The organism is Nonomuraea sp. LPB2021202275-12-8 (genome assembly GCF_037044575.1).
GTDB lineage: Bacteria > Actinomycetota > Actinomycetes > Streptosporangiales > Streptosporangiaceae > Nonomuraea.
On sequence record NZ_JBAHWD010000003.1, the window covers coordinates 1 to 230,170 of the forward strand.

201 protein-coding genes and 2 pseudogenes (1 of these 203 cut by a window edge) are annotated in these 230,170 nt (G+C 70.8%); 87 read left to right on the forward strand and 116 right to left on the reverse strand.

All coding sequences use genetic code 11. The annotated features are described in order from the left end of the window. Positions 1-372: 372 nt before the first annotated feature. Positions 373-711, reverse strand: coding sequence for a hypothetical protein (locus tag V5E28_RS06325; protein ID WP_336205432.1), 339 nt, complete (start codon positions 709-711; stop codon positions 373-375). Positions 712-744: 33 nt separating this feature from the next. On the opposite strand from V5E28_RS06325, the gene V5E28_RS49445 reads away from it, so the two are divergent. Together V5E28_RS49445 and V5E28_RS06335 are read left to right on the forward strand one after the other, a co-directional pair. After that, positions 745-993: an ATP-binding protein gene (locus V5E28_RS49445; RefSeq protein WP_442945778.1), complete on the forward strand. Its 249-nt coding sequence runs from the start codon at positions 745-747 to the stop codon at positions 991-993. Continuing rightward, the gene (locus tag V5E28_RS06335) at positions 994-1,593 is read left to right on the forward strand and encodes a hypothetical protein (protein WP_336205433.1); all 600 of its coding nucleotides are present in this window, start codon (positions 994-996) and stop codon (positions 1,591-1,593) included. It abuts the gene before it with no gap. Here V5E28_RS06335 and V5E28_RS06340 read toward each other — a convergent pair. Then, on the reverse strand, positions 1,590-1,820 hold the full coding sequence (locus V5E28_RS06340) for a DUF397 domain-containing protein (RefSeq protein WP_336205434.1): 231 nt from the start codon (positions 1,818-1,820) through the stop codon (positions 1,590-1,592). The two genes, V5E28_RS06335 and V5E28_RS06340, sit on opposite strands and share 4 nt — an antisense overlap. Before the next feature lie 127 nt (positions 1,821-1,947). On the opposite strand from V5E28_RS06340, the gene V5E28_RS49450 reads away from it, so the two are divergent. After that, complete coding sequence (locus V5E28_RS49450) at positions 1,948-2,175, forward strand: GntR family transcriptional regulator (RefSeq protein ID WP_442945788.1); 228 nt, start codon at positions 1,948-1,950, stop codon at positions 2,173-2,175. A gap of 111 nt (positions 2,176-2,286) precedes the next feature. Here V5E28_RS49450 and V5E28_RS06345 read toward each other — a convergent pair whose 3' ends face one another. Then, positions 2,287-2,685: an ATP-binding protein gene (locus tag V5E28_RS06345; RefSeq protein ID WP_336205435.1), complete on the reverse strand. Its 399-nt coding sequence runs from the start codon at positions 2,683-2,685 to the stop codon at positions 2,287-2,289. Between the two features lie 140 nt (positions 2,686-2,825). Here V5E28_RS06345 and V5E28_RS06350 point away from each other — a divergent pair, with 140 nt between their 5' ends. The 5 genes from V5E28_RS06350 (at position 2,826) to V5E28_RS06370 (ending at position 9,651) form a co-directional block, all read left to right on the forward strand. Next, complete coding sequence (locus tag V5E28_RS06350; RefSeq protein ID WP_336205436.1) at positions 2,826-3,755, forward strand: helix-turn-helix domain-containing protein; 930 nt, start codon at positions 2,826-2,828, stop codon at positions 3,753-3,755. Further along, the gene (locus V5E28_RS06355; protein ID WP_336205437.1) at positions 3,752-4,009 is read left to right on the forward strand and encodes a DUF397 domain-containing protein; all 258 of its coding nucleotides are present in this window, start codon (positions 3,752-3,754) and stop codon (positions 4,007-4,009) included. The genes V5E28_RS06350 and V5E28_RS06355 overlap by 4 nt, the downstream gene beginning before the upstream one ends. 503 nt (positions 4,010-4,512) lie before the next feature. Continuing rightward, positions 4,513-7,266 (forward strand): HD domain-containing protein, encoded by a 2,754-nt coding sequence (locus V5E28_RS06360; protein ID WP_336205438.1) that lies wholly within the window; start codon positions 4,513-4,515, stop codon positions 7,264-7,266. Positions 7,267-7,331: 65 nt separating this feature from the next. Continuing rightward, positions 7,332-7,763 carry a hypothetical protein gene (locus V5E28_RS06365; protein WP_336205439.1) on the forward strand — a complete coding sequence of 144 codons (432 nt, stop codon included), beginning with the start codon at positions 7,332-7,334 and terminating at the stop codon, positions 7,761-7,763. A 1,513-nt stretch (positions 7,764-9,276) separates the two neighbouring features. Next, positions 9,277-9,651, forward strand: coding sequence for a hypothetical protein (locus tag V5E28_RS06370; protein ID WP_336205440.1), 375 nt, complete (start codon positions 9,277-9,279; stop codon positions 9,649-9,651). 488 nt (positions 9,652-10,139) lie between these two features. Here V5E28_RS06370 and V5E28_RS06375 read toward each other — a convergent pair whose 3' ends face one another. After that, positions 10,140-11,669: a carboxylesterase/lipase family protein gene (locus tag V5E28_RS06375; protein WP_336205441.1), complete on the reverse strand. Its 1,530-nt coding sequence runs from the start codon at positions 11,667-11,669 to the stop codon at positions 10,140-10,142. A gap of 665 nt (positions 11,670-12,334) precedes the next feature. Between V5E28_RS06375 and V5E28_RS06380 the strand changes: the two genes are divergently transcribed. The 3 genes from V5E28_RS06380 to V5E28_RS06390 all read left to right on the forward strand — a co-directional run bounded on the left by V5E28_RS06380 (position 12,335) and on the right by V5E28_RS06390 (position 16,124). Then, positions 12,335-13,381 (forward strand): sulfite oxidase, encoded by a 1,047-nt coding sequence (locus V5E28_RS06380; protein ID WP_336205442.1) that lies wholly within the window; start codon positions 12,335-12,337, stop codon positions 13,379-13,381. Positions 13,382-13,526: 145 nt separating this feature from the next. Beyond that, positions 13,527-15,137, forward strand: a complete 1,611-nt coding sequence (locus tag V5E28_RS06385) for a WS/DGAT/MGAT family O-acyltransferase (RefSeq protein ID WP_336205443.1) — start codon at positions 13,527-13,529, stop codon at positions 15,135-15,137. A 57-nt stretch (positions 15,138-15,194) separates the two neighbouring features. Continuing rightward, positions 15,195-16,124 (forward strand): aldo/keto reductase, encoded by a 930-nt coding sequence (locus tag V5E28_RS06390; RefSeq protein ID WP_336205444.1) that lies wholly within the window; start codon positions 15,195-15,197, stop codon positions 16,122-16,124. Between the two features lie 13 nt (positions 16,125-16,137). On the opposite strand, the gene V5E28_RS06395 is transcribed toward V5E28_RS06390, so the two are convergent. Then, the gene (locus V5E28_RS06395; protein ID WP_336205445.1) at positions 16,138-17,157 is read right to left on the reverse strand and encodes a polyprenyl synthetase family protein; all 1,020 of its coding nucleotides are present in this window, start codon (positions 17,155-17,157) and stop codon (positions 16,138-16,140) included. Positions 17,158-17,427: 270 nt separating this feature from the next. Here V5E28_RS06395 and V5E28_RS06400 point away from each other — a divergent pair, with 270 nt between their 5' ends. Further along, positions 17,428-18,774 (forward strand): cytochrome P450, encoded by a 1,347-nt coding sequence (locus V5E28_RS06400; protein WP_336205446.1) that lies wholly within the window; start codon positions 17,428-17,430, stop codon positions 18,772-18,774. Then, positions 18,771-20,351, forward strand: coding sequence for a prenyltransferase/squalene oxidase repeat-containing protein (locus V5E28_RS06405; RefSeq protein ID WP_336205447.1), 1,581 nt, complete (start codon positions 18,771-18,773; stop codon positions 20,349-20,351). Before V5E28_RS06400 ends, V5E28_RS06405 begins: the two co-directional genes overlap by 4 nt. On the opposite strand, the gene V5E28_RS06410 is transcribed toward V5E28_RS06405, so the two are convergent. Beyond that, positions 20,342-21,388 (reverse strand): terpene synthase family protein, encoded by a 1,047-nt coding sequence (locus V5E28_RS06410; RefSeq protein WP_336205448.1) that lies wholly within the window; start codon positions 21,386-21,388, stop codon positions 20,342-20,344. The genes V5E28_RS06405 and V5E28_RS06410 overlap by 10 nt on opposite strands. A 230-nt stretch (positions 21,389-21,618) precedes the next feature. On the opposite strand from V5E28_RS06410, the gene V5E28_RS06415 reads away from it, so the two are divergent. The 4 genes from V5E28_RS06415 to V5E28_RS06430 are packed head-to-tail and all read left to right on the forward strand — an operon-like array spanning position 21,619 to position 25,241. Then, positions 21,619-23,898, forward strand: a complete 2,280-nt coding sequence (locus tag V5E28_RS06415) for a sensor histidine kinase (RefSeq protein WP_336205449.1) — start codon at positions 21,619-21,621, stop codon at positions 23,896-23,898. Next, a complete protein-coding gene (locus V5E28_RS06420) occupies positions 23,895-24,305 on the forward strand; it encodes a roadblock/LC7 domain-containing protein (RefSeq protein ID WP_336205450.1) in 411 nt (136 codons plus the stop codon). Before V5E28_RS06415 ends, V5E28_RS06420 begins: the two co-directional genes overlap by 4 nt. Beyond that, entirely contained in the window at positions 24,302-24,673 is a 372-nt protein-coding gene (locus V5E28_RS06425; protein WP_336205451.1) for a DUF742 domain-containing protein, read from the forward strand. Before V5E28_RS06420 ends, V5E28_RS06425 begins: the two co-directional genes overlap by 4 nt. Next, positions 24,654-25,241 (forward strand): GTP-binding protein, encoded by a 588-nt coding sequence (locus tag V5E28_RS06430; protein WP_336205452.1) that lies wholly within the window; start codon positions 24,654-24,656, stop codon positions 25,239-25,241. Before V5E28_RS06425 ends, V5E28_RS06430 begins: the two co-directional genes overlap by 20 nt. Positions 25,242-25,290: 49 nt before the next feature. Here the strand turns inward: V5E28_RS06430 and V5E28_RS06435 are convergent, their stop codons facing one another. The 6 genes from V5E28_RS06435 to V5E28_RS06460 form a co-directional block, all read right to left on the reverse strand. Continuing rightward, entirely contained in the window at positions 25,291-26,910 is a 1,620-nt protein-coding gene (locus tag V5E28_RS06435) for a solute symporter family protein (protein ID WP_336205453.1), read from the reverse strand. Beyond that, positions 26,907-27,269, reverse strand: a complete 363-nt coding sequence (locus tag V5E28_RS06440) for a DUF485 domain-containing protein (RefSeq protein WP_442945779.1) — start codon at positions 27,267-27,269, stop codon at positions 26,907-26,909. Before V5E28_RS06440 ends, V5E28_RS06435 begins: the two co-directional genes overlap by 4 nt. 124 nt (positions 27,270-27,393) lie before the next feature. Continuing rightward, positions 27,394-28,209, reverse strand: coding sequence for a carbohydrate ABC transporter permease (locus V5E28_RS06445; protein ID WP_336205454.1), 816 nt, complete (start codon positions 28,207-28,209; stop codon positions 27,394-27,396). Continuing rightward, the gene (locus V5E28_RS06450) at positions 28,206-29,117 is read right to left on the reverse strand and encodes a carbohydrate ABC transporter permease (protein ID WP_336205455.1); all 912 of its coding nucleotides are present in this window, start codon (positions 29,115-29,117) and stop codon (positions 28,206-28,208) included. Before V5E28_RS06450 ends, V5E28_RS06445 begins: the two co-directional genes overlap by 4 nt. Next, positions 29,114-30,274, reverse strand: a complete 1,161-nt coding sequence (locus V5E28_RS06455) for an ABC transporter substrate-binding protein (RefSeq protein ID WP_336205456.1) — start codon at positions 30,272-30,274, stop codon at positions 29,114-29,116. Before V5E28_RS06455 ends, V5E28_RS06450 begins: the two co-directional genes overlap by 4 nt. Before the next feature lie 238 nt (positions 30,275-30,512). Next, the gene (locus V5E28_RS06460) at positions 30,513-31,679 is read right to left on the reverse strand and encodes a trans-sulfuration enzyme family protein (protein ID WP_336205457.1); all 1,167 of its coding nucleotides are present in this window, start codon (positions 31,677-31,679) and stop codon (positions 30,513-30,515) included. Between the two features lie 11 nt (positions 31,680-31,690). Between V5E28_RS06460 and V5E28_RS06465 the strand changes: the two genes are divergently transcribed. After that, positions 31,691-32,683: a LacI family DNA-binding transcriptional regulator gene (locus tag V5E28_RS06465; protein ID WP_336205458.1), complete on the forward strand. Its 993-nt coding sequence runs from the start codon at positions 31,691-31,693 to the stop codon at positions 32,681-32,683. 155 nt (positions 32,684-32,838) lie between these two features. After that, positions 32,839-35,016, forward strand: coding sequence for a helicase-associated domain-containing protein (locus V5E28_RS06470; protein ID WP_336205459.1), 2,178 nt, complete (start codon positions 32,839-32,841; stop codon positions 35,014-35,016). A gap of 27 nt (positions 35,017-35,043) precedes the next feature. Here the strand turns inward: V5E28_RS06470 and V5E28_RS06475 are convergent, their stop codons facing one another. The 11 genes from V5E28_RS06475 to V5E28_RS06525 all read right to left on the reverse strand — a co-directional run bounded on the left by V5E28_RS06475 (position 35,044) and on the right by V5E28_RS06525 (position 42,760). After that, the gene (locus tag V5E28_RS06475) at positions 35,044-36,531 is read right to left on the reverse strand and encodes a sodium/solute symporter (protein ID WP_336205460.1); all 1,488 of its coding nucleotides are present in this window, start codon (positions 36,529-36,531) and stop codon (positions 35,044-35,046) included. Next, the gene (locus tag V5E28_RS06480) at positions 36,528-36,908 is read right to left on the reverse strand and encodes a hypothetical protein (protein ID WP_336205461.1); all 381 of its coding nucleotides are present in this window, start codon (positions 36,906-36,908) and stop codon (positions 36,528-36,530) included. The genes V5E28_RS06475 and V5E28_RS06480 overlap by 4 nt, the downstream gene beginning before the upstream one ends. Then, positions 36,905-37,654 carry a LytR/AlgR family response regulator transcription factor gene (locus tag V5E28_RS06485; RefSeq protein ID WP_336205462.1) on the reverse strand — a complete coding sequence of 250 codons (750 nt, stop codon included), beginning with the start codon at positions 37,652-37,654 and terminating at the stop codon, positions 36,905-36,907. The genes V5E28_RS06480 and V5E28_RS06485 overlap by 4 nt, the downstream gene beginning before the upstream one ends. 33 nt (positions 37,655-37,687) lie before the next feature. After that, on the reverse strand, positions 37,688-38,866 hold the full coding sequence (locus V5E28_RS06490; protein ID WP_336205463.1) for a sensor histidine kinase: 1,179 nt from the start codon (positions 38,864-38,866) through the stop codon (positions 37,688-37,690). 3 nt (positions 38,867-38,869) lie between these two features. After that, the gene (locus V5E28_RS06495) at positions 38,870-39,283 is read right to left on the reverse strand and encodes an HIT family protein (RefSeq protein WP_336205464.1); all 414 of its coding nucleotides are present in this window, start codon (positions 39,281-39,283) and stop codon (positions 38,870-38,872) included. Continuing rightward, the gene (locus V5E28_RS06500; protein WP_336205465.1) at positions 39,280-39,996 is read right to left on the reverse strand and encodes a DUF1838 family protein; all 717 of its coding nucleotides are present in this window, start codon (positions 39,994-39,996) and stop codon (positions 39,280-39,282) included. Before V5E28_RS06500 ends, V5E28_RS06495 begins: the two co-directional genes overlap by 4 nt. A gap of 37 nt (positions 39,997-40,033) precedes the next feature. Further along, positions 40,034-40,468 carry a protease inhibitor I42 family protein gene (locus tag V5E28_RS06505; protein WP_336205466.1) on the reverse strand — a complete coding sequence of 145 codons (435 nt, stop codon included), beginning with the start codon at positions 40,466-40,468 and terminating at the stop codon, positions 40,034-40,036. Then, positions 40,465-41,346 (reverse strand): YihY/virulence factor BrkB family protein, encoded by an 882-nt coding sequence (locus V5E28_RS06510; RefSeq protein ID WP_336205467.1) that lies wholly within the window; start codon positions 41,344-41,346, stop codon positions 40,465-40,467. The genes V5E28_RS06505 and V5E28_RS06510 overlap by 4 nt, the downstream gene beginning before the upstream one ends. A 54-nt stretch (positions 41,347-41,400) precedes the next feature. Then, positions 41,401-42,135, reverse strand: a complete 735-nt coding sequence (locus tag V5E28_RS06515) for a DUF3618 domain-containing protein (protein WP_336205468.1) — start codon at positions 42,133-42,135, stop codon at positions 41,401-41,403. Beyond that, on the reverse strand, positions 42,132-42,512 hold the full coding sequence (locus V5E28_RS06520; RefSeq protein ID WP_336205469.1) for a phage holin family protein: 381 nt from the start codon (positions 42,510-42,512) through the stop codon (positions 42,132-42,134). The genes V5E28_RS06515 and V5E28_RS06520 overlap by 4 nt, the downstream gene beginning before the upstream one ends. An 83-nt stretch (positions 42,513-42,595) precedes the next feature. Beyond that, positions 42,596-42,760: a hypothetical protein gene (locus tag V5E28_RS06525; protein WP_336205470.1), complete on the reverse strand. Its 165-nt coding sequence runs from the start codon at positions 42,758-42,760 to the stop codon at positions 42,596-42,598. Between the two features lie 181 nt (positions 42,761-42,941). On the opposite strand from V5E28_RS06525, the gene V5E28_RS06530 reads away from it, so the two are divergent. Together V5E28_RS06530 and V5E28_RS06535 are read left to right on the forward strand one after the other, a co-directional pair. Next, positions 42,942-45,893 carry an SNF2-related protein gene (locus V5E28_RS06530; protein ID WP_336205471.1) on the forward strand — a complete coding sequence of 984 codons (2,952 nt, stop codon included), beginning with the start codon at positions 42,942-42,944 and terminating at the stop codon, positions 45,891-45,893. Between the two features lie 2 nt (positions 45,894-45,895). Next, positions 45,896-46,681: an SWIM zinc finger family protein gene (locus V5E28_RS06535; RefSeq protein ID WP_336205472.1), complete on the forward strand. Its 786-nt coding sequence runs from the start codon at positions 45,896-45,898 to the stop codon at positions 46,679-46,681. On the opposite strand, the gene V5E28_RS06540 is transcribed toward V5E28_RS06535, so the two are convergent. From V5E28_RS06540 to ctaD, 8 genes are all read right to left on the reverse strand, one after another. Next, a complete protein-coding gene (locus tag V5E28_RS06540) occupies positions 46,678-47,616 on the reverse strand; it encodes a diacylglycerol/lipid kinase family protein (RefSeq protein WP_336205473.1) in 939 nt (312 codons plus the stop codon). The two genes, V5E28_RS06535 and V5E28_RS06540, sit on opposite strands and share 4 nt — an antisense overlap. A 97-nt stretch (positions 47,617-47,713) precedes the next feature. Beyond that, positions 47,714-50,371, reverse strand: coding sequence for an immune inhibitor A domain-containing protein (locus V5E28_RS06545; RefSeq protein WP_336205474.1), 2,658 nt, complete (start codon positions 50,369-50,371; stop codon positions 47,714-47,716). Positions 50,372-50,584: 213 nt separating this feature from the next. After that, complete coding sequence (frdD, locus tag V5E28_RS06550; protein WP_336205475.1) at positions 50,585-50,926, reverse strand: fumarate reductase subunit FrdD; 342 nt, start codon at positions 50,924-50,926, stop codon at positions 50,585-50,587. Next, positions 50,923-51,351 (reverse strand): hypothetical protein, encoded by a 429-nt coding sequence (locus tag V5E28_RS06555; protein ID WP_336205477.1) that lies wholly within the window; start codon positions 51,349-51,351, stop codon positions 50,923-50,925. The genes frdD and V5E28_RS06555 overlap by 4 nt, the downstream gene beginning before the upstream one ends. Next, the gene (gene sdhB / locus V5E28_RS06560) at positions 51,348-52,082 is read right to left on the reverse strand and encodes a succinate dehydrogenase iron-sulfur subunit (protein ID WP_336205478.1); all 735 of its coding nucleotides are present in this window, start codon (positions 52,080-52,082) and stop codon (positions 51,348-51,350) included. The genes V5E28_RS06555 and sdhB overlap by 4 nt, the downstream gene beginning before the upstream one ends. Beyond that, a complete protein-coding gene (frdA, locus tag V5E28_RS06565) occupies positions 52,075-53,808 on the reverse strand; it encodes a fumarate reductase (quinol) flavoprotein subunit (protein WP_336205479.1) in 1,734 nt (577 codons plus the stop codon). Before frdA ends, sdhB begins: the two co-directional genes overlap by 8 nt. A gap of 5 nt (positions 53,809-53,813) precedes the next feature. After that, entirely contained in the window at positions 53,814-54,047 is a 234-nt protein-coding gene (locus V5E28_RS06570; RefSeq protein ID WP_336205480.1) for a hypothetical protein, read from the reverse strand. A gap of 79 nt (positions 54,048-54,126) precedes the next feature. Next, positions 54,127-55,794 carry an aa3-type cytochrome oxidase subunit I gene (ctaD, locus tag V5E28_RS06575; RefSeq protein ID WP_442945780.1) on the reverse strand — a complete coding sequence of 556 codons (1,668 nt, stop codon included), beginning with the start codon at positions 55,792-55,794 and terminating at the stop codon, positions 54,127-54,129. Between the two features lie 179 nt (positions 55,795-55,973). On the opposite strand from ctaD, the pseudogene V5E28_RS06580 reads away from it, so the two are divergent. Both V5E28_RS06580 and V5E28_RS06585 read left to right on the forward strand, forming a co-directional pair. Beyond that, positions 55,974-56,803: pseudogene (locus V5E28_RS06580) on the forward strand (TIGR03619 family F420-dependent LLM class oxidoreductase). A gap of 85 nt (positions 56,804-56,888) precedes the next feature. Then, entirely contained in the window at positions 56,889-58,094 is a 1,206-nt protein-coding gene (locus V5E28_RS06585) for an aminotransferase class I/II-fold pyridoxal phosphate-dependent enzyme (RefSeq protein WP_336205482.1), read from the forward strand. 29 nt (positions 58,095-58,123) lie between these two features. Here V5E28_RS06585 and V5E28_RS06590 read toward each other — a convergent pair whose 3' ends face one another. Next, the gene (locus V5E28_RS06590; protein ID WP_336205483.1) at positions 58,124-58,645 is read right to left on the reverse strand and encodes a hypothetical protein; all 522 of its coding nucleotides are present in this window, start codon (positions 58,643-58,645) and stop codon (positions 58,124-58,126) included. Between the two features lie 100 nt (positions 58,646-58,745). On the opposite strand from V5E28_RS06590, the gene V5E28_RS06595 reads away from it, so the two are divergent. From V5E28_RS06595 to V5E28_RS06650, 12 genes are all read left to right on the forward strand, one after another. Then, a complete protein-coding gene (locus V5E28_RS06595; protein ID WP_336205484.1) occupies positions 58,746-60,107 on the forward strand; it encodes an FAD-binding oxidoreductase in 1,362 nt (453 codons plus the stop codon). A gap of 180 nt (positions 60,108-60,287) precedes the next feature. Beyond that, positions 60,288-62,519, forward strand: a complete 2,232-nt coding sequence (locus V5E28_RS06600; protein WP_336205485.1) for a protein kinase domain-containing protein — start codon at positions 60,288-60,290, stop codon at positions 62,517-62,519. Between the two features lie 123 nt (positions 62,520-62,642). Further along, a complete protein-coding gene (locus tag V5E28_RS06605; RefSeq protein ID WP_336205486.1) occupies positions 62,643-63,287 on the forward strand; it encodes a TetR/AcrR family transcriptional regulator in 645 nt (214 codons plus the stop codon). 53 nt (positions 63,288-63,340) lie between these two features. Further along, positions 63,341-64,873, forward strand: a complete 1,533-nt coding sequence (locus V5E28_RS06610) for an acyl-CoA carboxylase subunit beta (RefSeq protein WP_336205867.1) — start codon at positions 63,341-63,343, stop codon at positions 64,871-64,873. After that, a complete protein-coding gene (locus tag V5E28_RS06615) occupies positions 64,870-66,828 on the forward strand; it encodes an acetyl/propionyl/methylcrotonyl-CoA carboxylase subunit alpha (RefSeq protein WP_336205487.1) in 1,959 nt (652 codons plus the stop codon). Before V5E28_RS06610 ends, V5E28_RS06615 begins: the two co-directional genes overlap by 4 nt. Further along, positions 66,825-67,592: an enoyl-CoA hydratase-related protein gene (locus V5E28_RS06620; protein ID WP_336205488.1), complete on the forward strand. Its 768-nt coding sequence runs from the start codon at positions 66,825-66,827 to the stop codon at positions 67,590-67,592. The genes V5E28_RS06615 and V5E28_RS06620 overlap by 4 nt, the downstream gene beginning before the upstream one ends. Before the next feature lie 8 nt (positions 67,593-67,600). Beyond that, positions 67,601-69,373 carry an acyclic terpene utilization AtuA family protein gene (locus tag V5E28_RS06625; RefSeq protein ID WP_336205489.1) on the forward strand — a complete coding sequence of 591 codons (1,773 nt, stop codon included), beginning with the start codon at positions 67,601-67,603 and terminating at the stop codon, positions 69,371-69,373. A gap of 33 nt (positions 69,374-69,406) precedes the next feature. After that, positions 69,407-70,213 (forward strand): GNAT family N-acetyltransferase, encoded by an 807-nt coding sequence (locus tag V5E28_RS06630; RefSeq protein ID WP_336205490.1) that lies wholly within the window; start codon positions 69,407-69,409, stop codon positions 70,211-70,213. Between the two features lie 61 nt (positions 70,214-70,274). Next, positions 70,275-71,291: a phosphotransferase family protein gene (locus tag V5E28_RS06635; RefSeq protein WP_336205491.1), complete on the forward strand. Its 1,017-nt coding sequence runs from the start codon at positions 70,275-70,277 to the stop codon at positions 71,289-71,291. A gap of 109 nt (positions 71,292-71,400) precedes the next feature. Then, complete coding sequence (locus V5E28_RS06640; RefSeq protein ID WP_336205492.1) at positions 71,401-71,661, forward strand: hypothetical protein; 261 nt, start codon at positions 71,401-71,403, stop codon at positions 71,659-71,661. A 59-nt stretch (positions 71,662-71,720) separates the two neighbouring features. Then, positions 71,721-72,572 (forward strand): helix-turn-helix domain-containing protein, encoded by an 852-nt coding sequence (locus tag V5E28_RS06645; protein ID WP_336205493.1) that lies wholly within the window; start codon positions 71,721-71,723, stop codon positions 72,570-72,572. A 68-nt stretch (positions 72,573-72,640) separates the two neighbouring features. Continuing rightward, positions 72,641-72,907 carry a hypothetical protein gene (locus tag V5E28_RS06650; RefSeq protein WP_336205494.1) on the forward strand — a complete coding sequence of 89 codons (267 nt, stop codon included), beginning with the start codon at positions 72,641-72,643 and terminating at the stop codon, positions 72,905-72,907. A gap of 134 nt (positions 72,908-73,041) precedes the next feature. On the opposite strand, the gene V5E28_RS06655 is transcribed toward V5E28_RS06650, so the two are convergent. The 5 genes from V5E28_RS06655 to V5E28_RS06675 are packed head-to-tail and all read right to left on the reverse strand — an operon-like array spanning position 73,042 to position 77,798. Further along, a complete protein-coding gene (locus V5E28_RS06655; protein ID WP_336205495.1) occupies positions 73,042-73,236 on the reverse strand; it encodes a hypothetical protein in 195 nt (64 codons plus the stop codon). Between the two features lie 9 nt (positions 73,237-73,245). Further along, positions 73,246-74,643, reverse strand: coding sequence for a sensor histidine kinase (locus V5E28_RS06660; protein WP_336205496.1), 1,398 nt, complete (start codon positions 74,641-74,643; stop codon positions 73,246-73,248). After that, positions 74,643-75,335 (reverse strand): response regulator transcription factor, encoded by a 693-nt coding sequence (locus V5E28_RS06665; RefSeq protein ID WP_336205497.1) that lies wholly within the window; start codon positions 75,333-75,335, stop codon positions 74,643-74,645. The genes V5E28_RS06660 and V5E28_RS06665 overlap by 1 nt, the downstream gene beginning before the upstream one ends. A 50-nt stretch (positions 75,336-75,385) precedes the next feature. Beyond that, positions 75,386-76,888, reverse strand: coding sequence for a phytoene desaturase family protein (locus V5E28_RS06670; protein WP_336205498.1), 1,503 nt, complete (start codon positions 76,886-76,888; stop codon positions 75,386-75,388). Between the two features lie 19 nt (positions 76,889-76,907). Further along, on the reverse strand, positions 76,908-77,798 hold the full coding sequence (locus V5E28_RS06675) for a LysR family transcriptional regulator (protein ID WP_336205499.1): 891 nt from the start codon (positions 77,796-77,798) through the stop codon (positions 76,908-76,910). Between the two features lie 71 nt (positions 77,799-77,869). On the opposite strand from V5E28_RS06675, the gene V5E28_RS06680 reads away from it, so the two are divergent. The 4 genes from V5E28_RS06680 (at position 77,870) to V5E28_RS06695 (ending at position 83,132) form a co-directional block, all read left to right on the forward strand. Next, complete coding sequence (locus V5E28_RS06680; RefSeq protein ID WP_336205500.1) at positions 77,870-78,838, forward strand: YeiH family protein; 969 nt, start codon at positions 77,870-77,872, stop codon at positions 78,836-78,838. A 111-nt stretch (positions 78,839-78,949) separates the two neighbouring features. Next, a complete protein-coding gene (locus V5E28_RS06685; RefSeq protein WP_336205501.1) occupies positions 78,950-79,876 on the forward strand; it encodes a pseudouridine-5'-phosphate glycosidase in 927 nt (308 codons plus the stop codon). After that, the gene (locus V5E28_RS06690; RefSeq protein ID WP_336205502.1) at positions 79,873-80,802 is read left to right on the forward strand and encodes a carbohydrate kinase family protein; all 930 of its coding nucleotides are present in this window, start codon (positions 79,873-79,875) and stop codon (positions 80,800-80,802) included. The genes V5E28_RS06685 and V5E28_RS06690 overlap by 4 nt, the downstream gene beginning before the upstream one ends. Before the next feature lie 83 nt (positions 80,803-80,885). Further along, positions 80,886-83,132: a hypothetical protein gene (locus V5E28_RS06695; RefSeq protein WP_336205503.1), complete on the forward strand. Its 2,247-nt coding sequence runs from the start codon at positions 80,886-80,888 to the stop codon at positions 83,130-83,132. 575 nt (positions 83,133-83,707) lie between these two features. On the opposite strand, the gene V5E28_RS06700 is transcribed toward V5E28_RS06695, so the two are convergent. The 4 genes and pseudogenes from V5E28_RS06700 to V5E28_RS06715 form a co-directional block, all read right to left on the reverse strand. Beyond that, entirely contained in the window at positions 83,708-86,752 is a 3,045-nt protein-coding gene (locus tag V5E28_RS06700) for a helix-turn-helix transcriptional regulator (RefSeq protein ID WP_336205504.1), read from the reverse strand. Positions 86,753-86,795: 43 nt separating this feature from the next. Next, the gene (locus tag V5E28_RS06705; protein ID WP_336205505.1) at positions 86,796-87,230 is read right to left on the reverse strand and encodes a GNAT family N-acetyltransferase; all 435 of its coding nucleotides are present in this window, start codon (positions 87,228-87,230) and stop codon (positions 86,796-86,798) included. Positions 87,231-87,493: 263 nt separating this feature from the next. After that, positions 87,494-87,694 (reverse strand): ferredoxin, encoded by a 201-nt coding sequence (locus tag V5E28_RS06710; RefSeq protein WP_336205506.1) that lies wholly within the window; start codon positions 87,692-87,694, stop codon positions 87,494-87,496. 5 nt (positions 87,695-87,699) lie between these two features. Next, positions 87,700-87,996: pseudogene (locus V5E28_RS06715) on the reverse strand (cytochrome P450); the annotation flags it as partial. 55 nt (positions 87,997-88,051) lie between these two features. Here V5E28_RS06715 and V5E28_RS06720 point away from each other — a divergent pair. After that, positions 88,052-88,264, forward strand: coding sequence for a hypothetical protein (locus V5E28_RS06720; RefSeq protein WP_336205507.1), 213 nt, complete (start codon positions 88,052-88,054; stop codon positions 88,262-88,264). A 147-nt stretch (positions 88,265-88,411) separates the two neighbouring features. Here the strand turns inward: V5E28_RS06720 and V5E28_RS06725 are convergent, their stop codons facing one another. Beyond that, positions 88,412-89,266, reverse strand: a complete 855-nt coding sequence (locus V5E28_RS06725; RefSeq protein WP_336205508.1) for a class I SAM-dependent methyltransferase — start codon at positions 89,264-89,266, stop codon at positions 88,412-88,414. An 80-nt stretch (positions 89,267-89,346) separates the two neighbouring features. Here V5E28_RS06725 and V5E28_RS06730 point away from each other — a divergent pair, with 80 nt between their 5' ends. Next, entirely contained in the window at positions 89,347-92,298 is a 2,952-nt protein-coding gene (locus V5E28_RS06730) for an ATP-binding protein (RefSeq protein ID WP_336205509.1), read from the forward strand. Positions 92,299-92,404: 106 nt separating this feature from the next. On the opposite strand, the gene V5E28_RS06735 is transcribed toward V5E28_RS06730, so the two are convergent. Further along, complete coding sequence (locus V5E28_RS06735; RefSeq protein WP_336205510.1) at positions 92,405-92,854, reverse strand: carboxymuconolactone decarboxylase family protein; 450 nt, start codon at positions 92,852-92,854, stop codon at positions 92,405-92,407. 83 nt (positions 92,855-92,937) lie between these two features. Between V5E28_RS06735 and V5E28_RS06740 the strand changes: the two genes are divergently transcribed. Then, positions 92,938-93,822, forward strand: a complete 885-nt coding sequence (locus tag V5E28_RS06740; RefSeq protein WP_336205511.1) for a sigma-70 family RNA polymerase sigma factor — start codon at positions 92,938-92,940, stop codon at positions 93,820-93,822. 138 nt (positions 93,823-93,960) lie between these two features. Here the strand turns inward: V5E28_RS06740 and V5E28_RS06745 are convergent, their stop codons facing one another. From V5E28_RS06745 to V5E28_RS06765, 5 genes are all read right to left on the reverse strand, one after another. Continuing rightward, positions 93,961-95,013 (reverse strand): methyltransferase, encoded by a 1,053-nt coding sequence (locus V5E28_RS06745; RefSeq protein ID WP_336205512.1) that lies wholly within the window; start codon positions 95,011-95,013, stop codon positions 93,961-93,963. Between the two features lie 176 nt (positions 95,014-95,189). Then, positions 95,190-96,326 (reverse strand): acyl-CoA dehydrogenase family protein, encoded by a 1,137-nt coding sequence (locus V5E28_RS06750; protein ID WP_336205513.1) that lies wholly within the window; start codon positions 96,324-96,326, stop codon positions 95,190-95,192. Positions 96,327-96,332: 6 nt separating this feature from the next. Beyond that, positions 96,333-97,241 (reverse strand): hydroxymethylglutaryl-CoA lyase, encoded by a 909-nt coding sequence (locus V5E28_RS06755; protein ID WP_336205514.1) that lies wholly within the window; start codon positions 97,239-97,241, stop codon positions 96,333-96,335. Next, positions 97,241-99,211 (reverse strand): ATP-binding protein, encoded by a 1,971-nt coding sequence (locus tag V5E28_RS06760; RefSeq protein ID WP_336205515.1) that lies wholly within the window; start codon positions 99,209-99,211, stop codon positions 97,241-97,243. Before V5E28_RS06760 ends, V5E28_RS06755 begins: the two co-directional genes overlap by 1 nt. An 8-nt stretch (positions 99,212-99,219) precedes the next feature. Continuing rightward, entirely contained in the window at positions 99,220-100,788 is a 1,569-nt protein-coding gene (locus V5E28_RS06765; protein WP_336205516.1) for a carboxyl transferase domain-containing protein, read from the reverse strand. Positions 100,789-100,852: 64 nt separating this feature from the next. On the opposite strand from V5E28_RS06765, the gene V5E28_RS06770 reads away from it, so the two are divergent. The 5 genes from V5E28_RS06770 to V5E28_RS06790 all read left to right on the forward strand — a co-directional run bounded on the left by V5E28_RS06770 (position 100,853) and on the right by V5E28_RS06790 (position 104,827). Further along, positions 100,853-101,449, forward strand: coding sequence for an SACE_7040 family transcriptional regulator (locus V5E28_RS06770; RefSeq protein ID WP_336205517.1), 597 nt, complete (start codon positions 100,853-100,855; stop codon positions 101,447-101,449). Between the two features lie 85 nt (positions 101,450-101,534). Then, positions 101,535-102,068 (forward strand): PadR family transcriptional regulator, encoded by a 534-nt coding sequence (locus tag V5E28_RS06775; RefSeq protein WP_336205518.1) that lies wholly within the window; start codon positions 101,535-101,537, stop codon positions 102,066-102,068. Then, positions 102,069-103,043 (forward strand): ATP-binding cassette domain-containing protein, encoded by a 975-nt coding sequence (locus V5E28_RS06780; protein ID WP_336205519.1) that lies wholly within the window; start codon positions 102,069-102,071, stop codon positions 103,041-103,043. A gap of 1 nt (position 103,044) precedes the next feature. Next, a complete protein-coding gene (locus V5E28_RS06785; protein WP_336205520.1) occupies positions 103,045-103,911 on the forward strand; it encodes an ABC transporter permease in 867 nt (288 codons plus the stop codon). A gap of 334 nt (positions 103,912-104,245) precedes the next feature. Further along, positions 104,246-104,827, forward strand: coding sequence for a hypothetical protein (locus V5E28_RS06790; RefSeq protein WP_336205521.1), 582 nt, complete (start codon positions 104,246-104,248; stop codon positions 104,825-104,827). A gap of 51 nt (positions 104,828-104,878) precedes the next feature. Here the strand turns inward: V5E28_RS06790 and V5E28_RS06795 are convergent, their stop codons facing one another. Then, positions 104,879-106,249 carry a hypothetical protein gene (locus V5E28_RS06795; protein ID WP_336205522.1) on the reverse strand — a complete coding sequence of 457 codons (1,371 nt, stop codon included), beginning with the start codon at positions 106,247-106,249 and terminating at the stop codon, positions 104,879-104,881. Between the two features lie 198 nt (positions 106,250-106,447). On the opposite strand from V5E28_RS06795, the gene V5E28_RS06800 reads away from it, so the two are divergent. Beyond that, a complete protein-coding gene (locus V5E28_RS06800; protein WP_336205524.1) occupies positions 106,448-108,667 on the forward strand; it encodes a thiamine pyrophosphate-dependent enzyme in 2,220 nt (739 codons plus the stop codon). Between the two features lie 83 nt (positions 108,668-108,750). Here V5E28_RS06800 and V5E28_RS06805 read toward each other — a convergent pair whose 3' ends face one another. Continuing rightward, the gene (locus V5E28_RS06805) at positions 108,751-110,412 is read right to left on the reverse strand and encodes an LLM class flavin-dependent oxidoreductase (RefSeq protein WP_336205525.1); all 1,662 of its coding nucleotides are present in this window, start codon (positions 110,410-110,412) and stop codon (positions 108,751-108,753) included. Between the two features lie 182 nt (positions 110,413-110,594). Between V5E28_RS06805 and V5E28_RS06810 the strand changes: the two genes are divergently transcribed. Both V5E28_RS06810 and V5E28_RS06815 read left to right on the forward strand, forming a co-directional pair. Beyond that, a complete protein-coding gene (locus tag V5E28_RS06810) occupies positions 110,595-111,809 on the forward strand; it encodes an MFS transporter (RefSeq protein WP_336205526.1) in 1,215 nt (404 codons plus the stop codon). A 4-nt stretch (positions 111,810-111,813) separates the two neighbouring features. Then, entirely contained in the window at positions 111,814-113,064 is a 1,251-nt protein-coding gene (locus tag V5E28_RS06815) for an FAD-dependent oxidoreductase (protein WP_336205527.1), read from the forward strand. On the opposite strand, the gene V5E28_RS06820 is transcribed toward V5E28_RS06815, so the two are convergent. The 6 genes from V5E28_RS06820 to V5E28_RS06845 form a co-directional block, all read right to left on the reverse strand. Then, positions 113,046-113,279: a hypothetical protein gene (locus V5E28_RS06820; RefSeq protein ID WP_336205528.1), complete on the reverse strand. Its 234-nt coding sequence runs from the start codon at positions 113,277-113,279 to the stop codon at positions 113,046-113,048. The two genes, V5E28_RS06815 and V5E28_RS06820, sit on opposite strands and share 19 nt — an antisense overlap. Beyond that, positions 113,263-113,727, reverse strand: a complete 465-nt coding sequence (locus tag V5E28_RS06825; protein ID WP_336205529.1) for a hypothetical protein — start codon at positions 113,725-113,727, stop codon at positions 113,263-113,265. The genes V5E28_RS06820 and V5E28_RS06825 overlap by 17 nt, the downstream gene beginning before the upstream one ends. A gap of 81 nt (positions 113,728-113,808) precedes the next feature. Then, entirely contained in the window at positions 113,809-114,909 is a 1,101-nt protein-coding gene (locus V5E28_RS06830; protein WP_336205531.1) for an FAD-dependent monooxygenase, read from the reverse strand. Between the two features lie 33 nt (positions 114,910-114,942). Next, entirely contained in the window at positions 114,943-115,641 is a 699-nt protein-coding gene (locus tag V5E28_RS06835; RefSeq protein WP_336205532.1) for a maleylpyruvate isomerase family mycothiol-dependent enzyme, read from the reverse strand. Further along, positions 115,634-116,458, reverse strand: coding sequence for a fumarylacetoacetate hydrolase family protein (locus V5E28_RS06840; RefSeq protein ID WP_336205533.1), 825 nt, complete (start codon positions 116,456-116,458; stop codon positions 115,634-115,636). The genes V5E28_RS06835 and V5E28_RS06840 overlap by 8 nt, the downstream gene beginning before the upstream one ends. Continuing rightward, positions 116,455-117,495: a cupin domain-containing protein gene (locus V5E28_RS06845; protein ID WP_336205534.1), complete on the reverse strand. Its 1,041-nt coding sequence runs from the start codon at positions 117,493-117,495 to the stop codon at positions 116,455-116,457. Before V5E28_RS06845 ends, V5E28_RS06840 begins: the two co-directional genes overlap by 4 nt. A 47-nt stretch (positions 117,496-117,542) precedes the next feature. Between V5E28_RS06845 and V5E28_RS06850 the strand changes: the two genes are divergently transcribed. Next, on the forward strand, positions 117,543-118,301 hold the full coding sequence (locus V5E28_RS06850) for an IclR family transcriptional regulator (protein WP_336205535.1): 759 nt from the start codon (positions 117,543-117,545) through the stop codon (positions 118,299-118,301). Between the two features lie 3 nt (positions 118,302-118,304). Here V5E28_RS06850 and corA read toward each other — a convergent pair whose 3' ends face one another. The 3 genes from corA to V5E28_RS06865 are packed head-to-tail and all read right to left on the reverse strand — an operon-like array spanning position 118,305 to position 120,792. Then, complete coding sequence (gene corA / locus V5E28_RS06855; protein WP_336205536.1) at positions 118,305-119,420, reverse strand: magnesium/cobalt transporter CorA; 1,116 nt, start codon at positions 119,418-119,420, stop codon at positions 118,305-118,307. An 8-nt stretch (positions 119,421-119,428) separates the two neighbouring features. Then, positions 119,429-119,899 (reverse strand): nuclear transport factor 2 family protein, encoded by a 471-nt coding sequence (locus tag V5E28_RS06860; RefSeq protein WP_336205537.1) that lies wholly within the window; start codon positions 119,897-119,899, stop codon positions 119,429-119,431. An 8-nt stretch (positions 119,900-119,907) separates the two neighbouring features. After that, the gene (locus V5E28_RS06865; RefSeq protein ID WP_336205538.1) at positions 119,908-120,792 is read right to left on the reverse strand and encodes an amidohydrolase family protein; all 885 of its coding nucleotides are present in this window, start codon (positions 120,790-120,792) and stop codon (positions 119,908-119,910) included. Between the two features lie 34 nt (positions 120,793-120,826). On the opposite strand from V5E28_RS06865, the gene V5E28_RS06870 reads away from it, so the two are divergent. From V5E28_RS06870 to V5E28_RS06880, 3 genes are all read left to right on the forward strand, one after another. After that, positions 120,827-121,525 carry a M50 family metallopeptidase gene (locus V5E28_RS06870; protein WP_336205539.1) on the forward strand — a complete coding sequence of 233 codons (699 nt, stop codon included), beginning with the start codon at positions 120,827-120,829 and terminating at the stop codon, positions 121,523-121,525. Positions 121,526-121,570: 45 nt separating this feature from the next. Next, positions 121,571-123,166: a serine/threonine-protein kinase gene (locus V5E28_RS06875; RefSeq protein ID WP_336205540.1), complete on the forward strand. Its 1,596-nt coding sequence runs from the start codon at positions 121,571-121,573 to the stop codon at positions 123,164-123,166. A 94-nt stretch (positions 123,167-123,260) separates the two neighbouring features. Next, positions 123,261-123,725 (forward strand): cupin domain-containing protein, encoded by a 465-nt coding sequence (locus tag V5E28_RS06880; RefSeq protein WP_336205541.1) that lies wholly within the window; start codon positions 123,261-123,263, stop codon positions 123,723-123,725. Here V5E28_RS06880 and V5E28_RS06885 read toward each other — a convergent pair. The 5 genes from V5E28_RS06885 to V5E28_RS06905 are packed head-to-tail and all read right to left on the reverse strand — an operon-like array spanning position 123,722 to position 131,093. Continuing rightward, complete coding sequence (locus tag V5E28_RS06885; protein WP_336205542.1) at positions 123,722-124,669, reverse strand: winged helix DNA-binding domain-containing protein; 948 nt, start codon at positions 124,667-124,669, stop codon at positions 123,722-123,724. The two genes, V5E28_RS06880 and V5E28_RS06885, sit on opposite strands and share 4 nt — an antisense overlap. 53 nt (positions 124,670-124,722) lie before the next feature. Beyond that, positions 124,723-126,870, reverse strand: a complete 2,148-nt coding sequence (locus V5E28_RS06890; protein ID WP_336205543.1) for a transglutaminase family protein — start codon at positions 126,868-126,870, stop codon at positions 124,723-124,725. Continuing rightward, positions 126,867-127,946: a DUF58 domain-containing protein gene (locus tag V5E28_RS06895; RefSeq protein ID WP_336205544.1), complete on the reverse strand. Its 1,080-nt coding sequence runs from the start codon at positions 127,944-127,946 to the stop codon at positions 126,867-126,869. The genes V5E28_RS06890 and V5E28_RS06895 overlap by 4 nt, the downstream gene beginning before the upstream one ends. Continuing rightward, positions 127,946-128,932, reverse strand: a complete 987-nt coding sequence (locus V5E28_RS06900) for an AAA family ATPase (RefSeq protein WP_336205545.1) — start codon at positions 128,930-128,932, stop codon at positions 127,946-127,948. The genes V5E28_RS06895 and V5E28_RS06900 overlap by 1 nt, the downstream gene beginning before the upstream one ends. A gap of 13 nt (positions 128,933-128,945) precedes the next feature. Further along, complete coding sequence (locus V5E28_RS06905; RefSeq protein WP_336205546.1) at positions 128,946-131,093, reverse strand: hypothetical protein; 2,148 nt, start codon at positions 131,091-131,093, stop codon at positions 128,946-128,948. A 150-nt stretch (positions 131,094-131,243) separates the two neighbouring features. Here V5E28_RS06905 and V5E28_RS06910 point away from each other — a divergent pair, with 150 nt between their 5' ends. From V5E28_RS06910 to V5E28_RS06920, 3 genes are all read left to right on the forward strand, one after another. After that, on the forward strand, positions 131,244-132,443 hold the full coding sequence (locus V5E28_RS06910; RefSeq protein ID WP_336205547.1) for a hypothetical protein: 1,200 nt from the start codon (positions 131,244-131,246) through the stop codon (positions 132,441-132,443). A gap of 143 nt (positions 132,444-132,586) precedes the next feature. Then, positions 132,587-134,218 carry a hypothetical protein gene (locus V5E28_RS06915; protein WP_336205548.1) on the forward strand — a complete coding sequence of 544 codons (1,632 nt, stop codon included), beginning with the start codon at positions 132,587-132,589 and terminating at the stop codon, positions 134,216-134,218. Between the two features lie 134 nt (positions 134,219-134,352). Further along, complete coding sequence (locus V5E28_RS06920) at positions 134,353-137,406, forward strand: chromosome partitioning protein ParA (protein WP_336205549.1); 3,054 nt, start codon at positions 134,353-134,355, stop codon at positions 137,404-137,406. Positions 137,407-137,738: 332 nt separating this feature from the next. Here V5E28_RS06920 and V5E28_RS06925 read toward each other — a convergent pair whose 3' ends face one another. Then, positions 137,739-139,211, reverse strand: coding sequence for a citrate synthase (locus V5E28_RS06925; protein WP_336205550.1), 1,473 nt, complete (start codon positions 139,209-139,211; stop codon positions 137,739-137,741). Positions 139,212-139,276: 65 nt separating this feature from the next. On the opposite strand from V5E28_RS06925, the gene V5E28_RS06930 reads away from it, so the two are divergent. Further along, positions 139,277-140,497 (forward strand): LeuA family protein, encoded by a 1,221-nt coding sequence (locus V5E28_RS06930; protein ID WP_336205551.1) that lies wholly within the window; start codon positions 139,277-139,279, stop codon positions 140,495-140,497. Position 140,498: 1 nt separating this feature from the next. Here V5E28_RS06930 and V5E28_RS06935 read toward each other — a convergent pair whose 3' ends face one another. From V5E28_RS06935 to V5E28_RS06945, 3 genes are all read right to left on the reverse strand, one after another. Beyond that, positions 140,499-141,839 (reverse strand): MFS transporter, encoded by a 1,341-nt coding sequence (locus V5E28_RS06935; RefSeq protein ID WP_336205552.1) that lies wholly within the window; start codon positions 141,837-141,839, stop codon positions 140,499-140,501. A 91-nt stretch (positions 141,840-141,930) separates the two neighbouring features. Next, entirely contained in the window at positions 141,931-145,671 is a 3,741-nt protein-coding gene (locus V5E28_RS06940) for an SMC family ATPase (protein WP_336205553.1), read from the reverse strand. Further along, on the reverse strand, positions 145,672-146,781 hold the full coding sequence (locus V5E28_RS06945; RefSeq protein ID WP_336205554.1) for an exonuclease SbcCD subunit D: 1,110 nt from the start codon (positions 146,779-146,781) through the stop codon (positions 145,672-145,674). A 220-nt stretch (positions 146,782-147,001) separates the two neighbouring features. Here V5E28_RS06945 and V5E28_RS06950 point away from each other — a divergent pair, with 220 nt between their 5' ends. After that, entirely contained in the window at positions 147,002-148,378 is a 1,377-nt protein-coding gene (locus V5E28_RS06950; protein ID WP_336205555.1) for an alpha/beta hydrolase family protein, read from the forward strand. Here the strand turns inward: V5E28_RS06950 and V5E28_RS06955 are convergent. Then, on the reverse strand, positions 148,351-149,328 hold the full coding sequence (locus tag V5E28_RS06955; protein ID WP_336205556.1) for an alpha/beta hydrolase: 978 nt from the start codon (positions 149,326-149,328) through the stop codon (positions 148,351-148,353). The genes V5E28_RS06950 and V5E28_RS06955 overlap by 28 nt on opposite strands. Before the next feature lies 1 nt (position 149,329). Further along, positions 149,330-150,187, reverse strand: a complete 858-nt coding sequence (locus V5E28_RS06960) for a crotonase/enoyl-CoA hydratase family protein (protein ID WP_336205557.1) — start codon at positions 150,185-150,187, stop codon at positions 149,330-149,332. 147 nt (positions 150,188-150,334) lie between these two features. On the opposite strand from V5E28_RS06960, the gene V5E28_RS06965 reads away from it, so the two are divergent. Then, the gene (locus V5E28_RS06965; RefSeq protein ID WP_336205558.1) at positions 150,335-151,774 is read left to right on the forward strand and encodes an LCP family protein; all 1,440 of its coding nucleotides are present in this window, start codon (positions 150,335-150,337) and stop codon (positions 151,772-151,774) included. Here the strand turns inward: V5E28_RS06965 and V5E28_RS06970 are convergent. The 4 genes from V5E28_RS06970 to V5E28_RS06985 are packed head-to-tail and all read right to left on the reverse strand — an operon-like array spanning position 151,749 to position 155,062. Continuing rightward, positions 151,749-152,705, reverse strand: coding sequence for an asparaginase (locus V5E28_RS06970; protein WP_336205559.1), 957 nt, complete (start codon positions 152,703-152,705; stop codon positions 151,749-151,751). The two genes, V5E28_RS06965 and V5E28_RS06970, sit on opposite strands and share 26 nt — an antisense overlap. Beyond that, positions 152,698-153,519: an amino acid ABC transporter permease gene (locus V5E28_RS06975; RefSeq protein WP_336205560.1), complete on the reverse strand. Its 822-nt coding sequence runs from the start codon at positions 153,517-153,519 to the stop codon at positions 152,698-152,700. Before V5E28_RS06975 ends, V5E28_RS06970 begins: the two co-directional genes overlap by 8 nt. Continuing rightward, positions 153,516-154,160 carry an amino acid ABC transporter permease gene (locus V5E28_RS06980; protein ID WP_336205561.1) on the reverse strand — a complete coding sequence of 215 codons (645 nt, stop codon included), beginning with the start codon at positions 154,158-154,160 and terminating at the stop codon, positions 153,516-153,518. The genes V5E28_RS06975 and V5E28_RS06980 overlap by 4 nt, the downstream gene beginning before the upstream one ends. Continuing rightward, complete coding sequence (locus V5E28_RS06985) at positions 154,160-155,062, reverse strand: glutamate ABC transporter substrate-binding protein (protein ID WP_336205562.1); 903 nt, start codon at positions 155,060-155,062, stop codon at positions 154,160-154,162. The genes V5E28_RS06980 and V5E28_RS06985 overlap by 1 nt, the downstream gene beginning before the upstream one ends. A gap of 122 nt (positions 155,063-155,184) precedes the next feature. On the opposite strand from V5E28_RS06985, the gene V5E28_RS06990 reads away from it, so the two are divergent. Together V5E28_RS06990 and V5E28_RS06995 are read left to right on the forward strand one after the other, a co-directional pair. Then, on the forward strand, positions 155,185-156,324 hold the full coding sequence (locus V5E28_RS06990; RefSeq protein ID WP_336205563.1) for an ROK family transcriptional regulator: 1,140 nt from the start codon (positions 155,185-155,187) through the stop codon (positions 156,322-156,324). Next, a complete protein-coding gene (locus V5E28_RS06995; RefSeq protein ID WP_336205564.1) occupies positions 156,321-156,509 on the forward strand; it encodes a hypothetical protein in 189 nt (62 codons plus the stop codon). Before V5E28_RS06990 ends, V5E28_RS06995 begins: the two co-directional genes overlap by 4 nt. A gap of 23 nt (positions 156,510-156,532) precedes the next feature. Here V5E28_RS06995 and V5E28_RS07000 read toward each other — a convergent pair whose 3' ends face one another. Further along, positions 156,533-157,513: an enolase C-terminal domain-like protein gene (locus tag V5E28_RS07000; RefSeq protein ID WP_336205565.1), complete on the reverse strand. Its 981-nt coding sequence runs from the start codon at positions 157,511-157,513 to the stop codon at positions 156,533-156,535. A gap of 34 nt (positions 157,514-157,547) precedes the next feature. Further along, positions 157,548-158,933 (reverse strand): MFS transporter, encoded by a 1,386-nt coding sequence (locus V5E28_RS07005; RefSeq protein ID WP_336205566.1) that lies wholly within the window; start codon positions 158,931-158,933, stop codon positions 157,548-157,550. 210 nt (positions 158,934-159,143) lie between these two features. Between V5E28_RS07005 and V5E28_RS07010 the strand changes: the two genes are divergently transcribed. From V5E28_RS07010 to V5E28_RS07040, 7 genes are all read left to right on the forward strand, one after another. Next, entirely contained in the window at positions 159,144-160,619 is a 1,476-nt protein-coding gene (locus tag V5E28_RS07010) for a mannitol dehydrogenase family protein (RefSeq protein WP_336205567.1), read from the forward strand. Positions 160,620-160,813: 194 nt separating this feature from the next. Further along, positions 160,814-162,256, forward strand: coding sequence for a substrate-binding domain-containing protein (locus V5E28_RS07015; RefSeq protein WP_336205568.1), 1,443 nt, complete (start codon positions 160,814-160,816; stop codon positions 162,254-162,256). After that, a complete protein-coding gene (locus tag V5E28_RS07020) occupies positions 162,257-163,189 on the forward strand; it encodes a carbohydrate ABC transporter permease (RefSeq protein WP_336205569.1) in 933 nt (310 codons plus the stop codon). It abuts the gene before it with no gap. Positions 163,190-163,338: 149 nt separating this feature from the next. Continuing rightward, complete coding sequence (locus V5E28_RS07025) at positions 163,339-164,139, forward strand: carbohydrate ABC transporter permease (protein WP_336205570.1); 801 nt, start codon at positions 163,339-163,341, stop codon at positions 164,137-164,139. 8 nt (positions 164,140-164,147) lie between these two features. Further along, entirely contained in the window at positions 164,148-165,161 is a 1,014-nt protein-coding gene (locus V5E28_RS07030) for an NAD(P)-dependent alcohol dehydrogenase (RefSeq protein ID WP_336205571.1), read from the forward strand. Between the two features lie 4 nt (positions 165,162-165,165). Continuing rightward, positions 165,166-166,281, forward strand: a complete 1,116-nt coding sequence (locus V5E28_RS07035) for an ABC transporter ATP-binding protein (protein WP_336205572.1) — start codon at positions 165,166-165,168, stop codon at positions 166,279-166,281. A 48-nt stretch (positions 166,282-166,329) separates the two neighbouring features. Further along, positions 166,330-167,271, forward strand: coding sequence for a carbohydrate kinase family protein (locus V5E28_RS07040; protein WP_336205573.1), 942 nt, complete (start codon positions 166,330-166,332; stop codon positions 167,269-167,271). Here the strand turns inward: V5E28_RS07040 and V5E28_RS07045 are convergent. After that, the gene (locus V5E28_RS07045) at positions 167,268-167,993 is read right to left on the reverse strand and encodes a TetR/AcrR family transcriptional regulator (RefSeq protein ID WP_336205574.1); all 726 of its coding nucleotides are present in this window, start codon (positions 167,991-167,993) and stop codon (positions 167,268-167,270) included. The two genes, V5E28_RS07040 and V5E28_RS07045, sit on opposite strands and share 4 nt — an antisense overlap. Before the next feature lie 83 nt (positions 167,994-168,076). Here V5E28_RS07045 and V5E28_RS07050 point away from each other — a divergent pair, with 83 nt between their 5' ends. After that, entirely contained in the window at positions 168,077-169,522 is a 1,446-nt protein-coding gene (locus V5E28_RS07050; protein WP_336205575.1) for an MFS transporter, read from the forward strand. Positions 169,523-169,531: 9 nt separating this feature from the next. Here V5E28_RS07050 and V5E28_RS07055 read toward each other — a convergent pair whose 3' ends face one another. The 5 genes from V5E28_RS07055 to V5E28_RS07075 form a co-directional block, all read right to left on the reverse strand. After that, entirely contained in the window at positions 169,532-170,698 is a 1,167-nt protein-coding gene (locus V5E28_RS07055; protein WP_336205576.1) for a VWA domain-containing protein, read from the reverse strand. Then, on the reverse strand, positions 170,691-172,907 hold the full coding sequence (locus tag V5E28_RS07060; RefSeq protein ID WP_336205577.1) for a DUF5682 family protein: 2,217 nt from the start codon (positions 172,905-172,907) through the stop codon (positions 170,691-170,693). Before V5E28_RS07060 ends, V5E28_RS07055 begins: the two co-directional genes overlap by 8 nt. A gap of 34 nt (positions 172,908-172,941) precedes the next feature. After that, a complete protein-coding gene (locus tag V5E28_RS07065; RefSeq protein WP_336205578.1) occupies positions 172,942-174,006 on the reverse strand; it encodes an ATP-binding protein in 1,065 nt (354 codons plus the stop codon). Further along, positions 174,003-175,340 carry a DUF5691 domain-containing protein gene (locus V5E28_RS07070; RefSeq protein WP_336205579.1) on the reverse strand — a complete coding sequence of 446 codons (1,338 nt, stop codon included), beginning with the start codon at positions 175,338-175,340 and terminating at the stop codon, positions 174,003-174,005. Before V5E28_RS07070 ends, V5E28_RS07065 begins: the two co-directional genes overlap by 4 nt. Positions 175,341-175,419: 79 nt before the next feature. Further along, positions 175,420-176,787 carry an SWIM zinc finger family protein gene (locus V5E28_RS07075; RefSeq protein ID WP_442945781.1) on the reverse strand — a complete coding sequence of 456 codons (1,368 nt, stop codon included), beginning with the start codon at positions 176,785-176,787 and terminating at the stop codon, positions 175,420-175,422. A gap of 136 nt (positions 176,788-176,923) precedes the next feature. On the opposite strand from V5E28_RS07075, the gene V5E28_RS07080 reads away from it, so the two are divergent. After that, the gene (locus tag V5E28_RS07080) at positions 176,924-177,460 is read left to right on the forward strand and encodes a cupin domain-containing protein (RefSeq protein WP_336205868.1); all 537 of its coding nucleotides are present in this window, start codon (positions 176,924-176,926) and stop codon (positions 177,458-177,460) included. A gap of 67 nt (positions 177,461-177,527) precedes the next feature. Here the strand turns inward: V5E28_RS07080 and V5E28_RS07085 are convergent, their stop codons facing one another. Beyond that, complete coding sequence (locus tag V5E28_RS07085; protein WP_336205581.1) at positions 177,528-178,559, reverse strand: alpha-hydroxy acid oxidase; 1,032 nt, start codon at positions 178,557-178,559, stop codon at positions 177,528-177,530. A gap of 198 nt (positions 178,560-178,757) precedes the next feature. Between V5E28_RS07085 and V5E28_RS07090 the strand changes: the two genes are divergently transcribed. Next, positions 178,758-179,147, forward strand: coding sequence for an STAS domain-containing protein (locus V5E28_RS07090; RefSeq protein ID WP_336205582.1), 390 nt, complete (start codon positions 178,758-178,760; stop codon positions 179,145-179,147). Between the two features lies 1 nt (position 179,148). Here the strand turns inward: V5E28_RS07090 and V5E28_RS07095 are convergent, their stop codons facing one another. The 3 genes from V5E28_RS07095 to V5E28_RS07105 form a co-directional block, all read right to left on the reverse strand. Continuing rightward, positions 179,149-179,634 (reverse strand): MarR family winged helix-turn-helix transcriptional regulator, encoded by a 486-nt coding sequence (locus V5E28_RS07095; RefSeq protein WP_336205583.1) that lies wholly within the window; start codon positions 179,632-179,634, stop codon positions 179,149-179,151. A gap of 57 nt (positions 179,635-179,691) precedes the next feature. Further along, on the reverse strand, positions 179,692-181,308 hold the full coding sequence (locus V5E28_RS07100; RefSeq protein ID WP_336205584.1) for an arylsulfatase: 1,617 nt from the start codon (positions 181,306-181,308) through the stop codon (positions 179,692-179,694). Between the two features lie 94 nt (positions 181,309-181,402). Beyond that, positions 181,403-182,281 (reverse strand): sulfotransferase family protein, encoded by an 879-nt coding sequence (locus V5E28_RS07105; protein ID WP_336205585.1) that lies wholly within the window; start codon positions 182,279-182,281, stop codon positions 181,403-181,405. Positions 182,282-182,415: 134 nt separating this feature from the next. Between V5E28_RS07105 and V5E28_RS07110 the strand changes: the two genes are divergently transcribed. Continuing rightward, positions 182,416-183,405: an LLM class flavin-dependent oxidoreductase gene (locus V5E28_RS07110; protein ID WP_336205586.1), complete on the forward strand. Its 990-nt coding sequence runs from the start codon at positions 182,416-182,418 to the stop codon at positions 183,403-183,405. A gap of 147 nt (positions 183,406-183,552) precedes the next feature. Here V5E28_RS07110 and V5E28_RS07115 read toward each other — a convergent pair whose 3' ends face one another. From V5E28_RS07115 to V5E28_RS07125, 3 genes are all read right to left on the reverse strand, one after another. Further along, on the reverse strand, positions 183,553-185,163 hold the full coding sequence (locus V5E28_RS07115) for an FAD-dependent oxidoreductase (protein WP_336205587.1): 1,611 nt from the start codon (positions 185,161-185,163) through the stop codon (positions 183,553-183,555). Positions 185,164-185,165: 2 nt separating this feature from the next. Continuing rightward, positions 185,166-185,561 carry a hypothetical protein gene (locus V5E28_RS07120; protein ID WP_336205588.1) on the reverse strand — a complete coding sequence of 132 codons (396 nt, stop codon included), beginning with the start codon at positions 185,559-185,561 and terminating at the stop codon, positions 185,166-185,168. 188 nt (positions 185,562-185,749) lie between these two features. Then, the gene (locus V5E28_RS07125) at positions 185,750-185,872 is read right to left on the reverse strand and encodes an SIP domain-containing protein (RefSeq protein WP_336205869.1); all 123 of its coding nucleotides are present in this window, start codon (positions 185,870-185,872) and stop codon (positions 185,750-185,752) included. On the opposite strand from V5E28_RS07125, the gene V5E28_RS07130 reads away from it, so the two are divergent. From V5E28_RS07130 to V5E28_RS07140, 3 genes are all read left to right on the forward strand, one after another. Then, the gene (locus V5E28_RS07130) at positions 185,831-186,019 is read left to right on the forward strand and encodes a hypothetical protein (RefSeq protein WP_336205878.1); all 189 of its coding nucleotides are present in this window, start codon (positions 185,831-185,833) and stop codon (positions 186,017-186,019) included. The genes V5E28_RS07125 and V5E28_RS07130 overlap by 42 nt on opposite strands. A gap of 83 nt (positions 186,020-186,102) precedes the next feature. Continuing rightward, the gene (locus V5E28_RS07135; protein WP_336205589.1) at positions 186,103-187,638 is read left to right on the forward strand and encodes an aldehyde dehydrogenase family protein; all 1,536 of its coding nucleotides are present in this window, start codon (positions 186,103-186,105) and stop codon (positions 187,636-187,638) included. 107 nt (positions 187,639-187,745) lie between these two features. After that, positions 187,746-189,044: a CehA/McbA family metallohydrolase gene (locus tag V5E28_RS07140; protein ID WP_336205590.1), complete on the forward strand. Its 1,299-nt coding sequence runs from the start codon at positions 187,746-187,748 to the stop codon at positions 189,042-189,044. A 62-nt stretch (positions 189,045-189,106) separates the two neighbouring features. On the opposite strand, the gene glnII is transcribed toward V5E28_RS07140, so the two are convergent. The 4 genes from glnII to V5E28_RS07160 all read right to left on the reverse strand — a co-directional run bounded on the left by glnII (position 189,107) and on the right by V5E28_RS07160 (position 194,306). Beyond that, on the reverse strand, positions 189,107-190,126 hold the full coding sequence (gene glnII, locus V5E28_RS07145) for a glutamine synthetase (RefSeq protein WP_336205591.1): 1,020 nt from the start codon (positions 190,124-190,126) through the stop codon (positions 189,107-189,109). Between the two features lie 92 nt (positions 190,127-190,218). After that, complete coding sequence (locus tag V5E28_RS07150) at positions 190,219-190,689, reverse strand: hypothetical protein (RefSeq protein ID WP_336205592.1); 471 nt, start codon at positions 190,687-190,689, stop codon at positions 190,219-190,221. 31 nt (positions 190,690-190,720) lie between these two features. Further along, positions 190,721-193,618 carry an AAA family ATPase gene (locus V5E28_RS07155; RefSeq protein ID WP_336205593.1) on the reverse strand — a complete coding sequence of 966 codons (2,898 nt, stop codon included), beginning with the start codon at positions 193,616-193,618 and terminating at the stop codon, positions 190,721-190,723. A gap of 10 nt (positions 193,619-193,628) precedes the next feature. After that, complete coding sequence (locus V5E28_RS07160; RefSeq protein ID WP_336205594.1) at positions 193,629-194,306, reverse strand: LptM family lipoprotein; 678 nt, start codon at positions 194,304-194,306, stop codon at positions 193,629-193,631. Between the two features lie 234 nt (positions 194,307-194,540). On the opposite strand from V5E28_RS07160, the gene V5E28_RS07165 reads away from it, so the two are divergent. Further along, positions 194,541-194,876 carry a carboxymuconolactone decarboxylase family protein gene (locus tag V5E28_RS07165; protein ID WP_336205595.1) on the forward strand — a complete coding sequence of 112 codons (336 nt, stop codon included), beginning with the start codon at positions 194,541-194,543 and terminating at the stop codon, positions 194,874-194,876. Here V5E28_RS07165 and V5E28_RS07170 read toward each other — a convergent pair. Next, entirely contained in the window at positions 194,836-196,002 is a 1,167-nt protein-coding gene (locus V5E28_RS07170; protein WP_442945782.1) for a PQQ-dependent sugar dehydrogenase, read from the reverse strand. The genes V5E28_RS07165 and V5E28_RS07170 overlap by 41 nt on opposite strands. 60 nt (positions 196,003-196,062) lie before the next feature. On the opposite strand from V5E28_RS07170, the gene V5E28_RS07175 reads away from it, so the two are divergent. Then, positions 196,063-196,812: an SDR family NAD(P)-dependent oxidoreductase gene (locus V5E28_RS07175; protein ID WP_336205597.1), complete on the forward strand. Its 750-nt coding sequence runs from the start codon at positions 196,063-196,065 to the stop codon at positions 196,810-196,812. A 193-nt stretch (positions 196,813-197,005) separates the two neighbouring features. Here the strand turns inward: V5E28_RS07175 and V5E28_RS07180 are convergent, their stop codons facing one another. Further along, on the reverse strand, positions 197,006-198,223 hold the full coding sequence (locus V5E28_RS07180) for an ABC transporter ATP-binding protein (protein ID WP_336205598.1): 1,218 nt from the start codon (positions 198,221-198,223) through the stop codon (positions 197,006-197,008). 177 nt (positions 198,224-198,400) lie between these two features. Here V5E28_RS07180 and V5E28_RS07185 point away from each other — a divergent pair, with 177 nt between their 5' ends. After that, the gene (locus V5E28_RS07185) at positions 198,401-199,468 is read left to right on the forward strand and encodes a LacI family DNA-binding transcriptional regulator (protein ID WP_336205599.1); all 1,068 of its coding nucleotides are present in this window, start codon (positions 198,401-198,403) and stop codon (positions 199,466-199,468) included. Between the two features lie 31 nt (positions 199,469-199,499). On the opposite strand, the gene V5E28_RS07190 is transcribed toward V5E28_RS07185, so the two are convergent. Next, positions 199,500-199,985: a glutathione peroxidase gene (locus V5E28_RS07190; RefSeq protein ID WP_336205600.1), complete on the reverse strand. Its 486-nt coding sequence runs from the start codon at positions 199,983-199,985 to the stop codon at positions 199,500-199,502. 187 nt (positions 199,986-200,172) lie between these two features. Between V5E28_RS07190 and V5E28_RS07195 the strand changes: the two genes are divergently transcribed. Together V5E28_RS07195 and V5E28_RS07200 are read left to right on the forward strand one after the other, a co-directional pair. Then, on the forward strand, positions 200,173-200,625 hold the full coding sequence (locus V5E28_RS07195; RefSeq protein WP_336205601.1) for a transglycosylase SLT domain-containing protein: 453 nt from the start codon (positions 200,173-200,175) through the stop codon (positions 200,623-200,625). Positions 200,626-200,962: 337 nt separating this feature from the next. Beyond that, entirely contained in the window at positions 200,963-201,448 is a 486-nt protein-coding gene (locus V5E28_RS07200; protein ID WP_336205602.1) for a transglycosylase SLT domain-containing protein, read from the forward strand. 24 nt (positions 201,449-201,472) lie between these two features. Here the strand turns inward: V5E28_RS07200 and V5E28_RS07205 are convergent, their stop codons facing one another. Next, entirely contained in the window at positions 201,473-202,120 is a 648-nt protein-coding gene (locus tag V5E28_RS07205; RefSeq protein WP_336205603.1) for a TetR/AcrR family transcriptional regulator, read from the reverse strand. Between the two features lie 81 nt (positions 202,121-202,201). On the opposite strand from V5E28_RS07205, the gene V5E28_RS07210 reads away from it, so the two are divergent. Next, positions 202,202-203,317, forward strand: a complete 1,116-nt coding sequence (locus V5E28_RS07210) for a ferritin-like domain-containing protein (RefSeq protein ID WP_336205604.1) — start codon at positions 202,202-202,204, stop codon at positions 203,315-203,317. Between the two features lie 73 nt (positions 203,318-203,390). Then, positions 203,391-204,242, forward strand: a complete 852-nt coding sequence (locus V5E28_RS07215) for an aldo/keto reductase (protein WP_336205605.1) — start codon at positions 203,391-203,393, stop codon at positions 204,240-204,242. On the opposite strand, the gene V5E28_RS07220 is transcribed toward V5E28_RS07215, so the two are convergent. The 4 genes from V5E28_RS07220 to fxsA form a co-directional block, all read right to left on the reverse strand. Then, positions 204,199-207,063, reverse strand: coding sequence for a P-loop NTPase fold protein (locus tag V5E28_RS07220; RefSeq protein WP_336205606.1), 2,865 nt, complete (start codon positions 207,061-207,063; stop codon positions 204,199-204,201). The two genes, V5E28_RS07215 and V5E28_RS07220, sit on opposite strands and share 44 nt — an antisense overlap. Positions 207,064-207,126: 63 nt before the next feature. Next, positions 207,127-208,536: an MFS transporter gene (locus tag V5E28_RS07225; RefSeq protein ID WP_336205607.1), complete on the reverse strand. Its 1,410-nt coding sequence runs from the start codon at positions 208,534-208,536 to the stop codon at positions 207,127-207,129. Between the two features lie 100 nt (positions 208,537-208,636). Next, positions 208,637-210,526: a tetratricopeptide repeat protein gene (locus V5E28_RS07230; RefSeq protein ID WP_336205608.1), complete on the reverse strand. Its 1,890-nt coding sequence runs from the start codon at positions 210,524-210,526 to the stop codon at positions 208,637-208,639. A gap of 211 nt (positions 210,527-210,737) precedes the next feature. Beyond that, positions 210,738-210,890: an FxSxx-COOH cyclophane-containing RiPP peptide gene (gene fxsA / locus V5E28_RS49455; RefSeq protein ID WP_442945783.1), complete on the reverse strand. Its 153-nt coding sequence runs from the start codon at positions 210,888-210,890 to the stop codon at positions 210,738-210,740. Positions 210,891-211,043: 153 nt separating this feature from the next. On the opposite strand from fxsA, the gene fxsT reads away from it, so the two are divergent. Beyond that, the gene (gene fxsT / locus V5E28_RS07235; protein WP_336205609.1) at positions 211,044-213,578 is read left to right on the forward strand and encodes an FxSxx-COOH system tetratricopeptide repeat protein; all 2,535 of its coding nucleotides are present in this window, start codon (positions 211,044-211,046) and stop codon (positions 213,576-213,578) included. Here the strand turns inward: fxsT and V5E28_RS07240 are convergent. From V5E28_RS07240 to V5E28_RS07250, 3 genes are all read right to left on the reverse strand, one after another. After that, on the reverse strand, positions 213,573-214,874 hold the full coding sequence (locus V5E28_RS07240) for an HEXXH motif domain-containing protein (RefSeq protein WP_336205610.1): 1,302 nt from the start codon (positions 214,872-214,874) through the stop codon (positions 213,573-213,575). The genes fxsT and V5E28_RS07240 overlap by 6 nt on opposite strands. 10 nt (positions 214,875-214,884) lie before the next feature. Next, a complete protein-coding gene (locus V5E28_RS07245; protein WP_336205611.1) occupies positions 214,885-216,039 on the reverse strand; it encodes an FxsB family cyclophane-forming radical SAM/SPASM peptide maturase in 1,155 nt (384 codons plus the stop codon). Positions 216,040-216,267: 228 nt separating this feature from the next. After that, on the reverse strand, positions 216,268-216,747 hold the full coding sequence (locus tag V5E28_RS07250) for a nucleoside deaminase (RefSeq protein WP_336205612.1): 480 nt from the start codon (positions 216,745-216,747) through the stop codon (positions 216,268-216,270). Positions 216,748-216,919: 172 nt separating this feature from the next. Between V5E28_RS07250 and V5E28_RS07255 the strand changes: the two genes are divergently transcribed. Next, positions 216,920-218,641: an ABC transporter ATP-binding protein gene (locus V5E28_RS07255; RefSeq protein ID WP_336205613.1), complete on the forward strand. Its 1,722-nt coding sequence runs from the start codon at positions 216,920-216,922 to the stop codon at positions 218,639-218,641. After that, positions 218,638-220,461, forward strand: coding sequence for an ABC transporter ATP-binding protein (locus tag V5E28_RS07260; protein ID WP_336205614.1), 1,824 nt, complete (start codon positions 218,638-218,640; stop codon positions 220,459-220,461). The genes V5E28_RS07255 and V5E28_RS07260 overlap by 4 nt, the downstream gene beginning before the upstream one ends. Before the next feature lies 1 nt (position 220,462). On the opposite strand, the gene V5E28_RS07265 is transcribed toward V5E28_RS07260, so the two are convergent. From V5E28_RS07265 to V5E28_RS07315, 11 genes are all read right to left on the reverse strand, one after another. Continuing rightward, positions 220,463-220,621 (reverse strand): hypothetical protein, encoded by a 159-nt coding sequence (locus tag V5E28_RS07265; RefSeq protein ID WP_336205615.1) that lies wholly within the window; start codon positions 220,619-220,621, stop codon positions 220,463-220,465. Between the two features lie 102 nt (positions 220,622-220,723). Beyond that, entirely contained in the window at positions 220,724-221,029 is a 306-nt protein-coding gene (locus V5E28_RS07270; protein ID WP_336205616.1) for a hypothetical protein, read from the reverse strand. A 56-nt stretch (positions 221,030-221,085) separates the two neighbouring features. After that, on the reverse strand, positions 221,086-221,415 hold the full coding sequence (locus V5E28_RS07275; protein WP_336205617.1) for a DUF202 domain-containing protein: 330 nt from the start codon (positions 221,413-221,415) through the stop codon (positions 221,086-221,088). 1 nt (position 221,416) lies between these two features. Further along, on the reverse strand, positions 221,417-221,743 hold the full coding sequence (locus V5E28_RS07280) for a YidH family protein (RefSeq protein WP_336205618.1): 327 nt from the start codon (positions 221,741-221,743) through the stop codon (positions 221,417-221,419). A 44-nt stretch (positions 221,744-221,787) separates the two neighbouring features. Next, positions 221,788-222,180: a hypothetical protein gene (locus V5E28_RS07285; RefSeq protein WP_336205619.1), complete on the reverse strand. Its 393-nt coding sequence runs from the start codon at positions 222,178-222,180 to the stop codon at positions 221,788-221,790. A 38-nt stretch (positions 222,181-222,218) separates the two neighbouring features. Further along, a complete protein-coding gene (locus V5E28_RS07290; protein ID WP_336205620.1) occupies positions 222,219-223,505 on the reverse strand; it encodes an ABC transporter substrate-binding protein in 1,287 nt (428 codons plus the stop codon). Positions 223,506-223,518: 13 nt separating this feature from the next. Next, the gene (locus V5E28_RS07295) at positions 223,519-224,664 is read right to left on the reverse strand and encodes a branched-chain amino acid ABC transporter permease (RefSeq protein WP_336205621.1); all 1,146 of its coding nucleotides are present in this window, start codon (positions 224,662-224,664) and stop codon (positions 223,519-223,521) included. Next, positions 224,661-225,548: a branched-chain amino acid ABC transporter permease gene (locus V5E28_RS07300; RefSeq protein ID WP_336205622.1), complete on the reverse strand. Its 888-nt coding sequence runs from the start codon at positions 225,546-225,548 to the stop codon at positions 224,661-224,663. Before V5E28_RS07300 ends, V5E28_RS07295 begins: the two co-directional genes overlap by 4 nt. Beyond that, complete coding sequence (locus tag V5E28_RS07305; RefSeq protein ID WP_336205623.1) at positions 225,545-227,371, reverse strand: AMP-dependent synthetase/ligase; 1,827 nt, start codon at positions 227,369-227,371, stop codon at positions 225,545-225,547. The genes V5E28_RS07300 and V5E28_RS07305 overlap by 4 nt, the downstream gene beginning before the upstream one ends. Continuing rightward, a complete protein-coding gene (locus V5E28_RS07310) occupies positions 227,368-228,138 on the reverse strand; it encodes an ABC transporter ATP-binding protein (protein ID WP_336205624.1) in 771 nt (256 codons plus the stop codon). The genes V5E28_RS07305 and V5E28_RS07310 overlap by 4 nt, the downstream gene beginning before the upstream one ends. Beyond that, on the reverse strand, positions 228,135-228,896 hold the full coding sequence (locus V5E28_RS07315; RefSeq protein WP_336205625.1) for an ABC transporter ATP-binding protein: 762 nt from the start codon (positions 228,894-228,896) through the stop codon (positions 228,135-228,137). Before V5E28_RS07315 ends, V5E28_RS07310 begins: the two co-directional genes overlap by 4 nt. A 119-nt stretch (positions 228,897-229,015) precedes the next feature. Between V5E28_RS07315 and V5E28_RS07320 the strand changes: the two genes are divergently transcribed. Beyond that, a complete protein-coding gene (locus V5E28_RS07320; protein WP_336205626.1) occupies positions 229,016-229,273 on the forward strand; it encodes a UBP-type zinc finger domain-containing protein in 258 nt (85 codons plus the stop codon). Here V5E28_RS07320 and V5E28_RS07325 read toward each other — a convergent pair. Beyond that, positions 229,270-230,170 carry the 3' portion of a Na+/H+ antiporter gene (locus tag V5E28_RS07325; RefSeq protein ID WP_336205627.1) on the reverse strand. It continues 668 nt past the right edge of the window, so only the last 901 of its 1,569 coding nucleotides appear in the window; its start codon lies off the right edge, out of view; its stop codon occupies positions 229,270-229,272. The genes V5E28_RS07320 and V5E28_RS07325 overlap by 4 nt on opposite strands.

Sequence of the window (230,170 nt, forward strand, 5' to 3'; positions counted from 1 at the left end):
TGCCTGGCGAGGGATCAGCGATGTCAGCGCGCCAACCGCGACCAGATCCGTCAACCGCCCCGAACCGCCCGCATCACCCAACAAGATCACCAAGCGACGCTACCAGCAAGATCGCTATCTAAACGGCATTGGGGCTGGTCACAGGGGGCACGGGGCGGCGAACACAAAACGGAGGGGGATGACGAATCGTTGCGGTGGTGCTGGACGCATGGGGCAAGATCACCAAAGGGGGGCATTACGATCATGGGAATGGGGAGGGGCTTGCCCCTCCCCCGTGAATACCCCTCCCGGCCCCCCTTTGGAGATCTTGGAGGGGTCCCCATGCGTTCGGCTCCGAAACGATTCGGCACCCCCCGGCACCTGCACCTGGTACTAGGCCGTCGGCGGAAGCTCCTCACGCCAGGCGAAGCCGCTTTCGTTCCAGGCGTAGGTGTAGGTATGGCCTTCCTTGGCGACGCTGTCGGGATCGAGGTGGGGGTCTCCGCCTGCCCGATCCACGACTACAGCTCCGAAACGCACGCGTCCGACAGTGGTCGTCACGGGGACTTCCATCGCGATCTGCGCAAGTACTTCGGCCTCAACCCAGGTGCGGGCTGATTTCCAGTCCCGGAAGAGTCCGGGTGCTGAGATGGGGGGCCGGTTAAGGCCGGGCCAGACTTCGACTTTGGCTTCCCAGCCCATCGTCGGGGCGGGCTTCGTGATGCGGGCCATGGCTTGAGCCTTAGAGCCTGCTGACAATGGGATTTGGTCGCTGAGGACGATCGTGGAGGTCGCCGACGAGGGCTCGGGGTTTCCCGCCCGAGTTGGCCGGCCGCCTCTTCGAGCGCGTCTACCGCGTCGACCCGGCGCAGCTTTGCTTCCGGCGGCACGGGTCTCGGCCTGTCGATCGTGGCCGCGCTGGTGGAGGCACACGGCGGTACGATCAGGTCCGAGAGCGGGCCAGGCAAGGGTGCGCCCTTCTGCGTGACACTCCCGGCCGATACCGTCGGGTGAATGAGGCGATTACTGATCTCGGTCGGGCTGGTCGCCGCCGTCGCCGCCGTCGCCGCTGTCGTCAGTTGGCTGATCTGGCCGTTGCACTTCGTTCTGGGACCGTACGGCGCCGCCGTACCGGCGGAGCGTGCGGAGTACAGGTACGTCGAGCCGCATAACGACGGGTACGACGACCGGCAGGGTGAGGTCGCCTTCGGCGAGCTCACCGTGAGCGCGATCAGGCCCGGCGACCTGTCGGCGCGGCGCGCCGACGGGAGCATCTACTGGAAGTACCACCGGCTGCTGCCGCCGGAGATGCCGTCGTGGGCGGCCGTGAGCGAGCGTCTGGTCGTCGTGGTGTGGTGCGACGACTGGATGGTGGCCTTCGACGTTCCCGCCGGTGAGATGGTCTGGAGCGCCAAGCTGCCACCCGGGCCGAAGGATGCATACTGCGTGGGCGGAGTCGATGACCAGAAATTCCACCTTTGGGGCGTGTACACCGACCCCGCGGGGCAGATCTTCGAGGTGAGCCGTTTTCGGCAGCGCGTCAGGATCGACGTAGCCACCGGGCGGGTCCTCGGCTACGGACCCATACTTAAGCCTTTGTCAGCAGGCTCTTAGAGGAGATGGTCAAGGCCACCGGCCTTGACGTAGGCGATGTGGGCGGCGATCTCGTCATGGCGGTAGATGAGGACAGGCCCCATGGGGTAGCGGCTGTTCCTGATGCCGATGGTGGCGTGAGGTAGCTCCGCCACCTCGACACAAGGAACGAGGTCAGGGCGATAGGTGGTCGGGATCCACTCCGCGTCGGGGAAGTCGGTGGCGTGGGTGCCGTTGTGTTGGAGCATGGCTTGTTGGACTAGGACGAGCATCATTTTTCCTTCTGGTTATAGATGGCTATATACAGCCATGGCCATATCCGGTTGGGGGCGGTAGGTAGGGGCTGCCTATGGTCAGACGGTGATTGATAGGCAGGTGGGCGTCCCGTTCTGGAAGACCATTCGGGACGAGGTTCGGCGGCGCATCGCCACTGGCGAGTACGGCCCAACGACCTTGATCGTTGAAAGTCGGCTGGCGGACGAGTTCGCGACCACACGGATAACCGTGAGGAAGGCGATGGCGTCCCTCAGGGAAGAGGGCCTGATCGCCACCGAAGTAGGGGTCGGTTCGCGCGTCATTGCGTCTGCCTCTGAGGAGTCGTAGGTCATGAGAGAGGTAGAGACCGCGCTTTTCGAGGGAGCCACATCGGGAAGGGCTGCGCCCCCTTCGCCGAAGGTCTGCGACCTCGAAAAGCGCGGCGTCGCGGGAGTCCCGTTAGGACTCGGTCGCGTCGGAGAGGTAGTGAACCTCAAACCAGAGACAGCCCTGCGACCCATACCGGTCGTAGCCCCACTTCGAGGCGATGGTGTCGATCAGGAAGATGCCTCGGCCGGACTCAAGCAAGCAGTCGTCGGGGCTCGGGATGAGTTGTGGCACGCCATCGGCTCCGTCGTCGATGACCTCAACGCGGACGCGGGGGTGGTCGTCGATGACCACAAACGCGAAAGTGGCGCGTTTGGAGCGGGTGTGCTGGATCGCGTTCGTTACCGCCTCGCTGACCAGCAAGATCACGTCTGGGGCAGCGGGGTGGTTGGGGCCGAGTGTGTTGGCGGCAAGGTTGCGCGCTTTCTCGACAGACTGGGGCGTGCCTGGGAGCCGGGTGTAGTTGCTCACTGTCACATTCACGGCTTGCCCTTCCTGGGACCGGGGTGTGACGCCGTTGGTATGCGGAGACGGAGGCCCACCCGACAGAGGGCTGTCATGATGGGCGGTCAGGCTTCGATGGTGCCGCACTCGCGCGAGAATGTAAACATGTGCGGACTGCACTTGTGCAGGATTCCGGCGAATCGAGGCTGAGAAACATGACACCCAGAGGGGAAGACGTGCCAAGCAGGACGAGCCCCACCGTCCGTCGCCGGATCTTGGCCGGGCAGCTCAAAGCCCTACGGACCGCAAAGGGGATCAATCGCAAGCAGGCGGCGGATCAACTAGGCGTTGCCGAGACGACGATCACCCGCATTGAGAACACCACGGCCAAGGCGTCGGTCGGGGACGTTATGGCGCTGCTGGAACTGTACGAGGTTGACAACGAAGAGGACCGCGAGTCTCTGATCAGGCTGGCGCGAGATGCCAACAAGCGAGATTGGTACCAGAAGCACAAGTCAGTCATCCTGCCTCAGTTCGAGACATACTTTGCTCTCGAAGGGGAGGCGGAGGAGCTGCGCAGCTTCGAGCTGGGCTTGGTGCCGGGTCTCCTCCAGACCGGGGACTACTACCGGGCGTATCTGACTACGCCGCCGATGGCCTTCCCTGAGTCCAGTATCGAAAAGATGGTGGAGTTTCGACTCGCACGCCAGGAGAGGATGATCGACGCGGCCGGTCCCCGCCTGTCGGTGATCGTGGATGAGGCAGTCGTACGTCGTGCGGTCGGCGGTCCTGAGGTGATGCGCGCACAGCTTGCCCACCTTCGGCAGATGAGTGAACGAGAGAAGATCACCGTTCAGGTGTATCCGTTCAGCTCGGGCGCTGCTCAGGCCTTGGATGGTAGCTTCACGATCTTGACGTTCCCGGAGTCATCACACGCGGACGTGGTCTATCTGGAGTCGCAGACAGATGGGCGGTATTTGGAAGCCGACGATGTTGTGAACAGGTATAACCTGCTATTCAACCAGCTTCGAGAGAACGCCTTGTCCACCGAGGAGAGCGCGGCTCTGCTCGCCGAGACGGAGAAAGACATCCGATGATCATCATGAATCAGGGCGTGGCTGTGATCGTCCCTGACGATGCTGAATGGCGGCGCTACACGAACGGCGGAGGGAACTGTGTCGATGTGACGTCTGTGACGCTACCAGCCGATCACCCGAAGCATGGGCAGGGCCGGGCGGTGGCCCTTAGAGATAGTGAAGATCCGGGAGGGCCTGTGCTGGTTTTCGTTGGGCCGGAGCTTAGATCTTTTGCGGCCGGTCTCGACAACGGTACGTTTGACGATCTCGTTTGACTTGAGTTGCGATAGCCCTGGCCGGCCATCGGCGCGCTACGCCTGAGCGGCGTGACCACCTGGCCCAAGCCATCCGACACCTCCCCAGAGACGCCACCCGCACCCTGACCGTCCTCGGGCTCACATGATCAACTGGCTTTGCCGGAGCCGTGGAATATGCTGCGACCAAATCCGCCAGTCAGGTAGCCAAATGCCACCGTCCGAAACGTCATGCGTGCTCCCCGACCAGATGAATTGATCCGTACCGAGCGTTGCGTGGACAGCTTCATTACCGCTCCTGAAGAGAGTTGGGCCGTCGTGGGGTGGCCATCAAAAGGTTGATTGTTGCTGGCTCGGAGACGGTCGCGCGATGATGAACCTGGGCGGTCTCCCGCGTGCTCTTCCCATGAGGGCACTGCCGTCCACAGTTTCGCTGTGCCCTGATCCGTGGGCAGATTCACCTGATTCCGATCAGCCAATCGGGGTATAGTCTGCTCCAAGCCAATGATTGACGTGGAGCCTCCATGCCTCATTCGTTCGAGCAGACGCCTCTTTGGCAAAGGTCGCTCGCGCCGTACGATAAAGATCCACATGAGGATGAGCGAGCGAGGCTGCGTGCTGCCTATTTTCAGCTAAGGGAAACAGTTGAGCCGTTGGCGACATCAATTGCTCACTCGTTGCCAATGTTCACCGAACACGGAATGGCGCATGCAGAAGCGCTGTGGGAGATGGCCTCCCTAATTTGTGGTGAACAAGTTTCCATCAATCCGGCCGAGGCTTTCGTTCTGGGTGGCGCATTCCTCCTACACGATCTCGGCATGGGATTGGCCTCGTACTCAGTAGCTGGGGTCGATCTGAAAGAAGATCCTAAATACGAAGACCTCCTGGCAGGGGCGAAAAATCGGCTGCGTAACCTGGAGATGGCCGCCAACGAGGAACTGCTGGTCAAGGAGGCACACGAGGAAGTGGTCGTAGAGTTGCTTCGCCTACGCCATGCCAAACAAGCGGAGAGGCTGGTGGGCCAGGTTTTCTACACCTCTTCGGGTGAGCCGTTTTATCTGCTACAGGATGTCGAACTTCGGCAGTTTTTCGGACCGCAGATCGGCCGTATCGCTCATAGCCACTGGTGGGCGGTGTCTGGGCTGCAGAGACTAGCCCAACGGCAGGGCTCATGCCCGTTGCTTCCGCCGATGTGGGATGTTGACCCCCTGAAATTGGCCTGCATGCTACGGCTGGCGGATGCAGCACATATCGATTATCGCAGGGCCCCGATGTTGCTGCATGCCTTCAGGCGGCCGACCGGAACTTCCCGCGATCATTGGTTCTTCCAAGAGCGCCTGTTCAGACCACGAGCGGTGGGCGACCGGCTGGAGTACACCGCTTCGACCCCTTTCAGCCGTGACGAGGCCGAGGCGTGGTGGCTTGCCTACGAAACCATCCAACTCATCAACGATGAGCTCCGTCACGTAGACGCTCTTCTGGCCGACAGCGGCCGGGAGCGTTTCCAAGTCAGGTCCGTTGTGGGCGCCGACTCGCCCGAGCGGCTGGCCAAGTCCATCCCCACGGATGGCTGGAAACCTCTGGATGCGCGACTCCGCGTCACCGATACGGTGCAGGTGATTTCGAACATCGGTGGTCGTGATATGTACGGTGACCGTCCCGATATCGCGATCAGGGAACTGGTTGCGAACGCCGCGGACGCGACCAAAGCTCGTGCTGCTTACGAGAGCTCGAACTCCCTGCCACCTGTGACGATCACTCTAGAGCAGTGCGGTGATGACTGGTGGCTAGAGGTAGCCGATCAGGGGATTGGGATGCGTCCCGAGACCATGGTGGCGGCCCTGACCGACTTCGGACGATCGCACTGGCGTTCCGCCGCGGCCATAGAGGAATTTCCTGGACTTCAGGCCAAGGGCTTCTCGCCTACGGGAAAGTTCGGTATCGGCTTCTTCGCGGTCTTCATGGCCGCTGATGAGGTGCAGGTCCGGAGCCTGGCTATGGGTGAGGCGGCACGATCTACCCATGTACTGGAGTTCCGGCGAGGACTATCAGGCGGCCGACCGCTGATAAGAGAGGCAGAGTTTGAAGAGTGCCTGAGAGGGTCGGGTACTGTAGTCCGAGCCCGACTGAGGCGCGATCCGTGCACTGCCAAGGGAATCTTCCATAGGACTAGTAAGCGCGTCAGCTACACAGAACTGCTGCACAGTTTGATCAACAGAATGTGCGCATTGTCCGAGGTGGATATCGCAGTTAAGGGTCCTTCAGATCAAAAACCAAAGTGCATAATTGCAGCTAATGACTGGATCGATATTCCGGCCACTGAGCTTTTCAAGAGGCTCTACTGGCATGGCGATATGGACTATATTCTTCGGCTCGGCTACGAGCAGCGCGAGAAGCTCTTCATCGATCACGAGACACGCGTACTAGACGATGATGGAAACACAATTGGTAGGGCGATGCTGCTCTCCGGCAGGGAAGTGCTGGGATCAGACGATCTTTGGTACGGAAATTACACGGGGAAGGTCTACGTAGGAGGTTTGGAGTCGTCCCCATTTTCTTATACTATGGGAGCATTTAAGGGGTTCCCTATGACCGCAGATCGGCTCAAGTCTTTTCCGGTGAGTCTCCCTGAGAATTTGCAGGCATGGGCCCGTTCGCAGGTCGATGTAGCATGTTCAAGTCCGTGGTCAACCCCAACGCACCAATGGATCATGTCCGACTTCGTCGGAGGTCTAGGTGTTGCCCCCGAGGCTCTGCCATGTGCGTATTCGGCAAAGAAGGCTCTCAACAGAGACGATCTCGTTGAGTGGCTGAGGGACAAATCCGAAGTGCTGCTGATCTCGTATGGCAGCCTTGTGGATTTTGACACACGGTTGAGCCCAGGCCAATACGTCCGAAACTTCTTCACGCATGATGGCCGGGAGGTCCGACTTCCACCTCATGGACTGGTCGTGGAACTGTATCCGATTTGGGTATTTCCAGAAGAGGTCGTGCCCAGGCCTCGTGATGAGCGATTCTCGGAGGCCGCGGAAGACGACGAGTGGAGCCCTTGCGTCTGGTGGTGTGAAAATGGCAACTACGGATCACCGGGTGTGGTGGTCAGAAGCATCGCCGAGGAATGGAATGTCGATGTCGCCGATGTGGTTAGGTGCATGGAATCGCTCGACAGTAGCGAGGAACACGACAATCGCCTCGAACTTGCGTGCACAAGTGGGCCGGCCGCTCGTGTCACCGCATTCCGCGTCAGCCGTTCTAGGGTGGAAGCGACACGCCTGTGAGGTTTAGCTATCGGCGATGGAAGAAGGAGCAGTCCGTCGCCTTACCGGCGGGGACACCGGAAATAGTGGTCGAGCGCTATAAGTACATTCTGCAACAGATTCATACTATCAATGAGAACGTTTACCGTTTTTTGGCTATCTATCAAACATCAGCCGTCGCGATAGCGAGTGCTGGGCTCGCGCTGTTTGTCGGTTACCGCAGCTGGCGGATCGACCCGGCCACCGCCAGATCAGGTCTGCTCGCTCTGATGTGGCTGGAGACTGTAGTTGCCGCATTCACTATCATGCTTATCACCATTGGAATAGTCTCCTGGCTCGACTATCGCAGAGAGGAATGCGAGCTGACTGACGAGTTTGTTCGCCAGGGTTTCCGCAAGCTGCCGCAGACGACCGCGTTCATCAGATGGTATGAAACCTACATTCTGCTCTTCATTATCTGCTCTACTATCTTCATGTGGGTTAGCACGCTTATTATCCTGCTTCCGGGAATGACATGACCGTTCCCGGACGCGATCACAGGGATGTGCTGCGCGCAACGAGCGTGAAGCATGGGAGTTTCCTGGGGGCATAGTTGTCTGGGGCGAAATCCTGTATGAAGCGGTGCCGTACCTGTCGGCGGCGACCATTCATGAAATCGTCGCCGTAATGTCCAGCCTCTATATGGCGGCGATGCGGGACGATCCGCCGCTGGTGGCAAAAGCTGAAGCTGGCGCGCAACGAGGCGCCGCCGATCGCGTTTCACGAGCCGTCCGAGGCGGGCCCGCCGCTGCGGCCACTGCCAGGACCGAAGCCAGCGCGTGTCGGATCCCGCGTCGGTCGCGTGGATCGGGAATCTGCCGAAGGTGATCTAGCAGGCTGGCGTACTCGGCGACGACGATGGGCATGGATTCGCAGGTCGTTTCGGTGAGTTGGTTCAGGACAGGGTTGATCGGCAATGATGAGGGGGCAGGCACGGCCTTCTCTGATCATTTGGTGTAGAGAACCTCATGATCTCGAAGATCGTGCCTGCTTGCTTACTGGCTGGCCTCGCGTCCGTCACCCCGCGAACGGACATCATCCTTCAACGCCACTATGCGGAGGCCCTGCCCGCCCTCCCTTGCCAGAGGACGGGGCTCCTGTCACCGCGCTGGGCCACCAGCGCTGATTTGAACCGTGATCGCGAAGTGTCACTGGAGAGAGCTAGCAGCTAGCGCACGCGGGCGCAGGGGGCGGCGATGTAGCCAGTGGTGCTACCAGTGATGGTCCTGACGCCGCTACGGACGGTCCACCAGTTGCGGCCGGACAAGCCGCACTTGTTCGCGTAACTGTTGGCACCGCCCCCCGGAAGAAGCCGCAGGCAGTGACCGTCTGCCCGCGGCGGACGGCTCGTAAGACGAGGCCATTGGTGAAGGGGAAGTCCCGGATCGCGACCGTGCCCCCCGTGATGACGAGAGTCTGGCACGCGGCTGTCTCCTTGGCCTGGAACCGGAGGGGAGCCGTCTGAGCAGTCGCCGGAGCGGCAGTCACGACGGCCATCGCGATAAAGCTGTTTGCGGCGAGAGCGGCGAGGCTGAGGGTCAGAGTGCGAGTGCGGGACATGGATGGTCTCCTTGGTGTTGGAGGGAGTTGATCTGTCTCAAGCCGTACGGGCAAAAAGGGGGTAAGGGTTCAATCGGCGGAAATCTCTTTGAGGGAATCTTTTGGCGATAGCTGGTTATAGACAGCTATATTCAGCAGGCGGATAGAGGTGTCAGAGGAGAAAGCGAAAACGGACAGAGTAGCCGTGGCCTGCCGAATGCCGAAGGCACCCGGAGGGCGAGTGACACGAGTTCAGCCGGCGACGGCTACGGCTGCTGATCAGGACATATGAGTTGAGGGCTGGAGTAAGCCGCTGTCAGCGCGGGACCGGCCTCCAGGCCGCATGCCCGCGCTGGCAGGGCGGCGCGTAGCGCCGCCCTTGAACAAGCTCGGCGAATCATCGCGGCCGTTCCGACGCTGCGTTACTACCAGTGCAATGAGCACTGGGGGCCGATGCTGTTCGCGTTCTTCTACGTCATGCTTCTCGGTGGGCTTCGTCCCTCTGAGGTCTTGGCCTTGACGATCGACGGCTGCGAACTGCCCGCGCATGGCTGGGGCAGGCTGACGCTGACCGGGGCGGCTCCTGACGTCGGGTCCCTGTGGACGGACAGCGGGGAACGGCACGAACAGAAGGGGCTCAAGCATCGCGCGACGTCGGCGGTTCGGATCGTGCCGATACCGCCAGAGCTGGTAGCGATCCTGCGGGCCTACCTGCAAGAGTTCGCCCTGCTGCTGACGGCAGGCTGTTCCACAACGGGCCGGATGAGGGGTACTTCCGTGCCAGGCACTACCGGGACACCTGGCAGCGTGCCCGGAAAGCCGCTCTGACGGACGCTGAACGCGCCTTGAACGTCGCGCGTAGGCCGTACGACCTGCGCCATTTCAACGCCTCCATGCTCATCCTGGCGGGCGTAGACATGGCTCAGGTCGCGCGTAGGCTGGGGCCACTCCGTTCAAACGCTCATGGCTGTGTACGTCCACTGGATCGACACGGGCCAAGATGCGGCGAACGCAAAGATAGATGCCACGCTAGCTGTGCAAAGCCGTGCGGCAAGTCGCTTGACCAGCGAAAACGCATCTCACGGGCCAGTCACGGGCCAACGAGCCAAAGCGACTCGGTAGCGGCGTAACGTGGCAGGTCAACCCCCTGATCAGCATGAGGCCGTTGGACTCCCTGGAGGCCGGCAACCCCGTGCGGGGGGTGGCTCGACCAGGCTGGCCGTAAAGGACGGAGCCGTAAAGGACGGAGCTGAGGGGCGTGGGCTTCCTCCAGCCCCCGCGCCGGCAACTCAGAGCCGTGCTGGTTGGAGCTACTTTCACCGCGCGAGCAGCGGGAGCGCCGGGAAGGTGTGGTCCTGCCACAGCAGCCGCGAGGTCTCTTCCGGGTAGGCGGTGACCATCGACGGCGTGTCGAAGAGCTGCGCGAGGCGGTGGTCGGCGTCGTAAGGCGGCCAGCCCGGGTCGCCGTGAGCGGCGAACGCCGTCCACGCCCCGCGGATCTGCGCGGACAACTCCTCCGCCGCCGGGGAGGGCGGGTCGCCGATCAGCATGGCGGGCCGTCCGCTGCTCAGGTTGCCGAAGACGAGCGGCACGTCCAGGCCGTGGCAGGCGCCGAGGCCACCGCCCAATCCCGGGGCGGACCAGGTCAGTTCGTAGAGGTGGGCCTGGCCGCCCCCGGCGATCTGCGCGTCGGCGAGGTGGAGGCTCGGCATGCGGAACAACCAGTCCGCGTTGACCAGCTCGTACAGCTCCTCATCGGCCGCGGCCGGGAATGCCTCCCGGTACCGGCGTGCACCGTCCGGTCCGGGGGCGAGCATGTGCAGAGCGGTCTCGGTCTGCACATGCGTGACCTGGCCGAGCACGCCGTCGATCAGGCTGAACAACCGGTGCTCGTCCCGAGTGTGCCCGACGAGAAGTCCGACGTCCCGGGCGGCGCCGTCAGCCAGCGCCTGCCAAGGGGTCGCCGGCAGGACGTCACCGTCGACAACCGGTGCGAACGGGATCGGCCGGTGTGTGATCTGCCCCCAGCGCTCCCGCCACTGGACCATAGCGGCGAAGATCGCGTCGCCCGCGGCGGGCAGCCGGGCCGGGGTCACCGCCGACAGGCCGGACACCGTGGGCCGTACCCCCAGCTCGTCGGCGCAGGCGGCGGCGATGTCGGCGGCCAGCTCGGGGGAGAAGAACGTCCCCGGCACGCTCTGCGCGACCGCCCGGCGGAAGAGCCCGGCGGCGCGCGGCATGGCGAGCAGTGCGGCGACCGATCCACCACCCGCCGACTGCCCGAAGACCGTGACCCGGTCCGGGTCGCCGCCGAACACCCTGATGTTGTCCCGCACCCACTGCAAGGCCGCGACCTGGTCGAGTAGTCCCCGGTTGGCCGGGGCTCCGTCGATCTGCGCGAAACCCTCAATACCGAGACGGTAGTTGAGGGTCACGACCACGGTTCCGCTCCCGGCCAGGTGCCCGGCGTCGTATTCCGGGAGGCTGGAGTTGCCCATGGCGTAACCGCCGCCGGGGATCCACACCATCACCGGGAGTCCTGCCGCCGGATCCGGTTCCGGTGTCCAGACGTTGATCGTCAACCAGTCGTCACCGGCGGTGTCCTGGGACACCCCGAGCACGCCGGACTGCGGGGGCGGCGGGCCGTACGCGACCGCCGGGCGCACACCGTCCCAGCTGCGCGCCGGCTGCGGCGCGGCGAAACGGAGGGCGCCGACCGGCGGCTCGGCGAACGGGATGCCGCGGAAGACCGCCAGGCCCGCCTCCCGGCCGCCGCGGAGGACGCCGGCCGCCGTGCGGACTTCCGGCTCGGACTCGGACGGCTTGCTGGATGCGGTGACGGCCACTTTGGGTTTCCTCTCCGTTCCTGCTCGGCCGAGCATCCCAGTGCGCGCCATCTGCGGGCAAACCCTTTAGGGGCAGCCCACACGGGTCTGAAACCCACATTGAGTTGACCTTGACCGCTTTCCGGAAACGATCCCTCCGCGCGCCTCCCTCTGGTTTTCGCTTGATTCTGGACGCGCCCCGGCCGACGCGTCCCGGTCGACCGGCCACGGCCGCTTCGCCGTAAACCCTCAACCACCTGGCCTGGCGGGACCACCTGCCTGCAGCGGATATGACCTCGGGCCCTGCAGTGCCACCGGCTTGCCCGGGGGCACCACCTTGCCTGGCGCGGGCACCACCTGCCTGGAGCGGACACCGCCCTCGCCCGGGCGTCTGCCCGGGGGCGCCGCCCGCTCTCGAAGGATGAGGGCGAGTTCCTGGTGAGGGTGTGGCGCATGTCCGTCCGTACCGTCTGACCAGGGGTGCGTCGCCGGGAGGGGGGTTTGTCCTCACTGTGGGGATCAGTTCTGGTTGATGGGGTTGCGGGTATGCCTCGGTTTGTGGGGGTTGGAACGTTCCTGACCCGGTATGTGGGCGCGGCCACTGTGGCGGCGAGGGGATTGAGTGGAGGGGTGCGACAGGATTAGATGGTTTACAGGTAGGAAATAGAGAGCTTGGAGGTGGTGGCGTGAAGCAGGCGCTGGCGACCATCGTGAAGCCGCTGCCGGATGACCTGTTCGTCCGGCGGGACGGAAGTGCCGAGATGCGCTGGGAGGCCATGGCCGGGCAGGGTTACCACACCCCTAACGACCGGTTCTTCGTGCGCAACCACACCTCCACACCCCTGATCGACGCGGCCGGGTGGCAGCTGCAGGTGCACGGGGACGGGGTGCGGCGGCCGGTGGTGTTCGACTACGAGCGGCTGCTGGCGATGCCGTCGCGGACGATCGACGCCGCCATCGAGTGCGCCGGGAACGGGCGCCGGCTCTACGGGACACAGCAGGGCGACACGGCGCCGGGGACCCAGTGGGGGCTGGGTGCGATCGGCGTCGCGCGGTGGCGCGGCGTGCCGCTGCGGGATCTGCTGCGGGAGGCAGGGGTGCGCGGCGAGGCCGTGGACGTGGTGGCACGCGGGCTCGACGCGCCGTTCGAGGGGTACGGGCGGGTGCGCAGGCCGTTGCCCATCGGCAAGGCGATGGGCGACGTGCTCGTGGCCTACGAAATGAACGGCGAGCCGCTTCCGCCCGATCATGGATTTCCGGTGCGCCTGGTGGTGCCGGGATGGGTGGGAATCGCGTCCATCAAGTGGCTGGGCGAAATCGAGGTTTCCACCAGCCCCGCTTTCACGCCGTGGAACACCGTGTTCTACCGCGATGTCGCGGAGCAGCCCGTCAAGAGCGCTTTCGAGCTCGCCTGGAACGCCGGACTACCGGCGGGCGGACCGCACGTGCTGCGGGGCAGGTCGTGGTCGGGGCGCGGGCGGATCGTCCGGGTGGAGGTCAGCTTCGACGGCGGGGTCAGCTGGCACGAGGCGGAACACCGCGGGCAGCACCTGGTCAGCGCCTGGTTGCGGTGGCATGTCGGGTGGGTGCCGGAGCATCTGGGCGCGCACGTGCTCATGGCCCGGGCGACCGACGAGTTCGGCGACACGCAGCCGGCGGTTACGCGCCGGCATCCCTTCGGCTACCACTTCGACGCCGTCGTGCAACATCCCATTCACGTAATCCCCGGTTAGTCAAATGTCACGGATAGCGGCTGAACTGCGCTTCATGTAGGCGGGGTGTGCGAAGCTGTCGAATTCATCTGACAGACTCTCGCGGAAACGTACCGGAAATCCCTTCATGTGATGGTGAGCACACCCCGGCGAACAGGGAGAGCAGATGCGCCAGCTGACCGCGCTCGACGCGCAGTTCCTGAACGTCGAATGCGCGACCACCACCGCTCATGTGGCGGGCCTGGCGATCATCGATCCCGCCGACGGGCGCCTCAACCGCCAGGCGCTCGCCGGCGTCCTGCTGGACCGCCTCCACCTCTCGCCGGCGCTCAGCCTCCGGCTCGCGGAGGTGCCGTTCGGGCTGGACCGGCCCTACTGGGCGCATGATCCGGACTTCGACATCGGCAACCACCTGTTCGAGCTGACGCTGCCCGCGCCCGGTGACAGGCAGCAGCTCGCCGACGCGGTGGCCGGGATCCACGCCCGGCGGCTCGACCGGGCCCACCCGCTGTGGGAGATGCACCTCATCCACGGCCTGGCCGACGGGACGGTGGCCGTCTACACCAAGGTCCACCACGCCGCCATCGACGGCGTCTCGGGCGCGGAAACCCTCGCCACCCTCCTGGACCTCACGCCCGAAGGCCACACCCCCACAGGCCATACCGCCGTAAACCACACCGCCGTGGATCACACCGCCGTGGATCACACCACCGGAAGCAGCGCCCCGCATGAGCCGGGTGCCCGCGTGCGTGGGGTGCGCGAAGGTGAGGCGGCGCGGGAGGTCTGCGTGCACGCGCCGAACGCGCCGGTCCAGCAGGACCCGCCCAGCCTGCTCGGCATGCTGGCCGCGGCCGCCGTGCGGTCCGCGACGCAACCCGTGCGGACCCTGCGGTCGGTGCTTCGGGCGGCCGGGGATCTGGACGCGATCCCGCTGGCCGCCACCGTGCCCGGGGCGCGGCTGATCGCCAGTGCGGCCCGGCGGGTGACCGGCGACCGGGACGTGCGCCCCGAGCTGCCCGGCCTGACCGTGCCGCGCACCCCGTTCAACGGCCCCATCAGCGCCGAAAGGCGGCTGGCCTTCGGCTCGGTGTCGTTCAAGGACGTCAGGAACGTGGCCAGGGCGGGCGGCGTCAGCGTCAACGACGTGGTCATGACGCTGTGCGCGTCGGCGCTGCGGTCGTGGCTGGTGGAGCGGGACGCGCTGCCGGAGGAGCCGCTGATCGTCGCCGTTCCGGTGGCGGTCCGGACGGCCGCGGCGGGCGAGCATGTCGGCAACCAGATCTCCGCGATGGTCACCGCGCTGCCCACCAACGTGCCTGACGCCAGGGAGCGCCTCAAGGCGGTCGGAGCGGCGATGAGCGCGGCCAAGCGGCGGTTCGCGATGGCGCCCGCCCGGTGGCTGGACGAGCTGTGCGCGCTGATGCCCGCCCCGGTCACCAGCCTGGCGACACCGGCGGTCTTCCGGTTCGCGTCGGTGGCGTGCCCGCCGATCAACCTGATCATCAGCAACGTGCCCGGTCCGCAGTTCCCGCTGTATCTGTGCGGTGGCCGGGTCCTTTCGTACTACCCGGTGTCGGTCCTGACCGACGTGAGCGGCGGCGTGAACATCACCTGCCTGTCCTACGACGGCATGCTCGACTTCGGCATCGTGGCCTGCCCGGAGCGGATGGACGACGTGGGGAGCCTGCTCGTCCATCTGCGGACGGCGCTGGACGAGCTGCTGGAGGCGGGCGACGAGTTCCGCGACGACGCGGGGACCGGCCCGGCGTCCCGTTAGCCACGCCGCCGGGGGCGGCATCACGGTCCGCATACCGGCCCTGCGGATAATGGCGGCATGAGATCGATAGGCACCACGGACCTGTCCGTTTTTCCCATAGCACTCGGCACCAACGTCTTCGGCTGGACCGCTGACAAGGAGACCTCCTTCGCGGTCATGGACGCCTACACCGAGGGCGGCGGCAACTTCATCGACACCGCCGACGTCTACCCGTACTGGGCGACCCGCGAGTCCACCTCGGAGGTCTTCATCGGCGAGTGGATGGCCAAGCGCGGCAACCGGGACTCCCTCGTCCTCGCCACCAAGGTCGGCATGCTGGAAGGTCACAAGGGCCTGTCCCCCGCGACCATCCGCACCGCGGTGGAGAACTCGCTGCGCAGGCTCGGCACCGAGTGGATCGACCTCTACTGGGCGCACGTCGACGACCACGACACCCCGCTGGCCGAGACGCTGGACACCTTCGACGCGCTGATCCGCGAGGGCAAGGTCCGCCATGTCGGCGCCTCCAACTACGCCGCGGACCGGCTGGCCGAGGCGCTGCGGATCGCCGAGGAGGAGGCGCTGCCGCGTTACGTGGCCCTGCAGCAGCCGTACAACCTGGTGGAGCGGGGCTACGAGGACGAGCTGCGTGACGTGGTGGCCCGCGAGAGGCTGTCCAGCACGCCCTACTTCGGGCTCGCCCGCGGATTCCTGACCGGCAAGTACGCCCCGGGGACCGTGGTCGACAGCCCGCGCGCCGAGCAGGCGGCCAAATACCTGCACACCGAGCACGGCCGCCGCACCCTGGAGGAGCTCGTCAGGGTGGCCGGCGAGCGTGAGGTGCAGCCGGCCACGGTGGCGCTGGCCTGGCTCGCCGCCCAGCCCACGGTCACCGCGCCGATCAGCAGCGCCCGCGACGTCGCGCAGCTGGCGCCGCTGATGGCCGCCGCCGAGCTCGTCCTGAGCCCCGACGAGCTGCGCCGGCTCGACGACGCCTCACAGGCCTGACCGTACGGCCCGGTCAGTGGATGCGGTCGACCAGGGAGGCGCACAGGGCACGGAGCGCGGTGTCGCCGGGCAGGCACTCGTCCATCGTCCTCATCGCCGAGGCGGCGCGGCGGGCCGCCAGGTCCAGCGCCGCCTGCCTGCCGCCCGCCCGCTCGACGAGGCGGGCGGCCAGCCGTACGTCTTCCTCGCTCATCGGGTCCGCGTGCAGCACGGCGGTCAGCTCGCGGGCGGCCGGGCCGCCCGCGGACAGGGCGGCCAGGATCGGGAGGGTCTTCTTGCCGCGGCGTAGATCCCCGTGGATGGGTTTGCCGGTGATGGCCGGGTCGCCCCAGATGCCGAGCACGTCGTCGTAGATCTGGAAGGCGACGCCGAACTCGCAGCCCATCTCCCAGGCGCGCTCGGCCAGCTCCGGGGCGCCGCCGAGGGCCACGCCGACTGCGGCGGCCACGGCCAGCAGGCTGCCGGTCTTGCCCGCGGCCATCTCCTCGTACTCCTGGACGGTGACCGCGTCGGGCCCGCTCCACGGGCGGCTCTCGAAGGCCATGTCGCCGGTCTGCCCCTGCACGAGCTCCACCAGGGCTCTGGACAGGTAGGCCATGGGCACGCCGGTGCCGGCGAGCCGGCTGATCGCCAGCGCCAGCAGGGCGTCACCGGCCAGCAGCGCCGGACCCACGCCGTAGGCCTTCCACAGCGCCAGGCGATGCCTGCGCTCCTCGTCGAGGTCCATGATGTCGTCGTGCACCAGCGAGAACGCGTGCACCAGCTCCACGGCGACGGCTCCGTCCAACGCCGATTCCGGCGCGGCCCCGACGGCCTCGGCGGCCAGCATGGCGATGGCCGGCCGCAGGTGCTTGCCCCCGTTGCCGTCGAACGGCCTGCCGTCGATGTCCGTCCAGCCCATGGTGAACGCGGCCATGCGGGCGGCCCAGGGGTGCAGACCGGACACCGCCTCGCGCATCGCCGGCTCCAGCAGCCGACGGCAGCGGGCGATCGCGTCACCGCCCGGTACGGCCACGGGACGGCCGTGGTTCATGGACGCTCCTCGCAAGTACGATCTTGTGCTCAATACAACATCATGTGATACTTCACCTGATCAATGACTTTTGTCAGGAAGTGTCCTATCAGACGAGCAGGGCGTCCCAGCTCCGCGGAAGGCATGGTCAGACAGGTCAGAGCACCGCATTTCGCCCAAAAGGCTACACAGGTCGGAAGACGGCTTCTTCTGACGCTCGGTTCTTGACCGGTCGGCCGCATGTCAGTCTGAGATGGAGATCATCGCCATGTCGCTTTCACGGATCCTGGTGTGACCGATCCACACGTCCTCTCCTTCCGCCGAGCCTTCCCCCGGCTGATCAAGGACCCGGTGACCGAGCTGGCCAGGATGGGCACCGAGGCCGGCGGGCGGATCGTCAGGCTCGACATCGGCCCCTTCCGCCCCTACCTGGTCTCCCACCCTGACCACGTGCAGCAGGTGCTGAAGACCGACTGGACCAACTTCGTGCGCGAGGGCATGTTCTGGCGGCCGCTGCGACGGGTGACCGGCCAGAGCATCCTCGGCGAGGGCGAGGCCTGGCAGTCCAGCAGGAAGATCCTGGCACCGCTGTTCACCCCCAGATACATCGCCACCCTCGGCGAGAGCATGGCCGACGTCATCGCCGGCTGCGTCGACGAACTGGGCGACCACGCACGGAGTGGACAACTGGTCGACGCCGGCCGGCAGATGACGACGATCGTCGATCAAGCCGTGATCAAGGTGCTGTTCGGCGGCCGGATCTCCCGTGACACCGCCGAGCGGCTCTCGCCCGAACTCGCCACCTGCGCCACGTCGATCGGGTTCCGGTTACTCTTCCCCTTCGCGCCGTACTCGATCCGGGTGCCCGGGGACCGCGCCTTCCTCTCGGCCGTGCGGAAGATCGACGAGATCGTCTATCCCCTGATCGAGCAGGCACGGCGTGAGCCGAACGGCTCCAAGGAAGTGGTCTCGGCGCTGCTGACGGCCAGGATCGAGCAGGACGGCACAGCGGACCTGCGTCAGATCCGCGACGACCTGGTGAGCGTCTACGGTGCCGCGTCGGAGACCACGGCCATGTCGTTGACGTGGCTGTGGTCCCTGCTCCACGACCACCCCGACGTGAGCGCCAGGTTGCGGGAGGAGATCCACGGGGTGGTGGGCGGCGGTCCGGTCCGGCTCGAGCACGTCCCCCGGCTCACCTATCTCCGCATGGTCCTGCAGGAGCTGCTGCGGCTCTACCCGCCGGGGTGGATCGTTCCCCGCCAGGCGGTGGCGGACACGGAGATCGGCGGGGTGCCTGTCAAGGCGGGTTCACAGGTGCTGGTCAGCCCGTTCACCACCCACCGGCTGGCGGAGTTCTGGGACCGGCCGCTGGAGTTCGACCCGGAACGCTGGGCCCACGCCGGCGACCGGCCCGCGCATCGCCACGCCTACGTCCCCTTCGGTGCGGGCCCGCACGTCTGCCTCGGCCAGCACCTGTTCTATCTCGAGGCCCCGCTCGTGCTCGCCAATCTGCTGAGCAGGTACCGGCCGGTGCTGACCAACCCGCAGAGGTTCACCCGCGTGCCGGGGGCCTCGGTACGGCCGAAGGAGAAGCTCATGTTGAGGCTGCTGCCGGCGGAGGGAGGGCGCGCGTGACCGCCGAGCAGGTGGCCGCCCCGGCCGGCGAGGACGTCGCGACGGCCGCGGACTCGCTGCTGGCGAGCCTCATGTCCAGGCCCTGGGGCCAGGCGTCCCCGTCCGTCTACGAGACCGGCCGGCTGGTCACGCTCGCGCCGTGGCTGACCGGCCACCAGGAGCGGGTGGACTACATGGTCGCCTCGCAGCTACCGGACGGCTCCTGGGGCGCACCCGACGGATACGGGCTGGTGCCGACGCTGAGCGCCACCGAGGCGATCCTGTCGGCGCTGGCGCGCGGCGACGCCGGACCGGATTCGGCCGGGCTCTGGGAAGCCGCCGAGCGCGGCCTCCGCGTGCTGGCCGGCTGGCTGCCGGAGCTGCCCGGGTTGCCGGACATGCCGGCGATCGAACACGTCGTGCCGTCGCTCGTCGCCCTCATCAACCGGCACCTGGCGGGCCTGGAGGGCTACGAGCCGCTGCCGCTGCCCCCCGGCATGAGCTACGAAACGCTCGAGCTGGTCAGGTCGTGGGTCGAGTCCGGCACGGAGCTGCCGGAGAAGCTGCTGCACGCCCTGGAGATCGCCGGGCCCGTCGCCGGCGGCGCATCCGCGGTCCGGCCGACGGCGATTGGCACCGTCGGCGCCTCGCCCGCGGCCACCGCCGCCTGGCTGGGAGGCCGTCTGGCGCCCGACGCCGGCAGTCCCACAGACAGTGCCGCCGACAGGGCCGCCGACACCGCCGCCCGCGGGCACCTGGAGGCGGTCGCCCGGCGGCACGGCGGTCCCGTGCCCGTCGGGATGCCCATCACCGTGTTCGAGCGGGGCTGGGTGCTGAGCTGGCTGATCCGCGCGGGCGTGCCCGTGGACGTGCCTCCGGAGATGGTCGCGGACCTGAGGGCCGCGATCGGTCCCGCCGGGGCCTCCGCCGGGCCGGGGCTTCCCGCCGACGCGGACACGACGTCCGTGGCGCTGTACGCTCTGGCGCTGCTCGGCATGCCGTACGAGCCGGACAGTCTGTGGGCGTTCCACGCCGGCACGCACTTCTCCACCTGGCCGGGTGAGCAGGGCACGTCGGTGAGCGTCAACGCGCACGTGCTCGACGCCTTCGGCCAGTACGTCGTCCGCAGGCCGGACGCCGCGTCCCGGTACGAGGAGGCCATCACCGCCGTCGCGGCCTGGCTCCGCGAGCGGCAGAACCAGGCCGGAAGCTGGACGGACCGATGGCACGCCTCCCCCTACTACGCCACGGTGAGCTGCGCGCTCGCCCTCGACGAGTTCGGCGGCGACGTTTCGGCGGGGGCGGTCGGCGCGGCCGTGGAGTGGGTGCTGGACACCCAGCGGCCGGACGGGTCATGGGGGCGATGGGACGGCACCGCCGAGGAGACGGCGTACGCGATGCAGGTGCTGCTCCTGTCCCGGTGGCGCACCGACCCACGGTGTTCGCGAGCCGCCGGCCGGGGTGCCGCGTATCTCGGCCGATCGGCCGGCGCGGACCATCCTCCGCTCTGGCATGACAAGGACCTTTACACGCCGGTCGCCGTGGTCCGCGCCGCGACGATCGCCTCTTCTCATCTCGCCCGGAGGGTTCAGCCCTGATGGGAGCCGGCGTCCCGGGCCAGTTCCCGGACGGTGTAGGCGTGCGTGTCCCTGGCCAGGTACCAGCGACCGTTGAAGGACACGCTCCTGCGCTGCCCGTCGGCGATGTCCAGGAGTTCGTCGGGCAGGTCCGCGAGGGCGGCGTCGAAGGCCGCGTCGAGCTCGTCGATGTGGGCCGCGACCTGCCCGACCGCCGCCTCCGCGCTCGTCCCGGCGCGTTCCTGGATGCTGATGGAGTTCGGCTTGCCCTCGCTCTTCTCCCGCTCGAACGTCCTTATGTCGTTGGCGAGCCGCACGCACGAGGCGCCGAGGAGGGTGGCGGGCTCGATCGCCTTCCAGTGTGCGGAGTCGGCCGCGGCCGGGCCGCACACGGCCAGGGCGGCCGCCCACCAGGTGGGGTAGAGGATGGTGATCATCCCGTTGGCGAGGTAGTCGGCGTACGTGGGCCAGGGCCGGTCGTCCGCCGCCCAGGCGCGCTCCCGCGCCATGGCCGCGCCCGCGAGCTCCAACTGCCGTGCCAGGTTCGGTACGTGAACCGCCGCCGCCGGATACCGGTGGAAGCGGCGGCACCAGCCGGCCCAGGCCGCCTGGATCTGGCCGGTGGGCCCTTCGGAACCGTCGGCATCGGCATCGGCATCGGCATCGGCGGTGAGGATCGCGGGAAGCTCGGCGGAGAACGCCGAGAAATCCTGCTCGGACCACTCGCCCGCGACGCTGTCGGCGATGTCGTCGACGCCGAAGAGGATCACCGTCAGCGCGCCGAGGTCGGCGATCCGCTCGTGCCCGGCGAGCGGGAAGGTGGCGGCTGCCGACAGGCAGCTGAAGGCGAGCCTGCTGGCCGAGCTCTCGCCGTCGGCGTACAGGGCCGGATAGGGGCGCAGGAGCGCGGCCGCCTCGGGCACCGCGTCCAGGGCCGCCTGGAGCACGCCGTCCCGGTCCGCCCGGGGGACGCCCGCGAGCTGGTGCGACCCCCTGAGCAGGCTGTCTGCCAGGTCGTTGCGAAGTTCGAAGTAAGCCGGGGGGCCGAGACCACTCACATCCGGAGCTTATCCGTAAATTAACCCTGTTCGCGAGCTTGGTGACAAAGGTGATAACTCACCGCAAACTTGGCTGTAAGTTGAGCAAAGATCGTGACATTTGCTAAGGTCCTCAGGTTGTCAGCGCCGGTATGCCACTGCACGTCCTGGTGGTCAGCCATTTCATATGACTTCGCAGGGTAGGTAGAATGCGCCCCCGCAATTCACGTTTGCGGACCAAGGTCACGGCCTTGCTTCTCTCCTTGACAGCGCTGTGGGCGTTCGCCGCCTGGGTCACCCTCCGCGACGGGGTGAACCTGCTCTGGGTCTCACAGGTCGACAACAGCGTGGTCGGCCCGAGCGAGCCGCTGCTGGAGGAGCTCCAGCGCGAACGCAGAGCGTCGATGATCTGGCTGGGCGACCGCAGCGTCCGCTCCCGCAAGGACCTGCAGGCGCAGCGACAGCGCGCCGATCGGACCCGGGCCGCGTTCGAGGAGAGCGCCAGGGCGGGCATTCTCGACCTGGCCCTCGACGACGAGGGCTCCGCCCGCCTCGACGAGGTGTTCAAGGAGCTCGGCGGCCTCAAGGCGATCCGCCAGGCCATCGACGCGAGAGGGATGACCAGGATCGAGGCGACGGCGGCCTTCGCCGAGGTCATCGACCCCATCTACACCATGTACGGCTCCGTCGCCACGCTGGACGACAAGACCGTCGCCAAGGACATCCGTACTCTCCTGGCGCTCAGCAGGGCACGGGAGATGGTCACCAGGGAGGACGCCCTGCTGGCGGGAGCGCTCGCCGAGGGACGGCTGAGCGTCGAGGAGCACAGGCGCTTCGTGGAGACCGCGGGCGCCTGGCACGTCCTGGCCGAGCAGGCCGCGGCCGAGTTGCCCGCGTCCGAGCGGGCCGCCTACGACAAGGTGGCCAAGGGGGCGGCGTTCGCGCAGCTGCGCGACCTCGAGACCCTGGTGGCCGACCGGGGCGGCGACGAGCTCGGCCTCCCGGTCGACGCCGCCCAGTGGAAGGACGCGACCGAGCGCGCCCTGGCGGACTTCAACGGCTTCGTGCTCGGCGCCGGGGACCGCCTCGTGGATCGCGCCACCCCCGTCGTGATCGGCGTCGTCGTGCGGCTGGTGCTCGCCGGCGGGCTCGGGCTCATCGCGGTCATCGCGTCGATCGTGCTGTCCATCACCACCGCCCGTGCGCTCCTCGCCCAGTTGCAGAAACTGCGCGACGCGGCGCACGAGCTCTCCGACGAGCGGCTGCCCGGGCTGGTCGAGCGGATCGGCCGCGGCGAGGACGTCGACATCGCGGTCGAGGCTCCACCGCTGCGGTTCGGCGATGACGAGGTAGGACAGGTCGGACAGGCGTTCAACACGGTGCAGGAGACCGCCATCCGGGTCGCCGCCGAGCAGGCCGAGCTGCGCCGCAGCATCAACGACATCCTGCTCAGCCTGGCCCGCAGGACACAGGGCCTGGTGCACAGGCAGCTCACCGTCCTGGACGTGATGGAGCGGCGCGAGACCGACCCCCAGGAGCTGAAGGAGCTCTTCCGCCTGGACCACCTGGCCATCCGCATGCGCCGCAACGCCGAGAACCTCATCGTGCTGTCCGGCTCCTCCCCCGCGCGCACCTGGCGCCGCTCGGTGCCCATGGTCGACGTGGTGCGCGGCGCGCTGGCCGAGGTGGAGGACTACACCCGGGTGACGCTCCTGCCGATGGGTGAGGTGGTGCTCGTCGGGCGGGCCGTCGGCGACGTCATCCACCTGCTGGCCGAGCTGATCGAGAACGCCGTCTCCTTCTCGCCTCCGTACACGAACGTGCAGGTCAGCGGCCAGCTCGTGGCCAACGGCTACGTCGTCGAGATCGAGGACCGGGGCCTCGGCATGAAGCCGGAGGACCTGGAGGCGGCCAACGAGCGGATCGCCGACCCGCCGGAGTTCCGCATCACCGGCACCGCCCGGCTGGGCCTGTTCGTGGTCAGCCGGCTGGCCGGTCGCCACGACATCCAGGTCGTGCTGAAGCCGTCGCCGTACGGGGGCACCACGGTGGTGGTGCTGCTGCCGCAGGAGCTCGTGGAGGCGGGCACCGGCCAGGACCCGGCCGACAGGCAGCCCGCGCCGAGCCTGCCCCGCAGGACGACGGCGGCGGGCACGCTCACCACCGTGCGCCCGGCCTCGCAGAACGTCCGCGCGCTCAAGGTGGCGGCCCCCGCGAGCCCGGCCCCCCAGGCTTCCGCCGAGACCGCGGCCGGGGCCGAGATCGGGGCTCCGGCCGAGCCAGGGCCCGAGGCGCCCGCGAGACCATCCGTTTTCACCCCCGGAGGACTGCCGCTGCGCGTGCCCCAGGCCAACCTGGCACCGGCCCTGCGTGACGAGGGCCCGCCCATCACCCCAGACCCCGAGGAAGACGATGACCAGCGTTCGCCGGAGGAGATCCGCGCGATGATGGGATCCCTGCAGTCGGGCACCCGGCTCGGCAGGTCCGAAGCGGCCAGGATCATGGACGAGCAGTCAGGAGGCGACACGTGACACCGGGTGCCGGCACCGACCTCAACTGGCTACTCGACGACCTGGTCGGCCGCGTCAAGGACGCCGAGCACGCCATCGTGCTGTCCTCGGACGGCCTGCTCATGGCCTCGTCCGACGCGCTCCAGCGGACCGACGGCGAGCACCTGTCGGCGGTGGCCTCCGGGCTGCAGAGCCTGGCCAAGGGCGTTTCCGAGCACGTGGGCGGCGGCGCGGTCAAGCAGACCGTGGTGGAGTGGCGGTCGCGCTTCCTCATCGTGACCGTGGCGGGCGAGCGGGCCTGCCTGGCCGTGCTCTGCGGGCAGACCGCCGACATCGGCCTGATCGCCTACGAGATGGCCATGCTCGTGGCCCGCGTCGGCCAGTACCTCACCTCGGGCACCCGCGCCGGGGCCAGGAGGGAGCGGTGAACGGCGAGCCGACCGACGAGTACTGGATCGATCCGGAGATCATCCGGCCATACGTGGTGACGCGGGGCCGGACCATGCCGGTGCACGGCAAGTTCGACCTGATCTCCATGGCCCTGGCCGTGGGCCAGCCGCCAGGCCCCGACGCCGGGCTCGACCCCGAGCACCACTCGATCCTGCGGCTGTGCCGGGAGCCCAAATCCGTGGCGGAGATCGCCGCCCACCTGAACCTGCCCGCGGGCACCATCCGCGTGCTGCTCGGCGACCTGTTCGACAGGGAGCTCGTTTCGGCCCAGGAGCCACAATCCGAGGTGGACATGCGTGACATGAAGATGTACAGGGCGGTGCTCGATGGTCTTCGATCGCTCTGACCGCCCCCGCCTGCCCACGGCGCTCAAGATCCTCGTCGCCGGAGGGTTCGGCGCGGGCAAGACCACGCTGGTCGGCGCGGTCTCGGAGACCAGGCCGCTGCGCACCGAGGAGGTGCTCACCGACCGCGGGATCGGCATCGACGACCTGTCCAGCGTCGAGGCCAAGCGGACGACCACCGTCGCGATGGACTTCGGCCGCATCACGCTGGGCGACGAGTACGTGCTCTACCTGTTCGGCACGCCGGGGCAGGAGAGGTTCTGGTTCGTCTGGGACGAGCTGGCCGAGGGCTCGCTCGGCGCGGTCATCCTGGCCGACACCCGCCGCCTGGCCGACTGCTTCCCCTCGGTCGACTACTTCGAGCGGCGCGGCACCCCGTTCGTGGTCGCGGTCAACTGCTTCGAGGGCGCGGCCACGTTCGAGCTCGACGAGGTACGGCTGGCACTCCAGCTCAACCCGTCGATCCCGATCATCATGTGCGACGCCAGGAAGCGCGACTCCAGCCGGGAGGTGCTCATCACCCTGGTGAAGCACTCGGCCAAGCTGCGGGCGGAGCCGGTCGGCTCCTGAAACCGTGACGGGCCCGGCCGTGGCAGCCGGGCCCGTCATCACGTGCGCGTCAGTGCTTGGTGGCCTGCTCAGCGCCCACACCGGTGAGGGATCGGACCTCGATCTCGGCGTACTTGGCTGCGTTGTACTCCTTGCTCATGATCGTGCCGAGCCAGCCGCAGATGAAGCCGAGCGGGATCGAGATGATGCCCGGGTTGCTCAGCGGGAACCAGGAGAAGTCGGCTTCCTTGAACAGCGCGGTCGGTCCACCGGAGACGACCGGCGAGAAGATGACCAGCAGCAGCGCGGAGACCAGGCCTCCGTAGATGGCGCTGACCGCCCCCGCCGTGTTGAACCGCTTCCAGAACAGGCTGTAGAGGATCGCCGGCAGGTTGCCCGAGGCCGCGACCGCGAACGCCAGCGCCACCAGGAACGCCACGTTCTGCCCCTGGGCGAGGATGCCCAGCCCGATGGCGGCGGCGCCGATCACCAGGGCGGAGATCCTGGCGACCACGACCTCCTGACGCTCACTGGCCTGGCCGCGCCTGAAGACGTGCGCGTACAGGTCGTGGGCGAAGCTGGAGGAGGAGGCGAGCGTGAGGCCCGCCACCACCGCCAGGATGGTGGCGAAGGCGACGGCGCCGATCAACGCCAGCAGGATCGTGCCTCCCACCGGCCCGAAGATGTCCTCACCGATCCGCTGCGCGAGCAGCGGCGCGGCCGTGTTGCCCGCCGGGTCGCCCGCGACGATGGCCTCCTTGCCGACCAGGGCCGCGGCGCCGAAGCCGAGGACCAGCGTCAGCAGGTAGAACACGCCGATGATGCCGATGCCCCACAGCACCGACTTGCGCGCGTCCTTGGCGGTCGGGACGGTGTAGAAGCGGATGAGGATGTGCGGCAGGCCCGCCGTGCCGAGCACCAGCGCGAGGCCGAGGCTGATCAGGTCGATCTTGCCCGCCAGCCCCTGGGCCTCGGTGCCGTACTTCAGGCCGGGGCTCAGGAAGCTCTCCGGGTTGCCCTTGGGGCCGCTGGTCGTGGCCGCCTGGCCGAGCAGCGCCGACAGGTTGAAGCCGAACTTGCCGAGCACCAGGACGGTCACCAGGGCGGCGCCGCTCATCAGCAGCACGGCCTTGACGATCTGCACCCAGGTGGTGCCCTTCATACCGCCGAACACGACGTAGGTGACCATCAGGGCGCCGACGGCGACGATCGTCCACATCTTGCCCGCCTCGGAGGTGATCCCGAGCAGCAGGCCGACCAGGGCGCCCGCGCCGACCATCTGGGCGAGCAGGTAGAAGATGCTGACGACGATCGTGGAGACGCCGGCCGCGGTGCGCACCGGCCGCGGGCTCATCCTGAAGGCGAGCACGTCGGCCATGGTGAACTTGCCGGAGTTACGCATCAGCTCGGCCACCAGCAGCAGCGCGACCAGCCAGGCGACCAGGAAGCCGATGGAATACAGGAAGCCGTCGTAGCCGGACAGCGCGATGATGCCGGCGATGCCCAGGAACGAGGCGGCCGACATGTAGTCGCCGCCGATGGCCAGGCCGTTCTGCACGCCGCTGAAGGAGCGGCCGCCGGCGTAGTAGTCGGCGGCCGTCTTGGTCTGGCGGCTGGCCCAGACCGTGATGCCGAGCGTAAGAGCGACGAAGGCCAGGAAGAGGATCGTGGCGAGGGCTGTTGAGCTCACTTGGTCTTCTCCTCGACCTCGTGGCGGAGCTTGTCGGCGATCGGGTCGAGCACCTTCCCCGCGTGCCTGGAATACGCCCACGCGATGAGGAAGGTCGTCACGAACTGGAGCAACCCGAAGATCAGCCCGACGTTGATCTCACCGATGAGCTTGATGGCCATGAAGTCGCGCGCCCAGCCCGACAGCACCACATACAGCAGGTACCAGACCAGGAACGCCACCGTCATCGGGAACGTCCACCGGCGGAAACGCCTCTTCAGCTCTTGGAATTCGCTGCTCCCCTGCACTTGTTCATAAACCGACGCGTCATGTTCTCGGGTCGTCACGGAGACCTCCACTGTGATGCGGATCACGCTCACCGTAAGAGCGCAACCTACCCGGCGTGGAGATCTCCAACGGCCCTGTTCGGCGAGCCGCCGCCGAATGGCGTTTAGTTGGGGCGGATCTGCGATGAAAGGTCCGTTCGGCACGATGAGCGGTTGGTCATCCCTTGACCGCTCCAGCGGTGAGTCCTTCCACGATGTAGCGCCGGATGACCGCGAACATCACCAGGGTGGGGATTACCGACACCACCGTGGCGGCGGCCATCGAGCCCCAGTCGATGTCGTACTGCGTGATGAAGGAGTTCATCGCGACCGGGATCGTCTTGGCGTCCTCGCTGTCGATGAACGTGATCGCCAGGAACAGCTCGTTCCAGCACTGCACGAACGCGAAGATGAACGTGGCCGCGATGCCGGGCAGCATGACCGGGATCACCACCCTCACCATGGCGACCATCCGCGACGCGCCGTCGACCTGGGCCGCCTCCTCCAGCGCCACCGGCACCCGCTCGTAGAAACCGCGCATGATGATCGTGGCGAACGGCACCAGCATGGCGACGTAGACCAGCATGAGCCCGGCCAGCCGGTTGAGCAGGTCCAGGTCCGACATCAGCAGGTAGAGCGGGCCGAGCGCGATGAACAGCGGGATCATCTGGGTGACCAGGAACGCCAGCATCAGCGCTCCCCTGCCGGGAAAGCTGAACCGGGCCAGGGTGTAGCCGCCGAGCACGCCGGTCACCGTCACCACCCCGGCGGAGATCAGGGACACGATGAGGCTGTTGAGCAGGTAGGTCCCGAAGTCGGCGAACGAGAACAGCTCGGCGTAGTGCTCGAACGTCACGGTGCCCGGCCAGTAGCGGATCGGCAGCGAGAAGATCTCGGCCTTGGGTTTGAGCGAGGTGACGACGATCCAGTAGAGCGGGAACAGCGTGATCAGCAGCCAGACGGTGAGCACGATCACCTTGGCGAGACGTCTCATCGGGCCTTCTCGAATCGGGTCGCGTTCAGGTAGAAGACGCTGAAGGCCAGCAGCAGGCCGAGGATCAGCAGCCCGACCGCGCCCGCCCTGCCGTAGTCGCCGCCGGTGACCTGCTGGATGAGGAAGGTGGTGATGATGTCGGTGCTGCCCGCCGGCCCGCCGCCGGTCATGGCGTAGATGAGGTCGGGGAAGTTGAGGATCCAGATGATCCGCAGCAGCACGATCAGCGCCAGCGTGGGCCGGATGTGCGGCAGCGTCACGTGCCAGAACTGCCGCAGGCGCGACGCCCCGTCCACCGACGCCGCCTCGTACAGCTCGCGGGGGACCGACTGCAGCGCGGCCATGATCATGATGGCGAAGAACGTGACGCCGTACCAGACGTTGGCCACGATCACCGAGGTCATCGCCCAGCCGGGTGAGGCGAGGAAGCCGATGCGCTCGTCGATGATCCCGGCCTTCAGCAGCAGGTCGTTGATCACGCCGAACTGCCCGTTGAACATCCACCGCCACAGCAGCCCGATCAGGAAGCCCGACATGGCCCACGGGAAGAACACCCAGGCCTGGTAGAGCCCGCGTCCCCGGAAGTGGCGCCGCAGCAGCAACGCCAGCCCGAAGCCGAGGAGGAACTGGAAGAACAGCGACACGGCCACCCAGGTGCCGGTGTTGCGCAGCGCCGTCCAGAACCGCTCCTCGGCCAGCACCGCCCGGAAGTTCTCCAGCCCGACGAACGGCGTGGAGGTCAGGTCGAACAGGTTGTAGCGCTGGAAGGCGATGACCGCCCCGCGCACCATCGGGTAGTACGTGAACAGCAGGACGAACAGCACGCCGGGCAGCAGGCACAGGGCGATGAACCTGGCCCTGCGCCCGGTGAACGCGGGTTTCTCGCGGGTGTGGGCCGCGGAGCTCACGAGACCTTCTTCGCCTGGTCCGTCCAGAAGGCGTCCCATGACGCGAGCACCTCGGCGGTGGTCTTCTTGCCGGTGATCAGCGCCTGGACGTCACGGTCGGAGTCGACGTTGAACTGGCTCCACCCGGGATAGTCGACGGGCCGGATCGTGATGACCTGCTGCGGATCCTGCTGCGCCTCCAGGTAGGCCTTCCAGGCGCCCTGCGAGAACTGCGGGTCGCTCTGCGCCTGCTTGGAGATGGGGATCAGCGAGTTGCCCTTGGCGAAGGCGATGCTCTGCTTGGCCTCCGACAGGAACTGCACCAGCTTGACCGCCTCCTTGGGGTGCGCGCTGAAGGAGGTGACGCCCCAGCCGGCGTAGCCGACCGGCTGGAAGGCGTAGCCGCTCGGGCCCTTGGGGATCGGGGCGGTGGACCAGGCCGTGACCCCGCTCTCCTCCACCGTCTTGATCACTTCGGGGTCCTGGATGAGCATGCCGGTGACGCCCGAGGTGAAGCCCTGGACCATCTCGGGATAGCCCCACGACACCGAGTCGGGCGGGGACGCCTCCTTGAAGATCTTGACGAAGAGGTCGAGGGCCTCGGCGGCCTCCGGGGTCGAGAAGATCGTGCGCTTGTCCTTCAGATAGAAGGATTTTTCCGGATTGAGTGCCTCGCCGTTGTAGGCGCTGATCATCATGACCGCGTAGTCGGCGCCGCCCTTGCCGCCTCGGAACGAGTAGCCGAACCGGTCACCCGAGGTCATCCCCTTGCCCGCCTCGTACAGCTCCTGCCAGGTCTTCGGCGGCTGGGCCAGGTTCCAGTCGGTGCGGTAGAACAGGGTCCGCTGGTAGAAGCCGTACGGGATCAGGTACGGCTTGCCGCCGACCTCGACGGCCTTCTTCTGCGCCAGCTCGGTCAGATCCGCCCAGCCCTGCCAGTCCGTGGTGGGCAGCTCGCCCAGCCAGCCGTTGTTGGAGAAGGACTTGGCCGTGTGGTCGCGGACCTCCAGCACGTCCAGGTCCTTCTTGGTCTGCAGGATCTGGGTGATCTTCTGGTCGGCGCTGTCCAGCGGAGGCGAGACCAGCTCCACGGCGACGCCGGGATTGGCCTTCTCGTAGTCCGCGATCAGCGTCTTGATCAGCTTGGTCCGCTCCGGGCTGGTCAGACTCTCGATCATGCGCAGCCGCACCTCCGCGGAGGAGGACGACGAGACGAAGCCGCACCCGGCCAACACGAGCGTGGCGGCGGCCGCTGCCGCCAGGAGGGGGGGATCTCATGTGGTGCCTCCAGAGAGGGAAGACAGCGCTGTCAGTCACGCTAGGCGACTGTCACGCCTGGCGCCAGACCGAGATCCTTGATCAACCGATTCGCCGCCGGCCCCGGACCGCGGCGGCCGGCCGCCGATCCGCCACCGATCATCCGTCCGACCCGCTGATCCGCTCCAGAGCCAGGCCGAGATCCTTGATCAGCGTCTCGGCGGCCTCCAGGCCCACCGACAGGCGGACCAGCCCGACGGGGATGCCCATGGTGGCGCGCACGCTCTCCTCGGTGGACAGTGCGGGCGCGTTCACCAAGCTCTCGAAGCCGCCCCAAGAAACCCCGATCCTGAAATGTCTCAATGCGTCGAGAAAAGCAGCGACTTCTTCCCGCGACTCCGTGGCCAGCTCAAGGCTGAAAAGGCTGGAGAAGCCGGACATTTGGCGAAGAGCAATCCCATGCCCGGGATGTGATGGAAGCCCGGGGTAGTTCACCCGCCGCACCGCCGGATGGTCGGCCAGGAACGCGGCGACCGCCATCCCCCGCTCCTGGTGGGCGGCCATCCGTACGGGCAGTGTGCGCAACCCCTTGATCACCTTGGCCGCGTCGTGCGGCGACATGGCCGCCCCGTAGAGCTGGTACTCGGTCAGCGCCAGCGGCCTGATCAGCCGCGACGGCCCCGCGACCACCCCGCCCACCAGGTCGCTGTGACCGCCCACGTACTTCGACAGCGAGTGCACGACCAGGTCCACCCCCATCGTCAGCGGCTTCTGGAAGATCGGCGTGGACCAGGTGTTGTCCATCACGGTCACCAGGCCGTGCCCGGCCGCCCAGCGGGTGACCGCGGCAATGTCGAAGATCTCGTACCTCATGTACGAGGGCGACTCGAAGTACAGTAGGCGGGTGCTCCCCCTGATAGCGCTGTCACAGGCCTCGAGATCGACGGCATGCGTATGCGTGACGCCGAACTTCTCCAGGTAACGCAGAAACTGGGTGGTCGGCCCGTAGACCGCGCCCAGCACCAGCACGTGGTCGCCCGCCGACACCAGCGAGGAGATCGTCGCCGCGATCGCGCCCATGCCCGAGCCGAAGCACTTGGCCCGCTCCGCCCGCTCCAGCGCGGCCAGCTTGCGCTGGGCCAGGTCCACGGTCGGGTTGGTGCCACGCCAGTAGACGTAGCGCTCGTCCTCGTTCCTGATCGCCTCGCCGAGCTCTGCCGCCGTGTCGAAGGTAAACAGGGAGTTCTCGAAGACCGGCGGGTTGACCGCGCCCATCACCCAGGGCTCGTCCTCGCCGAGCCGGCCACAGATCCATTCATCGTCCATGGGGGCAGACTATGACAGCGCGAAAACCGACCATGGTCGACGTGGCCCGTCACGCCGGAGTGAGCCTCAAGACCGTATCGCGCGTGGTCAACCGGGAGCCGCACGTCAGCGCCGCGCTCCGGCTGCGGGTGCAGACCGCCATCAGCACGCTCGGCTTCCGCCGCAACGAGGCCGCCAGCCGGCTGGCCCGCGGCGCCACCATGCTCACCCTCGGCCTGATCATGGAGAACATCTCCAACGAGTTCTACTCCCGCCTGGCCAAGGCGGTCGAGGCCGCGGCGGCCGAGTACGAGGCCCTGGTGGTGTTCGGCTCCTACGAGGAGCGGCCCGAGCGGGAGCGGATGCTGGTCGAGTCGATGTACGCCCGGGGCGTCGACTCCCTCATCATCGTCCCCTCCGCCGCCGACCACGGCTGGCTGGCCGAGCACCCGGGCCTGACGGCGGTCTTCGTCGACCGCGTCCCGGCCGGCCTCGGGCAGGCGGACGTGGTGGTGCTCGACGACGTCAAGGGCGGCCTCGTCGCCACGGAGCACCTCGTCGCGCGCGGGCACCGCCGCGTCGCGCTGATCTCCGACGACAGCGGGCTGAGCTCCGTGCACGACCGCGCCGGCGGCTACCGTACGGCGCTGCGGGCGGCCGGCCTGCCCGTCGACGAGTCCCTCGTGGTGCGCGGAGTCTTCGACCCGTGGCGGGTCTCGGGCGAGGTGGGCAGGCTGCTCGACCTGGCGGACCCGCCTACGGCGTTCTTCGCCACGAACAACCGTGCCGCGATCGGCATCCTCCAGGCCCTGCGCGAGCGGCCCGAACGCCCGGCGTACGTGGGCTTCGACGACTTCGCCCTGGCGGACGTCTTCAACCCGGGCGTCACGGTGGTCCGCTACGACACGGTTCGGCTGGCGCGCAGCGCGGTGGACCTGCTGCTGGACCCCTCGGCGGGCGCGCGGCGGGTCAGGGTGCCGGTCGAGCTGGTGGCGAGAGGGTCCGGCGAGCTCCCGCCGTCCTAGCGGGGACCGCTCCTGTCAAAGGCGCTCGCGTACTCGGCGTCAGGATCGACGAGTACGGCGTAGCCGTCGGGGCCTCGTGCGCGATGATCGGCGGCACGAGGCATTCCCTGTCCCTATGGGGATCGTGCGCGGTCACGGCTCGCTACAGTCGTCTGGTGCCTCGGACAGACGCCGAACTCACCACGCTCCTCACGCACCGGCCGGAGCTCGCCGCCGCCGGCTCGCTCGACCTGCTGGAACGCATGCTGGCCTCGCCCGATCTGGCCGTCCCCGCGCTGCTCGAGCTCGACGCCGACTGCCACACCGTGAGCCAGGCGCTCCAGGTTCTCGGGGGCAGAGCCGAGCGGGCCGAGCTGAAGGAACTGCTCGACGACCCGCACGGACGGCTGGACGAGGTGCTCGGCACGCTGGCCGAGTGGGGGCTGGTGACGATGGAGGGCGAGACGGTGCTGTCTCCGCACCAGCCGGGCCTGTGGGAGCACCCGTTCGGGCTCGGCAGGCCACTTCGCGAGGTCGCCCGCGACATCACCGCCGAGACGCTCAAGAGCATGCTCCAGGCTCTGGGCGCGGTGCCGGCGGGCCGCAAGGCGGAGCTGGTCACCCGGGTCGAGGAGAGGCTGCGCGAGGATCCGCGCGCGGTGGCGGCCCGGGCCGCCAAGCTGCCGCGCCAGGCCCGCGCGCTGCTGGAGCAGATGGCGGCCGGGCGGCCGGTCCTGTCCGACACGCAGGCGTTCTACGGAGACCGCGGCGACGGCCCTCTCCAGCGGCTCGCCGAGGCGGGCTTCGTGGTCCGCGCCGACTGGGAGTACGAGATGCCGAGGGAGGTCGCCCTCGCGCTGCGCGAGGAGGGCTGGAAGCCGCGGCTGACCGGCCAGCCGGAGGTGGCCGGTGTCGCCCGGCCCGCCGCCGACGGCGTGGGCGCGGCACTGGCCGCCGTGGACAAGGTCGCCGCCCTGGTCGAGCTGGCGGGGGCGGAGCCGATCGCGGAGCTGAAGGCGGGCGGCGTGGGCGCGCGCGAGCTCAAGCGCCTCGGCAGGGCGCTCCGCCTGCCGGAGCCGGAGGTGGTGCTCTGGCTGGACGTCGCCTTCGGCGCCGACCTGCTGGCGCCGTCGATGGGTGACGGGCTGGTCGCGACCACCGTCGTCGACGAGTGGCTCGCCGCCGAACCCGACGCCCGGTGGGAGGCGCTGGCCGAGGCCTGGCGCGCCCTGCCGCACTCCCCCACGCACCGGGTGCTGGGCTGCTGCGAGGAGCACCTGTCGCCGCAGGCTCCTCCTCACCCGTTCGACTGCGGGGCGGGCGACGTGCGGCGGGCCACCCTTCGGGTCCTCCACTCGCTGCCCGCCGGGCTGGGCGCGGACGCGGCCGGGCTGCGGGCGGCCGTGGACTGGCGCACCAGGGCGACGGCCGAGTTCGAGCTCGCCGCCACGGAGTTCGTCGCCGCCACGCTGGACGAGGGCGAGCTGCTCGGCATGGTCGCCGCCGGCGGGCTGACCGCGCTGGGCCGGGCCGTGCTCGACGGCGACCCGCCGGCGCCGTTCTTCCCCGCGCCGGCCACGACGGCGACACTGCAGAACGACCTGACCGCGGTCGTCACCGGCGCGCCCGCCCACGAGCTGGCCGCCTTCCTCAGCGGCTGCGCAGACCTGGAGTCGCGCGACCGGGCGAGCGTGTGGCGCTTCTCCGGCGGGAGCGTGCGCCGGGCGCTCGACGCGGGCGTCTCACCTGACGACCTGCTCGCCGAGCTGGAGCGGATCTCCGCCAAGTCGGTGCCCCAGCCGCTGCGCTACCTCGTCGCCGACACGGCGCGCAGGCACGGCGCCATCCGGGTCGCGCCCGCGGCGTCCGTGGTGACCGCGGACGACCCCGCGCTGGTCGCCGAGCTGTGCGGGGCCAGGTCGCTGCGCAAGCTCGGGCTGCGCCAGGTGGCGCCGACGGTCGCGCTGGGCGGCCTGGCTCCGGACGAGACCCTGCGCCTGCTCAGGGCGGCGGGCTACGCGCCGGTCGGTGAGGCGGCCGACGGGACGATCCGCGCCGAACGCCCGCGGAAGCGGCGGCTGCCCGTCGACCCGCTCCCCGGCCAGGACCTCGACCCCGCGGCCGCGGCGCAGGCGATCCGCGACGGCCGGTCCGCGGACCCGCCGGGCGGCGACGCCGTGCGGGACGCCTCCCTCACCGGCGAGCCGATCGTCATCGTCCGGCGCGGGCGCGAGCACCTCATGGACGACCTGCGGCCGTCCGGCCAGATGGTGACCGGCTACTGCCACGACTGCGACGGCGGCCACACCTTCGGCCGTGCCGAGATCGAGCACGCCTACCTGCTCGCGCCGTAGGGGGAGCGGCGCCGCGACGAGCGCCGCCTAGGACGAGCGGGGTCTCCAGTCGCCGCGGTCGAGGTCGAGGTTCTCCGGCGTGTGCAGGCGCACCATGGTCCTGGCCACGCCGAGCGGCACCCGCTCCGGGGTCACGAACGACACCGCCACCATCACCGCGAACGCGATCGGCACCGTCCACGCCGCCGGCTGCGCCAGCAGCGCGCCGGGCAGGCCCTCGTACGGCCCCCCGGTGATCGTGGCCAGCACGGCGGCGCAGGCCAGACCGCCGCCCACGAACAGCCCGGCCAGCGCGCCGGTGGTGCTGAGCCTGCGCCACCAGATGCCGAGCACGAGCAGCGGGCAGAAGGACGAGGCCGCCACCGCGAACGCCAGCCCGACCACGTCCGCCACCGGCAGCGTCCGCGCCCACAGGGCCAGGGCGAGCGGCACCGCGACCGCCATCAGCGTGGCGATCCTGAAGGAGCTGACCCCGCCCTTGAGCAGGTCCTGCCCGATCACCCCGGCCACGGACACGGTCAGCCCGGACGAGGTCGACAGGAACGCGGCGAAAGCCCCGGCCGTGATCAGCGCCGTGAGCACGTCGCCGAGCGTCCCGCCGATCATCCGCTCGGGCAGTGTCAGCACCACCGCGTCGGTGCGCACCAGGTCGGGCACGTAGAGCCGGCCGAGCCAGCCGTACAGCGCGGGCAGCAGGTAGAACGCGCCGAGCAGCGACAGCACCACCAGCGTGGTCCGGCGGGCGGCGCGGCCGTCGGGGTTGGTGTAGAACCGGACCAGCACGTGCGGCAGCCCCATCGTGCCGAGGAACGTGGCCAGGATCAGCGAGTACGTCGAGTAGAGGCCGTACTCCTTGGCCCCGGCCAGCGGCATCTGCCAGACGGCGGCGTCCTGCGCGGACAGCGCGGGCGCGCCGTCGCCCTTCCAGGCCAGCAGCAGGAAGATCAGCGGGACGCCCAGCGCGGTCAGCTTCAGCCAGTACTGGAACGCCTGCACGAACGTGATCGACCGCATGCCCCCCGACAGCACGTTCACCGCCACCACGACCGCCACCAGCAGCCCGCCCGCCCACACGGGCGCCCCGGTGATCGTGCGCAGGACCAGGCCCGCGCTCTGGAACTGCGGCATCAGGTAGAGCCAGCCGATGAGCACGACGAGCACGCTGGCCGTGCGGCGCACCACCATGGACTCCAGCCTGGCTTCGGCGAAGTCGGGCAGCGTGTAGGCGCCCGAGCGGCGCAGCGGCGCGGACACCAGCACCAGCAGCACCAGGTAGCCGCCGGTCCAGCCGACGGGCAGCCAGAGCATGTCCACGCCGTAGGTCAGGATGAGCCCGGCCACGCCGAGGAACGAGGCCGCCGACAGATACTCGCCGCCGATCGCGGAGGCGTTCCAGAGCGGGCTGACGGTGCGGGAGGCGACGTAGAAGTCGGAGGTGGTGCGGGAGACGCGGATGCCGAAGGCGCCGATGAGCACGGCCGCGACCATGACGATGACGACGGCGGTCAGGCTCACGGCCGGTCGACCAGGTCGGCGAAGTGGCGCTCGTTGCGTTCGGCCTGCCGGACGTAGAGCCAGGCGCCGATGACGAAGGCGGGATAGATGAGTCCGGCGAGCACCGCCCACGGCAGCGGGACGCCGAGCAGGTGCACGGCGCGCAGTTCTGGGATGAGCAGGAACAGCAGCGGCAGGCCGCCCACCACGCACGCCAGCACCGTGCAGACGAACAGCGCCAGCCTGAACTGGGTACGCAGCAGCGAGCCCATGTAGACCTCGCCGAGGTGGGTCTGCTCGTCGATCTCCCTGGTGGCCGGATAGCGGGGGCGGCGGGCCGCGGCGGTGCGCGGGCTGGTGACCGCGACGCGGCGGCCCGGTCTGGGCTCGGGGCTCACTCAGGTCTTCCCTTCCTGGCGCGGCGGACGAGCAGGTCGCGCAGCTCGCGGGTGTGGCGGCGGCTGACCGGGATCTCGGTGTCGCCGACCCGGACCATGCACCTGCCCGAGTCGATGTGCAGCTCCTCGATGTGCTTGACCGCGACCAGGTGGCTGCGGTGCACGCGCACGAACCCGGCCGCGGACCAGCGCTCCTCCAGCGTGGCCAGCGGGATGCGGACCAGGTGGCTGCCGGTGGCGGTGTGCAGGCGGGCGTAGTCGCCCTGGGCCTCCACGTAGATGACGTCGGCGGTGGAGACGAATCTGGTCACGCCGCCGAGTTCGACCGGGATGGTGTCGGTCTCGGCGCCGTCCACCGGCACGTCGGCCGAGACCGCGACCCGCCTGATCGCCTCGGCGAGCCGTTCCGGGCGCACCGGTTTGAGCAGGTAGTCCTCGGCCTTGATCTCGAAGGCGTCCACGGCGTGCTCCTCGTAGGCGGTGACGAACACCACCCGTGGCGGGTTGGCGAACTGCGACAGCAGTCTGCCGAGAACGACGCCGTCGAGTCCGCGCATCCTGATGTCGAGGAAGACCGCGTCGATCGGCCTGCCCTCGGCTATGGCCCGGTCGAGCAGCCGCAACGCGGCGGCGCCGTCCCGGGCGGTGGCGACCTCGCCGATTCGCGGGTCGGCGCGGAGCAGGTAGGACAGATCTTCCAGCGCGGGAAGCTCGTCGTCCACCGCGAGGACCCGAAGTTGTGCCATAGACAGTGATAAAACCGACAACAAAGATCCAGGTCAACGGGCTGAGACGCCTGGGTGATATTTCGGCAACCGGACGTTGACCTTCGTGCCCGCGCCGGGGCCCGTCTCGACGACCAGCCCGTACTCGTCGCCGTACACCTGGCGCAGCCGTTCGTCCACGTTCGCCAGTCCGACGCCGCCCGTGGCGGAGACGTCACCTGCGAGGATGCGGCGCAGGTGCTCCGGTTCCATGCCGAGCCCGTCGTCCTCGACGCTGATGCGGCACTCGGCTCCGGCGTCCTCGGCGATGATCGTGATCCTGCCGAGGCCGTCCTTGCTCTCCAGGCCGTGCCTGACGGCGTTCTCGACCAGGGGCTGCAGGCACAGGAACGGCACCGCCACGGGCAGCACCTCGGGCGCGATGCGCAACGTCACCTGGAGGTGGTCGCCGAAGCGGGCCCGCTCCAGGATGAGGTAGCGGTCGATCGAGCGCAGCTCCTCGGCGAGCGTGGTGAACTCGCCGTGCCTGCGGAAGGAGTAACGGGTGAAGTCGGCGAATTCCAGCAGCAGTTCCCTGGCCCGTTCCGGGTCGGTGCGGACGAATGAGGCGATCGTGGTGAGCGAGTTGTAGATGAAGTGCGGCGAGATCTGCGCGCGCAGCGCCCGCACCTCCGCCTCCATCAGCAGCGTCCGCGAGCGGTGCAGCTCGGCCAGCTCCAGCTGCGAGTCCACCCAGCCGGCCACCTCCTGGGCGGCTCTGACGAGCCCGGCCGAGGGGTGCGGGCCGTAGGCGGCCAGCGTGCCGACGACCCGCTCGTCGGTGGTGAGCGGCACCACCACGGCGTGCCTGATCGGGCACTCCAGCAGGTCGCAGTCGATGGCGAGGACCTGGGTGCGGCCGTCGCGGAGGGTCGCCCCGGCGTGCTCGAAGGCCTGGGCGGCGTGGTGCTCGCCGGCGCCGTCGTAGACCAGCAGGCGCTCGCCGTCGGTGATGGCCAGCGCGGAGGAGCCGAGCAGCTCGCGCAGGTGCCGGGAGGCGCGCAGCGCGCCGTCGGCGGTCAGCCCTGCCCGCAGCGGCGGGCCGGCCAGCGAGGCGGTGTGCAGGGTCTCGAACGTGGCCCGCTCCGCCGGGCTGGTGCCGAGCTCGCGGCGGCCCCGCATGACCCGCCAGAGCACGATCGACGGCACGCCCAGCAGCACGGTGACCACGGCGACCCCGAACACGTACTCCACGGCTCAGCCCGCGGGCAGCGCTTTGGCGATGCGCTCGGCGTAGGACTGCGCCTCCTGCTCGGAGGCGTAGGTGGTGCGCGGCCAGAAGAAGCCGCGCAGTCCGTCCTTGCGGTTGCGCGGCACCACGTGCACGTGCAGGTGGGGCACGCTCTGGCTGATGCGGTTGTTCACGGCCACGAACGTGCCGCCCGCCTCCAGGCCCTCCTCCACGGCCCGGGCCATCGCCTGCACCCGTTCGAAGAAGGGACCGACGTCGACGAGGTCGGTGAGCGTCTCGACGTGGGCTCGGGGCACCACGAGCACGTGCCCCTTGAAGACGGGCCGGGTGTCGAGGAAGGAGACGGACACCTCGTCGGAGTGCACGACGCGGGCCGGGCGCTCCCCCGCGATGATCTCGCAGAACAGGTCGGTGCTCACCGGCCGACCTTACCGGCCCGGTCCGCGTACGCCGTCCAGCTCGTCACGTTGGGACCCGACCACTGCTCGGGCGCGTGCAGGAAACGCTCGCCGACGCGCTCGCGCAGCCGCTCGGGGACCTCGACGGTCTTGCCGCCCCGGCAGTGATAGATCAGCCCGCCCGGCCGCTGCGCCATCGCCATCCACGGCAGCCAGGGCGACACGCGGCACCAGGAGAACACCGACGGCACGTCGGCCATGCCGGAGTCGAGGTCGCCGGCGCGGGCGAAGAACTGGAACAGCTCCAGCGCCCGGTAGGTGTCGCCCGCCGAGTTGTCCGGGTAGTCGGCGACCTTGAGCGGCGAGGGGTAGGCGAGACGGATGTCGACGTTGAGGACCACCTGGTCGCCCAGCCTGGTGACCGGCACCGGGCGGTCACCGAGCCGCTGGTTGACCGGGTCGTTGAAGACGTGCTGCACCTCGACCTTCCGTCCGGTGAGCGGGTTGTCCCACGCGTCGAGGACGTCGCGGCTCACCGGATCGAGGTAGAGGGCGGCCTCCCTGGTCAGCAGCTCCCAGCCGTCCTCCGCCCGGACCGCTCTGGCCACGTTGAGCCCCTCGAAGCCGAACAGGTGGTGGGGGCCGCCGCCGGGCTCCCAGGCGTAGACGTCGCCGGTCCACCACGAGATCGTCTCGGCGCCGTCGCTGGACGCGCGCACCCGGATGAAGTCCATGGCAGGCAGCCTCTCCCGTCCGGCGCCCGGTCTCAAGTCACCCGCGTTTCTTCACCGTGACCCGGAAGATCGCCTCGCCCGACTCCCGCACGCTGTCCGCGCCGGACGGCGTCCTGCCGGTGCCGCAGCGCCAGCAGTTGTGCAGCCGGATCTCGGCGGTGCCGGGCCGCTTGGCGTTGAAGACGAAGTAGGTGGTGCCGCCCGAGCCGGGGCCGCCGCCGTCGCTCTCGTGCTCCTCGCTGATGTACGACGCCACCTTCGGGTCGGGCACGGCCACCAGCGCCCAGCTGTCGCCGACCGAGGCGTTGTCCGGCACCGCCAGCGAGAAGCGCTGGCCGGTGCCGAGCTCGACCCGGGTGGTCTGTCCCTTGGCGCCGGTGAAGACGGTGCCGAAGTCGCTGACCGCCGACCCGGCGCCACAGCCGACGGTCACGAGGGCCAGGGCTGCCAGGGCGGCGGTTCCGCGGATCATTCAGGCAGGTTATCGGGCTTGGGCGGGTCTCGCGGCACGGCGTACGGCTCCTGCGTGGCGGGCTTGCCCGCGACCGCGTTGCGCTCCCTCAGCAGCTCGGCGTCCAGCTCGGCGCCGAACAACAGCGCCATGTTCGACAGCCACAGCCAGATGAGGAACACCACGACCGCCGCGAGCGTGCCGTACGTCTTGTTGTAGGAGCCGAAGTTGGCCACGTACAGGGCGAAACCGCCGGAGACGAGCACCCAGAGCAGCACGGCCAGCAGCCCGCCGGGGGACAGCCAGCGCACGCCGGGCTGGCGCACGTTCGGAGCCGCCCAGTAGAGCACCATGATCAGCCCGGCCGCGATCAGCGCCAGCACCGGCCACTTGGCCAGGTCCCAGACGGTCACCACGGTCTGGCCCAGACCGAGTGCCTCGCCTGCCAGGCGGGCGAAGTCACCGGTGAGCGTGACGGCGATGGCCGCCACGGTCAGCAGGATCGCCAGCAGGATGGTGAGCCCGATCCGGAGCGGGGTGATCTTCCAGAAGGGACGGCCCTCGTCGATGTCGTAGATCTGGTTGCCCGCCCTGATGAAGGCCCCGATGTATCCGGAGGCGGACCACAGGGCGACCAGGAGTCCGATGATCGCCGCGAGGCCCGCCCTGGTGTTCTGCACCTGTGACAGGCCCTGGCCGAGCAGGTCGCGCACCTCGGCCGGGGCCAGGGCCGTCAGGCTGCCGACGACCGCGGCGGCGTCCTGACGGCCGAGCAGGCCGAGCAGCGACACCAGCACGATCAGCGCGGGGAAGACCGACAGCACCGCGTAGTAGGTGAGGGAGGCGGCCAGGTCGGGGACCCGGTCGTTGCCGAACTCGGCGACGGTGCGTTTGATCACCCGCCACCAGGATCGGCGAGGCAGTTCGGTGGGACGCTCGGGACGTTCCACCGGTTACTTGTTCCGGTTACGCCTCATGACCCGGCGCACGACCAGGGCGAGCACCGTGCCGAGGGCCGCGATCATCAGGACCGGGCGCTTCTTCGCCTGCTCAGGAGTCACGTCGTTCACCTTGTCCGCCACCACGGCGGCCTTGCCCTTGACGGTCCCGCTCACCTCGGCGGCCCGGCCCTTGACCGTCCCCGCCACCTCCGCCGCCTTTCCCTTGGCCGTACCGGCCACCTCCGCGGCTTTGCCCTTGGCCGTCTCGGTCATCTCGACCGCTCTGTCCTTCGCCGTACCCGCCATCTCGCCGACCTTTCCCTTCGCTGTTGCCGCGGCCTCGCTCGCCCGGCTCTTGACGTCCGCCTTGTGGGCCAGGGCGTGCACGGTCTCGCCCAGCTCCTGACGGGTCTCCTTGATGCTCTCGCGCACGGTTTCGGCGTCCTGCCCGCCGGTTCTGTGGTGCCCGTCGCCGGTCCCGCGGTGTCCCTGGCCGCCCTGCAGCGACTCCTCCTCCACGGCCCGCGACTCGACCGCCTCGGTGCGGTCGTCGGTCTGGGGGGCTTCGGGGATGAAGGTCTCGTGCTCTTCTCGGGCGAGCTCGGCTTCGTGCGCGTTCTCGGCGGCGCCCGGCCTGGTGGGGGGGACGTTGATGGACTCGTGGTCCGTCGGTGTGCCCACCGTGGCTCTGCGTGCCCCTACGGTTCCGGCGTGCTGGTCGCTCTGTCCGGGGTCCGTCTCGCTCATCGCCGTGCTCCCTCCTTGACCGCGCCGATGTCGGCCTTGACGCTCGCGATCGTCTCTTCCGGGACCGGTGGCGTGGCCTGCTTGACCTTCTTCTTGCCGACCAGCCCGAGCAGCGCGGCAACGACGAACAGCGCCACCGCCACGATCGCGGCCGCCAGCCACGCGGGCATGACGAGCGCGAGGAGCAGCACGACGGCGGCCACCAGCACGGCTCCGCCGAAGAACGCGGCCATCCCGGCCGCGCCGAACATGCCCGCGCCGAATCCGGCGCGTTTGCCCTTCTCCGTGAGCTCGAGCCTGGCCAGCCGCAACTCGTCCTTCACGAGCCGGGAGACCTGCTCTGACAGATCGTTCACTAGCTTGTGAGTGTCGTTCACGACGTCGCCTCCTCCTTCGAGGAGGCGACTACCCGAAGAGTCCGCCTTCTATCACGGCGGGGCGGCGGGGGCGGTCGCCGAGGTCAGCGCTTGGCGACGCGTAGAAGGAAGCCGAGCACCGACACGACGGGCGACTTCTGCGTCTCGCACCAGTTGTCGGGCTTCTTGGGCGCGCTCCACGGGGACGGGAGCTCGCATGAGGGAGCCTGCGGCTTGGGCCGCTCGCACCACGATCCCGGAGTATTCATATCCTCAGCTTACAACTTCATTCTCCACTTATATAAGCTTTCCCTCATGCCCGACATGTCCGACTGGCTCTCCAGCAACCGCCGGAAGATCGGCGAACGCGCCTCTGCCCGAGTCCGTACCCCACTGGACCTAACCTCCGAAGTGGCCCGGCCCTGCGGGCGCGGCGGGTAACCTGCCGGGATGCTGGTCGTACACGGGGTCTGGACAGGCGACGGGCTCGCGTTCTGGGCGGAGGACGCCGCCGTCGGTCCCCGCCCGGCGGCGGGATCGAGCCCCCGCCCGCACCCCTTCGCCGCACCGCCGGACACCCTGGCCGGCGCCCTCTCGCGCGACACGTCCGCCGGCCCGGCGCGCACGCTGGAGTTGCTGCTGCCCGGCTCCGCGAAGGAGCCGCTGCCCTCCCCCGAGACCGGTCGGCTGGCCGCGATCACCCGCCCCTCCCTGCGACTGTGGCTGGTCCAGGCGCTGGTCCCGCCCGTCACCGAGGCGCTGCGCCTGGTGGACGAGCACGCCGCCAGCGCCACCGTGCGCCACTGGGCCGCCGTCGCCGGCTTCGCCCGCGATCTCGTACGGCGCGGCCGCGTCATCCCCCAGCTCGTCCCCGCCGGGCCCCGCGCGGGCCGGCCGCCCGAGGCATGGGCCCCGCCGGAGGCCGACGCCCGGGCGGTGTGGCAGCCGGTTCTCACCGGCGCGGACGCGGCGTACTTCAGGGAGCTGGCCCTGGCCATGCCGCCCGCCTGCCGCGCCTGGCGCGCGGAGCGGCCGTCCGGCGAGGTGCTGGGCGAGGCCCTGGAGGTGTTCGCCGACGCGCTGGTCAGGGCCGCGCTGGACGAGCCGCTCGTCAGGCGGCCGGGGACGCCGCGGGAGCGGTGGCTGGCCGCCCTCACCGGGCCGGACGGCGCCTGCCAGGACGTGCCGGAGCTGCGCGAGGAGCTGTCGTCCTGGCGGGCGTCCGTCCTCGCCGCCGACGGGGCGGCCCGGGTCTGCTTCCGGCTGGCCGAACCCGCCGACGCCGACGCCGACGTCTGGCGGGTGGAGCTGGCGTTGCAGGCGGCCGACGATCCGAGCCTGTACGTGCCCGCCGCCCAGGTGTGGGGCGGCGAGCCGGTGGCCGGGCTGCCGCGGCGGCCCGAGCGGGAGCTGCTCGCCGGGCTGGGCCGGGCGGTGCGGCTCTATCCCGAGCTCGATCGCGCGTTGCGGGTCGCCGAGCCGAGCGAGCTGACGCTCGACACCCAGGGGGCGTTCGGGTTCCTGCGCCAGGCGGCGCCGCTGCTGCAGGCGGCGGGCTTCGGCGTGCAGCTCCCCAGGTGGGCGGGACGCACCCGGCTGGGGCTGAAGCTGACCACCCGCGCCAGGACGCAGAGCGCGGCCACCGGCCAGGGGTTCGGGCTGCGGGAGCTGGTCGACTTCAAGGTGGAGCTGGCCGTCGGCGAGGAGACGATCAGCGAGGCGGAGCTGGCCGAGCTGGCCAGGCTCAAGGTGCCGCTGGTGCGGGTCCGCGGGCAGTGGGTGGAGCTGGACGAGCGCCAGCTCGCGGCGGCGTTGAAGGCCGTCGAGGGCGCGCGGGCCGGGCAGGCGCCGGCGGCCGACATCCTGCGCCAGGTGGTGCAGGGCGACGACGACGTGCTGCCGCTGCTGGAGATCGACGCCGACGGGCTGCTGGGCGACCTGCTGTCGGGGCAGGCTGAGCGGCGGCTGCGGCCGATCGGCACGCCCACCGGGCTGGACGCGACGCTGCGGCCCTATCAGGAGCGGGGCCTGGCGTGGCTGAGCTTCCTGTCGGAGCTGGGGCTCGGCGGGGTCCTCGCCGACGACATGGGCCTGGGCAAGACGGTCACCACGCTGGCGCTGCTCGTGCACGAGCGGGCGGACACCCCCACGCTGCTGGTGTGCCCCATGTCGCTGGTGGGCAACTGGCAGCGGGAGGCGGCCAGGTTCGCGCCGGAGCTGCGCGTCCACGTCCACCATGGCAGCGGGCGGGACGTCGGCGAGATCGGCGGCGCCGACCTGGTGATCACCACCTACGGGACCGCCCAGCGGGATCTGGAGGCGCTGCGCGGGCTGCGGTGGCGGCGCGTGGTGTGCGACGAGGCGCAGGCGATCAAGAACAGCTCCACCCTGCAGGCCCAGGCCGTCAGGGCCATCCCGGCGGGCACCCGGCTGGCCCTGACCGGCACGCCGGTGGAGAACCATCTCGCCGAGCTGTGGTCGATCATGGAGTTCGCCAATCCGGGGCTGCTCGGCCCGCGGGCCAGGTTCAGGACGCGGTTTCAGGAGCCGATCGAGGCCCGGCAGGACGAGCAGGCCGCGCACGCGCTGCGGCGGGCGACCGGACCGTTCGTGCTGCGCCGGCTCAAGACCGACACCTCCATCATCTCCGACCTGCCGGAGAAGCTGGAGGTCAAGGAGTGGTGCACGCTGACGCCCGAGCAGGCGTCGCTTTACCAGGCGGTCGTGGACGACATGCTGGCCAAGATCGACGACAGTGAGGGGATCGAGCGGCGCGGCCTGGTGCTCAGCGCGATGGCCAGGCTGAAGCAGGTCTGCAACCATCCCGCGCACCTGCTCAAGGACGGCTCCCTGCTGTCGGGCAGGTCGGGCAAGCTGAGCCGGCTGGAGCAGCTCGCGGAGGAGATCGTGGCCGAGGGCGAGAAGGCGCTGGTGTTCACGCAGTATTCCGAGTTCGGCACGATGCTCCAGCCCTATCTGGCACAGCGGCTGGAGCGGCCGGTGCTGTGGCTGCACGGCGGCCTGCCGAAGAAGACCCGCGACCGGCTCGTGGACCGCTTCCAGCACGACGACGAGCCGATGCTGTTCCTGCTGTCGCTCAAGGCGGCGGGCGTGGGGCTGAACCTGACGGCCGCGAACCACGTCATCCACGTCGACCGCTGGTGGAACCCGGCCGTCGAGGACCAGGCGACCGACCGGGCCTTCCGCATCGGCCAGCGCAAGAACGTCCAGGTGCGCAAGCTGATCTGCGCCGGCACGCTGGAGGAACGGGTGGACGAGATGATCGAGCGCAAGAAGGCGCTCGCCGAGCGCGTGGTCGGCGCCGGCGAGGACTGGCTGACGGACCTGTCCACCGGGGAGCTGCGCGAGGTGTTCCGCCTGACCGCCGAGGCGGTGAGCTGATCATGCCGATCGGGAAGGACGGCTGGTTCAACGCCGGCGAGCCCATCAGGGTCGAGGGCGGGATCCGGGCCCGCACGCAGCGCGGCTCGATCGGCTCCACGTGGTGGTCCAGGCGCTTCATCGACATCCTGGAGCGGATCTGCGACAAGGGCCGGCTGGCTCGTGGCCGCCGCTATGCCCGGGCCGGCCAGGTCCTGTCCATCGACCTGTCGCCCGGCCTGGCCGCCGCGTCCGTGCAGGGCTCGCGGCCCAGGCCGTACGAGGTCACGATCGCGGTCGAGGCGTACGGCGAGGAGCGCTGGGCGGCGATCGAGGAGGCGATCGCCGCCCAGGCCGTTCACCGGGCCAAGCTGCTGGCCGGGGAGATGCCGACGGAGATCGAGGAGCTGTTCGCCGCGGTCGGCGCCGACCTGTTCCCCCGCGACCTGGACATGGCGTGCTCGTGCCCGGACTGGGGATGGCCCTGCAAGCACGTGTCGGCGGTGCTCTACCTGCTGGCCGAGTCGTTCGACGACGACCCGTTCCTGGTGCTCGCCTGGCGCGGCCGCACCCGCGAGCAGCTCCTCGGCGCCCTGGCCGACGACCCGGCGGGCGCGGAGTCGCTGGAGGTGGCGGACGTGCCCTTCGCCGACCGGCTGGCGGACTTCTACGCCCCGGCCAGCACCGCCCACCCGCCCGAACGCCGCCGGACCGCCGCCGCGCCGGATCTCCTCCCGCGCGTGTTCCCCCCGCCGCCGGACGTGACGCGTCCGCTCCGGGCGGCCTACAGCCGGCTCTCCGACGCCTAGCGGTCCTCGAAGCCGGCGGGCACCATCACGCGCACCCCGTTGGGCACCACCCGGAGCCGGATCGGCGTGCGGAGGCGCACTTCTCCGTCGACGTCGGCGGCCATCGGCGGGTCGGTCTCCAGCAGCATCTCGCGGCCGATCACGAACGGCCCGCCCGCCAGGCTGCGCCAGCGGCCGGTGGTGGCCCGTGCCAGCGTCTCGACGAGCAGCCTCAGCTTCTTGCCCGACCCGAGCTGGTAGGCGACGAGCAGACCGTCGTCGATGCTGATGTCGCGCGCCACCTGCCAGCCGCCGTGGAACCGGCCGTTGGCGATGTTGAGCTGGTGGGTGAGCAGCTCGTGGCGCTGCCCGTCGACGGTGATGAAGGCGCGGAACGGCGTGTGCCCCGGCAGCACGGTGAGCGCGGTCAGCGGGTAGGCGGGCCGGCCGAGCACCCGCTTGAGCCACGGCTTCACCTTGCCCGCCACCTCGACCGACACCCCGAAGCTGGCCAGGTTGGCGAACGGCCGGTCGTCGGCCATGCCGAGGTCGATGTCGGCCACCTTGCCGGTGTCGAACACCCTGATCGCGCCGGCCAGGTCGAGTGGCAGGCCGAGGCTGCGGGCGAAGTTGTTGGTGGTGCCGAGCGGCAGCACGCCGAGCGCCACGTCGCGGTGGGCGACGTGGCGCACGGCCGAGGAGAGGGTGCCGTCGCCGCCGCCGACGATCAGCAGGTCGGGCCCGGTGGCGAGCGCGGTGTCGAGCAGGTCGCGCAGGCGCTTGGGGTTGTAGACGCCGATCTCGGCCAGTGGCTCGTAGCCGAGGTTGTGCAGCTGCTCGATCACTTCGAAGTAGTGGCGGCGGCCTCGACGGGAGCGAGTGTTGATCACCACTGCCACCCGGCGGTCCTGGCGGATCGCCTCGGTGTGCTCAGCCTTGGTGCGCAATTCGCTCATGGTCGTCAATCGTAGGGGCAGTGACTGCCCCCCGCCTCCGGCCGCCTGACGCGACCGGAGGCGGGGCCGCCGGGACTCCACCCGGCGGCCCCTTCGGTCACTTCTTCGGCGGGACCACCTGGACGATGGCGCCCAGGTTGCCGGGAAGCGGGGTGACGAGCTTGAGCTGCACGCCCAGCGCCTTGCCCTCGTCACCGGGGTTGCCGGAGCCGAGGACGTGGCCGCCGCCGATGTCGGTTCCGTAGAACTCGGTGGCGGGGGTGCCGTCGAGGTTCACCACGCGGGTGCTGTAGGGCTGGTCGCCCTTGCTCGGGACCACTACCGAGGCGTCGAAGTCGCGGTAGAAGAGCCCGCCGTCCTGCACCTCGAGACCCGGGTACCAGGTCTTGGCGTCGGTGAAGGCGGACACGCCCTTGAGGCCCTTGACCTCGGTGCAGTACTCGCTGAACGGCTCGTCGGCGGCCTCCAGGCACTCCTTCAGCGGGTAGGTGCTCTTGAAGGAGAAGGCCGCGTTGGAGGTCTGCGTGCGGCCTTCCATGTTCTTGTGCCTGGTCGGGTCCTTGGCGGCCGCGTCGCCGGTGCGGCGCAGCGGGTCGTAGTGCGAGTCCACCAGCAGGAGGCTGCCCTTCGAGCCGATGCTCGGCGGTGCTTCGAGGTTGCCGGCCAGCGAGTTGTTGGTGTAGGTCGAGTCGCGGTACCAGACCAGCAGGCCGGGTGCGTTGTACTTGACCTTCTCCACCTTCCACGCGCCGTCACGCGAGTACGTGGTGTCGTAGGCGTACTGCAGGCCCTTGTCGAAGCCGTCGAAGTTGCGCCACTCGGCCAGGTAGAACCGGTCGATCTGGCGCTCGCCGTTGTTGATCGTCCAGCCCTGGCCGCTGGTGTTGGTGAACGTGCCACCGGTGGCCCGCCAGCCGTTCTCGCCGCCCTCGACGTCGTCGCTCCACACCGCGGCGCCGCCGTTGGTGAGCTCGAAGTCGTCGGCGTGCCAGCCGCGCGGGGTGAAGGCCGCGTCGGTGTTGTACGCCAGCCGCAGCTTGATCGACTGACCGGCGAACGGGGTCAGGTTGACGTAGTCGTGCCGCCAGCCGTCGGTGTTGCCGGTGATGCCGTACTTCTTGTTGCCGAACGTCTGGAGGTTCTTGTTCGGGTCCGGGTAGTCGTCCGGCGTGGTGATCTCGTTGCCGGCCTCGTCGAAGACCTTCTGCTGGGTCCACGTCTGGCCGCCGTCGGTGGACACCTCGACGAAGCCGAAGTCCCAGTCGGACTCGATCTCGTAGTTGTTCCACATCCAGAACCGCACGTCGGTCCCGGCGGGCACCGCCACGTCGCGGGCGAGCGAGACGTTGGCCCACTCCTGGTCCATGCCGGACCACCAGGCGTTCGCCCCGCTGTGCGGGTCGACCATCTGCAGCGGCGCGGACGCCAGGTTCACCCTGACGCCGTCCTGGGTGAACTTGGGCGTGCGCGACGCCTGGCCGACGGTGACCAGGCTCTGGCGGTCACCCGGGTTGAACACCTTGGGGTTGGCCCAGCCGAGCACCCACTTGTCCCACAGGCCCATGTGGGTGGGCATCGACTGGAAGATCGGGCCGGAGTGCGAGCCGCTCGACATCAGGTCCCAGAAGTCCACCGCGGAGCTGGCCTGGCCGGAGGTGTCGTAGAGGTCGGGCAGGCCCAGGTCGTGGCCGTACTCGTGGGCGAAGACGCCGACGCCGGAGTCCTCGGGCTGCACGATGTAGTTGGAGATCTTCTTGTCGGTGCCGGGAACCGTGTAGCCGCCGGCGACCGCGCTGGAGTGCGCCCAGATGGCGTAGGTGCCCTCGGCGCCGCCGTCGGAGGACTTGTCCTTGCCGGCGTGCACGAGCACGAGGTGGTCGATCACGCCGTCGGGCTCGGCGAAGTTGCCGTCACCGTCGGCGTCGGAGACGTCCTCGATGTCGTAGTCGGCCCAGGGGAAGCCGGGCTGGCTCTGCGCGAGCACGTCGACCGCGTCGATGGCGAGCTGGCCCGCGCCGAGCGGGTTGTCCGGGTGGCCGGACATGTCCTGCGGAGCGCCGCCGCAGGCCGCCGCGCCGTACCACGCCTCGGAGTGCGGGGCCTTGATCCAGCCGACGGCCGAGCCGGTGACGGAGTAGGCGCCCTTGGACATCTCCTCGTACATCTTCTTCAGCGTGGAGCCGGAGATGTCGATGCCGGGCTTGCCGTCGCGCGGGTCCTTCAGGTCGGGGCGGACCCGCTCGGTGATGCCCTTGTCGGTGTAGAGCATCTTGTTGAAGTGCTCGGGGCTGAAGTCCTTGACCCAGAAGGAGTTGTTGTCCTTGGCCGGCAGCGTGGCGGGGTCCGGGATCTTGTTGTGCAGGGGGCCGTTCAGCAGCGTGCCGGCGGGCTCGACGAAGCAGTCGTCCGGGGCGCTGTCGACGGTGCGCAGCCGGTTGAAGCCGGAGAAGTCGTCGTTCGCGCTCTCGTTGAACTCGACCAGCAGGGTCAGCAGCTTGGCCGTCTTGGTCTGCTTGGAGTTCTTGAAGATGAAGTCGGCGGGGTTGCGGCCCGTCTTGATGGCCTGGTTCTCGCGGGCCGCGAGCACGCGGGCGGCGGCCGGGTTACCGCTGCTGAACTTCTGGTCGATCTTCTGGGCGCGGGAGGCCGAGCGCTTGTTCTTGCCGGGCACGCCCGGGTCCTCGGGGGTGTCCTCGACCCTCGGGGGCGCGTAGTTGATGTAGTAGTCAGAGGCGCTCGGCTCGTAGTTCGCCACGGAGGACGCCTGTGCGCTGGGGACCGTCAGTGCGGCGCCAAGGAGGGCTACCGCCGGGATTGTGGCTAATAGGCGCTTTTTACTAGGCACCAGTAACCCCTTCTGCCCGGGATCGCCGGGCGCATGGCCATAGGGAGTTGCAATGCGGGACGGTAGACGGTTCTTAAAGAATCCGTAAAGTGGGTTGTTGAAATGTGACCAAACCACGACATTTCACAACAGCAGGACCACGGCTATGACGCCGCCTGCGACGGCTCCCCCGTAGCACAGCACCGCGACCGCCAAATCGAACCTGGCGATGCCCAGCAACTCCTCGCTGGTGAACCGGATCCGGTGCGCCGCGTGGAAGAGGCAGAGCACCACGACCACGACCAGCGCCAGCCGGACCACCAGCAGGTCGAGCAGCGCCCCCAGATGCTCGACCGTGGGCCAGTCGAGCACGCCGAGCGGCATGAGCACCCCGAACAGCAGCACCAGCACCGGCAGCAGCAACGCCGCGACCACTCCCCCGCCGCTGAACAGCAGCCACAGGTACGGCTCCGGGGTCCGCTTCATGGCGTCCTCAGGATGAAGTAGGCGATCACCGCGGAGACGAGCAGCCAGCCGGAGTGGTTGCCGCCCTGGATCATCCAGGCGGGCACCCGCCACCCGTCCAGCCGGACCACGGTGGCCTTCGGCGCGAGGTTGAGGAAGGTGACGGCGTGGAAGGCGGTCGCCGCCAGCGCCAGCACGTTGAGCGCGACCATCCAGGGCCGGGCGGCCAGCGCCATGAAGTCCTGGTACGTCCCGCCCACCAGCGAGTCGGCCAGCATGAGCAGGTACGCGATCGTCCAGGCCACGAAGACGCTGGTCAGCTCGCGCAGCACGAAGATGGTGTAGGTGCGGGTGCGGGCGAACCAGAGGTTGTCCCTGCGCGGCCGGTACGGCACGGGGCCGCCCGTGCCCGCAGGCGCCTCCTGGGCCCGCTCCGGGGCCGTCACCGCTTGCCCCACGGCAGCACCGAGCGCAGCGCGGCCGTCAGCTTGTAGCGCTGGATCGCCTCGGCCGGGTCCACGTGCTTGGGGCAGGCCCGCGTGCACTCGCCCACGAACGTGCACCCCCAGACGGCCTCCTCCAGGTTGAGCACGTCGAACCGGTCACCCATGTCCCGCGAGTCCAGGTTGTAGCGCTGCGCCAGCGCGATCGCCGCCGGTCCGAGGAAGTCCGGGTCGAGCACGTACACCGGGCAGGCGGAGTAGCAGAGCATGCAGTTGATGCACATGCTGTACTGCTTGTAGGCGTCGAGCTGGGCGGGCGTCTGGGCGTACTCCGTGGTCAGCGGCAGCTCCTCGCCCTCCCTGATCAGCCACGGCCGCACCGACGACAGCTTGGCCAGGAAGTCGTCGATGTCCACCACCAGGTCCCTGATCACCGGGAAGCCCTTGAGCGGCTCGATCCTGACCGGCCCCTCGCCGTACTCGGTGAGGAAGGTGCCGCAGGTCAGCCGGGGCTCGCCGTTGACGGTCATGCCGCACGAGCCGCAGATCCCCATCCGGCACGACCACCGGAACGACAGGCTGCCGTCGAGCCGGTCCTTGACGTACGCCAGGCCGTCGAGCACCGCCCAGTCGGTCATGAGCGGCACGTCGTACGCCTCGAACACCGGCTCGCCGTCCTGCCCCGGACGGTAGCGGGCGACCTCCAGCCGGATCGTCGCGTCGGCTTCAGTCACGGCCGTACACCCTTTCCCCCGGAGGCCAGCGGGTGATCGTCACGGGCAGCAGGCCGACCGACGGCGTGCCGTCGGGGGCCCGGTGCACCAGCGAGTGCGCCAGATAGGTGCCGTCGTCCCTGGCCGGGAAGTCGGTGCGCTGATGTGCGCCGCGCGACTCCTGCCTGGCATGCGCGCAGGCCACGATGGTCTGCGCGACGTCGAGCATGGTGTCCAGTTCCTGCAGGTTGATCAGCTCGGTGTTGAACGTCGTGCTGGGGTCGTCCATGCGCGCCTCCGCGGCCCGCTGGCGCAGGTCGGCGAGCGTGTCGGCGGCCTTGGCGAGCACGTCCGCGGTGCGGTAGATGCCCGCCGCGCCCTCCAGCGTGTGCTGCATCTCCTCGCGCAGGTCGGCGATCCGCGCCCCCTTGCCGCCGCCCTCGCGCGCCCGGTCCAGCCGCCGCCGCTCGTCGGCGCCCTGGCTCCGGACGGCGGCCGCCTCGCCGGCCCGGTGGCCGCGCGCGAACCCGGCGGCGGCGATGCCCGCCCGCCTGCCGAAGACGAGGATCTCCGGCAGCGAGTTGGAGCCGAGCCGGTTGGCGCCGTTGATGCTCACGCACGCCGTCTCGCCCGCGGCGAACAGCCCGGCGATCGGGGTGGCGCCGTCGAGGTCGGTGTGGACGCCGCCCATCATGTAGTGCACCACCGGCCGGACCGGGATGAGGTCGGTGGCCGGGTCGAGGTTCTGGTAGCTCCTGCACAGCTCGCGGACGAACGGGATGCGGTGGTCGATCTTCCCCGCACCCAGATGGCGCAGGTCCAGATAGACCACCGGACCGTACGGCGTGTCGACCGTGCGGCCCTTGTGCTGCTCGTGCACGAACGCCTGCGACAGGCGGTCGCGCGGGCCCAGCTCCATGCTGCGCAGCCTCGGCGTCGGGGTGGGCTCGCCGAGGTCGTAGTCCTGCAGGTAGCGGTAGCCGTCCTTGTTGATCAGCCAGCCGCCCTCCGCCCTGGCCGCCTCGGTGATGAGGATGCCGGTGAACGGCAGGCCGGTCGGGTGGTACTGGACGAACTCCATGTCCTTCAGCGGCGCGCCCGCCCGGTAGGCCAGGGCCATGCCGTCGCCGGTCTTGATCGCCGCGTTCGTGGTGAAGGGGAAGACCCTGCCGCAGCCGCCGGTGGCCAGGATGACGGTCCTGGCGGCGATCGCCTCGACGCGGCCGGTCCTGAGCTCCACGGCCACGACGCCGTGGACGCGGCCGTCGTCGACGATGAGCTTGGTGACGTACCACTCGTCATATCGGGTGATGTCCTGATATTTCAGGGTTGTTTGGAACAGGGTGTGCAGCAGGTGGAAGCCGGTCTTGTCCGCCGCGTACCAGGTGCGGACCCGCTTCATGCCGCCGAACGGCCGCACGGCGACGCGCCCGTCCGGCTCCCTGCTCCACGGGCAGCCCCAGTGTTCGAGCTGGATGAGCTCGCGGGGCGCCTCCGCCACGAAAGCCTCCACGGCGTCCTGGTCGCAGAGCCAGTCACCGCCCGAGATCGTGTCGTAGCAGTGCTCGTCGAGGGTATCGCCGACGCCGATCACGCCGGCCGCGCCGCCCTCGGCGGAGACCGTGTGGCTGCGCATCGGATAGACCTTCGACACCACCGCAACGGTGAGCGAGGGATCGGTCTCGGCGACCGCGATGGCCGCGCGCAGGCCCGCGCCGCCTCCCCCCACGATGAGCACGTCGAACATGAGCGTCAGCTCCCGCGGTCGGGCTCGATCGGGTCCTTCACCCGCTTGCCGTCATGGCGGACGGCCGACAGGTGGATACTGCCGTCGTGGTACTCGTGACGGATCCGGCGGCAACCGCAGTCGAAGAACTGGTCGCGGATCACCAGGCCGTATCCGTCGTCGTCGACGAGGCGTTCACCACCGGACTTCTTCCCGCAGGGGGCCGTCTCCGGGGTGAAGGGGGTCTTCGTGCCTGTCATCGCCGATCCCCTTAGATAGGCGAAACGTCACCTCCACAGAAGCACCGCGACCTTGTTCGTGAAAGGGCCCAGAGCCGGTTCAGTCGGATCTGTCTTCCGTCGACTCGTCCTCCGGCTTCTCATGGGGGTAGTGGAGGTCGAAGGCGGGCCGCTCGGACCGGATCGGCGGCATCGTCGTGAAGTTGTGCCGGGGCGGCGGGCACGAGGTCGCCCATTCGAGGGAGCCGCCGAACCCCCACGGGTCGTCGAGCGTGACCTTCGGCGCCCTCCTGGCCGTCTTGTAGACGTTCCAGAGGAACGGCAGGGTCGAGGCGGCGAGCAGGAACGCCCCCACGGAGGAGATCTGGTTGAGGGTGGTGAAGCCGTCGCCCGCGCTGTAGTCGGCGTAGCGGCGGGGCATGCCGAGCACGCCGAGCCAGTGCTGGATCAGGAAGGTGGTGTGGAAGCCGACGAACAGGGTCCAGAAGTGGACCTTGCCCAGGCGGTCGTCGAGCATCCGGCCGGTCATCTTCGGCCACCAGAAGTAGAACCCGGAGAACATGGCGAACACCACGGTGCCGAACACCACGTAGTGGAAGTGCGCCACCACGAAGTAGGTGTCGGTGACGTGGAAGTCCAGTGGCGGCGAACCGAGGATCACCCCGGTGAGGCCGCCCAGCAGGAACGTGATGAGGAACCCGATCGCGAACAGCATCGGCGTCTCGAAGCTGAGGTGGCCGCGCCACATGGTGCCGATCCAGTTGAAGAACTTCACGCCGGTGGGCACCGCGATGAGGAACGTCATGAACGAGAAGAACGGCAGCAGCACCTGCCCGGTGGGGAACATGTGGTGCGCCCACACGGTCATCGACAGCCCGGCGATGGCGATGGTCGCCCCGACCAGCCCCATGTAGCCGAAGATCGGCTTGCGGCTGAAGACCGGGATGACCTCGGTGATGATGCCGAAGAAAGGCAGCGCGATGATGTAGACCTCGGGGTGGCCGAAGAACCAGAAGAGGTGCTGCCACAGCATCGGGCCGCCGCCCTCGGCGTCGAAGACGTGGGTGCCGAACTTGCGGTCCGACTCCAGCGCCAGCAGCGCCGCCGCCAGCACCGGGAAGGCCATCAGCACGAGCATGCTGGTCAGCAGCACGTTCCAGGTGAACAGCGGCATCCTGAACATCGTCATGCCGGGGGCGCGCATGCCGATGATCGTGGTGATGAAGTTGACCGCGCCGAGGATCGTGCCGAGGCCGCTGAGCGCCAGGCCCATGATCCACAGGTCGCCGCCGATGCCCGGCGAGTAGGTGGCCGACGCCAGCGGCGTGTAGGCGAACCAGCCGAAGTCCGCCGCCCCGCCCGGCGTGAAGAAGCCGGACACCGCCATCAGCCCGCCGAACAGGAACAGCCAGTAGGCGACCGCGTTCAGCCTCGGGAAGGCCACATCGGGGGCGCCGATCTGCAGCGGCATGACCACGTTGGCGAACCCGGCGAACAGCGGCGTGGCGAACAGCAGCAGCATGATCGTGCCGTGCATGGTGAACAGCTGGTTGTACACGTCCTGCCCGACGAGCTGCATCCCCGGCTGCGTCAGCTCGGCCCGGATGATCACCGCCATGACCCCGGCCGCGAGGAAGAACCCGAACGAGGTGATCAGATACAGGTATCCGATGACCTTGTGGTCGGTGGTCGTCAGCCAGGACACGATCACGGTCCCGGTGCGGCGGCGCCTGACCCGCTCGATCGAGGTCTCACGAACAGTGGTCACGGCTGCTCCCTCCATGAGAGGTACGGCATGCCTCTATGCCCCCATTTCACGCCAACGATCGCCGCGCGGGAAGCCGTTCGGGAAGATTGCCCGGCAGGCATGTGCCGCCGACATGGCATCCATGCGAGATCGTCGCTGGTGCGCCGTCCGGACAGGGCCTAGTGTCGGCGGGCATGTCGATGACCATCGGACTGCACCTGCCGGCCGGCCCGGCCACGGCGGGCCCCCGAGGCTGCGCGCGGATCGCCGTGCTGGCCGAGGAACTCGGCTACGACTCGCTCTGGGCCCCGGACCACGTGGTGCTGCCGGATCCCCGGGTGGAGCCCTCACCGCTCGACCCGGGCGTCCCCATGCTCGACCCCGTGGTCTGCCTGACGTTCCTGGCCGCGCGTACCGAGCGGATCCTGCTGGCACCGGCTGCGTGGTGCTGCCGCAGCGCAACCCGCTCATCCTGGCCAAGCAGCTGGCCGGCGTGGACGTGCTGAGCGGCGGCAGGCTGGTGTTCGGCGCGGCGGCCGGCTATCTGGAGCCGGAGCTGCGCGCGCTGGGCGTCCCGCCCGCCGAGCGGGGGACCCGCACGGAGGAGTACCTGCTGGCCATCCGCTCCCTCTGGGAGGACGACCGGCCCGCCTTCCACGGCCGCCATGTGGACTTCGAGCAGGTGAACGCCTACCCCAGGCCGGTCCGCAGGCCGGTGCCGGTGGTGCTGGGCGGCAACTCGCGCGTGGCGCACCGGCGGGCCGCCGCGCTGGCCGACGGCTGGTACGGCTGGATGCTGGGCCTGCGCGCCACCGCCGAGCAGGTCGCGTCGGTGCGCGAGCACGCGGCGGCGGCCGGGCGTTCGCTGCACGTCTCGGTGACGCCCGCCCGCCGCCTCGATCCCGGCACCGTCCAGGCCTACGCCGACCTCGGGGTGGACCGGCTCATCGTGACGGCCGAACCGGGCCTGCCGATGGACGGGCTGGAACGCTTCGTCGAGCGGAACGCGCCGGGCCGGCTCCTCGGCTGAGGCGTCCGGTTGGCGCATCCGGTTCCTGTCCGAGGCCCCGAGTCTTCTATCCTTCGTATCCGACCCGATCGGAGGAGAAGATCTCGTGAACGCCTCGCGTGACTATGCCGCCCTCGTCCAGCGTGGACTCTCGCTCGACCTCACCAGGGGCAAGCCGTCACCGCGCCAGCTCGACCTCTCCGACGACATGCTGAAGCTGCCATCGTCGCACCTCACGGCCGGCGGCGCCGACGCCCGCAACTACGGTGACCTGCAGGGCCTGCCCGAGCTGCGCGAGCTGTTCGCGCCGCTGCTGCAGGTGCCGGCGGCGCAGCTCGTCGTCGGCGGCAACGCCAGCCTGGCGATGATGCACGACACGATCGTGCACGCGCTGCTCAGCGAGATGCCGGGCGCGGCCCGCCGCTGGGTCGAGGAGCCGGAGATCACCTTCCTCTGCCCGGTCCCCGGCTACGACCGGCATTTCACCATCTGTGAGCAGTTCGGGATCAAGATGGTCCCCGTTCCGATGAACGCCGACGGCCCCGACATGGACGTGGTCGAGCGCCTGGTCGCCGAGGACGCGAGCGTCAAGGGCATCTGGTGCGTGCCCAAGTACAGCAACCCGTCCGGCATCGTCTACAGCGACGAGACCGTCCGCCGGCTCGCCGCGATGACCGCCGCCGCCCCCGACTTCCGCGTCTTCTGGGACAACGCCTACGCGGTGCACCACCTCACCGACACCCCGGCGGAGCTCGCCGACCTGCTGGCGCTCTGCGCCGAGCACGGCAATCCCGACCGCGCGTTCGTCTACGGCTCCACCTCGAAGGTGACCATGGCGGGCTCCGGCGTGTCCTTCTTCGGCTCGTCCCCGGCCAACGTCGCGTGGTTCCTGGCCAACACCCGCAAGCAGTCGATCGGCCCCGACAAGATCAACCAGCTCCGCCACGTCGAGTTCCTGCGCGACGCCGAGGGCGTGGCCGCGCACATGCGCAGGCACGCCGAGCTGATCGGGCCCAAGTTCGAGATCGTGGACCGGGTGCTGTCGAAGGAGCTCGGCGACCTCGCCACCTGGACCAGCCCGAAGGGCGGCTACTTCGTCAGCCTGGAGGTGCCGCACGCGGCCGAGGTGGTCGCCAAGGCGAAGGCCGCCGGGATCGCGCTGACCCCGGCCGGCGCCACCCACCCCTACGGCGACGACCCCGACGACCGCACGATCAGGATCGCGCCCACCTACCCCGGCCTGGAGGAGCTGGAGCAGGCCATCACGGGCCTGGCCGTCTGCGTCCGCCTGGTGGCGGAGGAACACGCCTGACACGCTCGGGTACGGATTCCGTACCCGGGCTACCTGCGCTTCCTGAAGCCGAAGATGTACTCGCGCGTCTCGCTCGGATGGAACGAGACGCCGACCTCCGGCTCGAAGGCGACGTTGTCGCGCGCGCAGTAGTAGAGGCTCTCCCAGACGGCGAGCGCCTGCTCCCTGGCCGGCCCCTCCGCGTGGTCGGTCTTGCGGGCGCCGCGCGCGCCGAGCACGAACAGCAGCCCGAACCCCCAGAACAGCCCGGTCAGGCAGAACGGCGCGAGCAGCACCTCCGCCCAGCTCGAGTGCTTGCCCATCGCGATCACCAGCGACACGACCAGGTGCACCAGGGCGGCGAGCCCGACCAGGAGGTAGCCCTGGTTCCTGGCCCAGGGGTTGTAGTGGCGGCTGGGGAACGACAGCCAGACGGCGAGCTGCGTGCGGCTCATCACGTGCTTGGAGGCGCCCAGCGCGGGCGCGGTGGGCAGGTCCGCGACCTGCCGCTCCCCCGGCAGCCTGACCCGGCCGATCCGGTAGGTGGTCCCCGCGGCGACGGCTCCCGGCACCGAAACGACCTGGTCTGTCTGCCCACACTCCGGACACTTGGCTTCCACCCAGGGCAGTCTGGCCTCAAGGCACGGTCCACGCAAACCGTAAGGTTGCCTTGTGAGACCCATTGACGCCCTGGTGAAATCCCTGCCCGACGGCCGCGTGCTGACCGACCCCGACGTGATCGACTCCTACGCCCGCGACCGCACGTTCGTGGAGCCGGGCAAGCCGCTCGGCGTGGTGCTGGCCGCCTCCCGCGACGACGTGGTGACCACGATGCGCTGGGCGAGCGAGCACCGGGTGCCCGTGGTGCCGCGCGGCGCGGGCACCGGGCTGGCGGGCGCCGCCACGGCGGGCGACGGATCGCTGATCCTCTCCCTGGCCAGGATGACCGCGATCAGGGAGCTCTCCCCCGCCGACGAGATCGCCGTGGTCGAGCCGGGGGTGATCACCGCCGACCTCGACAGGGCGGCCCGTGAGCACGGGCTGATGTACGCCCCCGACCCGTCGTCGTACGAGATCTCCACGATCGGCGGCAACCTGGCGACCAACGCGGGCGGGCTGCGCTGCGTCAAGTACGGCGTCACCCGCGACTCCGCGCTCGGCCTCGAGGTCGTGCTGGCCGACGGCCGGATTCTCAACACCGGCCGCCGCACGATGAAGGGCGTCACCGGCTACGACCTGACGGGGCTGTTCGTCGGCTCTGAAGGCACCCTGGGCGTGATCACCTCGGCCACCGTGCGGCTGCGCCGGGCGCCCGTCGCGCCTCCCGCGACGTTCGCCGCGGAGTTCGGCTCGCTGCGCGACGCGGGCGCGGCCGTGTCGGCGATCATGGCGGCCGGGTGCCAGCCCTCGCTGATGGAGCTGCTGGACCGCGCCACCCTGCAGGCCATCGACGACTGGCGCAACATCGGCCTGGAGCCGACGACCATGGCCATGCTGATCGGGCAGTCCGACGCCTCCGACGCCCAGGCCATGGCCGAGCGGATGGAACGGCTCTGCCTCGACAACGGCGCCTCGTTCGTGGCCGTCTCCTCCAGCCCGCAGGAGACCGAGGAGCTGATCGGGCTGCGCAGGATGGCCTACGAGGCCAAGGAGCGCCTCGGCGCGTGCCTGGTGGAGGACGTCTGCGTGCCCCGCTCGGTGCTGCCTGACATGATCACCGCCATCGAGGCCGCCGGAGCGCGGCACGGCGTGCGGATCTGCACCGTCGCGCACGCGGGCGACGGCAACCTGCATCCGGTCTTCATCTTCGACCACGGCACGCCGGAGCCGCCGGCCGAGGTGTGGGCCGCGGCGGACGAGGTGTTCACGCGGGCGCTGGAGCTGGGCGGCACCCTCACCGGCGAGCACGGCGTCGGCCTGCTGAAGCGGCGCTGGCTGGCGCTCGAGTCCGGGCCGGTCGTCCAGGAGGTGCAGCAGGGGATCAAGGCCGTGTTCGACCCGCTGGGACTTCTCAATCCGGGCAAAGCGATCTGATCAGGCCGTTCTCGCAACTGTTCACCAACCCGTGACCTAACCCGTTCACACGGACACGACCTGCACAGAAACGCTGACATGTCATGGTCAAACGTGAATGATCTAGCAGGTCGCGCCTCGTCCCAAAGGTCACGCTGGTAGCGTTTTGCCTCAGCGATCGTTCTGTTATGGGGGTCCGGGGTGAGTCAGTTCCAGCCGTTGGCGTCGGACGACCCGCGACGGCTGGGCGAGTACGAGATTGTCGCCCGGCTCGGCGAGGGTGGTCAGGGGATCGTCTACCTGGGCAAATCCGATTCGGGCGAGCAGGCTGCGGTCAAGCTCCTGCACCACGCCCTGGTGGCCGACCCCGACGCCAGGAGCCGCTTCCTGCGCGAGGTGGCGGTGGCGCAGCGGGTGGCCAGGTTCTGTACCGCCACCGTGCTCCACGCCGATCTCGAAGGCAGCCGACCCTACATCGTCAGCGAGTACGTGCCCGGCCCCTCCCTGCGCGAGCTGGTCATCAACGAGGGGCCGCGCCGGGGCGCCGCGCTCGAACGCCTGGCGATCAGCACGGCGACCGCCCTGGCGGCGATCCACCGGGCCGGGATCCTGCACCGCGACTTCAAGCCCGCCAACGTGCTCATGGGCCCGGAAGGCCCGGTCGTGATCGACTTCGGCATCGCCCGCGCCCTGGACTCCCCCGGAGCCACGGCCACCGGCATGGCCATGGGCACGCCCTCCTACCTGGCGCCCGAGCAGCTCACCGGGACGGCGGCGGTCTCCGAGACGGCGGACGTGTTCGCGTGGGGCGTCACGATGGTCTTCGCCGCCACCGGCAAGCCCGCCTTCGGCGCCGACTCCATCCCCGTGGTGATGAACCGGATCCTGCACGAGGAGCCGCAGCTCGGCGGGATGGAAGGGGCACTGGCCGACCTGGTGGCCGCCTGCCTGTCGAAGGACCCCACGCAGCGGCCCACGGCCGACCAGTTGATCATCCAGCTCACCGGCCAGCCCGTGCCCAAGGCCGCCATCGAGCCGGTCACCGGCCCGACCGCGCACTTCTCCCCCACCGCTCAGGCCGGCCCGCAGCCCTTCGCGGCGGCGGGCCCCGGTGGCACCGGCCCCCTGGCGGGGCCTGACGTGCCCTCCGGCCGGAGCGGCCCCGGGTACGCGCCTCAAGCGGCCGCCTACGGCCAGCAGGGCCACCAGCAGGGCCACCAGCAGGGCCACCAGCCGGGTCACCAGCCGGGTCACCAGCCGGGTCACGGCCCTGAGTCGGCCGGCCACACAGGTCCCGGCGGCGTGCCGGGCGCTCCGGCAGGCCCGGGCCTGCCGCCCAACGGCGGACAGCCGGGAACGCGGCAGGGCGGCCCGGGACAGGCGGGCGGGGCGGCCCAGGCAGGCCCTCACGCGGGACCGTTCCCGGCCGGTCAAGGCCCCGCCGGTCACCCAGGCCAGGGACCGGCAGGCCCGGGCTTCCCCCAGCAAGGCTTCCCGGGTCAGGGGCACGCCGGTCAGGGGCACGGAGGGCCCGGCGGGCGAGGTCCGGGGGGACCCGGGCAGCCGGGTCGGCCCGGTGGACGTCCGGACGGCGGAGCGGCCTCGAAGCAGCGCCGCACCCTGACCTTCGCCCTGTCAGGCGCCGCCGCGGCGGCGCTGCTGGTGGTGGCCGGAGCCGTCGTGGTGCAGGCCAACTCGGGCGCGCAGAAGATCGTGGCCGTGGGCAACTCCTCCGAGGTGTCCCCCACGGCGGGCACGACCGGCGCGGGGGAGCCAGGCGATCCGCCGGCGGTCGTGGAGACGCCGGGCGCGGTGCCCACGGTCGTCCCGACGCTGGAGGTGGAGCAGCCCGAGCCCACCAGCACCAGGAAGAAGCAGGGGGACGACGCCCTCGCCCAGGTGCCCGACCCTGTCACGGTGCCCACGGCTCAGCCGACCTCCCGCCCCACCACGAAGCGTCCTGAGCCGTCGCCCACGAAGACGACGAAGAAGAAGACGAACCTCGTCGAGCCGGATCCGGACCCGACAGGCTCACCGAGCCCCTCCCCCTCCGCCACGGCGAATCCGACGAAGAAGCCCACCGTCAAGCCGACCGCCGCCCCCAGGCCGAACCCGTACACGGCGGCCAAGGTGTGCGGCTCCGGCTACAAGATCATCAATGCCCACACCCTGGGCAGCAACGCCACCATCTACCTGCTCTACAGCTCCGCGGCGGGCAAGAACTGCGTGGTCACGCTGTCGCGCCTGGCCCATCCGGGCAAGGTCCAGATGAACGCCGTGCTGCAGGTCAAGGACGGGGCCAGCGCGAGCAACCCCGGCAAGTTCACCGCCTACGCCGGCCCGGTCCGCCTGGCGGGCGCCAAGAAGTGCGTCATCTGGGGCGGCTCCTGGGGCAGCGCCAGCTGGAAGTCCGGCTGGAGCCACTGCGGCTGACACCCGCTCCTTTCACGGGGCCGTTCTCCACTTGGCTGGGGAGCGGCCCTTTCGTCTACGCCACCGGAAGCCGTGGACGACGCTCTCTTCTCAGAACGGCGGCGGGCCGCTAGCGTAGTTGACGTGATCGTCAGGTCTACCGTGCTGACGTCCCGAGGCAGGCGGACCCGCGCCGCGCTGCTGGAGGCGGGCCGCGCGGCGTTCGAGGAGCACGGGTACGACGCCGTGCGCGTCGACGACGTGTGCGCGCGGGCCGCGGTGTCGCACGGCACCTTCTACACCTACTTCGACTCCAAGGAGTCGCTGTTCGCCGAGGTGGCGGGGGCGGCGGTGGGCGAGATGTTCGCGGCGAGCGTCGTCGGCCCGTCGGCGCCCGGCGACCCGTACGCCCGCGTCGAGGCCGCGAATCGGCTCTACCTGCGCGCCTGGGCAGCCAATTCGCGCCTGATGCGGACGCTGGAGCACGCGGCGACGGCCGACGAGCGGTTCGGGCGGCTGCTGCTGGAGCTCCGCGAGGTCTTCGTGCGGCGCGGCGCGGACGGGCTGCGCCGGCTGCAGGAGCAGGGCCTGGCCGACCCGGCGCTGGATCCCAGGCTGACGGCGGTCATGCTGGGCGGCATGGTGGAGCACTTCGCGCACGTGTGGCTGGATCTGGGCGAGCAGGCGGACGAGGAGGCGGCCGTGGCTCACCTGACCCGGCTGTGGGCTCGGGCCATCGGCTTGACGGTGCCGTCAGCTTCGCCGGCGCTTCAGGAGGAGGACGCGTGATCGTCAGCAGACTCGACCCGGGTGACGGCGGCCACCTGCGGCGCAGGGAGGCGATGCTGGCCAAGCTCGCCGACCTCGACGCCGAGCACGCCAAGGCCGTCGCGGGCGGCGGGGGGAAGTACGTCGAGCGGCATCGCGGGCGCGGGAAGCTGCTCGCCCGCGAGCGGATCGAGCTGCTCGTGGACCCCGACTCGCCGTTCCTGGAGCTTTCACCGCTGGCCGCGTGGGGCAGCGAGTTCCCCGTGGGCGCGAGCGTGGTCACGGGGATCGGCGTGATCGAGGGCGTCGAATGCGTGATCACCGCGAACGATCCCACGGTCAGAGGCGGCGCGTCCAACCCGTGGACGCTCAGAAAGACGCTGCGCGCGGCGGACATCGCCATGACCAACCGCCTGCCGTACGTGAACCTGGTGGAGAGCGGCGGCGCCGACCTGCCGACGCAGAAGGAGATCTTCATCCCGGGCGGCCGGATCTTCCGCGACCTGACGCGGCTGTCGGCCGCCGGGATCCCGACCGTCGCGCTGGTCTTCGGCAACTCCACGGCCGGAGGCGCCTACGTGCCCGGGATGAGCGACTACGTGGTGATGGTGCGGGAGCGCGCCAAGGTGTTCCTCGGCGGGCCGCCGCTGGTCAGGATGGCGACCGGCGAGGAGTCCGACGACGAGTCGCTCGGCGGGGCCGAGATGCACGCCCGGGTCAGCGGGCTGGCCGACTATCTGGCTGCCGACGAGCACGACGCGCTGCGCCTCGGGCGCCGGATCGTGCGCTCGCTCAACTGGCGCAAGCAGGGCCTGCGGCCACGGGCTGGGAGTGATCCAGCCTATCCGGCGGAGGAGCTGCTGGGGATCGTGCCCGAGGATCTGAAGATTCCGTTCGACCCGCGCGAGGTGATCGCCCGGGTGGTGGACGGCAGCGAGTTCGAGGAGTTCAAGCCGGCGTACGGGGCCTCGCTGGTGACGGGGTGGGCGCGCCTGCACGGCTATCCGGTGGGGATCCTGGCCAACGCCCGCGGCGTGCTGTTCAGCGAGGAGTCGCAGAAGGCGACCCAGTTCATCCAGCTCGCCAACCAGTCCCGCACCCCGCTGCTGTTCCTGCAGAACACGACCGGCTACATGGTCGGCAAGGAGTACGAGCAGGGCGGCATCATCAAGCACGGCGCCATGATGATCAACGCGGTGTCGAACTCGACGGTGCCCCATCTGACGGTGGTGATGGGAGCCTCGTACGGGGCGGGCAACTACGGCATGTGCGGGCGGGCCTACGATCCCCGGTTCCTGTTCAGCTGGCCGAGCGCCAAGTCGGCGGTGATGGGCCCGGCGCAGCTCGCCGGGGTGCTGTCGATCGTCGGCCGGGCCTCGGCCGAGGCTCGGGGGCAGGCGTACGACGAGGAGGCGGACGCGGCGATGCGGGCGATGGTGGAAGCGCAGATCGAGGCGGAGTCGCTGCCGTTCTTCCTGTCGGGCAGGCTCTACGACGACGGCGTGATCGATCCGCGTGACACGCGGACCGTGCTGGGCCTGTGCCTGTCGGCGATCAACAGCGCCGCGGTGCCGGAGGCGGCGGGATTCGGGGTGTTCCGGCCGTGATCACACGACTGCTGGTGGCGAACCGGGGCGAGATCGCCCGCCGCGTCTTCCGCACCTGCCGGGAGCTCGGCATCGAGACGGTGGCGGTCTATTCCGACGCCGACGCCCGCGCGCCGCACGTGGCCGAGGCGGACCACGCGGTGCGGCTGAGCGGCGACAAACCCGCCGACACCTACCTCGACGCCGACCGGCTGCTGGCCGCCTGCCGGGCGGCCGGCGCGGACGCCGTGCATCCCGGCTACGGGTTCCTGTCGGAGAACGCGGCCTTCGCGCGGGCAGTGCTGGAGGCCGGGCTGACCTGGGTGGGCCCGCCGCCGCCGGCCATCGCCTCGATGGGCGACAAGCTGGCGGCCAAGCGCCTGATGTCGGAGGCCGGCGTCCCCACGCTCCCGTCGCTGGCCGTCACGGCCGACGGCACGCTGACGGACCCGGGCGACGATTGGGAGTTCCCGGTGCTGGTGAAGGCCGCCGCCGGAGGGGGCGGCCGCGGGATGCGGGTGGTGCGCGAGGCGCGCGAGCTGGCGCGGCAGGTGGCGTCCGCGCACCGGGAGTCCCTGGCGGCCTTCGGCGACGGCGGCGTGTTCGTCGAGCCGCTGCTGGAGGGCGCCCGGCACGTCGAGGTGCAGGTGCTGGCCGACGGGCACGGCACGGTGTGGGCGCTCGGGGAGCGGGACTGCAGTATCCAGCGCAGGCACCAGAAGGTCGTCGAGGAGTGCCCGTCCCCCGGCATCACCCGGCCGATGCGCAGCTACCTGGAGGAGGCCGCGGTCCGGGCCGCGCGCGCGATCGGCTACGTCGGGGCGGGGACGGTCGAGTTCCTGGTCGCGGGCGAGCGGGTGGCGTTCCTGGAGATGAACACCCGCCTGCAGGTCGAGCACCCGGTGACCGAGCTGGTCTACGGGGTGGACCTGGTGCGGTGGCAGGTGGCGGTGGCCGAGGGCGCGGCCCTGCCGCCGGAGCCGCCGCTGCCGGCCGGGCACGCCGTGGAGGTGCGGCTGTACGCCGAGGACCGCGCCTACCTGCCGCAGTCGGGGGTGCTGCACCGGTTCGAGGTTTCCGGGCAGGTCCGGGTGGACTCGGGGGTGGAGAGCGGGTCGGTGGTGTCCTCGCACTACGACCCGATGCTGGCCAAGGTGATCGGGTACGGCGCGAGCCGCGGCGAGGCGGTGCGCAAGGTCGTCTCCGCGCTGCGGCGGGCCAGGATCCACGGCCTCACCACGAACCGCGACCTTCTCCTGCAGATCCTGAAAAATCCGGACTTCGCAGCGGGTGACACGCACACCGGCTTCCTCGATCAGCACGACTTCGGCGGCGACGGCCCACCCGGAGAGCTGGCCGTGCTGGCCGCGGCGCTCGCGACGGCCGCCGCCAACCGGGAGCGCGCACCGGTCCTGGGCGGCCTGCCCTCCGGCTGGCGGAACGTACGCTCCCAGCCGCGCGTGGCGACATTCGCCGAGGCCGAGGCGGTCTACGATCCACTGCCGGCCGGGGTCGCCGTGATCGAGGTCGTCAGGACCGGCGTGGTCGCGGGTGACGGAGCGGCGGGCGCCGCGCCGCACCGGACGCACGCCTTCGCCTATCAGGTGGTCCTGGAACGCGACGGCCTGCGGCACGCCTTCGAGGTGTCCTCCTACGACGGCGGGGTGGCAGCGGTGTACGTGGACTCCGCTACGGGCGGGGTCAGGCTGACGCCGGTGCCGCGCCTGCCGGAGCCGGTCGAGCATGTCGCGCCCGGATCGCTGCTCGCCCCCATGCCGGGCAGCGTGCTGCGGGTGGAGGTGGTGGCGGGCGAGCGCGTGGCGAAGGGGCAGCCGGTCCTGGTGCTCGAAGCGATGAAGATGGAGCACCTGATCGCCGCGCCCGCCGGCGGCGTGGTCTCGGGTGTGCACGTGGAGAAGGGGCAGCAGGTGGACGCCGGAGCCGTGCTGGCGATCATCCAGGAAGGGGACTCATGACACGCCTGGTTCACAAGGAGCTCGCGGGCGGCATCGCGACGATCACGCTGGACTCACCGCCGAACCGCAACGCGCTGTCCGTACGCCTGCTCGGCGACCTGGCCGAGCACCTGGAATGGGCGCTGGCCGAGCCGAAAGCACGGGTGATCGTGCTGACCGGCGCCGGCCCGGTGTTCTGCTCGGGCGCGGACCTGAAGGAGCAGCGCACCTCCGACGCGCCGGTGACGGCGTCGTTCCCGGAGGTGCTGTCGCTGATCTGGGAGAGCCCGAAGCCGGTCGTCTGCCGGCTGAACGGCACCGCCCGCGCGGGCGGCCTCGGCCTGGTGGCCGCCTGCGACTTCGCGATCGCGCCGCTGACCGCCTCGTTCGCGTTCACGGAGGTACGGCTCGGCGTCGTGCCCGCGATGATCTCGGTGCCCGTCCTGAGGAGGCTGCAGCCGAGGGCCGCGGCGGAATACTTCATGACCGGCGAGGTGTTCGACGCGGCCCGGGCGGTGGAGATCGGCCTGCTGACGCGTGCCGTGCCGCCGGAGGAGCTGGACGAGACGGTCGCCCACTACGCCCGGATGCTGGTCAAGGGCGGCCCCGAGGCCCTGGCCATCACCAAGCGGCTCGTCAGGGAGGTCCCGGCCGTCCCGTTCGAGGAGGGGCTGCGGCGGATGACCGAGCTGTCAGCCGAGCGCTTCACCTCCAGCGAGGGCCAGGAGGGCATCTCCGCCTTCATGACCAAGCGGCCACCGCGCTGGGTCCCCGAAGGCAGCTGAGGAGCGCCATGCCCACCAGCCCGCACGCCCCCTCGCGGCCTCTGAGGGTCGCCAACTGCAGCGGCTTCTACGGCGACCGTCTGTCGGCCGCTCGTGAGATGGTCGAGGGCGGCCCCATCGACGTGCTCACCGGCGACTGGCTGGCCGAGCTGACCATGCTCATCCTGGCCGGCAATCGGCTCAAGGGCCGCCCGGGTTACGCCCCCACGTTCCTGCGCCAGCTCGAGGACGTGCTCGGCCAGTGCCTGGAGCGCGGCATCAAGATCGTGACCAACGCCGGCGGTCTCGACCCCGCGGGCTGCGCCGAGGCCGTCCACGAGCTGGCCGCCAGGCTCGGCCTGTCCCCCAGGGTCGCCCACGTGACCGGCGACGACCTCACCGGCCGCGACCTCGACCTGGTCAACGCCGACACCGGCGAGAAGCTGCGGGCGGCGCCGCTGACGGCCAACGCCTATCTGGGCGGCCGGCCCATCGCCGCCGCGCTGTCGGCGGGCGCCGACGTCGTGGTCACCGGCCGCGTCACGGACGCGGCGCTGGTGACCGGGCCGGGCATCTGGCGGTACGGCTGGCAGCCGGACGACCTCGACCCGCTGGCCGGCTCGGTGGTCGCGGGGCACATCATCGAGTGCGGCTGCCAGGCCACGGGCGGCAACTACGCCTTCTTCGGCGAGGTGCCCGACCTGGCGCACTGCGGCTTCCCCATCGCCGAACTGCACGCCGACGGCTCCAGCGTCATCACCAAGCACCCGGGCACGGGCGGGCTGGTCTCGATCGGCACGGTCACGGCACAGCTGCTGTACGAGATCGCCTCTCCGCGCTACCAGGGTCCCGACGTGGTGGCCCGCTTCGACACCATCGGCCTGTCCGACGACGGCCCCGACCGCGTCCGCGTCACAGGCGCGCGCGGCGAACCCCCGCCCGCCAGCCTCAAGGTGGCGGTCAACTATCTGGCGGGCTATCGCAACACGATGACGCTCGTCCTGACCGGCCTGGACGTCGAGGCGAAGGCCAGGGTGGCCGAGGAGGCCATCTGGGCCAGGATCGCGAAGGACTCCTTCGACCAGGTGGACGTCACTCTGACGGACTCCGGCCTGCTGCGGATCACCGTCATGGACGGCGACCAGCACAGAGCGGGGCGGGCGTTCTCGTCCGCCGTGGTGGAGACCGGGCTGGCCAGCTATCCGGGCTTCTACGGCCTGACCCCGCCCGGCCCCGCCTCCCCCTACGGCGTCTACTGGCCGGTCCTGGCACCGGCCTCTCAGGTGCGTGCGGAGGTCTTCCTCGACGGCGAGCCCGTCCCTCTCGCCGCCGCCCCCGCGGCGCGTGCCGGTGAGGAGGCACGGCCTGAGGAGGCGCCGCGCGGGGACGCCGCACCTCCGCCGGGCGGGCGGCTGGTGCGCCTCCCGCTGGGGCGGATCGCCGGAGCGCGCTCGGGGGACAAGGGCGGCAACGCCAACCTGGGAGTCTGGACCGGCACCGCGGAGCAGTACGGCTGGCTGGCGGGCCACCTCACCACCGAGCGGCTGAAGGCCCTCCTGCCCGCCCTCGCCCCGCACCGTGTGGACCGATACGAGCTGCCCAACCTCAACGCGCTCAACTTCGTCGTCCACGGGCTCCTGGGCAGGGGCGTCGCGGCGAGCCCGCGGATGGACCCGCAGGCCAAGGCCCTGGGTGAGGAGCTTCGCGCCCGGGAGGTGGACCTGCCGGAGTCCCTGCTGCCCCGGCCGCCGGGAGAGGCGCGGCCCGGCGCCGCCGGCCTGGCGGCAGGCGAATCGCTTTGATTCGACTGCCAGGAGTGTAGGAGGATGTCGCGCATGACCCCACGCCGCCTCACCCGTGACGACCTGGACGACTGCTGCCGCCTGGCCAAGGACCGCGGCTGGCTGCCCGAGCGGCACAAGTGGACGCTGCTGTTCGAGGTGGGCGAGGTCTACGGCATCGACGCGCCCGACGGCGACGGGCTGGCGTCGACGACCGTCCTGACCCGCTACGGCGACGACCACGCCGTGATCAGCATGGTGCTGACCGCCTCCAGATACGGCAGGCGCGGGTTGGCGCGCAGCCTGATGGAGCACGTCCTGGCGCAGGCCGGGGACCGGGTGGTGTCGCTGCACGCGACCGAGAACGGCCGGCCGCTCTACGAACGGCTCGGGTTCCGCACGGTCGGGCGGGTCGCCAAGCGGACCGGCGTCTTCCGCGGCGAGCCGTCCGGCAGGACCCGCCCCGCCACCGAGGCCGACCTCGGAGCGATCCTGGAGCTGGACGCCGAGCTGTTCGGCACCGACAGGTCGGCGCTGCTGCGGCGCATGCCCGCCTTCGGCGAGCAGGTCCTGGTCGCCGAAGGCGGATTCGGTCACTGCTGGCGCAACGACGACAACGTGGTCATCGGCCCGGTCGTGGCGCGCGACGAGGACACGGCCAGGGCGCTGATCGGCGATCTGGCGCTCCAGGCGGGCGGCGAGGTGCGGATGGACCTCGATCTGGCCAAGGACGCGATGGTGCGGTGGGCGGACGAGCGCGGGATCGGCAGCCCGTGGGAGGTGTCGCTGATGGTCCGCGGCGGCGAGCTGCCCGGGGACCGCGCGCGGCAGTTCCTGCCGTTCATGCAGGCCCTGGGTTGACCGGCCGAGCCGGGCTCTCGTAGGGTCGGCCAACAGAATATCGTTCGGTCGAAAGGCGACCATGACCTCCACGCACATCGACGTGAGCGCCGTCGACCTGGTGGCGCTCGGCGCCTGGATGGACGACCAGGGGCTGCCCGAGGGGGAGATCACCGGCGCGGCGCCGGTCCTGGGCGGCACCCAGAACGTCATGGTCCGCTTCGAGCGCGGCGGCAGGCCGTACATCCTGCGCAGGCCGCCGCTGCACGCCAGGCGCAAGAGCAACGAGGTGCTGCGCCGCGAGGCGCGGGTGCTGGCGGCGCTGCGGGACACGCCGGTCGCGGCGCCGAGACTGGTGGCGGCGCAGACCGAGGTGGAGCCGGTCTTCTACCTGATGGAGCCGGTCGAGGGGTTCAATCCCTCGACGGGGCTGCCCGAGCCGCACGCCTCCGACCCGGCGATCCGCCACCGGATGGGGCTGGAGGCGGCCTCGGCACTGGCCGAGCTGGGGCGCGTCGATCCTGGGGTGCTGCCGGACTTCGGCCGGCCCGAGGGGTTCCTGGAGCGGCAGGTCCCGCGCTGGCTCAAGGAGCTCGACTCCTACGGCGAGCTGGACGGCTATCCGGGGCCCGAGATCCCCGGACTGGCGGAGACGGCCGCGTGGCTGGACGCCAACCGGCCGGCCTCTTTCACGCCGGGGATCATGCACGGCGACTACCACTTCGCGAACCTGCTGTTCGCCCATGACGGCCCGAGGGTGGCGGCCATCGTGGACTGGGAGATGTGCACGATCGGCGACCCGCTGGTCGACCTCGGCTGGCTGGTGGCCATGTGGCCGTCCGCCAGCGCACAGGTGCCCGGCCTGGCCTCGCCGCGCGAGATCGTCGACTGCTACGCGGCGCTGTCGGAGCGCGATCTGTCGGCGATCGACTGGTATGCCGTCATGGCCTGTTTCAAGCTCGGGATCGTGCTGGAGGGCACGCACGCCCGGGCGTTCGCCGGCAAGGCGCCCAAGGACATCGGCGACCTGCTGCACGCCACCACGCTGAGCCTCTTCGAGCGCGCGGGAGCCATCATGCGCGACCCCCTTTCGGCATAACTCCCAAAACGCCCAATATCACGATTTTTCCTGAAAAACGATCACAGACCCGACCCCGAGCCGTACAATTGCGCGCAATTGCAGTTGTGTGGTTCGGGGAAGGATCGTCATGCGTATGCGTTTCCTGGGTTCCACGTCGGAGGCGGGAGCCTGTCCCACCCTGTACGAGACCGACCGGGGCACGATCGTCGTACAGGGCCTGCAGCTCACAGATGCCGACGCCCTGGCGGACCTGCGCGACATCCTCGACGGCGAGACCGCGGTCGAGGTTCCTCGTGAGCTGATCACCGAAATCGCCCGCCGGGTCCTGCCCGAAGGATCGGCAACCGCTTTCCCCACCAGGGAGGCGACACCCCCCGCATCCGGTTGATCACAATTGCGCGACCGGGGCTGGCATGATCCCCACAAGCAGGTCTAGCCTCGGGCGTCGTGACGTCCTTTCAGCAGGCGCGCATGGACCTCGGCGGCCAGCTTCGGCAGTTGCGCGAGGCGGCCCACCTCTCGGGCAAGGACCTGGCCGCGAGGTTGCACTGGCAGCCGTCCAAGGTCTCCCGCCTGGAGAACGCGCGGCAGACCGCCACGGAGGACGACGTCGTGGTGTGGGCGCAGGCTGTGGGAGCGGCCCCGGAGACCACGGACGACCTGATCACCCAGGCCCTCGCGCTGCTGGAGCGGCACGACGGCTGGAAGCAGCGCCACCGCAGCGGCCTGGCCGCAATCCAGGAGGACATGCGCGACCTGGAGGCGCGCACCAAGCTCTTCCGGGCGTTCGAGCCGGCCGTTCTGGTCGGCCTGTTGCAGACAGCCGAGTACGCCCGGCACGTGTTCCGCAAGGTCAAGCGCCTCTACAGCGCCGCCGACCAGATCGACGCGGCGGTCCGGGTGCGGATGCAGCGCCAGGAGATCCTGTACGACCGGACCCGGACGTTCAGGTTCGTGATCTCCGAGACGGTGCTGCACACCCGGCTGGCGCCGGCCGACGTGATGCACGGCCAGCTCGACCGGTTGCTGGCCGTCAGCACGCTGCCGAATGTGGAGTTCGGCGTGATCCCCTTCACCGAGGAGCTGCCGTCGGCGCCGATCCACGGCTTCTGGATCTACAACGAGGCCATGGTCGGCGTGGGCACCATGACGAAAGACCTGGTCATGCGCGACCCGGACGACATCGCGTTCTACGGACGGGCCTTCGACGACTTTGCGAAAACGGCGAAGTTTGACGAAGCCGGACGGGACATCATCATTCGCGTTCTTAACGATTACCGAAAACAATCGGCACATTAATCTCGCAATTGCTTGCCCTCCGCGTCAAGATCGTGCAATTCTGGCGCGAGACGATGCGGAGGTGACGCATGATGCTTGACACCGCGCTCTGCCTCGAGCGGTTCGCGTGGTTCGCGGGTCGCCACGCGGATCTGTCGGTCGAGAACCTCGCTCTCTCCAGCGACCCCGCCTTCGTGTCGGTGCGCAACCGTTTCTCCGCCACTCTGATCGAGAGCGTGACGTGCTCAGAGGACGGCAGCTTCATCACGTCCTGGGGCTACCGGCTCGGCACCTCCGACGACGTGGAGTCCGCGGCCGCCCGCCTCGCCTTCCTGCTGGCCGCCCTCCCGGCCTGACCTCGGGCCTGACCCCGCGCGCTCAGCCCGCCGCGCAGTCGTAGAGCCCGTCCTGTCCGTCCACGGTCGCGCAGCCGGCCTGGACCCAGGTGATGACCTCGCCGCTCCCTGGCGGCCCCGGCCGCCGCTCGCGATCACGTAGCGCAGCCTGCCCGAGGACACGGGCTCCTGGAGCCGCCCGACGGTCTGAGCGCGTACGCGGCCGGCCCGGCGAGCCCGGCGACGAGCGTGGAGTCGTGCAGCCGGTTGACGCTGTCACGCGGGGCCGGCTGCTCGTTGTGGACCGGGACGACCACCTCGACCAGGCGAGTTGTCACTGTTGTTCGCATGTCTCCAGCTCAGGCGCCGGCTCTTTGAGATGGCTGATCCGGGTCTGAGCGTGGGGTGAGATTTCCCGGCAGCCTCATCGTCGCGACGGTGCCCCCGCCGGGAGCGTTGCCGAGCCGCACCTCTCCCCCGGCCTCGTCCGCCGCCTGCGCGACGATCGCGAGCCCCAGGCCCGATCCGGGCAGGGATCGCGCCGAAGGGGAGCGCCAGAACCGCTCGAAGACATGCGGCAGGTCCTCTTCGGAGATCCCCGGCCCGTGGTCGCGGACGGTCAGCTCGCCCTCGCGGAGCGCCACCTCGACCTCGTGGCCGGGGCTGAACTTGGCGGCGTTGTCGATGAGGTTGAGCACGGCCCGTTCGAGCGAGGTGGCGCTGCCGACGACGTACCACGGCGACAGGTCGGTGCCGACTTCGGCGCCGCGCAGCCTGGCCCGCTCCACGGCGGCCGTGACGACCTCGTGCAGCGGCAGCTCGACGTGCGGCTCGTGGTCGGCGTCGCCGCGGGCGAGCTGCAGCAGGTCGCCGACCAGCGTGGTGAGCTCGGCGAACTGCGCCTTCACGTTGACCAGCAGGCGCTGCTTGGCGCCCGGGTCGAGGCTGCGGCCGGTCTGCTCGCTGCGGAGCAGGAGGTCGATGTTGGTGCGCAGGGTGGTGAGCGGGGTGCGCAGCTCGTGGCCGGCGTCGGCGACGAGCTGCTGCTGGCGGTCGCGGGAGCCGGCGAGGGCGGCGGTCATGGCGTTGAAGGAGGCGCTCAGGCGGGCGATCTCGTCGCTTCCCTCCACCGGGATGCGGGTGTTGAGGTCCTCGGTCTGCGCGATGTGCTCGACCGCCCTGGTGAGGCGGCCCACCGGGCGCAGCGCCGCCCGGGAGACGAGCAGCCCGGCCGTGGCGGCGACGAGCACGCCGAGCGCGGCGACGATGGCCAGCATGAGCGACACGCTGCGCAGCGTGCTCTGCAGCTCGTGCAGGGGCCTGGCGACCACGAACGCCGCGTTCTGATCGACGTTCTTGACGAGCACGCGGATGGGCGTGCCGTCGTCGGCGTAGCCGTCGTAGACCGCCTCCTGGCCGCGGTAGCCGTCCGCGACCTTCTTCTCCCGGTAGGTGACCTTGACCGCGATGTTGCCCATGACGCAGCGGGTGCCGTCGGGGAAGACGATCTGCATGGGCTCGGCGAAGGACGGATGCCCGTCGTCGGGGGAGGTGCTGACCGGGTTCGGCGAGCAGTCGCGGACCGCCTTGTTCATCGCGTCCCACGGCACGCGGATGTCCCGGAGCGACTGGTTGAGCTGCCAGGACAGCTCCCTGCGGACGAAGTACCAGCAGCCGACCGCCGAGACGGCGACCGCGATGGCCACCGCCGCCGCGACCAGCAGGGTGAGCCGCGAGCGCATGCTGCGCCTCTTCATCAAGCTCCTCTGAGCACGTAGCCGACGCCGCGCACGGTGTGGATCAGTCTCGGCTCGCGGCCGGCCTCGGTCTTGCGCCGCAGGTACATCACGTACACGTCCAGCGAGTTGGACGACGGCTCGAAGTCGAACCCCCACACCTCGGCCAGGATCTGGTCCCGCGTCAGAACCTGGCGCGGGTGCGCCAGCAGCAGCTCCAACAGCAGGTATTCGGTCCTGGTCAGGTCCAGGCGCCGCTCGCCTCTGGTGACCTCCCTGGTCGCCGGGTCCATGCGCAGGTCGTCGAAGGTCAGCGTCTGCTCGGGTTCGCCGGCGTTCAGCGCGCCGCGCCGCAGCAGCGCCCGCACCCGCGCCAGCAGCTCGTCCAGCTCGAACGGCTTGACCAGGTAGTCGTCGGCGCCCGCGTCCAGGCCGGACACCCGGTCGCCGACCGCGTCGCGGGCGGTCAGCATGAGCACGGGCACGTGGTCGCCCGCGGACCGGAGCCTGCGGCAGGCGGTCAGGCCGTCGAGCCGCGGCATCATGACGTCGAGCAGCACCGCGTCGTACGGCTGGCGCGCCAGCTCCTCCAGCGCCGCCTGCCCGTCGTTGGCGGTGACGACCTTGTAGCCCTCGAACTCGAGACTCGACTGGAGCGCCTCGCGCAGCGCGGGCTCGTCGTCCACCACCAGCAACCGTGCCAGCTCACTCATGCTCACAACGCTAGAGGAGCAATCTGAGAACGCGATGAGGGCGCCGGCACTCAGCGCATCAGCGCCATGGCCGCGTTGTGGCCGGGGATGCCGCTGACGCCGCCGCCCCTGCGGGCGCCGGCGCCGCAGAGCAGGATCCGCTCGTGCTCGGTCTCCACCCCCCAGCCGCCCTCGTCCGCGTACGGCCAGCTCAGGTCGCGATGGAAGATGTGGCCGCCGGGCAGGCCCGCCTCGTTCTCCAGGTCCACCGGGGACTTGGCCTCGACGCAGGGAGTGCCGTCGGGGGCGCGCAGGAGGCAGTCCTCGATGGGCTCGGCCAGGACCTGGTTCATCGAGGCGAAGGTGGCGCGGAGAGCCTCCTCCCGCGCCTGATCCGGATCTTTCCGGAAAAGGCGAGCGGGCATGTGCAGGCCGAACAGCGTCATCGTCTCCGCTCTGCCGCGCAGCTCCGGCCCGAGGATCGACGGGTCGGTGAGCGAGTGGCAGTAGACCTCGGCCGGGGGCAGCCGCGGGATCTCGCCACGGGACGCCTGGGCGTGGGCCGCGGCGAGCTGGTCGCGGGTCTCGTTGATGTGGAACGTCCCGCTGAACGCGGCCCGCGGATCCACCCCCGCGTCCTTGAGCCGCGGCAGCCGGCTCAGCACCATGTTCACCTTGAGCTGCGCCCCCTCCGGCGTGCCCGGCTCCCTGCCCAGCACCCGGTCCAGCACGGCGGGTGGCAGGTTGACCAGCACGTGCCCGCCGGTGACGGTGTGCTCGGCGGTGTCCGTACGGAAGGCGACCTCCCCCGACGGCGAGATGCCGACGACCTCCGCGCCGGTCCTGATCTCGGCGCCCGCCTGGCGGGCGGCGGCCTCCAGCGCCCCCGAGACGGCGCCCATGCCGCCCACGGGCACGTTCCACTCGCCGGTGCCGTCGCCGATCACGTGATAGAGGAAGCACCGGTTGGCCAGCAGGTCGGTGGCCGGGTCGGCGAACGTGCCGATCAGCGCGTCGGTGAGCACCACGCCGCGCACCGTGTCGTCGGCGAACCGCTCGTCCACCGTCTCCCCGATCGGCCGCGCGAACAGGTCCTGCCACGCTTGCGGGCCGACCAGCCGCTCGACCTCGGCGGCCGGGCGCAGCGGTTCCAGCAGGGTCGGCGCCAGGGCCTGCGCGGCCCGCGCGGTCATCGCGTAGAAGTCGCGCCAGGCCAGGTAGTCGGCCTCGCCTCCGGTGACCGTGCGGAAGGAGGCCTCCGTCCGGCCCTCGTCACCGCCGTCCACGAGCAGGCCGGTGTCGCCCACGGGCGTGTAGGAGGCGTAGCGGCGCCGGCGCAGCTCCAGGTCGAGACCCAGGTCCTTGACGATCTTCGTGGGCAGCAGGCTGACCAGGTAGGAGTAACGCGACAGCCGTACGTCCACGCCCGGGAAGGCGCGCGTGGAGATGGCCAGGCCGCCGGTGTGGTCCTGCCGCTCCAGCACCAGCACGCGCCGCCCGGAGCCGGCCAGGTAGGCGGCGGCGACCAGGCCGTTGTGGCCGCCACCGGCGATGACCACGTCGTATGCACCCATTCCGGCACTTTATCCCGCCTCACGGACGGCTGGCGATCGCCAGGAGCGTGGCGGCGGGGCTGGTGAGGGTACGGCCACGGCGCCAGACGGCACGCAGGCTCCGGACCAGGTTGACTCCGGCCAGCGGCACCTCGACCAGGCGTCCGGTGCCCAGCTCCGCCTCGACCGCGTACCCGCTGATGACGGCCGGCGCCGCACCCGCCTGGGCGGCTCCCTTGACCGCCGAGTTGGAGCCCAGCTCCAGGCGCGGGCTGGCCTGACGCAGGTCCCTGAACGCCACGTCGAGCGTCTCCCGGGTGCCCGACCCCGGCTCCCGCACCACGAGCGCCGTGGCGGCCAGCTCGGCCCCTCTCAGCGCGGTACGGCGGCGCGTCCACGGATGCCCCGGCGCCACCACGACCACCAGCCTGTCGGTGCCCACGACCCGGCTCGCCAGCCCTTCCGGAACGCTCGGCCCCTCGACGAAGCCCAGCTCCACCTCCTCGGCGAGCACCCGGGCCGCGACGTCGGCGGAGTTCACCACGTCCAGGCCGACCTGGACGTCCGGCTCCCGGTTCTGCAGCTCGCCGAGCCAGCGCGGCACCAGGTACTCCGCCACCGTCATGCTCGCGGCGACCCGCAGGTGGGCCGCGCCGCCGAGGCGCACCGCCTGGGCGGCCCGCATGAGCTCCTGCGCGGCGGCGACCACCTGGGCCGCCCAGCCGGCCACCATCTTGCCCTCGGTGGTGAGCGTGGAGCCGCGCGGCGTCCGCTCCAGCAGCGGCAGGCCGAGGCGGCGTTCGAGCTGGGCGACGCGCTTGCTGGCCGACGGCTGGGCGATGCCCGCGACCTTGGCCGCCCGGCCCAGGCTGCCCAACTCGCCGACGTCGACCAGCAGCTTCAGCGAGTCGAGATCGGGAAGCGAGGTCATAGCCACAGGCTATGACCTCCCAGGCAGCTCGTGGCTACCGGCCGGCTCGGGCTGCCCGAAGACTGGAGATCGTGCTCCAGACCACCTCCCGGCCGTCCCTGCTGCCCGGTCTACTGGTGACGGCCGCGGCGGTGGCGCTCGCGCTGACCGTGCACCAGCTGGCGCCCATGCTCAGCCCCGCGGTGGTGGCGGTGGTGGCGGGAGCGGTCCTCGCCGGCCTCGGGGGTGCCGGCGAGCGGTTGCTGCCCGGCCTGCGGTTCGTGTCCCGGCGGGTGCTGCGCGTCGCGATCGTCCTGCTCGGCCTCCAGATCTCGGTGCCGCAGGTGCTGGCCATGGGCTGGCGGACGGCGGCGGTCGTGCTGGTGGCGACGGGCGCCACGTTCGCGATCACGCCGCTGATCGGCCGCCAGCTCGGCCTCACGCCCGGCACCTCCCTGCTCGTCGCCACCGGGGTCTCCATCTGCGGCGCCGCGGCGATCGCGGCCATGCGCGACAGCGCCGGCGGCGACGACGAGGACGCGGCGAACGCGCTCGGCGTGGTCGTCCTGTACGGCAGCGGCGCCATCGTCGCCGTGCCGCTCCTGGCGTCCTGGCTGGGCCTGTCGCCGGCCCAGCTCGGGGTGTGGACCGGGGCGGCGGTGCACGAGGTGGCGCAGGTGGCCGCGATCGGGGCGGCCACGGGGGTGCTCGCGGCGGCGGTCACCGTCAAGCTCGGCCGCGTCATCCTGCTCGCTCCCATCGTCGCCCTGACCGCCCGGACCCGCCACGGCGACGAGCGGCCGCCGATCATGCCGCTCTTCGTCGCCGGTTTCCTGGCCATGGTGGCGCTGCGCAGTACCGGAATCGTGCCACCGCTGGTGACGCAGGCCGTCCCCCCGGTCACGAATCTCCTGATGGCCGCCGCGCTGTTCGGCCTGGGCACCGGGATCGACGTGCGCAGGCTGCTGGGGGGCGGGCGCGCCATGTTGCTCGGCGGGATCGCGACCGCGCTCGTCGGCGGGATCTCTCTGGTGTGCGTCATGATCCTTGTCCCTGCCTGAGTGGACGTGCGAGCGGTCCGGCCGTAACGTGCTCCGTTTGGAACAAAGTCTGGGAAAGACGCCGTTCTGACTAGGAATCACCAGGACCACTCGAGGAGCACGAACCCCACCATGCGCCGCACCGCCGACTCCCTTCTCCAGCCGTCCGACGAGGTCGCCGAGGCCCTGGCCACCGGCGCGCCCGTGGTGGCGCTGGAGTCCACGATCATCTCCCACGGGCTGCCGCAGCCGCGCAACCTCCAGGTCGCGCGGGAGCTGGAGGAGATCGTACGAGCCGCCGGAGCCGTGCCCGCGACCATCGCCGTGCTCGACGGGGTGGCCCGTGTCGGTTTGGACGAGGTGGAGCTCGAGCGCGTCGCGAGCGAGTCCGGCCTGCGCAAGCTGGGGCAGCGCGACCTGCCGGTGGCCGCGGCTCTCAAGGCCAGCGGCGCAACGACGGTGTCCGCCACGTCGTTCCTGGCCGCACGCGCGGGCATCCGGATCTTCGCCACCGGCGGGCTCGGCGGCGTGCACCGCGGCTGGACCGAGGAGCAGGACGAGTCCGCGGACCTCGACACGCTGGCTCGCACCCGGATCACGGTCGTCTGCGCCGGGGTCAAGTCGATCCTGGACGTGCCCGCGACCCTGCAGCGCCTGGAGACCCGCGGCGTGACCGTGGCCGGCTACCGGACCGACACCTTCCCCGGCTTCTACCTGCACTCCTCCGGCGAGCCCGTCGACTGGCGGGTCGAGTCGGCCGAGGACGCCGCCGCCGTCATGCGCGGGCAGGACGCGCTCGGCGGCCAGGAGAGCGCGCTGATCGTCGCCAACCCCGTCCCCGTCGACCAGCAGCTCGACCCGGCGCTGCATGACCGCGTGCTGGCCGAGGCGCTGGCCGCCGCCGACCGCGACGGCGTGACCGGGCAGGCCATCACCCCGTTCCTTCTCGGCTATCTGGTGCGTGGCACCGCCGGCGCCTCCCTGGAGGCCAACCTGGCGGCCGTACGCGGAAACACCGCCCTCGCGGCGCAGATCGCGCTGGCCTGGTCACGATCGTGAGCGGCCGGGGGCTCCTGGTCATCGGCGACGTGGTCACCGATGTGGTGGCGCTGCACGGCGCGCCGGTCATGTCGGCCTCCGACATCGCCGCGGACATCGTGCTGCGCCCGGGCGGCTCCGGCGCGAACACCGCATCCTGGGCCGCCCACCTGGGCGGCGACGTCGGACTGCTGGCCAGATGCGGCTACGACAGCAGCGAGTGGCACATCGGTGAGCTGGTCAAGGCAGGCGTCCGCCCGCACGTCCGCATCGACCCCGACAACCCCACGGCGGTCGTCATCGCCATGGTGGACCGGACCGGGGAGCGTTCCATGCTCACCAACCGTGGCGCGGGCGGCCTGATCTCCACCGACGACTGGGACGACGCCCTGCTCGACGGCGTCGCCCGCCTGCACGTGTCCGGTTACACCCTGTTCGGCGAGCCCGGCCTGCACCTGGCCAGGCGCGCCATGGCCAAGGCCGGCGCCGCCGGGATCGCCATCAGCGTCGACCCTGCCTCCACCCAGCCCCTGCGCGAGTTCGGCGTCGAGCGCTTCCTGCGCGAGTCCGCCCCGGCCCAGCTGATCTTCCCCAACCGCGACGAGGCCCTCCTGCTCACCGGAGCCGGCACCCCGGAGCGCGCCGCCGAAGTGCTCAGCGAGAGGTACGGCACGGCCGTGGTGAAGCTGGGCTCCCAGGGCGCCCTGGTGGCCTCCGGAGGGCGGCTCGTCGCCAAGGCGGATCCGGTGCCCACCGAGATCGTGGACTCGACCGGAGCGGGCGACGCGTTCGCGGCCGGATATCTCACAGCCACTCTGGAGGGTTCGGCAGAAAGGGCCGCTCTGGAGGCAGGTTGTCGGGCCGGTGCCGAATGCGTGACCCTGGTAGGGGGTAGGCCACGGTACGGTTTGGACTTAAAGCGTCTTTACCCTATTCACACCGATTGATAGCTTGCCGCGTAAGCTGCACCAACGGCCACACGCGTACGGAACTGCACCACGCGGCTCACTGGGGAGGATAAGGTCCGCCGATGGAAGTCGAGTCATCGATCTGCCTGAGCGACCTGGTCCCTGCCCTGCGCTGGAGCCGACCACAGCAGGTGGCGGAGGCGCTGGCCGATCCACGCCTGCCGGCCGCCTGGTGGTCGTCGGTCGCACTGCCGCGCGCTCTCGGCACCGCCGGGCTCGACTGGATCTGCGACCGGCTCGCCCTGCTGGCCGCGTCCCGCTGGGACTTCCTGCCGCTCGCCGACCTGCTGCCCGCCCTGACGATCCACCACGTCGACCCGTCGCTGCCGGGCTGGCCCGAGCCCGCCAGGACCGCCATCGCAGGCCTGGGCGGATGGCATCGCCTGCGCCGCCTGTCGCCGGGTGACATGAGCACCCCGGCCGCCACGCCGGAGGCGCTGCTCGGCTCGGTGTTCCGCGAGGTGCTCGGCCACCTCTCCGCACAGCCCGAGTCCGCGGCCCGCGCCGTCCAGGCGGGACACCCCGAGGCCACCCGCCCGCTCCAGCGCGGCGCCATGCCCGGCTCGCCCGCCACCGGCTCCTTCCCCGCGGTCGCGCCCGGCTCCTTCGGGTCGCAGGGCCAAGCGGGCCCACAGCGCGAGGGCGTCCCCCAGCGCGCGGCCGGCTCCTTCCCCGCCCAGGGCGACGGCGGCCCCGCCACCGGATCCTTCGCCGCGCAGAGCGGCAACCGCCCGAACACCGGGTCCTTCCCCGCGCCGGGCGCGAACCGTCCCGGCGCCGAGTCCCCCGGCGAGAGCCGTACCGGCACCGGCTCCTTCCCCGCCGTGGGCGAGAACCGGCCGGGCAACGGCTCCTTCCCGCCCGAGAACCGCCCGGGCAACGGTCTCTTCCCCGCCCCAGGCGACAACCGCACCAGCACCGGATCCTTCCCCGCCGTCGGCGACAACCGCCCCGGCACCGGATCCCCCGGCGAGAGCCGTACCGGCACCGGCTCCTTCCCCGCCATCGGCGAGAGCCGGCCGGGCGACCGCGGCACCGGATCCTTCCCCGCGCTCGGCGAGAACGGCCTGCCGCAGCGCCCCGCCGCCGGCGAGGCCCGGCAGCGCCAGACCGGCTCCTTCCCCGCCGTCGGCACCAACGGACTGCCCCAGCGCCCGAGCCCGCGCCCTCAGCCCGACGCCCCCTCGGGCCCGGACTATTCCGGCAACACGGCCTTCCCTCCCCCCGTGCCTCCCGCTGCGGCGCCGACGGACACCGACCACGCGATGGTCCGCGTGGTGGACAGCCTCTTCCGCAGCCTGAACAAGCTCGAACTGTCCGTCGCCGTGCACCGCCTGTTCGCCGAGGACCCGATCAGCCTGCGGACGCTCGCGCACAAGATGCTCGTCGAACGGGACGTGCTCTCCCAAGCCCAGCGCACCGCCGAGGAACGCGTCCTGCACTGGCTGCGCTCCTCTGAGTCGGCGCCGATCACCGGCCACATGTTCCGGCTCACCGAGTGGCTCGGCGCGGCCGCCACCCAGGACCAGCTCATCGGCGCCGACCCCGCCCACCCGGTGATGGTCCCGTCGCTGCGCACCCCGCTGTGGCGGGTCCTCGTCACACTGATGCCGGACCGCCGCCTGCAGGACGGCTGGCTCGTCATCGGCGACATCCAGGGACTCCAGGCCCGCACCAGGCAGCTGCTGGCCTCCTCCTCGCCGGACGCCGACCTCGTGGCCCTCATGGCCGAGCTCGGCATCCGCACCCACTCCGCCAAGGCCTGGCTCGACGCCCTGCCCGCGGAGCCCGTCCACGACCCCGTGTCGGCCTCCGCCCCGCCCCAGCCGCTGCCCCGCCGCACCCCCGGCGCCAACGGCCACCACCACAGAGGCGGCCAGCCCATCCCCGCGGCGAGCGCCGGCTCCATCGACCCCAGCGCCGCGCTGGCGACCCTCTCAGCCCTGTCGGGCGGCCGCTCCCCGGCGCTGCCCGGCGGCCTCGCAGGCGCCCCGTCCACCCCGCCGCCCCCGCTCCCCAGCCCGTCGTCGGACCCGCGCCGCTGGCAGCGCATCGAGGTCACCCCCGAACACCTCCGCGGCGGCCCCGTCCCCGTCCCGGAGGGCTACGCCGCCCAGCTCGGCATGCGCCCCGGCACCCTGCTGTCGGTCACAGGCCCCGGCGACAACGCCATCGTCCTGGTCTGGCAGGGCCACCAGCCGGTCTTCGACTCCCTCCAGCCCGTCCTCATGCGCCTCAACGCCCGCCCGGGCGACCAGGTGTACGTAACCGTGGACGGCTACCGCCTGGAGGCCCAGCTGACGGGGTGACTCCGACCGGTCCCTCGCCCGCAGCGCCCCGCCCGACGTCACCCGCCGACGCAGGCCCCTCAAGAGCCCTGCCGTGTCCTTCCAGGCGGCCTGCCTCCGCGGACCTCCCCTCCACGGGCCCCGCGGTCTGCCTCCGCGGCCTGTCTCCGCTCTGTCTCCCCCGCAGGCCCCCCCGCAGGCCTCCATCGACGAGCCCTCGACGCTCTTCACCCCGGTCTTCTCGGCGTCGCCGAGAAGCGGCGAGTGTTCTCGTCTGACACCCATGGACGTTTTACGATCTTGTACGGCTCCGCCGGCTAGGGCCCAAGGTGCGTACGGGGCTGATGGCCTCCAGGGAGACGGCCACTGACCGCCACGGGGCCGGCCGCCGTAACGGCGCACTCTGGGCCATATGCCGTGGCCCACGCCGGCCGCCGTAAAGGGCGCCGAGCCCCGCCGTACACCACCTCACCATCCCGGCGCCCCCGCCAGCACCGCGCATACGGACCCGACCCGACACACGCTCATCAAGCCGGCCGCAGCCCACAAGCGCTCATGAAGCTCCGCCGTACCAGACGGACGATGTCGTACGGACGTCAATCCTCGAACAGGCGCTTGGCGTGGGCCGTGGCGGCGGCCTCGCCGCGGGAGGCCACGCCGAGTTTGGCCAGGATGTTGGAGACGTGCACGCTCACCGTCTTGACCGAGATGAACAGCTCCGCCGCGATCTCCCGGTTGCTGCGGCCCCTGGTGACGTGCTGCAGGACCTCCAGCTCGCGGGTGGTGAGGCCGAGCGGCGCTCCGTCGGTGGTGGTGCCGTCGGCGGTGGCGATCCTGGCGCGACGGGCGAAGGCGTCGAGCTGCTCCAGGAAGGGAATGGCGCCCAGGTGCTCGGCGAGCTCGCGTGCCCTCGCCAGCCGCGCGGCGGCCTCCTGCCGGTCGCCGCAGGCCAGCGCCGCGTGCGCCGCGCCCGCCAGGGCTCTGGCCTCGCCGTAGGGGTGGCTCAGGGCGGCCCAGGCCGCCGCGGCGCGATCCCAGGCCCTGAGCCGCCAGGCCGCCGCCTCAGCCTCGCCGAGCGCCCCCGGATCGGAGGCGACGCCCGATGCCCGGGCGGAACCGGGCGCTCCCGTAGAGCCGGCGCCGGACGCCGTCTCAAGGTGGCCGGCCGGCGCGCCCGGCGCGCTCTCAGGGCCGGTGGGGGCCGATGGTCCGAGGTCCACGGCCGGCCCTGGATCGGGGCCGGTGAGGGCGGTGAAGGTGAGGTGCTGGGCCTGCTGCAGGTCGCCTTCGACGGCGAGCCACGCGGCGATCGAGCGGAGCTCCGGCAGGAGAGGTCCGCCGAGCTCGGCCAGGAAGGCGAGCAGGCCCCAGGAGTAGCGGGGGTCGGCCGTCAGGTCGAGTTCGCGCAGCGCGCGGGCCGCCGCCTCGCGGGCCTCGTCGAGCCGGCCGTGGGCGTGCAGGAGCTGGACCTCCCTGCGGGCGTGCGGCAGCACGGACTGCTCGCGGAAATTGCCGCGCGACAGCACCCTGCGCGAGGCCGCCAGCAAGGTCTCGGCGCGCTCGAGGTTGCCGCGGGCGAGCGCGATGTCGGCGGCCAAGCCTCGCAGGCTCGCCTCGTGCGGGGGCGGCGGCACGAGGTCGAGGGCGTGCTCCACGACCGCCAGCGCCTCGTCCCAGCGGCCGAGCGACACCAGCGGCTCGGCCAGGTTGATCGACAGGAACGTGCCGGCGGTGCGGGCCAGGCCGTAGCGCTCGGCCAGGGTGATGCCGTCGCGGGCGACCTGGGCCGCCTGCTCGTGCCGGCCGGCGCCTTCGAGCAGGTCGGACTCGGAGATGTCGCCGCGCATGAGCGCGTTGTAGGCGCCCACCCGGCCGGCGATGCGCCGCGCCTCGGCGAAGCCCTCGCGCTGCGAGTCGATCTGCGAATAGCGGCAGACCGACCAGGTGAGGCTGATCAGCGCGTGCGCGTGCACCTGGCCGGCGGCGTCGCCGACCTGGCGGCCGATCTCTATGGCCTGCTGAGCGGTGGCGATCTTCTCGGCGAGCTGCTCGGGCCGGTGGAGCATGCGGGCGAGGGATTCGAGCACCTGGCCGCGCAGCGTGCTCGGCGGGTCGGCCGGCACCAGGGCCGCCGCCTCCCGCAGGTCGTCGACGTAACCGGGGCGGCTGAGGTCGTAGCGGATGAGGCCGCGCTGCCGCAGCACGCGGGCGGCAGCGATCGGGTCGGCCGCGCGGTCGATCTCGGCGAGGGCCGCGGTGGCCAGGGCGACGCCGCGTTCGTACTCGCCGGCGAGGTAGGAGACCACGGCCGTCTGGCGGAGCACGTCGGCGTGCCCGAGCCCGATGCGCGCCTCGGCGTCGGGCACGTGGTCCCACAGCTCCAGCACCCTCGACAGCATCCTGAGCTGCTCGTCGTAGGCGGTGGACTTGCGGGCTGCGGCCGCCGCGCGCCAGGCGCTGACGAGGGCCCAGGTGGTGTCGCGGGCGGCGTGCCAGTGGTGGGCCAGCTCGATGGCGCCGCGCGGCGCGGGCAGGATCGACAGGTCGCGCTCCAGCGCCCCGGCGAAGCGGGTGTGCAGGCGGGTGTGCTCGCCGGGCAGCAGATCGTCGTGGAGCGCCTCGCGGATCAGCGCGTGCCTGAAGGCGTAGCCCTCGCCGTCGACGACGAGCACGTTGCCGGCCACCGCGGGGCGCAGAGCGCCGGCCAGCGCGTTCTCGTCGAGGCCGGCGACGGTGGAGAGCAGGTCGTGCTCGATGCGCTGACCGCCCGCGCTGGCCACCCGGAGCAGCTCCTGCGTCTCCTCCGGCAGCCGCTCCACGCTCGCCAGCAGCAGGTCGCGCAGCGACTCCGGCAGCGACTCGCCACCGCTCGCCCCGCTGAGCAGCGCCTCGACGAACAGCGGGTTGCCCTCACTGCGGGAGTAGACCATGTCCATGTCCACCGGGGACGGCTCGCGCTGCAGGATGCTCGCCGCCTGCGCGACGACCTCCTTGCGGCTGAGCCTGCCGAGCTCCAGCCGGCTCACCCACGCGACCCGCCCGAGCTCGGCCAGCAGCGGCCGCAGCGGGTGGGCGCGGTGCAGCTCGTCGGCGCGGTAGGTGACGACGATCAGCAGGCGGGCGTCGCCGCGCTGGTAGCGGACCAGGAAGGACAGCAGGTCACGGGTGGAGCGGTCGGCCCAGTGGGCGTCCTCGACGATCAGCACCACCGGCTGGTCCTCGGTCAGCCGTTCGAGCAGCCCGAGCACCTGCTCGAACAGCCGCGCCCGCGCCTCCGCTCCGTCGTGGTCGGGCTCGCCGAACTCGGGCAGCAACCGCGCCAGCCCTCTGGTCGTGCCTCCCGGCACGAGCCGCGCGACGCCGTCACGCCCCAGCTCGCGTACCAGACCGCGCAGCACGGCGGTGAACGGCGCGAACGGCAGACCCTCGGTGCCGAGCTCCAGGCACCCGCCGACGAGCACCAGCGCGTCGCCGGCCTGCTCGGTGAACTCGCTGACCAGGCGGGTCTTGCCGACGCCCGCCTCGCCGCCCACGAGCACCGTGGACGCCGCCCCGGACCGCGCGCGCTCCAGCGCGTCGCCCAGCGCGGTCAGCTCGCGAGAGCGCCCGACGAACAGGGGGCTCACCGTGTGGATGCTCACGCCCCAAGGATGCCACCCGGCTACGACAGGCCGGGACGCCCGATCACCGCAGCACCTTGCGGAAGAACGTGGCCGACGCCTCGTAGCCCAGCGCGTGGTAGAACTCGGGCGCCCGCCGGGTGGCCATCGCCACATACCGGGCGCCGCGTGAGCGAGCCCACGTCTCGAACTCCATCAGCAGCGCCCGCCCGATGCCCTGCCGGCGAGACCCGGACTGCACCATGGCCTCCTCCACCCAGGCGACCGGCCCGTTGGCGAACAGGGTCAGGTGCACGTAGCCGAGCAGGTAGCCGTGGACCCGCCCGTCGACCACGGCCGCGATCAGCAGGGTGTCCTCGTCATGGAGGAGCACGGGCAGCGCCTCGTCGAAGGCCTCGCGTTCGGGCCTGAAGGTCAGCCCGAACTCGCGGGCCAGCGCGAACACCTCGTCCGCGTCCGCCTTCTCCGCTTTCCTAATGAGAAGGTCGTCAGCCGTCATGACGTATGACCCTAGATCGTGGTCCATGCACAGTCCAATCGCCCCGCCCCGCGACGCCGCCCTGTTGAGGTCGCCGAGCCGCCGGCACCAGTGTGCCCCGCCGGGCCGGCCGGTCGCGCACGGGGTCCCCAAGCCAGAGGCCGCCGATGGGGCAGGACAGGCTGACGGTCGGGGAAGCCGCGACGGAACCGGCGGCCGGCCATGTTGACGGCGTGGTGCACGCGAGGGCCAGGCCGCCCGCGGGCCGACGACGAGCACGTCGCTCATCGATCTTCCCGCGCGAGGATGGCGGAGGCTGGGCACAACGTGGCGGCCTCACGTACGGCCTCGTGGAGCTCCGCGTCCGGCGCGGCGTCGAGCAGCACGACCAGGCCATCCTGCTCGTCCTGGTCGAACACCTCGGGCGCGGCGGCGACGCATTGGCCGGCGCCGATGCATCGGTCGCGGTCAGCGATGACTTTCATGACGTCTACTCCCAGGTGACGGGCAGCCGGTGCAGGCCGTAGATCAGCATGTCGTCGCGGAGCGGGACCTCCTCCTCCGGTACGGCGAGCCGTAGCGTCGGGAACCTGTCGAACAGCGCCGGCAGCGCCACCTCCATCTCCACCCTCGCGAGCTGCTGCCCCAGGCACTGGTGGACACCGTGACCGAAGGCCACATGCCCGGAGGCCGACCTGCGCAGGTCAAGCGTTTCCGGCTCGGAGAAGTGCCGGGGGTCGCGGTTGGCGGCGGGAACCGAGACGGTGACCGACTGGCCCGCCTTGATCTGGACCGCCGTGCAGGCCAAAGGGCTGCAGGTGCTCTTCCACCTACAGCGAGGGATGGTCGAGGCGCTGGTCGAGGCGTACCCTGACGAGCTCGACCCGATCATCGCGGCGGCAGCGGTCGGCGCACTGATCGGCGGGGCGCAGGCAGCGGCGGCAGCCAGCTACGAACGTTCCGGCCCCGCTGAGATGGAGCAACTTGAGGCCGCCCGACGCGGCGTCGATCTGACGATGAAGGGGCTCAACAGCCTGGGGAGCGAACACGCGTGACCTCGTCGAGAATCGAGCCTCGCGTGCTCCCCGGACACCACCCGCCGCTATGCCCTGCCCACCGAGGCCGACAAGGCCGCCCCCTGGACGTCCTCATCACCGACTACCAGGCAGCCCCAACCGCGCTGGACGCCGGGCTGGCGTTGCTCATCTGGCGCCCGACACGACGAGCATCTCGCAGGGACCGGTGAAGCCGTCCGGTCCGTCGAACTCCGCGAGCCGCTCGGTGATCTCGGTCCAGGCCGCCTCCCGGTCGGCCGGGGCCAGCGAGATGAGCATCTGGTGCAGCGCGCCGAAGGACTCGCGCTCGAAGCGGACGCACTCGGCCGCGCTGGCCAGCCGGAGCGGAGACGGTACGGCCCGTACGGTGACGTCGCGCAGCCCGGCACGGATGAACAGCTCCTCGGCGGCGCCGGGCGAGCCGAGGCTGAAGGGGCCGGGCTGCCCCGGCGCGGGTGGCGGGAGCTGCGCGCGTCGGCGGATGATCGAGACGGGAACGGAGAAGAACTGGTTGCGGTCGGCCGTGGAGTAGACGACGGCCGCGATCCGGCCGTCCGGCCGCAACGCGCGGCGCATCCCGCTCAGCGCCGCGAGCTGGTCGGGGAAGTAGATCAGCCCGACGCGCGAGATCACCGCGTCGAAGGCTCCCTCGCCCACGGCGAGCTCCTCGCCGTCCAGCTCCCTGGTGCTCACCTGCGACAGGCCGGCCTCGCCCGCGACCTTGGCGGCGTACTCGAGGATGGCGGGAGAGATGTCGGTGGCGAGGACGTGCCCGCCCGTCCCGGTACGGCGCGCGGCGGCCAGGGTCTGGCCGCCCGTGCCCGCGGCCACGTCAAGGACGCGGCAGCCCTCGGTGACCTCCGCCGCGTCGAGCATCGCGGCGGTCGCGTCGCCGAGCCAGGCCTCGATGGTCGGGCCCCAGCGGTGCCAGGCTTCGGCTGCGTCCTGCCACTGCTGGCGGGTGGTGCGCTTGTAGACCTCGGGGTCGAAGGTGGCGGTCATGGCGTGCTCCTTTCGGTTCACCCGATAGAGGGCCAGAGCGTCCCTGGCATCCGCCAGATCCGGTCTGGCATTGTCGTGTCATGGCGTTCGTCGGCCGGGTGGCACCGCTTCGGCGCATCGCCGATGCCCTGCGGGATGCCGGCGCGGGCCGGGCCGAGCTCGTGCTCGTGACCGGCGAGTCGGGCATCGGCAAGACCGCGCTGGCCGGGCGGGCGGCCGAGGACGCGGCCCGCGACGGCTGGCGCACCGTCTGGGCCACCTGCTGGGACGGCGCGCCCGCGCTGTGGCCCTGGGCGCAGGTGGTGCGCGCGGTGGTCGACGACCACGACGTGGATCCTGGCGAGGAGCTGGGCCGGCTCGTTCCCGGACTGCCCGCCCCGGTCGCGGCCGAGCAGGACGACCTCGCTCGCCTGCGGCTCTTCGACGCGGTGGCCAGGCTGCTGGAGCGGGCGGCGCCACTGCTCGTGGTCATCGACGACCTGCACTGGGCCGACCCGTCGTCGCTGCGGTTGCTGGAGTTCGTGGCTGGGGCGCACCGGACGGCCCCTCTCACGGTGGTGGCCGTCTACCGGCCGGACGAGCTGGCGGCGGGCGGCCTGGCCTCGGTGGCGACCCGGGCGCAGGCCGTACATCTGGGCGGGCTCGACGCGGCGGAGACGACCGAGCTGGTGGCGCAGCTCGCCGGAGAGCGGGCGGCGCGCGAGTGGGGCGAGCCGGTCTTCCGGCGTGCGGGCGGGCACCCGTTCTTCACCCGTGAGCTGGCGCACGCGCTGGCGTCCGGTGGCGGCGGTGCGGGCGTGCCCGCCGTCGTGGGCGAGGTCATCGCCCGCCGGGTGAGCCGGCTGACGCCCGCCTGCGCCGCGATGCTGGAGGTGGCCGCCGTCGCCGGTGTCGAGCTGCGGCTCGACCTGCTGAGCGAGGTCATGGAGCTGGAGCCGGGTCAGGCGGCCGACCTGGTGGCCGAAGCCTGCGGCGCGGGCATCCTGCTGGCCGGTCCCAGGCCGCGCTTCGCGCACGACCTGTACCGCGAGTCGATCGGCCGGACTCTCGCTCCGGCGCGGCTCAGGTCACTGCATCACGCGCTCGGGGTGGGCCTCACGGACCGCACCGCCGTGCCTGCCGAGATCGCCAGGCACCTGGCCCTGGCCATGCCGCAGGGTGACATCCGGCAGGTCACACGCTGGGCTCTGACCGCCGCGAAGGCCGACAGTGCCCGTCTGGCCTTCGCCGAGGCGGCGGCCCAGGCCGAGCGCGTACTGGACCAGGCCGAAGCGGCCGGGTGCCCCTTGCCGGCAGACGACCGGGTGGATCTGCTGGTCGCGGCCGGCGACGCGCGGTTGCGCGCGGGCGAGGCGGCCGCCGCCCGGCAGCACCTCGACAGCGCGTGGTCCATCGCCACGGGGCTGGGCGATCCGGCCAGGCAGGGCGCGGTCGCGCTCGCCCTGACCGGGCTCGGAGCCCGCTTCGCGATGCCGCGTACCGTGCTGGTGAACGCCCTCGACCAGGCCTATCGAGCTTCGGAGGGCACGGCCACCGCCATCGAGGCCCGGCTGGCCGCCGCCCTGGCCAGGGAGTTGCAGCACTCGGTCCCCCGAGAGCGGCCACGGGCCAGGCCGCTGGCCGAGCGCGCGGTGCGGATCGCCCGTGACCTCGACGATCCGGCCACGCTGGCGACCTGCCTGCTGGCCAGGCACGACACGATATGGACTCCGGGCACGCAGGCCGAGCGGATCGAGATCGCCGCCGAGATCGCCACGCTGGCCACCGACCAGGAACGGCACGCCGAAGCCTGGCTGCTGCTGGCCAGCGCCCAGTTGGAGGACGGCTCCCCCGCCTTCCGCGCGACCCTGGCCGAATACTTCGAGGCGGCGACCGCGCTCCGGCAGCCGCGCCACGACTACCTCGTGCTCACCCGCAGGGCCGCGCTCGCCCTCCTGGACGGCGACCTGGCCGGCGGGGAGCGCCTCGTGCACGAGGCCGCTGAGCTCGGCGACCGGCTGGGCGAGCCCGACACGGGCAACGTGCGCATGTCCCAGCTCCTGGAGGTGGTCCGGGCGGGCGGCGAGCCGGACCGGTTGCGCGCGCTCGCGGCCGAGGCGGTGCGCTGGTGGGTGGGGGCTCCCGTGCACGCGCACGCGGTGGCTGCCGGGTTCCTCGCCCGCGCGGGAGACCTCGACTCGGCCCGCCGCGAGGTCGACACCGTTCTCGCGCTGGGCGGCTGGCAGGCCGACCGCTCCTATCTGTGGTCCGTCTACATCGGCGAGCTCGCCGAGGCGGCGATCAGGTTGGGCGACACGCGGCTGTGCGAGCGCCTGCTGGCCGAACTCGCCCCGGTCGCCGGCGGGTGCGCGGTCAACGGGGCGCTGGTGTGCTTCATGGGCGCGCACGCGCAGCGCATCGGCCGCCTTCACGCTGCTCTCGGCGACGCCGGCCAGGCCAGAACCTGGCTGGAGCGAGCCGCGGAGACCCATCGACGCCTCGGGGCGACCCTGTGGGAGGCGGACCACCCCGTCACCTCCGGCCACGTCACCTTGCGGCGTTCTGGCGAGCTGTGGCTGATCCAGTACGGCGGGCGTGCCGCGCACCTGCGGGACGCCAAGGGCCTGCGCGACCTCGCGACCCTGACCTCACGCCCCGGCGTGCCGGTCCACGTGCTGGACCTGACCGGCCCGATCGCGCCGCCGCCCGCGGCGACGCAGCCCGTCCTGGACCGGGCCGCCGTCACGGCCTACCGCTCGCGGCTCGCCGACCTGGAGGCGGAGCTCGCGGATGCGGGCGACTGCCACGACGGGGGCAGGCTCGAGCGCGCCTCCGAAGAGAGGGAGTCGATCCTGGCGGAGCTGCGCGAGCACGTGGCGCCCGGTGGCGGCATCCGGGCCTTCCGCGCGGCCGAGGTCGAGCGGGCCCGCAAGGCGGTGGCCGGTCGCGTCCGCGACTCGATCCGCCGCATCAGCGAGGTCCTGCCCGAGGCCGGGGCCCACCTCGACCGCACCGTCCGCACCGGTGTCCACTGCGTCTACGACTCCGGCTGAGCCTGCTCCGGCCGCACGCCGATGCCACTACCAGCACAGATCCCCACCATTGTGGCAAAGTGCCACAGACTTCATCCCTTGATCGCGGGGGCGCGGCCCGCCCATCTCACCAGGTCTTGCCGGCCTGCTCCCGGAGCGTACGGTTGATCCGGTTGAAGAAGTTGGTCAGCGCGATGTCCAGGATGATCGCAGACAGCTGCTTCTCGTCGAAGTGGGCGGCGGCGGCGTCCCAGATCTCGTCGGTCACGCCCGGCGCGCCGTCCTGGATCCGGGTGGCTGCCTCGGTCAGCGCGAGCGCTGCCCGCTCTCCCTCGGTGAAGAACGGCGTCTCGCGCCACGTGACCACGTTGTGCAGCCGCTCGTCGGTCTCTCCCTGCTTCTTCGCGGACTCGACACCGGCGAATACGCACGGGCTGCAGCCGTTGATCTGGCTGGCCCGCAGGTGGACCAGACCGAGCACGCGCGGGTCGACGCCGCCGGAGTACATCGCCTTGTACAGGCCCTGGATCGCCGCCATCACGTCGGGGGTCGCCGGGCTCTTCATGCGTGCTTCCATCGGACTTGCTCCTTCATCGGTTACGTGTGCCCCTCCGGGCCCGTCATCACCCATGACGAAGCGGATCCGAGGAAGGTAACAACATGTCCGACACCAGCCCGACTGACCCCGTGGCCGAGGCGTTCGAGGCCCAGCGCGACCGGCTGCGCGCGGTCGCCTACCGCATGCTCGGATCGCACGCCGACGCCGAGGACGTGGTCCAGGAGGCCTGGCTGCGGCTCTCCCGCCAGGAAACGGCGACCATCCACAACCTCGCCGGCTGGCTGACCACGGTGGTCGGCCGGATCAGCCTCGACGTCCTGCGATCGCGCCAGGCCCGCCCTGAGGCGTCCTACGACGACCGGCTGCCCGAGCTCGTGGTGACGGTCGACGACGGCCCCGCGCCAGAGGACGACGTGGCGCTCGCCGAATCGGTCGGGCTCGCGCTCCTCGTCGTCCTCGAGTCGCTCGGGCCGAGCGAACGGCTGGCGTTCGTGCTGCACGACCTGTTCGCGGTGCCGTTCGACGAGATCGGCCAGATCCTCGGCAGGTCCACCGACGCCGCCAAGATGCTCGCCAGCCGCGCCCGCAGGAAGGTGCAGGCGACCGAACGGCCGACGGTCGCCGGACGGGAGCAGAGAGAGGTGGTCCAGGCCTTCCTGGCGGCGGCACGCCAGGGCGATTTCGAGGGGTTGCTGCGCGTGCTCGACCCCGAGGTGAGGCTGACCGTCGACACTCCCGACGGTCAGGTCGTCATCCTCGGCGCCGCCAAGGTCGCCACCGGCGCATCCGCGCGAGTCACCGTCGGCGCAGCCGCGCGCGGGCGAGCGGTGCTCGTAAACGGCCTTCCCGGGTTCGTCTCCTGGCGCGAGAATGGAACTCCGCTCTCGGTCATGGCGTTCACCGTCGTCGACGGCCGGATCGTCGCCATCTCGACCGTGATCGACCCGGCCAGGCTCGCGTCGATGGACCTGCCGGCTCCGGAGTGAGTCACCGCCGCGTACGACGAGCGGCTGATCACCGGAAGGTCGCGTGAATCCACAGGTCAGAGGTCACCGAAGCCGAGCCGGCGGACGAACTCGGCGGTGTGATCCACCGGTGGGTCGGCGCCAGATCCTTGATCTGGGTCAAGGACCCAGTCGAGTGCAGTCGAGGACGACGTGTCCGAGTGCGGTGTTGTGAACGCCGGCAACGTCGAGCCCGGCTTCGGCAGCGATGGCGAGGTAGTCCTCGACGGTGCGTTCGCGGCCGCCGCTGAGCACGAGCATGCGCAGGTTCATCTCGGCGAAGGGAGCCGGGTCGTCACCGGAACCGCCGGGTGACTCGATCACGACGACCCGCCCGTGCTGCCCGGCCGCGTCGGCGCAGCGACGCAGGATCAGCACGGCGTCGTCGTCGCTCCAGTCGTGCACCACGCGCCTGAGCACGTATGCGTCACCCCCGGATGGCAGCGGATCGAAGAAGCTCTGGCCGGCGAACTCGCACCGCGTTTCCAGCCCGCGCTCGGCCAGGTACCGCCGGCCTCGGTCCACTGTGTCCGGCAGATCTACGAGCGTGGCCCGGATGTCCGGGTGGGCCTGCAGCACTTCGGCGAGCAGGACGCCGGTGCCGCCGCCGACGTCGACCACATGCCGCACACCGGACCAGTCGTACCCCCCGGCCGCGTCGGTCACGTAGTCCGCTCCGGCGGCCATGGTCGCGTCGAACGACGCGCTCATCTGCGGGTTCTCGGCGAGATAGCGCCAGAACGGGGCGCCGAAGACCGTCTCCCACGCCGGTTGCCCGGTGCGGACCGTGTGCAGCAGACCGGTGAATGCCAGATCCATCTGCCCGCCGAAGCCACCCAGGTCGAGCCACCGCCGCATCCCGGCCGGGTGGTCGGATGCCAGCAGCGCGGCGGGCTCGTTGACTGCGAACCTGCCCGGCTCCCGTTCGGTGAAGACGCCCCGGCAGACCAGGTGACGCAGCAGCCGGCCCAGCGCGTCCGCGTCGGTGTCAGAACGGCGGGCCAGCTCCTCGACGGGCACCGCGTCGTCGGCCATCAGATCGGCCAGCCCCAGCGAGGCCGCGACCCGCACCGCCATCGGCGTGATCAGATCCGCTACGGGCGCCAGCACTTGCCACGCCGCTTCCCATGCCGCTGGCGGGCCTTGCTCGTCCTCGGTGCTGCTCACGGCCACGACCCCTCCTCTCGCGGGATCAAGGCTTGCTTTTGCCCGAAAGCTACCACGCGACCGATCCGCTCGGCCCTGGCGGAAAAGACCTCAGGGGACGGGGAGCTTCACGTGCGACTTCGACGCGTGGGTGCCGTGTCGGCATGAGAGCGGGTCACCGGCAGGTCGCGTGGATCCGCAGGTCAGAGGTCGCCGAGGCCGAGTTGGCGGGCGATGAGCATCCGCTGCACCTCGCTGGTGCCCTCGCCGATCTCCAGGATCTTGGCGTCTCGGTAGAAGCGCCCCACGGGGAAGTCGTTCATGAACCCGTAGCCGCCGAAGATCTGCGTGGCCTCGCGTGAGTTGTCCATGGCGGCGTTGGACGAGACGAGCTTGGCGATCGCCGCCTCCTTCTTGAACGGGACGCCCGCCCGCATCTTCTCCGCGGCGTGGTAGTAGGCCAGCCGTGCGGTGTGCGTACGGGCCTCCATGTCGGCGATCTTGAACTGGATGGCCTGGTAGTGGCCGATCGGGTGGCCGAAGGCCTTCCTGTCCCTGACGTACCTGAGGCATTCGTCCACGCAGCCCTGCGCGAGACCGACGCCGACGGCCGCGATGGCGATGCGTCCCTCGTCGAGGGTCTGCAGGAACTGCGCGTAGCCGCGGCCGCGCTCGCCGAGGAGGTTCCCGGCGGGCACGCGGCAGTCGGAGAAGGACAGCTCGCGGGTGTCGGAGGCGTTCCAGCCGACCTTGGAGTACTTCTTGGAGACCGTGAAGCCGGGAGTGCCGCTCGGCACGAGGATCGTGGAGATCTCCCGCTCGCCGGTGAGCGCGGCCACGCCGACCACGCCGGTGATGTCGGTGCCGGAGTTGGTGATGAACGCCTTCGTGCCGTTGATCACCCATTCGCCGCCGTCGAGCACGGCCGTGGTGCGCATGCCGCCGGGGACGTCGGAGCCGCCGCCCGGCTCCGTCAGGCCGAACGCGCCGAGCAGCTCGCCCGAGGCCAGCTTGGGCAGCCATCGCTCGCGCTGCTCGGGGGTGCCGAAGCGGAAGATCGGCATGGCGCCGAGCGACACCGCCGCCTCCAGGGTGATCGACACGCTGGAGTCGACCCTGGCGAGCTCCTCCAGCGCCAGGCAGAGCGCGAAGTAGTCGCCGCCCATGCCGCCGTGCTCCTCCGGGATGGGCAGGCCGAACAGCCCCATCGCGCCCATCTGCCGCACGATGTCGTACGGGAACTCCTCGCGTTCGTAGTAGTCGCCGATGACCGGGGCGACCACGTCGCGGGCGAACGCCTCGACGGTCTTGCGCAGCTCTTCGTGTTCAGCGGTCAGCATGACGGATCAGCCTTTCGAGAGTGCCTGGACGACGCGGGAGGGGCTGGGGCGGCCCAGCCGACCGGCCAGCCAGGTGCTGGTGGCCACGAGCTTGTCCAGGTCGAGGCCGGTCTCGATGCCGAGCCCGCGCAGCATCCAGACGAGGTCTTCGGTGGCGAGGTTGCCGGTGGCCGACTCGGCGTAGGGGCAGCCGCCGATGCCTCCGGTGGAGGCGTCGACCGTGGTCACGCCCGCCCTGAGCGCGGCCAGCGTGTTGCCGAGCGCCTGGCCGTAGGTGTCGTGGAAGTGCACGGCGAGCCGGTCCGGCGCCTTGAACGCGCCGATCAGGTCGGTGACGTGGCCGGGGGTGCCGACGCCGATGGTGTCGCCGAGGGAGAGCTGGTGGCAGCCCAGCCCGAGCAGCCGCTCGCCGACGGCGACCACCTGCGAGACCGGTGTGGGCCCCTCCCAGGGATCGCCGAAGCACATCGACACGTACGCGCGGACCTTCATGCCGTGCCCCAGAGCGCCGGCGACCACCGGCTCGAACATCTCGAACTGGCTCTCCAGGCTCCGGTTCAGGTTCTTGGCGGCGAACGTCTCGGTGGCGCTGGCGAAGACGGCGATCTCGTCGACGCCGCGCGCGACGGCTCGCTCGAGGCCGCGCTCGTTCGGGACCAGCACCGGGTAGCGGACGCCGGGCTTCCTGTGCAGCCTGGCGAGCAGGTCCTCGGCGTCGGCCAGCTGCGGCACCCACTTCGGGTGCACGAAGCTCGTCGCCTCGATCACCTTGTGCCCGGCGTCGGCGAGCCGGTCGATGAACTCGGCCTTCACCTCGACCGGCACGATCGCCGCCTCGTTCTGCAGCCCGTCGCGCGGGCCCACCTCGTAGACGGTGACCTGCTGCGGCAGGCCCCGCATCGGGTACGGCCTCATCACGCCTCCTCGCTCCTCACCACGGCCAGCACGGCGTCCATGTCCACCGGCCGGCCCGCCTGCGCGGGCAGCTCGGAGACCAGGCCCGCGCGAGGCGCGGTGACGGTGTGCTCCATCTTCATGGCCTCCACGATCAGCAACGGCTGGCCCTCGTCGACCCGGTCGCCCACCTGCACCTTGACGACCAGCACGGTGCCCGGCATCGGGCTCCGGACGACGCCGTCGCCCGCTCCCGCCGCGCCCGGCCGGTCGCCGGGGTCGCCGATCCGGTGCCGCGTCACGGCCCAGCTCTGGCCGTCCCGGCCGAGCCACAGGGTGTCGCCGTCACGAGCCAGGGTGTAGTGCAGCGTGCGCCCGCCGAGGGTGACGGCGAGCCGCGGCCCGTCGGCCCGCAGGGAGGCGGGGACGGCCTCGGAGCCCTCCGTACGGACCTCCGCGCTCTCGTGCGGCAGGCCTCTCACCTGGATCGCGTGCACGCCGTCCCGCGACTCCAGCCGCCAGGTGGTCCACGCCGAGGGGCCGACCCGCCAGCCGTCGGCGACGTCCCACGGGTCGGTGCCCCCGGGCCGGTCGTGGAAGGCGAGCGCCGCGGCGGCGGCGACCTCCTCGGGCACCTCGCCGGCGGGCAGAAGGTCGGGGAGTATGCGCTCGACCAGGCCGGTGTCCAGCTCGCCCGCCCGCACGGCGCGGTGGGCGAGCAGCGCCCGCAGGAACGGGATGTTGGTGGTGACGCCCAGGATCACCGTGTCGCCGAGCGCCCCGTCCAGCACCCTCAGCGCGGCGGCCCGGTCGGGGGCCCAGGCGACGACCTTCGAGAGCATGGGGTCGAACTCGGTCCCCACCACTCCGCCCTCCACCAGGCCGGAGTCCACCCGTACCGGCGATCCGGAACGGGTGGCGGGTTCGCGCAGGGTGAGGACACGGCCGCCGGTGGGCAGGAAGCCGCGGGCGGGGTCCTCGGCGTAGACGCGGGCTTCCACGGAGTGGCCCGTCAGGCGTACCTCGTCCTGCGCGAACGGCAGCGGAGCACCCGCCGCCACCCGCAGCTGGAGCTCGACCAGATCCAGACCGGTGACCAGCTCGGTGACCGGATGCTCGACCTGCAGGCGGGTGTTCATCTCCATGAAGTGGTACGCGCCGGTGGTGCCGTCGACGATGAACTCGACCGTGCCCGCGCCGGTGTAACCGACGGCGCGGGCGGCCTCGACGGCGGCGGCGCCCATCCGCTCGCGCATCGCGGCGTCCACGAACGGGGACGGGGACTCCTCCACGATCTTCTGGTGCCTGCGCTGGAGGCTGCACTCGCGCTCGCCGAGGTGGACGACGTTGCCGCGGGTGTCGGCGAGGATCTGGATCTCGATGTGCCGGGGGTTCTCCACGAAGCGCTCGATCAGCAGCGTGCCGTCGCCGAAGGCCGCGGTCGCGGTGCGGCGGGCGGACTGCAGGGCGTCGGGCAGTTCGGCGGCCGAGTGGACCAGGACCATGCCCTTGCCCCCGCCACCCGCCGACGGCTTGATCAGGGCCGGGAAGTCCTGCCAGGTGGCGAGGTCGTCGGCGGGCTCGGCGCCGCCGGGGACGACGGGGACACCGGCGGCCGACACGGTGGTCTTGGCGCGGATCTTGTCGCCCATGGCGTCGATGGCGTCGGCGGGCGGGCCGACGAATACCAGGCCGGCTTCGGCGCACCGGCGGGCGAACGCGGCGTTCTCGGACAGGAAGCCGTATCCGGGATGGACGGCCTGAGCCCCGGCACGCTCGGCGACCCCCACAATCGCCTCAATATCCAGATATTTCGGGACCTGGTAGGCAACGTCGGCTTCGAGGACGTGGCGGGCCCCCGCGTCGGAGGCGGTGTGCACGGCCACCGAGGTGATGCCGAGCTCGCGCAGGGTGCGGATGATCCGCACGGCGATCTCGCCCCTGTTCGCGACGAGCACGCGGTCGAAGGTCGCGCTGTTCGAGTGAGACATGTGCACCGTCACATCCGGAAGACGCCGTAGCCGACGGGGTCGAGCGGGGCGTTCGCCGCCGCGGAGAGGGCGAGGCCGAGGACCGTGCGCGTGTCGAGCGGGTCGATCACGCCGTCGTCCCACAGCCTGGCCGTGGAGTAGTACGGGTTGCCCTGGTGCTCGTACCGGGCCCTGATCGCGTCGGCGTCCGCGCTGCCCACGGTGGTCAGGACGTTCGCCGCCTGCTCGCCGCCCATGACGGAGATGCGCGCGTTCGGCCACATCCACAGGAACCGGGGCGAGTAGGCGCGACCTGCCATGGCGTAGTTGCCCGCCCCGAACGAGCCGCCGATCACCACGGTGAGCTTCGGCACCCGCGCGCACGCGACCGCGGTGACCATCTTGGCGCCGTGCTTGGCGATGCCGCCCGCCTCGTAGGCCTTGCCGACCATGAAGCCGCTGATGTTCTGCAGGAAGAGCAGCGGGATCCGCCGCCGGTCGCACAGCTCGATGAAGTGCGCCCCCTTCATCGCCGACTCGCTGAACAGGATGCCGTTGTTGGCGACGATGCCGACCGGGTGACCGTGCAGCCGGGCGAAGCCGGTGACGAGTGTGGCGCCGTACTCGGCCTTGAACTCCAGGAAGCGCGAGCCGTCGACCAGCCTGGCGATGACCTCGCGCACGTCGTACGGCTGCCGGGTGTCGGCGGGGATGAGTCCGTAGAGGTCGCGCACGTCGTGCGCGGGCGGCTCCGGCTCGGACGTGTCCCACGGGCGCGCGGCGCGGGGCGCCAGCGTGGAGACGATGTCGCGGACGATGGCCAGCGCGTGCGCGTCGTCCTCGGCGAGGTGGTCGGTGACGCCGCTGACCCGCGCGTGCAGGTCACCGCCGCCGAGTTCCTCAGCCGTCACCTCCTCGCCGGTGGCCGCCTTCACCAGCGGCGGGCCGCCGAGGAAGATCGTGCCCTGGTCTCGTACGATGACCGCCTCGTCGCTCATGGCGGGCACGTACGCGCCGCCCGCGGTGCAGGAGCCGAGCACGGCGGCGATCTGCGGGATGCCGCGCGCGGACATCGTGGCCTGGTTGTAGAAGATGCGGCCGAAGTGCTCGCGGTCGGGGAAGACCTCGTCCTGCATGGGGAGGAACGCGCCGCCGGAGTCGACCAGGTAGACGCACGGCAGGTGGTTGTGCAGGGCCACCTCCTGGGCGCGCAGGTGCTTCTTGACGGTGATCGGGTAGTAGGTGCCGCCCTTGACGGTGGCGTCGTTGGCCACGACCACGCACTCGCGGCCGGCGATCCTGCCGACGCCGGTGATGATGCCGGCGGCGGGCGCCTGGTCGTCGTAGAGGCCGTTGGCCGCGAGCGGCGACAGCTCCAGGAAGCGGGAGCCCGGGTCGAGCAGGCCGTCGACGCGGTCGCGCGGCAGCAGCTTGCCACGCTCGGCGTGGCGCCGCCGGGACCGCTCGGGGCCGCCCAAGGCGGCGGTGGCGAGGCGTTCGAGGAGGTCGGCGGCGAGCCGCTCGTTGAGCTCGGCGTTGTGCTTGTAAGCCTCGCTCGAACGGTCGGCGGCCGACTTCAGCACCGGCCAGTCGCTCATGTGTCCCCTCTCGTCATGGCCGAGATGTTAGTCATCATTAACGTAACCGTCTAGCATGTGAGACGTGACAACTGCCTCGGCACCTACCCGAAATCGCGGCAACAGGCGCGCGGAGATCCTGGCGGCCGCCGCGAGCCTGTTCGCGGTGCGCGGCTTCCACGGCGTCTCGATCGAGGACATCGGCGGCGCGGTCGGGATCTCGGGCCCGGCGCTCTACCGGCACTTCACCGGCAAGGACGCGCTGCTGGCCGAGATGCTGCTGGACATCAGCTCGCGGCTGCGCGAGTCGGCCGTGGCGGTCGTCACCTCCGCCGGCGGGCCGGGCGAGACGCTCGACGCCCTGCTGAACGTGCAGATCACCTTCGCGCTCGAGCAGCCGGCCCTGATCACCGTGCACGACAGGGAGCTGGGCAACGTGCCCGAGCGCGACCGGCGGCAGATCAGGCGGCTGCAGCGGCTGTACGTCGAGGAATGGGTGACCGTGCTGGCGGAGCTGCACCCGGCGTGCCCGCCGGCGCGCCTCCGCGCCGCCACACACGCGGTCTTCGGCCTGCTCAACTCCACCCCGCACAGCGCGGGCGAGCTTCCGTCACAGGCCATGCGCCCCCTCCTGCACGCCATGGCGCGGGCCGCGATCGAGGCCTGCGTTAACCCTCGCTAACTGGCCGCCGTCTTGCGACAAATGCCTTGTTAGGCCAACTATCTAGATATATCGTTGGGGTATCTCGATAGTTGGAGGTGTCAGCATGCGCGACCCCCGAAGATGGGAAGAGCCGCCCGCCCCGCCGCCGCCGATGCCCCCCATGGCCCCGGCACCGCCCGGCATGGAGGGCTCGCCGAGGGTGCGGCGCGGAGACGTCAGGGCGGCTCTGCTGAGCCTGCTCAGCGAGGGCCCAAAGAACGGCTACCAGATGATCCAGGACATCGAGGCCCGCAGCCGGGGCGTCTGGCGCCCCAGCCCCGGGTCCGTCTATCCCTCGCTCCAGCAGTTGGAGGACGAGGGCCTGGTCCTCTGCGAGGAGAGCGGCGGCAGCCGTACCTACCGGCTGACCGAGCAAGGCCGCGAGGAGGCCGCCCGCCATCTGGGCGGTGAGGCACCATGGGACGAGGTGGCACGCACCGTGCCCGAGGACCGCCACGAGCTGCGCCTGCTGTGGGGCCAGCTCGGAGAGGCCTTCCTGCACCTGACCCGGTCCGCCAACGACCGGCAGGTCGCCGAGGCCAAGAAGCTGCTCAGGCAGACACGCAAGTCCGTTTTCCAGATTCTGGCGGAGGACTGATTGAGCACCGAAACGGCTGTGACCGTCAACCAGTTACGCAAGACGTACGGCAAGATCGAGGCCGTCAAGGGCGTCGACTTCGAGGTGGCGCCGGGCGAGGTGTTCGGCTTCCTCGGGCCCAACGGCGCGGGCAAGACCACCACGATCAACATGCTCTGCACGCTGGTGAACCCGACCGGCGGCAGCGCCACGGTCGCGGGGCACGACGTGGTCAAGGAGCGCGACGAGGTCCGCCGCAACATCGGCCTGGTCTTCCAGGACCCCACGCTCGACGGCTACCTGAGCGCCGAGCAGAACCTGCGCTTCCACGCCGAGCTCTACGGCGTACCCAAGAGCGTCGTCGGCGACCGGATCGAACAGGTCATGGAGATGGTCGCGCTCTGGGACCGCAAGGACGCCAAGGTGATGACGTTCTCCGGCGGCATGAAGCGGCGGCTGGAGATCGCCCGCGGCCTGCTGCACTCGCCCCGGGTGCTGTTCCTGGACGAGCCGACGGTCGGGCTCGACCCGCAGACCCGCTCGGCCATCTGGGGCTACATCAACGAGCTCAGGGTCAGCGAGGACATCACCATCTTCATGACCACCCACTACATGGACGAGGCCGAATACTGCGACCGGATCGCGATCATCGACCACGGCGAGGTCGTGGTGACCGACTCGCCGGAGAAGCTGAAGGCCAGCGTCGGCAGGGACCGGGTGCAGATCCACACCCGCGACGACCAGGCCGCGATCGCCGCCCTCCGCGACAGGTTCGGCCTGGAGGCCGCCGTCCACGAGGGCGCGGTCACGTTCGCGGTCGAGTCGGGCGAGGAGTTCGTGCCGCGCCTGTTCGCCGAGCTCGGCATGCCGATCACGTCGGTGAGCGTGTCGCGCCCGTCGCTCGACGACGTGTTCATGTCCTACACCGGCTCCACGATCCGCGACGCCGAGTCCGGCGACAACATGGCGTGGATGCGCGCGATGGCGAGGCGATGACATGACGACAGAGGCGACCACGGGGGCGATCAGGGTACGGGTGCCCGCCCGCAGCGCCGGTCACGACCTTCGCGCGATCAAGGTGGTGCTGCACCGGGAGATGCTGCGCTTCGTCAACGACCACACCCGCATGCTGTCCATGCTGCTGCAGCCGGTGCTGTGGCTGTTCGTCATGGGCACCGGGCTGGGGTCGCTGGTGCAGGGGTCGATCCCGGGGGTGGACTTCCGTACGTTCATGTATCCCGGCATGATCTCGATGACCGTGATCATGACGGGCATGTTCTCCGCCGGCTCGATCGTGTGGGACCGCGAGTTCGGCTTCCTGCGCGAGATGCTCGTCGCGCCGGTCTCGCGCGGCGCGATCGTGGTGGGCAAGTGCCTGGGCGGCGCGATCGTCGCCACCGGGCAGGGCATCGTCATCCTGGCCATGGCCGGGCTGGTGGGCGTCCCCTACTCCCCCACCCTGATGCTCACGCTCCTGGGCGAGATGTTCCTGGCGGCGTTCACGATCACCGCCTTCGGCGTGATGCTCGCGGCGCGGATGAAGAACATGCAGACGTTCTTCGGCCTGATGCAGATGGCGATCATGCCGATGATGTTCCTGTCGGGGGCGATGTTCCCGCTGGCCAACCTGCCGTCGTGGCTGCACGTCCTGACGGTGGTCAACCCGATGACGTACGCGGTGGACCCGATGCGGATGGCGGTCTTCTCGCACCTGGACGTGCCGCCGGCGGTGAACGCGACGCTGAACCCCGGGGTGCAGTGGTTCGGCTGGCAGGTGCCGATCCCGGTGGAGCTCGGGCTGGTCGCGGCACTCGGCCTGGTGCTGCTGGCCGTGGGGATCGCCCAGTTCAGGCGGGCCGACTAGGACCTGTGCGGACTGCGGGCCCTCAGGCGGGCCGGAGGCTTCGGATCCACCGGATGGCTCCGCGTGGAGATCCGGCTCGTGGCCGGCCGGGCGACCGCCTGGCCGGCCTTTCCGGATGGCGGCTTCGATACGGCGGCGGCGCCGGCCAGGAGCGTCCAGGCTGGAGCGCCAACAAGAGTTTCGTGTTCGAGTGCAACCGGACGATCACGGAGGGTAGCTTTCCTGACGTGCGACACTCCCCCTTGGAAAGGCATCCTCCATGTTCGGTCTCCAAGAACGCCTGAACCAGCATGAAGCCCGACTGTCGGCTCTGGAATCTCGTACAGTCAGCGGCGTGGCTGACCTGAGCATCGCCGAACGCTTCACCTCACTGCACGAGCGGGTCGACGGCGTCGGGAAGAACCTCCTGACCAGGATCGACAAGCGCGCCGACCGGCTCGAGACCCGCGTCGACGGGATCGGAGTCCACGTCGACCGGCTCGACGTCGGCGTCAAGGACCTCGGCACCCGCGTCGACCGGCTCGAGGTCGGCGTCAGGGAGCTCGGCATCCGCGTCGACGGGATCGGGACTCGGGTCGAAGAGCTGGGCGAGCAGCTGTACCAGTTCCAGCACACGACGACCGATAGCTTCAACCAGGTCAAGCAAGATATCGCCAGGATGGACCTGCGGCTCGACAAGGTCCACCTCCGGCTGGACCAGCAGGACGACCGCTTCACTCAGCTCGAGTCGTCTCTGGCCAAGCGGTTCACCGAGATCGACGACCGGTTCGCCGCGATCGACCAGCGGTTCGCCGCGATCGACCAGCGGTTCGTCGCGATCGACCAGCGGTTCACCCGGGTGGAGGGCGATCTCGGTGACATCAAGCAGATGCTGCTGAGCCTGGGCGCCAAGGCGCCCGCCGATCGGGTCAACTAGCGTGACGGAGGCCCGGGACGGTTCGTCCCGGGCCTCCTCGTGTTCACAGGGTCAGCGCTTCACGCGGACGTAGTCCGTGCGGCTGGCGTCGCCGTGGGTGTCCTCGTCACCGGCGTAGACGAACTTCCATCTGCCGGAGTTCCATGCCTTGACCTTGGTGTACAGCTTGCCGCTGCTGTTGGACCAGGTGGACTTGACGTACTGGTAAGAGTCCGAGCCCTTGGGCTTGAAGTACAGCCGGACCTTGCCCTGATAGCCCTCCCAGACGCCTTCGTCGTCAACCTGCAGCGCGCCCCTGAAGCGCAGGTACTTGCCGCGCTTGACGGGCTCCGGGTAGGCGTTGAACGAGATGACGCGGGTGTCCGCCTTCTCCTCCTCCGGCGGCGGGGTGGGCTCGACGACCCTGACCCAGTCGGCGTCGCTGACCGAGCCGTTGACGCCCTTGGCGCCGCGGAACTCGGCTCGCCACCAGCCCGACGCCTGCGCGGTGGTGGAGGCCCAGAAGCGGCCGTCGCGGTTGGTCACGTCGCTGGTGACGTACTGCCAGTGACGGGAGTCGTGAGCCTTGAAGGTGATGGCGACCCGCTGGCCGGGCAGGGCGTGCTTGCCCTCGGCCTGCAGGACTCCGGTGAAGCTGAGCCTGTCGCCCTTGGTGACGGGCTCGCGGTAGGCGTCGAAGCCGGAGATGTGGCTGTCGCGGTTGCCGGCCTTGACGCTGACCCGGTCGGTGTCGCTGACCGAGCCTCTGGCGACGGCGGTGGCGGCGAACTCGGCTCGCCACCATCCGGTGGTCTCGGCGCGCACTCTGGCGGCGAACCAGCCGTTGCGGCCGGTGGTGACGCTGGTGACGTGCCGGTAGGCGTCGGTGCCCCTGGCACGGAAGGTGATGGTCACCTTCTGCCCGGCGTAACCCTTGTCATCGGCCTCGAGCTTGCCGGAGACCCTGATCGTGTCGCCCTTGTCGACCCGGTCGGGGTTGGCGTCGAATTCGACGATCTTGGTGGTGAGCGCCTTCTTGACCTCGAAGGTGCCGGTGGTGGAGGCCTCGCCGTCGCCCTTGGCGATCGCGAGGAGGTTCCAGGTGCCCGCGACCGCGGCGTCGAAGGACTTGGTGGCGGTCCACCGGGTCCAGTCGCCGTTCTTCGGGCCGGCCTTGACCTCCACCGGGGTGAACACGCCCTGCTGGCCGGGCGCCTTGAGCTGGAACTCGGCGCCGGTCGCGCCCTTGGTGGAGAACGTGAACGTCGCCGTGACGGCCTTGTCGAAGACGACGATCGGGGAGGCAGGGCTGATCCGCACCTTGCTGATGGTGGGGGCCGCGACCTGAACCTCCGCCGACGCGGACGGTGTCAGGGCCAGAGCCCCGGCCCCCATCGCGAGCGCGACGGCGGCCACAGCGGCCACACGGATGCGTTGTAACATACGGGTTTCCTTTCTGGATACCCCAGGGGTTTCAACGCGGCATTGAGGGTGCCACGTGTCTCTCCAGTAGACGTCGCCGAGAGCCCCAAAGTTCTCGATTCTGACAATCTGTTATAGAGCGGGGTCAAAAGGACCGGTCCAGAACATGTCACCACCGACTGGCAGACGCGAGAGCCCGCGGAAGACATAATCGGCTATGTGGCGCGCGACACAGTTGAGACTCATTTCATCCAGGCGGTAGCGACTCTTGAGACGGGCGCGGCTCGGGATCCGGCGGGTCCCGTCCGCGAGGGGACCACTCTCACCGGCGAACAGTGCCGCACGCTCTACCAGCGTCAGCTCGACAGTCGGCTGCTCGACATCGCGGCTCGCTGGCTGCGCGAGCAGGACGAGGGCTTCTACACCATCGGCTCGGCCGGGCACGAGGGCAACGCCGCCGTCGCCGCCGCCCTGCGGCAGGACGACCCGGCCCTGCTGCACTACCGCTCCGGCGCCTTCTACCTCACCAGGTCCGAGCAGGCCGGACGGCTGCCCGACCAGGGCATCCGCGACGTGCTGCTGGGCCTGACCGCCTCGGCTGAGGAGCCCATCGCGGGCGGGCGGCACAAGGTGTTCGGCCACCCCGACCTGGCGGTCATCCCGCAGACCTCCACCATCGCCAGCCACCTGCCGCGGGCCGCCGGCGTTGCCTTCGCCATCGAGAGGGGCCGCGCGCTCGACGTCGGCCAGGCATGGCCGGACGACGCGATCGCGGTGTGCAGTTTCGGCGACGCCTCGATCAACCACGCCTCGGCGCTGTCAGGCTTCAACATCGCCGCCTACGCCACTCACCAGGGGCAGCCGCTGCCGATCCTGTTCGTCTGCGAGGACAACGGCATCGGCATCAGCGTCCGCACGCCCAAGGGCTGGGTGGAGGCGGCGGCCCGGCGGCCCGGCATCGAGTACTTCGCCGCCGACGGCTGCGACCTGGCCGGCGCCTACGACACGGCCCGGCGGGCCGTCGAGCACGTGCGCACCCGCCGCTTCCCCGCCTTCCTGCACCTCTCCACCGTGCGGCTGATGGGCCACGCCGGGTCCGACGTCGAGTCGGCCTACCGCACGCAGCGGGAGATCCGCGCCGACCTGGAGCGCGACCCGCTGCTCGGGTCCGCTCGGCTGCTGGTGGAGGCGGGGCTGGTCACGCCGGAGGAGCTCCTCAAGCGGTACGAGCTCTCGCGCGAGCACGTGCTGCGGATCGCGCTGGAGACCACCCGCAGCCCGCGGCTCGCCTCCGCCAAGGAGGTGATGGCGCCGATCGCGCCGCGCCGGGCCGACCTGATCGCCAAGATCAGCCCGGTCGCCGCGGAGAGCGCGGTCAGGGAGAAGGCGTTCGCCGGGACGCTGCCCGAGACGGAGAGGGCGATGACGCTCTCCCAGTCGATCAACCGCACGCTCGCCGACGCGCTGGCCGTCTATCCGGAGATGATGGTCTTCGGCGAGGACGTGGCCAAGAAGGGCGGCGTCTACGGCGTCACCCGGGGCCTCCAGAAGCGTTTCGGCGCGGGCCGGGTGTTCGACACGCTCCTCGACGAGCAGGCCATCCTCGGGCTGGCCCTCGGCTCGGGGGTGTCGAAGCTGCTGCCCGTGCCGGAGATCCAGTACCTGGCCTACCTGCACAACGCGCTGGACCAGATCCGCGGCGAGGCGGCCACGCTGTCGTTCTTCTCCCAGGGCGCCTACCCCAACCCGCTGGTGGTGCGGGTCGCCGGGCTGGCCTACCAGAAGGGGTTCGGCGGCCACTTCCACAACGACAACGCCGTCGGCGCGCTGCGCGACATCCCGGGACTGGTCGTCGCCGCGCCTTCGCGGCCCGACGACGCCTCCGCCATGCTCCGCACCTGCCTTGCGGCCGCCCGTACCCAGGGCTCGGTCTGCGTGTTCCTGGAGCCGATCGCCCTCTACCACACCAAGGACCTGTTCGACGAGGGAGACGGCGGCTGGCTCGCGCCGTACGCGCCGCCCTCGCGCTGGCCGGAGACGCACGTGCCGATCGGCCGCGCGCGCTCCTACGGCGACGGGCGCGACCTGACGATCGTGACGTTCGGCAACGGGCTGCGGATGAGCCTGCGGGCCGCCGTACGACTCACGCAGGAGGGGTTCAGCTGCCGGGTGCTCGACCTGCGCTGGCTGGCACCGCTGCCGGTGGAGGACCTGGTGCGGGCCGCGGAGCTGACGGGCAAGGTGCTGATCGCCGACGAGACCCGGCACACGGGCGGCGTGTCGGAAGGCGTCATAGCCGAGCTCGTGGATGCGGGATTCCAGGGGCAGATCGCCCGCGTCACCTCGGCCGACAGCTTCATCCCGCTGGGTGGCGCGGCCAACCACGTGCTGCTGTCGGAGGAGGAGATCGAGGAGGCCGCCCGCAAGCTCCTCAGCTGACACCTCGGCCTGGCGGCTCGCCAGGTGCCCTTCGCCCGGGCGTCACCGAGATCATCCGTCGCGGCCTGGTGCTCCTGGAGCCGCTAGTAGGCGGACGGGCCGCCGAACATCTCCGTCACCCGGGAGGCCAGCGTCACGTCGCCGGTCACCCGCAGGCGGCCGGAGACCAGCAGGTCCGCGGGGTTGGCGGTGCCGGCGAGAACGCGCAGGAAGTCGGCCGCCGGCATGGCCAGCCGGAGCGCGGGGTCGCGGACCGCGCCCTGCCGGGCTCTGGCCCGGCCGCCGCGGACGAGGACGGTCCAGGTGGCGGCCGGCTCCAGGGCGAACTCCAGTGCGCCCTGAAAGCCGGAGGCCCGCTCCGGCTTGAAGGACCTGGCCATCAGCGCGAACAGCAGCCGCTGCCCCCGAGGGCCGAACCGGCGGTTCAGCTCGGCGTCCGAGCGGCCGTCGACGAGCCGGGCCGTCAGGCGCCGCCCGCCCCGGCGGGCGCGCTTGCGGGCCGCCGCCGCGAGGTCGGCCACGCCGCGGGCGGGCCGCTGGGTGACGGCGGCGAGCTCGGCGTCCTCGTCGATGGTGTACGGCCGGTCCAGGGTCCTGGCTGGAGGGCGTCTGGCCAGGGCCGCCTCGATGGCCGGGGCGAGCCGTTCGGCCTTGGCCCGCTCCCGCTCCTCACGGCCCTCGGCGCAGGCCGGGAGCACCTTCTTGCCGAACAGCTCCAGACTCTCGCAGATGTGGTCGTGCCGGTTCGCCCCGGCCTGCAACACGAAGATCATCTGGTCGACGCCCGCCTCCTCGTAGCGGGTGACGAGCTCGATGAGCTGCTGCGGCGTGCCGAGGGCGCCCGCGAGGGGGTCGGTCCCCTGGGCGCCCAGGGTGGGGGCCCACTCGGTGAAGTCTCGCCAGATGTCGGATCTGCCCGGCATGTGCTTGGACGGTCCGTAGTAGTGCGCCAGCGCGTAGGCGAAGAAGCCCGCCCCCGAGGCGCCCCGCCTGCGGGCCTCCGCCGCGTCCTCGTGGCACATCATGGGCAGCACGACGGCGAGGTTGGCGTTGACCGCGAACCCGGCGGGCACGCACTCCGGCGAGGCGAGCAGCTCGTAGTAGTCGCGCGCCCAGACGGCGGCGTCCTGCGGGTGGACGAAGGCGAACGACAGCGCCCCCATTCCGTTCCGTGCCGCCAGCAGGATCGTCTCCCTGCGCGAGCACGCCACCCACAACGGCGGGTGCGGCTTCTGCACCGGCTTGGGGATCACGTTGCGGGGCGGCATCCGCAGGTACGGCGAGTCCCACCCGGCGAACGGCTCCTCGACGAACATCCGGGTGACGGCGTCGACCGAGTCCTGCCACATGGCCCGCTTGCGCTCCCGGTCCACGCCGAAGCCGCCAAGCTCGGCGCCGGAGCTGGCCTCGCCGGTGCCGAAGTCGACGCGCCCGCCGGACACCAGGTCCAGCGTCGCGACCCGCTCGGCCACCCTGGCCGGATGGTTGACCGGCGGCGGGACCTGCACGATGCCGTGGCCGAGCCGGATGCGGCTGGTCCGCTGCGAGGCGGCGGCGAGGAAGACCTCGGGGGCCGCCGAGTGTGAGTATTCCTCAAGGAAGTGGTGCTCGACCTCCCAGACGTGGTCGAAGCCCACCCGGTCGGCGATCTCGATCTGCTCCAGCGCGTCGGTGTAGAGCCGCTGCTCGCTGTCCGGCGTCCAGGGCCGGGGCAACTGGTGCTCGTAGAAGATTCCGAACCGCACCTCAGGCCTCCGATCGCGGGGCAGGTGGAGACGCTCCTACGAGCACGCTTTCACGGTCGGGCCCCTACGTCACCCATGTCACGGGCGCGGTCTCGTGTTCCGCATGGCAGAAAGTTACGGCGATGTTTCCACCAGTCACTACATGGCCGCTAACGTGAACGAACTCACCGCCGAGGAGCACCATGACTGTTCACGCTACGTCACGCCCGGACCAGGCCGGGGTCACGAGCACGTCCGGATACCGCTGGGTCGTCCTCCTGCTGTGCTGGGCGTCGTTCACGATGACCTCAGTGGACCGTTCCACCTGGGGTCCGGCCTCGGCCTCCGTGGGCGAGGCGCTGGGCGTGTCGCTGGCCGGGCTGGGGGTGTTCGCCACCTCCTACTACATCGGCTACGTGATCTCCAACGCCGGCGGCGGCGTGCTGACCGACTGGCTGGGCGCGCGGAACGTCCTGTCCGGGTCGCTGTTCGTCGCCGGCGGCTTCATGATCCTGTTCGGGTCGAGCCAGTCCGCCGCCGTGGGCATCGGGTTCCAGGCGCTCATCGGCCTGTTCGCGGGAGCCGACTACGCGGCCGGCGTCAAGCTGGTGACCATGTGGTTCTCCGTGAAGGACCGCGGGACCGCCATGGGCGTGTTCATGACCGCCACCTCGCTGGGCACCGTCATCGCCAACGCGGTGGTGCCCCGGCTGATCGAGTGGCACGACTGGCAGACCTCCTACCACCTGTTCGGCGGCGCCTCGATGGTGCTGGCCGTGCTGTGCTGGTTGCTCATCCGCAACGGCCAGGTGGTCGGGGAGAAGGCGGGCAAGCCGGACCTGCGCCCGCTGATGTCCAACCGGGACCTGCTGCTGCTGGGGCTGGCAGGGTTCGGCGGGCTGTGGGGCACGTACGGCTTCATCACCTGGTCCAACACGCTGATGGTCAAGGGCAACGGCGTCGACCCGGTGACGGCCGGCACCGTGGTGGTGGTCTTCGCCGTCGTGGCGGTCATCTGCAAGCCGCTGGTGGGGCTGGTCACCGACCTCATCGGCAAGGGCCGCAAGCTGCCGACGATCGCGGTGCTGCTGTACTTCGTGGTCGCGCTGCTGGTGTTCGGCGCGATGAGCACGCCGACGGCCTTCCTGATCGTGGCGCCCTTCCTGGGGCTCGGCGCCTACCTCTACAGCCCGCTCATGGTCGCGATGATCCCCGACCTGTCGGGCAGGCGGCTGGCCGGGTCGGCGGCAGGCGCCACCAACGCGGTCTGGCAGCTCGGCAGCGTCATCGTGCCGGTGGTGATCGGCGCGGTCTTCCAGGCCACGGGCTCCTTCTACGCCGCGTTCGCCGCGCTGGCCGTGGGGCCGCTGGTGGGGGCCGTGCTGATGTTCTTCGTACGCGAGCAACGGAAGGCGTGAGGGTATGAGCGAGCACTACGACGTGATCGTGGCCGGCGGCGGATCCGGCGGGGTGGCCGCGGCGGCGGGGGCGGCCCGCACGGGGGCGCGCACGCTGCTCGTCGAGCGCGGCCCCTGCCTCGGCGGCGCGGCGACGCTGCGCAACGTGCTGACCTACTGCGGCCTCTACACCCGCGCCGAGCCGCACACCCAGGTGGTGTACGGGGTGGCGGAGGAGGTCATGGCCGGGCTGCGGGCCGAGGGCGCGGTGAGCCCGCCGGCGAAGTTCACCGCGGTGGCGGTGGTGTTCGACCCCGAGACGGTCAAGCGGGTGCTGGACGACGTGTGCGTGGGCGCGGGCGCCGAGCCCCGGCTGCACAGCATGCTGCTGGACGCGCGCCGGGAGGGTGACAGCATCGTCTCGGCCCTGATCGCCGACCACTCCGGCGTGCACGAGGTCACCGCCTCCGCCTTCGTGGACGCCACCGGTGAGGCCGACCTGGCCACCAGGGCCGGTGCGGCGGTCCGCTACGGCGCCGAGGGCAGGGTGCAGAACGGTTCGCTCGGCGTCCGCTTCGGCGGCATCCCGCCCGAGGCGCAGGTCACCAGAGACGCGGTGGGCGAGGCGATCAGGGCGGCCAAGGCCGGCGGCGCGGAGCACCTGCTGGCCGAGCAGGGGCTGGTCGCCCGGCTGCCCGTGTCGGGGGACGTGATCGCGTACCTGGTGGACGAGGGGTACGACGCCCGAGACGCGCGCGACACGAGCAGGGCGGAGATCTCCGCCCGCGAGCAGTCGGCCGCCTACCTGCGGGTGATCCGGTCGCTGCCGGGCTGTTCCGGCGCCTACATCGTCAGCACCGGCCCCGAGCTCGGCACCCGGGAGTCGCGGCACGTGGTGGCCCGCTACCGGATGACGGACCGGGACGTGCTGGGCGCGGGCCGGTTCGGCGACGCGATCGCGCTCGGCGCCTGGCCGGTGGAGTATCACCCGGGGCCGGGAGTGCCGTCGCAGTGGCGGTTCATCGACGGCGACGGCTACTACGAGATCCCCTTCGACGCGATCCGCAGCGCTGACACGCCGAACCTGTTCGCGGCCGGGCGGGTCATCGACGGCGACCGGCTCGCGGGCGGCTCGCTGCGGGTGATGGGCACCGCGTTCGCCACCGGCCACGCCGCGGGGATCGCCGCCGCCCTGGTGGCGGATCGGGGCGAGGCGACGGCGCCCGACGTGCGCAAGGAGCTCATCGTTCAGGACGCCTACCTGGGATCCCGGTAGCGACGGAAGGTCGTCGATCGCTCCAGGGCGTACAGGGTGTCCGCGGCGACGATGAGCAGGCCGATCAGCCCGATCACGGGCAGGTCGGCGCGGCGGACCGCGAGCCGGGTACCGGCCGCGAGTACGAGGACGACGATGGCCGCGACGATGGACACCGCCGAGAGCCGGGCGGTCAGCAGCGCCCACCGGATCCCGCCGTCACTCGCCTGGTCCATGGCGAAGAAGAACGCGCCGAAGCCGGCCGCGGCCGCCAGCGTCGAGCCGGTCGGGGAGGAGCAGCAAGGTGCAGGCGCGCTCGAACCGGGCGCCGATGCGTTCCCAACGCTCCACGGCGGCGGCGAGGGCGTCGGGGTCGTCGTGCAGCCGGCCGGTGGCCCGCAGCAGGCAGGCCTCGGCCCAGTCGTTCTCCTCGACCGTCGACGCGGCGTCGGCAAGCAGGTCGGAGGCGTCGGGAAGGCTCGCGGCGACCGCCAACTCGGCTCCGGCGATCCTGCCGAAGGGCAGCATCAGGCCATCAGGCTGCATGTCGCCGAAGGCACGGCCAGTGAGCGCCCGCGCGTCGGCGAACGAACCGGTGTGCAGGGCCACCCGGATGTCGGCGAAGACGACCGACGAGAGGGTCGCCTGAAACTCCGCGCTGATGCCGAGACCGTCAGCTACCACCCGTACCGCATGTTCCCCACGCGAACGTGACGAGCCGGGCCCAGCTCACCACGCTGGAGCGAGCCTGACCGGCTCGCCGGATCAGGAGCCGTACAGCCAGTCGGTGTACGTGTGGCCGGCCAGGTCGCGGGTCCTGAACAGCTCGTTGCGCAGCACCCGGGCCACGCCGTCGACGTGCCAGATGTCGCCCCACAGCCGGGCGGTGGCCTGCACGCGGGCCGTGCGCGGGGCGCGGATCTCCTGGTAGGCGGCGAGCGCCCGGTCCCAGTCGCCGGCCGCGGACTGCTCCGCCAGCACGTGCGCGTCCTCGAGGGCCTGGCAGGCGCCCTGGGCCAGATACTGCAGCATGGGATGGGCCGCGTCGCCGAGCAGGGCGAGCCTGCCCTTCACCCAGGTGCCGGCGGGCAGCCGGTCGAGCATGGGCCAGTGCCGGTCCTGCCACAGGTAGGGCAGGCCCTTCCGCACCTCGGCGCAGCACCGCTCGTAGGCGGCCTCCAGCTCGCCGGCCCCGCGGAAGACGGCGACCTGGTTGAGCAGCTCGCCGCCGCGCAGGGCGTACTGGACGAAGTGGCAGTCGGGACCGAGCCAGGCGACCACTTCGGCGGTGTCGAAGTCCTCCGGCAGTGGACACGTGCCCCTATAGGCGACAAATCCGGAATCGAGGGGTTGGTCGCCGACGAGGTCCGCGCGCAGGCCCGACTGGAGGCCGTCCGCCCCGATGACCACGTCGCTGTCGTGCTCGGAGCCGTCCGTGCAGCAGGTGCGGGCCCGGCCGCCGATGGTCTCGACCCGCTCCACCTGCCGCCCCCTGGCCAGCTCCACCCCCGCCTCCGCGCAGGCCGCCAGCAGGATGGCGTGCAGGTCGCTGCGGTGCACCACCACGTACGGGGCCCCGTAGCGGCGCAGGAACCCCTCGCCCAGGTCCAGATGGGTGAGCTCCTCGCCGCTGACCGCGTCGCGGAAGACCAGCCGCCCGGGCAGCACGCCGGCCTCGATCACCCGGTCCAGCAACCCCCATCCGGCGAGCAGCCGGGTGGCGTTGGGCCCGAGCTGCAGCCCCGCCCCGACCTCCCCGAACTCGGCCGACCGCTCCAGCAGCCTGACCGCCCGCCCCGCCCTGGCCTGGGCGTAGGCCGCCGCCAGGCCGCCGATGCCGCCACCGACGACAACTACCTCAGTCACGTGCCTTCCTTCCTCAAGCCTTCCCGAGCCTTCCTAGAGCCAGCGGCCGATCGCCGGCGCGTCCGGATGCGGTGCGGGACCGCGTCCGGTGACCCAGGCGGCCAGCTCGGCGGCGGTGCCCCGCACCGCGGATACCTGTGCCGGGGATGCCTGTGCCGGGCCGTCGACGCGCCAGACTCCGTGCCTGTCGACGGGCGCGAGGACGAGTCCCCGCTCCTGGCCGCGCCGCGCCCACAGCCCGGTCACGTCGGTGAGCAGCGCGTCGAGCAGGGCGGCGGGGAAGTCCTCGAACCCGCCGCCCGTCCCCAGGTCCACGGCGTGCACCCACATCTCGCGGCAGCGCATCCAGACGATCTCCGACGCGGGCACCGTCCGGCCCTGCGCGGTACGCACCGGAGCGGCCCAGGCCGGTGTGGGCAGCTCGCGCAGGGCCGAACGCAGCTCCGACGCGGTCCGCCCGGCCAGAGCGAGGATCTCGGCGGGGGCGAGCTTCGCCAGCTCCTCGATCTCGTCGTCGCGCGCCTGCGCGGAGGTGTACATCGGGCTCTCCTCGCCGGTCCGCGCCCAGTGCGCGAGCCGGCCGAGCGCGCGGGCGTTGGCCGCGACGTGAGCCACCACGTGGCGGCGCGTCCAGCCCGGCAGCGCGGAGTCCCCGTCGAGGTCGGCGCCGTCGAGCCGGGCCTCGAAGTAGGCGGTGCCGGCGTCCAGCCAGGCGAAGTCCGGGTCAGACATCGCGGCGCGCCGTGTTGACCAGCTCGCCGAGGCCCGCGATCCGGGTCACCAGCTTGCCGCCGTCCGTCAGGTAGCGGGGCGGCTTGCGCGCGTGCCCCACCCCGCCTGGCGTGCCGGTCGCGATGACGTCGCCCGGGCGCAGGGTGAGGATCTGCGACAGGTACGCGATCAGCTCGGCGGGCGGGAACACCAGGTCGGCGGTGTCGGCCTGCTGCACCACCTCCCCGTCGAGCTCGCACTGCATGGTCAGCTCGCCGCCGGTTAGCTCGTCAGGGGTGACGAGATAGGGGCCGAACGGGGTGGTGCGCTCGAACGTCTTGCCCTGGAGCCACTGCAGCGTGCGGTACTGGTAGTCGCGCGCGGTCACGTCGTTGATCACCGAGTAGCCGGCGATGGCGGCCCCGGCCTCCTCGGTGGAGGCGTTGCGCACGTCCGCCCCGACGACGACGGCCAGCTCGGCCTCCCAGTCGACCGCCTGCGAAACGGCGGGCAGCTCGATGTCGTCGTACGGCCCGATCAGCGCCTCGGCGAACTTGGCGAACAGCGTGGGATGCTCGGGCAGCGCGCGTCCCATCTCCAGGATGTGGGCACGGTAGTTGAGCCCGACACAGATGATCTTGCCGGGGCGGGGCACCACGGGTGCCAGGTCCGCGGTCGAGAGCGGGTGCCTGGGACCGTCGGACGCGGCCGCCCGCTCACGCCAGCCCGGGTCGGCGAGCAGCGCGCCGACGTCGGCCGCGTCCACTTCCACGGCGAGCTCGCCGTCGATCCTGGCGGCGGCGGTGCGGCGCGGCAACCGCAGGGTGGCGAGCTTCATACGAGCTCCTCCCGATACTGGTGCAGGCCCTCGAAGACGGGCGTGTCGGCGAAACGGAACAGATCGAGACGGGTGTCCCCGCGGAACGACCAGGCGCACCAGGACGGCACCACCACCAGGTCGCCCCGGGTGAGCCGGCGCTCGGTCCCCTCCAGCGTGACCGAGCCCTCGCCGTCGAAGACCTGGTAGACCGAGGAGCCCACCTCCCTGCGCGGAGCCGTCACGGCGCCCTCGCGCAGCCGGTGGAACTCGGCCCTGATCGTGGGCATGACGTCGCCGCCGGTGGTCGGGTTGGTGTAGCGGACGGCGGCGTGGCCGGGCTCGACCGTGCCGGGATGCCCCTCGTCCTCCAGGGCGAGCTGCTCGTCCAGCGCGCGGTCGGTGTGCTCCCATCGATAGGCGGCGATCGGCGAGCTGGGCCGCTCACCGAGCTCGGAGACCGGCCGCAGCCCCGGGTGCGCCCACAGCCGCTCCGAGCGGGACAGGTGCGGCGTGGCGGCGTCGCTCACCTGGTCGGGGCCGAACTCGAAGAACGAGGTGTCGGTGTGGTGGACGAGCGGGATGTCCAGCCCGTCGATCCAGGCCATCGGCGCGCCGGTGGTGTTGTGGTGGCCGTGGAAGTGCCAGCCGGGGGTGAGCAGGAAGTCGCCGCGCCGCATCGCGACGGGGTCGCCGTTCACCACGGTCCACACGCCCTCGCCCTCGACGACGAAGCGGAAGGCGTTCTGCGTGTGCCGGTGCTCGGGCGCGACCTCGCGCGGGCCCAGATACTGGATGGCGGCCCAGAGCGTCGGCGTGGCGTACGGCAGGCCGTCCAGGCCGGGGTTGGCCAGCGCGATCGCCCGGCGCTCGCCGCCCCTGCCGACGGGCACCAGCTCGCCGGCCCGTTCGGCCAGCGGGTAGAGCGTCTTCCACTCCCAGACGTGCGGCCTGGCCCTGGGTTTCGGATGGACCGGCATCAGGTCGCCCACCTGCGTCCAGAGCGGGATCAGATGCTCTGCTTCGAAGTCGGCGTACAGCCTCTCCTCTGGGTTCATATCGCCACCGTAGGGCGTGATTCTGCATACTGCACTAGCATTCTGGCATGAAGAACAAGCCGGCATATGCCCTGGGCTCGGTCGACAACGTGCTGCTGCTCCTGCACATGCTGCGCGACCAGGGGCGGCTCAAGGTCACCGACGTGGCCAAGGAGCTGGACATCGCCAGGTCCACCGCGCACCGCCTGCTGGCCATGCTCGTCTATCGGGACTTCGCCGTGCAGGACGAGCACCACACCTACCTGCCGGGCCCGTTTCTCACCAGCAGCACGGCGGGCAGCGCCAGCGGGTCGGCGCTGCGCCAGCTGCGCTCGCGTACCAGGCCGGCGATGGAGGCGCTGTGCGCGCGGGCGGCCGAGACGGTCAACCTGGTGGTGCGGGTCGGCACCGAGGTCCGCTTCCTCGACAGCGTGGAGTCGCCGCAGATCCTGCACGTCGGCGACCGGCGCGGCACCATCCTGCCCGCCCGCCGCGCCTCGGGCGGCAAGGTGCTGCTGGCGACGCTCCCCCGCGAGCGGCTGTGGGAGCTCTATCCCGACCTGCCCGACGCGGAGCGGGCGGCGCTGACCCGCGAGCTCGACGAGATCCGGGTGCGCGGCTACGCGCTCAACGTCGACGGCACCGAGCAGGGCGTCTCGGCCATCGGCGCGGCGCTGTGCGACGGGCGCGGCTCGGCCGTGGCGGCGCTGTCGATCTCGGTGCCGTCCGCCAGGTTCGGGGCCGCCAGGGTGCCGTCACTGGCCGCGGAGCTGCGCCGGACGGTCGCGGAGGCCGAGCGGGCCCTGGCGGACCTGCCCGACCTGTGACGGCTAGAGCCAGCCCCGCCGCTTGAAGATCACATAGAGCGTGACGCAGACGATCGCCATGAGCAGGATCGCGAACGGGTAGCCGAACGCCCAGTGCGTTTCCGGCATGTTGTCGAAGTTCATCCCGTAGATGCCGCCGACCACCGTCGGGGCGAACAGGATGGCCGCCCACGCGGAGATCTTCTTGACCTCCTCGCCCTGCTGGATGCTGACCTCCGTCATCCGGGCCATCTCCGCGTTCTGCGCCTGGGTCACCAGCGTCGAGTTCACCACCAGGATGTCGTGGAGCTGCTGCCTGAAGGAGGCCACCCGCTCGTTGACCGTGGTGGCGTGGTCCGACACGTCGCGCAGGTAGCTCTGCAGCTCGTCGGTGACGGAGTATTTGGCGGCCCCGGCGATGAACCCCTCGATCAGCCGCCCCAGCGGCGCGGCGGCCCGCTGGAACTCCAGCACCTCGCCGGACAGCTCGTAGACGCGCCGGGAGACCGACGGGTCGCCGCCGAACACCTGCGCCTCGATCTCCTCGATGTCCTTCTGCAGGCCCGCCACGACCGGGGCGTAGCCGTCGACCACCGCGTCCAGGATCGCGTAGAGCACCGCCTGGGGGCCCTGGCGCAGCAGGTCGGGCTCGGACTCCATGCGCTTGCGGACCGACTGCAGGTCGGGCGCCTCCGCGTGCCGTACGGTGAGCACGAAGTTGCTGCCGACGAAGATGTGCACCTCACCGAACGCCACCTCCTCGACGTCGTCGAGGTAGCGGGCGGCGTGCAGCACGACGAAGAGGGTGTCGTCGTAGCGATCGGCCTTGGGCCGCTGGCTGCCGACGATGGCGTCCTCGAGGGCCAGCTCGTGCAGGTGAAACTCCTCGGCGAGCTTGACCAGCTCCCACTCCTTCGGCCGGTAGAGGCCGATCCAGGCCAGGGCGCCCGGCATCTGCTTGAGCCGCTCGAAGGCGTCGGCCAGCGAGCCCGGATTGTCGACGGCCTCGCCGTCCTGGTAGATCGTGTTGTTGATGACGGTCGGCTGGTAGGGCGACTCCTCGGGGGGCCGCGGGTCCATGGAGTGCTCCGGCGCCTCCCTGCGGCTCCCGCCGTGCCTGCCTCCTCTCACCCTGGCCATGCCCTCTCCTAAGCCTCGAATCTCTGCATCTCCTGCTGAGCCCGGTCCCTGATGGTCTTGCGCCACATCGGCGTCCACCCGAACAGCAGCCCGTGCGGCCGGCCGAGCGCCATCCTGGACCAGCGCTTGAAGTCGAACTCGTCATGGTGGCGCACGATCAGATCGTCCTCGAACCTGAACAGCGCGTCGATCTCGTTGACCACCTCGCGCCCGGTGCTGGACAAGGTGTAACGCGCGGTCCAGTGTGCCGAGCCGGAGAAGTCGTCGGCGCGCACGTCGCAGAAGTCGGACTCCAGGCCGCCCTGCACGCCGAGCTGCATCCGCCACATGGTCATCACCCGGTCGCGCCGCTCGACCTCCTGGAAGATGGGGTCACCGAAGCTCACCTCGGGGTGGTAGCAGCGCTCCATGGCCGCGAAGTCCGCGCGGCCCAGAGCATCGTAGAACGCGCCAATCAGCGCCACGTACCGGTCGTTCACGTCTCCCATCAGACCATGGCCAGGGCGTTGGTGAAGCACACAGCCCTCAACCATTCGTCGCCCAGATCGAGCCGGTCGAGCGCCTGCAGCTGGTGCGCGTAGGGGTGGGGGATGGTGGGGAAGTCGCTGCCGAGCACCACCTTCCCCGCCAGGCCCAGATCAAGCAGGGCGGGGCGCAGTCTTCCCGGGAACGGCATGCCGAGCTCGGCGAAGTCGGTGAAGGCCATCGTGGTGTCCAGCGCCACCCGCTCGTAGCGGGCAGCCAGCTCGAAGAACGGGCCGTACTCGGGCATGCCCAGGTGTGCGATCACCATCCGCAGCCGGGGATGCTCGCGCAGCACCCCGCCGATCGGCCCGGGGCCGATGTGGCCGCCCGGCACGGGCACCGAGCTGGCGTGGACGACCACCGGCACGCCCGACTCGGCCAGCATCCCCCAGACCTCCGCCAGCTCGGGCGCGCGCGGGTCGAAGCCGCCGACCTGCAGGTGCACCTTGAAGATCTTGACGCCGTCGTCCAGCGCGCGCCGCACGTAGCCGGCCACCCCCGGCTCCGGATAGAACGTCGCCGATGGCAGGCACTCCGGCGTGCGGCGGGCGAAGTCGAGCGTCCAGGCGTTGAGATCGGCGGCCATGTCCGGCCTGTGGGCGTACGCCAGGGCGGGGAAGGCACGCAGGCCCAGCTCGCGCAGACGGGCGACGCGCTGCTCCACCGGCCACTCGTACTCGATCTTCCAGCCGTCGCCCATCAGCGGGCCGCCGTGGTTGAAGTGGTGCCAGACCCGGCGCTCCATCCGCTCGGGCAGGAAGTGCACATGCAGGTCGATCAGGCCCGGCAGGCCCAGCGCTCGCCACCAGCCGGGAACATCCGCATCAGAATGATGTTCTGTGAGCACAGTCCAGACTTTACCCGGATAGGGTCAGTCCTCGATGGACAAGCTCTGGGCTCAGCTGATCGAGGTCCAGTCCGCTCCCGCCCCCTGGGTCGTGGCGGGCTCGGCACTGGCCGCACTCGCGATCGTCACCTTCACCATGTCCTGGCAGCTGACCAGGGGCCTGATCACCATCGCCCACGAGGGCGGCCACGCGGTGATGGCCCTGCTCACGCGGCGCAAGCTGGAGGGCATCCGGCTGCACTCCGACACCTCGGGCGTGACGCTCACCCGTGGCCGGCCCAACGGGCCCGGCATGGTGCTGACCGCGCTCGCCGGCTATCTGGCCCCCTCGCTGCTGGGCCTCGCCGCGGCCTGGCTGACCGACCAGGGGCGGATCACGCTGCTCATCTGGAGCATGCTGCTCTTCCTCGTCTGCATGCTGCTCCTGATCCGCAACCTGTACGGCGCGCTGATCCTGCTGGTGACGGGCGGCGCGGTGTTCGCCGTGTCGATGTACGCGCCGGCCGAGGTGCAGCAGGTGGTCGCGCTGGTGGTGGTCTGGTTCCTGCTGTTCGGCGGCATCCGGCCGATCTTCGAGCTGCAGCGCAAGCGGCGCAGGCGGCAGGCCCGCGACTCCGACGCCGACCAGCTCGCCAGGCTGACCTTCCTGCCCGGCGGCTTCTACGTGCTCTTCTTCCTCCTGGTAGGGGCCGCCTCCATGGTCGCGGGCGCGTACCTCATGAATCCCCTCTAAGGGCGGCATTTCACACTAAACTCACCCGTGACAGGGGGGAGTGTCGTGCTGCCAGTCGAGGACGTGCCGGGTTACCGGGTGCTCGATCAGGCGGGCCAGGGCGGGTTCGCCGTCGTCTACCGTGCCCACCAGGAACGCCTCGACCGGATCGTCGCGCTCAAGGTGCTGTCGGTCGACCGGGTCGACCGGGTCACCATGCGCAGATTCCAGCGGGAGCTGCAGCTCACCGGACGGCTGACCGGCCATCCGAACGTCGTCACCGTCTTCGACACCGGCGTGACGCGCTCAGGCAAGCCGTACATCGCCATGGACTTCTTCGAGAACGGCTCCCTGCGCGACAAGCTCCGCGGTGAAGGCGCCCTGCCGGTCCCCGACGTGCTGCGCACCGGGGTGAAGCTCGCCGGCGCGCTCGCCGCCGTCCACGAGGCCGGGGTCCTGCACGGCGACATCAAACCGCAGAACATCCTCATCTCCAGGTACGGCGAGCCCGCCGTCGCCGACTTCGGCGTGGCCAGGGTCGTCGACTCGTCGGAGATCTCCGCGACGTCACAGGCGTTCACCCCGCTGCACGCCGCCCCGGAGGTCCTGAGCGGGCAACCGCACTCCGCCGCCTCCGACATCTACTCGCTCGGCTCGACCCTCTACCACCTGCTGGCGGGCCAGCCCGCCTTCCACAGCCCGACGGACCCGTCGATCGCGCCGCTCATGTACCGGGTGCTCAGCATCGATCCGCCCCCCATCGGCCGGGGAGACGTGCCGCCGGTCGTGTCCGAGACCGTGCTGCGGGCCATGGCCAAGCGGCCCGACCAGCGGTACGGCTCGGCCAGGGAGTTCGCGCAGCGGTTGCAGCAGGTACAGGCGGAGCTCGGCCTGCCGGTCACGGACCTGATCGGGCAGGGGCCCGCCGCCGGCCGCGCCCCGGCGGGCGGCCGCTCGGCGCCAACCGAGGGGCAGCACCCCCGCGCGACGGTCCCCTCCCCCGCGAACCCGTACGTCCCGCCTCCTGTGGGAGGCCGAGAGGCGGGCTCTCCTGGCGCGTCTCCCCCGGGGGCGGCCTGGCCGGAGACCGGATCGTACGCGGGCCACCCGCCGGGCGGGGCCGCGTCCTCTCCCTCCCCGCCCCCAGACGCCGGCCGTCGAGGTGGGCGGGCGTCGGAGCTGAAGCTCAAGGTGGCGATCGGCGCCACCGTCGCGGCCGTAGCCGTCGCGGGCACGGTGCTGGCCGTATGGCTGTCGCGGCAGCAGGCCGACCCTCTCGCCGCTCCGCCGACGGCCGCTCCGTCCACCTCGAGGCAGGCCGCCGAGAAGACGGCGGCGATCGGCGGTCGGAAGATCGCCGCGCTGGCGCCGCGCAGGGTGCGGGTGGCGGCGGACCAGGGCACGCTCGTCGAGTTGCGGTGGACGCTGCCCGTCCAGGCGCGCCGCTACCCGGTCGTGGTGCAGCGCTCGCCGGTCGAGCCGGGCGAGCAGCCGCTCATCCCGCTGGAGGCCGGCAGCACCTCGGCCAGGGTGGCCGGGCTCGACCCCGACCTCGGGTACTGCTTCGTCGTGGGCGTGCCGCTGGAGATCGCCGAAAGCAGCACGCTCGCCTGGTCGAAACCCGTGTGCGTCAGAGGAGCGGTCCCGAAGAAGACCGGCTAACAGCCCGGCACGGCTACAGGACCACCTTCGTACGGATCAGCAGCGTCGACACATGCGAGAAGGGACACGAATGTCGTATCCGGCTCCACGTCATTTGGGTGATCACGGCCAGGTCAGTGCGCGTTTCCGGGCCAGGACGGAGCCGGCGGACCTGTCCTACGGCGGTCGCGACATCCACTACCTCGCCACGGGCGGGACCACCGACGGCGCGTTCGGCCTCTACCGCTGGAACTTCGGACCCGACGAGAGCGGCCCGGGGCCGCACTTCCACAAGACCATGTCCGAGTCGTTCTTCGTCCTCGAGGGCACGGTGCGGTTGTACGACGGCGAGCGGTGGCGGGAGGGACAGGCGGGAGACTTCCTGCACGTCCCGCCCGGCGGCGTCCACGGATTCCGCAACGTGCCGGGAGCTCCCGCCTCGATGCTGTTGCTCTTCGCGCCCGGCGCGCCGCGCGAGGAGTACTTCGAGATGCTCGCCGAGATCGCCGGTGGCAGGCAACTGGGCGAGCAGGAGGCCGAAGAGTTCTTCCTGCGCCACGACAACTACTCGGTCGACTAGCCGAGGAAGCGGCGGACGTCGCCGATCTCGTCGTCCAGCAGGCCGGGCGCCTGCGGGGCGAACGGGGCCGCCGTCACCTCGGCGCCTTTCCGGCTCCAGACGCCCTTGATCACGCCGTCGACGAGGATGACGGGACGCAGTATGCCCCCGCCGGGGAACACGGTGCGGGCGTGCTCGGCGGGCAGGATCGGGTCACGGCTCTTCCACCCCAGCAGGAACTCGTCGAAGGCCGGAGCGAGTCGCACCACCGGTCCCCGAGCGGCGGCGGGCGCCTCGGGGGCGGGAGCGAGCCGCCAGGCGGCGCGAGCGTCGCCGAGGGGCAGGCCCGACCAGGCGGCCAGATCCTCGGGCTCGGCCGGGTGGTGGGCTCGGCGGTAGCGCAGGGCCAGCTCGGCCAGCGCGCGTTCCCTGTCGTGCTCGGCGGGGATCGGCGCGCCGAGCCAGTCGGCGGCGTGCACGTACGTCGGCTTCCCGCCGCGCGGCGGGCCGAGCACGGCCAGGCCGTGGCGGGCCGCCAGCGCGACCAGGTGCACGATGCCCTGGCCGCCCGCTCTGCCCGCCAGCCGCTCCCCCAGCTCGGCCTTGGTGAGGGGGCCCTGGCCGGCGAGGGCGCGGTCGATGAGCGGGAGCAGGTCGTCGCCCGTGACGCCTTCCTGGGCCAGGCGGCGCGCGCTGCCGGTGTCGCGCCTGGTGAGCGCGTGCACCCAGGGCAGGTCGTCGACGTGCACGAAGTGGAGGGTGCCGCGGGGACCCCAGGTCCTGACGATCTCGCGCCCCTGCCAGGCCGCCTCGACGTCGGCCCGCGTGAGCGTGGGCGAGCGGGCGCGGAAGGCCAGATAGGCGGAGGTGATGTCCTGGGCCTGCATGGCGAGCAGGTGGCGGACGACGTCTCCCGCGCCCGCTCCGGGCGGGCGGTGCAGGAGCTGGGCCTCGACGCTGCGCATGGCCCTCATCATCCCGCGCCGCGGCGGCGTCTGCGCGGGCCTGCGCGGGCCGATCAGCGCAGCAGCAGACGTCTGCGCAGGCGGGTGGCGAGCGGGGTGCGGCTCCGCACGGCCTGGCGGACCGCGTCACTGCGTCGCCAGGCCTCGTCCGCCGCCTCCTGGGAGACGTCTTCCGGCGCGTAACCTGCAAAGTTGGAAATATCGGCCAACGGCTTGAGATGGGCGGAAATGTCGCCTGATTGCTGGGCGACGACCTCCTCGGCCGTCATCGCCCGCTCAGCTCCGAGACCGAGGTCGTCGCAGATCTGCGCCCACGCGCCGCGCACTCGCTCACCGGCGCCCGGGACGTTCCTGCGGGTGCGCCTGCGCCACCGCGGAAGGATCGCGACCGCCGCGCCGTACACCAGCACGATCCCCGCCCCCGCGGCGGGGAGGATCACCTGGAGCGGCGAACCGGAGTGCGTCCCGCCGGCGCCGGCGTCGGGCCGCTGTGACGGCCTGGGCCTGTTCGCTCCGCCCTTGGTGAACTCGCCCTCCAGCTCCTCGCTCTCCTTGATCGCGGAGGACACCACGTCGTGGTCGTCCTTGGAGCCGCTGCGGCCGGGCGTGGGGTAGAAGGGCCGCCAGCCGAGCTTGTCGAATTTGATCTCCGCCCACGCCATCACATGGCCCGATTTAACGTGGTAAATCCCGTCGGAGGCCTGACCGGGCCGGAAGCCCACCACCACCCGCGACGGCAGCCCCAGTGTCCTGGCCATCAGCGCGAACGCCGAGGCGAACTGCTCCGACGTTCCCCTGTGCGTGGTCTGCAGGAAGAACTCCAGTCCTTTCAGGGAGTGCCCCGGCGGCGCGGTGACGTCGTAACCGGCGTGCGTGCGCAGGTAGCTCTGCAGCCGGTACGCCTGCCTGATCGGCAGGTCCGCGCCCTTGGTCGCCTCATGGGCCAGCTCCCGGAACAGCTTCTCCTGCGGCCCCTCAGGAAAGGCGGTCAGCGCCGGGTCGTCGACCGGGGCGGCCGCGAGCAGCTCGTCCCTGGACGGCTTGGCCACCCGCGAGATCACCTGATAGCCGAACCCCTTGCCCGCCTTCCCGTCGACCAGCAGCGAGCCGCTGTCCGGGTCCACGACGAGCCCGCGCACCCCGCCGACCTCCGCCGGCCGCTCAGCGGCGGGCAGCCAGGTGCCCGGCAGGCCGCCGAACGTGACCGTCTGCCGCACGGTCTCCGCCTCCCCGGTCCACTCCCCGTCAGGCACCCGCCCGCCGGTCGGCTGGAAGCGTGCGCCGGACGTCCAGCGCACGCCGTCGTAGCGGTCGAGTACGGCCAGCCGCCAGTTGAGCGGCTTGTCCGCCTTGACGGTGAACAGTTCCCTGTCGGGAATCTGCAGCCAGGCGGACACCCGGTCGAGCGGGCTGACGCTGTCGACGCGCACCGGCGGCGGCCGCTCGGCGTCCTGCCGGGGGTTGTACGGCTCCGCGGCGATGGGCAGCAGCGGCCCGGCGACCAGGGCGAGGGCGGCCGGCACCGCGGCCGCGGGCACCCCGGCGAGCAGCCAGAGCGGTGACCGGCCGTCCCTGACCAGCGCCAGAGCGATGATCAGGACCAGCAGCGCGCCGGCGACAGGCAGGTTCGACCCCGTGCCGTCCACTCCGAACAGCAGCGCCACCCCGTAGACCACCAGGGCGGGCAGCGCGGCGGCGATCCGGGTGCGGGTGCGGTTGAGCACCTCCGCGCCGATGGTGGCGGCGGCCCAGACGAGCGTGTGCACGAGGACGAGCAGCCGCGGCTCCGGCTGGGCGGGCAGCAGCGTGGTGAGCAGCGCCTGCCAGGAGTTGGCCACGTCCACGACCAGGCCCGGGGCCAGGCCCTGATAGAGGGGGACGGTCCCGGCGATCCAGACCAGCACGTCGAGCAGCAGCGACAGCCAGAGCGGCCGCCGCCACGTGAGCGCCGCCACCAGCGCCGGAGCCACGGCAGCGGGCGCCACGGCCACGAGCAGCTCCGCGCCGGGAAAGACCCGGTGAAACCCCCATCCGGCGGTCCCGGCGATGCCCGCCACGAGCGCGACCCCCACGAGCCGCCGCCACAGGCTCTCCTCCACGTCCCCCCGCGAGGCATCGGCCGGCGCGGTCACGTGTCCGGTGGGCGGCGCGGTCACGTGCGCGGGGCCGGCCGGAGGGCCGAGCGGGGCGCCTCGGCTCATCGGTTCCCCCAGAGCAGTGCCAGTTCGTCCAGGTGTGTGAGGGGGATCAGCGTCACGCCGGGCGCGCTCGCCGCCCCTGTCCCGACATATACGCAGATGACCCGGTCGAAGCGGCGGCGCACGCCCGCGACCCTGCCGGCCTCGGCGGCGTCCGAGGTGACCAGGACGAGCGAGCCGCCGCCCCGGGCCAGCCGCAGCGCCTCCGTGACGCCGGCCGTACCCGGCCCGACCAGCGCGAGCCGGTCGAGCACGATCTCCGCGTCGGCCTTCGTCTCCGCCACCGGCCCGTCGCCGGTCACCACCCGGACGGGGAACCCGGTGCCTGCGGCGGCCACGGCGACCGAGGCGGCCGCGTCCACCGCGAGCTCGGTGAGGCCGCGGGTGTCGAGGACGACCGTCGTGGTGGGCAGGCCGGCGTCGATCAGCTGGCGGACCATGAGCGTCCCGGTGCGGGCGCTGGAGCGCCAGTGGACGTGGCGGAGGTCGTCGCCGGCGACGTACTCGCGCAGGGTGTGGAAGGTGACCGTGCCGCTGGGGGCGTTGTCGCTCGTGGGGCCCTCCAGGTGGTAGGCCTTGCCGGACGGCGGCACGGCCAGGGCTGCCGTGCGCGGACGGACCAGGAGTGTCGCCGCCGCGCCGTACTCCCTGATCTTGCGGGTGAGGCCGAGCGGGTCCGCGCGGACGAGCAGCAGCGGGCCGACCGGGATGTCGCCGCGCGCCCGCGTGGGCAGCGGGTAGGAGACGGTACGCGTCCCCCGCCTGGGCAGGCGGGGCAGGTCGACGGTGTGCTCGGTGGCGCCGATCCGGTCCCTCGCGCGCAGCCCGGTCAGGCCCCGGCGGCCGAGGTTGCGTACGTGGAGCACCGCGACGGCGGCGTCGCCGCGCGGCACCTTGACCGGCGTCACCTCGCGCCGCACCTCCAGCCTGGGCCTGGGGGCGGTCCAGGCGAGGGCGGCGGCCAGCGCGATCAGGCCGCCGGTGGCCAGCACCACGGGCTCCGGGTAGCCGAGCGCGAACCCGGCGGCGTACAGGATCGCGGAGCCGGTGAGCGTCCCCCAGCCGAGCGGCGTCAGCACTACGCCGCCTGGGGCACGGGCATCCCGGCGAGCAGCTCGCCGAGCACGTTCGCCGCGGTGACGTCGCGCAGCTCGGCCTCGGGGGTGCGGATGAGCCGGTGCGCCAGCACGGGCACGGCCAGCGCCTTGACGTCCTCCGGCAGCACGTAGTGCCGCCCCGCCGCCGCGGCCCTGACCCGGGCGGCCCGCAGCAGCGCCAGGCTGCCGCGCGGGCTGGCGCCGAGCCGCAGGTGCGGATTGACGCGGGTGGCCGCGCAGAGCGCGACGATGTAGTCGTAGACCGGGTCGGCGACGTGGATCCGGGTGGCGAAGTCGATCATCGCGGCCACGTCCGAGGCGCGCGCCACCACCGGCAGCCGGTCCACCTGCGGTCCCGACGGCATGCCCTTGAGCACCTCGACCTCCGACACGTGGTCGGGATAGCCGATGGAGATCTGCATGAGGAAGCGGTCGAGCTGCGCCTCGGGCAGCGCGTAGGTGCCGTCCATGTCGACCGGGTTCTGCGTGGCCACCACCAGGAACGGCCTGGGCACCGGATGCGGCTCGGCGTCCACCGTGACCCTGCGCTCCTCCATGACCTCCAGCAGCGCGGACTGGGTCTTCGGGGAGGCGCGGTTGATCTCGTCGGCGAGCACGATGTTGGCGAACACCGGACCTTGGTGGAACTCGAACTTCTGATGCGCCTGGTTGAAGATCGACACGCCGGTGATGTCACTGGGCAGCAGGTCCGGGGTGAACTGGATGCGCCGCCACTCGGCGTCCACGCTGGCGGCGACGGAACGGGCCAGCGTGGTCTTCCCCGTGCCCGGCACGTCCTCGATGAGCAGGTGCCCCTCGGCGAACAGGCACACCAGGGCCAGCTCGACGGCTTCGCGCTTGCCGCGGATGACCTGCTCGATGTTCGTCGCCAGCAGCTGGAACCGCTGGGCGAACTGTCCCGCGAGCGCCGCGGGCTGCTGGGTCTGCTCGTAGACGTACTGCGTCAACCGAGTCCCCTTCTCAGTCGGTGCATTCGAAGAGCGGAGCGGCGGGGAATCCGCCGCGCGGCGTCTCCATCAGCGTGTCGCTGATGTAGCCGATGCCGCCGTTCCACTCGATCCTGTCCCAGACGTCGCTCGTCTCCCCCGACTGCTCCTCACGGACGGACATGCCCTTGACCTGGCAGATCACCGTCAGGCTCTGGTACTTGCCCTTGTCGATCTGGCCGATCTGGCAGCCGCCCGTGGCACACGAGTTGATCCTCGTGTTCGTCTGGTCGTTGTGGGCGTTCCGGTAGGCGTTCTTCGGATAGGCCAGGTCCACCTCCGTGGTGGCGACCTCCTGGCTCTCCCCCGCGTCGTTCTTCGCCTTGAGCTTGAACGTGTGCCTCTGGTTGTTCTTGAGGCCGTCGACGGTGAACGACGTCCCCTTGACGTCGTCGACGGCCGCCGCGCCGGACAGCACGTAGGTGACGCCGTCGCCGGCGTTCGCCGGGGCGCTCCAGGTCAGCTCGGCGCCCTTGTTCCTGGGCTTGGCCGCGAAGTTCGACGGCGCGCCGGGAGCCACGCAGGGCTTGACGCCGGCGCTCGGCGCGGACTCCACCTCGCCGCCGGACCAGTGCGCCACGACGGTGAAGGTGTATTCGGCCGAGCAGTCTCCCCCGGCGAACTCGAACCGGAACGGCCCGTCGGCGTCCACGGACTCGGGCGTGGCCCTGCCTTCGCCGCCCGACACCTTCAGCGTGTAGCGCTCCACCTCGCCTCCGGTCGACGGGCTGAAGCCGACGTCGACCCGGCCGGGGCCGGACCGGGCGCTGACGGCGCCAGGCTTGCCGGGAGCGGTGGCGGCGGGTGTCGGCGTGGGGCTCGGCGTAGGTGTGCGGCTCGGCGTGGGCGTCCTGGTCGCGGCGGGCTCCGGATCCGGCTCGGGCTCCTGCCCGACGGGTTCGGTGCCGGTGGGGCGCGGACCGGACGTCCTGGTCGGGTCCGGCTGCGAACCCGTACGGGTCGGCTCGGGACGGGGTGTCTTCGTGGGCCGCGGCGTGCTGGTGGGGCCGGGGACGTCGGAGTCGTCCTTGTCGATGTCGTGCTTACGGCCTTCCGGGTCGATCACGATGGCCTTGTCGCCGTTCTCGTCGTTCGCCCAGAGGAGACCGTCCTTGACGAACACGTCGACCGGGCCCGGGCCCTGCGCCACCTGGAGGGTGGTGGGCCTGCCGCCGGCGGCGCTGTCCCAGACGATCAGCGATCCGCTGCCGCCGTCCGGCACGTACACCTTCGAGCCGAGCACCTGCGGCACGCCGAGCGCGGCCGGATCCCGCACCTCGAACCTGGTGTTGAGCACCGCGTTGGACGAGGTGTCGATCACCACGAGCAGGCCGGACCCGCCGGACGTGAGCACCGGCACGAGTGGACCCTCGGTGGTGGGCGGGGTGAGGACGCCGCCCTTGGCCGCCTGCGCGACCTCCTTCGGCAGCATGATCTCGCCGACGCCGCCGTCGGCGCCGATCAGCGTGGCGGTGGCGGCGCGGGTGTTGACGACCAGGGGGACGCTGCCGGCGATCGTGACGGCGAGCTCCTCGCCGGGTTCGCCCACCTTGACCCCGCTGCCGGCCACCCCGCCGGACACCGGGACGACCTCGCCCTTGGCGGTGACGGGCACCCACAGCTTGCCGCCGCCGTCGATGCGGGCGGCGCCGAGCGGGCCCGGCAACGTGAGCGGCGAGCCGACGGTGTTGAGTGTCAGGGGGTCGATCTGCTGCACCTTGCCGGCCGGATCCACGGCATAGCCGGTCGAACCGGACAGGACCAGCTGCACGCCCGCCGCGCCGAAGTCGCGGGTCTGGGTGACGGAGAGCTGGCTGGGCTCGATCCTGCTCACGTAGCCGGTGCGCTCGTCGACGAGCAGCACGTTCGAGCCGTCCTGCACGACACGCAGCCGCTTGCCCGCCTTGTCGTCGAGGTAGCCGTCGACCTCCCCGGACAGGCCGTTGACGTGCACGACCTTTCCCCTGACCTTGGTCCACAGCCAGGCTCCGACGTCGGCCAGCTTCGGGTTGGCGCTCGACACGCCCACGCCGAAGAACGCCGCCGCACCGACCAGGATGACCGCCGCCGCCCCGGCGATCACGGCGGTGGCACGGTCCCCTCGGAGTACGCGGATACGCATCCGGTTACTCACCCCGTATGTATGATTACTGTGTGTTCGCCCCGTTTGTATCGTGAGTCACCCTAGCCGCGCCCGTATCTCCCCGCATGGGGAAACGGCGCGCCCGTGACCGGTCCGAGATTGTCGGCGCGAGGCCGTACCTTAGTGCGCGTGCCCGAGCAGCTCCTGACCCTCGACACCGCGCTCACCGATGAGGCGGTGCTGTCCACCTACCGCCGCATGTTCGCGGCGCTGGCCCGCGACAGCGGCGCGGTGGTCGACGATCCCGCCCTCGTCGACATCGCCGAGACGCTGTTCGCCGCGTTCGCCGAGGCCGGCGAGGAGTGGCTGACACACGAGCAGATGCGCTTCGCCTGCCGCGCCCACCCGACCGACCAGTTCGACAACCGGCTGCGGGTGCTCAAGGGCCTCGGCGCGATCCGGGAGGTGTTCCCCAAGCCCAACCAGCTCCGCTATCGGGCGTCGTTCACCAGCGTCGTCGGGCTGATGTTCATCAGGCGGATGATGGACGACGGCGGCCAGTCCGAGATGCACCGGCTGCTCGCGCTGGAGGACCTCAACGTCGCCGATCCGCGCACCACGATGGACGAGGCCAGGCAGAGCGCCTCGAACCTGGCGCGGGCGTTCAGGCTCTGGGCGCTCGAGCTGATCACGCTCACCACCGGCACGATCGAGGAGCTGCGCGAGCAGGCGCCCAAGCTGTGGGGCACCGAGGAGATCGCCCGGCGGGCCCAGAGCCTGCACGGCACCATCCTCACCCGCTGGCCGGAGCTCGACCGTTCCTGCACCGACCTGCGCGCCGCCATCTACTCCTACAGCGACGCCTCGCGCCGGGCCGCCGGACGACTCGCCGACTCGGCCGGCATGACCCGCAACCTGACGCTGCTGCCGACGGAGGCGTGGCGCACGTTCGCCCAGACGGCGTCCAAGGAGCGGCTGGCGGCGGTGCTCGACGGCTTCGTGTTCGACGCTCCCGCGCCCTGGCATGATCCGGCGGCCATCGCCCGCGCCGTCGACGAGGCACCTCGTCCCGTCCCCGCCCAGCCCACTCCTCCGCGCTCCACCCTGCCCGACCCCGGCCCGGGCGACTCGCTCGACTCCTCGCCGACCGCCGCCGTCGAGCGCCTGACCGAGCTGGCGGAGAGCCTGCTCGGGCAGTCGTCGCGGGTCGCGCTGGCCGACGTCCTCGGCTCCGACTGGCCCTCGGCCCGCCGCCTGCTCTCCGACCTGACCGCCGTCGACCTGCGGCCCGAGCTGCCCTACCGGCTCAGCTGGTCCGACGACCTCTCGATCGACCCGTCGCGCGAGCCGGCCTGGCTCTCCCATGGCTTCCTGGAGCGCACCCGATGACCGGCGAGCCCCCTTCCATCGGTGACGCCTCTCGCGGACGGCAGGTCGCCGACCGGCCCTCCCCGAGCGACACGGGCGCCCCCGCTGATCGGCGACCCCAGGGCGCCGCGCCAGGTTCCTCGCCGGGCACCGTGCCGGGTTCCGTGCCGGGTTCCGTGCCGGGTTCCGTGCCGGGCACCGCGCGTCGTCGTCCCGGCGGCGGCGCCGGGCCGGCGGCTGACGCGGTCGCCCACGTGCGGGCCCGCTCGGGCGGTCCGCTCCAGCTGGCCGCCGCGGTTCCCGCGCCCGCCGGGATGCTACGGCTCTCGCGCCCTGACTACACCGGCCAGGCGCTGCCCGTGTGGCCCGATGGCGTGACGCCGTCACTCCTGGAGGAGCACCAGGTGGCGCCCATGCCGGTGGAGCGGTCGGGCGAGACCCGCAGGGTCCTGGCGGCGGCGCTCAGATGCTGCTGGACCGACCACTCCACCGATCCGTGGCCGGGCGACCCGGCGCCGATGGAGCTGGTGCTCGACACCTACCGCGCGCTGATCGGCCGCACCGACGACCTGATGCGCAACTGGGCCATCGGCGCGCTGCGCCGCCTGCACGACTCGGCCTGGATCGTCATGGCCGACGGCATCGTGTCCCTGGGGCCGCGCTGCGCCCTGTGGCCGGTGGAGTCACACTCGATGCTGAAGGACCTGGTCCGGCGCATCCCCGAGCCGGAGCACCGACCGCTGACCGTGGTGCCCGACGCCGACCTCGTCGCAGCGTCCCGGATCGCCGCCCCCGCGGGATCCCGGCCGGACCATTCCGCGGGGAGCCAGGAGGGCGGGCGTGAGCCCGGGGTGCCCGACGCCGACACGGCCGGGGCCGTGGGGCATGGTGATTTCGGGCCCCTGCTCGGCGGCCAGGACGTCCCTGGGCCCCAGGGTGAAGGCCAGGACGAGTCGTGGTCGGTGGTCGGCGGGCGGGTGGAGTCCGGGGCGGTGGAGTTCGACGACCTCCTCAGCGTCTACGACGAGCGGCGGCGCGCTGAGCTGGTGGCGGCGTTCATGGTGGTGGAGCACGCCGCCGAGCCCGTGCAGGAGGCGCGTTTCGCCGCACTGCGCGACCCGGCGCTGCGCCGCACGCTCGTCGACATGCTCGCCCGTCGCGGGCGCACGCTGATCCAGCATCGCGAACGCTGGACCTCAGGCTACGACGACGAGGCCGCCGCCTCTGCCGCACCAGCCGCGCCTGCTCCCGCCTCGACGACCGGGCTCCCCTCGCAGGCCACGAACTCCACCCTCGCACCCGCAGGACCGGCCTCACCCGAGACGGCCTCACCCGAGACGGAAGGGGAGCCGGCCCCCCAGGATGCCGCTTTCACCGCCCCACCGGCAGGATCAGCCTCGCGACCCGTGACCGCGTCCGGCCCGGGGCCGGGATTGGGTGAGAGTGAGCGGGCCGTGCTGACGCTGGTGCTGGTGCACTCGGTGGCGATCCCGCGTGCCGAGGGCCTGTTGCCGGAGGATTCGTGGCTCTCGCCGCACCCCACGCCCGCGGACGAGTTGCGTCGCCACACCCAGTTGCCGATCGGCGAGCTGGAGTCGGCGTTGCGGGTGCTGCGGCACGGGGGGTTGCTGACGCAGCTGAAGGCCGGCGAGGAGGCGGGCGGCTACGTGCCCGGTCCGCAGTTTCACCGGCTCACCCCGGCGGCGCGGCGGCGACTGCAGGAGGAGCTCATCCTGGCCGCCGGTCCGGACACGCCGCTGGCGGCGGCCGTGCGAGCCCGCAGGTCGGCGCGGTGAGGCTGAGCCGGTGGAAGAGCACGCGGTGGAAGAGCCCGTGGTGAAAGAGCACGCGGTGGAAGAGCACGTACCCCGCGATGGGCGTGGGGACGTCAGGACGGACGGAAGGGTTACGGGGGTTCGAGGTGTCGCAGGTGGAGAACGTCGTGGGGGATCGCGTGCTGATCGCTGTGCAGGCGGTCAACATCTCGCGGCTGTCCACCCATCCGGTGCCGACGGTTCCCGGCACGCTGATCGTGGTGGCGGGCGCCGGGCCCAAGGACTCCAACGGCGCGGGCAAGTCGTCGTTCATCGCCTCGATCACGGCGCTGCTGGGTGATGAGCAGTGGCGGTTCGCCTCGGGCGCCAAGGCGGTGTCGGAGCTGCTGTTCAACGCCGAGCTGGCCAGCGGCGCCGGGGCGCGGCAGTGGGCGAGCGCGGATCACGGGTACATCGTGGGCGTGTTCGCTCCGGCGGACATGGAGGACTTCTCAGGCACTCCGTCCGTCGACGCGGTGGCGGGCGACGACGGTGAGCTGTTCGAGGTGCCCGCCGACTCCGGAGGGGCCGTCACCGTCTGGTTGCGCGTCAACCAGGAGGCGCCGCATCTGGAGATCCGCTGGCGTGACGGGGTGCACCTGGCCGCCGCGGCTTCCGAGGCGGAGAGGGTGGCGCGGGCCGACGAGCTGTGGGCTTCGCTGCCCAGGTCCGCCGGGCGGCGCGACGTGGTGGCGCGGGACCTCACCAAGGTCCTGTACGGGGATCGGGTCCGTTGCGTCTCCTTCCTGTCGACGAGTGTTCGCAGCAAGGTCGCCACGAACCTGCTCTCCCAGCCGCTCAACGAGATCTCCCCCGAGCGGGTCTTCGAGGCGATCGCGGCGCTGACCGGGCTCGACGCCGAGTTGGAGCAGGAGCGGGAGGCCCGGCGGGACGAGCACGCCAAGCGGGTGCGTGCCGCGCAGGCGGGTGACCGGCTGGGTGAGTTCGAGGCGGAGTCGAAGGCGCTGCTGGCCACGTTCGACCGGCGCGATCAGGCGCGGGTGCGGTTGGCCGAGGCGTTGCGGTCCTGGCGCGGCAGGCAGGCCAGGAGGCTGGCCGACGCGGCGGGCAGGGATCAGGCGCTCGCCGCCGAGTCGGCGCGGCACGGGGCCGCGGGCGAGGCGGCGGCCGAGGCGATCGCGATGGTGAAGGCGGAGATCGCCACGCTCAAGGACGACACGCTCGACCGGCGCGTCACCGAGGCGCGCAGGGAGCTCGCCACCCTCCAGGCGCGGGCCGCCAAGCTCGACGCCGACCGCGCTGTGGCGGAGAACTCCGCCGACGAGCTGCGCGGGATGATCCCCGCACTGGAGGAGACCCGCAGGTTCGCCGACGGTCGTGACGTGCCCGCGGCCGAGCGTGAGCTGAAGGAGGTCGGGCTCCGGCTCAACGAGGCGCTGAAGGCGCTCGGCGTCGCCGACCGGGAGGTGGCCTCCGCCCAGGGGGCGCTGGACGACGCCGAAGGAGGTCCGGCCGCCGCCCAGCTCAACGCCCTGGCCGCGGCGGGCGTGGACGGGACGGGCCTGCTCGACGCGCTCGACGTCGCCGAGCAGGCCCGCGACCACGCCCACGGGAAGGGCGGCTCCTCGGGGCCTGCCGGAAGGGCCGGCGCGGGACAGGGTGGCGATCTCGGGCTGGACGAGTTGCGCGGGTGGCCGGGCGAGCACGCCGTGATCGTGGACGCGGCCCAGCTCGATGCGGCCGCCGCCGCGCTGATCGGGTTGCCCGGGTCGGTGCTGGTGAGCGCTGCCGGGGTAAGCGTGGTGGGTGCGTTCGACGGGGTGGCCACCGGGCGCGAGGCACGGATCAAAGCGGCGGAGCAGCGGCTCAACCGCGCCATGGACATCCAGGAGACCGCCGCGCAGGCCGTACGCGACGGGGAGGAAGCGGTCGCGCAGGCGCAGCACCGGCTCGAAGGGGCCAGGGCCGGGGTGCGGCTCGAGGAGCTCGAGCGGCGGCTGGGCGAGCGGCGGGCCAGGCTGGGCGAGCTGACGGCGGCGCTGGAAGAGCTGGTCCCGCGGGTGGCTGAGGCCGAGCGGCAGGCGGGCGCGCTCGACTTCCGGGCCCGCACCAGAGACATGGAGATCGAACGCCTGGAGGGGCGCCGGCAGCGGCACGAGACCGAGCGTGCCCAGGCTCGCGAGCAGGAGGCGAAGGTCGGCGGCGAGCGGGAGGCGCTGAGGCTGGACGCGCTGGCCGCCGAGTGGGGCGGCACCGTGGAGACGGCCGGCGAGTGGGTGCGGGCGCTGCCGGAGGACGAGCGGGCGCGGACCGCGGACGAGTGGTGGCGGGCCGCCGAGCGCCACCTCGACGAGGCGTTGCGCGACACGTTCCCGCAGGAGGAGGACGAGGTTCCCGAGGAGCTGCGGTTCCTGCTGCGAGAACGTGCCGGCAGCACCGCGCGCGAGCAGGCGACGTTCGCGGCGGTGTGCGGGTCGCTGGCGTCCTACCTGCGGGGGCAGGAGGAGTACGAGAAGCACCAGCGGCGGCAGATCGAGGCGCAGGTGGTGTCCAGGCAGCGTGACCTCGCGGCGGCCGACAAGGGCGCCGAGGAGGCGGCGCAGTCGACTGCCGTGCACCGGGCGGCGCTGACGGCCGCGATCAGGGCGCGGCTCACCCGGGTGGCCGAGGAGTTCGAGAAGCTCGACAGCTCCTACGGCGGCTACGGCGCGACGCTGGAGTTCCCGGTGCCGCCCGCGCCTGCCGACCCGGAGCAGCGCTGGCAGTGGCGGGTGACGCCGAAGTGGCGGCGCGGCGAGGGGCAGGGCTATGTCCCGTACAATCGCCGGGCCAACACCGCGCTCATGGACGAAAAGGCGGTCAAGCTGGTGTGCGCCGCGGCCATCGCCTCCTCCGGCGGCGGTCACCTGTGCCTGGTGCTGGACGAGCTGGGCCGCAACCTGGGCAAGGAGCACAGGCGGGAGGCGGTGGCGCTCTTCAGGCGGATCGGGGAGACGTACGGCATCACGGTCATCGGCGCGCTGCAGGACGACATGGAGCCGTACGCGATCGACGCCTGCGGCCAGTACATCAAGCTCCGGCGCTCCTCCGACGCGATGCCGTACAACGAGCCACCGGTGATCGTCGGCCACGACCAGCACGCCGACCGGGTGCGCGCCCTGGCGGCGTACGTGGACAGGACGGCTGAAGGGGTGACCGCTGAGGGGTGACTGTGGGGGGCCGGGGAGGATGTCTCGGTCGACCGGCCGGATCGGTGTCGACCACTCGTCGGAGAGATCGCCGGCGTGTGGCGTGCCGCCCTCTTGTCTCACTCGGCGGCGGACGTGGCTTCCACCTCCTCGTTCGACAGTGCCCGGTCCCAGACCGCCACGTCGGTGACGGCGCCCGGCCAGAAGTCCACGGGGGCGACTAGGTGGCGCGGCCCAGATAGAAGGGGCCGGACGCGAGGCGTACCGGTTCGGTCAGGGCTTTGACGGCGCCCAGGCGGCCGTTGACGGCGATTCTCCGCCGGCCACCGTCAGATCCGCCGCGCGGTGAACCGCTACCTGATCGGCGGGCCCACGTAGCTGGCGCGCAGCCGCAGCAGGGAGCCCCTGGCGTACTCCTCCATGGCGTGGGCCAGCCAGCCTGCGGTTCTGGCGATCGCGAAGACGGCCTCGCCCGCACCGCTCACCATGCCGGTGACCGCGACGAGGGCGGCGAGGGCGAAGTCGATGTTCCGCTCGGGCAGGCGGCGCCTGCGCACCTCGTCCAGCACCGCCTGGGCGACGGCGAGCCTGTCGTGGCCGGGAGCCGCCTGGGCCAGCAGGTCGAGCAGAAGCCGCCCGCGGGCGTCGCCGTTCTTGTAGACGCTGTGGCCGAAGCCGGGGATGCGCTCGCCGCGGCGGATCCAGCCGGCGATCACGCGGGGCGCCTGGTCCGGGCCGGTGACCTCGGCGAGCAGGCGTTCGGCGGCGTAGGAGGCGCCGCCGTGCAGCGGACCGCCGAGCACGCCGAGGCCGGTGAGCACCACGGCGTACGGGTCGGCCTTGGCGGAGGCGGCCACCCTGGCGGCCAGCGTGGAGGCGGCCAGCTCGTGATCGGCGAGCAGCACCAGGGCGACTTCGAAGGTGCGGATCAGGGCGGGCGTGGCGGGGTGCGGGCACACGCGCGACCAGAGGCGCTCGGCGATCGAGGCGCCCTGGGGCTCCTGCAGCGGAGGCAGGGCTTCGACCAGGCCGGCGATGAGGCGGCGACCAGTGGCGGCGACGGCCTCCGGGGCGAGGTGATAGCGGAGGGAATCGGACGCGCCGAGCACTGTGGTGATCACCTGGAGCCTGTCGAGCGGCAGGATCCCCTCGGGCAGATCGCGCTGCGCGGCGACCGCCGCCCGCACCGCCTCGGGATCGCAGTCCCACGGCCGCACCCCACCATCGCGAGCTCCCACGGCTCCACCGGCTTCGCTCCCAGCACCGAGAACACCGGTCGCACCGGTCGCACCGGAAGGTCCGGGAGATCCAGGAGATCCGGAAGGGCCGGGAGCACCGGGAGGGCCGGGAGCACCGGCAGCACCAGAAGCACCAGGAGGTGAGACGGCGCCAACCTCGCCAGGACTCACGGCTTCCACCCCGTCTCCCCGCGACCGGCCGCCTACCGCGTCACGCCCCCGGGCCCCTCCTCCGTCCCAGGCGCGGGTCCCGCCCGGTGCTGGCAGGAGTGCCGGGTCGCCGGTCCACAGCCACTCGGCGGTGGCCTCGAAGCAGGTCGCGCGGGCCAGGGTCAGGGCGTCGTGGCCGCGGTAGTAGGGGCGGTCGAGGCCGAGGGCCGTGATGCCGGACTCGATCACCAGCTCCGGCGGCTGGCCGCGGGGGCGGCCGCGTCTGGCGAGTTGCTCGATCTCGGCGGCGTCGAACAGGCTGCGCCGCCCGGTGTCGTCGTGGCGGCGCTTGAGGACGCCCCGGCTCACGTACGCGTAGAGGGTGGCGGGTTTGACCCCGAGCCGCTCAGCCGCGGTGGCCGCGTCGATCCACTCCATATGCGCCTCCATATTGATTAAAATCAATATTGATACACATTGAAGGTCCGTGTCAACGTGGCCGTATGCCTCAAGTTCACTTCCTCGACGTGACCAACCGGGACGGCGTGCAGACCGCGCGCACCGGCCTGTCGAAGTTCGGCAAGACCATGGTCAACTTCTATCTGGCCAAGCTCGGCGTGGCGCAGTCCGAGATCGGCTTCCCCTTCCTGTTCCACGAGGTGCCCTATGTGAAGGCGCAGGTCGCGCTGGCCGATGCGGGGGCGTTCGGCGGGCTGCGGCTGTCCGGGTGGTGCCGGGGCGTGGCGGAGGACGTGGAGAAGGCCGCGCCGCTCAAGCTGCGGCACTACAACCTGTCCATCTCCACCTCGGACTACATGATCCAGAACAAGTTCCGGGGCCGCCTCGACCGGAGCGCGATCATCAGGGAGATGACGGCCGCCGTCAGGGCCGCCAAGGCCGCGGGGGCCGAGACGGTGGGCGTCAACGCCGAGGACGGCTCGCGTACCGACGACGGGTTCCTGCTGGAGTTCGCGCTGGCGGCCAAGGAGGCGGGCGCGGACCGGGTGCGCTACTGCGACACCATCGGCGGCGACACGCCTGACCGGATCCGTGAGCGGTTCGCCAAGCTGGCCTCCGCGGTAGCGCTGCCGATCGAGACGCACTGCCACAACGACCTCGGCATGGCCGTGGCCAACTCGGTCTCCGGCGCGCTCGGCGACCTCGACGCCGGGCAGGACGCGTGGATCAACACCTGCGTCAACGGCATCGGAGAGCGCTCGGGCAACGCCGACCTGCTGTCCACGATCCTCGCCTTCGAGCACGGGTTCGGCCTGGAGGCGAAGATCGGCGACGCGCTCGACCTGTCGTGGGCCAGGAGGTTCGCGCTGTGGGCGGCCTACGCCCTCGGGCAGCCGCTGCCGTACAACCAGGTGGGGGTGGGGCGCAACGCGTTCGCGCACGAGAGCGGCATCCACGCCGACGGCGCGCTGAAGGACCACGGCAACTACGAGCTGTACGACGAGGCGACGCTCGGGCCGTTCCCCGAGGACTGGCACGCGCGCGCCGGGCGGGTCGTGCTGACCGGCGAGTACGGCGGAAAGGCCGGGTTCCGGCACGTCATGGACGGACTCGGTGTCGAGGTGCGGGAGGAGGACCTGGCGTTCCGGCTGGCACAGCTCTGCAACGCGATGACGGGCAGGCCGCTCACCGACGACGAGCTGCGCCTGATCGCGACCTACCCGCGCGAGCTGTCCCTGCTCTTCCCCGGTTACGAGACCGGCTGAGTCAGAGGGTCTCGCCGCCCGTCTCCGGAAGGGCGAGCAGGCAGAGCAGGCTGAGCACGGCCATCGCGGAGACGTAGATCCCGACGGACATCACGCCGAGGCCGCCGGCCTGCATGCTGGTGGCGACCAGCGGCGGCACCGCGCCGCCCAGCACGCCGCCGAGGCTGTAGGCGAGCGAGGCGCCGCTGTAGCGGAACTCGGTCCTGAACAGCTCCGGCAGGAAGGCGCCCATCGGCCCGAAGACCAGGCCCATGAGGCCGAGGGCGCCTGCCAGGGCCACCCCGATCAGAACCACCGACCCGGTCTCCATCAGCGGGAACATCACCAGGCCCCACGCGATCGCCACCACCGTCCCGGCGATGAGCGTGCGCCGCCGGCCGAGCCGGTCCGACACCATCGAGGACGCCACCGTGCCCGCCGCCATGAACAGCACGCCGATCATCGTCAGCGCGAGCATGGTGGTCCTCGGGACGTCCAGCGTGGTGGTCCCGTACGCGAGGCAGTAGGTGGTGGCGGTGTAGAACAGGGTGTAGGCGATCGTCATGGCGCCCGCGCCGAGCAGCACCCGCCGCCACTGATGACGGATGAGGCCGGCGAACGGCACCCTGGCGATCCGGCGCTGGTCCATGGCCGCCCGGAAGACCGGCGTCTCGGAGATCTTCAGCCGTACGTACAGGCCGATGACGACCAGCAGCAGGCTCGCCACGAACGGCAGCCGCCAGCCCCAGCTCATGAACTGCTCGTCGCTGAGCGTCTCGCCGAGGACCAGGAACAGGCCGTTGGCCACGATGAACCCGACCGACGGGCCGAGCTGCGGGAACATGGCGTAGAGGCCGCGCCTGCCGGGCGGCGCGTGCTCGGTGGCCAGCAGCGCCGCTCCGCCCCACTCGCCGCCGAGCCCGATGCCCTGCGTGAAGCGCAGCGCCACCAGCAGCACGGGTGCCGCGACGCCGATCGCCGCGTGGCCGGGCAGCAGCCCGATCGCGACCGTGGACAGGCCCATCACGAGCAGCGAGACGACCAGCATGGACTTGCGCCCGATCCGGTCCCCCCAGTGGCCGAACACCGCCGAGCCGAGCGGCCGCGAGATGAACGCCACGGCGAACGTCGAGAACGCCGCCAGACTGCCGGCCAGCGGGTCCAGCTCGGGGAAGAACGCGGTGTTGAGCACCAGCGCGGCGGCCGTGCCGTAGATGTAGAAGTCGTAGAACTCGATGGCCGTGCCGATGAGGCTGGCGGCCGCGATCCGGGTCCGGCTCGGCGCCTCGGCCTGAGGAGAGCTCTGGGGAGAGCTCTGTGGGGATGCGCCCCGATGGGATGCGGACTGAGGGGATTGCGTCATGTACGTCTCACATTGCGGGATTCACATCTTGTGCAGTGGTACGGAAACGCTACCACCTGGCACTTTGTGCATGACTCCGCTCGTAGCAGCTCTAACCTGCGACCACCGACAGGGTCGAGCCGGTGCGCGCCTTGGTGACCTTGAGCTGGGCGGGGATGCGGGTGCGCAGCTCGGCGACGTGGCTGACGATCCCCACCGTGCGGCCGCCGTCGCGCAGCCCGTCGAGGATGTCGAGCACGCCGTCGAGCGTGTCCTCGTCCAGCGTCCCGAACCCTTCGTCGACGAAGAGCGTGCCGATCTCCGCCCCGCCCGCCTCCGCCGTGACGACGTCGGCCAGGCCGAGGGCCAGCGCCAGCGAGGTGATGAAGCTCTCCCCGCCTGACAGCGTCGCCGGATCCCGCTCCACCCCGGTCCATCCGTCGTACACCCGCAACCCGAGCCCGCCACCTGAGCGCGCCCTGGACCCCGCCGTCTTGGCCAGGTCGTGCCTGAGCAGGTAGCGGCCCCCGGACATGTGGTCGAGCCGCTCGTTGGCCGCGTCGACCACCTGCCTGAGCCGCTCCCCCAGCACATACGACGACAGGCTCATGCTCCACTGGTTGTCGTTGGACGTGCCGCTGGCCAGGGCCGCCATGCGTTCAGCGAGCCGGTGCCGCTCGGCGGCCGGCCGCCACCGGTCGATGCACGTCACCAGCTCGCCGCGCAGCTCTCCCAGCCTCGCCTGCCTGCCCGTGGCCCGGTCCAGCGCGGACGCCAGCCCCGTGTAAGCGCGCTCGGCCTCGTCGCGAGCCGCGCCGAGGGCCTCCAGATCGGGCGCCGGCTCGGCGACGGCCGCGACCAACTCGGGGTCGGCGAGGGTGCTGGTGACCGCCGCGTGCTGGGCGTCGAGTCTGCGCAGCGCCTCCGCCTTGCTCTCACGCTCGGCGGCGCTCCTCGCGGCAGCCTCCACGTCCGCCACGTCGGTGAACCCGGCCTCCCACGCCGCCGCCTCGGCCGCCTCCGCCGCCTTGCCCCGCTCCCCCTCGGCGGCGACCGCCGCCTGCGTCGCCTCCAGCGCCTCCCCCAGCAGCTCCGCCTCGTCGGTGAGCCTGGACAGCCGCGCCGTGATCGTCGCGTCGTCCCCGCGCGCCTCGTCGAGCCGCGCCCCGAGCCGGGTGGCGTCGCCGCTCAACTCCTCCTGGCGGGTGCGGCCCGCGGCCAGCCTCGCGGTCACCCGGCGCGCCTGCTCCTGGGCTGACTCGTGCTCCCGCCGCAGTCTGGCCTCCTCCTCGGCGAGAACCGGCTCCCTGGCGGCGGACGCCTTGAGCCTGCCGACTTCCCGCTCGGCGGCGGCGAGCAGGGCGGGCGCGTTTTCGGGCGACATCTCCGCCACCGCGGGGGTGTGCGCCGCGACGCCGAAGCTGCCCTGTCCAGAGGTGCCGTCGTCCTGGAAGGCCGCTTCTCGGCCGGGAGCGCCCGCGTGGGCGAGGCGGGAGACGAGGCGGGCTCGTTCGGCTCGCAGGTGGGTGCTGTGGGTGCGGTGTGCGGCCAGCGCCTCGCCGAGCTCGCGGGCGCGGTCCCGGGCGCGGTCGCGCTCGGCCTCGACGCGTTCCAGCTCGGCGGCCAGCGCGGGCTCTCGGGCGGCGACGGCCTGGAATCCGGCCAGCTCCCGCTCGGCCTGGTCGACGCCGGCCTCGGCGGTGTGCGCGTCGATGCCGCCGGTGGCCTCGGTCGCGTCGGCGAGGCGGGACTCCAGGGTGGCCAGGGTGCGTTCGGCGGCCTCGCGGTCGGCCAGCGCGGACTCGTGGCCGCGTTCGGCGTCGTGTTCGTCGTCGGCCGAAGGGGCGCTGGGCGCCGGGGAGGCGGGATGGGGGTGGTGGGCGGAGCCGCAGACGGCGCACGGCCGGCCGTCGGCCAGATCGCGGGCCAGCTCGGCTGCCATGCCGTCGATGCGGGCCTGGCGGAGGTCGAGCCACCGCTCCCGCAGCCCCTGCGCGCGATCCACCAGCGCCTGATGCGTCGCCGTGGCCGACTCCAGCTCGGCCGCCAGCGCGTCTCGTCTGCGGGCCGCGTCGAGCACCGCCCTGGCGGCGTCGAGCCTCGCGGCGGCGGCCGGGATGTTCGCGGCCTCGGACCGTACCTCGGCCAGCCGGGCGGTCGCGTCGGCGACCCGTGCGGGCAGCTCGGCCTCGGCGGCGGCCACCTCGGCCTCGCGCTGAGCCAGTCCGTCGAGCTCGGCCGCCAGCCGTGTCAGCTCGCGGTCGATGCCGATCAGGTCCGCGGCGGCATCGCGTACGGCCTGCGCCGCCGGGATCCGGGCCGCGTCGAGGCGAGCCTGGCCGAGCTCGCGTCCGGCCTCCTCGATGAGGCCGGGCAGCACGGCCAGCCGGTCTCCCACGGCCTCGTCCTCCCGGGCCAGCGACGCGAGCTCCTCTTCCACTCTGCGCAGGTCGCGCCGGACCACGAGCAGCCTGGCTTCCTCGGTGAGCAGCTCGGCCAGGCGGGCGATCTCCGTCTGCCGCCGCCGCTCCAGGGCGGCCAGCCCTTCGGGCACGACCCACCCGGCGACCGGCGTCTGGAACGCGCCCGAGCGGCGGCCGTCGGGACGGGCACGGTCGTGTCCCTCCGCCGCACGGGGCAGCCCGCCAGGTGCGGCGGCCTCGGAGGTGAGGAGGGGGCGGGCACGGGCGAGGGCGTCGGCGGCCATGGTGCGGGCCTTGGCGGACGCCTCGGCGCGTTGCCTGGCCGCCGCGATGAGCGGGAGTACGCGGTCCGCGCGGCCGGCGTCGTCGAGCACGGCCTGGAGCTCGGCGCGCTCCTCGGCGCGCTCGTCCAGGGTGCGGCGCAGCGTGAGCGCCTCGGCGTGGCGGCGCTGCCGGTCGGCCAGCGCGGACGCCTGCTCGAACCGGACACCCGCCGACCGCCAGGCCTGCTCCGCCTGCGCGTGCCACTCCGCCGTGCGGGCGACGACGGACCGGGCCGCGTCCAGCAGCGCTCCCGCCCACCGCACGGGATCGTCCTCCGGCGTCGGCTCCTCGGCCGCCGGGCGATCGGCCGTCGCGGACACGTCGCCGGCCGCCCCCTCCGGTGCTCCGGGTGAGACCTCCTGCCCGCCGACCGGGCTCTCCGCCGCTCCGGCTGAGACCTCCCGCACACCCGCGGCGACGCCTGACGCGAGGAGGTCGTCTCCGGCGGCCTCCTCCAGTCGCCGGATCGCGTAGTCCACCTGCTGGCGCAGCTCCTGCTGCTCCCGCCAGGCCTGCTTGCGGTGCTCGGCGAGCCAGGACTCCGCCTGGGTGAAGATCTTGACGGTGAACAGCCGCTCCAGCAGCTTGCGCCGGTCGGCTCCGTCGGCGCGCAGGAACCGGGCGAAGTCCCCTTGCGGCAGCATGGCCACCTGGCAGAACTGGTCGGCGTTCATCCCGAGCAGCCCGCTCACCAGGTCGCCGGCCTCGTCGGCTCGGGTGGTCAGGCCCTGCCAGGCCGATCCCTGCCACTCCTCGACGATGACCTTGGCCTTCTCCTCGGTGTGGCCGGTGCCGCGGAGCTTGGGCCGCTGCCAGGCCGGGGAGCGCTGGATGCGCAGTAACCGGCCGCGGATCGTCACCTCCAGCGTGACGGAGGGCCCTGCGGCGGGCGGGGCGTGGTCGCAGCGCAGGCTGCGGGCGCTGTTGCGCTGGCCGGGGACCTGACCGTAGAGGGCGAAGCAGAGGGCGTCGAGGACGGTGGTCTTGCCGGCGCCGGTCGGCCCGTGGACGAGGAAGAGACCCGACTCCGCCAGGGAGTCGAAGTCGACCGTCTCCGATCCCGGAAAGGAGCCGAACGCCGTCAGCGAGAGCCGGTGCGGCCGCATCTACGCCATCGTCTCCTTCACCCGGGATGCCTCGATGGCCTGTCTTAGCAGCTCTTCCTCCTCAGACGCGGCAGGCTCGCCGCGGACCTCCCGGACGAAATCCAGCGCGACCTCCGCCTCGGGCCGCCCGCTGAGGCGCACCGGCTCGGGAGCGGCCTGGCCGCCCTCGGGCTCGAAGGACAGCGCGAGGGTGTGGGGGAAGCGGGCGCGCAGCCGGTCCATGGCGGATCGGGGTCGGACCGGGTCGGTGAGCACGACCTGGAGCCAGTGGTCTTCGAGGCCGGCGTGGCGAGGTGAGCTCAGCAGGTCCTCCAGGTGGCCGCGCAGCCGCCCGACGGGGCGGGGCACCGGGGCGGGCACGAACTCCACGCCCGCGCCGAGGGTGACCAGCCAGGAGCCCTTCACCTGGTTGACCTCTGAGAAGGAGTAGGCGATCGGCGAGCCGGAGTAGCGGACCGTCTCGGACATGCGCTGGCGGCCGTGCAGGTGGCCGAGCGCGACGTAGTCGACGCCGTCGAAGGCCGACAGCGGCACGTGCGCCACCCCGCCGACGCTGATGTCGCGCTCGCTGTCGCTGGCCTGGCCGCCGGTGACGAAGGCATGGGCCAGGACGACCGAGCGGGGGTGGCGCCCGGCGTCGGCCCGGATGCGCTCCATGGCGTGGGAGAGCGCGGCGCTGTGGCTGCGGTCGGGCAGGTCCCACGGGCGGCGGACCAGCTCCGGCTCAAGGTAGGGGATGCCGTAGAAGGCGACGTCGTCGACGACGACCGGCTCCCAGGCGAGGGCCGGGTCGGTGCGCAGGTGCACGCCGGCCGCCTCGAACAGGGAGGCGCCGAATCCCAGCCTGCGCGCCGAGTCGTGGTTGCCGCTGATCATGATGGTGCGGGCCCCGGCGCTCTGGAGGCGGCCGAGCGCCTCGTTGCAGAGCGAGACCGCGTCGACCGGCGGCAGCGCGCGGTCGTACACGTCGCCGGCGACGGCGACCACGTCGACCCGCTCGGCGCGCACCGTCTCGACCAGGTGGTCGACGAACGCCGCCTGACCGTCGAGCAGGCTCTCGCGGTGGAACGACCGTCCCAAGTGCCAGTCCGAGGTGTGCAGGATCCGCATTCGCAGGAAGCTAACAGGTCCCAACGACAAACGCGGTCACTTACGCCACACGGTCCGGGAGTAGGCTGAAAGATCGGCGGGCAAACCAACGCACATGGGGAGGCCGATGCGGACTGGCCGTGGCATCTTGAGCGTTGCCGCCGGTCTGTTACTGGTGGCTCTTGCGTCTGTCGGGTATGTGTTACCACCCGCGTTCGACCCTCCACCGCTCAAGGCCGATGTGGCTTTACAGGCACTGCCGCCGCAGCCCCGTACGGAGTTGCGCCCGGTGGTGGCCCTGGCACCTCTCCGCGAGGAGACGATCTCGATCCGGGCGGAGGCGCAGACGCTCGAGGGGACGGTGCGTTCGCCGATGACCCCTGGGCGCTATCCGGCGATGGTGTTCGTGTCGGGCTCGGGCAACGGGTCGCGGACCGAGTTCACGCCGCAGGCGGAGTTCCTGGCCAGAGCGGGTGTGGTGACGGTCGCGTTCGACAAGCGGACGGTCGGCTACAACTTCCGCGACCGGGATTTCGGGCTGCTGGCCGACGACGCGCTGCGGATGGTGGAGTATCTGCGCTCCCGTCCCGACGTCGATCCGCTGCGCGTCGGCATCTGGGGGGTCAGCGAGGGCGGCTGGGTGGTGCCGATCGCCGCCGCCAAGAGCGCCAGCGTCGGTTTCGTGGTGCTGGTGTCCTCGCCGAACGTCTCCCCTCTGAGGCAGGTGGCCTGGGCGCTGAACGAGCAGTTGCTACGGCTGCGCGCCCCCGCCGGCGCCCGCGACCTGCTGATCAGGGCGATGGGCGGGATCGGCTTCGACTTCCTCCGGTACGACGCGCAACCGGCGCTGAGCCGCGTGAAGCAGCCGGTCCTGGCGTTCTACGGCACGACCGATCCGTCGATCCCGTTCGTGGAGTCCACCCACGCGCTCACGAAGGGGATGAAGGAGGCGGGCAACGACCGCTACACGATCCGCTTCATGGACCGGGGCGACCACGCGATGCGGATCAACGGCGGCGATTTCACCGCCGGCTACCTGGAGACGCTGACCAACTGGATCATCGGCCTGCCGACCACGGCCAGTCCTCCGGTGCACGTGGCGGGCGCGACTCCGGTGCAGCGGTTCGAGGCCAGCGACGTGCCGGCCGCGCCGTGGTACGCGGGCGGCACGATGCTGGGGCTGACGATCTGCCTGGCGGCCGTCGGTTACGTGGCCGGGCCGGTCGCCGCGATGGTGGTGCGGCTGCGCGGCCGTCGCCACGCGCCGGAGGTGAACGCCAGGCTGTGGCCGCCGATCAGGCGCAGGCTGCACAAGATGGTGTGGACCGGCGTCGGGCTGCTGCTGTCGGTGGTGGCGTTCATCATGCTGCTGGTGCTGTTCTCGATCAACCAGGCGGGGGCGTGGCCGGCGGTGCTGGCCGGCTGGCTGGTGGTGCGGGTGCTGGCCGTGCTGATGCTCGTCCAGGAGGTCACGGCCGTGGCCGCGGTGGTGTCGGGGCTGCGCGAGGGGATGCGGCCGAGCCGGTGGCAGCATGTGGCGATCGCGGGCGTGCTCGGCGGCACTGGGCTGCTGCTCGTGGCCGCGGCCTACTACGGGTTGTTCTCCTTCCCCTGGTAGCCGTGGGGGCGGACGCCGTCCGCCACGTGCGCCGGCCCCCTGCGGACGGCCCCGATGTAGGCCGCCGTCCATCTGTCGATCTCGGCGAACACCTGCTTGCGCACCGGCTCCGATGACAGCACCAGGTCGTGGATGCCGCCGGTGATGCGCACGCAGGTGACGTGCGGGCCGACCGAGGTGGCCCAGCGGGCGATCTGCCGGGGGTCGAGCACGATGTCGGCCGACTGCGCCTCGGGCACGAAGTCGCGCACCCGCAGGCCGGCGGCCGAGGACAGGATGAGCACGGGCACGTCCACGGACAGCCCGGCGTGCAGGCGCCGCTGCGCCCGGCGGATGGCGGCCAGCCACATGGAGTGCACGAAGAACCCGCCGAGCGGCTTGAGCTCCAGGTCGTAGTCCCATTCGCCGTGGTGGTCGCGGTGCAGGCTCTGGCCGTAGGTGGTGCTGACGCCGACGGGCAGCGGCCGGCTGGTGTAGGAGAGCGGGGTCTTGAGCAGGTCGGCGGCCAGCCGGAGCGGGAAGGACACGTTCAGGTCGAAGAACGGGCTGTTGAGCACGAGGCCCTGCACCAGGCCGCGGCCGCGGACCCGGTCGGCCCACAGGGGCGCGATGAGGCCGCCGGTGGAGTGGGCGTTGATCGTCAACTCGTCGTGGTCCTGCCTGATGATCCGGACTGCCTCGTCGATTTCCGGGAAGTACTCCGTCACACTTCGCACCAGGCCTGCGGTCTGGTGCGGCAGCAGTGACCGACCGTACTTGCGCAGGTCCAGGGCGTAGAAGTCGACCCCGCCGTCGACGTAGTGGTCGGCCAGGTGGTCCTGGAAGAAGTAGTCGGTGAAGCCGTGCAGGTAGAGCACCGCCCTGCGGGATCCGGCGCGCCTGGAAAGCAGCGTCGCGACGACGTCGCCCTCGAAGTCGGGCGGCATGGTGAGGACGGTGGTCTCGTACATGCTAGACACGATAAGGATCTTCCGGCCAGGACGGCAGCCCGGGGGGCAGGTCCTGGCTGACCTTCATCGGGAAGTGGGCCTGCCGCTTCTCCAGGAACGAGGTCACGCCCTCGACCGCGTCGGGGGAGGCGCCGAGCTCGGCCATGAGCCGGGAGTCCGCCGCGTGCGCCTCCCAGGGGGAGGCCGCCGACAGTCCCGACCACATGAGCCGGCGGACGGCGGCGACGGAGACGGCGGAGGTGTTGGCGGCGATCTCGCGGGCGAGCGCGTAGGCGGCGGGCAGCAGCTCGTCCTGCGGGTAGACCCGCGAGACCAGCCGGCCCTGGAGCGCCTCCTCGGCGGCGAAGACCCTGCCGGTGGCGGCCCACTCCATGGCCTGGGCGATGCCGACGATCCTGGGCAGGAACCAGCTGGACGCGGCCTCGGGGACGATGCCGCGTCGGGCGAAGACGAAGCCGAACCTGGCGGTGTCGGCGGCGAGTCGCACGTCCATCGGCAGGGTCATGGTGACGCCGACGCCCACGGCGGGGCCGTTGATCGCGGCGATGACGGGCTTGAGCGAGGCGGCGATGCGTAGCGCGACCGTGCCGCCGCCGTCCCGCGGATGGCCGTCGACCTTCGGGGCTTCGGACTTCCCGAAGGTGCCGCCGCCCCCGCTGAGGTCTGCGCCGGCGCAGAAGGCGCGGCCCGCGCCGGTCACCACGACGGCCCGCACCTCGTCGTCGGCGTCGGCGAGGTCGAAGGCGTCGATCAACTCTCCGCGCATCGTAAAGGTGAAGGCGTTGAGCCGTTCGGGCCGCTTCAATGTGACGGTGGCGATGCGGTCCGCCACGTCGTACTCGATCTCAGTGAACGCCATGAACCGAACCTTATTCGGTCGCGGATGTTCACTCATCTATAAACCTATATTTCGTATTTTGACAGTAGGCTGCCGCCTCGATTCGGCCTACGGTGCCGGGGAAACGGGGATGGCGTGGCCAAGAGGGCGGTCCAGGGGAGGCAACGCGTGGGTGCCGTAAGGCTGCTCGGCTGGCTGGTGCTGTCGGCACTGGCGCCGGGAGCGGCTCATCTGCGTGCGGGCTGGCGCAAGACCGGGCTGGTGCTGATCGGCTGCTACGCGGCCGTGCTGCTCGGCCTGCTGGCCGTGGCGCTGGCGACCGACAACCTGGTCGGCTCACTGGCCGGATCGGTGGTCGACGACACCTGGCTGATGACGATCACCATCGGCTCCGCCCTGCTGGGCGTCGCGTGGTTCGCCCTGATGGTGCACTCCTTCGTGGTGCTGCGGCCGGGCGCGCTGCGCCAGGCGGAGCAGATCGTCACCGGCACGCTCGCCGGACTGCTCGCCGTCGCGGTCCTCGCGCCGTTCGCGGTGGCCACGCAGTACGGCTGGACGGCGCGGCAGACGCTCAACGGCATCTTCCGCGAGGAGCCGCCGGAGCCGCAGGCGCAGGGCGAGAAGCCGCCCGAACGGCCGCGCGATCCGTGGGCGGGCCGCGAGCGGGTCAACATCCTGCTGCTGGGCGGCGACGCCGACGATCACCGGCCCGGCGTCCGCACCGACAGCATGAACGTGGCCAGCGTCGACGTGAGGACCGGCAACACCGTGCTGATCAGCCTGCCGCGCAACCTGGAGGAGGTGCGGTTCAGGCCGGGCACGCCGATGGCCGAGCGCTTCCCCGACGGCTTCCGGCTGCCCACCGACCCGGGCGGCGGCCGCAGCGACCTGCTCAACAGCGTCTGGGAGTACTCCGACGCGCACCCGGAGATCTTCGGCGGCAAGCGCAACCAGGGCCCCAAGGTGCTGATGGACACCATCGGCTACACGCTCGGCCTCGACGTCGACTGGTACGCCCTGGTCAACATGTGGGGATTCGCCAGGCTGATCGACGCGATCGGCGGTGTCACGCTCACCGTGGAGCGGGACGTGGTGTTCGGCCGGTACAACGAGGGCCTGGTCAAGGCGGGCACGCGCAAGCTGAAGGGCGCGGACGCGATGTGGTACGCCCGATCCCGCACCAACAGCGACGACTACACCAGGATGCGCCGCCAGCGCTGTGTGATCGGCGCGCTGCTCGACCAGGCGGACCCGGCCACGGTGCTGGCCCGGTTCACCAAGGTGGCGGGCGCCACCAAGGAGCTGATCCAGACCGACATCCCGCGCGCGATGCTGACGAACCTCGTCCCGCTGGCGCTGAAGGTGCAGGACGCGGAGGTGACGAGCATCCAGTTCGTCCCGCCGCTGATCACCACCTGGAACCCGGACTGGGACAAGATCCGCAATCTCACCCAGAAGGCCATTCGCGAGTCCACCAGCGCCCGGCCGGTCGCCGCCTCGGCGACCCCCTCCCCCACGAAGAGCCCGAAGAAGAAGGACCAGGGCAAGACCACCGAGACCGGTCAGGACCCCGCCAAGGGCCTCACGGACGGGTGCGGGAAGGTGTGACGATCCGCCCGACGGGCACCCCGCCGCCGAGCACGGCAGCGCTCTCGAACGCGGCGGCCGGCGACACGTCGCAGCCCATCCGGCGCAGCACGTCGAGGGCGATCACGGTGGTGGCGCGCGGGCTGCCGTCGATGACCTTGACGGCGACGGAGTGCCCGGAGCCGAGCGCCACGACCAGCACGCCCTCCGCGCCGCCCTTCACCACGGCGCCGGGCAGGGCCCGCATGAGCTCGGTGTTGTCGTGGCCGGTGCCGCCCACGTACTCCGGGTGCGCGCGCATCGCGTCGGCGACCTGGCGCGGGGCGCTGCCCGGCGCGGCGAGGACCAGCCCCTGCACGGCCCGCGCGAGGCCCGTCAGCGACAGCCCGAACAGCGGCGCGCCGCAGCCGTCCACCGCGACGTGCGCGGCCTTCTCCCCCGCCAGCTCCTCGGTGGCCGCGCGCACCGCCAGCTGCAACGGGTGGCCGGGGGCCAGGTAGGAGGCGGTGTCCCAGTCGTTCGCGACGCTGGCGGCCAGCATCGCGGCATGCTTGCCGGAGCAGTTCATCCGCTCGCGGGTGGGCTCCTGGCCGCGCCTGATCAGCTCGTGGCGGGTCGCCTCGTCCTCCGGCCAGGCCTGCGGGCAGCGCAGCGCGCCGAAGTCCAGCCCGTAGTCGGCCAGCAGTTCGCCGGTCAGCCGCACGTGGAAGTCCTCGCCGGTGTGGCTGCCCGCGGCGATCGCCAGGCGCGGCCCGGCCAGGGCGGCGCCCGTGGTGAGGCAGGCGAGAGCCTGGAAGGGCTTGGCCGACGAGCGCGGCAGCACCGGCGCGTCCACCGGGCCGAGCGCCACCTCGGCCCGGCCGGACGGGTCCAGCCCGACCGCGCTGCCGTAGTGGACGCTCTCGGTGAAACCGGAGCGTACGACCTCGGCGAGGACGGCGAATTCAGGCACGGGCGAATCTCCTCTTCGGTACGGCGAGCCGCCGGCGGGCTTCCAGCGTGCGGGCGAGCTTGGACAGCGACAGGTTGACCACGAGATAGATCAGCGCGACGACCACGTACGTCTGGATGAGCAGCCCGTTGTACGAGGCCAGCACCTTGCCGCTGTAGAGCAGCTCGGCGTAGCTGACGACGTAGCCGAGCGAGGTGTCCTTGAGCAGGCCGACCGACTGGCTCACGATCGACGGCAGCACGCGGCGGGCCGCCTGCGGCAGCACGACCAGGCGCATCGTCTGCCCCCGGGTGAGGCCGACGGCCAGGCCCGCCTCGGTCTGGCCGCGTTCGACCGACAGGATGCCGGCGCGGAAGATCTCGGCGAACGCCGCCGCGTTCGACACCGCCAGGGGCACCACCAGCTTCCAGAACAGCGGCAGGTCCAGCCCGTAACGCGGCAGCCCGAACAGGACCACGTACACCAGCAGCAGTGCCGGGATGGTCCTGACCACCTCGACGTAGGCGGCGGCGGGCCGGCGCACCCAGCGGCGCTCCGACAGCCGGCCGAGCGCGAGCACCAGCCCGAAGGCCATGGCGAGGGCGGCGGAGACGACGGCGGCCAGGGCGGTGGACCACAGCCCGCCCAGCAGGTAGCGCCACATCGGCCAGGTGGCGTACGGCTGCCAGCGCTCGTAGTCGAGCTGGCCGTTGGCGGCGAACTGCCGGATGGCCAGGGCGGCCAGGGCGACGGCGGCGAGCGTGCCGAGGACGGTCGCGACGCGGATGCGGCGCCGCGCCCTCGGGCCGGGCTCGTCGAACAGGACGGTGCTCATCTGAGGATCACCAGCTTGCGTTCGAGCCGCCCGGTGACGAAACCGGCGCAGGCGGCGATCAGCGCGTACGCCAGGCCCGCGCCGACGAAGATCGGAATGGGCTGGGCCTCGACCAGGTTCACCCGGTTGGCGCTGGCGGTGAGGTCGACGATGCCCACCGCGGCGGCCAGCGAGGTGTTCATGGCCAGCGCGATGAAGATGTTGCCGATCGGCTGCACGACCGTGCGCAGCGCCTGGGGCAGGATGACGTGCCGCAGCGACTGGGAGAACGTCAGCCCGATGGCCCGGGCCGCCTCGCCCTGCCCCTTGGCCACCGAGTTCACCCCGGAGCGCAGCGCCTCGGCCAGGTAGGCGGCCTGATAGACGGCGATGACGACGATGGCGGTCACCAGCAGGTCCGCCTTGATGCCGATCTCCGGCAGGCCGAAGACGGCGAGCACGAGCAGCACCAGGAGCGGCAGGTTCTGGAACGTCTCCACGTAGGCCGTGCCGAGCGCGCGCAGCACCCGTACCGGGCTCACCCGCAGGGCGGTGACGAGGACGCCGAGCACCGCCGCGCCCGCGAAGGACGCGGCGGTGAGCTGCAACGTCACGATCAGGCCCTGCCAGAGCTCCGGCAGGTGATCGAGGAGTGCGGACATCAGGAGCCCGGCACGGAGCCGATCTGGGGCGGCGCGGGCGCGTCGCCGGTGACGACGGTGCCGATGGAGTACTTCCAGATCCGCTGCCAGACGCCGGCGTCCTGGGTCTTCTTCAGCCAGGCGTTGACGAACGTCTTGAACTGCTCGTCACCGTGCTTGAGCCCGATCCCGTACGGGTCGGCCGTGAAGGGCTTGGTGACGATCTCGATCGACGGATCCTTCTGGGCGTTGGCCACGAGCAGGGTCTCGTCCTGCACGTAGGCGACACCGCGGTCCTGCTTCAGCGCCTGCATGCACTCCGGGTCGCTGCCGAAGGTGATGATCTCGGCCTGTGGGGCGAGCTTCTTGATCGCGGGGATGGCCGGGGTGTTGGCCCCCGCGAGCACCTTCTTGCCGTTCAGGTCCTCCGGCTTGGTGATGCCGGTGGTGCCCTTCTTCACCGCGATGGTCAGCCCTGAGGTGTAGTACGGCCCGGCGAACGCGACCTGCTCGGCCCGCTCCGGCGTGATCGTGTACGTCTGGAAGACGACGTCCACGGTGCCGTTGGCGAGCAGCGCCTCGCGGGTCTCCGAAGCCGAGTTGACGATCTTCACCTTGGGCTCGCCGATGATGTACTTGGCCAGCGCCTTGCCCATGTCGGCGTCGAATCCCTCGACCTCGCCGGTGGCGGGGTTCTGCTGGGAGAGCAGGGGCGCGTCGAGCGAACCGCCGACGATGAGCTCGCCACGCTGCTTGATCTTCTCCATGGTGGAGCCGGGCAGGATGTCGGCCGCCGCGGCGATGGGCGCCTCGGCCAACAGGTCAGCGCTCTTCGACTCCCCCGGTACGGCGGAACTGCTCGTCTCACCGCAGGCCGTGAGTCCTAATACGGCCACGGCGAGGGCAGCGACCATCCTCTTCATGTCCAACCACTTCCTTCGGCCTATCTTCGTTCGATATCGAAGACAAAGCGGACCGTAGTGGCTTTTTTCGGAGCAAGTCAAGCCGTTGTCGAACTAAAGCCGCTCATGATATTCATCTGGACATGGACCAGCGGCTGCCCGTGTACGGGGCACAGGGCGACCTGCTGAAGCTCGTCGCCACCGGCGACGCCGCGTCACGCGCGGACCTGGCCCGGTTATCGGGACTGGCCGCCTCCAGCGTCTCGCTGCGCGTCGAGGAACTGATCGAGGCGGGCCTGCTCGCCGAGGAGGGCTCCGGAGCCTCGCGCGGCGGCAGGCGGCCGCGGCGGCTGCGCCTGTCGCCCACCGCAGGGGTGCTGGCCGTCGCCGACCTCGGCGCCCACCACGCCAGGCTCGCCCTGCTCGACCTGAGCGGCGTGCCGCTGGTCGTGGCGGAGCGGCCGTGCGAGATCGCCAAGGGGCCGCAGGTCACGCTCGACTGGCTGATGACCGCCTTCGACGAGCTGCTCGCCGAGCACGTACCGCCCACGGTGCCGCTGCGCGGCGTCGGCACCGGCATCCCCGGCCCGGTGGACCCGGCGACGAGCAAGGTCGTCACCCCCTCGCGCATGCCGGGCTGGAACGACTTCCCCGTCGCCGGCCACCTGGCCACCCGCTACGACCTGCCGATCCTGGTGGAGAACGACGCCAACCTGATGGCCGTCGGCGAGGCCCGCTCCTGGCCGGGCAGCGAGAACCTGATGGTGCTCAAGGCCGGCACCGGCATCGGGTGCGGCGTGATCGTCAACGGCCGCCTGCACAGGGGGCGCGGCGCGGCGGGCGACATCAGCCACGTGCGCGTCCGCTCCGACACGGCCGTGGTCTGCGCCTGCGGCCACACCGACTGCCTGGAGGTGCACGCCAGCGGCGCCGCCCTGGCCGCGGCGCTCGCCGAGGCCGGCATCGACGTCACCCGCACGGCGGACATCGTCGGCCTGGTCAGCGACGCCGTCCCGGAGGCCACCAGCCTGGTGCGCGCCGCGGGCCGCCGCATCGGCGAGGTGCTCACAGCCCTGGTCAACTTCTTCAATCCGGACGTGGTGGCGATCGGCGGCAGCCTGTCGGCCGCCGAGCCCCTCATCACGTCCATCCGCGCCACGGTCTACGAGCGCTGCCTGCCGCTGGCGACCCGCGACCTGGAGATCGCCCCGGCCCGAGCGGGCCGCGACGCCGCGCTGCACGGCGCGGGCGCCTTACTCCTGGACGCCGCCCTGGCCTCGTGACGCCGTGGCCGCTCACGCCGTCGGAGGTCGCCGCCTTCGCCACCGGCGGACTGGCCGCCGAAGAGATCGAGGACTTCCGCGACGGCGAGCGTCACCGCTGCCGCGCCGTCTTCCACCGGCCCGATCCCCGCCCGAGCGTTCACTTGCTCAGCTCGCGCCATCGGCTCAAAGGTAAGGGGGAATGATCACTTACGCGTCACGTGGCCGGTCACGCGCTGAAGTAGTCCTTGGCCAGCCTGCGCACCCGGGTCTCGTCCACCGTGTGCCCCAGGCCCGGCTGGGTGAAGGGGACCGCGATCACGCCCGCGTTGGCCCCGACGATGGGGGTGACGATCTGGTTGTTCCGCGGCGGCTGGGTGACGTCGCACGGCAGGGTGCAACCGGGAAGGCTGCCTATCGCGACCGTGGCCGCCCTGGCCAGCCCGGCGCCCTGGCCGCCCGCGCACTGGATGTCCCAGCCCGCCGCCGCGGCGCGGTCGTGGGCGCGGCGGGCCTCGCTGAGCGACAGGAAGGCCGTGGGGCGCAGCAGCAGGACCTTGGCCGCCCGCAGCGTCAGATAGTCGTCGAGGTCGGCCGTGGCGCGGACCTCGACCGCCACCGAGGCGGTGACCTGGTCCTGGAGGGCGGCGTGGGCGTAGACGTCGGCCACCGGGAACGGCCGCTCGATGACCTGGAGGCCGTAGGAGTCGAGCGCGACGAGCTGGCCGCTGTCGGTGTAGGCGCCCGCGCAGTCGACGGCGAGGGTGAGCGCCGGGTAGGCGGCGCGGACAGCGCGGACCGGCTCGACGTCCCAGCCGGGGCGGACGTCGAGCGTGACATGGTTGTAGCCGGCGCAGACCTGCTGGTTGACCCGCGTCACCAGGCTGTCGATGGAGGCGTCGGGGGTGAGTCGGACCGTGGCCACCAGGGACGTGCGGGTGCCGCCGATCGCGTCGGCGAGCGGCACCCCGCGCATCCTGGTCCACAGGTCCCAGCAGGCCATGTCGACGGCGGAGTCGCCGCTCGGCACGCTGTCGGGATGCTCCCAGTCGACGCCGATGAGCAGCGCTCCCAGCGACTCCTCGAGCCTGCTCCAGGCCTTGGGCTCGGGGCTGACAGTCTCGCCCCAGCCCGTCATGCCACCTTGATCGGTGAGCTTCACCAGAAGGCTCTCCGTGCGTGTGCCGTACGGCAGAACCACTCGGAGCACCTCAAGCTCCCGCACTCGCGGCATGTGCCCCCCTCTATGACGCGGTTGCCTCCAGTGTGCCCGTCTTCGCAGGCTGGGCAAAACGCGGGGCCACGAACGCGGCCACGAGCGCGAGGACGACGGTGAAGGCGAGGCCCACGAGATAGGTCCCTCCGGTGGCGGTGAACAGGGCGCCGGTGACCGCGACGGCGACCACGGTGAACACCGACTCGCCGACTCCGAGTGCCGCGCTGTTCTGGCCTTCCTCGCCCTGCTTGGACATCTCCAGCAACAGGACGGACACCGTGGGGTGGAGCGCGCCGATGCCGAGGCCGGAGATGGCCATGGCCAGGTAGGCGAGCGCGATGGGCACGGAGTCGATCAGCACGAGCGAGATGAGCGCGATGCCGCCGGCGATCATGAGGGCGCCGCCGCGCAGCGCGGTCAGGTTGCTGATCATGCCGCGGCCCTTGATCCAGGAGCCGGTGGACCAGCCGAGCGCGCCGATGGTGAGCACGACGCCCGCGCCGGTCGGCGTGAGCTGGCGCTCGTTGATGAGCATGAGCGGGATCAGCACCTCGGCCGCCATGAGCGATCCGTAGGCGAGGCCGCGCAGCACGGGGGCGGTCGGCAGGCCGCGGGCGGCCCTGAGCGAGCCGCGCGGCAGCAGCCTGGGCAGCGCGACGGCCAGCAGGACGACTCCGGCCGCGAGCACGGGGAGGCCGGCGAGCTGCAGGGCGCTGCCGTACTGGATGAGGGCGGCGGCGACGGCGGTCAGCGTGGCCCAGACGAGCTTGCCGCCGAGGCCGGGGGCGGGCCCGGCGGCGCCGTCCTCGCGGGTCGCCTGCCCGCCGCCACCGCGCCACAGCAGCAGCGAGGCCGGCACGACGATCAACGAGACGCCCAGGAAGATCCAGCGCCAGTCGGTGTTCTCCACGACGAGACCGGCGATCGCCGGGCCCACCATGGACGGCACCACCCAGGCGGCCGAGAACAGGGCGAACACCTTGGGATGCAGCTCCGGCGGATAGACCCTGGCCACGAAGACGTACAGCGCCACCTGGATCAGGCCGCCACCGAGCCCCTGGACGAACCGGCCCGCGACGAACACCTCCATCGTGGGCGCGAAACCGGCGATCAGCAACCCGGCGACGAATCCCGCGACACCGGTCGCGATGGGCGGCATCGGGCCCTTCACATCGCTCCAGCGCCCGCCGAGCACGGTGGCGATCACACTGGCCGCGAGGGTGGCGCTGAAGGCGAGGTTGTAGAGGTGCATGCCGCCGAGGTCGCGCGCCACCACCGGCATGGCCGTGGCCACCGCCATCGCCTCGAAGGCCACCAGCATGACCAGCGCGACCAGCCCCACGCTGAGCGCTCGGTAGCGCGGCGACATCACACTGTCAGGGGCCGGGGCCGGTTTCACATCCGTTGTCGTCATGCCTCGGAAGCTATCGCCGAGCCGCAGGTCAGCACATCGGACGCTGGGCCTAGGCCGTCCGCCCTAGGCCGTCGCCCAGGCATGCGGGTCGCCGATACATGGTCAAGGACCGGGATTATGCCAACAGTTTAAGGACGGGAACCGTCGGCGTTGGCGGTGCTGAGCGTAGAGACGAAAGAGGGAGGGCCACGTCAGAGGAGATAGATCGTAGTGACGCCATTGACGCAGCAGACGGTCGGAACTCTCGCCGGGCGGATGGCGATCCCCGCCTATGACCGGTCGAAGCTCACGGTCGGCATCGTCCACTTCGGGGTGGGCGGATTCCACCGCGCGCACCAGGCGATGTATCTCAACCGGCTGATGAACGAGGGCAAGGCGCACGACTGGGCGATCTGCGGCGTCGGGGTCCTCCCAGGCGATGTGCGGATGCGGGACGCACTGACCGCGCAGGGCGGCCTGTACACGCTCGTGCAGAAGCACGCTGACAGGACATCCGAGGCCCGCGTCATCGGGTCGATCATCGAATACCTCTTCGCGCCCGACGACCCGGAGGCGGTCATCGAGAAGATGTCCGACCCAGCGGTCAGGATCGTGTCGCTCACGATCACCGAAGGCGGCTACAACATCCACCCCGCCACCGGGGAGTTCGACGCGCAGGCCCCCGCGATCCGCGCGGACCTGCGGTCCGGCGCGGTCCCGGCCACGGTGTTCGGGCTCGTCACCGAGGCCCTGCGCCGCCGGCGCGCCCGAAAGCTCAAGCCGTTCACTGTCATGTCGTGCGACAACGTCCCGGGGAACGGAGGCGTCGCCCGCCGTACCCTCACGGCGTTCGCCCGCCTGGTCGACCCCGACCTCGCCGCCTGGATCGAGGACGCCGTCGCGTTCCCCGATTCCATGGTCGATCGCATCACCCCTGTCACCACCGACCACGACCGCCAGACCCTTGCTCTGCTGTCCGGCGTCGAGGACGCCTGGCCCGTGGTCTGCGAGCCGTTCACGCAGTGGGTGCTCCAGGAGCATTTCTCCGCCGGCCGTCCTCCATTCGAGGAGGCCGGGGTGCAGATCGTCGCGGATGTGAAGCCGTACGAGCTGATGAAGCTGCGCCTGCTCAACGCCGACCATCAGGCGCTCTGCTATTTCGGTTACCTCAGCGGGTACCGATACGTCCACGAGTCGGTGACCGACCCCGCGATCGCGAAGTTGCTCGTCGCCTACATGGACATCGAGGCCACGCCGACACTCCCCCCGGTGCCCGGCATCGACCTGGACGCCTACAAGCGGACTCTCATCGAACGATTCTCCAATCCCGAGATAAGGGACACGCTGGCGAGATTGTGTGCCGAGTCATCCGACCGGATCCCCAAATGGCTGCTCCCCGTCGTGCGCGAGCGGCTGGCTCGGGGCGGTGAGGTCACTCGCGCGGCCGCCGTGGTGGCCGCCTGGGCACGCTATGCGGAAGGAGTCGACGAATCCGGTGAGCCGATCGAGATCGTCGACCGGCTGAAGGAGCGGTTGACGGCCGCCGCGAGAAGGCAGCGCGAACATCCCACGGCCTTCATCGAGAACCGGGATCTCTTCGGTGATCTCGCCGACGACAGGCGGTTCGTCGACCCGTATGTGCGCGCGCTCGAATCGCTGCACGCGAAGGGCGCCCGGGCGACGGTGCGACAGCTCGCCGGAGTATGACGTACGCCATTCACGCGTAGATTGCTTTTCAATTCTCCGACACTTTTCGCACACAAAAGCCAAAACAATCTCCGAATTCCCAATAAATAACGCATATAAGTTTACGGCAATGTTTCCACGGTATGGGCTATTTATTGTGACCTTACCCGCGGTGTCGGGAGGTGCAGTGGACAGTGGACGGTCATCCTGCCGAGATGAGCAGGCGCGATGTCCTCCGTGGCGCCCTGGCCGCCGGGGCGTCGGTGACTCTGGCGGGGGGCCTGAGTTCCTGCGGCTCCCGCAGTGACGTGCCGCGAACCGCCGGCGGTGATCCGTGGCGCCAGTTCAGCGGCGCCACCTTGAACTTCATCTCGGAGAACACCGCTCCCACCGCGGCCATCGCCGCGAACATCCGCCCCTTCACCGAGCTGACGGGGATCGATGTCAGCATCGTGACGCTCGAACTGTCCGCGCTGGTCCAGCGGGTCGCCCTGGACCTGGCCTCGGGCCAGGCCCAGTACCAGGTGATCTACGCCGACCCCTACCAGGTCCTCGCGCCGTACCAGAAAGGGCTGGTGGACCTGCGTTCGCTGCAGAACGACCCGAACCTGCCGGACCTGCCCGGCGGCCTCGCTGATTTCATCCCCACCCAGCTGGATGCCGCCGGCCGATTCGTCGATCAGGAGAGGGTCTACACCTTGCCGTACGACGCGCCGACGATGATCTGGCAGTACCGGCGCGACCTGTTCGACAAGTACCGCGACCGGATGGCGACCGATCTCGGGTTCGACCCCACCCCGGGCGGTGACCGGACGTGGGAGGAGTACTTCCGGATCGCCCAGTGGTTCAACAGGAACGCGACGTCGGACGTCCGGTACGGCACCGGGCACCAGGCCCGCCAGCACGACTCCTTGATGAACGACTTCAGCAACGTGCTGTGGTCCTACGGAGGGGACTACTTCGACAACGGCAAGGACGTGGGACGGCTCGGGACGCCGGATCCGGGCCCGTGCCTGCTCGGCTCCGACGCCGCCATCGCGGGCGCGGAGTTCTACGACCGGCTGCTCGGCATCGCCGATCCGGCCTCGACGACGTGGGACTGGGACGGCGTGGGCGCCGCGTTCCGCTCCGGCAGGCTGGCGATGTGCCCCAACTGGCACGAGTTCGCGGCCAGCAACGAGCAGGTGATGCCCGGCAAGGTCGGCTATTCGGCGCTGCCCAAAGGCCCGGCGGGAACGGCCAACATGTACGGGGGCACCGGGATAGCGATCAGTGCGAACACGCTGCCCCACGAGCGCGGTGCGGCCTGGCTGTTCCTCGTGTGGGCCACCTCGCCCGAGACGCAGCTCGCCAACCTCAAGAGCAAGGCCGGCGGTGGCACCCCCACGCGCACCTCCGTGTACGAGCTGCCGGAAGTGCGCGCGGCCGAGCAGCGACCTTCGTCGATGCCCAACATGCTCACGGCCGCCGCAGTGCGCGAGGCCTGGCAGCCCGACCGGATCGGCCTGCGGCCCAAGATCCCGATGTGGAACGAGTGCAACACCGCGGTCTTCACGCAGCTGTCCCGGATGCTCACCGGGGCGGCGTCACCGGAGGAAGCGATGCGTTCGATCACGTCGCGGGTCGATCGAATCGTGGCGCGAGGGTGGGTGGCCTAGATGACGAACGTCGCAGACTCCTCGCCGATGCTCCACCGATCCCGGCCGGAGACCACCGAGCCCAAGGAGCCGCGGATCCGCTTCGAAGGCAAGGTGATGACGCCCGGCCTGATCCTGCTGGCCGCGCTGTCGATCCTGCCCTTCCTCGCCCTGATCGCGATGAGCTTCTCCCGCGTCCGGCTGCTGGGCGGTGTACGGCTCGAGGTGGTGGGCCTCACCAACTGGGTGCGGTCCTTCACCGACGCCGACATGTGGATGTCCTGGCTTCGCACGATCATCTACTTCGTGCTCACCGTCGGGCTGGAGATGGTCATGGGGGTGGGCATCGCACTGTGCTTGTACCGCGTGCTGCGCGGCCGCAACATTCTGCTCAGCCTGCTCCTGCTACCGATGTTCGTCGCGCCCTCGATCGTCGGGCTGCTCGGCCGCTACCTCACCGACTCCACCTTCGGGCTCTACGCGTGGGTGCTGCGCTCCCTCGGCTTCAGCGGCGACGTCCTCGGCGGCACCACCAGCGCCTTCGCCGCCGTCGTGCTGATGGACGTGTGGGAGTGGACCCCGTTGATCGCCCTGATCGCCCTCGCCGGCCTGTCCAGCGTGCCCCAATCGGTGCGGGAGGCGGCCGCCGTCGACGGCGCCTCGGGGTGGATGACGCTGCGGTACATCCTCTTCCCGGCGATCTCCAACGTGCTGCTTGTCGCGCTGCTCATCCGCTCGATGGACGCCATCCGCTACTTCGACATCATCTGGGTCACCACCAACGGCGGCCCCGCGGACGCGACCAAGATCGTCCCCATCCGGTTGTACGAGACAGCCTTCCGCTTCTTCGACTTCGGCTACGCCGCCGCCATCGGCCTGACGATGCTGGCCTTCTCGATCTTCATCGCCCGCGCCTTCGTCCGAATGCTTGACACCAGGGGGCTGACCCGATGAGCACGTCGATGACGCCGCAGCCGGCCACGCCCCACCGGAGGACCGGTCCCGATCAGATCGCGCGGACGGACCGGCGACCGGTCCAGGCCGCTCCCCGAGGGGTGCCTCAGTCCCCGCTCGAGGAGAGCAGCCGGCGCACGCGGTGGGTAGTGGCGATCCTCATCGCCGCGGCCATGCTCTGGACGCTGGTTCCCCTGCTATGGATGCTGCTCTCGTCGTTCAAGAACCGCGCGGACGTGACCGCGGCCACACCGCAGGTCCTGTTCACGCCGGTCCTGGACAACTATCGCAGCCTGTTCACCGGCTCCAACAACCTGTGGCCCTACATCTGGCACAGCGTGCTCGCCGCCGGGATCTCCGCGGTGCTCGCCGTGTGCTTGGGAGCGCTCGCCGGCTACGGTCTGGCGCGGACCCAGATGCGCGGGAAGAAGCATCTGGCCTTCTGGATCATCTCGACCCGCATGGCGCCCATCGCGGCGATCGTGGTCCCGCTGTTCCTCATCTTCCGCGGGCTCGGCCTGATCGACTCGATCCCCGGGCTGGTGCTGGCCTACCTGAGTTTCAACCTGCCGTTCGCCATCTGGCTGATGAGCGCGTTCTTCGCCGAGGTGCCGCCGTCTCTGGAAGAGTCCGCGCTCGTCGCCGGCTGCACCCGCTGGCAGGCCTTCCGCATCGTCATCCTCCCGCTCACGAAATCAGGACTGGTCACCACCTTCGTGCTGTGCCTCGTCTTCGCCTGGAACGACTATGCCTTCGCCGTGGTCTTCTCCGGGCCGAACTCCCAGACGCTGCCCATCGCCGCCTCCCAGCTGGTCACCCAGACGGGCATCGACTGGGGCCAGCTCACCGCCATCGGCACGATCGTGGTCGTGCCGATGATGCTCGCCGGGCTCGCGGTGCGCCGCTGGCTCGTCACCGGACTCACCCTGGGCGCCGTCACCGGAGAGTAGGAGGCACCATGCGCGCTGCCGTACTGCACGGCGTGGGAAAGATCACGCTGGAGGAGCGGCCTCGGCCCGAGCCCGGCCCCAGAGACGTGCTCGTGCAGGTCGCGTCGGTCGGGACATGCGGTTCCGACGTGCATTACTACGAGCACGGGCGGATCGGCGACTTCGTGGTGGAGTCCCCGCTGGTGCTCGGTCACGAGCCGTCCGGAACCGTGGTCGGCACCGGAGCCAGGGCCCACCGTCACCGCCTGGGGCAGCGCGTCTCCCTGGAGCCGGGGATACCGGACTTCACCTGCTGGCAGTGCCGGGCCGGGCGGTACAACCTCTGCCCGCGGATGCGGTTCTTCGGCACCCCTCCGGTCGACGGCGCCTTCTGCGAGTACGTCGTCGTCCACGAGGAGTTCGCCTACCCCGTACCCGATGATCTGTCCGATGACGCCGCCGCCCTGATCGAGCCGCTCTCGGTGGGCATGTGGGCCTGCGGGAAGGCGCGGGTCGGGCCGGGCACCCGCGTGCTCGTCACCGGCGCGGGCCCTGTCGGGCTGCTCTGCCTGCAGGCCGCGCAGGCCTTCGGCGCCACCGACATCATGGTCACCGACGTCAATCCCGTCCGGCTCGGGCTGGCCCGCGACCTGGGTGCGACCGCGACCCTCGACGCGCGCGAGAACGACCTGCTCGATGCCGCGTTCGACCCCGATGTGCTGCTGGAATGCTCGGGTCATCCGGCCGCCGCCGGAGCGGCCATCCGTGCGGTGGGCCGGGCCGGGCGGATCGTGCTCATCGGCATGGGAGGGGACGAGATCCCGCTGCCGCTGGCCCACGTACAGGCCCACGAACTCGAGGTGACGGGCACGTTCCGCTACGCCAACACCTGGCCGCAAGCCATCGTGCTGGCCGCGTCGGGACGCGTCCAGCTGGATGCCCTGGTCACAGGGCACTACGGCCTGGCCGAGGTCGAGCAGGCTCTCACGGCCGGCACCCACGATCCCGCACTGGTCAAGGCAGTCGTACGGCCACAGGAGTGATGGCATGTCCGGAGTTCTTTACGATGAGGCGACCCGCATCTACCCCGGATCGACTCAACCCGCGGTGGACGCCCTGGACCTCGCCATCGCCGACGGCGAGTTCCTGGTCCTCGTCGGCCCGTCCGGCTGCGGGAAGTCCACCTCCCTGCGCATGCTCGCCGGGCTGGAGAGGGTCGACGGCGGACGCATCTCCATCGGCGACCGCGACGTCACCCACCTGCCGCCGCGCGACCGGGACATCGCGATGGTGTTCCAGAACTACGCCCTCTACCCGCACATGTCGGTAGCCGACAACATGGGCTTCGCACTGCGGGTGATGAAGGTGTCCAAGGAGGAGCGCGAGCGCCGGGTCCGGGAAGCCGCCCGTCTGCTGGACCTCGAGGAGTTCCTCGACCGGAAGCCCAAGGCGCTCTCGGGCGGGCAGCGGCAACGCGTGGCCATGGGCCGGGCGATCGTGCGCGAACCGCAGGTGTTCCTCATGGACGAGCCGCTGTCCAACCTGGACGCCAAGCTGCGCGTGCAGACCCGCACGCAGATCGCCGCCCTGCAGCATCGGCTCGGAGTGACGACGGTCTACGTGACCCACGACCAGGTCGAGGCCATGACGATGGGCGACAGGGTCGCCGTCCTCAAGGACGGGATTCTGCAGCAGGTCGATACGCCTCTGGGCCTTTATCAGCATCCGGCCAACGTCTTCGTCGCCGGCTTCATCGGCTCCCCGTCGATGAATCTGGGCGAATACCGCGTAGAAGGCGAAGAGGTGGTCTTCGGCGGAGCGCGGGTGCGGTTGACCCGCGAGACGCTCAAAGCGCTCGCGGAGGAGCGCGGCGACCGGGTCATTTTCGGCTTCCGGCCCGAGGACGTCGACGTGGTCGGCGACGACGACAAGGACGACGCGACCTTCCTGGTCACCGCGACCGTCGTCGAAGAACTCGGCTCGGACGCCTTCCTCTATGGCCAGTACGCCGACACGAGCGATCCGGCGCTCCTCGCGCAGACCGTCATCGCCCGGGTCGATCCCAACGCGCCGCCGGCCAAGGGCGACCGGGTCCGACTGCGGATCGTGCCGGGCAAGGGACGGCTCTTCTCCACGATCACGGGCCGGCGGCTGCCCGCCTGACCGCCGGCCTCTGGGTATCGGCGAACTCGACGGGCGAGGAGGCCGTACATGATCGTGGTCTGCGGAGAGGCGCTGGTCGACCTGGTTCCCCTGCAGGATCGGGGGACATACGCCGCCCGGCCGGGAGGCAGCCCCGCCAACGTCTCCGTTGGTCTCGGCCGGCTCGGCATCGGCGTCACGCTGCTCAGCCGGATCGCCGACGACGGTTTCGGCCGGCTCCTGCGAGCGCACCTGACGGACTCGCGCGTCGACCTGAGCATCGCCGTGTCCGCCCGCGAGCCGACCACCCTGGCCGTCGTCACACTCGACCCGGCGGGCGGCGCCGAATACGTCTTCTACGTGGAAGGCAGTGCCGACGGCGCCTGGCAGCCCGCCGAGCTGCCGGGGGCACTGCCCGACAGTGCCGTCTCCCTGCATGTCAGCGGGTCACTCGCGCTCGCCATCCCGGCCATGGGCGACACTCTCGAACTGCTGCTCCGGCGGGAACGGCCTCGGCGCACTCTTACCTTCGACCCGAACCTCAGACCACAGCTGGCTCGCGATCCCGTCCGCCTGCGCACGCGGCTGGACCAGTGGATCGCCCAGATGGACGTGGTCAAGATCAGCTCCGACGATCTCGCCTGGCTCGTCCCCGGCGAGCCGATCGAGGCCGTCGCGGCCCATTGGCACAGCCGCGGACCCGTTCTCGTCGTCGTGACTCGCGGAGCGGAAGGCGTCCATGCGATCGGGCCCGCCGGACCAGTCGATCTGCCCGGGAGTCAGGTGAGGGTCGCCGACACCGTCGGCGCCGGAGACGCGTTCATGTCCGGCCTGCTCGCCGCTCTCGACCGGGCAGGCAGGCTGCCCCGGGACCGGCTGGCCGCCATCCCCGCCGCCACGCTGACCTCGGCGCTCGCCTACGCCCAGCAGGTCGCCGCCATCACGTGCACGCGCACGGGTTCCGACCCGCCCTGGCAGGGCGAACTGAACTCCGAGGACGAGCGGCGCTAGGACATCTGGGCGGCCAGCCCGGCGAGGAGCAGATCCAGTCCGTACGTGAACCGCTCCTCACCGCCGTCGGCGATCAGCGCGTCCACGTTCGCGGTGATGTGCGGGAAGCGGTCGCGCGGCAGGGACCGGAAGTACTCGCTGACACGGCCGACGAACAGCGGAAAGTAGTCCTTCGGGTCGGTCAGCCCGGCGGCGCGCATCTTGACGTAGTGCAGCGAGCCTTCGTAGGCGTCGGCGCTGATGTACAGCGTGAGGCGGTCCAGCGCGAGCGAGGCCTGCCTGGGCGTCATGCCGGCCTCGATGAGCAGCCCGAGGACGAATTCGGCGAGGCGCACGGCGTTGGGGCCGGTGGGGATGCCGGCCAGCGCCGCCCGGGCCACGTCGGCATGGCTGTTCAGCACGCGGTGCATCTCCGCCGCGTACGCGCGTAGCTGGTCCTGCCACTGCGCGGGGTCGGGCTCCGGCAGCCGGACCTCGCCGAGCACCTGGTCGTAGATGAGCTCCAGCAGCTCGTCCTTGTTGGCGACGTGCGCGTACAGCGAGGCCGGTCCGGTGCCGAGCTCCTGGGCCACCCGACGCATGCTCAGCCCGTCGAGTCCCTCCGCGTCCAGGACGCGCAGGCCTGTTTCGACGATGAGGTCCTGGTTGAGCTGCCGCCTGATCTGCGCCGGTTTGCGGGCCTTGCGCCACGGCGGTGGCGGCACCTCGGTACTGCTTCCCATACGAACAGCGTACTTGACACGAACGCTGTTCGCGTTTAGAACAGTGTTCGTACACGAACACTGTTCGCTAAAGGAGTTCCCCCATGTCTGTCAGCGCCACCATGGCGGCCAACGAGGTCCAGCCCTACCGCTGGCGCTGGATCGCCCTGGCCGTGATCCTCGCCGCCGAGGCGATGGACCTGCTCGACGCGCTGGTCACCACGATCGCCGCCCCGACCATCCGCCAGGAGCTGGGCGGCAGCGCCGGCCTGGTGCAGTGGCTGGGCGCCGGCTACACCCTCGCCATGGCCGTCGGTCTGATCACCGGCGGTCGACTCGGCGACCTGTACGGCCGGCGGCGGATGTTCGTCGCCGGCGCGATCGGCTTCACCGCGACGTCACTGGTGTGCGGACTGGCCATGAGCCCCGAGATGCTCATCGGCGGGCGGGTCCTGCAAGGCCTGTGCGGCGCCGTGATGATCCCGCAGGGACTCGGCCTGATCAAGGAGATGTTCCCGCCGCGGGAGATCGGCAAGGCGTTCGGCATGTTCGGGCCCGTCATGACGATCGCGTCCGTCGGCGGGCCGATCCTGGCGGGCGGGCTGATCGACGCCGACCTGTTCGGCGCCGGCTGGCGCATGATCTTCCTGATCAACGTGCCCGTCGGCCTCGCCGCGGCCGTCGCCGGGATGCGCTTCCTGCCCGAGCACAGGCTCTCCGACGCCACCCGCCTCGACCTGGTCGGCGTGCTGCTGGTCTCAGTGGCCGGTTTCCTGCTGATCTACCCCCTCATCCAGGGCCAGGAACTGGGCTGGCCTGCCTGGACGTACGCCTCGACGGCGGCCTCCATCGTGATGTTCGCGGTGTTCGGCGCCTACGAGTCCCGCCGGGCCCGCGCCGGCAAGGACCCGCTGATCACCCCGGGCCTGTTCCGCAAGCGGGCGTTCACCGGCGGGCTCGTGGCCGGGCTGGCGTTCTTCTCCGGGCTGATGGGCGTGAGCCTCGTCTTCACCCTCTACACCCAGGTCGGGCTCGGGTTCAGCCCGCTCAAGGCCGGCCTCACCAGCCTGCCGCAGGCGCTCGGCGCGGTCGCCGGCTTCGGCCTGGCCATGTCGGGCCTGCAGGAACGACTCGGCCGCGGCCTGCTGCAGATCGGCGTCGTCGTCATGGCCGGTGGCGCCGCCGTCCTCGGCGTGACCGTCCACCTGACCGGGCCCGACGTCAGTCCATGGCAGCTCGCACCTGGCCTGGCCCTGGTCGGCATCGGGATGGGCCTGACGATGGCGCCCTTCTTCGACATCGTGCTCGCCGGGGTCGAGCCGCACGAGTCCGGCTCCGCCTCAGGCACCCTGACCGCCGTCCAGCAGCTCGGCGGCGTGCTCGGCACCGCCATGCTCGGAACGCTGTTCTTCGACCTGCTCAAGAGGCAGTGGAGCTTCGGCGGCGCGATGGAGGCCACCATGGCGGTCGAGATCGGGCTGCTGCTCGTCACCCTGGCCCTGTCCTTCCTGCTCCCCCGCAGGGCACGGCCCGACCAGACCGCTCACTGACACTGACGCTCAGGAGCCTGCGCCGAGGTGGCGCTCGGCCCACCGCGCGATGTCGCGGCGCTCGATCGCCGCGGCCATCAGGTCGGGGAAGACGTCGGGCGTGCACGCGAAGGCGGGCACGCCCATAGCGGCCAGCGCCGCCGCGTTCTCGTGGTCGTAGAACGGCGCCCCCTCGTCCGACAGCGCAAGCAGCACGATCACCTGCACTCCCGCCTGGGTCATCGCGGCGACCCTGCGCAGCATCTCCTGCCTGACCCCGCCCTCGTAGAGGTCGCTGATCAGCACGAAGACGGAATCGGCCGGCCTGGTGATGAGCCCCTGGCTGTAGGCGATGGCCCGGTTGATGTCGGTGCCGCCGCCGAGCTGGGTGCCGAAGAGGAGCTCGACCGGGTCGTGCAGCTGGTCGGTCAGATCCACCACCGCGGTGTCGAACACCACCAGCGACGTCTTCAGCGACCGCATCGAGGCCAGCACCGCCCCGAACACGCTCGAATAGACGACCGAGGCCGCCATCGAGCCGCTCTGGTCCACGCAGAGCACCACTTCCCGCTGGACCGCCCGCTGCCTGCGTGCGTAGCCGACGAGCCGCGACGGGACCACGGTGTTCTTCTCCGGCAGGTAGTTCTTCAGGTTCGCCCTGATCGTCCGGTCCCAGTCGATGTCCGCCGCCCGCTTGGGCCGATGCGTCCTGGCGGTGCGGTCGAGCGCCCCGGTGACCGCCGCCCGGGTCTTCTGGGAGAGCCTGCGCTCGATCTCGGCCACCACCTTGCGCACCACCGCCCTGGCCGACTCGCGCGCCTGGTCGGGCATGACCCGGTTGAGCGCGAGCAGGGTGCCGACCAGGTGCACGTCCGGCTCCACGGCCTCGAGCATCTCCGGCTCCAGCAGCAGCCTGGTCAGGTTCAGCCGTTCGATGGCGTCCTTCTGCATGACCTGGACGACCGTGGACGGGAAGTACGACCTGATGTCGCCCAGCCACCGCGCCACGCGGGGCGCGGACGCGCCGAGCCCGCCGCTCCTGCCGCCCTGCGCGGCCCCCTGCTCGCCGTAGACGGCGGCCAGCGCGCCGTCCATCGCCGCGTCGCCGCCCTTCAGCCCGCAGCCGGTGCCGTCGGCCTCGCCGCCGCCCAGCACCAGCCGCCACCTGCGCAGCCGCTCGTCCACCGGCTCATCCATGGTCTCTCCCCAAGATCGTCAGAACCGTCTTCGCGGCGGCGGCCGCCCGCCGCTCGTCCAGGTCCGCCTCGGCCGCCTCCTGGTGCCGCCCGGCGGACCGCACTCGCTCGCCGACGGCCCTTCGCTCCGGTGCCGCGAAACCCCCGAACGTGCGCCTGAGCAGGGGCAGCACCTCGATGAACTGCTCTCCGCCCAGCCCGGTCAGCCACTCGTCCACCAGGCCGAGCAGCCGGGGATCGTGCACCAGCAGGAGCCCGCCTCCCGCCAGGAACCCCTCCACCCACGCGGCGGCCCTGGCCGGAGTCTGGCCGCGGGACATCGCCCTGGACATCCGGTCACCGGCGTCGTCGAGGTCCCCCGCGTCCAGCAGGATCCGCGTCAGCCGTCCCTCGATGAGCCCGTGCAGGTCCTGCCGGTCGCAGATGCCGCGCAGCGTGACGAGCCACCGGCTGCGCGGCGTGGGCGTCTCCGGCCGGTCGCCGTCCTCCTCCAGCAGGGCGACGGCGGCGTGCACGGCGTCGACGTGGCCGAGCAGGTCGGTAGCCGCGCCGTCGTCGAGGCCGGTGACCGACACCGGCAGGCCCACGCAGATCCGGTCCACCATCGAGTGCACGATGACCGCCAGCCCTTCGGCCGAGGTGCCGCGCACGTCCCCGTAGCGGTGCGCGCGGACCATCGCGGGCAGCGCCGCCATCAGGTGCGTGACGTCGGTGTCGAGCGCGGCCCGGGCCGACAGGGCGGCCAGCACTTCGGGCAGCGCCTCGGGCAGGTCGGCCAGCAGGCACCGCTCGACCAGCCCGGTCAGCTCGGCCAGTGACGTCGGGTCCGCTCCCCCGATCGGCGTCACCGCGCCGGAGGCCACGTCACGGGCGTGCTGGGCGGCGGCGGCCGCCACCGTCGTGCCGAGGGCGGCCCGCTCGATGAGCTCCAGGTCGAACTCCGGCTGCCACCGCAGCGTCCACGTCTCCCTGAACGTGCCCTTGCCGCGCGACGCCCCCGGCACGCCCCACCTCACGCCGAGCAGCCGCAGCCGGTGCAGCAGGTGGCTGCGGCTGAGGTCGAGCGGCTTGCGCAGGTCCAGGTCGAGCTCCCGGTCGAGCGCATCGGGCCGGAGCCGGACCTTGCGCTGCTGGTCGCGCAGATCCCGCTGCAGCGGCACCATGGGCGTGCCGTCGGTGACCTGCCCGAGCCGGTCGCCGACCACCAGCCGGCGCTGGATCAGCTCGACCGCCAGGTCGTCGCCCTCGCACAGGACGGCGCGGGCCGCCTCGGTCACCTCGCTCAGCCCCGCCAGCGGCCGCCCGCGCAGCCCGGCCAGGCTGTGCGCCAGCCGCACCGACTCGATCACGTGCGCCGGCGACACGGCCAGCCCCTCGTCGCGCAGCGCGGCCGCCGCCCCGGCCAGCCAGCGCTCCACCGGCCGGTCCGGCACCGCGAACAGGTGGTCGTACCAGCCGGGCGAGGTGATCCCCGCGCCGTAGCCGCTCCACCACGCGAGCCGCCCGTACGTCCACGGCACCCAGGTCAGCTCCGCCTTCACCTTGGGCAGGCCGCGCAGGATCGCGTTGTCGTCCTTCGCCGCCGGCAGGGGGCCGGTCAGCGCGGGCACGTGCCAGGCGCCGCAGACGACCGCGATCCGCTCGAAGCCCTCCTTGACGGCCGCCCGCAGCGTCCTGCGCATGTACGCCTCGCGCCTGGCCTCCCGCTCGTCCGGCTGGTAGCCCTCCCGGACGGCGGCCATGGCTTCGGCGATCACCTCGAACGGGGTGTCGCCCCGGTGCTCGACGACGTCCTCCCACCAGCGTTCGGGATCGTCGTAGCCGGCCGCGCGGGCGAGCGCCCCGATCGGGTCGACGCGCAGCTCACCCGGCTCCACGGCCTCGGGCGCGGATGCGGGCTCGGCCAGGCTGTGGGCCGCCGGCAGGTCGCAGAACCGCACCGGGATCCCGGCCGCGACCCCGTACAGGATGGCCTGCCATTCCGGCGAGAAGCCGGCGAACGGCCAGAAGGCGGCGCGGGCGGGCGTGCCGGGGACGTGGGCCAGCAGCGCGACCGGCGGCTCCAGCTCGGGAGCGAGCCGGACGAGCGCGTCCGCCTCAGGCGGGCCCTCGATGAGGATCGCGTCGGGGCGCAGGCGCGCCAGCTCGTCCCGTACGGCACGGGCCGAGCCGGGGCCGTGGTGGCGCACGCCGAGTATCGAGACGCTCATCGGCGTGCCCTCCGCCGCTCCGCGGTCGCGCGGCTCATGACACCTCTCGGCAGGCGCGGTAGAAGTCGCGCCAGTCGGACCGCTCGCGGACGACCGTCTCCAGGTACTCGCGCCACACCACCCGGTCCGACACCGGCTCCTGCACCACGGCGCCGACGATGCCCGCGGCCACGTCCGACGGCCGCAGCACCCCGTCGCCGAAGTGTGCCGCCAGCGCGATGCCGCTGGTCAGAACCGAGATCGCCTCGGCCGTCGAGAGGGTGCCGCTGGGCGACTTGACCTTGGTGCGGCCGTCCTCGGTCACTCCCGCACGCAGCTCGCGGAAGATCGTCACCACCCGGCGGATCTCGTCCGGCCCGGTGCTCGTCTCCGGCAGCTCCAGCGAGCGGCCGAGCTGGGCGACGCGGCGGGAGACGATGTCCACCTCCTCCTCGGCCGTGGCGGGCACGGGCAGCACGACCGTGTTGAAGCGGCGGCGCAGCGCGCTGGACAGCTCGTTCACGCCGCGGTCGCGGTCGTTGGCGGTGGCGATCACGTTGAATCCGCGCTCGGCCTGGACCTCGCGGTTCAGCTCGGGGATCGGCAGCGTCTTCTCCGACAGCACGGTGATCAGCGCGTCCTGCACGTCGGAGGGCATCCGGGTGAGCTCCTCCACCCGGGCGACGCGGCCCTCGGCCATCGCCCGCATCACCGGCGACGGGGTCAGCGCCTCGATGGACGGGCCCTCGGCCAGCAGCCTCGCGTAGTTCCAGCCGTATCTGATCGCCTCTTCCGCGGTGCCTGCCGTGCCCTGCACCAGCAGGGTGGAGTCGCCGCTGACGGCGGCGGCGAGGTGCTCCGACAGCCAGGTCTTGGCCGTGCCTGGCACGCCGAGCAGCAGCAGCGCCCGGTCGGTCGCCAGGGTGGCGACGGCGACCTCGACGATGCGGCGGGCGCCCACGTACTTGGGGGAGATCCGGTCGCCGTCGCCGAGGATGTAGGTGGTGACGGCCCATGGCGACAGCTTCCAGCCCGGCGGCCTGGGCCTGTCGTCGTCCTTGGCGAGCAGGGCCAGCTCGTCGGCGTACTGGTCTTCCGCGTGCGGGCGCAGGACGGTCATGAAAGCTCCTCGATCATGTCGGCTCGGAAACGCAGCAGGGCGGCGACCTGCTGGATGGGCGGGACGGGCGAGTAGCCCTCTGCCAGGCCGGCGAGCGCGGGATCGATGCGCTCGCCCGCCAGCCTGACCAGCTCGTCGAGGTTCCACGGCTGGGTGCCGGCCACCTGGATGATCTTGCGCAGGACGGCGGTGGCCAGCCTCTCCCGCCACCGCGGCGACACGCCTCCCAGCACCATGATCAGCTGGCTGTCCAGGTCGTGCTCCTTGGTGAAGCCGGCGGCCAGCTCCTGCTGCTCGTCCGGCCCGAGTGCCACGAGCAGGTCGGAGATGGGGTCCCAGGCGAACATCGCCCGCGCCCACTCCGGGTCGCGCTGCAGCACCGCCGCGCGCACCCAGGCCGCCTTCACCTCGTTGTCCCAGTCGGAGATCTTCTTGCGCAGCATCGTGCCGGGCGGCAGCCCCCACATCCGCAGCGGGGCGCGGGCGATGACCTGCTGCAGCCACCAGGCCCGCTCGCCGAGGCCACGCGGCGGCTGGGACCTGATGCCGTCGCGCTCCATGGTCTTGTCGCAGCTCAGCGGCGCCTCGACGACGATCGTGGCGGCCTCGATGGTCAGGCAGGCCCGGGCGCGCTCCGCCATCCGCTGCGACAGCCGCGACCCGGGCAGCCGGGTGAGCAGGTTCGCGGCCTGTTGGCGCACCTCCCGCCTGCGGTCGTCCAGCGCGGACTCCAGGAACGGCTCGTCGTCCATCGACAGCCCCTCGCCGAGCACCCGGGCGAACGCGGCCCGGTCGTCGGGCGTCTCACGCTCCCAGGTGCTCTCCAGCAACCGCCTCGCCTCGCCCGGCTCGGCTGCCCTGAGCCGGCGCAGGTAGGCGCGCCGGTCGGCGGCACTGCCCAGCTCCCACGTCTCCCCCGTCGGCTCCTCCAGCAGGTACGCCCACGCCGGGTTGCGTTCGGCCAGCCACCGGCCGCGCCGGCCGGCCAGGACCCCGAGATGCGCCCGGATCGACGGATCCAGCCTGCCCTTGCGCAGCAGCTCCGGCAGCACGTGAGCGGGCACCCTGCGCCCGGCGCCCGCCGCGACGGACAGCCACTCGGGCAGCACCCGGTCGTGCTCGCCGCCCAGGATCCTGACGAGCCGCTCGGCCGCCCGCCTCCCGACGGCGGCCTGCTCCTCCTCGGGGGCGCACACCTGCTCCCCCTGCTCCGCGGGCCGCCACCCGGCCCGCCGCCGCAGCACCTCGACGGCCGCGGCGGCCAGCAGGTCGTCCCGCAGCGGCCTGCGGTCGGTGCCCAGCAGCGCCGCCGAGGCCAGCTCGTCCCAGCTCACAGGGTCACCGCCGGCCGGCCGTCGTCCCAGGTGCGCAAGAGCACCGTTGCTCCCTCGTTCTCCCCGTTCACAGGATCGTTCACAGGATCACCGCCCTACCGTCGTCATCCCAGGCCGTCAGGGGCCGCAAGCCCCGCGGGGTCCATTCGGCGGCCACCGTCACGGGCCGGCCGCCGGACACGGCGAGCAGCCGCCACACGTCGCGCCCGCGCGGGTGCAGCGGGAAGCCGCCCAGCGCGTTCTCCTCGGGGACGGCCCCGGCCAGCACGATCGGCCACGACTCGGCCCACGGATCCCCCGCCAGGGCGGCGGCGACCTCCTCCATCGCCTCCTCGGACGTCACGCCGGGCGGAACCCCGCCTCCGGGGCCCTCGGCGGCCGGGTGGCGGGTGACGACCAGGGCGCGCAGCGGTGACGCGCCGGGGTAGAAGGCGAGATCGGCGTCGAGGGCGGTGCCCGTGACCAGCGAGGCGTCCAGCGACTGACCGGGCGGCGCGAATGACAGGACGAGCGCCGCCCGGCCCGTCCGGCGGCCGCGCAACCACACCCGGCGGGCGGTGAGCCGGTCCTGCTCCTCGTCACGGCTGCCGAGCACGTCCCACCGGTCGCGCACCGCCGGTCCGGCGAGGACCTCCTCGCGCGTGACCGGGAAGCCGACGCGCATCAGGACCGTCTGGGCCAGATCGGCGGGCAGCTCGGCACGCCGCCTGTAGGCGACCGCGAGGAGGTCGAGCAGCGCGTACTCCTCCAGGAGCCGCCCAGGCCAGCCGTCCTCGGTCCGCACCCGCGCCAGCCGTGACACGATCCCCGCCACACCGGGCGCCTGGGCGTCGATGAGGCGCTTGGCCAGCCCGTCCCAGTCGGACTCGGCGGCACCGGCCAGCCCCTGCCGCACCTGGTCCGCCAGCCAGCGCTCCAGCTCGGCCAGTCCCGCGGCCACGCGCGCGTGCCGTACGGACTCCCCGCCGGCGGCCCGCCCGCCGGAGACCTCGGCCGAGCCCGCGCGCCCGCCCGGTCCTTCGACGTCGGCGGCTCGAGCGGCCTCGGCTCTGGCGGCCTCCAACCGGGCCGCCGACCTGGCGGCGCGGTCGGCACGCTGCGCCAGCCACTCCGCCACCCACGGCGGGATCGCGTCCGCTTCCGGCACGCCGTCGGCCGACCACAGGAGCAGCAGTCCGAGGGCGTGCTTGCAGGGGAACTTGCGGCTGGGGCAGCTACACCGGTAGGCGGGCTCCGTCAGGTCCACGCACGCCAGGTAGGGCTTGGCGCCGCTGCCCCGGCACTCGCCGAACACCACATCGCCTGTCATGCCGCGTAGTGACCATTTGCCTGGTGCCGCCACGCCTTGGGCCGCCTTCTGGGAAGGGGCGTCGGGGGCGAGGGCGAGGACCTGATCACGGCTCCACCGTTCGATCACTCGCTGCACATTAGCCACGCCGACCGACATTTCGCGCCCATACCGGCACACCCGCCATGGCGCGAAGTGCCCGGCGATCCGCCGCCCGTGGAGCCGCTGGACGGACCCACCCGGACTCGCCCTCGGGGCAGGTCAGCCCGGCCCGTAGAATCGCCGGGTGGAGCTGATGATCTATCCTGACGGCCCGTCCGTCCAGGTCGCGGACGAGGCCGAGGCGCTGGCCCGTGGCCTGCGGGGGCAGCTCGTCCTCGACGGCACCCGCTTCCTGCGCCGTGACGTCGCCGGGGAGCCGGTCGCCTTCGTCGAGCGCCCGCCGATCGCCCGCGCCCTCGACCTGCTTCCGCATCCCGAGGGCGGCTGGTTCAGGGAGACCTGGCGGTCCCCCGTGTCGTTCCGGCCGGACGGCTACGACGGCCCGCGGGCCAGTGCCACCGGCATCTACTTCCTGCTGCAGGCGGGCGAGGAGTCGGTGCCGCACATGGTGCGCTCCGACGAGGTGTGGCTCTGGCACCGGGGCGGGCCGTTGAGCCTGACCATCGGCGAGCAGAGCGTCGTGCTGGGACCGCTGGTCGAGGAGGGCCAGGTGCCGCAGGCCGTCGTCCCCGGCGGGGTCTGGCAGTCGGCCAGGCCGGCGGGCGGCGAGGAGGTGCTGGTGAGCTGCGTCGTCTCCCCGGGCTTCGACTTCGCCGACTTCACGGCCTGAGCCGTGCTCGCGCTGCCGCGGCAGGGCTGACAGGCCCGCCCACGGCCGGGGCCGGCTCGCGCGAGCGTCAGGGCACCACCAGATCCCTGGGCACCTCGCCGGGGGCGGCGACGCCGCAGATGGTGAGGGCGTTGACCAGCTCGGCGCGCAGCAGGGAGAGGACCTTGGCCACGCCTGCCGCGCCGGCCACCGACAGGCCCCACATCACCGGCCGCCCGATCGCCACCGCCTGGGCGCCGAGCGCCAGCGCCTTGATCACGTCGGTGCCGCGCCGTACCCCGCCGTCGAGCAGCAGGGGCACCTGCCCGCGGACCGCGTCGGCGATCAGCGGGAGGCGGTCGATGGTGGGAGGCATGGTGTCGAGCTGGCGACCGCCGTGGTTGGACACGATGACGGCGGCGGCGCCGTGCTCGACCGCCAGGGCGGCGTCGGCGGGGTGCAGGATGCCCTTGAGCACGATCGGCAGCGAGGTGATCCCCCGCAGCCAGTCCACATGTCTCCACGAGAATTCGGGAGAGAGCACGACCTGCCCAACATCTCCGTCACCGCGGAGGTTGGGGCAGGACATGCCCGCGGGCAGGTCGTGGAAGTCGTTGCGGTCGCCGCGCTCGTTCCTGCCCAGGGCCGGCGAGTCGACGGTGACGACCAGCGCCTTGCACCCGGCCTCCTCCGCACGCCGTACGAGAGACTCGGTGAATCCCAGATCGGGCTGCAGGTAGAGCTGAAACCAGAGCGTGGCCCCGGTGGCGGCGACCTCCTCGACGGCGACCGTCGACAGCATCGCCGCCATCATGATCACTCCAGCCTCGGCGGCGGCCCTGGCGGTCTCCACCTCGCCCGCCGGGTGCGCCAGCCGGTGGAAGGCGGTCGGCGCCAGCAGCACGGGCATCGACGTGGCCTGGCCGAGCAGGGCGCCGCCGAGCTCCGGCCTGCCGGCGCCGCGGAGCACGCGGGGCACCAGCGACAGCCGCCTGAACGCGGCCTCGTTGGCCTGGACGGTGACCTCGTCCTGGGCCCCGCCCGCGAAGTAGTCGTAGTAGACCGGGTCCAGCTTCTCCAGAGCCACGTCCTGGAAATCACGCAGGTTGAAGAGGTTCACTCCGTCTCCTCGAAGAATGCGATCCAGCCACTCGTTGCCAATGTCCACGGGCCGGCGGAACGTGGCAACCACCTGTCCACGGCAGCCCAACAGGGGGAGATTCACGGGACTTGGCGCATGTATCGCGCTGATACTGGGTACTGGACCAGTTCATTGCACTATGCAATCGTGACCCCGGGTGTAATGTCACACTTTTGCATGGAGGGCGGAATCGTGCAGGCCGGCTTCTCCTGGATCATCACCCCCTACGACGGCGCCGCGGTCCTCAGCCTGTCGGGCGAGCTCGACATCGCCACCGCCGCCGAGCTGCGCCACTGCATGGCGGAGGCCACCGCCAGCGTGCATCCGCCGAAGGTCGTCGTCGATCTCAAGGCCGTCGGATTCTGCGACTCCTCGGGGCTCAGCGTCCTGCTGACGGCCCTGAGCGGAGCCGAGGCCGCGGGCGGCGTCCTTGTCCTCAGCGAGGTCCATCCGCGGATCAAGCGAGTGCTCAGCGTCACCGGGCTGCACAAGCGGTTCCAGGTCTACGACACGGTCCAGGAGGCGGTCACCGCCCTGCCGGAGCCGGTCACCAGCGAGGTCCCCTAGCTCATCCGGCGGGCCAGCCGAGCGGGTGCAGGCCGCTCTCCGGTGGCTCTCCGCCCGCCTCGTTGAAGGCGGTCATCGCGTCGACCAGCATGCGGCGCTGCTCGGGTGACAGGCGCGAGACGATGACGCCGATCTCCTGCCTGCGCCGTGCCGTCACCTCGTCCACGATCCGCCGCCCCTCGCCGGTCAGCCGCATCAGGCTCTCCCTGCGGTTGTGCGGGTTGACCTCCCGCACGATCAGGTCGGCCGCCGCGAGCCGGTCGGCCATCCGCATGGCGGTGGAGGAGTTGACGTTGAGCACGTCGGCCAGCGTGACGAGCTTCGTCTCGCCGTGCCCCGCCAGCACCACCAGCATCCGGAACTGCGGCAGCGTGACCCGGTCCTCGACCGCCCCCAGCGAGCGGACGGCGATCCCGACGAGCAGCCGGGTCCCGGTCAGGACGGCCGAGATGACCGCGGAGAGGTCGCTCGGCTGGCGCTGTGGCATACGCACTGTTGTACACGCCCCCGCTCACCAACCGCCGTGTTCCGGGACATTCGCACGTCAGACCATGCTCTCTCGGAGCCGGTGCGCGCGGCGGAAGGCGTGCCTCCTGCCGCCCGTACGGAATCCGGCCGACGCCGTGACCAGCCCTCGCTCCCCCACCGGGAAGACGGCGCTGCACTCCTCGCCCGGCAGCAGCGCCGCCACCTCGTCCCGCGCCTCCAGCCTGCGCCCCCGGGGCAGGTTCAGACCCAGCCTGACCTGTGTCCACGGCACCGCCGACCCGTTCACCAGCGTCACCGTCACCTCCCCCGCCGCACTCAGCACCTTCAGCCCGTACGGCCCGCGCGGGTCCGGGCCGATCGACTCGTCGAGCAGCGCCATCAGCTCGCGGGTCAGCTCCGGCCTGCGCCGGGCCAGGTCGCGCCGCTCCTGCTGGTCGGTGGCCAGGTCGTACAGCTCGACCCGCCCTTCTCGCCCGGCGGCCGCGATGCCCGGCTCGAACCTGATCGCCTTCCACCGGCCCCGGCGGATCGCCTGCGCCTTGCGCGGCCGGTTCCACACCAGATGGTCGTGACGGGGCGCGTCGCCGCCGTCGAGCAGCTTCCGGAACGACAGGCCGTCGATCCCGTCGGGGGCCGGCACCCCGGCCAGCTCCGCCAGGGTCGGCAGCACGTCCCAGAGCGCCACCGGCCGCCTCTCCACCCGGCTTCGCAGCCCCGGCGACCAGGCGATCAGCGGTACCCGGATGCCGCCCTCGTACAGGTCGCGCTTGTCGCCCCTGAAGGGGCCGTTGGAGTCGAACAGCCAGGGCGTCACGCCCTTCTCCCGGTGCGGCCCGTTGTCGCTGGTGAACAGCACCAGCGTGTCCCTGGCCACGCCCGCCTCGCGCAGCGCCCGCACCAGAGCGGCCACGTCGGTGTCCAGCCGCGTGACCTGGGCGGCGTGCCGGCGGTTGGCGCGGGTCCAGGGCCTGTGCGCGTACGCGCCGGCGTTCCCCGGCACCTCGCTGGGCGAGTGCGGCAGGTTCGTCGGGAAGTAGAGCAGGAAGGGCTGCTCGGACGGCTGCTGGACGAACTCGATCGCCCGCCGCAGGAACAGGTCCGGCGCGTACGCCTCGCGGCCGAGCCGCACCTGGTCGCCGTTGTGCCAGAGGTATTCGGGAAAGTACTGGTGGGCGTGACGGTGGCCGATGTAGCCGAAGAACTCCGCGAAGCCCCGTGCGTTCGGATGGGACTCCTGGTCGGGTTCCTCCGGCCCGAATCCCCACTTGCCGATGCAGGCCGTGCGGTATCCGGCGAGCTGCAGCAGCTCGGCGAAGGTCAGGTCGGACTCGGTCAGCGAGTGCTGCGGGCCGCCCTCCGGGTTCTCTCTGACCGTGCCGTGGCCGGCGTGTAACCCGGTGAGCAGCGCGCACCGCGACGGCGCGCAGAGCGGCGCTCCGGAGTAGGCCGTCTCGAACCGCACCCCCTCCTCGGCCAGCCGGTCGAGCTGCGGTGTCGCGATCATCCGCTGCCCCTGGCTGCCGATCTCGCCCCAGCCCAGGTCGTCGGCGAGGATGACGACGAAGTTGGGCCGCGAGGCGGGCGCGGCCCGCGCCGGCGAGGCGGCGGACGGCAGGGTCAATCCGGCGATGGCACCCGTCAGGAGGGTACGGCGCGAGGGCGCGTCGATCATGCGGGACACCTTCAGGGCAAGGAACGAGCGGCGGCCGAACCACCGGAGAACGGCAGGCGAACTCTGCCGGAGCCTTGGTCGTGGACGGCCGTGCTCAGCAGTAGTCCCACAGCCCGCAGATCTCCCTGAGCTCGGGAGGCAGCTCGTCGCCTGAGGGCAGCGGGCGGCCAGCGACGACCGTACCGCTACGGATCTTGTCGCGCCAGTCGCCCACGCCTTTCACGAAGCCGCCGTGGTCCTGCTCGCCGTAGTTCAGCATCGACGGCTCCCACCCGACGCCCAGAAAGGCGCACACCCGCCGTAGCTCGGCCTCCGGATCGGCGACCAGGTCCTCGTACCTGACGGTCAGCCCGGCCAGATTGGAGCGGGCCTCCTGCAGGTGGTTCATGTAGCTGAGCGTGCGCGGCACCGCCTCCTCCATCGGCCGCCTTTCGGGATCGGCCTCGTGCCACGACTGCACGATCGACATCGGATGCCGCAGCAGGAAGACGAAGCGCGCGTCCGGCCAGCAGGTGGAGACGCGCCGCCAGGCGAACACGTTGCTCGGCGTCTTCTCCACCAGGATCGGCTTGCCGCTGCGCGTCAGCTCCCGGTGCAGCATCCGGTCCCACACGATGTGCTCGATGTCGCTGTGGTTGTGGCCGAGCAGCTCCATGGCCTGCCGTACGGGATCGGTCGGCAGGCCGACGGTCATGCGGCGGAAGTGGGTCTCGATGGGAGAGTGGACCTGGGAGTGGCTGTTCAGCATGACGCGCAGCAGCGTCGAGCCCGACCGTACCGACGAGAGCAGGAAGACCGGCGCGCGCAGCAACCGGTCGCCGGGGTCGGCCGGTGGACGCACCACGTCGCCGGCCAGCCTCTGGGGTTCCGGAGCGGGCGCGGGCGCGGGGGCCTTGGTGACCCGGCCCGCCCTCGTCAGCGTGTACCCCGTCAGCCCTTCGAGGGTGGCGTTCGCCCTGTACTTCCAGCTCATGGCCGGTAAACGTAGACAAGACCGGTGAACCGCCGGTTAACCGGTGCTGTGAATCCCTGGCGCGCTGAAATAACCCTGGCACCAGCACGGTTACAGATCAATGCCCCGATATCCACGCGAAAGGCACGTTCCTCATGGCTCTCCCACTCTCGATTCTCGATCTGGCGCACATCGGCGAGGGAGAGACGGCGAGTGACAGCCTGGCCGCCAGCGTCACGCTGGCCCAGCGTGCCGAAGAGTGGGGCTACCAGCGGATCTGGTACGCCGAGCACCACAACATGCCGACGATCGCGTCCTCGGCGACCAGCGTGCTCATCGCGCACGTGGCCGCGCACACGCGCGCGATCCGCCTCGGCGCCGGTGGCATCATGCTGCCCAACCATTCCCCGCTGACCATCGCCGAGCAGTTCGGCACCCTCGCGACGCTCCACCCGGGCCGCATCGACCTGGGGCTCGGCCGGGCGCCGGGCAGCGACCAGCAGACCATGCGGGCGCTGCGCCGCAGCCCCGCCGCCGCGGACACCTTCCCGCAGGACGTGCTGGAGCTGCAGGGCTACCTGACCGGCGAGTCGCGGATCCCGGGCGTCGACGCGACGCCCGGCAAGGGCACCGACGTGCCGCTGTACATCCTCGGCTCCTCCCTGTTCGGCGCGCAGCTCGCCGCCATGCTCGGGCTCCCGTACGCCTTCGCCTCCCACTTCGCCCCGACCTCGCTGGAGGAGGCCGTCGCCCTCTACCGGCGCGACTTCAAGCCGTCAGCCCAGCTGGAGCGGCCATACGTGATCGCCGGGGTGAACGTGATCGCCGCGGACACCAAGGACAAGGCCGAGGAGCAGTTCCTGGCCGCCAAGCGCGCCAGGGTGAGCCTGTTCGTCGGCCGGGACCGGAAGTTCACCCCGGAGGAGGCGGATTTGATCCTCGAGTCCCCGGCCGGGCGGCAGATCCAGCAGATGACCAAGTACTCCGCCGTCGGCACCCCGGCCGAGGTGAAGGACTACCTCGACCGCTTCGCCGAGCACGCCGGGGCGGACGAGCTGATCGTCGCCTCCCCGGCGACCGACAGAAGCGCCTGGCTGCGCTCCTTCGAACTGCTGGCGGACGTCCGCGGGCTCATCGCCGCCTGACGCCGCGGTTCACAGGAGGGTTCCGGCGAGAGTCTGTAGACCAGCAGAGCGGCACCCTCCCACGGTCCCGCCAGGACGTCCGGAAACGTCGCCGTCGGCTGCCTCTGTGACGGGCGGCCGGCTCCACGTCCGGCGCCGGGCCGGTGCTCAGGCCCGGACGGACAGCGCGTGGCGGAACACGTTCCGAGGGTCCCAGCGGGCCTTCACCCGCTGCAGACGGGCGTAGTTGCCGCCGTAGTAGATCGTGGACCACGGCACCCCGGAGGTGTTCCACTCCGGGTCGGCGTGGTCGATGTCCGGGTAGTTGATGTAGGCGCCGCCGCAGTTGCCGCCGGGCACCGGCACTCCCCCGGTGCTCGCGAACGTCCGCGAGTGGAACCGGCGCACCCAGGCCAGTTGCGCCGCGCCGTCCTGGCTCTGGTCCCAGGTCGCCAGATGGATCACCTTGAGGATCGACTGCCGCTCGGCCGTGGCGGTCGCCGCCGGGTCCACCGCGTTGACCTGCCCGCCGTACGACAGGAGCCACAGCAGGCCGGTCGCCGAGCCCTCCTCGCCGGTGGCGAGGTGGTCGAAGGCCACGTCCGCCTGCTCGTCGGTGAAGGGCTTGCGCAGATAGGCGGACTTGCCCTTGTAGCGCCCGGCTTCGGCTTCTTCGCCTAACGACAGCGTACGAGCCGCGTAGAACCATGGATCGCGCTGGAGCGGGGGGACGATCACCTTGGGGGTGACCCCCTCCGCGACTGCGGCGAAGTAGTCCCGCAGGATCCGTTCCGCGCCGGGCACACCCGCGTCCACCTGCGTGGGCAGGATGATCCCGCCGCGATCGGGGCCCGCCTGGCTGCCGGGGATCAGCAGCGAGCCCCACAGGCTGGCTTCCGGGGTGCCCGGCTCGCCGTTGCGCTCGTGCCACTCGCCGTGGTTGCGCAGCAACCTGCGGAACGACTCCTTGCCCATCCCGTCCCACGACCAGATGGCCACGCCGGACAGCACGGTGGCGGGCGGCTTCGGCAGCAGTTCGCGCGGGTCGTCACTCCTGGCCTTCGGGTCCCGCATGAAGTAGCGGGTCACGACGCCGAAGTTGCCGCCCCCGCCGCCGGTGTGCGCCCACCACAGGTCGTGGTTCGGGTCGGACGGGTCCCGCGTGGCCACCACCGCGCGCGCCCGCCCGGACCGGTCGACCACCACCACCTCGACCGCGTGCAGGTAGTCGACCGTCAGCCCGTCGCGCCGCGACAGCGGGCCGTACCCGCCGCCCGCGATGTGGCCCCCGGCGGCCACGCCCCCGCATTGGCCGCCGGGGATGGTGACCCCCCAGCCGAGGTAGAGCTTGCGGTAGGTCTGCATCAGGGTGGCGCCCGCCTCGATGACGAACGCGCCACGCTTGTCGTCGAAGTACACCTCCGACATCTCGCACATGTCGATCACGACCTGCGCGCCGTCGCCGACGAAGTTCTCGTAGCAGTGCCCGCCGCTGCGCACGGTCACCCGGCGGTTCGCCCGCACCGCGTCGCCGACCGCCTTGACGACCTGCTCGGTGGAACCCACCACGTGGAAGTACTCCGGCTCGGGCCGGAAACGCTGGTTGGTGTTGCGGACGACCAGATCCTCGTAGCGGGGATCGCCCGGCCGCACGACGACCGGGCCGAGCGGCGGCGCTCCCTTACCCTGCGCCGCGACCGGTCCCAGCCCCGCCGTCACGGCCCCACCCCCCAGCGCCGCCGTGCCTCCGATGAACCCTCGTCGCGTTACCTCACTCATGATCACAACCCCCTGAACCGTCTGCGCGGCTTCGACTCCTCAACGGTAGGAACGGGGTGGGAGCGTGTGAATGCAGCCAGGTGCACGACGGGGTGGAGGTAACTACACCGGTTTCGGTCCCCCGGTCGCCGCGGGCACGCGCACGGCCGCCGCGCCGTGCCGATCAGGACCAGGATCAGGACCAGGGCCATGAAGGCCTGTCCGTGCAGGCCGAGGACGAAGACGGTCCGGCCGGCGAACTCCGGGTCGTGGGTGGCCGTGTCGGGGAACACGAGTGCTCCTGACATACCGAGCCACGGCGTGGCGAGGACCGCGGCGGCGCAGAGCAACCGCGCCCGCGCGTCGTGGCCCTGCCGTAGGGCGAGCGCCAGGCCGATGAGGGCGAGAAGCACCGTCATCACCATGTACTGGGCGTCGCGGAACTTGGCGTGAGGCGGCCAGGCGGGGTTGAGGCGTGCTGTGCCGCCAATTCGGGGATGACCAGGTCGGCGAGCACGGCGCTGACCATCGTGATCATCCCGAGGAGGGTGATCAGGGTACGCGGGACGGACATGGCGAGGGTGATCCCCTTCTGGCTGCCGAGGGCTCAGTGCAGGCCCCGTTTGCCCGGCGCCCAGAACGGCTTGACCTTGATCGAGGTGCGCGGCCAGTCGCGCTCGCGGACCAGGTGGTCGCGCACCATCTGGCAGGTCCTGGCTTCTCCGGCCACGTAGGCGGCTCCGGGGCCGCCCGGCAGGTCGAAGTCCTGCACCAGCTCGACTTCGCCTACACCGACCTGGAGCCCGTCTACGAGGAGTGCCTCCGCGACCTGTCCGGCACGCTCGGCCTGGACTACTCCGGCAAGCCGGACGCATGACATCGCGTCCCTGGCGAGGAGCTCGCCTTGGGTTCGCGATGGCGGGATGATTGTGTGTGTTGAGGAACTATGAGGAGGCATCGGTGACCCGTCAGATTGTTTCCGTCGTGGGTGGCAAGGACGCCGCCGGCACGGACACGTACTCATCCGTCAACCCCGCCCGCACCGGCGAGGTGGTGGCTCGGGTGGGGCTGGCCGACGCCGAGACGTTCGCGGCCGCCTGCCGGACCGCCCGGGACGCCCAGCGGGAGTGGGCCAAGGTGCCGGCCCCGGTGCGGGGCAGGGTGATCGCCTCGATCGGCCGCCTGGTCGAGGCGAACGCCGAGCGTCTGGCCCGCCTGGTGACCCAGGAGATCGGCAAGCCGTACGCCGAGGCGCTGGGCGAGGTGCGGGAGATCGTCGACACGTGCGACTTCTTCCTGGGCGAGGGGCGCAGGCTCTACGGCCAGACGGTGCCTTCGGAGATGCCGGACAAGAACCTGTTCACCTTCCGCAACCCGGTCGGCGTGGCCGCCGTCATCACCGCCGGCAACTTCCCGGTGGCGGTCCCGTCGTGGTACCTGGTGCCGGCGCTGCTGTGCGGCAACGCGGTGGTGTGGAAGCCCGCCGAATACGCCGCGGCCTCCGCGCACGCCCTCTACCAGCTCTTCGCGGCGGCCGGGCTGCCCGACGGGGTGCTGGACATCGTCTTCGCCGACGGCTCCCAGACGTTCGAGGGCCTGGAGCGGGCGCTCACGGAGGGCACCGTGCAGAAGATCGGATTCACCGGCTCCAGCGAGGTGGGCAGGAAGATCGGCGAGCTGGCCGGCCGCCACCTGCAGTCCCCCTGCCTGGAGCTGGGCGGCAAGAACCCCATGGTGATCATGCCGGACGCGGATCTGGACCTGGCGGTGGAGGGCGCCCTGTTCTCCGGCTTCGGCACGGCGGGCCAGCGGTGCACGAGCCTGGGCACGGTGATCGTGCACGAGAGCGTCCACCAGGAGTTCACCGAGCGCTTCGCCCGCGCGGTGCGCGACGCCAGGATCGGCGATCCGGAGCAGGACGTGCTGGCCGGCCCGCTGCTGGACCAGAAGTTCGCCGACCGCTACGAGGAGTACCTCACCTGGATCCAGCCTCACCACCGGGTCGTGTCGGGGGCCGTCGGCCGGATCACCCCGGACAGCCCGCACCACGACTTCACCGGCGAGGCCGGCCTCTACTACCACCCCGTCGTCGTCGACGGTGTCAAGCCGGCGGACCGCCTGTTCCTGGAGGAGACGTTCGGCCCGATCGTCGGCGTGACGACCTTCCAGACGCTGGACGAGGCGATCGAGCTGGCCAACCTGCCCGGCTACGGACTGTCGAGCAGCATCTACACCACCAACCCGAAGCATGCCTTCCGCTTCCGCGAGGGCATTTCGGCCGGCATGGTCAGCGTCAACAACTCGACCTCGGGCGCCGAGGCGCACCTGCCGTTCGGCGGCAACGGCAAGTCCGGCAACGGCAGCCGCCAGTCCGGGATGTGGGTGCTCGACCAGTTCACCCGCTGGCAGTCGATGAACTGGGACCACTCCGGCCGCCTGCAGAAGGCCCAGATGGACGTTGCGGACATTAGCCCGGATATGGAGTTCCGGCTCTAGTTCCTTATACCTGGAGTGAAGAAAGCCACCCCGCCGGAAAGGAGGGCCTTCCCGGCGGGTGATGGCCGTGTCACGATGACGGCGCCTTCGATCACGGGGAGAAGCCGATGCGTGACAATGTGCAGCCATTAACCGCCCGACCTGCGCTCCGCCTGCGTGCCGGCTTCCCGTGCCGCTGGAGCGTCTGGACCCGCGCCGGCCGCGGCCTCTATCCGCGCGACACCGTCCCGGCGCGGGATTTCGACGGCCTGCCGTACTTCCACGGTGACGACGTCGTGCTCGACGTGCCGCGCGAGCCGCTGACGGTCAGGGCGGCCCGCGGCATGGAGTACGGCTGCGCCGAGACGACGCTGGTGCCGGGCGACGGCGAGACGCTGGTGGAGCTGGCGCCGCAGCGCATCTACGACGCGGCCGCCCTCGGCTGGTACGGCGGCGACCTGCAGGTGCGTCTCAACCGCCCGCCCACCTGGGTGGCCGCCTCCCAGCACGGCGAGGACCTGCACGTCGTCAACGTGCTGCCGGACGAGGACGAGGCGTTGCGGCACTGGTCGGGCCGTGACCTGCCGTGGTCGGACGCGCTGCACGTCGCCCGGGTCGATCTCGCGCACCACGCCTACAGCTGGGAGGAGTGGCCGCCGCCCGGTGGCGCGCCGCGCCGGCGCGGCAGGCTGGTCGGCTACGCCAACTCCTTCCGCGGGCCGGTGGAGACTCCCGAGCAGCTCGTGGGCGTGGGCGTGCCGGGCTTCGACGCGCGGCTGTCGGTGGTGGACGCCGCCCTGGGGCTGGTCGACGGCTTCTCCTCGGCGATCGGCTCCGCCTGCGCCTACCGGCGGCTGGTCGGCGCTGGCAACCGGGTCGCCGCCGTCGCAGGGACCGCGCACCGGCTCGGCCCGATCGGGCGGGAGCGTACGTACGCGCGGGTGGAGGGGCCGCTGACGGCCGAGTCCTACGCGGCGGCGGTGCGGCGCGGCCGCACCTTCGCCACCACCGGCCCGTTCCTGGAACTGGACGTCGACGGCCACGGCCCGGGCGCCACGCTGGACCTGGCGCCCGGCGGCAGGGTGCGGGTGACGGGCCGGGTGATCGGGCCGCGGGCGGAGCGGGTGCGGCTGCTCACCGCGGACGGCGAGCTGGCGGCGGGACGGCCCGGCGAGCTGGTCGCCGATCTGACGGTGATCTGGCCGACGTACGTGGTCGCGGTCGTCGAGGGCGGCGGCCAGGTGCTCGCCCACACCAGCCCCGTCTACCTGGACGTGGGGCACCGGCGGGTGGCCAGGGAGGAGGACGTGACGTTCTGCCTGCGCTGGCTGGACCTGCTGGAGGAGGCGATCAGGCCTCGGGTGAGCCCCGCCTACCTGGCGCTGGCGGAGGAGGCCCGCAGGGTCTATCTGTCTCGCCTGGCATGAGGGAACGCGGGCCCCATCGGGGGTGCCCGCGTTTTCTCATGCGTTGCTTCTCATCCGGTGCGTCAGACCTGGCCGGCCTTCTCCAGGGCGGCGCAGCAGGTGTTGACCAGCAGGCGGGTGACCACGTACGGGTCGACGTTGGCGTTGGGGCGACGGTCCTCGATGTAGCCCTTCTTGTCCACCTCGACCTGCCACGGGATGCGGACGGAGGCGCCGCGGTCGGAGACGCCGTAGCTGTACTTGTTCCACGGGGCGGTCTCGTGCGCGCCGGTCAGGCGGCTCTCGATGTCGGCGCCGTACTGGGAGACGTGCTCGGCCGGCTTGTCACCCTGGCCGAGCGCCTCGCAGGCGGTGATGATGGCGTCGTAGCCCTCGCGCATGGCCTTGGTGGAGAAGTTGGTGTGCGCGCCGGCGCCGTTCCAGTCGCCGCGGGCGGGCTTGGCGTCGAGGGTGGCCTCCACGCCGAACTCCTCGGCGGTGCGGTAGAGCAGCCAGCGGGCGAGCCACAGGTGGTCGGAGACGTCGAGCGGACTGGCCGGGCCTACCTGAAACTCCCACTGGCCGGGCATGACCTCGGCGTTGATGCCGGAGATCGCGAGGCCGGCGGCGAGACAGCGGTCGAGGTGCAGCTCGACGATCTCGCGGCCGAACACGGCCTCGGCGCCGACGCCGCAGTAGTAGTGGCCCTGCGGAGCGGGGAAGCCGCCCTCGGGGAAGCCGAGCGGGCGGCTGCCCTTGAAGAAGGTGTACTCCTGCTCGATGCCGAACCACGACTCCTGGTCGGCGAACTGCTCGGCGATCGGGCGGAGCAGGGAGCGGGTGTTGCTCTTGTGCGGCGTGCCGTCGATCTCCTCGACCTCGCACAGGACCAGCACGTTGTCGCCACCCCTGATCGGGTCCGGGGTGGTGAGCACCGGACGGAGCACGCGGTCCGACGAGTGACCCTCGGCCTGGTTGGTGCTGGAGCCGTCGAAGCCCCACACCGGAGGCTCGACCCCGTCAGCCAGGATCTTGGTCTTCGAGCGCAGCAGAGCCGTAGGCTCGGTGCCGTCGATCCAGATGTACTCAGCCTTGTAGCTCACGGTGGTCCTTTCGAGGTTTTTCTCAGCCACGCCGAGTCTTAGGGATGGCCGTTTCCCCGTTTTTGCCCGCATGTGAACGGCGTGTTAAGCCGTCAGCCTTCTCGTACGGCTCCGGGCTCGGCCACCAGCTGGGCGTTCGGACCGCCTTCTCCGCACTTCGGGCCGTTGGGGAAGCGGCCCTTCGGCGTCACCTGGAGGGTGCGGTCGAGCAGTTCGTCGCCGCCGGCGTCGCGCAGCGTCAGCCGTACGCGCACCGGACTCTTCGGCAGGCCCTCGACGCCGGCGAAGCCGTGCTTGTCCCCCGTCGGTTCCATGACCGCGGAGCAGGTGTCGCCGGTGCACGTCTGCCCGGAGGCCGCGGTGGACGGGAAGAGCTCCAGGCCGGGGCGACGGCAGGAGCCCGACCAGCAGATCTCCAGCTCGGCGTCTCTCACCTGACCCGCGAGCGGCGCCTTGACCGTCACGCCCACGCCTACCGGGGTGCCGATGCCGGTGCAGATCTGCTCCGCTTCGCACCCGGTCAGCAGGGCCGCGGCGGCGAGACAGGCGGCGAGTGTGCGCACACCTGTAGAACGTGCGCCGGGCGATGGCGGTTCAGCTGCTCTCGCGCCGTCCGTTCCCGTCGTAGCCGAGCAGCCGCATCGCCGTGTCGGGGTCGAGGACCGCCGCCAGGAGCTGGGCGCGGGCGTGCGCCTGGTCGCGTTCCCGTTCGGTCCTGGCGTGTGCGGCCCGGATGCCCTTCACCGCCACGGCGACGAGCCCTCCGCCGACGATCACGGCGACCACCACGACGAACAGCGCGAGCAGCAGCCCCGGTGAGGCGACCCCCGGCCCCGGCGCCGTACTCGCCGTGTCCGCCGCCGTACCCGACGCGGGGCCGCCCGTCAGCGCGCCCGTCACCGCGAGGCCGATGAACACCGCCAGCAGCAGCAGGGCGACCGCGCTGGCGGCCACCAGCCACAGGTGCCTGCCGGTCCTGCCCGCCGCGGCCACCGGCCCGGCGGGCGGGGCGCCGGTGAAGGCGGCCACGTGGTCAAGGGCGGGGCGAGGCTGGGGCACGGGCGCGGCCTGCCCCGCCCACGGCGCGAACCCCGGATGGGAAGGCCGGCCGACCGCCCTGGCCGGCTGCCCAGGAACCACCGGGCCGGAGGCAGCATGCCCCCGGACCGGCCGGACCGGCCGGACCGGAGCCGGGCCGTTCGCGCCGGGTGCGGCCACGCCTCGGGCGATCACGGCGGACCTCGCCACCTCCTCCGTGGCGGGACCGGGCAGCCTCCGGTCGATGCGGCCGTGTTCCTTGTGCGCCCTGGCGGCGTCGCGGTGGTAGTCCTCCAGCTCCCGGTAGAGCTCGTCGGAGGCGTAGACGGTGCCGTCGACCAGCGGCCCCGCCGACCGTTCGATGATCGCCACCACGTCGTCGCCGTCGAGCGTCCGGTGCGTCTCCAGCGCGTGGGCCACGCAGAGCACGTCCCTGCGGTGCTCCCGCAGCAGCCGCTCGGTCTTCTCCAGCAGCCGCACCAGGTTGACCTCGATCCGCTCGGCCAGCACGTCGGGTGTCGGCTCGGGGCCGCGCCTGGGCATGATGTCCAGCTCCTGCAGCGCGGGCAGCGAGGTGACGCCCGAGCCCATCCCCCAGGACGACTCCATGAGCGCGGTCAGGAACGTCGCCGCGCGCAGGTCGCCGGAGACGCCGGAGGAGTTGTCCTCGCCGAAGAACATCCGCTCCCCCGCCAGGGACGCCAGCGAGACCATGATGTCCGCCTCGCACTCGGACTTCCACCGGGTGAACCGGTCCTCCGGCTTGATCGAGGCGACCATGCCCAGGTAGTCGGCGCCCTTCTCGATGGTCGCGATGTCGATCCCGAGGTGGCAGCGGGTCGCGTACGCCACCACCGCGTGGCACGCCTCGTGCACGGCCACGGCGTGCCGCTCGCGCTCGACGTACGCGACGTCCTCCGGCGGGCCGAGCTGCTTGAGCCGCTTGGCGCGCAGCACGTCGGACCAGGTGATCACCTGACGCCCGTCCCGGATCGCGGTGATCAGCGACTCGTTGACCAGGTCCTTGATCGTGGCGCCGGTCGCGTACGGGGTGATGGTGGCGAGCTTGTCGATCTGCTGCCCGGTGAGGTCGTGCCCGACCTTGTCGAGGTAGCCCTGGTAGGTGCGCAGCCGCCCGGCCTTGGACGGGTAGCCGACCTTGTAGATGCGGTCGACGCGGCCGGGCCGCAGCAGCGCCTCGTCCAGCGCGTCCGGCCGGTTCGTGGCCATCATGACGAGGATGCGGTATCTGGGCGGCGGCTTGGGCCGCATCCCGAGCAGCCGTCTCACCTGCCGGTTGAAGAACCCGCGCGGCTTCCTCAGCCCGGACAGCTCCCCGAGCAGCGCCTGCAGGGTGCCGCCGCCGCTCATGAGGAAGCGCTCGCGCAGCCCCGGCTCCTCCGCCTCGCGCCGGCCGCGGAAGGCGAGCACCGTGCGGGTCTCCTCCGACAGATAGTTCAGCCCGTGACAACCGGACAGGCCGCCGCCCTGCCCGGGAGGGCCCTGCTGAGCGGACCTGCCGAGGGTGTCGGCCTCGTCGAAGAAGACGATCACCCCGCCGTAGCGGAGCGCCAGCCTGCGCAGCCTCCTGAACAGCGCCTTCACCCTGAGGATGCCGAAGCCCATGAACGCGCCGGGATCGACGAACACGTACGGCCTGCCCGTCTCACCGGCCACCGCCTCGGCCATCAGCGCCTTGCCGGTGCCCGGCGGCCCCCACATCAGCAGGCCGCCGGGCACGTAGCCGCCGCGCCGCTCGATCTCGCCGGGCCGCTCCAGGAGGACGATCTCCTCCCTGAGCCGCTCGACCACGTGGTCCTGGCCCCAGACGTCGGCGAAGCGGGTCCTGATGTCGTCGGGCAGGTAGGTCTCGACGCCGCCCCTGGACAGCGACCAGAGCAGGCCGGCGAGCAGGACGGCGATCACGAGGAGCAGGAAGAGGAGCCGGAGCGGGGGCGGCAGCGCCTGGAAGGTCAGCGCGGGCGTCCTGAGCAGCGCGAGGAACGGATCGGTGTCGAGCACCGCGCCGAGCACCAGCGCCGTCAGCACGATCCAGAACGTGATCTTCAGCACCCGGGAGACGCGGAACCTGGTCCAGTCGTCGAAGCGCTGCCGCGACCACCGCTCGAACCCGCCGAAGACCCGCCGGCTCCAGAACCGGTCATAGGCGGGCCACCGCTCGCCGATCAGGAAGTGGGCCTGCCGCAGGGCCTCGGCGCCGAGCAGCCAGAGGATCCATCGATGTTGCTGGGCGATCACCCGCATCGCCTCCGGATAGGACACGATGCCCTCGAAGTCGGCCATCACCTTCCAGGTCAGCACCAGGTAGGCGAGGGCCAGCCCGACGAGGAGCCTGCTCCGCTCCCAGAACGTCGTCTTCTTTCTGGTGACGGCGTCCGGGCCGGTGGGCCCGCTGCCGGGGGCGCGCAGCCCTTCACGAAGTGTCGTCGTCACTGGTGCTCCCTTATCCGGGCAGCCGGAGCAGCTTGAAGGAGGTCGCGATCTCGTCGAACTCCGCGCCGCGCGCCGTGAAGCAGTTCGCCTGGCAGGTGATGAGCATGACGGAGACGGTGCCGCCCTGCTCGTCGAGGATCGCGGTGTGGTCGAACGTCTGCGTCGTGGCGCCGATCTGATAGTTGAAGCGCACCCGGACTCCCCTGGCGCCGTTGTCCAGGAGGATCAGCTGATCGCTGATCGGCTCGAACCGCTTGAACAGCGGCGGGCGACCGGTCTGCAGGGCCTGGGTGAGGTAGGCGGTGCGCATCTGCTCGGTCACCGGGAGGATGAAGTCGCGCAGCCGGTCGAGCGAGACGGTGGCGCGCTGTTCCTCGGTGAGCTTGTGCACCGTGGCGTAGACGAACGGCTCCCGGGAGTCGAAGAGATGGTCGAAGGCCGGCTCGGGAGACTGGTCGAAGGCCGTGGACCAGACCCGCTGCTCGCGCAGCCGGGCCGCCTGCGAGTCGGGCCGGACTCCGCTGAACACCGTCTCCAGCGGGTCGGCGTCGATCTGGGCGAAGGAGGCGGGCACCTTGAAGTAGGTGGTGCCGTCCCTGTCACGCACGTAGATGAATTCCGGCTGCCCGCACGCAGACAGCATGAGGATCACGGCCAGGAGCGCGACCCAAGCCCGCGTCTCTTTCACCAGGGCTTACCTCCGCTATACGAGGCACCGCAGTTGTTGTGCCCGCTTTCGCCTCAGATGAGCCGCCCCGGCGGTGGGAAATCTTGACCAAATCTTGGCCGACCTTCGCCTATTTTGTTACAGATCATTTCCGGCGAAACAGGAGATCCGCTCGCGACTTCCCGCCCAGCCATTGGTCGGCTGCGCGAAGTGGCTAAAGATGGGAGGACCCCCTAGCACGACCGGAGCGCGAAGATGACAGACCCGGCGATGGAGACCGTCGACTCCCATGGAATGACCGCGGAGCGCGCCTTCGCCGACGTCTGGTCGCGGGACACGCTCTCGGTCCGGAGCCGCCGCCTGCTGCTGCTCGGGCTGCTCGTCGGCCAGGGCCTCGACGGGCAGGTGGACGTCCAGCTCGACGCCGCCCTGCGCACCGGAGACCTCAGCGAGAGCGAGCTGCGCGAGGTCGTCGTCTTCCTCACCCACTACGCGGGCTGGTCACGTGGCGCCCGGCTCAGCACCCAGGTCGAGGAGCTGCTGCACCGCGTCAGGCAGGATCGATCCGGTAGAGGGGCCCCTCCAGGCTGAGCGCGTAGAGCTCGCCGTCGAGCCCTTCGCCGAACGACGAGAGCTGCTCCACCCGCCCGACCTCGGCCTCCTGGTCGAGCTCCTCGACCGGCGCCGCCTTGATCCAGCCCGCGCAGAAGTCCCCGTACAGGAAGTGGCCGCGCAACCAGTCGATCTTCGTGCCCCGGTAGACGTAGCCGGCGATCACCGAGCAGTTGCCTCCCTCGTTCAGCGGGTAGGCGATGACCGGGTCGACGAGCTCGGGGGCCTTCCCCTCGCTGAAGCGCTCCTTGCCCTCGCGCAGGCTCCAGCCGTAGTTCTCGCCGCCTTCGGAGCCCGCCGGCTGGTAGTCGATCTCCTCCCAGCGGTTCTGGCCGACGTCGCCGATCCACAGATCGCCGCTCTCGCGGTCGAAGCCGAACCGCCACGGGTTGCGCAGCCCGTACGCCCAGATCTCGCGCCGCGCGCCCTCCTTGCCGACGAACGGGTTGTCCGCGGGGATCTTGTACGGTTTCCCGCGCGGGTCGATGCGCAGGATCTTGCCGAGGAGCGTGCCCAGGTCCTGGCCGTTGCCCTGCGGGTCCCCGCCGCTGCCGCCGTCGCCGAGCGCGATGTAGAGGTGGCCGTCGGGGCCGAAGGCGAGCTGGCCGCCGTTGTGGTTGGCGTACGGCTGCCGCTGGGTGAGCACCTCACGCCTGGCCGTGGCCCTGCCGCCGTCGTAGGCCCATTCGGTCACGTGGGTGGTGCCGGCGGTGTCGGTCCAGTCGAGGTAGAGCCAGCGGCCCGTGGGATGGAACGCCACGCCCAGCAGTCCCTGCTCGTTGCCGCCGCTCACCTCTTTCGACAGGTCGACGACGGTCTCGCCGGTGCTGGTGCGGAGTCTGCCGCCCTGCTCGGCGACGTAGAGCCGCCGGTCGCCCCGGCGCACCGCGAACGCCACCGGCCGGTCGAGCTCGGCGATCTTGGTGAAGCGGAGCTTTCCCGGAGTCGTCCGCTCGGTCCCCTCTTCCGGCGACGGCGACGGCTGCGGCGTCGGGGAGGTCGAGGTGATGGGGGGCGGCGAGGGGGATTCCGCCTGCGGCGCGGCGGCGGAGCATGCGGTCAGGGCGACGGCGAGCACGGCTACGGCGAAGCGCACGCCGCACATCCTTCCACGCTAGGCTCGCGGACGACAGGTGCCCGCCCCCGGCGGAGTTAGGGTTCAGCCATGCCTACCGCACTGATCACGGGCGCCACCGCCGGCATCGGCGCCGCCTTCGCCCGGCGCCTGGCCGCCGACGGCTTCACGCTCGTCCTCGTGGCACGCGACGAGAGCAGGCTCGCCGAGGCGGCCGACCGGCTCAAGCTGAGATACGGCGTGACGGTCGAGGTGCTGCCCGCCGACCTGGCCACCGACTCGGGCCTGTCACAGGTCGAGGCACGCTGCCGCGAGGGCGTCGACCTGCTGGTCAACAACGCCGGGTTCGGCCACCCGGGGAGTCTGCTGGAGACGCCGGTCGAGGACGAGCTGCGCATGCTCAAGGTGCACTGCGAGGCCGTGCTCCGGCTGACGCTGGCCGCGCTGCCCGGGATGAGGCGGCGCGGCCGGGGCGCGGTGATCAACGTGGGGTCGGTCGCGGGCTTCTTCACTCGCGGCACCTACAGCGCGACCAAGGCCTGGGTGCTGAATTTCAGCGAGTCGGTCGCGGCCGAGGTCGGCGGCCCCCACCTCAAGGTGATGGCGCTCTGTCCGGGTTTCGTGCGGACCGAGTTCCACCAGCGAGCCTCAGCGGACATGTCGGGGACGCCCGGCATTCTGTGGCTCAAGGCCGACAAGGTGGTCGACGAGGCCATGCGGGATCTGGCCCTCGGCAAGCGGGTGTCGATTCCGTCCCTGCGCTACAAGGTCATCGTGGCGGTCGGCCGGCTCGTGCCGCGCCGCCTCGTGGGCCTGATCTCGGGCCGGATCGGCCGCTGAGCCCGCGGGCCGTACACGGGAGGCGAAAGGGCCGTCGGTGCGGCGCTGCCGGAAATGAGGCGGGCCCTCGCCGCGGGAGGGGGTCGCGGTGAGGGCCCGTGACGGCCGCGAGCGCTGCTCGCGGCCGGGCGCGGTGGTCCGATGAAGGCGGGCGCGGGAGTCCGTGCCCGCCTCCGTCAGGCGTGCGGCCGGGTCAGCGGCCGACGTTCGCCTCGTGGCCGATGGCCAGACCGGAGTCGCTGTCGAAGAAGTGCAGGTTGTGCGTGTCCAGGACCAGCTCCAGGTTCTGGCCGGAACGGGCGTGGCTGCGGGCGTTGACGCGGGCGGTCCACAGCGACTTGTCGCCCACGAGCGGGAGCGCCGCCTCCTCGTCGTCGCCGGTGTCGGCGGCGGCGACGGTGTCCTTGTGCTCGACCGGCGGGGCGTCGATCAGGAACAGCACGTTGATCTCGGAGCCCAGCTCCTCGGTGACCTCGATCTTGACGGGCAGGGTGGCCCAGCCGTTGGCGTGGCTGCCGGCGGAGGTGGCGTCCTCGAAGTCCGACGGGCGGATGCCGAGGATGATCTTCTTGCCGATGTACTTGTCGAGGCCTGGCTTGTCGGTGAACGTGGAGTCCGGGATCGGCAGCCTGACGTCGGCGAAGGTCACGGCGGCGCCGCCGTCGCGCACCAGCTCGGCGGTGACGAAGTTCATCGACGGCGAGCCCATGAAGCCGGCGACGAAGAGGTTGACCGGCTTGTCGAACAGGTTCTGCGGGGTGTCGACCTGCTGGAGGAGACCGTCGCGGAGCACGCAGACGCGGTCGCCGAGGGTCATGGCCTCGACCTGGTCGTGGGTGACGTAGACGGTCGTGACGCCGAGGCGCTCGTGCAGGGTGTTGAGCGAGGCGCGCATGGACACGCGGAGCTTGGCGTCCAGGTTGGACAGCGGCTCGTCCATGAGGAAGGCCTGCGGCTCGCGGACGATGGCGCGGCCCATGGCGACACGCTGGCGCTGACCACCGGACAGGGCGGCCGGCTTGCGCTTGAGGTAGGTGTCCAGACCCAGCATCTTGGCGGCTTCGCCGACTCGCTGCTGGATCTCCGCCTTGGGCATCTTGCGAAGCTTGAGGCCGAAGGCGAGGTTCTCCTCGACCGTCATGTGCGGGTAGAGCGCGTAGTTCTGGAAGACCATCGCGATGTCGCGGTCCTTGGGAGGCAGGTGGTTGACCACCTTGTCGCCGATCGAGATCTCGCCGCCGCTGATGTCCTCCAGACCGGCGATCATCCGGAGCGCGGTCGACTTACCGCAACCGGAGGGGCCGACCAGCACCATGAACTCGCCATCCCTGATCTCAAGGTTGAGCCCGTTCACGGCCTTTACGCCACCGGCGTAGATCTTGTCGACATTGGTCAGAACGATGGATGCCATGACAGTCCTTCGCGCTCCAGGGCGTGGCCCCGATGTTGTGCGGAGTATCCACTCACGTGGATACGTTTTCAAGCATCTCACCTGAAACGGACATCAGTGTCAAGGGTTTGCGCGTGACCAGCCGATCTCGACACCTCGTACTTCCGGAACGACGGAAAGCATGATGGAATCGTTTCCATGGAGAAGCGGGCAACGATCAAGGACGTGGCCGAGGCGGCGGGGGTGGGCGTCGCCACGGTGTCCCGGGTCCTGTCGGGCGGCTCGGCCAGCGCGAGCACGAGGGAGCGGGTGCTGGCGGTCGCCGCCCAGCTCGACTACCGCCCCAGCGCGCTCGGCCGCAACCTGCGCCAGCGCCGGACCGGCGGCATGGGGCTGCTCGTGCCCGACCTCACCGACACCTTCTTCGGCCAGCTCGCCGAGGGGGTGCTGGCCTGCGCGCGCTCGGCGGGCGAGCCGGTGGTCATCGGCTCCACTGGTGACGATCCCGAGCAGGAGTCCGAGCTGATCGGCATGCTGCTGGAGCAGAGCGTGGACCGGGTGATCGCGGTGCCCTCGGGCGACGCCGACACCTGGGGTCCGGCGATCAGGGCGGGCATGACGGTGGTCTTCGCCGACCGGCAGCCCGCGGGCGCCCAGGAGCCCGCCGGCGGTTCGGCCGCCGGCGACCTCATGCTGCTCGACGGCCTCGCCCCGGCCCCGCCCGCCCGTCCGGCCGCCCGCCCGCTGGAGGTGCCCGCCGTCCTCGCCGACGACAGGGCGGGGATCCGGACGGCGGTCCGCTATCTGCGGGGGCTGGGCCACCGGCGCATCGCCTTCCTCGGCGGTCCCGGCCATGACCGGCGGGTGGCGGCCTTCCGCGAGGCCGTGGGCGAGCCCGTGGACGAGGAGCTGATCGTGTTCGCCACGGGCAGCCGCGACTCGGCCTACGCCGCCGCCTCCGGCCTGTTCCAGAGCCGCCCGGACCTGTCTGCGGTGCTCGCCGGCGGCAACGTGCTCGGCGAGGCGGCGGTGCTCGCGGCCAGGGAGCTGGACCTGCGGGTGCCGCGGGACGTGTCGCTGGTGATGTACGACGACGTGCCGTGGGCCGAGCTGTGCGCACCGCCGCTGACGGTGATCGCCCAGCCCGGCCGCGACATCGGCTATCGCGCGGCCGAGCTCGTGCTGCGGGCGGCGAGCAGGCGTCCCCGGACCGTCGTGCTGCCCACGGAGCTCATCGTCCGCGGAAGCTGCGGCCCCCGCCGCTGACTCGCGCGGCCTCGGTGAGGCTCCGCGGGCCTCAGAGCAGCTTCTCGATGGCCGAGACGAGGGCCGGGTCCTCGGGCGTCGTGCCGGGGCGGAAGCGGGCCACCACGGCGCCGTCACGGTCGACGAGGAACTTCTCGAAGTTCCACTGCACGTCGCCGGCCTCGCCGTCGGGGTCCGGGGTCTCGACCAGGCGCTCGTAGAGCGGGTGCCGGTCCGGGCCGTTCACCTCGCCCTTCTCCAGCAGCGGGAAGTCGACGCCGTAGGTGGTCGAGCAGAATTCCTGGATCTCCTCTGCGCTGCCGGGCTCCTGGCCCATGAACTGGTTGCACGGCATGCCGACCACGCTGAACCCGCGGGGTCCGTACTCCTGCTGGAGCTTGACCAGGCCGCCGTACTGCGGCGTCAGGCCGCATCTGGAGGCCACGTTCACGACGAGTACGGCGCTGTCGCCGGCGAGGTCGGCAAGGGTGGTGGGCACGTCCGCCAGGGTGCGGACCGGAATGTCTCGAACGCTCATGGTCCGACCCTATGAGACCGGCTCCGCGCGCACACTGTGACGCGGTCCACACATATCCCCTAAAACGCCAGAACAGCCCCAAGTCGCGATCTTCATCTGTTACCTACTTTTTCATGGTCAATTCGCGATAAATACGGCATGTCCGGCAGGGTGCAGCGGTCCCCGATTCCTCCGAAAGGGAACCCGAATGCCCATGCTCCGCCGTACCAACGTCCTCCTTCTGAGCGCCACGCTCATGGCGGCGGGCGGCGCCACGGCCGCACAGGCGCAGAGCTCCCAGACCGGTGCCACGAGCGCCGGCAGCACGACCACGGCCGCCTCGAAAGCCGTGAAGAGGGCCGGCAAGAACAAGGCCCTCGCCAGGACCATGGTGGCCAAGCGCGGCTGGGCCGCCTCCCAGTTCAGCTGCCTGGCGAGGCTGTGGGCCAAGGAGAGCGGCTGGAACCACCGGGCCGGCAACCGCTCCTCCGGCGCCTACGGCATCCCGCAGGCGCTGCCCGGCCACAAGATGGCCACCAAGGGGCGCGACTGGCGCACCAACCCGCGCACGCAGATCGCGTGGGGTCTGAGCTACATCAAGCAGAGGTACGGCACGCCGTGTCGCGCGTGGGGCCACTTCCAATCCCACAACTGGTACTGATCCAAACCCCAGGCTTGCGCACGTTTCGCGGCAAGCACGCACCATCGAGGCGCCGGGCCACACCATCACGGCCCAACGAGAGCGCCCTTTGTCGACAACGGTCGGACAAACACCTGTCCTTCGCGTGTCCCGGGTCCTGATTACCGGTGGCGCCGCGTACTAGAAACCGGTGCAAGAGGACATGTCGTGGAGTCCTCCGGGCCACCCAGCTCGCTGGGCGGAACAGGATCCCGGAGGACCGCGCGGGCCCTGCGCGTCCGAGCCACGGACGCGCAGCGCCACGGCGCCGGGGAAGCATGAGCGCCCGCCCGCACACGACCCGACCGCGAGGATCGAGTTGAACAGCAAGCGCGCACTGAGCAGAGCATTCGTCACCGTCACCGCGTTCACCGCATTGGGCGGGACCGCGTCGACCTCTCTGGCCGAGGCCGAGCACCGGGCGAACGCCTGGGACGCCCCGGTGGTGAAGACCGGCACGTGGCGGACCTCCGCCCAGCCGAAGATCACCGCCGACCGGCCGGCCAGCAGCAGTAAGGGATTCGCACTGGACCAGGTGGTGCAGCGGGCGTGGCCGCTGCGCGAGTTCCGGTGCCTGGACAACCTGTGGACCAGGGAGAGCGGCTGGAACCACCGGGCCTACAACAAGTCGTCAGGCGCCTACGGCATCCCGCAGGCGCTGCCCGGCGGCAAGATGCGGGGAGCCGGCCCGGACTGGCGGCACAACCCCGAGACCCAGATCCGGTGGGGTCTGGCCTACATCAAGGGGAGGTACGGCAGGCCTTGCGGCGCCTGGGGACACTTCAGATCGCACAACTGGTACTGAGACGGCATGGAGGGCATCCGTGACTCACCGGGTGCCCTCCCTCCGTGAAGGGTGCACGGCGATCGCCTGGATCAGCAGCTCGACCCCGAACTCGAACTCGGCCTCGTGATCACAGCTGCCGAGCAGCGACGACAGCGCGCTCACCTCGGGGAACAGCGCCGGGTCGACCTCCTCGGCATTGATCATCTTGGTGTGGACGGGCGCGAACGTCGGCGTCACCCCGACCTCGCGCAGCAACGATCCCACGATGAACGCGATGAACAACCGCAGCACCCGCACGGCGTCGATCCCGTCGAACCCGGCACTGCGCAGGGTCGCCAGAGCCCGCTCGACGGGCAGCAGGCCCGCGTTGGAGTGGAGCTGCCGGCTGACGACGAGCATGGTGGAGCGCGGGTGGTCGTGCGCGATCTGCCGGAACGCGCGAGCCTGCATCCGCACCCGGTCGGTCCAGTGCGCGTCGGGGTCGTCGGTGAACTCGATCTCGCTCAGCACGGCCTCGGCCACACCGTTCAGCAGCGCGTCCTTGTTGGGCACGTGGTTGTAGAGGGACATCACACCGACGCCGAGATCCGCCGCGATGCGCCGCATGGACACCGCGTCGGCGCCTTCGCGCTCGATGAGGTCGATGGCCGCGGCGACGATGCGCGCCCTGGACAGGGGCTCGGTGGTCATAGCTCATTCTATTGACGGACGTACAGCGTACGTGCAAGCCTCGATGTGGACGTACGGTGTACGTAATCCCCCGGAGGTCCCATGTCGACGCACGATCTCTACACCATCCCCGCCGAGCTCTCCACCTGGAACGTGGACATGGCCGGGACGAGCAAGTTCACCTGGGAGTACGACGACGGCAGGGACCGGATGCTGGCCTTGTACCAGAAGGGCAAGGACAAGCAGTGGGACTCCACCAAGCGCATCGACTGGGACCTCGAAGTCGACCCGTACGACATCCTCGGCATCCCGGACAACACCATCGCCATCTACGGCACGCCGCTGTGGGAGCGGATGGACGACAAGACGCGCAAGGACGTCCGCCTGCACAGCGCGTCCTGGCAGTTCTCCCAGTTCCTGCACGGTGAGCAGGGGGCGATGATCTGCTCCGCGCGGATCGTCGAGTCCGTGCCCGACCTCGACTCCAAGTTCTACGCCGCCACCCAGACCATGGACGAGGCCCGCCACGCGGAGACCTACGCCCGCTTCCTGCAGGAGAAGGTCGGCCTCGCCTACCCCATCAACCAGCACCTGAAGGCGCTGCTCGACAGCACCCTGAGCGACTCACGCTGGGACATGCCCTACCTCGGCATGCAGGTGCTGATCGAGGGCCTGGCCCTGGCGGCGTTCGGCGTGATGCGTGACATCACCACCAAGCCGCTGCCCAAGCAGATCCTCGCCTACGTCATGCAGGACGAGGCCAGGCACGTCGCCTTCGGCCGGATGGCGCTGCGCGACTTCTACAAGAGCCTGTCGGAGACCGAGCTGCGCGAGCGCGAGGACTTCGTCATCGAGGGCTGCTACCTGATGCGCGACCGGCTGCGCGGCAGGGAGACATGGGAGAACCTCGGCCTGTCCAAGGCCGAGGTGGACGAGGCGATGAAGGCCGTGGACGAGTCGGAGTACCTCAAGCTGTTCCGCTCCCTGCTGTTCAGCCGCATCGTGCCGTGCGTGAAGGACATCGGGCTGTGGAGCCCCCGGCTGCAGCAGGCGTACGCCGACATGGGCGTGCTGGACATGGCCGGCCAGTCCCTCGACGCGCTGATGAAGCAGGACGAGGACATCGCCGACAAGCTCGACGAGGCCCGCTTCGCCGAGGAGGAGGCCGAGCGCCACGCCGAGGTGTCGGACACGATCGGGCTCGGCTCCATCACCTGACGGGCGCATCAGCCGCCCCACCTCGGGAAAGGGCACCGGAGACAGCGGTGGGCCTTTCCCGAGGGAGTTGCACATGTCCGTTCCAGCCCGCGCCGCCGGCACGTTCGCCATCGGCGGCAAGACCGTCCACCGCCTCGGCTTCGGCGCCATGCGCCTCACAGGCCCCGGAATCTGGGGCCCGCCACGCGACCACGCCGAGGCCGTGCGGGTGCTACGCCGCGCCGTCGAGCTCGGCGTCGACTTCATCGACACCGCGGACTCCTACGGCCCGTCCGTCAGCGAGGAGATCATCCGCGAGGCGCTGCACCCCTATCCCGACCAGCTCCTGATCGCCACCAAGGCCGGCTTCGTCCGCACCGGCCCGAACGAGTGGCACGAGCTGGGCCGCCCCGCCTACCTGCGCCAGCAGGTGGAGATGAGCCTGCGCAGGCTCGGCCTGGAGCGCATCGAGCTGTTCCAGCTCCACCGCATCGACCCGCTCGTCCCCATCCCCGACCAGCTCGGCGAGCTGAAGGCACTCCAGGACGAGGGCAAGATCGGCGCGATCGGGCTGTCGGAGGTGGACGTCGATCAGCTCGAACAGTGCCGCAGCATCGCCGACATCGTCACCGTCCAGAACCGCTACAACCTGGCCGACCGGCATTCGGAGAAGGTTCTGGAGCGCTGCGAGCAGCAGGGGATCGGGTTCGTCCCCTGGTTCCCGATCGCGGCCGGCGCCCTGGCCAGACCGGGCGGCCTGGTGGACCAGGTGGTGCGGGCCACGGGGGCCACGCCCGCGCAGGTGGCGCTGGCCTGGCTGCTGGCCCGGTCGCCGGTCATGCTGCCCATTCCGGGGACTTCGACCGTCGGCCATCTGGAGGAGAACGTGGCGGCGGCGAGCGTCACGTTGACGGAGGAGCAGGTGGCGACGCTCTCGGCGGCGTGACCTCGTGCCAACCGGCGATGTGCCTCTGGAGCAGCGGGTGGATGAAATGGTAGTTCTCGGGAGCGATCTCGCGGAGCACTCCCGCCTCGACCATGGCATGGAGCACGCTGGGCACCTGGACACCGCGGATGCCGGACTCCCGGAACACCGCCCTGATGTCGGCGTCACCGCTGCCGAAGGCGTCGCGCTGCCCCGCTGCCAGCAGGCGGGCGACCTTGCCCAGCGCGGCCGCGACGGCCTCCGCGTCGAATCCTTCGGCCGACCTGTTCACCGCCCGCCGTGCGTACCATGGCAGGAAGTACACCGGCTCCTCCGGCAGGTCGTCGATCCACCCGGTCCGCGTGGTGAGAGTCGAGAGCATCTGGGGTGAGCTCAGCAGTTCGGGCGACACGCCAAGGAGACGACTCGGCTCCACCCGGTGGGAGGACAGGAGGCCATCCAGGCGGCGGCGAGCCTCCTCCCCGGGCACGCCCAGCAGCTCGACCATCTGGAAGCCCAGCTGGGCCGCTGGGGAGTCGCGTGCCGGACGGACGCGATCGATCATGATGATCCCCGCGCCGGTCGTCCCGGCCCAGCGCATGACCAGCTGCACGAGCTTGGTCCAACCTGCCGTCGCGTCGAGCTCGTCCAGCCCGTCGAGCACGAGGGTCAGCAGGCCCCGGTTGACCATGGCGAACGCGTCCGGCATGGATATCTGGTACTCGTCCACCAGAGCATGCGTCAGCGACCGCTCGACGGTGGAGAAGTCGGCCTCGAGTGTGCGGAAGGACAGGAGAACCGGGAGCCGGCCACTGGCGCCTGTATTGATCATGTGTCGAGCCAACCGGGCGGCGAGAACCGATTTGCCCACCCCCGGCGGGCCAGTGATCATGAGTTTGCCGGTGCCACGAGCCAGGATCTCGTCCAGACCGGCCGGGTGAGCGACCTCCTCTTCCGCGAACCGGACGACCGGAGGCAGCAGCTCGTGCTCGGCGTCGCAGACCTGGTCCACGCGCCCGAGCACGCCTTCCGCGAGGGCCTCGAGCGCGGACCCGAGCGCGCGCCGGCTCGGGCGGCCGAGTTCGGCGGCCGCCTCCGGGAGGACCGCGCCTGGATGAGCCGCGGACTCAGCAGGCGGCTGGATCGTCAGATCGCTCGGCTCCGGCACCGGCGACGCCTTCACCAGGTCGATGTAGGGACTGACGTCTTCCGGCACGCTCTCGCGGATCTCCCGGACGATCTTCAGCGGCAGCGGGTTCCAGTCGGGCAGCTCGTTCTCGCCGGCGGTCTCGATGTCCTCGGCGATCCGCTTCAGCAGTGTGGGGTCCTCGGCCAGCTTCGTGTAGAAGTCGCCGTCCCCATCTCTGATCAGCAGGACGGCGGCGAGAATGGCCACGTCATAGTCGTCGAGGTGGTCATCCAGCCCTCTGTCCCTGGCCACGCGGTCCTGCAGGGTGAGCACGTTGACGAAGCGCTTGATGGCGCGCGGGTTCCACCGCAGCCCGCTCTTGAGCGAGGGGGCGGCGTCCTTGAGGTCGGCGCTCAGCAGACCATCCAGATAGTGGTCGAAGTTGTCTTCGGACAGTCTGGGCATCTCGAACGGCAATTGCACGATCTTGTCCAGGTAGTCGCCGCCCGGATCCTGATACTTCTCCCGCACCGCGGCGAGCAGCGGCTGCTTGGCCACCGCGAGCACGAAGACGCAGTTGTCGCGGTTGAAGTGCAGCTTCAGCGCTTCGAGCAGCGCGGTGATCTGGTCGGCGTGGCAACGGTCCAGATCGTCGATGAAGACCACGAGCCGGCTCTTGCCGAGGGCGGCCAGGGCGTCCCGGATGAGCAGGTCCAGATGCTCGTCGAGCCGCGCGCGTTCGGAGCGGATGCGGAAGTTCTCGGCGTCGTACTCCTCGAAGGATCTGCGTACGTCCGCGACGTTGAGTTTGATCGACGCCGACAGGACGAGGGAGCCGAGGACCTCGGAGATCGTCTTCAGGGTCCGCCTGACGTGCTGCCTTCGCTCCAGGCCCAGCTGAGTGACGATGGCATGCAGCAGCGGCAGAACCGGATTGTCGTCATGGTGGTGCCGCCACGGGTCGAACCACACCTGGGCGCAGCTCGCATCCTCTTTCACCTGGTCGCGCACCTGCATGAGCATCGAGGTCTTGCCCGTCCCCCATTCCCCGAAGACGCCGATGACCAGCGGCGGGGTCTCGTTGCGGGCCAGCCTTGCCAGATACTCGGCATACTCCGTCCGGTTCAGCTTGTCCTCGGCCGCCGGCTCGTCGCTGTGCGTGTACCTCGGCGAATCGGCCGGCTGCCCCGGTGGGGGTTGCTCCAGAGGCACCTTCCGTCCATGTGCCGGACGCCGCCACCACAGGAGCACCGCCGCACCCGCCACCAGGAGGGCGCCGACGATCAGCGCCAGGCGGTAGCGCTCCAGGAACGGCGCCACGGTCACGCTCACCTGCCGCCTGTCGATTCCCGCGGCCGAGATCAGGACGAGCTGGCCGTTCCCGGCATGACGCCGCTTGCCGGGAACCATGACCATCGTGGCCGTGCCACCGGGGCCCAGGTGAACACGACCGCTTCCCTCGATGGCCAGCGCATCGGCGATCGACCCGGCGATCCGCACCTCCACATCCACGGCGGCGCCCGGATTGACGAGCGTGATCTGCCATCTGCCCCCCTGCTCCAGCCGCTGCAGAGGGATGGAGAGCCGGTCCTGCTCCAGGAACTGCGGCCCCGCGGAGACGTGGGCCGCCACTCCGACCGGTAAGCACAGGAACGCGATGAGTACGACAACCAGGACACGCGAGGACACCAGCACAAGACGTCCACCCGCCATGCCTTGATTTCACCTCACAGTGGCGCACGGCGCACGTCCCGTGACCAACTGGTTATCGGCGGATCAGATCCCTTCCACGGGCTGCGCCCCCGATGATGTGGCCGGACTGGACGACAGGCTGTTCCTGATGCCGGGCACCGCGGTGACCGCGACCGCGAGCACCGTCGTGAAGACGAACAGGATGAACAGCGAGATCTGCGGCTGGACCCCGGTGAACAGCAGGGTGGCCAGCAGAGGGCCGAGCGCGACGGCGCTGTAAGTGCCCAGGCGGGAGGCGCTCACCACCCGCGCGTTCTTGTCGGCGGGCACCCGGCTGAGCACGGTCCGCATGGTGACGTTGCTCAGCCCTCCGGCCAGGCCGATGACCAGCAGCGCCGCGGCGAATGCCAGCCAGGACTGCCGGCCCGCGAGGGTGAGCCCGAGCGCCGCGACACACGCCCAGACGTGCACCAGCATCATGGATCGGCGCCGCCGCGACAGTCCCATCCATTGCGTCAGCGCGGCGGCCAGCTCGTGCTGGGCCGATCTCCGCTCGATCCTGCGCAGGATCTGCTGGCGTACCGGCGAGATGAACGCCCCGATGACACCGCCGACGCCCGCGGCGGCCAGGATCGTGCCCACGAGCACCGGGTGCAGAGCGTCAGCGGTCGCCGCGGACAGGAACACGACGATCAGGCACTGCACCATCAGATTGGTGAGTGCGGTGATGATCGTCGCGGATCGCAGGAACGGGTGACGCCACAGCTCGCTGAGGCCGGCCCGAATCTGGTTGAGCAGCTTGTCCCGCGCCGTCGTGTCCGGAGCCCTCTCCTTGGGCAGGCGGCGGAGCACCAGGCCGGCGAACAGGAATGTGCCCGCGTTGGCGATGAACGGGACGAGCGGCCCCATCCCGTACAGCAGCCCGCCGAGCGGACGTCCCGCGAGCACGACCCCTTGCAGGGTCGTCTCGTGCATGGACAGCGCGAGGCCGACATCGTCCGGTTCGACGGTCCTCGGTATCAGCGCGGTCTCCGCGACCGAGGACAGGACGGACAGCACGCCTTCGGCCAGCGCGAAGGCCATGAGATGCGCGATCTGCAACGATCCAGAGACCATGACGACGCAGAGCCCGGCCACGAGGAGTGCGCGTCCCGTCTCGCTCCACACGAGAACCCTGCGCGGCCCGAGCCGGTCGATGAGCGCTCCGGCCGGGATGTAGCACAGCAGACCGGGAACCGTCGAGGCGAACATCACCCAGCCGATATAGGCGGATGAACCTGTGATGGTGAAGGCCAGCAACGGATAGGTCACACCGAGCGTACGTGTGCTCAGCATGGAAAAGGTCGAACCCGTCCAAGCCCACCGAAAGGGTCGATGAACGGTGAATAGCGCATAGAACTGCTTAATCTGGCGCACGCCTACCACCAGAGCTTCCGAGATTCGGACTTTGGCGGCTTTGATTTCGGTTCGGCGCACGGATGAAGGCCCGAGCACTGTCGAAGACTAGAGCATTGTTGAGCGGTGAAATGACGAGCAGGAGTAAACCAGCCATCTGTGCCGCCAAAACAGACCGCAGATCAGGATGTGGGCCGCGTCAGCTGCGAATGAGCCGGTCCGCTTCGGCCGCGAGTTGCGGCGGAAGAGGCCGCCGACCGGTGCTCTGCCGTGCGCGGCGGGCCAGGCGCACCGCCTCCGGCCGGTTCCCCGCGGCCTCCATCACCCGGGCGGCGCGCAGCAGGGTCGGGCCGTCGCTCTCGCGGTCAAGTGGAGGGATGGCGCGCACGGCCTTGGAGACGTTTCCGCTCAGCGCCAGAGCGAGCGCGTAGGCGGCCCGGGTGGAGGGCCGCTCGTGCGGTACCCGGTCGAGGTCGAGCAGGGCGGGCTGCGGCCGTTCCAGATCGGAAAGGATCTCGCCCCGGGCGCGCAGCGCTTCGGGAGAGTCCCCCTTCCGCGCCAGGGCACTGTCGAGGACGTCGACGGCTCCGCTCTCTTTCCCGCGATACCACAGGGCCCACGCTAATTCGGTCTGAATGACCGATTTATCCGGACTTCGCCTTACCGCGCCGTTCAGCTCGCCGATCGCGGAATCGAATTGCCCCTGGCTCATGAGAATCCGCCCGATGGCGGTGAGAAGGGTGGCGACGGTCTGCTGGGCGCCGTTGATCGTGTCGAACATCTGAGCGGCCCTGCGGTAATGGACCAGCGCCTCGTCGAGGTCATCTCTGAGATAGGCCATGTCCCCGGAGAACGACTCGATGCGGGCCCGTAACCTCGCGTCGCCCGCCGAGTGCCGCATGGCCTCGCCCGCGTGCTTGGCGGCGAGCTCGAAAAGGCCATGATGTAACGCGTGCCGGGCGGCGTGCAGCTGATCGGCCGCCGCGGGCTGCTCCTCTTCCCGCTTCCTGAACCTGCCCCGCAGGAAGGGCCGCACCAATCTGCCGGGCACCCTGTAAAGGCCATCCGGACCCAGCCGGAGGACATGGCGTTCCGCCAGCACGCGCACGACAGGCGCGGGCAGGTCACCACCGTCCGTTCCGTCGCCGACGGCGATCTGCCGTAACAACGCGATCAGCTTGTCCACGTCACCGTGCAGATGGTCATGGGCCACCTCGACGATCCGGCCGTGGCAGAAGTCGGTGAGCACCTGGTCGGAGTCCACCAGGTCGGCGGAGGTGATCGGCCGGCTCCACCCCCGAACCTTCTCCCAGAGGGTGGAGCACACCGCCTGGAGATGGACCGGCTCGACGGTCGGCAAGCGAGCGGACAGGGTGACCCGCAGATCGTCGACCAGTTCCTCCGCCGCCCCAGGCTCGAACTCCCGCCCCAGGCCGTCGAGCGGCCTGCGGCACGCGTGCAGGGCCGAGGAGACGTTCAGGGGCCCGAGAGGGTAGAGGGTGCTCCTCGTGACGTGCCCTCGCAGCCCGGCGTGGTCCAGGAGGGGCGCGAGGTGTTCGTCGGAGATCACGATGAGCAGGCGCAGGGGCAGCCGGCCATCGAGGGCGTCGGCCAGTTGGTCGAGAAGGTGCGCTTGGTCCACCGGTCCGGAGCCGAACACCTCCTCGGCATGGTCGATGGCGGCCATGACAGGCCGGCCCTCGGGACTCCAGTGGTATCGCCTGAGATAGGCCGCGACCGTGAGTCCGGAGAACTCGGTCGGAATCTCGTGTGGCGACCACGACGACAGCAGGGAGAAGACGCGCGAATCGCTGTCAACAGGGATGAGCCCGGCAGGCACGGACAGCGGCCGGAGAACACTGCCCACCGGCAGCACCGGCCCGTCGTCCAGGCGCGGCAGCACTCCGGCCGCCAGGAGCGAGGTCTTCCCCACGCCCGGGGGGCCGTGCAGAATGGTCAGCCGGTTGTCACACCAGCGCGCCGCCAGCTCGGCGGCTTCGCGGTCACGGCCGAAGAATGTCGCGCGATCCTCCCGGCGAAATGGGCGCAGGCCTACGTATGGCTTCGGGTCGCTGCCGCTGGAAGTCATCGCCACATCCCGCTACCCAGGCATTTCATCGAGAATTCGCTCATCAGCTCAGCATCGAATGACGACCTTGCAATCCTCTTGCAGAATCATCGGCGCCCCTCAACCGTACTCGCTCGACGCCACCCATGCATCAGGCTGAACCGAGAGCGTGAATATGATGCGCCACTCACCTCATGCCGATCTACGCTTCCATCAGGCATGACGTGCGAGATCAGAGAGCTGACTGGAAACCCGCTACCGTGCCGCCTCCCTCTTCCGCGCATCTCTGCAGCGCTCTGGTGAGAGCGGGGATCCGGAGACTCTTCAAGCGCTCCAGATCGATTTCACTGACATCGATGAGACCGGTCGCGTTCTCGTCTACCATGCGCTCTCCCTATAACCTATTTACGGTCACCCATAAACACTGCCCGATTATCCTGTGCATGGTCACGCGGCTTCTCTTATGTCATTTTCTATCTACACTCCGCCAGAATCAATCGTAGGATCGAATTTAGACGGGCTGGGAGGTGGAGGCGACGTGGAGGAGCGGGCCGGCACACAGGCATCGGCACGGATGCCGGTGATCTGGGGGAAGATCCCAGGTCGCAACAAGCACTTCACCGGACGCGAAGAGCTGCTTACGCAGTTGCGCGACAGCATGCTGACCACGGCCAAGGCCGCCGTCGTGCCGCTGCCTCAGGCGCTGCAGGGACTCGGCGGTGTGGGCAAGACCCAGCTCGCGATCGAGTACGCGTGGCAGTACCGCGGCTTCTACGACCTCGTGTGGTGGGTGCCCTCCGACCAGCCGATGCTCGTCCCGAGCACCCTCGCGGCGCTCACCGACGAGCTCAAGCTGCGCCCGGCGGGCAGCATCGGCATCGAGGAGGCGGCCGCCTCGGTCCGGGACGCGTTGCAGCGGGGAGATCCGTACGACAGCTGGTTGCTGATCTTCGACAACGCCGACGAGCCGGAGCAGATCAGGGATTTCCTTCCCGAGGGTGGTCCCGGCCACATCCTGATCACCTCCAGGAACAGCCGCTGGAGCGGTGTGGCGGAGACCGTGCCGGTGGATGTCTTCTCCACCACGGAGAGCGTCGCCTTCCTGCGCAAGCGACTGCAGCGCAACGTGGACGAGAAGGAGGCCGAGCACCTCGCGCACGAGCTGGGAGACCTGCCTCTGGCACTCGAGCAGGCGGCGGCTCTGCAGGTCATGACCGGCATGTCGACCGAAGACTACGTCGAGCAGCTGTCCAAGCAGACGCGGACCCTGCTGGGCATGGGCAAGTCGACGGAGTACCCGCACTCCATGACGGCGGCGTGGCAACTGTCGGTCCACGAGATCGAGAACCGGCTGCCGCAGGCCGCCGAGGTGCTCCGCTGCCTCGCCTTCTTCGGCCCGGACCCCATCCCGCGAGACGTCTTCCGCCGTGGCAACAAGAGCGGCGCCCGGCGTATGGGGCCGCTCCTGGCCAACCCTCTCCTGCTCACCCAGGCGATCGCCGAGCTCAGCCGGTTCGCCCTGGTGAAGGTGGAGCAGGATGCCGGCACCGTCCAGGTGCACCGGCTCGTCCAGGCGCTCCTGCGTGACTCGCTCAACGAGGACCAGCGCAAGGAGATCAGGCACGAGGTGCACCAGCTGCTGGCGAGCGCCGCGCCCACCGACCCCGAGGACACCGGCCAGTGGCAGGACTTCGAGGCGCTCGTCACTCACGTACGCCCCTCAGGCCTGATGCAGTGCGGCGACGAAGAGGTGCAGTCATTCGGCATCAACATCGTCCGCTATCTGTATCGCGCGGCCAACTACACCTCGGCCAGAGCCTTCGCCCTGGAGTTCCTCGACCATTGGACCTCGCCATCCGGCCCGGCGAGCCGCAACGTCCTGCAACTGCGCAGACACCTGGGCAACGTGCTCTGGCAGATGGGTGCGTACAAGGAGTCATACGAACTCAACGAGGCGACACTGGACCTCATGCAGAGCGAGTTCGGCCCCGATCACGAGGAGACGCTGCGCGTCGCCCTCACCTACGCGGCGAACCTGCGCTCCCAGGGAAGGTTCCGCGAGGCCTTCGACCAGGACACCGGGTCGCTGGCGGCTCATGAGCGCGAGTTCGGCCGGGACGCCCCCGCGACCATGCGCGTGATCAACAACCTCGCGCTGGATCACGCCCTGCTCAGCGAGTACGAGTCCGCCCGGGAGTTGCAGCAACTCGCCTACCTGGAGCAGAGCGGCGCCAAGGAGGGAGTCAGCAAGTGGGACGTGCAGATGTCCTGGAACGGACTCGCCCGGATCGTGAGATTGTGCGGTGATCACGCACAGGCCTGTGACTTCGGAGAGGAGGCCTATGCCTATGGCCGCCGGGAGCTGCAGCTGGAGCATCCTCTCACTCTGATGACGGCCAGGGACCTGTCCATCGCCAGGCGCCGGACAGGGGACATCACCGGTGCTCTCGAGCTCATCGAGGAAACCTACGCCCGGCTGTCCAAGCTCCTGGGTCCGGATCACCCCGAGACGATGGCCGCGATGGTCGCGCTGAGCAACACCCTGCGGCAGGCGGGGCGTCCGGACGAGGCGCTGGCGCTGGCCGGCAACGTGTTGCCCCGCTACCGGAACGCCTTCGGCGAGAATCATCCGTTCGTCTACGGGTGCCTGATCAATCAGGCGCTGCTCTATCGTCTGCGCGGCGACGTCCGGCAAGCCGAAAAGCTGGATCGGGAAGCGTACGAAGGCCTGAACGCCACCGTTGGCGCCGATCACGAGTACACCTTCGACAGTGCGATCAATCTCGCGAGCGACCTGGCCGCGCTCGGGGACAGCGGCGGCGCGCGCGAACTGGGCGAGAAGACCTTGGCACATGTGCGGCAGTTCTTCGGCGAGACGCACCTGCTGTCGCTGTCGGCTGCCGTCAACCTCTCCATCGACCTGCGCGCGTGCGGCTCCACCACGGCGGCGGACACGCTCTACGAGACCACGATGAGGCACTATGCGGAACACCTCGCCGCCGACCATCCCGAGCGGATCCACGCCACCGCCGGAAAGCGCTTCGACTGGGACTTCGACCCGGTGACGCTATAGAGCCCGGCCGTTGCGGGCGATCCAGGCCGCCCGATGCGCCGCTTCCTCCTGCCCGGCGACATCCTGAGCCTCGGCGGGGACCGGCTCCGCCAGCCATGCCGCCAGGGTGCGCCGCATGGCGGTGACGAACCGCTTGCCCGGCGGCGTGAGGCAGCCGCTGTCCAGCAGAGTCCCCACGGCGTCGAACGCGCACTCCCGCCAGCGGGCGAACTCGATGTGCGGGCGCAGATCGGTCTCGAACGCCCGCCGGCGCCGCCAGAAGCCGGACACGCCCAGATATGCGTACGCGCCCTGGATCAGTCCCGACAACGGCCGGGGATCGTCACGCCACGCCGCGTAGTGCAGGCTCTCGTCCGGTTCGAGCAGCTCCACGATGTCGAGCACGGCGCCGAGTTTGGCGTGCTGAACCTCGTGCGCGAACGTGGACGCCAGCCATCGCCCGTCCGGTGGCGTCGACATGGCGATCGCGCCGAATCGCCCTCCGGCCGAGGCGCTGTTCATGCCCTGTGACGGTCCCTTGATCGGCGTCAGCACGGAGACGATCGCGTCGGCCTCCGCCGCGATCGTCCAGTGCTGCTCCCGCAGCATCTGCCATGCCGACTCCAGGCAGGCCTGCCAGCTGCGCAGCCCGGCCTCGGGCAGGCGCTCCTCGATCACCGTGTCGCCGGGCCACCGGTAAGGGTCGAGATCGTCCACCAGCGGGGCGAACGATCCGTCCCGGGTACGCACCCGATGCAGGGGCTGCCACCCGGGTTGCTCGCCCGCCGGCACGCGGATCCGCCTTTCCCCGGCTTCCACCGTCCCGTCAGCGTGCACACGCAGGTCCACCAGCTCCGCCGGATCGGCCGTACGGTCATGCAGCACGATCTGTCCCAGGGACGGAAGCATGATCTTGCCTCCTTCCGCGGGTGCCTCGGTCCAGCACGCGACGCCCGCCTTGAGCGCGGCCACCGCCGCGATCGCCCCGAGCCGGGGCGGAGCCATCGGGTCCGCGTTCCCGCTCCGCAGCGCTCGGAGCGTGTGTCCCGCCCAGCCGCCGACCGCCGGATACCCCAGCACGTCGCGCACCACCGCCGGCCGTTCCTTCTCGATGTCCGCGAGCACGTCGTAGGCGTGGTCGACCGCCTTGGCATGAGGGTGACCGTCACCGCTCGCCAGCCGCGCCACCCCGAGGACGAGCAGACGGTGCTTGCTGCGTTCGGCCGACACGAGATGGCGTGCGGCCGCTGCCCCACCGCCACCGGCCGCCAGCCGTGCGAGCACCTCATCCGGTAACCGATGCGGCCGTGGGTCCATGGAGTTCCTTTCAGCGCGAGGATCGCCGTAGGTCATCGACGAGACGGGAGCGGATGTGGCCGATGAGCCTGTAGAGGTCGTGGCAGTAGACCGACGGATTGCGGAATCCCGTGCCCGGCCGGTAACGATGCGGATAGAGCCCACCGCCACAGACCCGGGCGAAGCGGCAGGATGTGCAGGTGTCGCTCAGCGCTTCCCAGCCGAGTTGCCTGGCCACTATGCCGGGATGTCGCAGCGCCGCGTCGAGGGCGTGGTCGACGATGTTGAGGCCGGTGGCGGCGGCGCCGTGCCGCACCACTTTCAGCGAGTCGGTCTGCTCGATCGTGCCGTCGGTCTCGATCACGACCAGGCTTGACGGGGTCAGGCCGACCGCCTCACTGGCGGATGCGCCACCGAGCAGCAGATTGATGATCTCTTGGAAGAGCCGGACTTCCGGTCCCCCACTCGAGCCGTACCAGCGGTCGAAAACGGTGATCAGCCAGTCGCCGTACGGCGTCCGCTCGGAGTCCGCCGTGCGGCCGGGTGGCGGCGAATCCCAGGTGCCGTGCGGAAGGAGGAAGTCAATCATCGGCGGCTGGAATTGCGCCAGGGCGTCATAAGTTTCGATCGGGTCATTACCCAGATCCACCGTGCACAACAGTCCGCTGTACAAATGCCGGAAGGCCGGTCTCATCAGCAGCGCGAGCGCGCCGGCGACGTCGGCGAAACTGCTACGGCCGTCCGCGAACCGGCGGTTTCGATCGTTGCCGCGAGCACTCCCGTCCAGGCTGACCCCCACCTTGACGGCGAGATCGTCGAAGGAGCGCAGCGCCCGCTCGTCGAGGAGCACGCCATTGGTCTGGACAACGGCCTCCACCTGCACGTGGGGAGCGGCTGCCGCGCGGATGGCCGCCACGGCCTCGCGCAGGAAGGCCGGCCCCGCCAGCAGGGGCTCGCCGCCATGCAGGATCAGCCGGACGGCGCTGATCCCGTGCGCCGCGGCGTGCTCGGCGATGCGCTTGGCAGCGGCCGAGACGATCTCGGGGGACATGATCTTGGGTTGTGATCGCCAGCTCTGGTCGGCCAGCGTGTAGACGTAGCAGTAGTCGCACGCCAGATTGCAACGACTGTGGACTTTGAGGAGGAACTGACGGAAGGGGTGAGGCTGCCAGCCGTTCGCGTACATTTCGGCCAGGTCAAGAGTGGCGGGCCACTCTCGCTCTGGGTCTCCCGCGTGGAATGTCAACCTGGAACACCCCGCACCCGCCCGGAAATTTACGAGTGATTCATGATATTAGCCGAGACATGTTCAAATGAGGAGGACTTATCCGGGGACACATAAATGCCAGGACATAATTGCCATTACTTGCTGTAAAGGGCTGTGTCTCGTACTACGCCCGCGTTGACGCGAGGATCAGTACGCACCGTGGAAGCGGCGGTGCAGCTCCCGGACCTCCTCGGCGAGCTCCGGCACCGGTCCCTCCACCACCGCCCCCGGCACCACCTCACGGATCGCCAGCGTCCGCACGGGCGGGGCGGGCACCCCCATCTCCCCCAGCCATGCGGCCAGCTGCTCCGAAGACGCCACGTACACGATCCGCCCCAGCCCCACCCACCCGTGGGCGGCGGCGCACATCGGGCAGTGCTCCCCCGACGTGTACACGGTGGCCGCCGCGCGTTCCGACGGCGTCAGGTGGGACGCCGCCCAGCGGGCCAGCTCGAACTCCGGGTGCCGGGTCCGGTCCCCGGTCGCGACGACGTGGTTGTGGTCCTCACCGAGTACGGCGCCGTCGGCGCCGACCAGGACGGAGCCGAACGGCTCGTCGCCGGACTCCAGCGCCCGGGCCGCCAGTTCGACACATCTGCGCAGGTGGCGGAGGTCTGACTCGTTCATGGTGTCAGCCTGCCACGCCAACGGCAGGGGTCGGTGCCGGTTGCGCCACGTCATGCTCACCGGCGCCCGCGCCGCCGAAAATCAGTTGATCCGCCGTATTAGCCTTAGAAGGATGCCTCCTGATACGCGCTCTCTTCGTCGTCCCCTGCTCAAAACCAACTCACTGTGGCGGATGAGGTTCTATCTCCGCCCCTACGTAACCAGGCTGGTGTTCATCTGGCTGGCCGCGATCGTCGGCATCGGCGCCAGCATCGCGCTGCCCCTCGTGGGCGAGCAGGTCGTCGACGGTCCCGTGCGCGACGGTGACTCCGGAGCGCTGCTCCTGCTGGGATCGCTCGCGCTGGGGCTGGGTGTGCTCGAAGCCCTGCTGATCTTCCTGCGCCGCTGGGCGCAGATCAAGCCGGTGCTCGGGCTTGAGACGCAGATCCGCGACGACGTGTACGAACACCTGCAGCGGCTGCCGATGAGCTTCCACGGCGATTGGCAGTCCGGCCAGCTGCTGTCCCGGGTGACCACCGACCTGTCGACGATCCGCAGGTTCCTCGGCTTCGGCATGCTGTTCCTGGTCATGAACATCCTGCAGCTCATCGTGGTCACCGGGCTGCTGCTGAACAAGTACTGGCTGCTCGGGCTGCTCGTGGCGGCGTCCGCGGTGCCGATCGTGATCCTCTCGATGCGGTTCGAGAAGCGCTACATCAAGATCTCCCGCCAGGTTCAGGACGAGCAGGGCGATCTCGCCACGTTCGTGGAGGAGTCGGCGATCGGCATCCGGACCATCAAGGCGTTCGGCCGCCGCCACCATGTGTACGAGCGCTTCGACGAGGCCGCGCTGAAGGTCCACGCCACCTCGATGGACAAGGTGCGGCTGTCCGCCCGCTTCTTCACCTTCCTGGAGGTGATCCCGAACTTCACGCTGGCGATGGTGCTGCTGCTCGGCGCGCTGGCCGTGGGACAGGGGCAGCTCACTCTGGGTGCGCTGTTCGCGTTCACCACCCTGGTGCTCCAGCTCGTCTGGCCCATCGCGAGCCTCGGCTACATCCTGGCGATGGCGCAGGAGGCGATGACCTCCGCCGACCGGGTCATGGAGGTCATGGACACGGTCCCGGCGATCACCGGCGGCACCGGCAGGATCGAGCGCCCGCGCGGCCACCTCCGCTTCGAAGGGGTGGAGTTCCGCTTCCCCGGCGCGGACCGGCCGGTGCTGCGCGACGTCCAGCTGGAGGTGCGGCCGGGCGAGACGGTCGCCGTGGTGGGCGCCACCGGCTCGGGCAAGACGACGCTGACCGCGCTGGTGCCCCGACTGATCGACCCCACGGCCGGGCGCGTCACGATCGACGGGCACGACGTGCGCGACCTGGCCCTGCCCGAGCTGCGTTCGGTGGTGGCCACGGCGTTCGAGGAGCCGACGCTGTTCTCGATGAGTGTGCGCGAGAACCTCATGCTGGGCCGCCACGACGCCACCGAGGAGGAGCTGGACGGCGCGATCCGCACCGCCCAGGCCATGTTCGTGTACGACCTGCCGTGGGGGCTCGACACCCGGATCGGCGAGCAGGGCATGTCGCTGTCCGGCGGCCAGCGGCAGCGGCTCGCCCTGGCGCGGGCCGTGCTGAGCAGGCCCAGGATCCTCGTGCTCGACGACACGCTGTCGGCGCTGGACGTGGAGACCGAGGCGCTGGTGGAGGAGGCGCTGCGCGAGGTGCTGCGCGAGGCGACCGGGATCGTGGTCGCGCACCGGGCCTCCACCGTGCTGCTGGCCGACAAGGTGGCCCTGCTGGTCGACGGCACGATCACGCACGTGGGCCGTCACCAGGACCTGCTGAACGAGGTGCCGGAGTATCGGGAGCTGCTCGCGCAGGACGCCGATCTCGACCCGTCGGAAGGAGCTCTGCGTTGACGACCTCGACGACCACGTGGCGGGGGGTGGCCTCCGAGGATCAGGACGAGCTGTCGGACAAGGTCAGCGGGCTGCTGCGGGCGCGCTCCCGCAGGCTGCTCGGCGACCTGCTCACTCCGCACCGCAAGGCCATCGCGCTGCTCACCGCGATCATCATCGTCTCCAACGTGGCCGGGCTGGCCATCCCCTACCTGGTGAAGGTGGGCATCGACGCGGGCATTCCGCCGATGCTGCGCGGCACCGGGCCCGGCACGCTGCTGACCGTGGTGGGCGTCATCCTGGCGGCGGCCGTCACCCAGGCGCTCACCCGGCAGGCGTTCCTCAAGCTGTCGGGCCGGATCGGGCAGGACATCCTGCTGGAGCTGCGCAGGCGGGTGTTCGACCACTTCCAGCGGCTGTCGCTGAGCTTCCACGAGAAGTACACCTCCGGGCGTGTCATCTCGCGGCTCACCTCCGACATCGAGGCCATCGCCGAGCTGCTGCAGTCGGGCTTCGACGGCCTGGTGACCGCGCTGCTGACGATGTTCGGCACCGCGGCGCTGCTGCTGGTGCTGGACTTCCATCTCGGCCTGGTGGCGCTGATCCCGCTGCCGCTGCTGCTGCTGTTCACCCGCTGGTTCCGGCAGCAGTCGGCGATCGTCTACCGGCGCACCAGGGAGACGGTGGCGCTGGTCATCGTGCACTTCGTGGAGTCGATGACCGGCATCCGCGCGGTGCAGGCCTTCCGCAGGGAGCCGCGCAACCAGGACATCTTCGAGGAGCTCAACGGCGACTACCGGGAAGCCAACGTCAGGGCCATGAAGCTGATCGCGGTGTTCATGCCGGGGATCAAGCTGATCGGCAACGTGACCGTGGCCGGCGTGCTCTTCTACGGCGGGTGGCTGGCCTTCCACGGGGAGGTCACGGTCGGGGTGCTCACCGCCTTCCTGCTCTACCTGCGCGGGTTCTACGAGCCCATGCAGGAGATCAGCCAGTTCTACAACACGCTGCAGTCGGCCAGCGCGGCGCTGGAGAAGCTGTCGGGCGTGCTGGAGGAGGAGCCGGTGGTGCCGGAGCCGCGCGAGCCGGCGGCGCTGCCCGAGCCGCGCGGCAAGGTGCGCTTCGAGGGGGTCAGGTTCGCCTACGTCGAGGAGATGCCGATCCTGCCGGGCCTGGATCTGACGATCCCGGCGGGGCAGAGCGTGGCGCTGGTCGGCTCGACGGGGGCGGGCAAGACGACGCTGGCCAAGCTGATCTCCCGCTTCTACGACCCGACGGCGGGACGGGTGCTGCTCGACGGCGTCGACCTGCGCACGCTGGACGAGGCGACGCTGCGCGGGGCCGTGGTCATGGTGACGCAGGAGAACTTCCTGTTCAGCGGCACCGTCATGGACAACATCAAGTTCGGCAGGCCGGAGGCCTCCGACCGGCAGGTGCGGGAGGCGGCCAAGGCGATCGGCGCGCACGAGTTCATCTCGGCGCTGCCCGACGGCTACGAGACCGAGGTGGGCAAGCGCGGCGGCCGCATGTCGGCCGGACAGCGCCAGCTCGTCGCGTTCGCCAGGGCGTTCCTGGCCGACCCGGCGGTGCTGATCCTGGACGAGGCAACCTCCAGCCTGGACGTGCCGAGCGAGCGGCTGGTCCAGCGGGCGCTGCGCACGATCCTGTCCGACCGCACGGCGCTGATCATCGCCCACCGTCTGTCGACCGTGGAGATCGCCGACCGGGTGCTGGTCATGGAGCGCGGCGAGATCGTCGAGGACGGACCGCCAGACCGGCTGATCGCCGACTCGGGCCGCTTCGCCGACCTGCACCGGGCCTGGCTGGAGAGCCTCAGCTGACTCAGTGATGGTGCGTGACGGCCACGAGCACCTGATAGACCTCGTAGCCCGCGGCCACGAGCACCGGCAGGCCGAGCCCGACCAGCAGCCGGCCGGTGCGTGGCCCGCGCGCCGCGGGCACCCGCCTCGCCTGGGCGGGGACGAGCTGCGTCCCCGCCACGGGGCGCCGGCTCGGGCGCGGGCACCAGCTCCGGGTGCCGGCCTCCGATGAACCAGATCTCGACGTCGTGGCCGTGCTCGTCGGTTAAATGGTCACCCACGGTCAGGTTAGGAGCTTGCGCACCGGGCTGAGCAGCGGGGTCGCGTCGGGCACGGGCGGCTCGGCGGGCGGGATCAGCTCGGGATGCCGGGCGAGATAGCCGTCCGGGAACATGACGGCCTGCTGGCAGCCGCATCGCGGGCACACGGCGCCCGACGACGACGGCGGCGGCACGGGCACCCCGGCCCGCAGCCAGATCTCGCGCTCGGTGCCGTTGCGGGTGTCGACGAGCCTGACGAGATAGTCCTCTTCCCAGACGTGCCAGCATGTGCGGCACTCGAACGGAAGGCTCCTGCGCTCTTCTGTCATGAGGTCACCCCCTCACTCCGAGTGTCCGCCTCACTCCCCGCTGCCCGCAACCCGGGTCAGCGCACGAAGACGACGAAGACGAGCGCGCCGGCGACCACGGCGAGCGTGCCGAGCCAGGCCAGCAGCGCGTCCGGCCCGTTGTCCAGCGGCGTGCCGGCGTGCAGCGCCCGCTGTACGGCGCGGAAGCGCGTGCCGGTCCTGATGAGCAGGACCGCGCCGCAGAGCGCGGCCAGCGCGAAGCCGGCGACGGCCGGCAGGGGAAGGCCCGCGCGCGCCGCGAGCCCGGTGGCGCCCAGTCCGCCCGTGGCCAGGGCCACCGCGGTGCGCACCCAGGCCAGGCGGGTCCGCTCGCTCTGCAGCCCCCGGTCCCAGATCTCCGCTGACATGTCAGGCCGCCAGCAGGACGAGCACCAGGGCGAGCACCGCGACGGCCGCGACGCCGTAACCGAAGACGGCCGCCAGGGCGGGCGGCGGAAGGGGAGCCTGGTCACGCAGGGCACGCTGGATGTTGCGCCAGCGCGGGTAGGCCATGCCGGCGGCCAGCGCCGCGAGTGTCACGAGCACGACGGCCAGCGCGGTGCGCAGCCAGGGCACGAAGATGTCGGCCGGCACCGCCGCCATGGCCACGCCACCCGCGCTGAGCGCCAGGGCGGTGCTCAGCCAGGTGAGGAACGTACGTTCGTTGGCAAGGGTGAAACGCGGGTCGGGCTCCATGGGAAAACGGTAGTTCGCACCTATTCTCCCTAGAGATATCGGGATTAGCTTCCGGTGCAGGCCTGCGCGACCTTCTCCACGTACGCGGCCGTGTCGGCGCCCACCTTCTGAGCGGCGTCCACCGCGTCGTTGGCGTTCTGGACGTTGATGCCGGACAGGGTGGCGGCCAGGTCGTCGGAAGCTTCCTTGATCGTGGTGTTGGCGGCCTTGTCGGCGACGTCGCCCAGCTTGGCGGCCGTGTCGTCGAGCGCTTTCTCCATGGCTTGTGGATCGTTGACCAGGCTGCTCAGCTGGGCGGTCAGGTCGGCGATGATCTTCGGCGCTTCCAGGCACGCCTGAGCCCTGTCGATCGTGTTGTTGACCTCACCGCATCCGGCGGCGAACAGGATGACAGGGAAGGCGGCGAGGGGCACGAACCGTCTATAGAGGCGACGCATGACTCGACCCTACCCAACGACCCCTGCCCCAGACGCGCTTACAGCTTGGCGAAGCAGGGCCCGTCGAAGGTGTGGGCCTCGGCGGTGGGGCCGGTGAAGAAGTCCTTGACCTCGGTGACGCCAGTGGGCGCCTGGTCGTCCAGTTTGTTGACGAGCGTCTGGCGGAACGTCGCGGCGTTGGGATCGTCGGCGAAGTTGCCCGCCTCGGGCGGCAGCATGCCCTCGTAGTCGACGGTCTTGAGCGTCTTGACCGCCGCCAGCAGGCCCTTGCGGCTGATGTCGCCCCCGGCGACCATCGCGTCCAGCGCCGCCTTCATCGGATACGCCCACGCCCAGCCGGAGGTGTAGCCGTCGTTCGGCGTCACGCCCGGCAGCGCGTCGCGCATGGCCTGGTGTCCCGGCGTGTCCGCGCCCCACGGCTTGCCCGGCGCCGACTGCTCGTACAGCGCCTTGAGCGCGGGCGCGGCCGGGGACTTGAGCAGGGCCGGGTTCCAGGTCGGGCCGGTGCCGATGAACCGCCCCTTGTAGCCCGCGGCGGCGGCCTGGCCGACGATGGTGGCCGCGTCCGCCGGACCGGTGGTGAGGATGACCAGGTCAGGCTTCTTACCGGTGATCTCGGTGATCGCGCGTCCCTGCTCGGTGGCGCCCGAAGGGGTCTCGACGGCGGTGAACTCCAGCCCGTGCTTCTCCGCCGCGATCTTGGCGCCCGCCGCGGCGTCGGCGCCGTAGTCGCCCGCCAGGTGAACGGCCATCACGGACTCGGGCTTGTAGGCCTCCATCGCGTAGTCGACGGAGTTCATCGCCTCGACGCAGTAGTTGGCGCCGGTCTCGATCACCACGTCCTCGAACTCCCACGCCGAGGTCCAGGACGCCGGGGCGGAGACGATGCTCCCGGCCTTGAGGTCGCCGATGATGGCTGCGGTGGTGGGCGAGCCGAGAGTCTGCGCCAGGCCCAGGACCTTGTCCTTGATCTCGTTGTAGACCTGCCGGTGCACCTCCGGGTTGTACTTGTTGTCGCGGACGTAGGCGGTGACGTCCACCTCGTACTTGCCGCCGATGCCGCCCGCCTTGTTGACCCGTGCCCAGAACGCCTTCTGTGCCTCGGTGATGGGCACGGCCAGCGCCGCGAACGGGCCGGCGGTCAGGTCGGAGATGGAGCCGAGGTAGATGCACCCCTTGTTCCTGTCGACGGCGGACGGACAGGGCTCGGCGGTGACACCTGTGGTCGAGGCGGCCTTGCTGCCCTCGTCGTCCCCCCGGAAGACGCCGCACGCGGACAGAAGGGCCACTACCGCGGTGATCGCCACCACATAGCGACTCTTCATGAAAAATCCTTTCTTAGTACGAGAAAGGCCAGGACTTCCAGTAGTTCTGTGCGCGAATCCACAGGCCGAACAGGCCACGCGGCTCGAAGACCAGGAACAGCACGATCAGCAGGCCGTAGAGCACGGTCTCGACCTGGAACACGTTGGGCGTCTGGGTGGTGTCACCGCTGATGACGGGCACCAGTGCGGGCAGCGCCCTGGTCAGGGGCTGCAGCAGCGAGATGAACAGCGCACCGGCGATCGCCCCCGACACGGTGGCGACGCCGCCGATCAGGACCATCGCGATGAACTGCACCGACAGCAGCAGGCTGAACGAGCTGGGCTCCACGTATCCGGAGATCGTGTAGAGCAGCCCGCCCGCGCAGCCCGCGTAGAACGACGAGATGCCGAACGCCAGCACCTTGTACCGGGCGAGCGGCACCCCGATGACCGCGGCCGCGATGTCGCGGTCGCGGATCGCCGCGAAGGCCCGGCCGACGCGCGAGCGGGCGAGGTTGCGCGCGGCGACGGCGAAGACGATGAGCAGCACCAGCATGAGCAGGTAGAGCTGCTGCTCCCGGGTGCCGAGCGCGCCGTCCTGGTCCAGGCGGGTGCCGAAGAGCTGCGGGACCGCGGCCTCGCGTCCGACCCCGAAGCCTCCGGTGAGCTCCTTCCACTCTTTGAAGACGTGCTCGCCGAGGAAGACCAGACCGAGCGTGACGATGGCCAGGTAGAGCCCGCGCAGCCGGGTGGCCAGCGGCGCCACGAGCACGCCGGCCGCCGCCGCGGCGAGCCCGGCGGCGGGCAGCCAGATCCAGATCTCGGCCAGGCCGTACCCGAGGTTGTCGCCGCCGGGCGGCCCGGACAGGGCCGCGGCGGTGTAGGCGCCGATCGCGACGAAGAACGCGTGCCCCAGCGACACCTGCCCGGCGTAGCCGGTGACGATGTTCAGCCCGATCGCCCCGATGGCCAGCACGTACGCCCCGGCCAGCACTTCCAGGGAGGAGTCGGCGACCACCACGGACAGCGCGAACGCCAGCAGCACGAGCAGGCCCGTCCACACGCGTTTGGCCCGGGTGTCGAGCAGCGCCATGTCCTGGGCGTAGGAGGTGTAGAGGAGTGGCCGCCCGCGTACGCGGCGTGGCCGGCCGGCCGGTATGCCGGTGGTCGTCTGGGTCACACCCGCTCGACCTCCCTCGTGCCGAACAGCCCGTACGGCCTGACCAGCAGGACGAGCAGCATCACCACGTACGGCGAGACGACGGCGAAGTTCTGCCCGAGCCACGGCGCGAAGTCGCCCTGGTAGGACTGGAACAGCGACTCGACCACGCCGATGACCAGCCCGCCCACGACCGCGCCGCCGAGCGAGTCGAGCCCGCCCACGATGATCGCGGGCAGCGCCTTCAGCGCGACGACCCAGGTCATCTGCTCGATCCCCTGCCCGGTGCCGACGAACATGCCGGCGATGGCCGCCAGGAACCCGGCCAGCGCCCACGACAGCGCGAACACCGCGCCGACCGAGACGCCCTGGGCGAGTGCGGTCTCCTGGTCGACGGCCGCGGCCCGCATGGCCAGGCCGTACCTGGTGTGGCGGAAGAACGCGAACAGCAGCGCGACCAGCACCGCGGTCGTCAGCAGCATGGCCAGCCAGCGCTGCTGCACCACCAGCGGACCGAGCGTGACCTGCCCGAATCCCCACGGGTCGCCCACCTGGCGCACGTCCCTGCCGATGAAACCGTTGACCACCACCCGCACGACCACGTCGATGCCGAGCGTGATGATGGCCACCACGAACACCGGCCGGCCGACCATGGGCCTGATCGCGACCCGCTCGATGCCGAGCGCCACCCCGGCGATGAGCAGCGCCGACAGCAGCACCGCGAGGTAGAAGCCGGTCACCTCGGCCAGATGGCTGACGGCCACGGCCCCGGCCAGCATGAGCGCGGGCTGCGCGAAGCTGATCACCCGGGTGGCCTTGTAGATGATCACGAAACCGAGCGCGAGCAGCGCGTAGACCGAGCCGTTGCCCAGCCCTCTGATGATCGACTCGAGCGCTCCTGTCACCGGGCGTACATCCCTTCCACCAGGTCCTCGAACAGCTTGGCGATGGCGGCGCGCTTGACCTTCTGGGTGGCGGTCAGCTCGCCGTCCTCGTGGTCGAGCTCCTTGGGCAGGAACGCGAACCGCTTGACCTGCTCGACCCGGGCGAAGCGGGTGTTGACCTCGTCCACGATGCGCTGGACCAGCTCGCGGGTCTCCGGTCTGTCCGACAGGTCGCGGTAGGTGGTGTAGGACAGGCCGCGGCGCCGCGCCCACTCCCCCACCGTGTCCAGCTCGATGCCGATCAGCGCGACGAGATGCGGACGCTGGTCGCCGACGACGACGGCCTCCTTCAGGTACGGCGAGGCCTTCAGGGCGTTCTCGATCTCGCTGGGCGCGACGTTCTTGCCGCCGGCGGTGATGATGATGTCCTTCATCCGGTCGGTGATCCGCACGTGGCCGCCGTCGACCAGCTCGCCCACGTCTCCGGTGTGCAGCCAGCCGTCCGCCTCCAGCACGTCGGCGGTGGCGCGCGGGTTGCGCCAGTAGCCGGCGAAGGTGCCGGGGTGCCTGGTCAGGATCTCGCCGGTGGTCTCGTCGATCCTCAGCTCGACCCCCGGGTGCGGCTCGCCGACCGTGCCGAGCCGCACCCGGCCCGGGCGGTTGGCCGTGGCGATGGCGGTGTTCTCGCTCATGCCGTACACCTCGTGCATCGGGATGCCGATCCCCATGTAGAACTTGAGCACGGCCGGCGCGATGGGCGCGGCGCCGGAGGCGGCGTAGCGGACGCGGCGCATGCCGAGCCGCTCGCGCAGCGAGCGGTAGCAGAACACCCAGCCGACCGCGTACGTCAGGCGGGTGCCCAGCGTGTGCCTGCCGCCGGTGCGCACCAGCGTGTCGCCGAGGCGGTCGGCGACGCGCAGCCAGAGCCGGCCCGCCGCCCGCTTGACCGGCGAGGCCGACTCGAGCCTGATGTCGACCTGTGCCAGGACCTTCTCCCAGATGCGGGGCACCCCGAACAGGATGGTCGGCTGTACCTCGCGCAGGTTGGCCTGGACGGTGTCGATGGACTCGGCGAAGTTCACCTGCACGCCGGCGGCGGCGTTGAACCAGACGGTGAAGGCGCGCTCGGCGACATGGCAGAGCGGCAGGTAGGACAGCGTCTGGTCGCGGGGCGACGGAGGCGGCGAGGCGAAGCCGCCGCCCAGGACGAGCGTCTCGACGGCGAACTCGACGTTGCCCACGGTGAGCATCACGCCCTTGGGCGGCCCGGTGGTGCCGGAGGTGTAGATGAGGGTCATCACGTCGCCGGGGGCCGCTTCGGCCATCCGGCCGGTGACGGCGCCGGGATGCTCGGCGCGGTGGGCGGCGCCCAGCTCCAGCAGCTCGGGCCAGGGCATCAGGCGCGGATCGGGGTAGCGGCCGCGGATGCCGCGCGGCTCCAGATAGATCACGTGCCGCAGGTCCGGGCAGTCGTCGATGACCGCGAGGGCCTTGTCGGCCTGCTCCTGGTCCTCGGCGATGAGGATCTTGGCGCCGGAGTCGGCCAGCAGGTAGGCGACCTCGGCGGTCGGGTTGGTCGGGTAGAGGCCGACGGTGATGCCCCTGACGGCGACCGTGCCGAGGTCGCAGTAGAGCCATTCCGGCCGGTTCTCGGAGTGCACGGCGACCCGGTCGCCGGGCTCGACGCCGAGCGCGAGCAGCGCGTGCGCGACGAGCTCCACCCGCTCCCAGTAGGCGGCCCAGGTGACCTCCTGCCAGATGCCGAGGTCCTTGTGCCGCATCGCCACCGCCTCGGGAGTCTCTCGGGCGCGGTCGCGGACCCTCGTCACGATGGTGACGCTCATGCGGTCCCTCCCAGGTAGGCCTCGATGACCGCGGGGTCGCGCTGCACCTCGGCCGGCGTGCCGAGCGCCACCGGGCGGCCGAAGTCCAGCACCAGCACCCGGTCGGCCAGGTCCATGACCAGCCCCATGTCGTGATCGACGAGCAGCACCGGGATGCCCAGCTCGTCGCGGATGTCGAGCACGTACCTGGCCATGTCCTCGGTCTCCTCCAGGTTCATCCCGGCGACCGGCTCGTCGAGCAGCAGCAGCCTGGGCTCCATGGCCAGCGCCCTGCCGAGCTCGACCCGTTTCTGGATCCCGTACGGCAGCAGCCGCACGGGATGGCGGCGCCAGGCCTCCAGTTCGAGGAAGTCGATGATGTCCTCCACCCTGGCGCGGGCGGCCAGCTCCTCGCGCCGCGCCCTGCCGTACCACAGCAGCGCGGCCGCCGCGCCGTAGCGGAAGTGGTGGTGGCGGCCGAGCATGAGGTTGTCCAGGACGGTCAGGTTGTGGAACAGCTCGACGTTCTGGAAGGTCCTGGCCAGGCCCATCGCGGCGATCTCGTGCGGCCGGCGGGTGAGCAGGTCCTCGCCGAGGAAGCGGACCCGGCCGCGCTCGGGCCGGTAGACGCCGGACAGGATGTTGAAGACGGAGGTCTTGCCCGCTCCGTTGGGGCCGATGAGGGCGAGCAGCTCGGCCTGGCCGACGTCGAAGGAGACGCCGGCGACGGCCCTGACGCCGGCGAAGCTCAGGTGCACGTCCTCGAAGGTCAGGATGGCCTGGCTCACGACAGCCACCGCTTCCTGCGCTTGTAGTGCTTGATGTCGCGGAAGGATCGGACGGCCCCGAGGTAGAACTCCTTGATGTCCTCGTCGGCCAGCAGCTCGGCGGACGGCTTGTCCATCACGATCTTGCCGGTCTCCATGACGTAGCCGTGGTCTGCGATGGACAGGGCCATGGTGGCGTTCTGCTCCACGAGCAGGACCGTGGTGCCCTGGTTGTTGATCTCGACGATGAGGTCGCGGATCTGGGCCACCAGCGTGGGGGCGAGGCCCAGGCTGGGCTCGTCCAGCAGGAGGTAGCGGGGCCCGGCCATGAGGGCGCGGCCGACCGCCAGCATCTGCTGCTCGCCGCCGGACAGGTAGCCGGACACGTTCCTGCGCCGCTCCCGCAGCAGGGGGAACAGGTCGTAGACGCGGTCCAGGTGGGAGGTGCGGGCGGTGTGGCCGCCGACCCGGAGGTTCTCCTCCACGGTCAGCTCGGCCAGGATGCGGCGGCCCTCCATCACCTGGCTGATGCCGCGCCGTACGATCTGGGCGGGTTTGAGGTGGTGGATCGGCTCGCCTTCGAGCAGGACCGAGCCCTTCGTGATCTCGCCGTCGTGCACGTCCAGCAGCCCGGACAGGGCGCGGAGCAGGGTGGTCTTGCCGGCGCCGTTAGCGCCGAGCAGGGCCACGATCGAGCCAGGGGGGACGGTGAGGCTCACGCCGCGCAGCACGAGCATCACGTCGTCGTAGACGACCTCGAGGTTGCGAACCTCAAGCACGCGGGGCTCCTCAGATTGTGGTCTATGTCACCCCCGATGACCACAATGTCCACTGTCCCTCGACCCCCATCAAGAGGGCGAGCCAAAATAGGCGTGGCGAGAAGTTCTAGGATTGATCCATGACTATCTGTGAGCATCTTGCGAAAGCCGACGATCCTCAGGCGCGGACCCCCGAGGGCTGCGAGGAGTGCCTCGCCGCCGGCGGCAGATGGGTGCACCTGCGACGCTGCCTGGCGTGCGGGCACATCGGGTGCTGCGACTCCTCGCCCAGCAAGCACGCGACCAAGCACTTCCACGCCACCAGCCATCCGGTGGTGCAGTCGTTCGAGCCCAACGAGGCCTGGCGGTGGTGCTTCGTCGACAGCCAGATGGGCTAGCGCTCCAGCATGGCCTCCTCGAAGTCGAGCTGGGCCATCATCTCGCGCAACACCTCGTCGTCCAGCCTGCGCTCGTCGCGTAGCCGGACGAACACCTGCCGCTCGGCCTGGAGCATGTCGCGGCGCAGCCTGCTGTAGAGGCTGCTGGGCGTCTCCGCGCCGTCCTGCCCGGTGCCGCCGCCCAGCCTTTCCCAGGCCGTCAGCGAGCGGCGCCAGGACTTCTCCTTGAGCTGCTCGATGACCTGCCTGCGGATCTCGTCCGACTCGCCGTCCTGACTGGCGAGCCGCTCCAGCTCCGCCAGCCCGGCCTCCAGCGCGGCCTGCTGAGCGGAGGCCTCGGCCAGCTTGTCCTCGTAGCGTTCCTGCTCGCTCGACACCCCGAGCCTCCTGATCAGGGCCGGGAACGTCAGGCCCTGCACGAGCAGGGTGGCGATCACCGTGGTGAACGTGAGGAACAGCAGCATCTCCCTGTCGGGGATGTCGGGGATGATGAACGCCGCGGCCAGCGAGACCACGCCGCGCATGCCCGCCCAGGAGACGACGACCAGTTGCTGCGGCGGGGGCACCACATGGCTCCTGTTGAACAGGCGTGGCATGTAGCTGGCGGCGAACACCCACACGAAGCGCACGCCGACGGTCACCAGGAAGACCACCACGGCGTAGAGGACGACCTCCCACGGTTTGTAGCCGACGATGCCGCCGACCACCGTGACGAGTTGCAGGCCGATCAGCGCGAAGACGATCGTCTCCAGGAAGAAGTCGCTGACCTTCCACACCGAGTCCGACACCAGCCGGGTGCCGAACCCGCGCAGGTGCATCTGGTTGCCCAGGTAGAGGCCGACGATCACCACCGAGATCACCCCGGAGGCGTGCACCGACTCAGCCGCGAGGTAGGCG

What these genes read in the sequence shown, in the direction of transcription:
- V5E28_RS06395 (WP_336205445.1), bottom strand. Translation starts at nt 17,157, where the DNA reads ATGAACCACGGCCGTCCCGTGGCCGTACCGGGCGGTGACGCGATCGCC.
- V5E28_RS07240 (WP_336205610.1), bottom strand. Translation starts at nt 214,874, where the DNA reads ATGGACCCACGGCCGCATCGGTTACCGGATGAGGTGCTCGCACGGCTG.
- V5E28_RS06980 (WP_336205561.1), bottom strand. Translation starts at nt 154,160, where the DNA reads ATGTCCGCACTCCTCGATCACCTGCCGGAGCTCTGGCAGGGCCTGATC.
- V5E28_RS06465 (WP_336205458.1), top strand. Translation starts at nt 31,691, where the DNA reads ATGACAGCGCGAAAACCGACCATGGTCGACGTGGCCCGTCACGCCGGA.
- V5E28_RS06925 (WP_336205550.1), bottom strand. Translation starts at nt 139,211, where the DNA reads ATGGAGTGGATCGACGCGGCCACCGCGGCTGAGCGGCTCGGGGTCAAA.
- V5E28_RS06840 (WP_336205533.1), bottom strand. Translation starts at nt 116,458, where the DNA reads ATGAAGCTCGCCACCCTGCGGTTGCCGCGCCGCACCGCCGCCGCCAGG.
- V5E28_RS07215 (WP_336205605.1), top strand. Translation starts at nt 203,391, where the DNA reads ATGTCCGTTCCAGCCCGCGCCGCCGGCACGTTCGCCATCGGCGGCAAG.
- V5E28_RS07320 (WP_336205626.1), top strand. Translation starts at nt 229,016, where the DNA reads ATGACTATCTGTGAGCATCTTGCGAAAGCCGACGATCCTCAGGCGCGG.
- V5E28_RS06735 (WP_336205510.1), bottom strand. Translation starts at nt 92,854, where the DNA reads ATGGAAGCACGCATGAAGAGCCCGGCGACCCCCGACGTGATGGCGGCG.
- V5E28_RS07230 (WP_336205608.1), bottom strand. Translation starts at nt 210,526, where the DNA reads ATGACTTCCAGCGGCAGCGACCCGAAGCCATACGTAGGCCTGCGCCCA.
- V5E28_RS06960 (WP_336205557.1), bottom strand. Translation starts at nt 150,187, where the DNA reads ATGGCGTTCACTGAGATCGAGTACGACGTGGCGGACCGCATCGCCACC.
- V5E28_RS07195 (WP_336205601.1), top strand. Translation starts at nt 200,173, where the DNA reads ATGCCCATGCTCCGCCGTACCAACGTCCTCCTTCTGAGCGCCACGCTC.
- V5E28_RS06870 (WP_336205539.1), top strand. Translation starts at nt 120,827, where the DNA reads ATGGACAAGCTCTGGGCTCAGCTGATCGAGGTCCAGTCCGCTCCCGCC.
- V5E28_RS06610 (WP_336205867.1), top strand. Translation starts at nt 63,341, where the DNA reads ATGCTGGCCAAGCTCGCCGACCTCGACGCCGAGCACGCCAAGGCCGTC.
- V5E28_RS07030 (WP_336205571.1), top strand. Translation starts at nt 164,148, where the DNA reads ATGCGCGCTGCCGTACTGCACGGCGTGGGAAAGATCACGCTGGAGGAG.
- V5E28_RS07095 (WP_336205583.1), bottom strand. Translation starts at nt 179,634, where the DNA reads ATGCCACAGCGCCAGCCGAGCGACCTCTCCGCGGTCATCTCGGCCGTC.
- V5E28_RS06975 (WP_336205560.1), bottom strand. Translation starts at nt 153,519, where the DNA reads ATGAGCACCGTCCTGTTCGACGAGCCCGGCCCGAGGGCGCGGCGCCGC.
- V5E28_RS06890 (WP_336205543.1), bottom strand. Translation starts at nt 126,870, where the DNA reads ATGAGCCGAGGCGCCCCGCTCGGCCCTCCGGCCGGCCCCGCGCACGTG.
- V5E28_RS07005 (WP_336205566.1), bottom strand. Translation starts at nt 158,933, where the DNA reads ATGACGACAACGGATGTGAAACCGGCCCCGGCCCCTGACAGTGTGATG.
- V5E28_RS06990 (WP_336205563.1), top strand. Translation starts at nt 155,185, where the DNA reads ATGGACCAGCGGCTGCCCGTGTACGGGGCACAGGGCGACCTGCTGAAG.
- V5E28_RS06835 (WP_336205532.1), bottom strand. Translation starts at nt 115,641, where the DNA reads ATGTCTGACCCGGACTTCGCCTGGCTGGACGCCGGCACCGCCTACTTC.
- V5E28_RS06445 (WP_336205454.1), bottom strand. Translation starts at nt 28,209, where the DNA reads ATGAGACGTCTCGCCAAGGTGATCGTGCTCACCGTCTGGCTGCTGATC.
- V5E28_RS07105 (WP_336205585.1), bottom strand. Translation starts at nt 182,281, where the DNA reads ATGAGCTGGAAGTACAGGGCGAACGCCACCCTCGAAGGGCTGACGGGG.
- V5E28_RS06630 (WP_336205490.1), top strand. Translation starts at nt 69,407, where the DNA reads ATGACCCCACGCCGCCTCACCCGTGACGACCTGGACGACTGCTGCCGC.
- V5E28_RS06515 (WP_336205468.1), bottom strand. Translation starts at nt 42,135, where the DNA reads ATGAGCGAGACGGACCCCGGACAGAGCGACCAGCACGCCGGAACCGTA.
- V5E28_RS06750 (WP_336205513.1), bottom strand. Translation starts at nt 96,326, where the DNA reads ATGCTGACCGCTGAACACGAAGAGCTGCGCAAGACCGTCGAGGCGTTC.
- V5E28_RS06335 (WP_336205433.1), top strand. Translation starts at nt 994, where the DNA reads ATGAGGCGATTACTGATCTCGGTCGGGCTGGTCGCCGCCGTCGCCGCC.
- V5E28_RS07305 (WP_336205623.1), bottom strand. Translation starts at nt 227,371, where the DNA reads ATGAGCGTCACCATCGTGACGAGGGTCCGCGACCGCGCCCGAGAGACT.
- V5E28_RS06705 (WP_336205505.1), bottom strand. Translation starts at nt 87,230, where the DNA reads ATGACGGCTGACGACCTTCTCATTAGGAAAGCGGAGAAGGCGGACGCG.
- V5E28_RS06675 (WP_336205499.1), bottom strand. Translation starts at nt 77,798, where the DNA reads ATGACCTCGCTTCCCGATCTCGACTCGCTGAAGCTGCTGGTCGACGTC.
- V5E28_RS07035 (WP_336205572.1), top strand. Translation starts at nt 165,166, where the DNA reads ATGTCCGGAGTTCTTTACGATGAGGCGACCCGCATCTACCCCGGATCG.
- V5E28_RS06370 (WP_336205440.1), top strand. Translation starts at nt 9,277, where the DNA reads ATGCTGTTCGCGTTCTTCTACGTCATGCTTCTCGGTGGGCTTCGTCCC.
- V5E28_RS06620 (WP_336205488.1), top strand. Translation starts at nt 66,825, where the DNA reads ATGACACGCCTGGTTCACAAGGAGCTCGCGGGCGGCATCGCGACGATC.
- V5E28_RS06485 (WP_336205462.1), bottom strand. Translation starts at nt 37,654, where the DNA reads ATGGCACAACTTCGGGTCCTCGCGGTGGACGACGAGCTTCCCGCGCTG.
- V5E28_RS06685 (WP_336205501.1), top strand. Translation starts at nt 78,950, where the DNA reads ATGCGCCGCACCGCCGACTCCCTTCTCCAGCCGTCCGACGAGGTCGCC.
- V5E28_RS06940 (WP_336205553.1), bottom strand. Translation starts at nt 145,671, where the DNA reads ATGCGGCCGCACCGGCTCTCGCTGACGGCGTTCGGCTCCTTTCCGGGA.
- V5E28_RS06740 (WP_336205511.1), top strand. Translation starts at nt 92,938, where the DNA reads ATGTCCGACACCAGCCCGACTGACCCCGTGGCCGAGGCGTTCGAGGCC.
- V5E28_RS06710 (WP_336205506.1), bottom strand. Translation starts at nt 87,694, where the DNA reads ATGAAAGTCATCGCTGACCGCGACCGATGCATCGGCGCCGGCCAATGC.
- V5E28_RS06845 (WP_336205534.1), bottom strand. Translation starts at nt 117,495, where the DNA reads ATGAACCCAGAGGAGAGGCTGTACGCCGACTTCGAAGCAGAGCATCTG.
- V5E28_RS07055 (WP_336205576.1), bottom strand. Translation starts at nt 170,698, where the DNA reads ATGGATGAGCCGGTGGACGAGCGGCTGCGCAGGTGGCGGCTGGTGCTG.
- V5E28_RS07280 (WP_336205618.1), bottom strand. Translation starts at nt 221,743, where the DNA reads ATGGAGCCCGACCCGCGTTTCACCCTTGCCAACGAACGTACGTTCCTC.
- V5E28_RS07165 (WP_336205595.1), top strand. Translation starts at nt 194,541, where the DNA reads ATGACAGACCCGGCGATGGAGACCGTCGACTCCCATGGAATGACCGCG.
- V5E28_RS06810 (WP_336205526.1), top strand. Translation starts at nt 110,595, where the DNA reads ATGACTGTTCACGCTACGTCACGCCCGGACCAGGCCGGGGTCACGAGC.
- V5E28_RS06935 (WP_336205552.1), bottom strand. Translation starts at nt 141,839, where the DNA reads ATGACGCAATCCCCTCAGTCCGCATCCCATCGGGGCGCATCCCCACAG.
- V5E28_RS06340 (WP_336205434.1), bottom strand. Translation starts at nt 1,820, where the DNA reads ATGCTCCAACACAACGGCACCCACGCCACCGACTTCCCCGACGCGGAG.
- V5E28_RS06430 (WP_336205452.1), top strand. Translation starts at nt 24,654, where the DNA reads ATGGTCTTCGATCGCTCTGACCGCCCCCGCCTGCCCACGGCGCTCAAG.
- V5E28_RS07100 (WP_336205584.1), bottom strand. Translation starts at nt 181,308, where the DNA reads ATGATCGACGCGCCCTCGCGCCGTACCCTCCTGACGGGTGCCATCGCC.
- V5E28_RS06760 (WP_336205515.1), bottom strand. Translation starts at nt 99,211, where the DNA reads ATGTCTCACTCGAACAGCGCGACCTTCGACCGCGTGCTCGTCGCGAAC.
- V5E28_RS07060 (WP_336205577.1), bottom strand. Translation starts at nt 172,907, where the DNA reads ATGAGCGTCTCGATACTCGGCGTGCGCCACCACGGCCCCGGCTCGGCC.
- V5E28_RS07115 (WP_336205587.1), bottom strand. Translation starts at nt 185,163, where the DNA reads ATGAGTGAGGTAACGCGACGAGGGTTCATCGGAGGCACGGCGGCGCTG.
- V5E28_RS07270 (WP_336205616.1), bottom strand. Translation starts at nt 221,029, where the DNA reads ATGACAGAAGAGCGCAGGAGCCTTCCGTTCGAGTGCCGCACATGCTGG.
- V5E28_RS06815 (WP_336205527.1), top strand. Translation starts at nt 111,814, where the DNA reads ATGAGCGAGCACTACGACGTGATCGTGGCCGGCGGCGGATCCGGCGGG.
- V5E28_RS06670 (WP_336205498.1), bottom strand. Translation starts at nt 76,888, where the DNA reads ATGGGTGCATACGACGTGGTCATCGCCGGTGGCGGCCACAACGGCCTG.
- V5E28_RS07065 (WP_336205578.1), bottom strand. Translation starts at nt 174,006, where the DNA reads ATGACCGTCCTGCGCCCGCACGCGGAAGACCAGTACGCCGACGAGCTG.
- V5E28_RS07110 (WP_336205586.1), top strand. Translation starts at nt 182,416, where the DNA reads ATGGCTCTCCCACTCTCGATTCTCGATCTGGCGCACATCGGCGAGGGA.
- V5E28_RS07015 (WP_336205568.1), top strand. Translation starts at nt 160,814, where the DNA reads ATGAGCAGGCGCGATGTCCTCCGTGGCGCCCTGGCCGCCGGGGCGTCG.
- V5E28_RS06795 (WP_336205522.1), bottom strand. Translation starts at nt 106,249, where the DNA reads ATGTTACAACGCATCCGTGTGGCCGCTGTGGCCGCCGTCGCGCTCGCG.
- V5E28_RS07170 (WP_442945782.1), bottom strand. Translation starts at nt 196,002, where the DNA reads ATGTGCGGCGTGCGCTTCGCCGTAGCCGTGCTCGCCGTCGCCCTGACC.
- V5E28_RS06695 (WP_336205503.1), top strand. Translation starts at nt 80,886, where the DNA reads ATGGAAGTCGAGTCATCGATCTGCCTGAGCGACCTGGTCCCTGCCCTG.
- V5E28_RS06765 (WP_336205516.1), bottom strand. Translation starts at nt 100,788, where the DNA reads ATGAGCGACTGGCCGGTGCTGAAGTCGGCCGCCGACCGTTCGAGCGAG.
- V5E28_RS06655 (WP_336205495.1), bottom strand. Translation starts at nt 73,236, where the DNA reads ATGCGAACAACAGTGACAACTCGCCTGGTCGAGGTGGTCGTCCCGGTC.
- V5E28_RS07220 (WP_336205606.1), bottom strand. Translation starts at nt 207,063, where the DNA reads ATGGCGGGTGGACGTCTTGTGCTGGTGTCCTCGCGTGTCCTGGTTGTC.
- V5E28_RS06985 (WP_336205562.1), bottom strand. Translation starts at nt 155,062, where the DNA reads ATGAAGAGGATGGTCGCTGCCCTCGCCGTGGCCGTATTAGGACTCACG.
- V5E28_RS06905 (WP_336205546.1), bottom strand. Translation starts at nt 131,093, where the DNA reads ATGCGTATCCGCGTACTCCGAGGGGACCGTGCCACCGCCGTGATCGCC.
- V5E28_RS07190 (WP_336205600.1), bottom strand. Translation starts at nt 199,985, where the DNA reads ATGAGCGTTCGAGACATTCCGGTCCGCACCCTGGCGGACGTGCCCACC.
- V5E28_RS06390 (WP_336205444.1), top strand. Translation starts at nt 15,195, where the DNA reads ATGAGATCGATAGGCACCACGGACCTGTCCGTTTTTCCCATAGCACTC.
- V5E28_RS06945 (WP_336205554.1), bottom strand. Translation starts at nt 146,781, where the DNA reads ATGCGGATCCTGCACACCTCGGACTGGCACTTGGGACGGTCGTTCCAC.
- V5E28_RS06785 (WP_336205520.1), top strand. Translation starts at nt 103,045, where the DNA reads ATGACGACAGAGGCGACCACGGGGGCGATCAGGGTACGGGTGCCCGCC.
- V5E28_RS06385 (WP_336205443.1), top strand. Translation starts at nt 13,527, where the DNA reads ATGCGCCAGCTGACCGCGCTCGACGCGCAGTTCCTGAACGTCGAATGC.
- V5E28_RS06525 (WP_336205470.1), bottom strand. Translation starts at nt 42,760, where the DNA reads ATGAATACTCCGGGATCGTGGTGCGAGCGGCCCAAGCCGCAGGCTCCC.
- V5E28_RS06535 (WP_336205472.1), top strand. Translation starts at nt 45,896, where the DNA reads ATGCCGATCGGGAAGGACGGCTGGTTCAACGCCGGCGAGCCCATCAGG.
- V5E28_RS07140 (WP_336205590.1), top strand. Translation starts at nt 187,746, where the DNA reads ATGCGTGACAATGTGCAGCCATTAACCGCCCGACCTGCGCTCCGCCTG.
- V5E28_RS06820 (WP_336205528.1), bottom strand. Translation starts at nt 113,279, where the DNA reads ATGGACCAGGCGAGTGACGGCGGGATCCGGTGGGCGCTGCTGACCGCC.
- V5E28_RS07180 (WP_336205598.1), bottom strand. Translation starts at nt 198,223, where the DNA reads ATGGCATCCATCGTTCTGACCAATGTCGACAAGATCTACGCCGGTGGC.
- V5E28_RS07245 (WP_336205611.1), bottom strand. Translation starts at nt 216,039, where the DNA reads ATGTACGCGAACGGCTGGCAGCCTCACCCCTTCCGTCAGTTCCTCCTC.
- V5E28_RS06570 (WP_336205480.1), bottom strand. Translation starts at nt 54,047, where the DNA reads ATGACAGGCACGAAGACCCCCTTCACCCCGGAGACGGCCCCCTGCGGG.
- V5E28_RS07250 (WP_336205612.1), bottom strand. Translation starts at nt 216,747, where the DNA reads ATGAACGAGTCAGACCTCCGCCACCTGCGCAGATGTGTCGAACTGGCG.
- V5E28_RS06850 (WP_336205535.1), top strand. Translation starts at nt 117,543, where the DNA reads ATGAAGAACAAGCCGGCATATGCCCTGGGCTCGGTCGACAACGTGCTG.
- frdA (WP_336205479.1), bottom strand. Translation starts at nt 53,808, where the DNA reads ATGTTCGACGTGCTCATCGTGGGGGGAGGCGGCGCGGGCCTGCGCGCG.
- V5E28_RS06665 (WP_336205497.1), bottom strand. Translation starts at nt 75,335, where the DNA reads ATGAGTGAGCTGGCACGGTTGCTGGTGGTGGACGACGAGCCCGCGCTG.
- V5E28_RS06885 (WP_336205542.1), bottom strand. Translation starts at nt 124,669, where the DNA reads ATGCGCAGCGTCGAGGCCCAGCTCCTGCACCGCCCGCCCGGAGCGGGC.
- V5E28_RS06635 (WP_336205491.1), top strand. Translation starts at nt 70,275, where the DNA reads ATGACCTCCACGCACATCGACGTGAGCGCCGTCGACCTGGTGGCGCTC.
- corA (WP_336205536.1), bottom strand. Translation starts at nt 119,420, where the DNA reads ATGGCCAGGGTGAGAGGAGGCAGGCACGGCGGGAGCCGCAGGGAGGCG.
- V5E28_RS06540 (WP_336205473.1), bottom strand. Translation starts at nt 47,616, where the DNA reads ATGAGCGAATTGCGCACCAAGGCTGAGCACACCGAGGCGATCCGCCAG.
- V5E28_RS07080 (WP_336205868.1), top strand. Translation starts at nt 176,924, where the DNA reads ATGATCTATCCTGACGGCCCGTCCGTCCAGGTCGCGGACGAGGCCGAG.
- V5E28_RS06625 (WP_336205489.1), top strand. Translation starts at nt 67,601, where the DNA reads ATGCCCACCAGCCCGCACGCCCCCTCGCGGCCTCTGAGGGTCGCCAAC.
- V5E28_RS07020 (WP_336205569.1), top strand. Translation starts at nt 162,257, where the DNA reads ATGACGAACGTCGCAGACTCCTCGCCGATGCTCCACCGATCCCGGCCG.
- V5E28_RS07185 (WP_336205599.1), top strand. Translation starts at nt 198,401, where the DNA reads ATGGAGAAGCGGGCAACGATCAAGGACGTGGCCGAGGCGGCGGGGGTG.
- V5E28_RS06530 (WP_336205471.1), top strand. Translation starts at nt 42,942, where the DNA reads ATGCTGGTCGTACACGGGGTCTGGACAGGCGACGGGCTCGCGTTCTGG.
- V5E28_RS06720 (WP_336205507.1), top strand. Translation starts at nt 88,052, where the DNA reads ATGGTCGAGGCGCTGGTCGAGGCGTACCCTGACGAGCTCGACCCGATC.
- frdD (WP_336205475.1), bottom strand. Translation starts at nt 50,926, where the DNA reads ATGAAGCGGACCCCGGAGCCGTACCTGTGGCTGCTGTTCAGCGGCGGG.
- V5E28_RS06360 (WP_336205438.1), top strand. Translation starts at nt 4,513, where the DNA reads ATGCCTCATTCGTTCGAGCAGACGCCTCTTTGGCAAAGGTCGCTCGCG.
- V5E28_RS07075 (WP_442945781.1), bottom strand. Translation starts at nt 176,787, where the DNA reads ATGTCGGTCGGCGTGGCTAATGTGCAGCGAGTGATCGAACGGTGGAGC.
- V5E28_RS06505 (WP_336205466.1), bottom strand. Translation starts at nt 40,468, where the DNA reads ATGATCCGCGGAACCGCCGCCCTGGCAGCCCTGGCCCTCGTGACCGTC.
- V5E28_RS07175 (WP_336205597.1), top strand. Translation starts at nt 196,063, where the DNA reads ATGCCTACCGCACTGATCACGGGCGCCACCGCCGGCATCGGCGCCGCC.
- V5E28_RS06775 (WP_336205518.1), top strand. Translation starts at nt 101,535, where the DNA reads ATGCGCGACCCCCGAAGATGGGAAGAGCCGCCCGCCCCGCCGCCGCCG.
- V5E28_RS06640 (WP_336205492.1), top strand. Translation starts at nt 71,401, where the DNA reads ATGCGTATGCGTTTCCTGGGTTCCACGTCGGAGGCGGGAGCCTGTCCC.
- V5E28_RS06355 (WP_336205437.1), top strand. Translation starts at nt 3,752, where the DNA reads ATGATCATCATGAATCAGGGCGTGGCTGTGATCGTCCCTGACGATGCT.
- V5E28_RS07290 (WP_336205620.1), bottom strand. Translation starts at nt 223,505, where the DNA reads ATGAAGAGTCGCTATGTGGTGGCGATCACCGCGGTAGTGGCCCTTCTG.
- V5E28_RS06455 (WP_336205456.1), bottom strand. Translation starts at nt 30,274, where the DNA reads ATGATCGAGAGTCTGACCAGCCCGGAGCGGACCAAGCTGATCAAGACG.
- V5E28_RS06930 (WP_336205551.1), top strand. Translation starts at nt 139,277, where the DNA reads ATGCCTCAAGTTCACTTCCTCGACGTGACCAACCGGGACGGCGTGCAG.
- V5E28_RS06660 (WP_336205496.1), bottom strand. Translation starts at nt 74,643, where the DNA reads ATGAAGAGGCGCAGCATGCGCTCGCGGCTCACCCTGCTGGTCGCGGCG.
- V5E28_RS07050 (WP_336205575.1), top strand. Translation starts at nt 168,077, where the DNA reads ATGTCTGTCAGCGCCACCATGGCGGCCAACGAGGTCCAGCCCTACCGC.
- V5E28_RS06955 (WP_336205556.1), bottom strand. Translation starts at nt 149,328, where the DNA reads ATGTACGAGACCACCGTCCTCACCATGCCGCCCGACTTCGAGGGCGAC.
- V5E28_RS07090 (WP_336205582.1), top strand. Translation starts at nt 178,758, where the DNA reads ATGGAGGGCGGAATCGTGCAGGCCGGCTTCTCCTGGATCATCACCCCC.
- V5E28_RS07275 (WP_336205617.1), bottom strand. Translation starts at nt 221,415, where the DNA reads ATGTCAGCGGAGATCTGGGACCGGGGGCTGCAGAGCGAGCGGACCCGC.
- V5E28_RS07255 (WP_336205613.1), top strand. Translation starts at nt 216,920, where the DNA reads ATGAGGTTCTATCTCCGCCCCTACGTAACCAGGCTGGTGTTCATCTGG.
- V5E28_RS07045 (WP_336205574.1), bottom strand. Translation starts at nt 167,993, where the DNA reads ATGGGAAGCAGTACCGAGGTGCCGCCACCGCCGTGGCGCAAGGCCCGC.
- V5E28_RS07205 (WP_336205603.1), bottom strand. Translation starts at nt 202,120, where the DNA reads ATGACCACCGAGCCCCTGTCCAGGGCGCGCATCGTCGCCGCGGCCATC.
- V5E28_RS06650 (WP_336205494.1), top strand. Translation starts at nt 72,641, where the DNA reads ATGATGCTTGACACCGCGCTCTGCCTCGAGCGGTTCGCGTGGTTCGCG.
- V5E28_RS07120 (WP_336205588.1), bottom strand. Translation starts at nt 185,561, where the DNA reads ATGACGGTGCTTCTCGCCCTCATCGGCCTGGCGCTCGCCCTACGGCAG.
- fxsA (WP_442945783.1), bottom strand. Translation starts at nt 210,890, where the DNA reads ATGGTAGACGAGAACGCGACCGGTCTCATCGATGTCAGTGAAATCGAT.
- V5E28_RS06730 (WP_336205509.1), top strand. Translation starts at nt 89,347, where the DNA reads ATGGCGTTCGTCGGCCGGGTGGCACCGCTTCGGCGCATCGCCGATGCC.
- V5E28_RS06460 (WP_336205457.1), bottom strand. Translation starts at nt 31,679, where the DNA reads ATGGACGATGAATGGATCTGTGGCCGGCTCGGCGAGGACGAGCCCTGG.
- V5E28_RS07040 (WP_336205573.1), top strand. Translation starts at nt 166,330, where the DNA reads ATGATCGTGGTCTGCGGAGAGGCGCTGGTCGACCTGGTTCCCCTGCAG.
- V5E28_RS07285 (WP_336205619.1), bottom strand. Translation starts at nt 222,180, where the DNA reads ATGCGTCGCCTCTATAGACGGTTCGTGCCCCTCGCCGCCTTCCCTGTC.
- V5E28_RS06500 (WP_336205465.1), bottom strand. Translation starts at nt 39,996, where the DNA reads ATGGACTTCATCCGGGTGCGCGCGTCCAGCGACGGCGCCGAGACGATC.
- V5E28_RS06325 (WP_336205432.1), bottom strand. Translation starts at nt 711, where the DNA reads ATGGCCCGCATCACGAAGCCCGCCCCGACGATGGGCTGGGAAGCCAAA.
- V5E28_RS06725 (WP_336205508.1), bottom strand. Translation starts at nt 89,266, where the DNA reads ATGACCGCCACCTTCGACCCCGAGGTCTACAAGCGCACCACCCGCCAG.
- V5E28_RS06755 (WP_336205514.1), bottom strand. Translation starts at nt 97,241, where the DNA reads ATGAGGCCGTACCCGATGCGGGGCCTGCCGCAGCAGGTCACCGTCTAC.
- V5E28_RS07210 (WP_336205604.1), top strand. Translation starts at nt 202,202, where the DNA reads ATGTCGACGCACGATCTCTACACCATCCCCGCCGAGCTCTCCACCTGG.